The 230686-nt window shown below is 43.6% G+C and carries 234 protein-coding genes, 7 tRNA genes and 1 other RNA gene (2 of these 242 only partly in view); 110 read left to right on the forward strand and 132 right to left on the reverse strand.

Annotated features, from left to right (window positions below):
• Both ABTQ23_RS02975 and katG read left to right on the forward strand, forming a co-directional pair.
• On the forward strand, positions 1 to 161 hold the 3' portion of the coding sequence (locus ABTQ23_RS02975; protein ID WP_408614150.1) for an epoxyqueuosine reductase QueH. 481 nt of this gene lie to the left of the window's left edge; only the last 161 of its 642 coding nucleotides appear in the window; the start codon falls outside the window, past its left edge; its stop codon occupies positions 159 to 161.
• Positions 162 to 297: 136 nt separating this feature from the next.
• Positions 298 to 2469 (forward strand): catalase/peroxidase HPI, encoded by a 2172-nt coding sequence (gene katG / locus ABTQ23_RS02980; protein WP_408614151.1) that lies wholly within the window; start codon positions 298 to 300, stop codon positions 2467 to 2469.
• A 39-nt stretch (positions 2470 to 2508) separates the two neighbouring features.
• Here the strand turns inward: katG and ABTQ23_RS02985 are convergent, their stop codons facing one another.
• From ABTQ23_RS02985 to ABTQ23_RS02995, 3 genes are all read right to left on the reverse strand, one after another.
• Entirely contained in the window at positions 2509 to 3771 is a 1263-nt protein-coding gene (locus ABTQ23_RS02985; RefSeq protein WP_408614152.1) for a YbfB/YjiJ family MFS transporter, read from the reverse strand.
• Positions 3771 to 4427, reverse strand: a complete 657-nt coding sequence (locus ABTQ23_RS02990; RefSeq protein ID WP_408614153.1) for a metalloregulator ArsR/SmtB family transcription factor — start codon at positions 4425 to 4427, stop codon at positions 3771 to 3773. Before ABTQ23_RS02990 ends, ABTQ23_RS02985 begins: the two co-directional genes overlap by 1 nt.
• 107 nt (positions 4428 to 4534) lie before the next feature.
• Positions 4535 to 4921: a hypothetical protein gene (locus tag ABTQ23_RS02995; protein ID WP_408614154.1), complete on the reverse strand. Its 387-nt coding sequence runs from the start codon at positions 4919 to 4921 to the stop codon at positions 4535 to 4537.
• Between the two features lie 261 nt (positions 4922 to 5182).
• Here ABTQ23_RS02995 and ABTQ23_RS03000 point away from each other — a divergent pair, with 261 nt between their 5' ends.
• The 3 genes from ABTQ23_RS03000 (at position 5183) to ABTQ23_RS03010 (ending at position 8144) form a co-directional block, all read left to right on the forward strand.
• On the forward strand, positions 5183 to 5749 hold the full coding sequence (locus tag ABTQ23_RS03000) for a hypothetical protein (protein WP_408614155.1): 567 nt from the start codon (positions 5183 to 5185) through the stop codon (positions 5747 to 5749).
• A 261-nt stretch (positions 5750 to 6010) separates the two neighbouring features.
• Positions 6011 to 6682, forward strand: coding sequence for a response regulator transcription factor (locus ABTQ23_RS03005; RefSeq protein WP_408614156.1), 672 nt, complete (start codon positions 6011 to 6013; stop codon positions 6680 to 6682).
• Between the two features lie 4 nt (positions 6683 to 6686).
• Complete coding sequence (locus tag ABTQ23_RS03010; RefSeq protein WP_408614157.1) at positions 6687 to 8144, forward strand: sensor histidine kinase; 1458 nt, start codon at positions 6687 to 6689, stop codon at positions 8142 to 8144.
• 40 nt (positions 8145 to 8184) lie between these two features.
• On the opposite strand, the gene ABTQ23_RS03015 is transcribed toward ABTQ23_RS03010, so the two are convergent.
• Positions 8185 to 8526 (reverse strand): carboxymuconolactone decarboxylase family protein, encoded by a 342-nt coding sequence (locus ABTQ23_RS03015; protein ID WP_408614158.1) that lies wholly within the window; start codon positions 8524 to 8526, stop codon positions 8185 to 8187.
• 313 nt (positions 8527 to 8839) lie between these two features.
• Here ABTQ23_RS03015 and ABTQ23_RS03020 point away from each other — a divergent pair, with 313 nt between their 5' ends.
• The 35 genes from ABTQ23_RS03020 to ABTQ23_RS03190 all read left to right on the forward strand — a co-directional run bounded on the left by ABTQ23_RS03020 (position 8840) and on the right by ABTQ23_RS03190 (position 32080).
• Positions 8840 to 10996, forward strand: coding sequence for a TonB-dependent siderophore receptor (locus ABTQ23_RS03020; protein ID WP_408614159.1), 2157 nt, complete (start codon positions 8840 to 8842; stop codon positions 10994 to 10996).
• 999 nt (positions 10997 to 11995) lie between these two features.
• On the forward strand, positions 11996 to 12544 hold the full coding sequence (locus ABTQ23_RS03025) for an imm11 family protein (protein ID WP_408614160.1): 549 nt from the start codon (positions 11996 to 11998) through the stop codon (positions 12542 to 12544).
• Between the two features lie 69 nt (positions 12545 to 12613).
• Entirely contained in the window at positions 12614 to 12967 is a 354-nt protein-coding gene (locus ABTQ23_RS03030) for a hypothetical protein (protein WP_408614161.1), read from the forward strand.
• Between the two features lie 24 nt (positions 12968 to 12991).
• Complete coding sequence (locus ABTQ23_RS03035; RefSeq protein ID WP_408614162.1) at positions 12992 to 13450, forward strand: DUF6985 domain-containing protein; 459 nt, start codon at positions 12992 to 12994, stop codon at positions 13448 to 13450.
• Positions 13451 to 13484: 34 nt separating this feature from the next.
• A complete protein-coding gene (locus tag ABTQ23_RS03040) occupies positions 13485 to 13865 on the forward strand; it encodes a DUF6331 family protein (protein ID WP_408614163.1) in 381 nt (126 codons plus the stop codon).
• Positions 13866 to 13881: 16 nt separating this feature from the next.
• Entirely contained in the window at positions 13882 to 14433 is a 552-nt protein-coding gene (locus tag ABTQ23_RS03045; protein WP_408614164.1) for a CbrC family protein, read from the forward strand.
• Positions 14434 to 14586: 153 nt separating this feature from the next.
• Entirely contained in the window at positions 14587 to 14964 is a 378-nt protein-coding gene (locus ABTQ23_RS03050) for a hypothetical protein (protein WP_408614165.1), read from the forward strand.
• A 41-nt stretch (positions 14965 to 15005) separates the two neighbouring features.
• Positions 15006 to 15443, forward strand: coding sequence for a hypothetical protein (locus ABTQ23_RS03055; protein ID WP_408614166.1), 438 nt, complete (start codon positions 15006 to 15008; stop codon positions 15441 to 15443).
• Positions 15430 to 16320, forward strand: a complete 891-nt coding sequence (locus ABTQ23_RS03060; protein ID WP_408614167.1) for an ADP-ribosylglycohydrolase family protein — start codon at positions 15430 to 15432, stop codon at positions 16318 to 16320. The genes ABTQ23_RS03055 and ABTQ23_RS03060 overlap by 14 nt, the downstream gene beginning before the upstream one ends.
• Positions 16321 to 16426: 106 nt before the next feature.
• Positions 16427 to 16837, forward strand: coding sequence for an Imm10 family immunity protein (locus ABTQ23_RS03065; RefSeq protein WP_408614168.1), 411 nt, complete (start codon positions 16427 to 16429; stop codon positions 16835 to 16837).
• Between the two features lie 23 nt (positions 16838 to 16860).
• Positions 16861 to 17403, forward strand: a complete 543-nt coding sequence (locus ABTQ23_RS03070) for a CbrC family protein (protein WP_408614169.1) — start codon at positions 16861 to 16863, stop codon at positions 17401 to 17403.
• An 11-nt stretch (positions 17404 to 17414) separates the two neighbouring features.
• The gene (locus ABTQ23_RS03075; RefSeq protein WP_408614170.1) at positions 17415 to 17933 is read left to right on the forward strand and encodes a hypothetical protein; all 519 of its coding nucleotides are present in this window, start codon (positions 17415 to 17417) and stop codon (positions 17931 to 17933) included.
• Entirely contained in the window at positions 17934 to 18218 is a 285-nt protein-coding gene (locus tag ABTQ23_RS03080) for a hypothetical protein (RefSeq protein ID WP_408614171.1), read from the forward strand.
• 2 nt (positions 18219 to 18220) lie between these two features.
• Positions 18221 to 18535, forward strand: a complete 315-nt coding sequence (locus ABTQ23_RS03085) for a hypothetical protein (RefSeq protein WP_408614172.1) — start codon at positions 18221 to 18223, stop codon at positions 18533 to 18535.
• A gap of 5 nt (positions 18536 to 18540) precedes the next feature.
• On the forward strand, positions 18541 to 18891 hold the full coding sequence (locus tag ABTQ23_RS03090) for a hypothetical protein (protein WP_408614173.1): 351 nt from the start codon (positions 18541 to 18543) through the stop codon (positions 18889 to 18891).
• Positions 18892 to 18919: 28 nt separating this feature from the next.
• Positions 18920 to 19315 (forward strand): hypothetical protein, encoded by a 396-nt coding sequence (locus ABTQ23_RS03095; protein ID WP_408614174.1) that lies wholly within the window; start codon positions 18920 to 18922, stop codon positions 19313 to 19315.
• A 131-nt stretch (positions 19316 to 19446) separates the two neighbouring features.
• Positions 19447 to 19878, forward strand: coding sequence for a hypothetical protein (locus tag ABTQ23_RS03100; RefSeq protein ID WP_408614175.1), 432 nt, complete (start codon positions 19447 to 19449; stop codon positions 19876 to 19878).
• Between the two features lie 11 nt (positions 19879 to 19889).
• Complete coding sequence (locus ABTQ23_RS03105; protein WP_408614176.1) at positions 19890 to 20435, forward strand: hypothetical protein; 546 nt, start codon at positions 19890 to 19892, stop codon at positions 20433 to 20435.
• A gap of 5 nt (positions 20436 to 20440) precedes the next feature.
• Positions 20441 to 21001, forward strand: coding sequence for an SMI1/KNR4 family protein (locus ABTQ23_RS03110; protein ID WP_408614177.1), 561 nt, complete (start codon positions 20441 to 20443; stop codon positions 20999 to 21001).
• A 102-nt stretch (positions 21002 to 21103) separates the two neighbouring features.
• Positions 21104 to 21544: a hypothetical protein gene (locus ABTQ23_RS03115; protein WP_408614178.1), complete on the forward strand. Its 441-nt coding sequence runs from the start codon at positions 21104 to 21106 to the stop codon at positions 21542 to 21544.
• A 221-nt stretch (positions 21545 to 21765) separates the two neighbouring features.
• Positions 21766 to 22185 (forward strand): hypothetical protein, encoded by a 420-nt coding sequence (locus tag ABTQ23_RS03120; RefSeq protein ID WP_408614179.1) that lies wholly within the window; start codon positions 21766 to 21768, stop codon positions 22183 to 22185.
• On the forward strand, positions 22175 to 22465 hold the full coding sequence (locus ABTQ23_RS03125; protein WP_408614180.1) for a hypothetical protein: 291 nt from the start codon (positions 22175 to 22177) through the stop codon (positions 22463 to 22465). Before ABTQ23_RS03120 ends, ABTQ23_RS03125 begins: the two co-directional genes overlap by 11 nt.
• Before the next feature lie 7 nt (positions 22466 to 22472).
• Positions 22473 to 23105 carry a DUF2625 family protein gene (locus tag ABTQ23_RS03130; RefSeq protein ID WP_408614181.1) on the forward strand — a complete coding sequence of 211 codons (633 nt, stop codon included), beginning with the start codon at positions 22473 to 22475 and terminating at the stop codon, positions 23103 to 23105.
• 16 nt (positions 23106 to 23121) lie between these two features.
• On the forward strand, positions 23122 to 23520 hold the full coding sequence (locus ABTQ23_RS03135) for a DUF7668 domain-containing protein (protein ID WP_408614182.1): 399 nt from the start codon (positions 23122 to 23124) through the stop codon (positions 23518 to 23520).
• Positions 23521 to 23555: 35 nt separating this feature from the next.
• Entirely contained in the window at positions 23556 to 24017 is a 462-nt protein-coding gene (locus ABTQ23_RS03140; protein WP_408614183.1) for a hypothetical protein, read from the forward strand.
• Positions 24018 to 24062: 45 nt separating this feature from the next.
• The gene (locus ABTQ23_RS03145; protein WP_408614184.1) at positions 24063 to 24794 is read left to right on the forward strand and encodes a hypothetical protein; all 732 of its coding nucleotides are present in this window, start codon (positions 24063 to 24065) and stop codon (positions 24792 to 24794) included.
• 29 nt (positions 24795 to 24823) lie between these two features.
• The gene (locus ABTQ23_RS03150) at positions 24824 to 25324 is read left to right on the forward strand and encodes a hypothetical protein (protein ID WP_408614185.1); all 501 of its coding nucleotides are present in this window, start codon (positions 24824 to 24826) and stop codon (positions 25322 to 25324) included.
• Positions 25321 to 25722: a hypothetical protein gene (locus ABTQ23_RS03155; RefSeq protein WP_408614186.1), complete on the forward strand. Its 402-nt coding sequence runs from the start codon at positions 25321 to 25323 to the stop codon at positions 25720 to 25722. Before ABTQ23_RS03150 ends, ABTQ23_RS03155 begins: the two co-directional genes overlap by 4 nt.
• A 46-nt stretch (positions 25723 to 25768) precedes the next feature.
• Entirely contained in the window at positions 25769 to 26284 is a 516-nt protein-coding gene (locus tag ABTQ23_RS03160) for an endonuclease V (protein ID WP_408614187.1), read from the forward strand.
• Between the two features lie 301 nt (positions 26285 to 26585).
• Entirely contained in the window at positions 26586 to 26957 is a 372-nt protein-coding gene (locus ABTQ23_RS03165) for a hypothetical protein (RefSeq protein WP_408614188.1), read from the forward strand.
• 12 nt (positions 26958 to 26969) lie between these two features.
• On the forward strand, positions 26970 to 27233 hold the full coding sequence (locus ABTQ23_RS03170; RefSeq protein ID WP_408614189.1) for a hypothetical protein: 264 nt from the start codon (positions 26970 to 26972) through the stop codon (positions 27231 to 27233).
• 52 nt (positions 27234 to 27285) lie between these two features.
• Positions 27286 to 27852 carry an RNA 2'-phosphotransferase gene (locus ABTQ23_RS03175; protein ID WP_408614190.1) on the forward strand — a complete coding sequence of 189 codons (567 nt, stop codon included), beginning with the start codon at positions 27286 to 27288 and terminating at the stop codon, positions 27850 to 27852.
• A 372-nt stretch (positions 27853 to 28224) separates the two neighbouring features.
• Entirely contained in the window at positions 28225 to 30525 is a 2301-nt protein-coding gene (locus tag ABTQ23_RS03180; protein ID WP_408614191.1) for a formate C-acetyltransferase, read from the forward strand.
• A 7-nt stretch (positions 30526 to 30532) separates the two neighbouring features.
• Complete coding sequence (locus tag ABTQ23_RS03185; protein ID WP_408614192.1) at positions 30533 to 31354, forward strand: [formate-C-acetyltransferase]-activating enzyme; 822 nt, start codon at positions 30533 to 30535, stop codon at positions 31352 to 31354.
• Positions 31355 to 31399: 45 nt separating this feature from the next.
• On the forward strand, positions 31400 to 32080 hold the full coding sequence (locus tag ABTQ23_RS03190; RefSeq protein WP_408614193.1) for a transaldolase family protein: 681 nt from the start codon (positions 31400 to 31402) through the stop codon (positions 32078 to 32080).
• A gap of 184 nt (positions 32081 to 32264) precedes the next feature.
• Here ABTQ23_RS03190 and ABTQ23_RS03195 read toward each other — a convergent pair whose 3' ends face one another.
• Entirely contained in the window at positions 32265 to 33161 is an 897-nt protein-coding gene (locus ABTQ23_RS03195) for a helix-turn-helix transcriptional regulator (RefSeq protein WP_408614194.1), read from the reverse strand.
• 419 nt (positions 33162 to 33580) lie between these two features.
• Here ABTQ23_RS03195 and ABTQ23_RS03200 point away from each other — a divergent pair, with 419 nt between their 5' ends.
• The 5 genes from ABTQ23_RS03200 to ABTQ23_RS03220 are packed head-to-tail and all read left to right on the forward strand — an operon-like array spanning position 33581 to position 35853.
• The gene (locus tag ABTQ23_RS03200; protein WP_408614195.1) at positions 33581 to 34120 is read left to right on the forward strand and encodes a hypothetical protein; all 540 of its coding nucleotides are present in this window, start codon (positions 33581 to 33583) and stop codon (positions 34118 to 34120) included.
• A gap of 11 nt (positions 34121 to 34131) precedes the next feature.
• On the forward strand, positions 34132 to 34653 hold the full coding sequence (locus tag ABTQ23_RS03205) for a hypothetical protein (RefSeq protein ID WP_408614196.1): 522 nt from the start codon (positions 34132 to 34134) through the stop codon (positions 34651 to 34653).
• Positions 34654 to 34683: 30 nt separating this feature from the next.
• Positions 34684 to 35103, forward strand: a complete 420-nt coding sequence (locus tag ABTQ23_RS03210) for a hypothetical protein (protein WP_408614197.1) — start codon at positions 34684 to 34686, stop codon at positions 35101 to 35103.
• Between the two features lie 15 nt (positions 35104 to 35118).
• Positions 35119 to 35427 carry a hypothetical protein gene (locus ABTQ23_RS03215; protein ID WP_408614198.1) on the forward strand — a complete coding sequence of 103 codons (309 nt, stop codon included), beginning with the start codon at positions 35119 to 35121 and terminating at the stop codon, positions 35425 to 35427.
• 30 nt (positions 35428 to 35457) lie between these two features.
• Positions 35458 to 35853: a hypothetical protein gene (locus tag ABTQ23_RS03220; RefSeq protein ID WP_408614199.1), complete on the forward strand. Its 396-nt coding sequence runs from the start codon at positions 35458 to 35460 to the stop codon at positions 35851 to 35853.
• 63 nt (positions 35854 to 35916) lie between these two features.
• Here the strand turns inward: ABTQ23_RS03220 and ABTQ23_RS03225 are convergent, their stop codons facing one another.
• Both ABTQ23_RS03225 and ABTQ23_RS03230 read right to left on the reverse strand, forming a co-directional pair.
• Entirely contained in the window at positions 35917 to 37197 is a 1281-nt protein-coding gene (locus ABTQ23_RS03225) for an MFS transporter (RefSeq protein ID WP_408614200.1), read from the reverse strand.
• A 17-nt stretch (positions 37198 to 37214) separates the two neighbouring features.
• Positions 37215 to 38345, reverse strand: coding sequence for a mandelate racemase/muconate lactonizing enzyme family protein (locus tag ABTQ23_RS03230; protein WP_408614201.1), 1131 nt, complete (start codon positions 38343 to 38345; stop codon positions 37215 to 37217).
• A gap of 411 nt (positions 38346 to 38756) precedes the next feature.
• On the opposite strand from ABTQ23_RS03230, the gene ABTQ23_RS03235 reads away from it, so the two are divergent.
• A complete protein-coding gene (locus ABTQ23_RS03235) occupies positions 38757 to 39950 on the forward strand; it encodes a glycosyltransferase family 9 protein (RefSeq protein ID WP_408614202.1) in 1194 nt (397 codons plus the stop codon).
• A gap of 113 nt (positions 39951 to 40063) precedes the next feature.
• Complete coding sequence (locus ABTQ23_RS03240; RefSeq protein ID WP_408614203.1) at positions 40064 to 40624, forward strand: cytochrome b/b6 domain-containing protein; 561 nt, start codon at positions 40064 to 40066, stop codon at positions 40622 to 40624.
• A 25-nt stretch (positions 40625 to 40649) separates the two neighbouring features.
• Here ABTQ23_RS03240 and ABTQ23_RS03245 read toward each other — a convergent pair whose 3' ends face one another.
• The 3 genes from ABTQ23_RS03245 to xerD form a co-directional block, all read right to left on the reverse strand.
• Entirely contained in the window at positions 40650 to 41960 is a 1311-nt protein-coding gene (locus tag ABTQ23_RS03245) for an HD-GYP domain-containing protein (RefSeq protein ID WP_408614204.1), read from the reverse strand.
• Between the two features lie 163 nt (positions 41961 to 42123).
• Positions 42124 to 42198 (reverse strand) — tRNA-Gly (locus ABTQ23_RS03250).
• A gap of 153 nt (positions 42199 to 42351) precedes the next feature.
• Entirely contained in the window at positions 42352 to 43242 is an 891-nt protein-coding gene (gene xerD / locus ABTQ23_RS03255) for a site-specific tyrosine recombinase XerD (RefSeq protein WP_408614205.1), read from the reverse strand.
• A 65-nt stretch (positions 43243 to 43307) separates the two neighbouring features.
• Between xerD and fldB the strand changes: the two genes are divergently transcribed.
• Positions 43308 to 43832, forward strand: a complete 525-nt coding sequence (gene fldB / locus ABTQ23_RS03260; RefSeq protein ID WP_408614206.1) for a flavodoxin FldB — start codon at positions 43308 to 43310, stop codon at positions 43830 to 43832.
• On the opposite strand, the gene ABTQ23_RS03265 is transcribed toward fldB, so the two are convergent.
• Together ABTQ23_RS03265 and ABTQ23_RS03270 are read right to left on the reverse strand one after the other, a co-directional pair.
• Positions 43822 to 45354 (reverse strand): Ppx/GppA phosphatase family protein, encoded by a 1533-nt coding sequence (locus ABTQ23_RS03265; RefSeq protein WP_408614207.1) that lies wholly within the window; start codon positions 45352 to 45354, stop codon positions 43822 to 43824. The two genes, fldB and ABTQ23_RS03265, sit on opposite strands and share 11 nt — an antisense overlap.
• Positions 45355 to 45431: 77 nt before the next feature.
• Complete coding sequence (locus tag ABTQ23_RS03270) at positions 45432 to 46151, reverse strand: tRNA1(Val) (adenine(37)-N6)-methyltransferase (RefSeq protein WP_408614208.1); 720 nt, start codon at positions 46149 to 46151, stop codon at positions 45432 to 45434.
• A 140-nt stretch (positions 46152 to 46291) separates the two neighbouring features.
• Here ABTQ23_RS03270 and srmB point away from each other — a divergent pair, with 140 nt between their 5' ends.
• The 4 genes from srmB (at position 46292) to ABTQ23_RS03290 (ending at position 50253) form a co-directional block, all read left to right on the forward strand.
• Entirely contained in the window at positions 46292 to 47527 is a 1236-nt protein-coding gene (gene srmB / locus ABTQ23_RS03275; RefSeq protein WP_408614209.1) for an ATP-dependent RNA helicase SrmB, read from the forward strand.
• A gap of 237 nt (positions 47528 to 47764) precedes the next feature.
• Entirely contained in the window at positions 47765 to 49159 is a 1395-nt protein-coding gene (locus tag ABTQ23_RS03280) for a uracil-xanthine permease family protein (RefSeq protein WP_408614210.1), read from the forward strand.
• A 136-nt stretch (positions 49160 to 49295) separates the two neighbouring features.
• Entirely contained in the window at positions 49296 to 49688 is a 393-nt protein-coding gene (locus ABTQ23_RS03285) for a cytochrome b562 (protein ID WP_408614211.1), read from the forward strand.
• Positions 49689 to 49851: 163 nt separating this feature from the next.
• Positions 49852 to 50253: a hypothetical protein gene (locus tag ABTQ23_RS03290; protein ID WP_408614212.1), complete on the forward strand. Its 402-nt coding sequence runs from the start codon at positions 49852 to 49854 to the stop codon at positions 50251 to 50253.
• A gap of 12 nt (positions 50254 to 50265) precedes the next feature.
• Here the strand turns inward: ABTQ23_RS03290 and ABTQ23_RS03295 are convergent, their stop codons facing one another.
• The 5 genes from ABTQ23_RS03295 to guaB form a co-directional block, all read right to left on the reverse strand.
• The gene (locus ABTQ23_RS03295; protein ID WP_408614213.1) at positions 50266 to 50754 is read right to left on the reverse strand and encodes a GNAT family N-acetyltransferase; all 489 of its coding nucleotides are present in this window, start codon (positions 50752 to 50754) and stop codon (positions 50266 to 50268) included.
• Between the two features lie 55 nt (positions 50755 to 50809).
• Positions 50810 to 51259, reverse strand: a complete 450-nt coding sequence (locus ABTQ23_RS03300) for a DUF6386 family protein (protein ID WP_408614214.1) — start codon at positions 51257 to 51259, stop codon at positions 50810 to 50812.
• A gap of 469 nt (positions 51260 to 51728) precedes the next feature.
• A complete protein-coding gene (locus ABTQ23_RS03305; RefSeq protein WP_408614215.1) occupies positions 51729 to 55043 on the reverse strand; it encodes an ankyrin repeat domain-containing protein in 3315 nt (1104 codons plus the stop codon).
• Between the two features lie 870 nt (positions 55044 to 55913).
• On the reverse strand, positions 55914 to 57494 hold the full coding sequence (guaA, locus tag ABTQ23_RS03310) for a glutamine-hydrolyzing GMP synthase (protein WP_408614216.1): 1581 nt from the start codon (positions 57492 to 57494) through the stop codon (positions 55914 to 55916).
• Between the two features lie 87 nt (positions 57495 to 57581).
• Complete coding sequence (gene guaB / locus ABTQ23_RS03315) at positions 57582 to 59045, reverse strand: IMP dehydrogenase (RefSeq protein ID WP_408614217.1); 1464 nt, start codon at positions 59043 to 59045, stop codon at positions 57582 to 57584.
• A gap of 138 nt (positions 59046 to 59183) precedes the next feature.
• Between guaB and xseA the strand changes: the two genes are divergently transcribed.
• Complete coding sequence (gene xseA, locus ABTQ23_RS03320) at positions 59184 to 60566, forward strand: exodeoxyribonuclease VII large subunit (protein WP_408614218.1); 1383 nt, start codon at positions 59184 to 59186, stop codon at positions 60564 to 60566.
• Between the two features lie 128 nt (positions 60567 to 60694).
• Positions 60695 to 62524, forward strand: a complete 1830-nt coding sequence (locus ABTQ23_RS03325) for a bifunctional helix-turn-helix transcriptional regulator/alpha/beta hydrolase (RefSeq protein WP_408614219.1) — start codon at positions 60695 to 60697, stop codon at positions 62522 to 62524.
• Here the strand turns inward: ABTQ23_RS03325 and ABTQ23_RS03330 are convergent.
• The 9 genes from ABTQ23_RS03330 to rlmN all read right to left on the reverse strand — a co-directional run bounded on the left by ABTQ23_RS03330 (position 62521) and on the right by rlmN (position 71717).
• Entirely contained in the window at positions 62521 to 62757 is a 237-nt protein-coding gene (locus ABTQ23_RS03330) for a zinc ribbon domain-containing protein (protein ID WP_408614220.1), read from the reverse strand. The two genes, ABTQ23_RS03325 and ABTQ23_RS03330, sit on opposite strands and share 4 nt — an antisense overlap.
• Positions 62754 to 64226: a ribosome biogenesis GTPase Der gene (gene der, locus ABTQ23_RS03335; protein ID WP_408614499.1), complete on the reverse strand. Its 1473-nt coding sequence runs from the start codon at positions 64224 to 64226 to the stop codon at positions 62754 to 62756. Before der ends, ABTQ23_RS03330 begins: the two co-directional genes overlap by 4 nt.
• A gap of 81 nt (positions 64227 to 64307) precedes the next feature.
• Positions 64308 to 65486, reverse strand: a complete 1179-nt coding sequence (gene bamB / locus ABTQ23_RS03340; protein ID WP_408614221.1) for an outer membrane protein assembly factor BamB — start codon at positions 65484 to 65486, stop codon at positions 64308 to 64310.
• Positions 65487 to 65490: 4 nt separating this feature from the next.
• A complete protein-coding gene (locus ABTQ23_RS03345; protein WP_408614222.1) occupies positions 65491 to 66102 on the reverse strand; it encodes a YfgM family protein in 612 nt (203 codons plus the stop codon).
• A 79-nt stretch (positions 66103 to 66181) separates the two neighbouring features.
• On the reverse strand, positions 66182 to 67459 hold the full coding sequence (gene hisS, locus ABTQ23_RS03350; RefSeq protein WP_408614223.1) for a histidine--tRNA ligase: 1278 nt from the start codon (positions 67457 to 67459) through the stop codon (positions 66182 to 66184).
• Between the two features lie 142 nt (positions 67460 to 67601).
• Positions 67602 to 68702 carry a flavodoxin-dependent (E)-4-hydroxy-3-methylbut-2-enyl-diphosphate synthase gene (ispG, locus tag ABTQ23_RS03355; protein WP_408614224.1) on the reverse strand — a complete coding sequence of 367 codons (1101 nt, stop codon included), beginning with the start codon at positions 68700 to 68702 and terminating at the stop codon, positions 67602 to 67604.
• Positions 68703 to 68714: 12 nt separating this feature from the next.
• Complete coding sequence (gene rodZ, locus ABTQ23_RS03360) at positions 68715 to 69803, reverse strand: cytoskeleton protein RodZ (protein ID WP_408614225.1); 1089 nt, start codon at positions 69801 to 69803, stop codon at positions 68715 to 68717.
• Positions 69793 to 70572, reverse strand: a complete 780-nt coding sequence (gene pilW, locus ABTQ23_RS03365) for a type IV pilus biogenesis/stability protein PilW (RefSeq protein ID WP_408614226.1) — start codon at positions 70570 to 70572, stop codon at positions 69793 to 69795. Before pilW ends, rodZ begins: the two co-directional genes overlap by 11 nt.
• Before the next feature lie 23 nt (positions 70573 to 70595).
• Entirely contained in the window at positions 70596 to 71717 is a 1122-nt protein-coding gene (rlmN, locus tag ABTQ23_RS03370) for a dual-specificity RNA methyltransferase RlmN (RefSeq protein WP_408614227.1), read from the reverse strand.
• Between the two features lie 168 nt (positions 71718 to 71885).
• Here rlmN and ABTQ23_RS03375 point away from each other — a divergent pair, with 168 nt between their 5' ends.
• Positions 71886 to 72455: a VC2662 family protein gene (locus ABTQ23_RS03375; protein ID WP_408614228.1), complete on the forward strand. Its 570-nt coding sequence runs from the start codon at positions 71886 to 71888 to the stop codon at positions 72453 to 72455.
• A 102-nt stretch (positions 72456 to 72557) separates the two neighbouring features.
• Here ABTQ23_RS03375 and gltX read toward each other — a convergent pair whose 3' ends face one another.
• The gene (gene gltX, locus ABTQ23_RS03380) at positions 72558 to 74039 is read right to left on the reverse strand and encodes a glutamate--tRNA ligase (protein ID WP_408614229.1); all 1482 of its coding nucleotides are present in this window, start codon (positions 74037 to 74039) and stop codon (positions 72558 to 72560) included.
• A 315-nt stretch (positions 74040 to 74354) separates the two neighbouring features.
• Here gltX and ABTQ23_RS03385 point away from each other — a divergent pair.
• From ABTQ23_RS03385 to ABTQ23_RS03400, 4 genes are all read left to right on the forward strand, one after another.
• A tRNA-Val gene (locus ABTQ23_RS03385) sits at positions 74355 to 74430 on the forward strand.
• A 4-nt stretch (positions 74431 to 74434) separates the two neighbouring features.
• Positions 74435 to 74510, forward strand: a tRNA-Val gene (locus ABTQ23_RS03390).
• A 6-nt stretch (positions 74511 to 74516) separates the two neighbouring features.
• Positions 74517 to 74592: transfer RNA gene (locus ABTQ23_RS03395), tRNA-Val, on the forward strand.
• Between the two features lie 4 nt (positions 74593 to 74596).
• Positions 74597 to 74672 (forward strand) — tRNA-Val (locus tag ABTQ23_RS03400).
• 23 nt (positions 74673 to 74695) lie between these two features.
• Here ABTQ23_RS03400 and ABTQ23_RS03405 read toward each other — a convergent pair.
• Genes ABTQ23_RS03405 through ABTQ23_RS03415 form a run of 3 tightly spaced genes read right to left on the reverse strand, consistent with a single transcriptional unit; the run spans position 74696 to position 76260 of the window.
• The gene (locus ABTQ23_RS03405; RefSeq protein ID WP_408614230.1) at positions 74696 to 75217 is read right to left on the reverse strand and encodes a DUF3833 family protein; all 522 of its coding nucleotides are present in this window, start codon (positions 75215 to 75217) and stop codon (positions 74696 to 74698) included.
• A gap of 3 nt (positions 75218 to 75220) precedes the next feature.
• The gene (locus ABTQ23_RS03410) at positions 75221 to 75721 is read right to left on the reverse strand and encodes a chalcone isomerase family protein (RefSeq protein ID WP_408614231.1); all 501 of its coding nucleotides are present in this window, start codon (positions 75719 to 75721) and stop codon (positions 75221 to 75223) included.
• The gene (locus ABTQ23_RS03415; protein ID WP_408614232.1) at positions 75715 to 76260 is read right to left on the reverse strand and encodes a DUF2878 domain-containing protein; all 546 of its coding nucleotides are present in this window, start codon (positions 76258 to 76260) and stop codon (positions 75715 to 75717) included. Before ABTQ23_RS03415 ends, ABTQ23_RS03410 begins: the two co-directional genes overlap by 7 nt.
• A 258-nt stretch (positions 76261 to 76518) precedes the next feature.
• On the opposite strand from ABTQ23_RS03415, the gene ABTQ23_RS03420 reads away from it, so the two are divergent.
• A complete protein-coding gene (locus ABTQ23_RS03420; RefSeq protein WP_408614233.1) occupies positions 76519 to 77259 on the forward strand; it encodes an NADPH-dependent oxidoreductase in 741 nt (246 codons plus the stop codon).
• Positions 77260 to 77320: 61 nt separating this feature from the next.
• On the opposite strand, the gene ABTQ23_RS03425 is transcribed toward ABTQ23_RS03420, so the two are convergent.
• Entirely contained in the window at positions 77321 to 78085 is a 765-nt protein-coding gene (locus ABTQ23_RS03425) for an AraC family transcriptional regulator (protein WP_408614234.1), read from the reverse strand.
• Between the two features lie 98 nt (positions 78086 to 78183).
• Here ABTQ23_RS03425 and ABTQ23_RS03430 point away from each other — a divergent pair, with 98 nt between their 5' ends.
• Positions 78184 to 79320, forward strand: a complete 1137-nt coding sequence (locus ABTQ23_RS03430; protein ID WP_408614235.1) for an MFS transporter — start codon at positions 78184 to 78186, stop codon at positions 79318 to 79320.
• A gap of 131 nt (positions 79321 to 79451) precedes the next feature.
• Here the strand turns inward: ABTQ23_RS03430 and ABTQ23_RS03435 are convergent, their stop codons facing one another.
• The 4 genes from ABTQ23_RS03435 to ABTQ23_RS03450 form a co-directional block, all read right to left on the reverse strand.
• Positions 79452 to 80882: a radical SAM/SPASM domain-containing protein gene (locus tag ABTQ23_RS03435; RefSeq protein ID WP_408614236.1), complete on the reverse strand. Its 1431-nt coding sequence runs from the start codon at positions 80880 to 80882 to the stop codon at positions 79452 to 79454.
• A 393-nt stretch (positions 80883 to 81275) separates the two neighbouring features.
• On the reverse strand, positions 81276 to 83288 hold the full coding sequence (gene ligA, locus ABTQ23_RS03440) for an NAD-dependent DNA ligase LigA (RefSeq protein ID WP_408614237.1): 2013 nt from the start codon (positions 83286 to 83288) through the stop codon (positions 81276 to 81278).
• A gap of 70 nt (positions 83289 to 83358) precedes the next feature.
• Entirely contained in the window at positions 83359 to 84276 is a 918-nt protein-coding gene (gene zipA / locus ABTQ23_RS03445) for a cell division protein ZipA (protein WP_408614238.1), read from the reverse strand.
• A 15-nt stretch (positions 84277 to 84291) separates the two neighbouring features.
• A complete protein-coding gene (locus tag ABTQ23_RS03450) occupies positions 84292 to 87699 on the reverse strand; it encodes an AAA family ATPase (protein ID WP_408614239.1) in 3408 nt (1135 codons plus the stop codon).
• Between the two features lie 97 nt (positions 87700 to 87796).
• On the opposite strand from ABTQ23_RS03450, the gene cysZ reads away from it, so the two are divergent.
• The 5 genes from cysZ to crr all read left to right on the forward strand — a co-directional run bounded on the left by cysZ (position 87797) and on the right by crr (position 92713).
• The gene (gene cysZ / locus ABTQ23_RS03455) at positions 87797 to 88579 is read left to right on the forward strand and encodes a sulfate transporter CysZ (protein WP_408614240.1); all 783 of its coding nucleotides are present in this window, start codon (positions 87797 to 87799) and stop codon (positions 88577 to 88579) included.
• Positions 88580 to 88706: 127 nt separating this feature from the next.
• On the forward strand, positions 88707 to 89669 hold the full coding sequence (cysK, locus tag ABTQ23_RS03460) for a cysteine synthase A (RefSeq protein ID WP_408614241.1): 963 nt from the start codon (positions 88707 to 88709) through the stop codon (positions 89667 to 89669).
• Between the two features lie 466 nt (positions 89670 to 90135).
• Complete coding sequence (locus ABTQ23_RS03465) at positions 90136 to 90393, forward strand: HPr family phosphocarrier protein (RefSeq protein WP_408614242.1); 258 nt, start codon at positions 90136 to 90138, stop codon at positions 90391 to 90393.
• Positions 90394 to 90434: 41 nt separating this feature from the next.
• Entirely contained in the window at positions 90435 to 92162 is a 1728-nt protein-coding gene (gene ptsI, locus ABTQ23_RS03470) for a phosphoenolpyruvate-protein phosphotransferase PtsI (RefSeq protein WP_408614243.1), read from the forward strand.
• Positions 92163 to 92203: 41 nt separating this feature from the next.
• A complete protein-coding gene (gene crr, locus ABTQ23_RS03475) occupies positions 92204 to 92713 on the forward strand; it encodes a PTS glucose transporter subunit IIA (RefSeq protein WP_408614244.1) in 510 nt (169 codons plus the stop codon).
• Between the two features lie 125 nt (positions 92714 to 92838).
• Here crr and ABTQ23_RS03480 read toward each other — a convergent pair whose 3' ends face one another.
• Positions 92839 to 94116, reverse strand: coding sequence for a hypothetical protein (locus ABTQ23_RS03480; RefSeq protein WP_408614245.1), 1278 nt, complete (start codon positions 94114 to 94116; stop codon positions 92839 to 92841).
• Between the two features lie 450 nt (positions 94117 to 94566).
• On the opposite strand from ABTQ23_RS03480, the gene ABTQ23_RS03485 reads away from it, so the two are divergent.
• Positions 94567 to 94818: an Lpp/OprI family alanine-zipper lipoprotein gene (locus tag ABTQ23_RS03485; protein WP_408614246.1), complete on the forward strand. Its 252-nt coding sequence runs from the start codon at positions 94567 to 94569 to the stop codon at positions 94816 to 94818.
• A gap of 59 nt (positions 94819 to 94877) precedes the next feature.
• Here ABTQ23_RS03485 and ABTQ23_RS03490 read toward each other — a convergent pair whose 3' ends face one another.
• The 15 genes from ABTQ23_RS03490 to rlmE all read right to left on the reverse strand — a co-directional run bounded on the left by ABTQ23_RS03490 (position 94878) and on the right by rlmE (position 110669).
• Positions 94878 to 95780 carry a L,D-transpeptidase family protein gene (locus tag ABTQ23_RS03490; RefSeq protein ID WP_408614247.1) on the reverse strand — a complete coding sequence of 301 codons (903 nt, stop codon included), beginning with the start codon at positions 95778 to 95780 and terminating at the stop codon, positions 94878 to 94880.
• A 139-nt stretch (positions 95781 to 95919) separates the two neighbouring features.
• Positions 95920 to 98091 carry a polyribonucleotide nucleotidyltransferase gene (gene pnp / locus ABTQ23_RS03495; RefSeq protein ID WP_408614248.1) on the reverse strand — a complete coding sequence of 724 codons (2172 nt, stop codon included), beginning with the start codon at positions 98089 to 98091 and terminating at the stop codon, positions 95920 to 95922.
• A 185-nt stretch (positions 98092 to 98276) separates the two neighbouring features.
• Entirely contained in the window at positions 98277 to 98546 is a 270-nt protein-coding gene (rpsO, locus tag ABTQ23_RS03500) for a 30S ribosomal protein S15 (RefSeq protein ID WP_408614249.1), read from the reverse strand.
• A gap of 93 nt (positions 98547 to 98639) precedes the next feature.
• Entirely contained in the window at positions 98640 to 99578 is a 939-nt protein-coding gene (gene truB, locus ABTQ23_RS03505) for a tRNA pseudouridine(55) synthase TruB (RefSeq protein ID WP_408614250.1), read from the reverse strand.
• Complete coding sequence (gene rbfA / locus ABTQ23_RS03510; protein ID WP_408614251.1) at positions 99578 to 99976, reverse strand: 30S ribosome-binding factor RbfA; 399 nt, start codon at positions 99974 to 99976, stop codon at positions 99578 to 99580. The genes truB and rbfA overlap by 1 nt, the downstream gene beginning before the upstream one ends.
• 68 nt (positions 99977 to 100044) lie before the next feature.
• Positions 100045 to 102762 carry a translation initiation factor IF-2 gene (gene infB, locus ABTQ23_RS03515; protein ID WP_408614252.1) on the reverse strand — a complete coding sequence of 906 codons (2718 nt, stop codon included), beginning with the start codon at positions 102760 to 102762 and terminating at the stop codon, positions 100045 to 100047.
• A 26-nt stretch (positions 102763 to 102788) separates the two neighbouring features.
• Entirely contained in the window at positions 102789 to 104285 is a 1497-nt protein-coding gene (gene nusA, locus ABTQ23_RS03520) for a transcription termination factor NusA (RefSeq protein ID WP_408614253.1), read from the reverse strand.
• Positions 104286 to 104297: 12 nt separating this feature from the next.
• Entirely contained in the window at positions 104298 to 104756 is a 459-nt protein-coding gene (rimP, locus tag ABTQ23_RS03525; protein WP_408614254.1) for a ribosome maturation factor RimP, read from the reverse strand.
• Positions 104757 to 104895: 139 nt separating this feature from the next.
• Positions 104896 to 104972 (reverse strand) — tRNA-Met (locus tag ABTQ23_RS03530).
• A gap of 59 nt (positions 104973 to 105031) precedes the next feature.
• Positions 105032 to 105118 (reverse strand) — tRNA-Leu (locus ABTQ23_RS03535).
• Positions 105119 to 105124: 6 nt separating this feature from the next.
• Positions 105125 to 105505 carry a preprotein translocase subunit SecG gene (secG, locus tag ABTQ23_RS03540; protein WP_408614255.1) on the reverse strand — a complete coding sequence of 127 codons (381 nt, stop codon included), beginning with the start codon at positions 105503 to 105505 and terminating at the stop codon, positions 105125 to 105127.
• 161 nt (positions 105506 to 105666) lie between these two features.
• A complete protein-coding gene (gene glmM, locus ABTQ23_RS03545) occupies positions 105667 to 107004 on the reverse strand; it encodes a phosphoglucosamine mutase (protein ID WP_408614256.1) in 1338 nt (445 codons plus the stop codon).
• A gap of 4 nt (positions 107005 to 107008) precedes the next feature.
• Complete coding sequence (gene folP / locus ABTQ23_RS03550; RefSeq protein WP_408614257.1) at positions 107009 to 107833, reverse strand: dihydropteroate synthase; 825 nt, start codon at positions 107831 to 107833, stop codon at positions 107009 to 107011.
• Between the two features lie 64 nt (positions 107834 to 107897).
• Entirely contained in the window at positions 107898 to 109853 is a 1956-nt protein-coding gene (gene ftsH / locus ABTQ23_RS03555) for an ATP-dependent zinc metalloprotease FtsH (protein WP_408614258.1), read from the reverse strand.
• 186 nt (positions 109854 to 110039) lie between these two features.
• Positions 110040 to 110669, reverse strand: a complete 630-nt coding sequence (gene rlmE, locus ABTQ23_RS03560; protein WP_408614259.1) for a 23S rRNA (uridine(2552)-2'-O)-methyltransferase RlmE — start codon at positions 110667 to 110669, stop codon at positions 110040 to 110042.
• A 181-nt stretch (positions 110670 to 110850) separates the two neighbouring features.
• Here rlmE and yhbY point away from each other — a divergent pair, with 181 nt between their 5' ends.
• Positions 110851 to 111144, forward strand: coding sequence for a ribosome assembly RNA-binding protein YhbY (gene yhbY, locus ABTQ23_RS03565; protein WP_408614260.1), 294 nt, complete (start codon positions 110851 to 110853; stop codon positions 111142 to 111144).
• A 34-nt stretch (positions 111145 to 111178) separates the two neighbouring features.
• Here yhbY and ABTQ23_RS03570 read toward each other — a convergent pair whose 3' ends face one another.
• From ABTQ23_RS03570 to carA, 4 genes are all read right to left on the reverse strand, one after another.
• The gene (locus ABTQ23_RS03570) at positions 111179 to 112093 is read right to left on the reverse strand and encodes a formate/nitrite transporter family protein (RefSeq protein ID WP_408614261.1); all 915 of its coding nucleotides are present in this window, start codon (positions 112091 to 112093) and stop codon (positions 111179 to 111181) included.
• Positions 112094 to 112438: 345 nt separating this feature from the next.
• Positions 112439 to 112918: a transcription elongation factor GreA gene (gene greA, locus ABTQ23_RS03575; RefSeq protein ID WP_408614262.1), complete on the reverse strand. Its 480-nt coding sequence runs from the start codon at positions 112916 to 112918 to the stop codon at positions 112439 to 112441.
• Between the two features lie 131 nt (positions 112919 to 113049).
• Positions 113050 to 116277 carry a carbamoyl-phosphate synthase large subunit gene (carB, locus tag ABTQ23_RS03580; RefSeq protein ID WP_408614263.1) on the reverse strand — a complete coding sequence of 1076 codons (3228 nt, stop codon included), beginning with the start codon at positions 116275 to 116277 and terminating at the stop codon, positions 113050 to 113052.
• Positions 116278 to 116295: 18 nt separating this feature from the next.
• On the reverse strand, positions 116296 to 117438 hold the full coding sequence (gene carA, locus ABTQ23_RS03585; protein WP_408614264.1) for a glutamine-hydrolyzing carbamoyl-phosphate synthase small subunit: 1143 nt from the start codon (positions 117436 to 117438) through the stop codon (positions 116296 to 116298).
• 558 nt (positions 117439 to 117996) lie between these two features.
• Between carA and ABTQ23_RS03590 the strand changes: the two genes are divergently transcribed.
• The 6 genes from ABTQ23_RS03590 (at position 117997) to ABTQ23_RS03615 (ending at position 125179) form a co-directional block, all read left to right on the forward strand.
• Positions 117997 to 119250, forward strand: coding sequence for a dicarboxylate/amino acid:cation symporter (locus ABTQ23_RS03590; RefSeq protein WP_408614265.1), 1254 nt, complete (start codon positions 117997 to 117999; stop codon positions 119248 to 119250).
• A 285-nt stretch (positions 119251 to 119535) separates the two neighbouring features.
• A complete protein-coding gene (locus ABTQ23_RS03595) occupies positions 119536 to 121296 on the forward strand; it encodes an ABC transporter substrate-binding protein (protein ID WP_408614266.1) in 1761 nt (586 codons plus the stop codon).
• An 8-nt stretch (positions 121297 to 121304) separates the two neighbouring features.
• The gene (locus ABTQ23_RS03600) at positions 121305 to 122258 is read left to right on the forward strand and encodes an ABC transporter permease (RefSeq protein ID WP_408614267.1); all 954 of its coding nucleotides are present in this window, start codon (positions 121305 to 121307) and stop codon (positions 122256 to 122258) included.
• An 8-nt stretch (positions 122259 to 122266) separates the two neighbouring features.
• Positions 122267 to 123157 carry an ABC transporter permease gene (locus tag ABTQ23_RS03605; RefSeq protein ID WP_408614268.1) on the forward strand — a complete coding sequence of 297 codons (891 nt, stop codon included), beginning with the start codon at positions 122267 to 122269 and terminating at the stop codon, positions 123155 to 123157.
• Positions 123157 to 124188, forward strand: coding sequence for an ABC transporter ATP-binding protein (locus ABTQ23_RS03610; protein ID WP_408614269.1), 1032 nt, complete (start codon positions 123157 to 123159; stop codon positions 124186 to 124188). Before ABTQ23_RS03605 ends, ABTQ23_RS03610 begins: the two co-directional genes overlap by 1 nt.
• Positions 124178 to 125179, forward strand: a complete 1002-nt coding sequence (locus ABTQ23_RS03615; protein ID WP_408614270.1) for an ABC transporter ATP-binding protein — start codon at positions 124178 to 124180, stop codon at positions 125177 to 125179. The genes ABTQ23_RS03610 and ABTQ23_RS03615 overlap by 11 nt, the downstream gene beginning before the upstream one ends.
• A 76-nt stretch (positions 125180 to 125255) precedes the next feature.
• Here ABTQ23_RS03615 and dapB read toward each other — a convergent pair whose 3' ends face one another.
• The 12 genes from dapB to dnaK form a co-directional block, all read right to left on the reverse strand.
• Positions 125256 to 126074 (reverse strand): 4-hydroxy-tetrahydrodipicolinate reductase, encoded by an 819-nt coding sequence (dapB, locus tag ABTQ23_RS03620; RefSeq protein WP_408614500.1) that lies wholly within the window; start codon positions 126072 to 126074, stop codon positions 125256 to 125258.
• A 79-nt stretch (positions 126075 to 126153) separates the two neighbouring features.
• On the reverse strand, positions 126154 to 127158 hold the full coding sequence (locus tag ABTQ23_RS03625) for an ABC transporter permease (protein ID WP_408614271.1): 1005 nt from the start codon (positions 127156 to 127158) through the stop codon (positions 126154 to 126156).
• Between the two features lies 1 nt (position 127159).
• A complete protein-coding gene (locus ABTQ23_RS03630; protein WP_408614272.1) occupies positions 127160 to 128041 on the reverse strand; it encodes an ABC transporter ATP-binding protein in 882 nt (293 codons plus the stop codon).
• A 146-nt stretch (positions 128042 to 128187) separates the two neighbouring features.
• Positions 128188 to 128805: a BamJ family beta-barrel-assembly machinery protein gene (bamJ, locus tag ABTQ23_RS03635; RefSeq protein WP_408614273.1), complete on the reverse strand. Its 618-nt coding sequence runs from the start codon at positions 128803 to 128805 to the stop codon at positions 128188 to 128190.
• Positions 128806 to 128908: 103 nt separating this feature from the next.
• Positions 128909 to 130420: an alkaline phosphatase family protein gene (locus ABTQ23_RS03640; RefSeq protein ID WP_408614274.1), complete on the reverse strand. Its 1512-nt coding sequence runs from the start codon at positions 130418 to 130420 to the stop codon at positions 128909 to 128911.
• Between the two features lie 158 nt (positions 130421 to 130578).
• Positions 130579 to 131973 carry an alkaline phosphatase family protein gene (locus tag ABTQ23_RS03645; protein WP_408614275.1) on the reverse strand — a complete coding sequence of 465 codons (1395 nt, stop codon included), beginning with the start codon at positions 131971 to 131973 and terminating at the stop codon, positions 130579 to 130581.
• Entirely contained in the window at positions 131960 to 132481 is a 522-nt protein-coding gene (locus ABTQ23_RS03650; RefSeq protein ID WP_408614276.1) for an iron transporter, read from the reverse strand. The genes ABTQ23_RS03645 and ABTQ23_RS03650 overlap by 14 nt, the downstream gene beginning before the upstream one ends.
• A complete protein-coding gene (locus tag ABTQ23_RS03655; RefSeq protein WP_408614277.1) occupies positions 132478 to 132993 on the reverse strand; it encodes an iron transporter in 516 nt (171 codons plus the stop codon). The genes ABTQ23_RS03650 and ABTQ23_RS03655 overlap by 4 nt, the downstream gene beginning before the upstream one ends.
• Positions 132994 to 132995: 2 nt before the next feature.
• Positions 132996 to 134396: a 4Fe-4S binding protein gene (locus ABTQ23_RS03660; RefSeq protein ID WP_408614278.1), complete on the reverse strand. Its 1401-nt coding sequence runs from the start codon at positions 134394 to 134396 to the stop codon at positions 132996 to 132998.
• Positions 134397 to 134449: 53 nt separating this feature from the next.
• Positions 134450 to 135940 (reverse strand): phospholipase C, encoded by a 1491-nt coding sequence (locus tag ABTQ23_RS03665; protein WP_408614279.1) that lies wholly within the window; start codon positions 135938 to 135940, stop codon positions 134450 to 134452.
• A 196-nt stretch (positions 135941 to 136136) separates the two neighbouring features.
• Complete coding sequence (dnaJ, locus tag ABTQ23_RS03670) at positions 136137 to 137291, reverse strand: molecular chaperone DnaJ (protein WP_408614280.1); 1155 nt, start codon at positions 137289 to 137291, stop codon at positions 136137 to 136139.
• An 85-nt stretch (positions 137292 to 137376) separates the two neighbouring features.
• Positions 137377 to 139302 (reverse strand): molecular chaperone DnaK, encoded by a 1926-nt coding sequence (dnaK, locus tag ABTQ23_RS03675; protein WP_408614281.1) that lies wholly within the window; start codon positions 139300 to 139302, stop codon positions 137377 to 137379.
• Positions 139303 to 139799: 497 nt separating this feature from the next.
• Here dnaK and ABTQ23_RS03680 point away from each other — a divergent pair, with 497 nt between their 5' ends.
• Positions 139800 to 140936 (forward strand): hypothetical protein, encoded by a 1137-nt coding sequence (locus tag ABTQ23_RS03680; RefSeq protein WP_408614282.1) that lies wholly within the window; start codon positions 139800 to 139802, stop codon positions 140934 to 140936.
• A 65-nt stretch (positions 140937 to 141001) separates the two neighbouring features.
• Here ABTQ23_RS03680 and ABTQ23_RS03685 read toward each other — a convergent pair whose 3' ends face one another.
• From ABTQ23_RS03685 to grpE, 6 genes are all read right to left on the reverse strand, one after another.
• A complete protein-coding gene (locus ABTQ23_RS03685; protein ID WP_408614283.1) occupies positions 141002 to 141376 on the reverse strand; it encodes a peptidoglycan-binding domain-containing protein in 375 nt (124 codons plus the stop codon).
• Between the two features lie 449 nt (positions 141377 to 141825).
• On the reverse strand, positions 141826 to 142455 hold the full coding sequence (locus ABTQ23_RS03690; protein WP_408614284.1) for a carbonic anhydrase: 630 nt from the start codon (positions 142453 to 142455) through the stop codon (positions 141826 to 141828).
• A gap of 233 nt (positions 142456 to 142688) precedes the next feature.
• Positions 142689 to 143432: a phosphatase gene (locus ABTQ23_RS03695; protein WP_408614285.1), complete on the reverse strand. Its 744-nt coding sequence runs from the start codon at positions 143430 to 143432 to the stop codon at positions 142689 to 142691.
• Between the two features lie 85 nt (positions 143433 to 143517).
• On the reverse strand, positions 143518 to 143775 hold the full coding sequence (locus tag ABTQ23_RS03700) for a DUF1289 domain-containing protein (protein ID WP_408614286.1): 258 nt from the start codon (positions 143773 to 143775) through the stop codon (positions 143518 to 143520).
• A gap of 216 nt (positions 143776 to 143991) precedes the next feature.
• Positions 143992 to 145092, reverse strand: coding sequence for an NADH:flavin oxidoreductase/NADH oxidase (locus ABTQ23_RS03705; protein ID WP_408614287.1), 1101 nt, complete (start codon positions 145090 to 145092; stop codon positions 143992 to 143994).
• Between the two features lie 226 nt (positions 145093 to 145318).
• Positions 145319 to 145960: a nucleotide exchange factor GrpE gene (gene grpE / locus ABTQ23_RS03710; RefSeq protein WP_408614288.1), complete on the reverse strand. Its 642-nt coding sequence runs from the start codon at positions 145958 to 145960 to the stop codon at positions 145319 to 145321.
• A gap of 226 nt (positions 145961 to 146186) precedes the next feature.
• On the opposite strand from grpE, the gene nadK reads away from it, so the two are divergent.
• The 3 genes from nadK to bamE all read left to right on the forward strand — a co-directional run bounded on the left by nadK (position 146187) and on the right by bamE (position 149279).
• A complete protein-coding gene (nadK, locus tag ABTQ23_RS03715) occupies positions 146187 to 147068 on the forward strand; it encodes an NAD(+) kinase (protein WP_408614289.1) in 882 nt (293 codons plus the stop codon).
• A gap of 77 nt (positions 147069 to 147145) precedes the next feature.
• Positions 147146 to 148804 (forward strand): DNA repair protein RecN, encoded by a 1659-nt coding sequence (gene recN, locus ABTQ23_RS03720; RefSeq protein WP_408614290.1) that lies wholly within the window; start codon positions 147146 to 147148, stop codon positions 148802 to 148804.
• Between the two features lie 85 nt (positions 148805 to 148889).
• Positions 148890 to 149279 carry an outer membrane protein assembly factor BamE gene (gene bamE, locus ABTQ23_RS03725; protein WP_408614291.1) on the forward strand — a complete coding sequence of 130 codons (390 nt, stop codon included), beginning with the start codon at positions 148890 to 148892 and terminating at the stop codon, positions 149277 to 149279.
• Between the two features lie 65 nt (positions 149280 to 149344).
• On the opposite strand, the gene ABTQ23_RS03730 is transcribed toward bamE, so the two are convergent.
• Together ABTQ23_RS03730 and ABTQ23_RS03735 are read right to left on the reverse strand one after the other, a co-directional pair.
• On the reverse strand, positions 149345 to 149692 hold the full coding sequence (locus ABTQ23_RS03730) for an RnfH family protein (protein ID WP_408614501.1): 348 nt from the start codon (positions 149690 to 149692) through the stop codon (positions 149345 to 149347).
• A complete protein-coding gene (locus ABTQ23_RS03735) occupies positions 149689 to 150120 on the reverse strand; it encodes a type II toxin-antitoxin system RatA family toxin (protein ID WP_408614292.1) in 432 nt (143 codons plus the stop codon). The genes ABTQ23_RS03730 and ABTQ23_RS03735 overlap by 4 nt, the downstream gene beginning before the upstream one ends.
• A gap of 103 nt (positions 150121 to 150223) precedes the next feature.
• Here ABTQ23_RS03735 and smpB point away from each other — a divergent pair, with 103 nt between their 5' ends.
• The 3 genes from smpB (at position 150224) to ABTQ23_RS03750 (ending at position 153148) form a co-directional block, all read left to right on the forward strand.
• Positions 150224 to 150706, forward strand: coding sequence for an SsrA-binding protein SmpB (gene smpB / locus ABTQ23_RS03740; protein ID WP_408614502.1), 483 nt, complete (start codon positions 150224 to 150226; stop codon positions 150704 to 150706).
• 111 nt (positions 150707 to 150817) lie between these two features.
• A complete protein-coding gene (locus ABTQ23_RS03745; protein WP_408614293.1) occupies positions 150818 to 151450 on the forward strand; it encodes a TetR/AcrR family transcriptional regulator in 633 nt (210 codons plus the stop codon).
• Between the two features lie 150 nt (positions 151451 to 151600).
• Entirely contained in the window at positions 151601 to 153148 is a 1548-nt protein-coding gene (locus tag ABTQ23_RS03750; protein ID WP_408614294.1) for a carboxylesterase/lipase family protein, read from the forward strand.
• Positions 153149 to 153166: 18 nt separating this feature from the next.
• Here ABTQ23_RS03750 and ABTQ23_RS03755 read toward each other — a convergent pair whose 3' ends face one another.
• Entirely contained in the window at positions 153167 to 154327 is a 1161-nt protein-coding gene (locus ABTQ23_RS03755) for an HNH endonuclease (RefSeq protein WP_408614295.1), read from the reverse strand.
• 213 nt (positions 154328 to 154540) lie between these two features.
• Here ABTQ23_RS03755 and ssrA point away from each other — a divergent pair.
• Positions 154541 to 154907, forward strand: a transfer-messenger RNA (tmRNA) gene (gene ssrA, locus ABTQ23_RS03760).
• 168 nt (positions 154908 to 155075) lie between these two features.
• Here the strand turns inward: ssrA and ABTQ23_RS03765 are convergent.
• The 32 genes from ABTQ23_RS03765 to ABTQ23_RS03915 all read right to left on the reverse strand — a co-directional run bounded on the left by ABTQ23_RS03765 (position 155076) and on the right by ABTQ23_RS03915 (position 177371).
• Positions 155076 to 156083, reverse strand: a complete 1008-nt coding sequence (locus ABTQ23_RS03765; RefSeq protein ID WP_408614296.1) for a contractile injection system protein, VgrG/Pvc8 family — start codon at positions 156081 to 156083, stop codon at positions 155076 to 155078.
• Entirely contained in the window at positions 156074 to 156277 is a 204-nt protein-coding gene (locus ABTQ23_RS03770) for a tail protein X (RefSeq protein WP_408614297.1), read from the reverse strand. Before ABTQ23_RS03770 ends, ABTQ23_RS03765 begins: the two co-directional genes overlap by 10 nt.
• Positions 156252 to 156656, reverse strand: a complete 405-nt coding sequence (locus ABTQ23_RS03775) for a phage tail protein (RefSeq protein WP_408614298.1) — start codon at positions 156654 to 156656, stop codon at positions 156252 to 156254. Before ABTQ23_RS03775 ends, ABTQ23_RS03770 begins: the two co-directional genes overlap by 26 nt.
• 2 nt (positions 156657 to 156658) lie before the next feature.
• On the reverse strand, positions 156659 to 158821 hold the full coding sequence (locus ABTQ23_RS03780; protein WP_408614299.1) for a phage tail tape measure protein: 2163 nt from the start codon (positions 158819 to 158821) through the stop codon (positions 156659 to 156661).
• A gap of 100 nt (positions 158822 to 158921) precedes the next feature.
• Positions 158922 to 159221, reverse strand: coding sequence for a phage tail assembly protein (locus tag ABTQ23_RS03785; protein ID WP_408614300.1), 300 nt, complete (start codon positions 159219 to 159221; stop codon positions 158922 to 158924).
• A 75-nt stretch (positions 159222 to 159296) separates the two neighbouring features.
• On the reverse strand, positions 159297 to 159812 hold the full coding sequence (locus ABTQ23_RS03790; RefSeq protein ID WP_408614301.1) for a phage major tail tube protein: 516 nt from the start codon (positions 159810 to 159812) through the stop codon (positions 159297 to 159299).
• Positions 159812 to 161278 (reverse strand): phage tail sheath subtilisin-like domain-containing protein, encoded by a 1467-nt coding sequence (locus ABTQ23_RS03795; protein ID WP_408614302.1) that lies wholly within the window; start codon positions 161276 to 161278, stop codon positions 159812 to 159814. Before ABTQ23_RS03795 ends, ABTQ23_RS03790 begins: the two co-directional genes overlap by 1 nt.
• 66 nt (positions 161279 to 161344) lie before the next feature.
• Entirely contained in the window at positions 161345 to 161710 is a 366-nt protein-coding gene (locus ABTQ23_RS03800; protein WP_408614303.1) for a phage tail assembly chaperone, read from the reverse strand.
• On the reverse strand, positions 161710 to 163164 hold the full coding sequence (locus ABTQ23_RS03805; protein WP_408614304.1) for a phage tail-collar fiber domain-containing protein: 1455 nt from the start codon (positions 163162 to 163164) through the stop codon (positions 161710 to 161712). The genes ABTQ23_RS03800 and ABTQ23_RS03805 overlap by 1 nt, the downstream gene beginning before the upstream one ends.
• Positions 163157 to 163774 (reverse strand): phage tail protein I, encoded by a 618-nt coding sequence (locus ABTQ23_RS03810; RefSeq protein ID WP_408614305.1) that lies wholly within the window; start codon positions 163772 to 163774, stop codon positions 163157 to 163159. Before ABTQ23_RS03810 ends, ABTQ23_RS03805 begins: the two co-directional genes overlap by 8 nt.
• Positions 163764 to 164654, reverse strand: coding sequence for a baseplate assembly protein (locus ABTQ23_RS03815; RefSeq protein ID WP_408614306.1), 891 nt, complete (start codon positions 164652 to 164654; stop codon positions 163764 to 163766). The genes ABTQ23_RS03810 and ABTQ23_RS03815 overlap by 11 nt, the downstream gene beginning before the upstream one ends.
• Complete coding sequence (locus ABTQ23_RS03820; protein ID WP_408614307.1) at positions 164651 to 164980, reverse strand: GPW/gp25 family protein; 330 nt, start codon at positions 164978 to 164980, stop codon at positions 164651 to 164653. The genes ABTQ23_RS03815 and ABTQ23_RS03820 overlap by 4 nt, the downstream gene beginning before the upstream one ends.
• A gap of 21 nt (positions 164981 to 165001) precedes the next feature.
• Positions 165002 to 165202 (reverse strand): hypothetical protein, encoded by a 201-nt coding sequence (locus ABTQ23_RS03825; RefSeq protein ID WP_408614308.1) that lies wholly within the window; start codon positions 165200 to 165202, stop codon positions 165002 to 165004.
• Entirely contained in the window at positions 165202 to 165750 is a 549-nt protein-coding gene (locus tag ABTQ23_RS03830; protein ID WP_408614309.1) for a phage baseplate assembly protein V, read from the reverse strand. Before ABTQ23_RS03830 ends, ABTQ23_RS03825 begins: the two co-directional genes overlap by 1 nt.
• Positions 165743 to 166264: a hypothetical protein gene (locus ABTQ23_RS03835; RefSeq protein ID WP_408614310.1), complete on the reverse strand. Its 522-nt coding sequence runs from the start codon at positions 166262 to 166264 to the stop codon at positions 165743 to 165745. Before ABTQ23_RS03835 ends, ABTQ23_RS03830 begins: the two co-directional genes overlap by 8 nt.
• A gap of 17 nt (positions 166265 to 166281) precedes the next feature.
• Positions 166282 to 166881, reverse strand: coding sequence for a phage tail protein (locus ABTQ23_RS03840; protein WP_408614311.1), 600 nt, complete (start codon positions 166879 to 166881; stop codon positions 166282 to 166284).
• Positions 166844 to 167209 carry a head-tail joining protein gene (locus tag ABTQ23_RS03845; RefSeq protein WP_408614312.1) on the reverse strand — a complete coding sequence of 122 codons (366 nt, stop codon included), beginning with the start codon at positions 167207 to 167209 and terminating at the stop codon, positions 166844 to 166846. Before ABTQ23_RS03845 ends, ABTQ23_RS03840 begins: the two co-directional genes overlap by 38 nt.
• Positions 167202 to 167621, reverse strand: coding sequence for a hypothetical protein (locus tag ABTQ23_RS03850; protein ID WP_408614313.1), 420 nt, complete (start codon positions 167619 to 167621; stop codon positions 167202 to 167204). The genes ABTQ23_RS03845 and ABTQ23_RS03850 overlap by 8 nt, the downstream gene beginning before the upstream one ends.
• Positions 167622 to 167685: 64 nt before the next feature.
• On the reverse strand, positions 167686 to 168717 hold the full coding sequence (locus tag ABTQ23_RS03855; protein ID WP_408614314.1) for a major capsid protein: 1032 nt from the start codon (positions 168715 to 168717) through the stop codon (positions 167686 to 167688).
• 59 nt (positions 168718 to 168776) lie between these two features.
• Complete coding sequence (locus ABTQ23_RS03860; protein ID WP_408614315.1) at positions 168777 to 169121, reverse strand: hypothetical protein; 345 nt, start codon at positions 169119 to 169121, stop codon at positions 168777 to 168779.
• Between the two features lie 10 nt (positions 169122 to 169131).
• Entirely contained in the window at positions 169132 to 170439 is a 1308-nt protein-coding gene (locus ABTQ23_RS03865) for a S49 family peptidase (protein WP_408614316.1), read from the reverse strand.
• Complete coding sequence (locus tag ABTQ23_RS03870; RefSeq protein ID WP_408614317.1) at positions 170414 to 172057, reverse strand: phage portal protein; 1644 nt, start codon at positions 172055 to 172057, stop codon at positions 170414 to 170416. Before ABTQ23_RS03870 ends, ABTQ23_RS03865 begins: the two co-directional genes overlap by 26 nt.
• A complete protein-coding gene (gene gpW, locus ABTQ23_RS03875) occupies positions 172057 to 172257 on the reverse strand; it encodes a gpW family head-tail joining protein (RefSeq protein WP_408614318.1) in 201 nt (66 codons plus the stop codon). The genes ABTQ23_RS03870 and gpW overlap by 1 nt, the downstream gene beginning before the upstream one ends.
• Entirely contained in the window at positions 172254 to 174113 is a 1860-nt protein-coding gene (locus ABTQ23_RS03880) for a phage terminase large subunit family protein (RefSeq protein WP_408614319.1), read from the reverse strand. Before ABTQ23_RS03880 ends, gpW begins: the two co-directional genes overlap by 4 nt.
• Positions 174088 to 174687, reverse strand: coding sequence for a hypothetical protein (locus tag ABTQ23_RS03885; protein ID WP_408614320.1), 600 nt, complete (start codon positions 174685 to 174687; stop codon positions 174088 to 174090). The genes ABTQ23_RS03880 and ABTQ23_RS03885 overlap by 26 nt, the downstream gene beginning before the upstream one ends.
• A 203-nt stretch (positions 174688 to 174890) precedes the next feature.
• Entirely contained in the window at positions 174891 to 175130 is a 240-nt protein-coding gene (locus tag ABTQ23_RS03890; RefSeq protein ID WP_408614321.1) for a hypothetical protein, read from the reverse strand.
• The gene (gene lysC, locus ABTQ23_RS21135) at positions 175106 to 175345 is read right to left on the reverse strand and encodes an Rz1-like lysis system protein LysC (protein ID WP_498038933.1); all 240 of its coding nucleotides are present in this window, start codon (positions 175343 to 175345) and stop codon (positions 175106 to 175108) included. The genes ABTQ23_RS03890 and lysC overlap by 25 nt, the downstream gene beginning before the upstream one ends.
• The gene (locus ABTQ23_RS03895; protein ID WP_408614322.1) at positions 175239 to 175682 is read right to left on the reverse strand and encodes a hypothetical protein; all 444 of its coding nucleotides are present in this window, start codon (positions 175680 to 175682) and stop codon (positions 175239 to 175241) included. The genes lysC and ABTQ23_RS03895 overlap by 107 nt, the downstream gene beginning before the upstream one ends.
• Positions 175675 to 176205 (reverse strand): transglycosylase SLT domain-containing protein, encoded by a 531-nt coding sequence (locus tag ABTQ23_RS03900; protein ID WP_408614323.1) that lies wholly within the window; start codon positions 176203 to 176205, stop codon positions 175675 to 175677. Before ABTQ23_RS03900 ends, ABTQ23_RS03895 begins: the two co-directional genes overlap by 8 nt.
• On the reverse strand, positions 176153 to 176494 hold the full coding sequence (locus ABTQ23_RS03905) for a hypothetical protein (RefSeq protein WP_408614324.1): 342 nt from the start codon (positions 176492 to 176494) through the stop codon (positions 176153 to 176155). The genes ABTQ23_RS03900 and ABTQ23_RS03905 overlap by 53 nt, the downstream gene beginning before the upstream one ends.
• A 173-nt stretch (positions 176495 to 176667) precedes the next feature.
• A complete protein-coding gene (locus ABTQ23_RS03910) occupies positions 176668 to 176829 on the reverse strand; it encodes a hypothetical protein (protein WP_408614325.1) in 162 nt (53 codons plus the stop codon).
• Positions 176829 to 177371, reverse strand: coding sequence for a hypothetical protein (locus tag ABTQ23_RS03915; protein WP_408614326.1), 543 nt, complete (start codon positions 177369 to 177371; stop codon positions 176829 to 176831). The genes ABTQ23_RS03910 and ABTQ23_RS03915 overlap by 1 nt, the downstream gene beginning before the upstream one ends.
• A 212-nt stretch (positions 177372 to 177583) precedes the next feature.
• Here ABTQ23_RS03915 and ABTQ23_RS03920 point away from each other — a divergent pair, with 212 nt between their 5' ends.
• Positions 177584 to 178282: a toll/interleukin-1 receptor domain-containing protein gene (locus tag ABTQ23_RS03920; RefSeq protein ID WP_408614327.1), complete on the forward strand. Its 699-nt coding sequence runs from the start codon at positions 177584 to 177586 to the stop codon at positions 178280 to 178282.
• Between the two features lie 113 nt (positions 178283 to 178395).
• Here ABTQ23_RS03920 and ABTQ23_RS03925 read toward each other — a convergent pair whose 3' ends face one another.
• The gene (locus ABTQ23_RS03925; protein ID WP_408614328.1) at positions 178396 to 179328 is read right to left on the reverse strand and encodes a DUF968 domain-containing protein; all 933 of its coding nucleotides are present in this window, start codon (positions 179326 to 179328) and stop codon (positions 178396 to 178398) included.
• A gap of 250 nt (positions 179329 to 179578) precedes the next feature.
• Here ABTQ23_RS03925 and ABTQ23_RS03930 point away from each other — a divergent pair, with 250 nt between their 5' ends.
• From ABTQ23_RS03930 to ABTQ23_RS03955, 6 genes are all read left to right on the forward strand, one after another.
• On the forward strand, positions 179579 to 181087 hold the full coding sequence (locus tag ABTQ23_RS03930) for a T6SS phospholipase effector Tle1-like catalytic domain-containing protein (protein ID WP_408614329.1): 1509 nt from the start codon (positions 179579 to 179581) through the stop codon (positions 181085 to 181087).
• 105 nt (positions 181088 to 181192) lie between these two features.
• The gene (locus ABTQ23_RS03935; protein WP_408614330.1) at positions 181193 to 182035 is read left to right on the forward strand and encodes an HNH endonuclease; all 843 of its coding nucleotides are present in this window, start codon (positions 181193 to 181195) and stop codon (positions 182033 to 182035) included.
• A 4-nt stretch (positions 182036 to 182039) separates the two neighbouring features.
• Positions 182040 to 182450 (forward strand): (deoxy)nucleoside triphosphate pyrophosphohydrolase, encoded by a 411-nt coding sequence (locus ABTQ23_RS03940; protein ID WP_408614331.1) that lies wholly within the window; start codon positions 182040 to 182042, stop codon positions 182448 to 182450.
• 81 nt (positions 182451 to 182531) lie between these two features.
• On the forward strand, positions 182532 to 183224 hold the full coding sequence (locus tag ABTQ23_RS03945) for a hypothetical protein (protein WP_408614332.1): 693 nt from the start codon (positions 182532 to 182534) through the stop codon (positions 183222 to 183224).
• A 2-nt stretch (positions 183225 to 183226) separates the two neighbouring features.
• Positions 183227 to 183772: an ImmA/IrrE family metallo-endopeptidase gene (locus ABTQ23_RS03950; RefSeq protein WP_408614333.1), complete on the forward strand. Its 546-nt coding sequence runs from the start codon at positions 183227 to 183229 to the stop codon at positions 183770 to 183772.
• Positions 183769 to 184815, forward strand: a complete 1047-nt coding sequence (locus tag ABTQ23_RS03955; protein WP_408614334.1) for a beta family protein — start codon at positions 183769 to 183771, stop codon at positions 184813 to 184815. Before ABTQ23_RS03950 ends, ABTQ23_RS03955 begins: the two co-directional genes overlap by 4 nt.
• Here ABTQ23_RS03955 and ABTQ23_RS03960 read toward each other — a convergent pair.
• The 7 genes from ABTQ23_RS03960 to ABTQ23_RS03990 form a co-directional block, all read right to left on the reverse strand.
• On the reverse strand, positions 184759 to 185418 hold the full coding sequence (locus tag ABTQ23_RS03960; protein WP_408614335.1) for a sce7726 family protein: 660 nt from the start codon (positions 185416 to 185418) through the stop codon (positions 184759 to 184761). The genes ABTQ23_RS03955 and ABTQ23_RS03960 overlap by 57 nt on opposite strands.
• Positions 185419 to 185484: 66 nt before the next feature.
• Complete coding sequence (locus ABTQ23_RS03965; RefSeq protein WP_408614336.1) at positions 185485 to 185805, reverse strand: helix-turn-helix domain-containing protein; 321 nt, start codon at positions 185803 to 185805, stop codon at positions 185485 to 185487.
• A gap of 57 nt (positions 185806 to 185862) precedes the next feature.
• Positions 185863 to 186492, reverse strand: a complete 630-nt coding sequence (locus ABTQ23_RS03970) for a replication protein P (RefSeq protein WP_408614337.1) — start codon at positions 186490 to 186492, stop codon at positions 185863 to 185865.
• A complete protein-coding gene (locus ABTQ23_RS03975; protein WP_408614338.1) occupies positions 186489 to 187544 on the reverse strand; it encodes a phage replication protein O in 1056 nt (351 codons plus the stop codon). Before ABTQ23_RS03975 ends, ABTQ23_RS03970 begins: the two co-directional genes overlap by 4 nt.
• Before the next feature lie 24 nt (positions 187545 to 187568).
• Entirely contained in the window at positions 187569 to 187724 is a 156-nt protein-coding gene (locus tag ABTQ23_RS03980) for a hypothetical protein (protein WP_408614339.1), read from the reverse strand.
• A 4-nt stretch (positions 187725 to 187728) separates the two neighbouring features.
• Positions 187729 to 188190 carry a YmfL family putative regulatory protein gene (locus tag ABTQ23_RS03985; protein WP_408614340.1) on the reverse strand — a complete coding sequence of 154 codons (462 nt, stop codon included), beginning with the start codon at positions 188188 to 188190 and terminating at the stop codon, positions 187729 to 187731.
• Positions 188177 to 188497 carry a Cro/CI family transcriptional regulator gene (locus ABTQ23_RS03990; protein ID WP_408614341.1) on the reverse strand — a complete coding sequence of 107 codons (321 nt, stop codon included), beginning with the start codon at positions 188495 to 188497 and terminating at the stop codon, positions 188177 to 188179. The genes ABTQ23_RS03985 and ABTQ23_RS03990 overlap by 14 nt, the downstream gene beginning before the upstream one ends.
• Between ABTQ23_RS03990 and ABTQ23_RS03995 the strand changes: the two genes are divergently transcribed.
• Complete coding sequence (locus ABTQ23_RS03995; protein WP_408614342.1) at positions 188496 to 189209, forward strand: S24 family peptidase; 714 nt, start codon at positions 188496 to 188498, stop codon at positions 189207 to 189209. The genes ABTQ23_RS03990 and ABTQ23_RS03995 overlap by 2 nt on opposite strands.
• A 157-nt stretch (positions 189210 to 189366) precedes the next feature.
• Here ABTQ23_RS03995 and ABTQ23_RS04000 read toward each other — a convergent pair whose 3' ends face one another.
• The 3 genes from ABTQ23_RS04000 to ABTQ23_RS04010 are packed head-to-tail and all read right to left on the reverse strand — an operon-like array spanning position 189367 to position 191084.
• A complete protein-coding gene (locus tag ABTQ23_RS04000; protein WP_408614343.1) occupies positions 189367 to 190299 on the reverse strand; it encodes a hypothetical protein in 933 nt (310 codons plus the stop codon).
• A gap of 57 nt (positions 190300 to 190356) precedes the next feature.
• Entirely contained in the window at positions 190357 to 190740 is a 384-nt protein-coding gene (locus ABTQ23_RS04005; protein WP_408614344.1) for a hypothetical protein, read from the reverse strand.
• Positions 190740 to 191084, reverse strand: coding sequence for an HU family DNA-binding protein (locus ABTQ23_RS04010; RefSeq protein ID WP_408614345.1), 345 nt, complete (start codon positions 191082 to 191084; stop codon positions 190740 to 190742). The genes ABTQ23_RS04005 and ABTQ23_RS04010 overlap by 1 nt, the downstream gene beginning before the upstream one ends.
• Before the next feature lie 342 nt (positions 191085 to 191426).
• Between ABTQ23_RS04010 and ABTQ23_RS04015 the strand changes: the two genes are divergently transcribed.
• The 5 genes from ABTQ23_RS04015 to ABTQ23_RS04035 are packed head-to-tail and all read left to right on the forward strand — an operon-like array spanning position 191427 to position 194069.
• Positions 191427 to 191666: a hypothetical protein gene (locus ABTQ23_RS04015; protein ID WP_408614346.1), complete on the forward strand. Its 240-nt coding sequence runs from the start codon at positions 191427 to 191429 to the stop codon at positions 191664 to 191666.
• Positions 191663 to 192313, forward strand: a complete 651-nt coding sequence (locus ABTQ23_RS04020) for a DNA N-6-adenine-methyltransferase (RefSeq protein WP_408614347.1) — start codon at positions 191663 to 191665, stop codon at positions 192311 to 192313. The genes ABTQ23_RS04015 and ABTQ23_RS04020 overlap by 4 nt, the downstream gene beginning before the upstream one ends.
• Positions 192314 to 192332: 19 nt before the next feature.
• Complete coding sequence (locus ABTQ23_RS04025; RefSeq protein WP_408614348.1) at positions 192333 to 192695, forward strand: TetR family transcriptional regulator; 363 nt, start codon at positions 192333 to 192335, stop codon at positions 192693 to 192695.
• Positions 192696 to 192738: 43 nt separating this feature from the next.
• Positions 192739 to 192924: an excisionase gene (locus ABTQ23_RS04030; RefSeq protein ID WP_408614349.1), complete on the forward strand. Its 186-nt coding sequence runs from the start codon at positions 192739 to 192741 to the stop codon at positions 192922 to 192924.
• A complete protein-coding gene (locus tag ABTQ23_RS04035; RefSeq protein ID WP_408614350.1) occupies positions 192900 to 194069 on the forward strand; it encodes an Arm DNA-binding domain-containing protein in 1170 nt (389 codons plus the stop codon). The genes ABTQ23_RS04030 and ABTQ23_RS04035 overlap by 25 nt, the downstream gene beginning before the upstream one ends.
• Positions 194070 to 194413: 344 nt before the next feature.
• On the opposite strand, the gene ABTQ23_RS04040 is transcribed toward ABTQ23_RS04035, so the two are convergent.
• Together ABTQ23_RS04040 and ABTQ23_RS04045 are read right to left on the reverse strand one after the other, a co-directional pair.
• A complete protein-coding gene (locus ABTQ23_RS04040; protein WP_408614351.1) occupies positions 194414 to 195367 on the reverse strand; it encodes a toll/interleukin-1 receptor domain-containing protein in 954 nt (317 codons plus the stop codon).
• Positions 195368 to 195444: 77 nt separating this feature from the next.
• Entirely contained in the window at positions 195445 to 196182 is a 738-nt protein-coding gene (locus ABTQ23_RS04045) for a DUF4145 domain-containing protein (RefSeq protein WP_408614352.1), read from the reverse strand.
• A gap of 518 nt (positions 196183 to 196700) precedes the next feature.
• Between ABTQ23_RS04045 and ABTQ23_RS04050 the strand changes: the two genes are divergently transcribed.
• From ABTQ23_RS04050 to ABTQ23_RS04065, 4 genes are all read left to right on the forward strand, one after another.
• A complete protein-coding gene (locus ABTQ23_RS04050; RefSeq protein WP_408614353.1) occupies positions 196701 to 198509 on the forward strand; it encodes a tyrosine-type recombinase/integrase in 1809 nt (602 codons plus the stop codon).
• 238 nt (positions 198510 to 198747) lie between these two features.
• Positions 198748 to 199119, forward strand: a complete 372-nt coding sequence (locus tag ABTQ23_RS04055; RefSeq protein WP_408614354.1) for a DUF3775 domain-containing protein — start codon at positions 198748 to 198750, stop codon at positions 199117 to 199119.
• A 263-nt stretch (positions 199120 to 199382) separates the two neighbouring features.
• Positions 199383 to 199931 (forward strand): recombinase family protein, encoded by a 549-nt coding sequence (locus tag ABTQ23_RS04060; protein WP_408614355.1) that lies wholly within the window; start codon positions 199383 to 199385, stop codon positions 199929 to 199931.
• 201 nt (positions 199932 to 200132) lie between these two features.
• Positions 200133 to 203774: a YobI family P-loop NTPase gene (locus ABTQ23_RS04065; protein ID WP_408614356.1), complete on the forward strand. Its 3642-nt coding sequence runs from the start codon at positions 200133 to 200135 to the stop codon at positions 203772 to 203774.
• Positions 203775 to 204292: 518 nt separating this feature from the next.
• Here the strand turns inward: ABTQ23_RS04065 and ABTQ23_RS04070 are convergent.
• Complete coding sequence (locus tag ABTQ23_RS04070) at positions 204293 to 204757, reverse strand: hypothetical protein (protein ID WP_408614357.1); 465 nt, start codon at positions 204755 to 204757, stop codon at positions 204293 to 204295.
• 1343 nt (positions 204758 to 206100) lie between these two features.
• On the opposite strand from ABTQ23_RS04070, the gene ABTQ23_RS04075 reads away from it, so the two are divergent.
• The 5 genes from ABTQ23_RS04075 to alsE all read left to right on the forward strand — a co-directional run bounded on the left by ABTQ23_RS04075 (position 206101) and on the right by alsE (position 210538).
• On the forward strand, positions 206101 to 207666 hold the full coding sequence (locus ABTQ23_RS04075; RefSeq protein ID WP_408614358.1) for a BglG family transcription antiterminator: 1566 nt from the start codon (positions 206101 to 206103) through the stop codon (positions 207664 to 207666).
• 23 nt (positions 207667 to 207689) lie between these two features.
• Positions 207690 to 208157, forward strand: coding sequence for a PTS sugar transporter subunit IIA (locus ABTQ23_RS04080; protein WP_408614359.1), 468 nt, complete (start codon positions 207690 to 207692; stop codon positions 208155 to 208157).
• 68 nt (positions 208158 to 208225) lie between these two features.
• The gene (locus ABTQ23_RS04085) at positions 208226 to 208537 is read left to right on the forward strand and encodes a PTS fructose transporter subunit IIB (protein ID WP_408614360.1); all 312 of its coding nucleotides are present in this window, start codon (positions 208226 to 208228) and stop codon (positions 208535 to 208537) included.
• Between the two features lie 45 nt (positions 208538 to 208582).
• Entirely contained in the window at positions 208583 to 209689 is a 1107-nt protein-coding gene (locus ABTQ23_RS04090; protein ID WP_408614361.1) for a PTS fructose transporter subunit IIC, read from the forward strand.
• Positions 209690 to 209845: 156 nt separating this feature from the next.
• Positions 209846 to 210538, forward strand: coding sequence for a D-allulose 6-phosphate 3-epimerase (gene alsE / locus ABTQ23_RS04095; RefSeq protein WP_408614362.1), 693 nt, complete (start codon positions 209846 to 209848; stop codon positions 210536 to 210538).
• Positions 210539 to 210799: 261 nt separating this feature from the next.
• On the opposite strand, the gene ppiC is transcribed toward alsE, so the two are convergent.
• Positions 210800 to 211078: a peptidylprolyl isomerase PpiC gene (gene ppiC / locus ABTQ23_RS04100; protein WP_408614363.1), complete on the reverse strand. Its 279-nt coding sequence runs from the start codon at positions 211076 to 211078 to the stop codon at positions 210800 to 210802.
• Positions 211079 to 211335: 257 nt separating this feature from the next.
• Positions 211336 to 212655, reverse strand: a complete 1320-nt coding sequence (locus ABTQ23_RS04105) for an MFS transporter (protein WP_408614364.1) — start codon at positions 212653 to 212655, stop codon at positions 211336 to 211338.
• A 366-nt stretch (positions 212656 to 213021) separates the two neighbouring features.
• Between ABTQ23_RS04105 and ABTQ23_RS04110 the strand changes: the two genes are divergently transcribed.
• Entirely contained in the window at positions 213022 to 213720 is a 699-nt protein-coding gene (locus ABTQ23_RS04110) for a FadR/GntR family transcriptional regulator (protein ID WP_408614365.1), read from the forward strand.
• Positions 213721 to 213815: 95 nt separating this feature from the next.
• Here ABTQ23_RS04110 and ABTQ23_RS04115 read toward each other — a convergent pair whose 3' ends face one another.
• Positions 213816 to 214685: an arginase family protein gene (locus tag ABTQ23_RS04115; protein ID WP_408614366.1), complete on the reverse strand. Its 870-nt coding sequence runs from the start codon at positions 214683 to 214685 to the stop codon at positions 213816 to 213818.
• A 65-nt stretch (positions 214686 to 214750) separates the two neighbouring features.
• Positions 214751 to 215983, reverse strand: a complete 1233-nt coding sequence (locus tag ABTQ23_RS04120; RefSeq protein ID WP_408614367.1) for an MFS transporter — start codon at positions 215981 to 215983, stop codon at positions 214751 to 214753.
• Positions 215984 to 216203: 220 nt separating this feature from the next.
• Here ABTQ23_RS04120 and ABTQ23_RS04125 point away from each other — a divergent pair, with 220 nt between their 5' ends.
• Entirely contained in the window at positions 216204 to 216536 is a 333-nt protein-coding gene (locus ABTQ23_RS04125; protein WP_408614368.1) for an EthD domain-containing protein, read from the forward strand.
• A 55-nt stretch (positions 216537 to 216591) separates the two neighbouring features.
• Here ABTQ23_RS04125 and ABTQ23_RS04130 read toward each other — a convergent pair whose 3' ends face one another.
• Positions 216592 to 217542 (reverse strand): helix-turn-helix domain-containing protein, encoded by a 951-nt coding sequence (locus tag ABTQ23_RS04130; RefSeq protein WP_408614369.1) that lies wholly within the window; start codon positions 217540 to 217542, stop codon positions 216592 to 216594.
• A gap of 374 nt (positions 217543 to 217916) precedes the next feature.
• Between ABTQ23_RS04130 and ABTQ23_RS04135 the strand changes: the two genes are divergently transcribed.
• Positions 217917 to 218807, forward strand: a complete 891-nt coding sequence (locus ABTQ23_RS04135; RefSeq protein WP_408614370.1) for an oxidoreductase — start codon at positions 217917 to 217919, stop codon at positions 218805 to 218807.
• A gap of 49 nt (positions 218808 to 218856) precedes the next feature.
• Here ABTQ23_RS04135 and ABTQ23_RS04140 read toward each other — a convergent pair whose 3' ends face one another.
• A complete protein-coding gene (locus ABTQ23_RS04140; RefSeq protein WP_408614371.1) occupies positions 218857 to 219513 on the reverse strand; it encodes a pyridoxamine 5'-phosphate oxidase family protein in 657 nt (218 codons plus the stop codon).
• A gap of 98 nt (positions 219514 to 219611) precedes the next feature.
• Between ABTQ23_RS04140 and pdxR the strand changes: the two genes are divergently transcribed.
• The 3 genes from pdxR to ABTQ23_RS04155 all read left to right on the forward strand — a co-directional run bounded on the left by pdxR (position 219612) and on the right by ABTQ23_RS04155 (position 225122).
• The gene (gene pdxR / locus ABTQ23_RS04145) at positions 219612 to 221036 is read left to right on the forward strand and encodes a MocR-like pyridoxine biosynthesis transcription factor PdxR (RefSeq protein ID WP_408614372.1); all 1425 of its coding nucleotides are present in this window, start codon (positions 219612 to 219614) and stop codon (positions 221034 to 221036) included.
• A gap of 252 nt (positions 221037 to 221288) precedes the next feature.
• Positions 221289 to 224462: an HD domain-containing phosphohydrolase gene (locus tag ABTQ23_RS04150; RefSeq protein WP_408614373.1), complete on the forward strand. Its 3174-nt coding sequence runs from the start codon at positions 221289 to 221291 to the stop codon at positions 224460 to 224462.
• A 417-nt stretch (positions 224463 to 224879) separates the two neighbouring features.
• Entirely contained in the window at positions 224880 to 225122 is a 243-nt protein-coding gene (locus ABTQ23_RS04155) for a YciI family protein (protein ID WP_408614374.1), read from the forward strand.
• 179 nt (positions 225123 to 225301) lie between these two features.
• Here the strand turns inward: ABTQ23_RS04155 and ABTQ23_RS04160 are convergent, their stop codons facing one another.
• The 4 genes from ABTQ23_RS04160 to ABTQ23_RS04175 form a co-directional block, all read right to left on the reverse strand.
• Entirely contained in the window at positions 225302 to 228436 is a 3135-nt protein-coding gene (locus ABTQ23_RS04160) for an efflux RND transporter permease subunit (RefSeq protein WP_408614375.1), read from the reverse strand.
• A 1-nt stretch (position 228437) separates the two neighbouring features.
• A complete protein-coding gene (locus tag ABTQ23_RS04165) occupies positions 228438 to 229487 on the reverse strand; it encodes an efflux RND transporter periplasmic adaptor subunit (protein WP_408614376.1) in 1050 nt (349 codons plus the stop codon).
• 364 nt (positions 229488 to 229851) lie between these two features.
• Positions 229852 to 230478 (reverse strand): TetR/AcrR family transcriptional regulator, encoded by a 627-nt coding sequence (locus ABTQ23_RS04170; protein WP_408614377.1) that lies wholly within the window; start codon positions 230476 to 230478, stop codon positions 229852 to 229854.
• A 119-nt stretch (positions 230479 to 230597) separates the two neighbouring features.
• Positions 230598 to 230686, reverse strand: the 3' portion of a protein-coding gene (locus ABTQ23_RS04175) for a DUF1826 domain-containing protein (protein WP_408614378.1). It continues 538 nt past the right edge of the window; the window shows 89 of its 627 coding nt (coding positions 539–627); its start codon lies off the right edge, out of view; it ends in the stop codon at positions 230598 to 230600.

A 230686-nucleotide genomic window follows, 5' to 3' on the forward strand; every position in this document is an offset into this window, starting at 1 on the left:
GCAAAAAAGGCGGTTCGCAACGCATGGTGGAACTTGCCAAACAAGAGCATTTCTACCAGCAACAGTACTGTGGTTGTGTCTATTCACTGCGCGACACCAACAAATGGCGGAAAATAAAGGGGCTTGATGTGATTGATATTGGCTCTGAATATTACCAATAAATACCGCCTTGCACCAAAGCGTTAGCTATTTCACATCATCAATGCATAAGGGTTGTGTTCATCGTCTAAACTTCACAAAGTAAAGCAAGTTTGAATCCAAAATAATTGCACGACACAAACTAAAATGGGGTACACAATGACAACTTCACACGCAAAATGTCCCATTATGCACGGTGGCGTCACATCAAAAGAGATGTCCAATACCCACTGGTGGCCGCATACGCTCAATTTAGACATCCTTCATCAACATGATAGAAAAACTAACCCGCAAGATAGCGATTTTAACTATCGAGAAGAGCTCAAAAAACTCGATGTAAACGCCCTTAAGAATGATCTAAAAGCGCTAATGACCGACAGCCAAGATTGGTGGCCCGCCGATTGGGGACATTATGGTGGCCTGATGATCCGCATGGCGTGGCATTCGGCAGGCAGCTACCGAATTGCTGATGGTCGAGGCGGTGGCGCGTGTGGTAATCAGCGATTTGCTCCATTAAATTCCTGGCCCGATAACGTCAACTTAGACAAAGCCCGTCGCCTACTCTGGCCCATTAAGAAAAAATACGGTAATAAAATCAGCTGGGCGGATTTAATCATCTTAGCGGGGACCATGGCCTATGAATCAATGGGGTTAAAAACTTACGGCTTTGCCTTTGGTCGAGAAGACATTTGGCATCCCCAAAAAGATACTTATTGGGGTTCTGAACAGCAGTGGTTAGCCCCAAGTTCAGATGAAAACAGCCGCTATTCTGGTCAGCGAAATTTAGAAAACCCGTTAGCCGCGGTGATGATGGGCCTCATTTACGTGAATCCTGAAGGCGTTGATTCTAACCCGGATCCACTTAAAACCGCACAAGATATGCGCGTTACATTTGAGCGAATGGCAATGGATGATGAAGAAACCGTTGCCTTAACCGCAGGCGGACACACCGTTGGCAAGTGCCATGGTAATGGTGACGTTGCCAATCTTGGCCCAGAACCGGAAGCGGCAGAATTAGAAGATCAAGGCTTAGGTTGGATGAACCATCAATCGCGAGGCATTGGTCGCAACACGCTCAGTAGCGGCATTGAAGGCGCTTGGACAACCAATCCGACACGTTGGGACAATGGCTATTTTAAACTACTGTTTGGCTATGACTGGAAGCTTAATAAAAGTCCGGCGGGTGCGTGGCAGTGGGAACCGATTGATATTGCCCCTGAAGATATGCCAGCTGATGTGGAAGACCCAACCATTGCACGAATGCCAATTATGACCGACGCTGATATGGCATTAAAAATAGACCCTGATTATCGCAAGATTGCCGAACGCTTCGCCAAAGAACCAGAGTACTTTGCACAAACATTTGCCAAAGCGTGGTTTAAACTGACCCACCGCGACTTAGGGCCTAAATCTCGTTATGTAGGACCCGATATTCCTAAAGAAGATCTCATCTGGCAGGACCCAATTCCGAAAGGACCCGTTAACTATGACATTAAAGCAATCAAAACTAAAATTGCAGAATCGGGCTTGAACATTTCGCAAATGGTCACGACCGCATGGGATAGTGCCCGAACATTTCGCGGCTCAGATAAACGCGGTGGAGCCAACGGAGCCAGAATACGCTTAGAACCACAATGTTCATGGCCTGGTAACGAGCCCGAACAATTAACAAAAGTGCTGAGAATTCTTGAGCCCATTGCCAAACAAAATGGCGTTAGTGTTGCAGATACTATCGTATTGGCAGGTAACTTAGGTATTGAGCAAGCCCTAAAAGCTGCTGGATTTAATATAGAGCTGCCTTTTTTGCCCGGTCGAGGTGATGCCACAGAACAGATGACAGATATTCCATCATTTGCCGTTTTAGAACCGCTGGCTGATGGGTTTCGTAACTGGTTAAAACAAGAGTATGCAGTAAAACCAGAAGAGTTATTACTCGATAGAGCGCAATTGATGGGGCTAACGGCTCCACAAATGAGTGTTTTGCTCGCAGGCATGCGTGTGCTGGGCACCAACTACGGCGGGAGTGATTTAGGCGTATTTACGGACCGAGTGGGTGTGCTTAGCAACGACTTTTTTGTCAATCTGACGGATATGAATTATCGCTGGGAACCTAAATCTGAGAATCTTTATCAGCTCTATGATAGAACGACAGGACAACTCAAATGGAGCGCAACGCGGGTTGATCTGGTCTTTGGTTCAAATTCGATTCTTCGCGCCTATGCTGAATTCTATGCTCAAGATGATAACCTTGAAAAATTCATCCACGATTTCATTCAGGCTTGGACCCAAGTCATGAATGCTGATCGCTTTGATCTGATGGCTGAAGAGTAAATTTTTGCCCGGGCATTATGCCTGGGCATTAAATACAGACTAAGCGTTATCTGAATCACACTGACAATTATTTGGCTCTTTTTTCACAATAGGCCAAATTCTTGAAAGCAGAACAAAAATCACCGCTCCCACAAACAAAAAGCCAGCAGCAATCTTAAGTGACAGAGAAAATCCGTACTGAGCACTAGGCGCTGACTGCAGAATATAATTAACCATCGGTGGGCCAGCAATTTGCCCAATACTAAATAGCGCAGTTAACAATCCCATATAACGGGCAGCTTGGCTAGGACGAAGGCGCATCACCTCTTGCATGGTAAAAAAGTTAATCGCGTTAAATGGCAGCCCGGCCAAAAAACTACTGATAAAAAATCCCGACACTGTTGGAACGATCATCGCGCCTATCACTCCAGCACCTTCCATCAAATAGCAAATTGTCAAAGCTAAGCGCGGGTCTTTAAGTCGTCCTAAGCGGGTCGCAACAATCGAACCTACCACTGCAGCTAAACCAAATGCAGGCCAAAAAAGGTCGAGCCAAAAAGATGCCGAAGCAGGTAAAGTATCGCGGGCAATAACGGGCAGGTATGTCGCGGTAATAATATAGCCAAATCCAGCAAAGCCGTATGCTAGAGAAAACAGCGACATCTCATACCAGTTAGTTTTTTCATCAGGCTGCTGAGCCAATATGGGGTGATTTTTAACCGGATTTGGCTCATCGGTTAAAAATAGCCGCCAAGTCAGAGCAACTAACACCGAGGCGATAATGCCAAAACTCAACCACCCCGTATGCGAACTCCAATGCCACTGCACCATCGCGCTCACAATAAAACCTGACAACGTGATACCCAGTCCCACCCCAACAAACATAATACTACCGAGCTGACCTTTTCCCTGCTCAGTTAACAGCGCCAGAGTCCATTTAGAAGTATGGACCAATACAACAGAACAAATAATCCCCGCCAGAAATCGAACGATAATCCAACTAAATTGATTGCTCGCTAGCATGGCGAAGGTTAAAACTGCAGTTAAAACTAACCCCCAGCGGGTTATGGTAGCGCTCGACCACAACTGCGGTAATCCCATACATAAAACAGCGCCCAGCAGATATCCCAGATAATTGGCACTAGCTAATGTGCTGCCAAACGATAAATTTAATACACCATCATGAATCATCATTGGTAATAATGGTGTAAAGGCGAAACGACCAATTCCCATGGCTACTGCAAGCGAAACAGCACCGCCCAAAACAATACTCCAAGCAGGAGGGAGTCGTCGCAGCGAAGATGAAGATGCCTCAGTTTTCATCAGAAATCCCCTTCAGCTATCGTTTGGGTTAACCCAGCGGCTTGCCATTGAACAGGACCATCTTCAAGACGTCTCGCTTTATATCCCAGCGCTTGCAGTGCGTTAACTGCTTCATAAGACAAGATGCAATTTGGCCCACGACAATAAGCCACTACATTCATATCAGTAGGTAGTTCATTTAAATGAATAGCGAGCTCCCCAAGTGGAATATTGAGAGCCCCAATAATGTGGCTACGCTCATATTCCTCTTTAGGACGTACATCAATAATCGTGACCTGTTCACTGGCAATCAAAGTTTGCAACTGCTCGCGAGAAATAGGCTGAAGTTTTTCTTGCGAACACAGGTAGTCAGCTCGCAACTGGCGAATTACGGCATGCTGACGCTGTGAAATAGCCCGAAGAGAGCTAATCAGCGCCAAATACTCATCTCTATCTTGCAACTCATAATAAAGGTGCTTGCCCATCCGAGTGTAGGTAACCAAACCCGCTCGTCGCAAAATTTGCAGATGTTGAGAAGTATTGGCCACAGAAAGTCCCGAGCGTTTAGATAACTGCTCAACACTAAGCGACTGCTCTTTAAGTAGCTCGAGCAGTTGTAGCCGTCGGACATTTGAAACCGCACTAGCACGCGACGCAAGGTCTTCCAATTCACTCATATCAGTAGCCTTCTCATCAATCAATCATTCAACATATTAATTGATTGTAGCGTAAACCAAAGTAACTTCAATGAATTAACGCTGGCGTCCAGTGGTAAATAAATTGCTTAATTAGCATTATGTTCGTCAAGTGTGCGATGCATTTTTTCTGCATCCATGTGTTTAGCGATGGCCGTACGCATAGCTTTAAACATGATGCCACTGGTAATCGTAGACAGGCCAATTGTGAAAAACGCACTCACAATCAAGTCCACAATATATGAACCCGAACGAATCAAAACAGGGCGATATATCAGTATTCCTGCAAAGATAACCCAATGGCTAAAACAATAAAAACATTGGAACAGGTAACCAAACATATGTGACTTTTTACTCACGAACTCTCGCAACGGACGAAATAGCTCTGTTTGAGTCACTGTAATTGAAATACAACTAGCAGCTAGAGATAAAACAAAAACAACCCATAATGGATAAAATGACTGTTCAATAAACATAACCTAACGTATACCTCTTAAAATGAATGATAATATTCTCAAGATAGGAGGAATCTACACTATCTCCCTTTGGGAAAGTCAATGACTATTTATATCATTTTCTTTTGTCATCAATACGTTTGTCGTTGTACATTAAACCTAGATTGATTTTTATTCGGTAAGTTGACCTTTATCATTTAAATTTATCCGTATAAATTAATCACAAAATTGTTATTATTTGCATTTATCAGACATGTGGTTTAGTTAGGACAAGCGAGCACAATGGATACTCAAGAAATTATTACGCAAGTTAAAGAGAAAATAGCAGGCGGCGAAGCAAAATCAGCAGTATTTGAACAGTTTCGCGACAAAGGAATGAGAGAAAATCGAGTCGCCTTTTTGATCGCTGGCACACCGACTCCCGAACAGCTTAAGAACAATCGAACACTTAAACTTATCTTGGTCGTATTATTGGTATTGTTAGCTATTCCACTGGCTTATCTGGCCCATTATTTTATCGAACATGTCGAGTATCAACGGGGCCCATTGGTGTGGTTCTTTACCGCAAGTATTGGGATCCTCTGTCCTTTAGTCTGTGCTTTTGGGGTCTATCGTAATCGTTTAGCGGCTTACACAAACGTACTGATGTTTGGTATTTTTTATATCCTATTTCCGTTAATGGTGATGCATAAAAACGGTCATTCACTCTCGTTTCCAGCCTTCGCTCTTCTAAGTGCGGCTATCGTGCTGCTTGCCTATTGCGCTTATGTTCGCAACCGGATGTTCCCAGCGATATCATTGATTGGCTCGGTCAGGAAAGACCATCAAAGCCAATATAAATTCGATTAACTAAATCGATGAAAGTAGCCAATTGAGAGTTGAGATAAGTCTTTGCTACTTTCATCTTTTTAATTTGATTAATAAACAAGCTTTTTTATAAAAATAATTCTCATTCGCGCAATATTATTCTCATCAAACACTTAAATCTCCTCAATTTCACTAATAAATGAAACTTTTCTAACGCTTTATGGACTAATATTACAGGTCTTGCAAATATTGCTACTAACCAATATCTAACCATAATTAAGTTTTATATAGCTACGAAACAGCATGAAAATACTCTTAATAGAAGATTCTGAACTACTGCGACGCAGTTTAGTCGTCGGCTTAGGTAATCTAGGTTTCACGGTGGATGATACTGACAATGGTGCAACAGGCTTTAATATGGCCCGGCATAACCACTACGATATTATTATTCTAGATTTAATGTTACCGAGCATGGATGGCATGAGTATTCTGGAAAAATTACGCAAAGAAAACGTGATGACGCGAGTCCTTATTTTATCGGCAAAAAATGAAACCAAGGACCGCGTGAATGGCCTGCTAAAAGGAGCTGATGATTATTTAAGCAAGCCGTTTGCCTTTGATGAACTACACGCGCGTATTTTAACCATCATGCGTCGAGGGCAAGTTGAAAAAGCCAACGATAATCTTTGTATCGGAAACTTTACACTTAATTTAACGGATAGAACATTTCATTATAAAGACCAGTTGATTACTTTAACCCCTAATGAATATAAAATTTTAGAGTGCCTATTTACGCACCCTAATCGGGTTGTATCTTTAGAAAAAATAAGTAATTCTGTTGTCGGAAATTTTGACTTTTTATCGCGCAACTCCATTGAAGTTCATATGAGCTCGATTCGCAGAAAAGTTCGTGCCCTCAACCTAACGCTTCCGGTTAAGACCAAAAGAGGTTTTGGCTATATTGCCCAAAGTTAACTAAATGACAGCCAATATAATAAGAAAAATAATTAGCTTTAATCGCTCATCAACCTCTATTGAAAGAAATTTAATTAACTCCATTTCGCTGATTTTTGGGATTATTCTGCTGATTGTCTTTATTTGTGTCGATCGAGGGCTAGATATCTGGGTACAGAACCAATTTGATCAAGGGATGATTGACCAGGCTAACTATCTTAAATCTCAGATTAAAACGAACGATCAAAAACCGGTCATTACTTTTGATAAGCATTTCATGCCTGAGTTTAAAGATATCCACCATCCTCATTTTTTTCAGCTCTGGCAAAATAATAAAACGCTGATGCGCTCTAAAACACTGGAGAATTATCCAAAGATCAACCTGATTAGACCACGACTAGCGATTGGTAAAGATAAAGTCGTTCAAGTCATTATGCCTAATTCAGAGCAAGGCCGAGCCTCTATTTCATATTTCATTCCGCTAGATGCAAAACATAAAACAGCGCCTTTTTATCTCACTATTTATCGCTCCGCTAAGGCACTAGATCATCTGTTGTGGTTAGTCGATGTGCTCCTGATTAGCAGTTTTATTCTCGCTATGGGAACCATGCGATTTATCACCAAAAAATTAATTGTTAAGGGATTAAAACCGCTTGAGAAAATAAATAAAGAACTGATTAATTATCGTAAGCTTAAAGAAACCTTGATAAGCGAAGTCTATTTTCCGACCCCTAGCAAACCGGTCAAAGAGATAGACCCTATTCGTCATGAACTCAATGAATTCATTCATAAAAATAATCAGCTCGTTGATAATGAGAAGCGAATCACCGCAGATATTGCTCATGAGCTCAAAACCCCGATCGCGGAAATGATAACGCTTAGCGAAGTCCATATCAGCTATCCTGATGATCAACGTATCAGCCAAACTTATCCGCAAGATATGCTAAATATTGCGCAGCGGATGAAGGTTATTGTTGAAAATTTACTGCTATTGCAAAAAGCCTCTTCATCTTCATTTAAAACCACGATTAAAGAAATCAATCTAGTTGAATTGACAGATAAAATTAAAGATTCCCTACGGTTTAAATATCCTCATTTAAAAGAGCGCTTGTTACACAAAGAACAGCCATTTAACTGTATTCAAGCAGATGAATTTAGCTTAAATGTCATCATTAAGAACCTAATTGACAATGCCCTTTTTTATAGCTCTCAAGATAGCCTTGTCACTCTATCATGGCGTACCGATAACAGAGGCAAACGGTTTGTGATCTCTAATCAAACTGATAAACAGGTTTCACAAGAGCAGCTCAAAAATCTAACCAAGCCGCTCTATCAGATTGATTCATCACGTACGAACATAGACCATTATGGATTGGGGCTTTCGATTGTAAAAAAACTATGTGAGAAGAATAACTATCAGCTGGATTTTTCCCAAAATGATGAGAATATATTTTCAGTTTCTGTTTTAATTTCAAATGGTTAATGCAATATTATCCACCGACAATATCGCATTACCTTCATTGTTATTTCAAAAACTCATCAACGGCTGCATACGCTTTTGGTCCATATACGATAGACGGGCCGCCCCCCATTAATACCGCAACATCAATAGTTTCAATTAATTCAGCTCGAGTCGCGCCAGCGTCAATGGCAGCAACGACATGTGCGCCAATGCAGCCTTCACAACGCACTGCAATGGCAATTCCCAAAGCAATCAGCTCTTTGTTTTTCGTTGACACAGCACCATCTTTAAGCACCGTTTGGCGAAGTTCTCTAAATGCTCCCATAACTTCTGGGCTTTGTTCAGCATAAGCGGCAGTGCGTTTTTTATTCTCTATATTAAAATCACGAAAAGATTGAGTCATAACTATTCCCTCTAGGTAGATGGATTGTTTTACGACACACTAAAGATAAATAGATCTTTGTACAACCTAAATTTATATGATGTTAATACCCCATATCAGCTTTGCGCTATCAGAAAACCTTACCTTTATTGGGAGAGTTAACATCTTTACCAACAACTGAGCAATGACAGCGCAATGATCTTTCATTAAACAAAAACAGCACCACAGATATTTTGAAATAAAATTTTGAATCCATATTCAAATCACTAATTACTTATGTTCTAATGATAACAATTATCACAATGAAAACCATTATCATTTTCAATGTAAGATTATGAAAACAAAAGCGAAGTTCGTTCTCAGACTATCTATACTAACGCTATCTATAGCCTCCGCATACGCCATCGCTGCTGATTCGGATACGTTAAAAGACAACGCCACTAACTCAACGACGCCCCCAAAAGACAGCTCAACCAACCAATCAACATCTCAACAAAACAAACTTGATTCGATGACAATCGTCGGAAGCTATACCGCCAGTAAAGATGTCACCAGTGCAACTGGGCTCAATCTCACTGACCGAGAAATTCCCCAAGCCACCACAGTTATTACCCAGCAACGTATCCAAGACCAAGATCTCACCAATATCAAAGATATCGTAGACAACACTATTGGACTGTCGAATATCCCTGCCGATACGGAGCGTAATACGTTTATTTCTCGCGGTTTCCAGGTTAGCAACTATCAGATTGATGGTTCGATTCAACCTTTGGGAGGCTTAGGTGGTTCACTGGGACAAACATTAGTGGATTTATCCACCTATGAGAGCGTTGAAGTCGTACGCGGAGCAACAGGCTTAACAACTGGCTCTGGTAACCCAGCAGCTTCAATCAACTTCGTGCGCAAACATGCCGATAGCAAGACGTTCAAAGGTTATGTCAATATGCAAACAGGTAGTTGGGATAAACGAGAGTTTTCAACTGACCTTTCTAGTGGTCTTAACCACGATGGCTCAATCCGCGGACGAATTGTCGCAAAATATAATAAAAACAATTATTTTATTGACCGTTACAGCAAAGAAACTTCTGTTTTCTATGCGGTGATCGATGCTGATATTACCCAAGATACATTGCTGCGCATCGGCGCAGGGGTGCAAAATAACAATGCGCCAGGGGCGACTTGGGGATATTTACCATCCTATTCATCCGATGGCACTTTTACCAAATGGGACAAATCCAAATCGGCAGCGGCAAACTGGTCTTACTATGACACCGACTCAAACTACTACTTTGTGAATGTAGAGCATTACTTTAATAACGGCTGGAAACTGAAAGTTGACTATAACCACTCGCAATATAAACAGCACAGTCAGTTGCTCTATTTAGGAACTTACATTGACGATCTATACAATTACACACTAAAAAGTCACAGTAAAAACACGGCAAATACTTTAGATGTGCAATTAAATGGCGACTATGCGTTATTTGGCCGTAACCATGAATTTGTTACAGGGGCACTCTATAGTAAACAAAATCTTAAACAGTACTATGGCTATGGCACTAATTACCAAGAGGCCTTCCCAGACGATCTCTCATCTTTTGATGGTGACCTTGACACAGATTTCGAAACACCAACCTTAAATGCTGACTACGATACCAAAGAATTAGGCTTTTTCGCTGCAACTCGGTTCAATATTCGTGATGATTTAAAGTGGATAGCCGGCGCCCGTATATCTAACTGGAAACGAGAAGGATTTAACACCTCCTATTACAGCACCACGGGCAAAATCACCCCGTATACGGGCTTATTGTATGACATTACCCCGAATCATCGTGCTTACATCAGTTATGCCGAAATCTTTAGCCCTCAAGATAAATATGATGCGAACGATGAGCTAATCGCGCCACTGGAAGGCAAAACCTATGAAGTTGGTTTAAAAAGTACCTATTTAAATGACAATCTGCATACTTCAATTGCATTTTTTAAAACCGACCAAGATCACTATGCCGTAGGTACTGGCGTCTACGCAGACAGTGGCAACTACATTTATGAAGAAAAAAATATGACCAGCAAAGGATTTGAGCTGGAAGCTACCGGACGCATTACCCGAGGTTGGAATATGAGCGCTGGATATTCACAATATCGAGCGAAAGACTCTTCAGGAGACGACGTTAATACAACCTATCCGAAGAAACAGTTTAAACTCTTCACAACTTATAATTTCGTTTCGAGATTACCGCAGCTCACAGTCGGTGGCGGAGTCAATTGGCAAGGCAAAATCTATTCAGATGACAGCAATGGCTACCGAACAGAGCAGTCAAGTTATGCCATATTTAACCTGATGGCACGCTATGACCTTACGCCCAAAGCACAAATTCAGTTAAATGTTCATAACCTATTTGATAAAACTTATTTCAGTACAGTCAGTGCAGATAGCTACGGTTATGGTGAACCATTAAACTTTACCGTTGGTTTGAACTATAAATTATAAAGTATTTTTAATAAAATAATCAGTTAATGGTTGCTTAACGAATGTCCCCTTTTTGATAAAGGGGGCATTCACTTAATCGGCATTCATTTTTGCGGTTATATTTCATACGAAAAAACCAAATAAATCTTTTAAAATCAACTTTAAATAAACTGATTAAATAATGAAAAATACACTTCAACTCATCTTTGGTGGGTTAACCACTGAATTTCTTGTGCGACAATATATATTTTCCCTAATTATTGGTGGATTTTATCTAAATATATTTTTGCAAGGTACTCATGCCCCAGCATCTATTTTTATAATCACTCTGATTATAAACACGCTACTCTATCCTTATGCACGATTTGCCTATAAAAGTTCTGTTAAATTTCTATTAGGTGATAGTACCTATATTGTTAACATCATTGCACTACTGGTCTTCAAACTGATGACCGTTTTCCTATGTTGGATATTTGCTATATTTGCAGCCCCTATAGGATTAGCGTTTAACTACTATCAGAACCGAAAGCTTATGATGCGAAAACTATAATATGCTCAAAAATCGAGTATCTATTATTCATACTCCCACAATAATTATTTGAGTCATACAGATAATTAAGCAAAAAATCATCAAATTTGTTTAATCTAAATGCGTCTATATTTTAATCAATTGGCAATATTAGTGGTAATCACGTATTGCCAACAAGTTAATCAATAGGGTAAATTTCTATCAATTGCATGGATGCATCAATACTTACGGAGCAAGTTAATACTACACTCCGTGCGGTAGCCGTGGTAAATCAGCCTAAATAGTTTTCAATCTATAATTATTGAATAATACAAATAATAGATTTTAATGCTAACGTTATAAAATTTATAAACAAATATAATTAAAAAATAAATTTTTCAACTTATTCATCTATTAGCGTCATTTATATCATCAGAATTGAATACGCATTTTATCTAAATACATAGCAAATAAGTGAATACCACTTAAGCATAAATAACAAAGGAATAAAGATGCATTACCTGTTATCAGCTGATGGCAGAAAGGCAAATCTAACAATTCAATGTGCCAATCTTAAAGCGCTTATTCCTCTAAAAGTGGGTTTGCCAGAAACGATCACAAGTGAGTTTCCAATATTGGAGTTTTCAAGCTCGGGAAAATTCGTTTTACCCGATTATCTGCAATATGGGGTGTTAAACATTGTTAGCGAACCATTACTTAACATCATAAAATCATTACAAATTCCGCTACAAGTATTTGAGCTAAACTGGCAACACAATGGCAAATCACTAAAGCGTTATGTGGCACATTTTCTCGGTTCAAATGCAGCGCAAGATGAGCTGCAATCGCAACTAGTACGTGATGAAGATGGTTTTATCGATAGTATTGAAAAGCTGGTGCTAGACGAGCAACAACTAACTGATGTGCATTTAACCCAACTGGCGCAATGTTGGAACGCCGTTTATATCGTCAGTGACGCGTTTTGTCAGGCAGTTAAGCAAGCACAATTAACTGGCATGGTGTTTAAACTGCCGCAGGACTATCAAGAATATGGATATTAAACAGCTTATCGTTCGTAATGGTGCCGACATTGAGGTCAGCCACCAGCACAGTGATGAAGGATAACGCTCATGCACCAATATCGGCATTCTGCATCACCGTTTATATCGAAAATAACGCTAGATAATACTCTCGCCTTTAGCGCAGCCAACCTTAAGCAGTTGTTGCAACAGCTCGACCGAGGCATTGCTGTCTATGGTTTTACGCCAAATATTCACTTAGCGGTAAAGGCCAGCTATGCGCATTGGCCGAGCTTAGACAAATTAATCAGCGCCATGCTAACTGGTAAGTTGGCGTTAGTCTGCGCGGAGCATGTCCAACTAGCAGACACCCTCGCCCATTGGCACCAGATTAATCCAAATATTTGCATCCGCCACTTTTTACCATCGCAAGCGACTGACGCACACCAATGGCTTAGCGAGTAAACAGAGGCTAAGGAATCACGCTTAATGCACCCATTTGACCAACTCGTCTTTAAAGATTTTGACTGGAATGTTGACCTGTACCACCCATTGATGGCCGCTGAAGTCGCGCTTGTTGTTGATGCAGACGATGAGCAACCGCCCGCTTCGTGGCAACGGGCGGTCTATGATGAATTTATGCAGCATAGCGAGCGCTTAACCAGCGACGTCTTTCAAGCCATTTTTGATTACTACCAACATGTTGCACCGGAATATCGCCAGCAATATCAACACGGAGATTGGCAACAAGCATTACCAAAGATTAGTCAGGTTGAAGAAATTAAACCGCTGCTCACCCCCACAGCCATCGTGGTGCCAGATCTGTTTCCTGACAAGTGCGAAATCGGCCTGCTGTTTGAGTGCAGTTGGGAGCCAGAGCACGGGCTAGCGGTCAAAATTCAACACAATCAAGTCGTCGAAGTTGGCTTTCAGGATATCTGTATTTAGACTGCGCAATGAACCACAACACAGACAGATCATTATGAGTAACGCTCACAGTAACGACATCAGCATCGGCCCAGAGCATTGGATTAGCGTTGAAAAAACCACCATAAGCGGAGAACTCATCGAGTTAGATCCGCTCATGGATGCACTACTGCCGATGTGGCAAGCATTAGAAACAGAATGCGTCGCCGCCTGCTGTGGCATTGATGCGTTTGGTTTATGGCCAGAAGATGTACTGGAACATACTGCACATCTGCCAAAAGCTGAATTACATAGCCAACTTAGCGCACTCATCAACAATATAGAGCAACAGCCTGACGCCAACTATTACAGCCGCATACTCAATAACTGTTTTAACCGCGCGACGCTGTTGCAACTGCTACAGCATCTCCAAGCGCTTTATCAACAGCAAGTCTAACGGCGCAAAATAAGCAATGATGATGAAAACACAACTACCTACCGCATGGCCAACATTTAAATATCATCCTGATCCTATCAGCTCAGGCGTCATCATCCGCGTTAACGGCACATGCCCTTGCTGTCAGCAACAACGTGGATGGGGCTATGTTGGGCCGTTTTTCTGTATAAATGAGGTAGAAAACATCTGCCCATGGTGCATTGCCGATGGCCGAGCAGCAGCGCAATTTGACCTGGAGTTTATCGATGCTGATAGCATGGAACAACTCGGTGATGATGCCAAAGACAGCGAACTGATACAGCGAACACCCAACTATTTTTATCTGGCGATGAATGACAGTTGGCCGCACCACTGTGGCGATTATTGCAAAATCACGCCAACAAGTGCGGCGCAAATTAACGCTCACAAGCAGCAACTGGCAATTGATATCCATCGCATCTGCCAAGAGAACGACCTGACTGAAGACGAGTTCAACGCCTTAATTGCTCAAGATGATGCGCCGTTCGCAGTGCAACTGTTTCAATGTTGTCATTGTGATGAAGTTCGCTTGGCTGGAGGCTTTGAGTAATGAGTATCAAACCAGAGGCCACAGTTGCATATTGGCGCAATCCAAACTTAATAAAGAGTGACAGCAATACTACTTATTATTTTTGTGACGACTTCAGCAATCACACAAAACCTGATGCGAGTCTAAATCCTTGTAAAAAACAGGGGTAATTTCATGACAAAATCAATTGAGCTCACAACTGAGCAATATGCCGCCCAATGCGTCGATGACATTGAAGACATCATTATATTGCATGCGCTGTCACCCACTGAACTACTGGCATTGGACAGCGATTTATTTCCTATTAATTTTGAAGTGTGGGATGAAACTAACCGCGTATTAGGACTGATTGATTCCCAAAACTACAAACCTTTAATGCCAGATGATTTGGCACAACGAATTGGCCTCTTCCTACGCTCACTGCTGCAAATTCCTGCGGAACAATGGTGTTATGAACAGTTTTCACAGCATCCACAATGGCAGGCATCAAGAACAACGGCCCGTCAGTTTATTAACGAATTGGGGCTTCAAGGCCGACGTTACGGGCAATAACCTAGCAAATAAAACACAAGTTGTAAGGTAACGGATAAATAATGAGTATCAAACAAACCGTACAGTGCTGGGCCGGATATTTTGCCAACCGCCAAGCCTATCAAGATCTGATTGAGGAAAACCCGCTGCTGTGGGCATTAGATGACATCGATGACAGCCAACCGCTGAATGCTTTTGTCGCCTCACAAGGAGAAACGTGGTTGGATGACGATTGGTTCTATGCGGGATTTAGTGATAACTCGACACCACTGGCACAGCGCTTTAGCGCATTTCTCGGCACTGATGATATCGCCCAGCATACTGCGGCACTGATTGAGTCAGCCGCCAAGCAGCACGGACTCACACACATCAACGCCCTTATTCTGGTCGCGATAGATCCCAAAGACAACGACCGCCAAATCGACTCGCCGCAATCAGTCATCACCGATGATTTTAGCTTGTGTTATCTGGGAGAATTTAATATCAGTGGCAATTGCTGACACAGAAAAAGAAGGAAAGACCATGTTATTAGCTCTGGCAATTGGTGATGCTTATGGCGCTGGCTTTGAATTTGCCGAGCGCAGCAAAATCGAGCAACACAACCATCTCACCCACTATGAGCAGCACGGTTTAGGTATTCAACCAGGCTGCTATACCGACGATACTCAGATGTCACTGGCGATTAGCGAGCTACTCATCGAGCAACGGCCATGGACGCCGCTAAACATCGCCAATAAATTTGTGAGCTGCTACAAGCGTGATCGCCGCTTAGGTTATTCCAGCGGTTTTCAGCACTTTTTAGATAATATTGATGATGGCGGTGAATTACTGGAAAAGATTAATCCCCACAGCGACCGCAACGGCGCGGCTATGCGCGCGGCCCCCATTGGCATTATTGCTGACATTGCGCAGCTGATGCAGTTTGCCAAAATGCAGGCACAAATCACCCACGATACACCGCAAGGCATTGAATCGGCACAAGCCATCGCCCTCGCCGCTCACTTTTTTATTTATGAGCTTGGCGATAAATCCGAGCTAACCGCCTTTGTCAGTGAGCATACTGCCATGATGTGGGATGACACTTGGCAAGCAGAAGTGCCATGCAGCGCGTGGGAAACCGTTAACGCGGTGCTGACGTTACTTTGTCACTGCGACAGTGCCGAGCAAATATTGTTGCAAGGAGTTAACTTCGGCGGCGATGTGGATACCGTCACCGCAGTTGCGCTAGCGATTGCCTCACAAAGTACGCAATACCAGCAAACACTACCCGAATTTTTAACCCGCAATTTAGAACGCGGCGCCTATGGGCACGATTATCTGCGGCAAATCGGAGAGCAGTTAATGGCGCTCAAGCAAACCGCTATAGATGAATGCTGAATGTAGCTTCGGACCATTAATACCAGATGATTTGGCACAACGAGTTGGAGCTTCAAGGCCGAAGTTCCGGGCAATCACATAATAGCGAAAACAGGATGTAATAGGTATGCAACATATTCAATTTTATGCCACTCAAGTTGCCGGGATTACCAATATCTTTAGCGAAGATTTTTGCGTTTTTAACCTCTGCTTTGATGAGTCCGATAACGAGACAGGCCAGAGCTGGCAGTTTCAACGCGCGCTTGGAGAGGATGGAACACTCGCAAGCTTGGGCGAAGAAGATGAAGGCATTTGCGTGGTGCAAGAACCACAACTGCAGACCTTTTATGAAGGTATCACCTCACTGGAGATTAGCCGTAGCCAATTACGTTGTCGATTTGATAGCGCAACTGCAGAGCAAATTGGGATTCAATCACTGCATATTCGTTACCAATTAGAAGACGCACAGTGGCAAGAACTAGTGCAAATCGCAAAGCATGTAATAGTGCAATGTAACTATGCCAACATCATCGAATAAAAAGCGAAAAAGAGATGATAAACATGAGGTTTAAATATATTCATCAAATGGCACTAGCTGATTTAGCCATTACTGAGCACTGTCAATGCTGTGGTGAATATAAGCCAATCTATCGCTTAGGGCGTGAAGTACTTATAAACGACCAATGGCAACAGGTAGACGAGCTTTGTGTCGATTGCCTGCAACACGCCACTATCAAAGCGGATAGCTGGCTGAATATTGAAGCAGTTCAGCGCATGCTTAACCAGTATTATCCCAAAGGTAGCATCGATAAAGCGCAGAAAAAGGCGCGCGCGACCGCAATATTAGATGAGCTATTACATACGCCAACCATCGTACTTGAACTGAGTGACTGGCCACATTGCTGCGCAGATTACGCGCCATTTTCAGGCAAAGTCGGCCGCAGCTATCAGGGCGATATCCAGCAACTGATGCCATGGCCAGCGCAAGATGCAGATACCGAACACCCGCAAATCTTGGCCAGCCTGATCGCTGGTGAAGACCCCGTACTGACCTTTAGCTGCCCACACTGTGGCAAACGCTATTGGCTGTGCCAACCAAGTTAACAGGCTGCCGAATGAATCACCCACTAACCGAAGCAGAACAACAGCTGGTACATCAAGGCGATATCAAAAATGCCACGCTAAAGCTGCGTGACCGCCTCGGTATCTCGCTTAAACAAGCCAGCGATGCCATCAAGCATTACCGCATTGAAGTTAAGCTACTCATTCCACCAACGATCGTCGGTATGGATAATACGCCGTTGAACTTTCGTGCTTTGGTCTGCTTTCATAGTACGCTGACAGCTGCCGAGCTAGCCCTTAAGCTCGGTACGCTATTGGGCTGTCAGTTGATCTTCAATAGCAGTGGCCGCTTTGAGGAGTTCATCACCTATGAAGGGCAAGTATTAGGGCTTGTGCTGACATTACAACTGAATGACGCCGCCACGCAGCAGTATTTACTGGAGATCGCACCGCGCGCTAAGGCTGATACAGAATCGCAAACATGGGTAGATTTAAGTCAGCATTTAGCCACGCTGCTCACGCAGATTGAGTCGATTAACGCGATCAGCTGCCCCGAAAATGAGTGGTACTAAATGACAAAGGCGCAAATTTTGGATAATACCAACCGAATCAGCTTACCACTGCGTTTACTTTGGCAACGCTTTGGTGACGAACAGTTTGACGAAGCCGCTGACGCCATTATTGAGCGACTCAATATCATTCGGCCAGATAAGTCTATTGCCGTAGCATTTGATTTTGATACAAGCCACAGCAATCCGTGGTTTCATACCATGGTGGTAACCATCACAGGCGCAACAACTGTTGAGCTTGCACAGTTAGCCACATGGCTACACCAGCAAACATTATTGGAGCCGTAACCATGGCCTACGATCTTCATACAGGCATTAGCCGCCGTCAGCAGCAATATCGTTTATCGTTAACCGAAGAGTTACATGATGAACTTTTCAGCATGATTCGCTCACGTACTCTGTCGCTGCCAGTGACGATGAAGCTAGCCGACTATTACCAAGATAAACGCCTTGCACGAGAGCTTCACCAACGCTGGCATACAGAGCTCAATTTTTTGCTATCCCAGCCACTGTCAACGGCGTTGGACCAAACGCTGCGCCAGATGATTGCGGTATTACAGCAAGCAATGAATGAGAAATTATCGATTTATTGGTTCGCCGATTAAGGATAATGATGATAACGCTTAATCAACAGCTGCCGCACTATCTGACACAGATGAGCCATCAAGATGCCGCACAACGTGAGTTGGCAGCTGCTTATCTCAGTGACATTTTGGAATATGAAACGGTCGATCTCACCACCCAGCAGCAGATTATCGACCAGCTCAGCAAGCAATTAGCCAGTGAAGACAATCTCTCGGTGATGGAAGCGCTACTGAACGCACTGAGCTTTTGCTGTTATCGCTCTCTGACATTGCCTTTGGCGTTAGTGCGTAGCCGTTATCACCAGTTTGATGCCAATTGCCGCGCACAAGCCGACATCATTTTAGCTGAAGGCGCAGGCGACAATCACCAACACTAAGCAAACGCCAACCACACAAGGAATGGCAATGGTTATTACACTCAACACAATTGAAGATGTCGAACGCTTACCCTCTGTGCTAGATATTGAAGAGGTGAGCCGTTTGTTGCTTGAGTTAATACCGCTGCTGCAACATTCATCGCTATCGCCAGCGCAAGGGGCCGATATGATTGACGAGCTGTTGTTTGCTCAGGCCTACAACGAAACTGGCATCACGATTGAGGCCAGTCATGCAGTGTTAGCTTGGCTTCAAACAGTCTATGACCCAACGGATGAAGCATTTATCGATGCCTGTGCTAGTAATCTCGCCAACTTAACTTGCCCAGCGGCAGAGGCATTTATTCAGCAGCGCTTAGCAAGCAGTGACAACGCTTTTGAATGCCAACAATTAAAAGAAGCGTTAGCAGAAATTAAAGTTCGCTGAAAATGATAGCGGCTCATCACGACTCGACAGTAAATGAACCAGCAGGCATGCCCTTTAACCAATTGCCCCAGCTAAAGCGATTAAGTGCTGAAGCATTAAACGCTATGTTTATGATTTGGAGATAATTTGCCATGAGTTTTACCGCCAAAGTCTGGGAATGGGACTGTTATGACGAGCGTGAAAAACTCGAAAAACTCTACCGGTTGGGTTTTGCCTTAGTATTTCTAAGTACAGATGCTGCAGAGCAAAAACAACAAGTTGATGACTGCCCATTTTGCTATGTGTGGTATGAACACTGCATTCACGTGATTGAATTTATCAACGTGATGGGCGAATTTACTGAGCCACTACTGATGGCAAAGCTGCGCGCGCTTGAGCAAAGCTTTAACGGATTAACCGCTGATGAGATGCTCTGCCACACACTTGTCATCTTTGATACACCAGGCTGGCAGCAAATACGCCAGCAAAGTGCTGAACTGCTCAGCCTATTGGAGTGGAATTTGTTAGCGCAGTACTACGGTGAACTTGATACCTTTAAGAACTGTGCTAGTCACAATGATTAGGAGGCCATGCAATGCTGTATAGCCAAGAAGATATTGAAGAGCTTATTGCAGGGTTTGACTATACCGAAGGCGTCGAACTTAACAGTAAAACCTATGTCGGCAAACATCCCTATGAGTCACCAATGTTGCGTTGGTGGCGTCCATGCATTCTGGTGCAAGATCATAGCTTTGCCAAATTAGATCTGCATCCGAATGATGACGACGTTTATGCGCGCGCCTCCAATATGTTTTGGCAACGCATCCAAAAACATTTCGATATCTCTCAAGGGCTATCTTTCAAAGCCAGCGTTAACAGCTGCGCATTCTGGATGAACATGCGGGTTGCCCCTCATGCCAACTTTGTACAAGCATTTAGTCTATATGAACAACATAGCGAATTGGTGGCAGTCGATGAACAACACCAATTATTGCTAGGTGTGATGACCGAAGATCCAACCGAACACCAAGAACAACTGTGGCTGTTCCTGCTGCGTTATGAACTGGATGAACAGGGACAACCGCATTTTGAGCAGCTAGAACCGCCGGATAACTCACAGCAACATCACGAATATGAGTAATGAACATGAGCCGATTTTCCCGCTTAGCCACACAACTCGCGCCAGTTGGCCAACTGCAGCCACAAGCAAGCAGCGATTGGCGTGGTGATTTTCCCCTACCGCAAACCTTAACCGACTTTTATCAACAAGTCGGCCCCAACAATTTACAACTGTGCTGTGATGACTTAGTCGAAATACCTAGCTTAGCGAGACTGTGGGACTATCAAGCGGGCTACCGTTGGCATAGTCACAGTGGTGAAGCGATTGACGGCTGGCAACCCAACTGGCTTGTCATCGCTGACAATAATGCTGATCCCATCGTATTTGATCTAAACACTGAGCGAGTTCTGTTTGATATCCACGGCGGCAAATGGCAGTTTCAACCACTTGCCATCGACTTAGAAACCGCATTTGGAGCTTTTGCCACCATGGCTCAAGCAATAGCGCAATGTGACGCTGATGAATACTGGGACGATGATAACTGCTGCTATACACCAAAAGCATTGGATTATCGCTTTACTAAACTCAGCAAATTTTTAGGTAGTCCGCAAGCTGCCAGCGAGTTTTTAAGCGTGCTGGAGTGGTAATGATGCTGAGCGCATTTTCCAACACGCAAAACAATAGGCCAGCCACCAAAACTTGCCACTGAATTTTTCTAATAAATATCCAAGCCCGAAAAGGAGTCGTCGATGCAATGGCATTTAATTGCGCATCAAGGCATTCACTGTGATGAACTAACAGTGAGTTTTAACGAAAACCGCCAAGCACTGCGAGATAAATTAGCAAAGCGCTTAAATTGTACTCCCTCAACTTATTATCCCAATGAAGATGATTTTAAAGACCATCAAGCCAATACTCATATTCGGGTTCGCTACGAAAATGACGAGGTCGTGGATATTGAGTTTTTAGCGGGGAACCTAAGTTATAACACCATCAATCTTCACTCTGGCACAACACTTACCCATATTGAGAGTGCATTAGCAGCTCTAAATATGCCTCTTATTGAGACGCTGTGGTTAGGTTGCGGCAAAGATTGCGCTGCATTGGCCATCAATATAGCCAGTCAGGAAGATGTCGGCGGCGATGGGGATGGCATTGAATGGGTTATTTTAAGCAAATATTTTAAGTAAGTTTTTAACTGCAAAGTTATCCAAGCAAATTGATAACAATCGTTACGCGCTTTGAACCAAGCAAGGTGCATCAGTGTCATTGCTTAGCACTGTTGACAAACCACTAAATAACCAATGACATCAGAGCAATAAATCTAAGATTGTTTAGCACTGATAACCACGCGAGCACACCGCTTAACAGTTGTGTTAACCGCTTAAATTGAAGCATCTGCGAACTATCAATGAATAAAATGTTTAGCAACCCCCATCCACTACCTAGCCAATTTACTCGGCAAAATCTTGAGTCGCTCACAAATGAGCAATTAACCGCAGCACTTGAGCAATTGCAAAGCACGCTCAATGAGCGACTAGCCCCGTTAACCCATTGTGCTGACGACTATTGGCAAACTGCTATGGCAATTATTGAAGAGCTTAGACGCCTTGGACATGAGCTATACAGCCACGATGAAGATCATTATGAGGGCAGCGATAAAGAACTATGGGGCTGGAATTACATGCAAAGTGAACCGGGGATGTTACAAATACTGTTTAACCGTCATCTTGAAGTTAGTGTGCATTGGCGAAGCATCGACCCACTGTTTGGCGTAACCGGCCAACGACATCTTTCTACACCAAATAACGGGATAACCAATGCGCAATAACACCTGGGTGTGTATCAGTTGCCGTCAAAAATACCGCCGTGCGCAGCAAAGTAACAAGACGGTACTTTGCAGTCGATGCGGCAAACCTTGTGAATATGTACACTGGAAAATTCGTGTTCCATCGCCGCGCAAAGACAAAGCATGGCAAGCATTTTGGCGCACATATCTTCAAGAAAAACAGCTACTACAGCAATTTTATAATGGCACTCTTGAACAAGACGTCCATTTAGAACTACTCAACATTACACTTAGCCGCAATTTATCTAGTCATAAAAAATGAGTCAATTATGAAATCACTGGAACAACTTATTGATAGCGAAAACGATGCTATTTTGGATATCCGCGCCGCAATAAGCCAAGCGCAACATAGCGCTATCTTGTTAGAGCGTAACGAAAATAGCGGGACCTTACTTAAGGCTCTACAACTGAGCACTCACTCTACCTTAGGGGCTTTGATTTACCATACCGGAGGCGTATTAGTCGCAAATGGTTGGCTGCGATTTTTAGCCTCTGGTAATGAGCAACTTGAGCGCGATATCGTCAGTTGGAATCAACACTCTGATGGCTATTTACTAGTTGGCGATGATGCCGTGGGCGGCTTTTTTGCCATTAACGGTGGTGCTTTAGGTACTGATGTGGGCTGTCTTTATTATTTATCACCGGACGAAACCCAATGGGAAGATCTAGAAGTTGGATTTAGCGATTTTTTTAGCTGGTCACTGACAACTAATCTTGAGCAGTTTTATGCCGATTTAGGAAAGAGCGAACTACAGCAACAATTTAAAGTGATCCCCTCCAACCAATGTATCGATTTTTATCCACCGCTATATAGCCGCGAAGGTTCAGTTCAAACCAGTAGCAAACAATTAGTATCTGTCAGTGAAAGGCTTAAACAAAAGTTAGCCCTAACTCAAAAATAATCAGGAACAAATCGCCATGCTAGCAAAACCAACTGTAACAGCCACACAAGCAGAGCTATTACAATTTGTCCATGACTGGGTCGGAATGTGTGCTGAAGGGAAAATAAACGAAGCTTTTGCCCTATTAGACGCGCCCTTAGATAGCTCTCGCTATCACTGGTCAGCAGAGGATATTACAGAAATCACATTTGATCATTTTGACGATGGTCTGCAACCTGTGATTACTCATCCAGACACGGTCGGTGGCGATATTCCTCTGCGTGCTGACAGCGGCTCTTTTAATGATGGCAGTGGCTACTGGGTGGAATTTGATCTGCCCATGAACGGTGTAGTCAGCGATTTTACGCTGATGTTTGAATTTCTCTTTAGTAACGAAACCTTAAAGGTGATTTTAGATGATTGCCATGTCATGTAATAAGTGCTCACTTAAAACAATTATGGGTATTCCTAATGGTTAAAAAAGCCGCAGTCATTACCCATGTTGAGTTACATCCGTTAGGTGAAATACGGATGGGATGTCAAGCTTACGGCATATCAATTGAAACAAATTTCGGAAATTTTGAGGTATTTCGACAAACGCCGATTCTCGTAGGACATACCGATTATGATAAGCAATTAAGCCAGTCTAAATGCACACGATATATTGCGCTACATGGCAGCTTCGCAACCTATCTTTTAGATATTAAAGATCAAAGCATCGCAATCTATCGTATGACGATCCGAGGCAAAAACAATCAGTTAAGCGAAGAAAATGCAATTTTAGGCAAGCGTCGCTTCCATATTTCGGGATTTAGCCAATCTTATTTTTTACAGTTCCCTTTTATAAAAAAAGAATGCTTTAACGACGCTGTTGAACATTATATAGAACGCCGACAACAGCAGATGACAGAGGCAATGAACTGGCCAATATAGAGTCGTGAAAGCATTAATGTCACCTCATAATCGAAGGATTTAATAATGACTGGCAAGACTTTTTTTACCGCTGAAAAAGGCTTTATTCCTTTTCCAGAGCCTGAAACAGTATTTACACAAAATGCGCGCCAATGTGCCCAACAATTTATACCGCTAGCGAGTGTCGATTTATCACAGTTCTTTGCGCAGTTATCGGGCCCCCTGCATTTTGTATTCCCCACCAGCATTATGGTTGATGAGCAAAATGAGCAGATTCATCAGCATGCCCATGATAGCTATAGTAAACATGAATATTGGGTCAGTTACCCAGTCATTGATGGTCGCTATCAGCTACCTTATCCACTTCAGGATGACTTTAGTATCAATCATCCCCGCTTTACCAAGCATCGCGAAGCACTAGCGGCACGTCGAGTGCATTTTGCAAAACATGGCTGTTTGCATCATCCGTGGGCAAAACTCGATGAACAAGGCCACTATGACAAAGATGACCGCGTCGAACTCATCCATCAATTAGCAGGCGATAGTTTTGCAGGCAATTGGAGCAGCTGCACGACATTTCCTTTAAAAGATATGGGGGTCGTGCTTGATGACGATGGTGATGAAATGTCAGTAGATGTACCGCTTAGCGACGATGGTCGCCCATTTATTTTTATTGGCCGTCTCATCACTTATCACTATTTTTTTGAGACCCCAAAAGATGCAGCACTCATTGATGGGGAGATCATGCTCTTTTATGACCCAGTCAGCCAAACTGCACTTTCTAGCTTCGAATTTTAGTAAACGAATCAGTTCATGAGTAAATAGATATGAATGACATTGTCCAACAGTTTATTAGCCAATATGATGGCAGCCAAATTGGTATGATCTGTTGCAAAAGTAACGATCAAAATGGTGATTCAAGTGACTGGCGCGATTTAAATCAAAGCTTTCGAGAGCAGGTCAATCGCGCAGTTATCCGCCATAGCGCAAACGTACCGCTAGCTCTAATTCATGACTTATTTTGCGCTGAAGCGCTCTTTTGTCGCTATGCCTGGGGCTCAAGCGCTGAGCTTCCTTATCTTGGTAAACTATTACTAGAGCAGGCAGATATCAGCTATCTTGAAAGTTATTTAATTGGCAAATATCGCTCTTTTGATACCGAATGCGCATTGCAATTTACCGATTTAGAACGGCCCACTCTAGAGCATCTACTGCAACAACTGCGTGAGAAAAATCCCTTTTCAGCCAATAGTGAATTCAATATTCATGAAGTGAAAACACAGATAAAACAAGCGATTAAGTTTCTAAACCAACAGGCTGAACGATGAACTCTGAAAGCGATTTAGACACTCGCGTCACAGCCCAAAACAGCCAAGCCTTGGATTTTGTATTAGCCGCAGTATTTTGTGAGGCAATCAGCATCGAGGAAATGAAGCGTTGGGCTCAGTTGATGATAGAGCAGTTAGCCGAACCCCCGTTTTACCTATTTGAACTGATGGAATTTACCGGTCCATTAGCGCATATCGATCACCTTATCGATTTTCAGCCACAAAGCGAGCTCAATCCAAACGATGAAAAAGCACTAGCAGGGATTGCCGATTGGCGTGGTATTAAACGTTTTGAACAAACACCGACTAAGCAACAAGCGGCCAAGGCCCTTGCGCAATCGCCACAAATACTGAGCCGTTTTAAAGCACAGTTCCCTTTTATCTCATTGCCGATATAACGGCCATTATTGCTTAGCAAACAATTTAACAGAAGGATTCGATTGGATGATATTTGCCGCAGATTGTCAGTATTTTGATAATAGCGCTGTTTGCGCAGGTATTTTGTTTAACCATTGGGATTCACCAACAGCCTGCGACTCACTGGTCAAAACCGTCACACAAATTGCGCCCTACATTCCCGGTGAGTTTTACAAGCGAGAACTTCCCTGCATCATGGCCCTTATCGAAGCGCTGCCCCAGCTGCCCGATATAGTTGTAGTTGATGGTTATGTCGCTCTTGGCAAACAACAAAAACCCGGCTTGGGCATGCATCTTTACCATGCCCTGAAACAGCAGGTTCCAATTATTGGGGTCGCTAAAAAAGAATTTATCGATACCCCATCAGAAGCGAAGATTTTTCGAGGAAAGAGCCAAAATCCACTTTATATCAGCAGCGTTGGAATTGAGCTTGCCGCGGCCAAACCAGCAATCTTAGCAATGCATGGCAAATTTCGTATTCCGACCTTACTCAAATATGTCGATCAACTTGCTCGTGGCATAAAAAGCTGCGACAAACACTGAATTTTGCCAACTACTATGGCCATAATTAGAATGCGTTTTGGGATATGACACGCGCGATTGTAACCAGCTCTAATGAGATTATTGTTAACCATTGCAACAAGTTGGCAGCCAACCAACGGTGAGGTTTTGCGATATTCAAACACTAATTCAGTCGCCTTGCTCAACAATATTGCTCATTAAGCTGGCGGGTCATTTAACGCCAAAAACTGCTTGGATACATCCAAAGCATCTTGGCAAACACCTATAAAATTAGCCATTTTCCTATGGCAAAATATAGTTTTAATCTAGGAGTATTTGCTAGGTGAAACTACCAACTGATTTGACTCAGACGCAACAAGACGGTGTAAAAAAGGCGCTTAGTGATGCTAATTTCATCGATGCAACGTTCATTGTGCAAGATGCTCTTGCTCCCCTGCCCCAAATATTTGGAACAATTGCTGTCGCATTCTATGGTTATGAACAAAACCATCTGCAATGGGAGGACTTTTTAAACCAAGCAATCGATATGCTCAAAAATAATTGCCAATGGCTATATGATGATTTGCTTCGCTTTCAACATGAATATCAAGCAGAACCATCAGATACGCTTGCCAGTAAACAAGCCGCATTTATCAAAGGGATCTTTGCCGAAGAGCTAACACTTATTGAGCAAGTCATTCCCTGTGAAAACTAGATGAGAAAAACAATGACACATTATAGCGATGACCTTGAAGCAATCGCGACCTTTGGTCTTGAGAGTGTTGACCCAGAAGCTAAGATAACCATTAACCTCAAAGACTTACTGTATATCCAAGCTACGTTGCAAGAATTTATGCGCTTTTTTCATCAACCTATGCATTATCAATCGCTAGAAGATGTGCAAAAGTTTTTAGGTTCGATAAATGAGCCTAAAGGGTTTGCCAACGGCGATTTTGATGCAGACTCTTTGCCTTATTATTTTCAAAGATAGAGCCAGTATCCATGCATCGATACCCAAACCATATAAATGGATGTTCAAACTGATGAACCAACGAACCCAACAATCAAAATTTTTAAGCCTTATTTTACGCCATAAACCCGAAGAGATTGGATTAACACTCGATAGCAGTGGTTGGGCCAATATTAGTGAATTACTAACCAAACTAAAGGCCAGTGGTAAAGAGCTAACTCTTAACGACTTGTATGCTATTGTTGAAACAAATAATAAACAACGCTTTGCCATCTCTGCCGATGGCCAACAGATTCGAGCAAATCAAGGCCACTCTATTGCGGTTGATTTAAATCTCGTAGCACAAACCCCGCCTGAATATTTACTCCATGGGACTGCCGAGCGTTTTCTAACGTCGATTTTAGCTCACGGCTTGAAAAAAATGCAGCGACACCACGTGCATCTAAGCGAACAGATGCAAACGGCAATGGCGGTCGGAGAACGTTATGGCAAACCCGTAATACTAAAAGTTGCAGCCAGACAGATGCATCTGGACGGATGTCTATTTTATAAAACAGCGAATCAAGTGTGGTTAACCGATAAGGTGAGCCCCGATTACCTTGAACTTATCGCTAATGACAGCCCACAAGACAAGCTGTAAAGATTGTCTCTAATAGCGAGCTCTTGAAATTGCACATTAACGGCTAGCTAAATAAGAAATCAACCGCTGATATGATTAATGCTCACCACAGAAGACACTTCTTGCCTTTACTAAACACCGGCTTTTTAAGCAAATGAGATGAGAGGCCACAAACTAGAAAATTGTGTTCACCTCATTCAGCTTATGATTTTGTTATCAATTTCTGGTGGCAGTATAAATCCCAACACTAGGGGCATTTGAGAGGTTGATCACTATTTATCAGTAACAGCACAATTGTCCAGTATATAGCCATTTTCTCTTCTCCCGAATCTGACATTAAGTTCCTATAGTAATTAGCAATCCAGTTTTATGTCGTATTAAGGAGCACTAACCATGCCCAGCGAACGAATCACCCGACTGAAAAAAGCGCTATTTGCTCAACCTCGGGAAATCTCTCTTGAAAGAGCTTTGCTTTATAGCGAAAGTCACCGCCAGAGCGAAGGTGAACATGTGCTGATAAGACGGGCCAAAGCGGTGCGACATATTCTGGAAAATGTACAGATTTCTATCCGCGATGATGAACTAATTGCTGGCAATCGTACTATCAAGCCTCGCAGCGGAATTATTTCGCCGGAAATGGATCCGTACTGGATTAATGACGAGCTTGATACGTTGAACTCTCGGGCACAAGATAAATTCTTTATTTCTAAAAGAGATAAACAAATTTACCGCGAACAATTACTGCCCTACTGGCAAGGCCGTTCGATGAAAGATTTCATTAATGAGCGGATGTCAGATGAGGTTAAACAAGCACAAAGCACCCATATTTTCAGCGTGAACCAAACCGATAAAGGTCAGGGTCATATCATTATTAATTTTCCGCGGTTGCTCAATAATGGTTTGGGTAAGCTGACCCAAGAGTTGCAGACCTGCTGCATTGCGCATCCCAATAATCATTTTTATCGCGCAGCGGCCATGCTACTTGAAGCGGCTAGCGCACATATTCGCCGCTATCAGCTGTTGGCTGAAACAATGGCTGCAGATTGCCAAGACAATCTGCGCCAGCAAGAGCTGCGTGAAATTGCCCGCATCAGTGCCACAGTGGCCACCCAAGCACCTCATGATTTTCAGCAAGCTTGTCAGCTGTTCTGGTACATGAATGTTATTTTGCAATTAGAGTCCAATGCCAGCTCACTGTCGCTAGGCCGATTTGATCAATACATGATGCCGTTTTATCAGGCCTCGCTCAAACGCGGTGATGATCCGGCGCAATTACAAGAACTTTTGCAATCTTTATGGATTAAAACCAATGATGTGGTGTTACTACGCTCCAGCAGCAGTGCCAAATTTTTTGCCGGATTTCCCACAGGCTACACCATCTTATTGGGCGGATTAACAAAAACTGGCCGCAGCGCCGAAAATCCGTTATCGACACTCTGTCTTGAAGCTTATCAGCATATTCAGTTGCCCCAACCTAATATAGGTGTGCGCGTCAACGAGCTGATGGATAGAGAATTTTTACTAAAAACCGCTGAAACTATCCGCCTTGGAACAGGGATCCCTCAGATTTTCAATGATGAGGTTGTCGTTCCCGCTTTTTTAAATCGAGGCGTATCGTTAGAAGATGCGCGTGATTACTCAGTTGTTGGATGTGTTGAGCTATCGATTCCGGGACGCACATATGGCTTGCATGACATTGCCATGTTCAATCTGCTCAAAGTGATGGAACTGACCATGCTCGAGCATGAAAATACCCCCGATTTAACCTACGAACAGCTACTTGATGAGATCCAAAGCAATATTCGCCATTACGTCAAACTGATGGTTGAAGGCGCCAATATTTGTGATATTGGCCACCGCGATTGGGCTCCGGTCCCGCTGCTGTCATCATTGGTTGATGATTGTGTACGCAATGGCTGTGATATTACACAAGGTGGTGCCCGCTATAATTTCTCAGGCGTTCAAGGCATTGGGATTGCAAATTTAAGCGACTCGTTATTTGCACTGAAAAAGTTTGTGTTTAACGAAAAACAAATGAGCTTTAAACAATTAATGGATTGTCTAAAAAGCGATTATGCCGGTGAATCCGGCCGCAAATTGCAGGCCCAACTAAGCCATAAATACCATAAATATGGAAACGATATTGACGAGGTTGATGAGATTAGTGCGCATCTGCTACGGGTCTATTGTAAAGAGGTCGAACAGTACGAAAACCCACGGGGCGGCCATTTTGTTCCCGGATCATACACCGTCTCTGCACATATACCGCTAGGGATGGTGGTCGGCGCTACACCAGATGGTCGCAACGCTGGCGAACAGTTAGCCGATGGCGGGCTCTCCCCGATGGTAGGTAAAGATCATCAAGGCCCGACAGCAGTGCTGAGCTCGGTTAGCAAACTGGATAACTACCTTTTGTCCAACGGCAGCCTGCTGAATGTGAAATTTTTACCGGCCACTCTTGAAGGCCAACAAGGGCTTAACAAACTAGCCGATTTTCTAGAAGCCTTTATGAAACTGAAACTGGTGCACATTCAGTTTAATGTCGTCAATGCACAAACCCTGCGTGAAGCTCAGCAACATCCCAAAGATTACGCCGGATTAGTAGTTCGTGTTGCAGGTTACAGTGCCTTCTTTGTCGAACTTAGCAAAGAAATTCAAGACGACATTATTCGCCGAACGGCTCATCAGCTCTGAGGTGATTATGCATGGACGAGTCTTCAACATTCAGCGTTACTCACTGCATGACGGTGTCGGCATTCGCACGGTGGTCTTTTTTAAAGGCTGCCCACTGCATTGCCCCTGGTGTTCGAATCCGGAAAGTCGCTCCCCCGAGTTTCAATATGTTCGACATGAGCAGCAGTGTCTGCACTGTAAGCCCTGTACATACGATGTTGAAACCTGTCCGTCCGGTGCTTATCAACAGATTGGCCAAGATATGACCATTGATGAAATTCTGGCCATTTGCAAACGCGATGCAGTATTTTATCGCACCTCATCCGGTGGCGTGACTCTGTCCGGTGGTGAAGTTCTAGCGCAGGCATCATTTGCCACAGCATTACTGCAACGTCTGCAACAAGCAGGATTTCGCACAGCCATTGAAACCACAGGAGTGGGTAGCCAAAAATCGCTGCTGAAAATGGCTGAATCCTGTCATGAAATTCTATTTGATTTAAAAATCATCAACCCCAAACAGGCTAAAGCGATTATCGGCATTCAAAGCCAACAGGTTCTGGATAATTTTAAAGCGCTTAGTCTTGGGGGATATCCGGTAATTCCTCGGGTACCGCTGATCCCCGGATACACCATGAACGAGGTCAATATCAACGAGATATTAGCTTTTCTAGCACCACTACCTGTGGCCGAGGTACATCTGTTGCCATTTCACCAGTTGGGATCCAACAAATATGCCTTGCTCAATATGAGCTATGCGCTAAAAGACACATCGGTGCCATCAGCGGAGCAAATCCAGCTCATTAAAGAGCGTCTTAGCCAAGCGGGCTACACCGTCAACATTGGTGGTTAGTCCAGAAAATTTTGCAATTCACACTCAGTTTTACAGGAAAAAGTTATGCTCTACATGATTGATTCAGCCAATATTGAAGCGATTCGCCGCTGCGTGGATCTCTATCCAGTCGCAGGCGTGACGACTAACCCAACTCTTGTGTCTCGAGAACATCGGCCATTGGCAGATATTCTTAAAGATATCCGCTCTGTCATCGGCAATGATCGCATGCTACATGTACAAGTTTCGGCATCGGATAGCGAAACCATGATTGCTGAAGCTCATCGGTTAAACGAATTTGTCGGCGGTGAATTTATTGTAAAAGTACCGGTTTCAGCACCGGGAATGAAAGCCATCCGGTTACTTAGCCAGCAAGGGATGAGAGTTACTGCAACAGCCATTTTATCAGCCCAACAAGCGCTGATGGCAGCAGTCGCTGGGGCTGAATTTCTCGCGCCTTATATTAATCGGCTCGATAATATCGGTGGGGATGGCTGCAAAGTAGCTGCCGATATTGTGCACCTGCTAAAAGTGCACCAATTACCCTCTAAAGTTTTAGGAGCATCCTTTAAAAATGTGCAACAAGTTCAGGAGTTAGCGATGGCAGGAGCACAAAGTGTCACCGTAGCTCCGGACGTTTTTGAAAATCTTATCCGTCACCCGCTCACCGATTCAGGCCTAACACAATTTCATGCCGATTGGGTACAGGCCTTCGGCGAAGGGAAGACCATATTAGACATGCTATGATCAATAGCGGATCGATACCGCCGAAAATCGGCCGATCCGCTATTTGCAGCAGACCTTGTATTCATGGTTGCTGTTGCAGCTTATCGCGCTTACGCTGCGCAATCGATATGTCAGCAAAAAATCGGATGTTGCTTCTCATCACCGATATCAATGTTGAAGACTCAACCATTGCTGGTAATCTGCGTTATTGTTGCAAACTGTGGTAGTGCACTCGATATTGAGAAGGCGAACGGCGCGTCTGTTGTTTAAATAAACGACAAAAATAATTGCTGTCGTTAAATCCGCAATGCATGGCTATTTCTTTTACTTTCAAATCGTAGTGTTTGAGCAATTCTTTGGCATGTTCCAGACGGACATAATTTAAATATTCGTAAAATGATACATTCGCTTCTTTACGAAATAGATGTGACAGATAGCTGGGTGAGATATAAAAGGCCTGTGCCAGAGTTTCTCGTGTCATGGGGCTTTGATAATGCGTGCCAATGTAGTTACGGATAGCTTCAAATAAGGCTTTACTGCGCGATAAATTTTCAATCGGATGATGAAGCAGGTCAAGCACCGAACTCAGCACCGCTCGTACCAGCAATAATGCCGTTTGTTGATCGCTCTGTTGCATGCTCAATTCGCTGAGCGATTGCAACATAAAGGCCGTAGTTCTGGGACCACGGCGCAGCACATGATATTTTCCCATCGAGATAAGCTGCTGAGCGTTGTATTGCATTATGCTAAAGCCTAATCGCTGCTTGCCAAACAGCAGGCTTAATGTTTGAACAGGTTGATCTCTATTTGCTTTATTCCAACCATCTTTAGGTATAAACAACACCATTTTTGGGGTCTGCACAAACGAGTGAGTTTCACTACCTTCACCAGCAACGCTCATATGGACTTGGCCAGAAATCACCAACTCTAAACGGGGAAAATCCTCTTGATATGCAAGCGCAGGCGGATGTTTAGACGCCTTGGCATATTCAACCTGCTCTAAACTGCTACTATCTTGGATGAATCGACGTAGTATCTGTTCAATATCCGTAAAAGTCATGGAAGCGATGCACGCAGAAACCGGGGGTTGCTCTTGATTCATTGGGGACTCTTTGCAAGCCTAAACCAGCTTAGATTGTATCGACAAAAAAGCGCTGTATCCGTGATAGTGGCAAAATAACCTTGTTTTACCACTGTAAAGCTTGCTCTGTTTCGCCATCAAAACAGGCTCAAAGTCTTTCATTAAGGGCTAAACGATTTGAAAAACAATAAGAAAACTACGCTTATTTGCAAATTTCAGGAAAGATTGCGATGAGCTTTTAATGCTAGATAAAATAACACTCAGTGATGATTGCTCGGTACGTCACACTCAAAAATGTTATGGCAGGAAAATCGCTAACATGTCGATTGCTAACTTACTGGAAAGCTGCTCTTTATTGCGAACCTAGAGCGTTGTGATAGCGCTTTGTTTGACAAAATACTATCACTAGACTGATTATTAATAACACCAAAGGATACTCAATGAATCGCTTTGAAGGCATGGTTAATGACACATATGATTGGTTTTTGCTCGCAGATCCGGCCAATGTAAGCCGTTTTAAACAGACTCATCAATTAGAGAATGACCTACTTCATGTTTTAACCACTGATGATATTGGCGATACAGTCGTTTCTGATGGCATACTAATCCCTCTGATGGGCATTAATAACCTAGCCTACACGATTTATCTTAATGCTGATGAGCCATCAGTATTTGCAACGCAAAACATCACTCCAACCCATCAACAAACTGGCTATATCATCGAAGTCATCAACCAAAGTGTGCAGCTATTTACCGTCCCTTATTTAACAAATTGGGATAAATATCTACCCGACTTAGTCAAATATGGCAATAATCAGCGCTTACCTAAGCTAACTTTAGAAAATGGTTGGTACAATTTGAGCGTCAATGCCGGAGAATTACCCAATGAACACTGCACCGTGTTTGAGTTTTGTTTGAGCAAACAAACACAAAAGCCACCATTCTCGGCAGATATCAATTATCAATATGCCCTTCAATAGAGGAATTGCTCATGCTTACAGCTAAAGAACATCGCCAAGCAACGCTAATAGCAGCAGGAGTTAACGGCGACTTTCTCGAAGCCCTTAAAGATGACTCGAAACTGGGCAAATTACAGTATTTCGTACAACCTCCTGTTGGCGGTTATAACTATCTGCCATCCATTATGGATGATTACGACATTCTCAAAGGCTCTACTATTACCCCCATTTGCGATGGTGGTGCAGATGATGAATTTTTTGTAATGCTAACCGCTGGTAGCCAGCATCGTTTTGTTCGTATTGAGCTAGAAGCCGACAAAATTTATAACGATTTTGCAGATAGCTTTGAGCTGATGCTCGCCTATATTCTGCTCGATTTTTACGGTTTTGATGAAAACATGACATTGGATGATCATATTCATTTTGCCACCACAATGGGGCTAAAAAATGCAGATGTGATATTTAAACGCTTTGCCACAATTTACCCAGATGCCGATTTAAAGCAAATTGAACAATGGCAAAAACAGCAACTACCAGCATTGCTCGGGCAATAGTCCAAACAGAGTATTTAAAAAGGACTAATCATGAATAAAAAACAACTTAAAACCCGGCGTAACAGCACTGTTGCCCTGTTAATGAGTAATGCAAAATGGCGAAAATTATTTGAATTAGCCGCGCGCATAGAACCACCACTTGGCGGGGTAACCTGGCAATTTTTATTTACTGATGAGCCACAAATTGGCCCGCTCAATGTTGCGCAATGTCTAGTTTGCGATAACAGTCATTTTGCTGATTGTTGGCCATTTCCCTGCATTGAACTTAAAGATATCGACTGGATATTCGTGCCCGATGAATATCACTCTTCGCACAGCGACCCAAAGCGGCCACTTCCCATGCTCAAAAATGATGTGAATGGATTTATTGCACTCGTGCAGCAAAATGGTCAATTTCCACTGGAGCGAACTGACACCGGGGTGAAGATTACCGGGTATCAGTGGCGTTAAAGGCAAGGTAGTAACATGAGTAAAATCAAACATCCTCAACAGAAAAAACAGCTGAGTTATCAGAAAGATTGCCGGAACTGCTATGGCGAAAATGATAAAAGTAGCCGCAAAAGTATTCATCGAGCCAAAACGAGAAGCTCTCGATTACAGCGTCGTAGCGATACTGAATTAAGCAAACTTACTTGTTATCAATTAGATACTGAGTTGGCACAAGAAGTTGATGCAACGGTTCGAGTCAGAGCTAAACAAGCGCGTTATCGCGGCTTTAAAAAAGTACCCGATGAGCCGCTCAACCGACATCTACAGCGAAAACTGAAACATTGATTGTTTCAACCGATAAAAGAGCAAAACACCATGCCCAACTGCCTTCGATGCCAAACCCCTCTTGAAAATGTGACGCCGACACCAACTGAACAGGTGCGATTTTTTGCCTGCCCGCATTGCCACTGCCAATATACGCAAAACGAACAAGGTCGGCTGTTCGATCGCTGGTTAATGCCTCTCACGGTGCCGCTATATATGATCCTATTTGAAAAAGAGCCACTCACCTGCATTGAAAGGGTTGCATCTTTTGTAATGGAAAAACCAAGTGAGTATCGAAAAGTTCTTCTGGAACATATCGATGCCGAATTAAGCTCACCAACACAACGATTAAGCGATATCCACAAATTTAGTTATGCTAATGAGCAACAATTACGAGAATTTTTAGCAAAACTAAGAGCAAAGATCGCCGATTTATCAGAAAAATAAATTTACCTTTGCAAAACAAACAAGCCTCTAAAAAGAGGCTTGTTTACTCAAAAAATTCCCATCTTAAGAAGCAGCCAAAGGCATCGGGGCACGGCTTTTGACCAGCAAGAATAATGCTATCATCCCGCCGACTGCCAAAATGCTGGCTAAAATAAATGCAGAATGATATCCCCCACCATACTGGATGATAAATCCGGTGACCGCCGGTGACATAATCCCCGCCAGATTGGATAAGAGATGCACAAACCCTCCGGTTGTCCCAATTTTTTCTGGTGGAACAATATCCTGTAATAAAGACCAACAAGCCTGTGGCGTCATATAAGCGAAGATAGTAGCAATCGTAATACACGTTACAGCCATATATAAGCTGCTAACATAAGCGGTCGCAAAGACACTAATGGCAGCGATACCAAGCCCGACAAAAATAATAATTTTGCGCGATAACACAAAGTTATTTAACTTGCCGAAAATATAGTCACAGATAGCCCCACCAGCGATAAAGCCAACCGTTGCCCCAAGCCATGGCAACATCCCCACAATACTCATACTTTTAATATCTAGGTGCTGAAAATCGACGAGATAAATCGGCAACCAAGACAGAAAGAAATACTGGATGTAATTAAAACAAAAGAATGCTAACGCAACGCCAATCACCGGCATTGACAATATATATCGCCACATTGAGTCATGCCCTGTTTGGGCTTTCTGACACGTTTCTTTAGCCGGGCGACTATTAACAATGAGCGCAGCTTCTTCTTCTGAAACTTTATTATGAATTTCTGGTTTATCTTTAAAAAATAATAACCATGCGCCCAACCAAACGAAGCCCAGCAGGGCAATCACAATAAATGAAATCCGCCAACCGCAATATAACCCAACAAAGCCAACAATCGGTGCTGATAATGCAGCGCCCAAAGGCTGTCCGGCATTTGTAAAGCCAACTGCACGGCCCACCTCTTTTTTAGGAAACCAGTTTGAAATTGATTTGTTGGTCGTGGTTCCCATGGGCCCTTCACCGATACCAAACAGAACTCGCACAATCACTAAATGGAAAAAGCCGCCAACTAGAGCGGTTGCCCCGCAGAACAGTGACCACACAGCCATCGCCCAACCATAGACGCGTTTCGGGCCATATTTATCTGCGCCCCAGCCACCGATAAAGCAGAACAGACAATAGCCAATAAAAAAGCAACTAAACAAAATACCGAGCTGAGAGTCGGTAATCTTTAAATCACCTTTTATCAAAGGCGCCATAATGGAGAGTGCCGAACGGTCCATGTAATTAAGCACTCCGGCGAAAAACAACAGTAGGGCTACATAATATCTATATTTTGTTCTGAACATAGTTCTATCCTTAGTTCTTATTCAATCGAACAAGATTTAATTTTTATTTTATTTATTAGCTCTGGAGCAGGGTTAAATCCCAATCCAGGAGTTGTAGGTAAGGTAATTATGGGTTGATATTTTAATAGTGGATGGATAATAGGGTTGTACTTAATAAAAGGCACTTCTAATTTAACATCATCATCGAGCAATGTTGTTAAATGAGCAGTGGCAAGCATTCCAGCACCATAGTAAAAACAGTGTGGGGAAATTTTAATCTTGCGATTTTTTGCCACTTCAAATAAATTCAACATTGCCGTTATACCACCAATTTTGGCAACGCTAGGCTGAAAATAATCTACTGCATGTGTTTTTTCAAAGTTAATGAAATCTATTTCACCATTAGCATTTTCACCAGCAGAAATAGGAATACCAAATGTTCTTATTTGAGCAAGATTTTCTAAATTATCGGGTGGCCAAATGGGTTCTTCAATCCACTTAAGATTAAATCCTCTTACTTTTTCAAAATAATCATTTGCCTGGTCAAAGCTTAAAATGCAATTAAGATCAACCGATAATTCAATATCGTCTGATAATTGTTCGCGAATTAAGCCAATGGTGCTGACTTTATTCTCATGAACTTTAATTTCTCGGTAACCAGCATCCATAACTTCTTGTAATGTTTTATACAAGCCAGTCACATTGTCGTCATAATTAACCAAGCTTGGATACAGTTCGATTTTATCGCGTTTACCCCCTAAAAATTGCCACAATGGTTGCTGATTGGCTTTCGATAATAAGTCCCATAGCGCAATATCAATGGCTGATAATGCATAGCGAATCGGCCCTGTTCGACCAAAGGCATGAAAAGACAGCTCAGCCTGATGCATTAAGGCTTTTAAATCATCGATACAAGCAAATGATTTATTTAAAAAAAACGGGCCAACAACTTCTTTAAGAGCTTGATAGGTAACCGGATTTATCAGATGTCCAAATCCCTCACCCCAACCGTTCAACTGATTATCCGTTTCAATCTTAACCAAGAGCGATTGCATTTGGGAAACCTCAGCAGAAGCTGCATTAAAATCTTGCTCTGCTGATGAACTTTTTACTCGATTAGAATCAAAAGGAACAGAGACAATCATAATGTCTATTTTCTTGATGATCATACTAATAACCTTATTTAAATACTTCTTTCTAAAGCCTATTAACAACCTAGCGATAATATAATTCAATTGATTAAAAAAGGATGATGGAGAAAATGTGAAGTGTTCTACAATAGTTTGTGCACTCGCAATAGAAACACAAACAGCATTCTTGAGAGTTTAGACATTTGCCCAATAGGTTAATTTCTTTCTATTAACTATTTTGGGTAAAAATGTAATTTGCATGTAAAAAATTTAATATGGTTTAGCCACAGTTAATCCATGGATTTAACCGCACCATTATTGATAAAAACATTTTTATTTGATTAGTGTTATTTTTCAAAACAATTAACGTCTCTTAAGGGAATCTTAAAAAAGCATAATTAAACTGCTCCTACAATAACTTTGACATTGATGCAAATTCAAGAGGTTACGATGGCAAGCTATCAATGGATGAAATTTGTAAGCAGAACTCAAATAAAAAATTTATCTAGAAAGTTTGATCATGCTCGCAAAAAAGCAATGCAACCTTTAATCGACCTATTATTACGGTTAATCAAACGACGAAATGCGCAAGAGGAACTGCTCGATAAAGAGCTGGTTAAACGTATTGTGATTGTTAGAAGTAACCGTCGTATCGGTAATACTGTTTTTTTGATCCCTTTTGTTGATCAGATAAAAACAACATTTCCAAATGCGCACATCACATTGATTCTCAAAGAACCTTGGCAAAAACAACTGTTCGCCCATTTAGATGTGAATCAGTTTCTGTTCAGCCAGTTCCGATTGAAAAATCTGCGACTGTGTTTTAAATCACTCTGGGCCTTAACAAAAGGCAGCTATGATTTAGCCTTGGCGCCTTGCGGCTCGTCTCAAGACTCGATTATTTGCGCTTTACTCAATGCCAAAAACAAGGTGGCATATAAGAAAGCCCGTTATAGCGAAGCTTATACCCATACCGTCGCCCAAAAGAACACCTTTGGTCATGCAGCATTGCAATGCCTTGATTTAATTTCTCAAATTTATGACTCTTCAGCCCCTATCGGCAACTATCGAATGATTTTAAGCCACAGTGAACAAGCCAGAGGTTTAGCAAGTCGTCGAGCATACAGCAGCCATTCTCAACAGCTTTGCATCTCATTTTTTCGAGGAGCCAGGGGAGATAAACAACTCAACGATGAGACTTGGCTTAAAATTCTGAATCAGTTTAATCAAGCAGCAACATTGCCGATTCATTGGATTGAAGTCATGGCGCCAGATATGAGTGAACCGCTGCTTCATAATACCTCGATTTATCGAGCAAAAGGTTTAAGAGAGCTGGCTGGCTTTTTAAAATACAATGATGCGTTCATTAGCTGTGATACTGGCCCGCTGCATCTAGCTGACGCCGTTGATTGCCGTTGTATTGGTCTTTACACCCACACCAATCCGCTTGTTTATGGCCTGTTAAATGAAAAAAGTTTTCATATCGACGACATCGATAATTTTGATGCCGCAACTATTTTGCAAATGGTATTGTCTGAACGGCCAATATTAGCGCCATCGCAAGCCTTGCTAACTTATTATCCAACACCAACTCAAAGCGAGAGTGAACCTTCGCTTAGTTTTGAGGCAGTGCAAACGTTGTAATTTTTCGTTAATAAATTCTTAAGCTTTCAAGCGTAATCTCGACAAATGCCTGCAATAAAGTGTTTTGCAGGCTACAACACCTTGTTTACTCGAACATAAACCATGAGATGATTATGAGCAAAGCAACCCACTGGGACATTATCGTAAAATTGACGCACTGGAGCGTCGCCTTAGGGTTTTTAATCAATTATTTTGTGACGGATGCGGGCAGTCAGGTGCATCAATGGGTAGGTTATAGTGTTGTCGCTGTGGTTGTCATTCGTCTGCTGTGGGGACTGATTGCAAAGCCACCGGCTCGATTGTCTTCATTTCTACCGAATATTCCCAACGCATTCACCCATATTATTAAAGTCACAACCACGCGAGAAGACCATCACCAAGGGCATAATCCAGCTGGGGCAATTATGATCTGGTGTATGTGGAGTGGGCTTTTACTCATCGGACTGAGCGGTTACATGATGGAAACGGACTATTTCTGGGATCAGGGTTGGCTAAGAATGGTCCATGTTGGCGCAGTAAACGTTACTTTATGCTGTGTCTGTATTCACATCGCATCGGTTATCATTATGGGCCGGATCACCGGCCGTTCATATATAAAAGAGATGCTGCCGAGCCCGAAAAAAATACGCCATCTTCGACGAGCTCGACACATTACCCCAACCAATAAATCGTAAAAATAGAGCATATAAGCTGAGCTGGCTATGCAATCGCAGGCAAACGATGTACGTCGCTAAATATAGGTAATTGCAGCAGCGTAAGCTGTGACTCAGTATCAGGATCGCCATGTTGCGCGATTACATAACAGGGATCTATTCGCTCTCGAACCAGAGAAACGAGCTGCGCATCAAGTTTGCCGGATGCCACCATCTTATCAAGGAGTATTAAAGCAGCATCACAGCTCATCCCTTTGCGATAGGGGCGATGCTGCACCAGTGCTTGGAATACATCGGCTACAGCGATAATTCTAGCTTCAATCGTCAAATCTTGTTTGCGCGGATGAAATGGATAACCAGCTTGATTCAACCCTTCATGATGAAAAGCAGCCCACCGAGCTATCTCTTCTAATCCGCTGATCGCTCTTAATATTTCATAGGTCTCATAACTGTGTTGATTCATCACCGCCCGCTCGACATCATCCAGTGCTCCTGGTTTATCGAGAATACGATCGGGCGTATGCAATTTACCCAAATCATGCAGTAATCCAGCAATCTCTATCTTTTGACACTGTTGTGGAGTTAGCCCAAAAGAGATAGCCAGAAACTTTGCTACCGCCGCGACTCTAACCGAGTGCTGCGCTGTGAATGGACTTTTTTGATCCACGATATAAGCCATAATCAAAGAAAGTTGTTTAAGCTCATCAAGGGAGAGCTGTTGCTTTGCGGGCAGGTTTGCCATATCACAAACGAAGCGGAAGATATGGCGATCTTCTAGCGCAATCCAAAATGACTCACAATTAGAAATCGCTAAAAAAGCATCCACTAACTTGGGTTGAAAATAGCTATCCTCATGCGCTTTAATCGCTTCGATAATGTCATCTTTAGCCAATAAAATATCTGCTTTATCGTGCGTTGCACCCAGCACATCAATCCGGTCAGATAAGAAAATTAAATTACTCATCCGCCGGTCATAACTGCTGATATCCACCGATGAAAGTAACTGCCAAGGGGTGTGATGGTATAAAATCGGCAGCGCATATTTAGACAATGGCGCAAAATTTTTGAGTAACTGATAGCCAATATTGCAATGAATATAAGCATCACTCCAATCAAAGTGGTTCACTAAATTAGAGTGCATTTGCTCGTTGGAAACTCCGCAATCATGCAACATTCCCAATTCGAAGGCAAAGCTGATATCACTTTGACTAAAACCAAGCTGAGAACCTATCTGGCTGGCTATATATCCAACGCGTTTGCCATGATTGGTATCATTCATTCCAACCAAAGACACCGCCGTTTCAAGTGCGATGACCATCTGTCGCAGGTCAACATTTAAATCCATGTTTTGGACCATCTGCCACCTCGAATATCAGTGTTTGTTTTACTCAAATCATAGCTGACTTTGCCGAGCAACGACGGGCCAATCTTCGGTAATGAGCGGGCGAGTATCAACACACGCTTGAATGACGGTTGAAACAAAAAAGAAGAAGATGATAAAAATGCGGTGGAACTGAAATTGGAGCGGGCAGCGAGAATCGAACTCGCGTCACCAGCTTGGGAAGCTGAGGTAATAACCACTATACGATGCCCGCTAAGGCAAACTTGCTTAAGAGCTTTAACCAAGTGCGGGTATTATATCAAGAAAAAAACCAAGCGCTAGTCGCAGCCTCCCATATTTTCATCAATTCCGTTTGATGAATCACTTTTTAAACAACTGTTTAGCTAATATTTCCTCAAGAGCACCATTATGCTCGCGGATGCGCTTCATCATAAACTTGACGAAGCCGTTCATTCGCCACATGGGTATAAATTTGTGTCGTCGAAAGATCGCTATGGCCCAATAACAGCTGCACAACTCGTAAATCAGCACCATGATTAAGCAAATGGGTCGCAAATGCATGTCGCAGCGTATGCGGCGATAGATGTTTAGTAATCCCGGCGCGCAAGGCATAGGCTTTGACTCGATGCCAAAAAGTTTGACGCGTCATCTGAACCCCACGTTTGCTGGGAAACACCACATCTGATTCTTGCTTGAGTAGTAAAGCGCGGCCCTGTTTAAAGTATCGGTCCAACCAGTATTCGGCTTCTTCCCCCATCGGCACCAACCGCTCTTTACCGCCTTTGCCTTGAATACGCACAACGCCTTGACGCAAACTCAGCTCATCCATGCGAAGCGATACAAGTTCGGTGACTCGAAGCCCTGTGGCATACAACAGCTCAAGCATCGCTCTGTCACGCAGTTCAATCGGTTCATTGAGCTCAGGTTGAGCGAGTAGATTTTCAACATCTTCTTCAGAGAGACTCGCAGGTAGCGGCTTCTCGGGTTTGGGTGAATGCAGCAAGGCACTGGGGTCATCTTCTCTGATCTGCTGTGCGTATAAATAGCGATAGTAACGACGAATCGCCGAAAGCTGACGCGCTGCACTGCTCGTCTTTTGCCCATGATCCTGACACCACTGAATAAACAGCTGTAAATCAGCATGGTTAACCTGCTCAATCGATATTCCTTTGTTGGCCATAAAATCAGCAAGTTTGGTTAAATCATTGCGATACGAAATTAGTGTATTCTCAGCGAGCCCTTGCTCTAGCCACAGAGTATCTAAAAACTGTTCAATAGATGAGACAATTTGAGTCACGTCGCGCTTTGGCCTCTTAGTTAGTTTTGTTAAACTTACGCAAATTTTACGGTAGAGAACACGTTATGGCTATTGGCCTGTTTTATGGATCCACTACTTGTTACACCGAAATGGCTGCCGAAAAAATTCAGCAAGCATTGGGTGGCGAAGAAATTGTGCAAGTTCACAACGTCAAAGATACCCCGCTCACCTTGATGGAACAATACGATATTTTAATTCTGGGAATTTCGACCTGGGATTATGGTGAGATACAAGAAGACTGGGATCTGCTTTGGGACCAAATCGGTTCATTAAAATTACAGGGTAAAATTGTCGCACTGTTTGGCTTAGGCGATCAGGAAGGTTATGGCGAGTGGTTCCTCGATGCGATGGGACTATTACACGCACAATTAGCTAAAATCGGCGTCACATTTATCGGATACTGGCCAACGACTGGCTATAGTTTTACCGCATCTAAAGCACTTAATGACGATAAAACTAAATTTGTTGGTCTAGCCCTTGATGATGAAACTCAGTTTGAACTCAGCGAAGAGCGCATCGAACAATGGACCGACCAACTGATTGATGAGCTAAGCGAGCTTAGCCGTTAGATACAGCATAATCTTCAGCAAGCGGCGTAATCTCTAGCTCATAACCGACCTGATGCTGAAAACGTTGTTCATTGGTTAAGTCCGCCAGTGTTTGTGGGTTTTGCGCTAACCACTGCTGTTCAAACCTCAACACAATTTCGTTCTCGTGGCTGCGCATCTGAAACACCGGAATCGGTTGATGACGGCGGCCACGCTGCAAAATCACAGCAATGCGCAATAACAACAAAACCCTGAGTAAGCTATCTTGCTCAACAGGGAAGTTCTTACGGATGCTTTTACGATGCCCTTGAACTAACTGAGCCAGCTCGAGCTGTTCTGAGCGAGAAAATCCCGGCAAATCCACATGCTCGACAATATAAGCGCCATGTTTGTGGTAATCGCTATGAGCAATATCAAGCCCAACTAAGAACAACAAAGAGCTCCAATGCAACAGCTGCGCAACACTGCGATGCTCTTGAGTCCAGCTGCCAGCTTGCTCAAGCAATTGCTGAGCGGTGCGGTCAACTCGTGAGGCATATTCTAGATTCACATGAAAACGTTTAGATAGATTATTAATGCTGCTTTCTCGCAGATCGCTATGTTCCAAACGCCCTTTTAAATCATACAGCAACCCTTCTCGAAGGGCCCATTGAGCGGCGCTCATCGCGCGCAGTTCAAGCCCTTCAAACAAAGTGATCAAAATAATTAATCCGCCTAAAAATACCGGTCGGCGGTTTTCCGAAAGCCCCTCAAGCGGGTGATCGACGACCCCAGCATCGTGATATTCATCAAGCAGTTTTTCTAAATATTTCAGCTTGATTGTGCCATCGTCACTTAAGCCTTTGGCAACACAGATTTCAGATGCCGCACGAATCGTGCCTGATGCTCCAATCTCTTCATCCCATCCTGCTTCACTAAGCGTATCTAACACAGGGACAAGCTCTTGCATGCAAGCGGTACGGGCTTTTTTTATGCGCCCTGCGGTAACCTTCCCTTTGGCAAAAAAGCGCTTGGTAATCGCAACGCAGCCCATATTTAAACTTTCTTTTAAGCGCGCTTCCATGCCTTGGCCGATAATAACTTCGGTGCTGCCTCCGCCAATATCGACCACCAGCCTTGAGCCTTCACCCGGGGCTAAGTCACACGCAACGCCAAGATAAATAATACGAGCTTCTTCTTCACCCGAAATAATCTCGACCGGATGGCCTAGTAATTTCTGAGCCTTGGCTAAAAACTCATCGGCCCGGCGAATGCTTCGCAAGGTTTTTGTGCCAGCGATTCGCACGTTACCAGCTGATAGCGTTCGAAGACGCTCGCCAAAGCGACTAAAGCAGGCCATTGCTCGCTCAACAGCATCTTCACTGAGCGTTCCATTTTCATTAAGCCCCCAGCCCAATCGAACGGGTTCCTTGATGCGGTCAATAATATGAATTTGCCCATTTAACCAACGCGCAACGATTAAATGAAAGCTGTTCGACCCCAGGTCCAAAGCGGCTATCTGTTGGCCTTGAGGGACATTATCCTCAGAAGATAGGTTAAGCATGAATTAAAGCGGTTATGGATCGTTCTGATTAGTAGACCTTTAAACCGCCCTTTTCGTCAAGCGCGAAGCAAAAATAGTCACATATTCAAATAAAAATCTTGGCAAAGGCGGCGATAATCAGCTGAATATTGCCCTGGCGAATCTTCAATAACTAATTGCTGATAGTCAGTTTTTTTAAAAAAACGAGCAAATTCGATAAGCAACCGAGCAGGCTCTTGTTGAGTTGGTTTAGTTTTAACTGAACAAAGCCTGTGAACAAACCAGTCGTGACTTTTTGCATAATCAATCAAAGCGAGGCCATTTTGATAAGGTAAGACAAGTGACACCCGAGCGCGACTCTCAAGTAATTCGGCTGCTTTATGAAGTAACTGAGTATGCGCCAGTGTGCTAGTTTGTCGGGCGATGGCTCGGCGGCTATCATCAAACTGCTGGCCATGGGCAAAATAAGGTGGGTTAGAAACAATGTGATCAAATGAGGGGGATGAGAAATTTAAAAAATCAGCTTCCACCACAGCAATACGTTGAGGCCAAGGGCTATGCGCCACATTCAAACGAGTTTGTTCACACGCATCAGCATCAATATCAAGAGCCGTTATTGCACATATGGGGGATGAGCGCTGAGCTAGCATTAAACTAATTAAGCCACTGCCACAGCCCACATCTAAAATACTATGAGCTTGTTCAATCTGGGCCCAAGCGCCAAGCATCATGCCGTCGGTACCGACTTTCATCGCACATAAGTGATGGGCGACATGAAACTGTTTTAAGCTAAAACCCGGCTGATTTTGCCAATCCAACTCGGCATCTCCCAAATCAAATCATAAGAAATTTCAATAATCGCTGCACTAGCGATTATAATAAGCGGCAACTTTAGAAGCAGCCGGAACTGATTGCAAGTTTCCGCATCAGCCATACCACTTCTTATTTAAGAGAAATTATGACATTTGACCAATTAGAGCTCGATGAAGAACTCATTAGCGCCCTGGAAAACCAACAAATAACGCGCCCAACGTTGATCCAACAAGAAGTGATCCCGACGTTGTTAGATGGCCATGATGTATTAGCCTGTGCCCCAACAGGGACTGGGAAAACTCTCGCTTATCTGCTTCCAGCTTTTCAACATTTGCTTGATTTTGCTCGCCGAGGCAAAGGACCTGCGCGAGTATTGATTCTCACGCCGACTCGAGAATTAGCGCTGCAAGTTGGTGAACAAGCACGGCTCTTAGCCCAACTCACCCAGCATCAAGTGATTGATATTACAGGCGGAGTGCACTTTAGCGAACATGCTGAGCAGTTTAAAAATGGCTGCGATATTGTTGTCGCCACCCCAGGCCGCTTAATTGAATATATCAATGCTCAGGTCTTTGACACCCAAGCGATTGAATGGCTAATCCTTGATGAAGCCGATCGCATGTTAGATATGGGCTTTATCAAAGAGATGCAGCTGATAGCTAATGAGTTGACAGCTCGGCAACGCACTGCGCTATTTTCCGCCACTTTGGAAGGCAACCTGTTAGAGGATTTTGCCAAAAAAGTCATGCGCGATGCACAGTTTATCGATGTTGATCCACCGCGCCGAGAACGCGGCAAAATCACCGAGGTCTATCATAATTGTGATGACATAACACATAAGCGCGCGATTTTGTGTCACTACCTTGGTCGTGAAGATGTTAGCCGAGCTATTGTTTTTGTTAAAACTCGCGATCGTCTGGATGAGCTGGTTGCTTATTTGCAAAGCCAAGGCATTAACGCCGCTTATCTGCGAGGTGAAATGTCCCAAGGACGCCGCTCAGATGCTCTAGATCGCTTTAAAGCTGGAAAGGTAAACGTTCTACTGGCAACGGATGTGGCATCAAGAGGCATTGATATTGCGGATATCAGCCATGTTATTAACTATGATATGCCCCGCACAGCAGATGTTTACGTGCACAGGATTGGCCGAACGGCTCGCGGTGGTAAAAAAGGTTGGGCGGTCAGTCTAGTTGAAGCTCATGATTTGCCAATATTAGGTAAAATCGAGCGCTACACCAAAAACCCAATTAGTCGGCGAGTCATCGATGGATTACGCCCACAGCACAAAGTGCCCGTTAAATTAAAGAAAAAACCAAAGAAAACAAAATCTAAAGATAAAAACAAAAAAGCTGTTAAAAAAGCCCCCAAACAGCGTAAATAAATAAGACAGCAAACAAGGGAGCATCGCTTGGTGTTCCCTTGTTGAAATTACTCTGAATTTACTTTTGTAAGCGCTCGAAACATTTTATAATCGCCCACTTTAAAGCAGCTGACAATGTGCAGCATAACCCAACCTTGAATCTGTTCTGACTAACAGCAATCACAGAATTTGACAGATTCAGTTTGCCTTCCCCATTCAGCGGAGTGCAAACACCAGCATGGAAAATTAGGAACAACTATGAGCACCCAGAAACCGGCGCCATCAACGGATTTGGTTTATCATCTCAATGATCGTCCACCGTTTACCCAGGCAATTTTTGCGGCGATCCAACATCTATTGGCGATGTTTGTTGCTGTAATAACCCCTTCTTTAATTATCTGTCACGCACTGCACGTGCCACCAGAGCAAACCAATACCATTATTAGTATGTCGCTGTTTGCATCTGGCATCTGCTCATTTATCCAAATTCGTACCATCGGCCCAATCGGCTCTGGATTGCTTTCGATTCAAGGAACTAGTTTTAACTTTGTCGGCCCAATTATTGCCGCTGGCTTGGCCCTTGAAAAAGGCGGCGCCGATATCAGCACCACGATGGCGGCTATTTTTGGCACCATCATGTTTGCATCACTTGCCGAGATATTACTCTCACGCGTACTCGAATATGCCCAACGCATTATCACTCCATTGGTTTCAGGCATTGTGGTCACGCTGATTGGCTTAACGCTGATTCAGGTCGGGCTGGTATCGATTGGCGGTGGGAATGCAGCGATGCAAGATGGTAGCTTTGGTAGCCTGCAAAACTTAATGCTGGCAGGAATCGTCATTGCGTTAATCGTTTTATTCAACCGCTCTAAAAACCCATACTTGCGAGTCGCTTCCATTGTAATTGCAATGGCAGTTGGTTATCTGGTCGCTTACTGTTTGGGCTTGGTTGACACCAGCCATTTGGCAAAAACTAGCATAGTCGCCCTGCCTATTCCCATGCAATTTGGCATTGGATTTGATGCCAGCTTATTTATCCCGCTGATCCTTATCTTTTTAGTCACAGCGCTTGAAGCGATTGGCGATATTACCGCGACCTCAGAAGTATCAGGCGAGCCTGTAAAGGGCCCGGTTTATATTCGCCGGATTAAAGGCGGCGTACTGGCAGATGGTTTAAACTCAGCGATTGCTGCGTTATTTAACAGCTTTCCAAACTCAACCTTTAGCCAGAACAATGGCATCATCATGCTAACTGGGGTTGCTAGCCGTTATGTGGGTTACTTTATCGCAGCGATGTTAGTGCTGTTAGGACTATTTCCGGGTGTTGCTAACTTTGTTCAGCTGATTCCCGATGCGGTTCTAGGTGGCGCAACATTAATTATGTTCGGAACAATCGCAGGCGCTGGCATCCGTATTATTTCTCGGGTAGAGATTGACCGCCGCGCCGTATTAATTATGGCTCTGTCATTCTCTCTTGGGTTAGGAGTTGCTCAGCAACCCGGGCTACTTAAATTTATGCCTGATTTTGTAAAAAATATTCTTTCATCTGGCATCGCGACAGGCGGGATGGTTGCTATCATTTTAAACCTGATTTTACCTGAGCATGATAAATCAGCCGCAGAGCAAAGCTCTGCTGAAACTGCTGAATAAACAACCAATTAAGGGGCTCGAAACGAGCCCTTTTACTTAACACTTTCAGCTAGAATATTTAAAAATTTATTTACATTATCGACAGCCACGTTCTAAAGTAATATCCGAGCAAGTTCTCAAATAAGGGATATTATCTATGACAAAAAAAATAATGGCGCTGTTGGTAGTCTGTCTGGCATTTGTTGCCACGTCCTCTTTTGCTGCCCAAGATGTCGCCGTCTCAATGCACCAAATGGCTAAAAGCTATCGCTCAGTCATGAAAGATGAAACGCTCAAATCAGTCACCGCTGATTTAGCTAAACTTCATGCAGCAGCAATAGAAGCCAGAGATGGGGTACCTGATTTTCTACAAGGCAAACCAGCTGATGATCCTAAACGACAACTATTTCGTGATGGAATGAATCGCTTCTTAAAACAGGTAGAACTCGCCCAAGAATATGCCAAAGAGGGTGACCTGAATAAAGCCAAAGAAGCAGCAGCAAAACTAGACAATCTTCATCATTACTACCATAAAAAACTAGGCGTTTAAGTACGATTTTCGCTCTATTCACTTTAAATTAATGAATAGAGCGAAACATATCCTTGAGTAATTTTAATCTCACCTTGTTATTGATATACTCATTAACCACTGCTAAATTAAGCCAGTTATTACTCATCTATGAATGCCTTTAGGCGTAAATAAATTAAAAAATATGAAACGACCCGCTTCTATATCACTCTGTTCGACCTTACTTGTTACTGTTGGAATTTTTTGCCTAATTCAACTTGTTCTCGATTTTCACGATATCTTATATTTTTTGAAAATGTTTATAGGTCATAACGAGCTAATTTACTTTATATTTAACACTATATTAGCACCGATTTTGTATATTATGACGGGCATTGGCATTCAAAATGGTCGCCAGCTTTCACGCCATGTACTGTTGGTTCTAGTTATTGCAACGTATGGTTTATCTGTATATCGTTCAGGAATGAATATTTTCCAACATACGGGGGTTTACTTTTATATTCTCTTATTGGTTAAACTGTTTGTGCTGTGGCAACTTTTTTTTGCTCCAGCAGCCAAATACTTTACAGAGCAAAAAAACAGCTAGCCAACCGACATACTAAACGGTTGGCAGTTGATAGCGAGCTAAAGCCAAACCTGACAGCTCTTTAGTGTCCACGTAGCAAAAACCAAACCGTTCATAAAAAGCCCTTAGCCGTGGCCGCTGTGCCCGGCAATCGCAACGCAGCCACGATAGCCCACAATTTTTTGCCATTTGCACAATGCCTTCAAGCGCTAGATGACCTAATCCTTGCGATAAGTATTTATCGCCAATCGCCAGTTTGTGAAAAAACAAGCTATCGCTGCCATCGATATCAGACCAGATTTCATCTGCTCCAGAAACAATAAAGACACATCCCACAAAATTGCCCTGGTAGCGAAACAAGTACAAACTATCCGCAGGATAACTCTTCTTTAACACATCCATACAGACTTGTTCGTGCGTCCACAGCGGAATATCTCTTTGATTACAGCGCTCAACCGTTTCGTTTAAAAACGCTTCAGCAAATAACCAGCCCTGCTCATTGTCAACACGTACAAGTTCCATCTACAACATCCTTTATAAATTCTAGTTCGTTGGCCTTTAATCAGCCTCTGGTAGGTTATAACTCGTTTAATCGCACCAGATCACCAAAGTAATTATTAGCCTGCTCGTTAACTATTTTTAATGAGATAAATAATTCGTTTGCTCTTAGGCCCGCTTTGAGTTGATAGACTCCCTTTGAAACATTGATAAAAGAGCCATATTCATCAGTGGGTTCAAGCCCATCACCGCTCACCCACTCAGCGGCGCCAATAAAAAATTGCCCTGAAATATTTTTTACCAGTATCGAGCGTATAACAGCGCAATCGTTAGGGACGGCATCTACCAATGTTGTGATAAATTCGCCATCACAACCTAAATTTAAAAAGCAGGCATTACCACAATTAACTTCTTTTAACTCATCTTGAGCGATTGACCACCAATCACAATCATCAGCTACGCGATGTTTAAGACACCCAAGATCATATACAACCACGGTTGCGGTATCAGTTACGATGGTCGTTTGCATTTGAACTAGCACCTAGTGATTACTCTTAAACAGCTAAATGACATCACGACAGTACTAATAAATGGAATAACTCTCCAGCTATTTTTTCCACAAGAAAAACCATATTGATGAATTGTCTATTCAGATACTAGTTTGATTAAAAAATAAAAGCTGTTTGAGAGAATAAAGGCGATTAGCTTGCGAAGATGTCAGGCTCTAATAAAAAAGTCCGCATCATCGCGGACTCTTTTGTTTTAAAGGCTTTTAAAGCAGAACATTACGCTGAAAATATTTTTACTGTAATGCGTCATCTACATTATTGTTGCCGAGATTTTCTCTAAAAACCTCAGCAAGTGATAGAAAAACTCGTTCCCAGAGCCCCTCATGCGCTGATTATCATTGTCTTAATCAGCTCCTTTCACCGACAAGCTCGTATCAACGATCAGGCCTGCAATTGCGGGCCTGATATGCTTGCAAAGTGATATAGTGACTAATTCGCTGGACCACGGGCGGCAGCGAGTTGCATCATAGCGATGCAATCTTCCATCTGTCGCTCTTTGGCAACTTCCAGCGGTGATTGTCCCTGCTCATTGAGCAAGAGCGGATCACCACCGCCAAGTACGAGCGCCATGATCACCGGTTTCACACATGCTTCGTAATGCTGCTCATCACCGCGAAAGAAGGTAGCAAAATGCAGCGATGTGTTGCCGCGTTCATCTCTGGCGTTGACATCATGCCCTTGGCTTAACGCCGCTTTGACAATATCAACATTACCTTGATAGGCAGCCAAGTGCAGCGGAGTCAGGCCCCAGTTATTGGCTTGATACGGCACCTTAAACTGCTGTTGCAAGAGCGTGAACCAATTATTGGCCAGCTCGAAATCGTCATGCTGTGCCACCGCATGCAGCAAGTTATCGCCATCGGCTTCTACGGTGTTAGCAACCTCTTCAAGATTGAGATATTGCAGTAATAACTGCTGCGCTTCATGGCCGATATAACGCAGCGCAAACCAGATCAGTGAAGGACCTTCGCCTTGTGTTGCAAGCAAAGCGCCAAGTTTAATCAAGTGCGGTACTAACGCCAGTTGTGGCTGATGCAAGGCCAACATCAACGGCGTAAGTCTCTCATGTTGACTGGCAAGATTGATGTTAGCACCAGCAGTGACCAGCAGATTGAGCGTTTGCATCTTCTCTGTAGCTCGTAGCGCCTGTTGCTCGGCTTCCGGCAGTTCGCTATCTATGTCAATTTCTACGGCGCGATTATTCATCAACGCGCAGATCAGCGGCGTATTACCCCGTTCGTTATAGGTATCGACTTTGGCGCCGCGGCCAAGTAACTCGGCCACCACGCAGTTTTCGCCTAATGAGGCTGCAATATGCAGTGGGCTATCGCCGTTTTCATCAACAGCATTGATATCCGCTCCCGCATCCAACAGCATTTTCACGGCGGTTAAACGCCGCTGCGGCTGTGTATTTTCATAGCTAATCGCTTTGTGTAAGCAGCTTTGTGGCGGCCAACCGCCGCTGGCACTTGGGTCGGCACCAAGGTCAATCAGATAGCGCATCCACAGGAGGCGCGAGTCGATCGAAGCAAATACCAACGGTGTCGCATGCGTGGCTTCGTTGCGCTCAGTCACATCCAACATGCCTTTGCGCTGCAGTAGTTGTAGATATTCCAGCACCCGTTCTTGGCTTAATCTGGTTCGGCTGTTCATCAAGAAATGCACATAGTGTTCACCATTGCCGCTAACAGGCTGATGCGGATCGGCGCCGTTATCCAGTAGTAGCTCGACCACATCCAGATTATCGCCGAGTGAAGTCATCTCCAACGCGCTCAATTCCCGACGGAACATGTCCGCATCACCGGCACCGGGGACCAACTCTCGTTGCAGTGTGAGGTTAGGATCGGCGCCCATGTCTAGCAGTAATGAACTCAGCGCCATCGCGCTATCCCCATCGTGCCAATCGAGCACCATCATCAGTAATGTCAACTCTTCAGAGATGATTTTTTCGTTGCTGGGATAGCGCTTAATCGACCGATTGATGTCAGTACAACGTGCCAACAAGCAACGCATGGTCGGCAACGCCACTTGATTGCTGATCGCCTCTCGTAGCAGCGGCCCAGCCTCGTCACTATCAACATCTAACTCAGGGATTTGCCCAAGTAACGAGCTAATATCATCGCCCTCGTTGGCGTTAAGACACCAATAGGTGATCAAGTTACCGACGCTGTCGGGTTTCACCCGCTTATTGATATCCCAGCCCACTTGCAGCAGCGCGCGAGCCAACATCATAAACACATCGTCGCCACTGATATTCACTGCCAGATGCGCCAAGGTGCGGCAATCGGTCATGCTGTCGTTGCGCGACATGTTGTAATAGAACGGCGTATCCAGCGGCAACTCGGCCCCGTGGCTCTGGTACAGGCGGCTTAACTTCACCAAGGTATCGGCAAGCTCTTCGGCGGAGTATTTTTTACCGTGAAAATTTTTGGTAAACAGTTTGGTGAATAGCGTTGATTTATCTTGCTCTTGATAAAAAAGATCGGCACCGCGATCGGCCAGCATAGATGCTAAAGCGATGCGTTGATACCAAACGGCAAACAAAAAGGCGGAATGACCATGGCTTTCAATCGCAGCGCCATGCTCGAGTAGCCATAAGAGCAATAAGTCGGCCTCAGGTAACTCATCATAGCCACAGATTAAAATTTGTAAGCTGGTGAGCCGACGGCCATACCATTTGGTCGTAACATCAATATCCACGCCTTTATTCAACAACGCGGTTAAGCAGCGTTGTTTTAAATCGAATTCAACATTGGTGGCAACCACTAACTCAGTGAAATACATGTCCAAAATAGGCGCACCATCTATCTGGCTACTGATGACATTGAGATAGTCGCGTTTACGGTGCAACAAAATTCCCAAAGGCAAGCCCACCTGATATTGCTCATTCAACGCCAACAAATTCATCCGCATCTCTTCTGTCGGGAAATTGTTGAAGTTGAAATACGGGATCAAATCTTCTAGTTCGAACTTAGGAATGGCAACTTCCAACTCCAGTAGCGTCAGGAAGGTACTAAAACGCTTATTTCTTAATGCGATAGTTGGTAGTGAGTCAAAGCCTTCTTCTGGGCTTTCAGGTTCACGCACCTGTAGAGCACCCGTATCGAGCAGCTCCTGCAAAATACACGCAATGGCCACCCGTAACGGTTCATCCATCGAGTAGCTATCAGCCAACAGTGGATTAGTCAGCATTTGACACAGCGGCGTATCGGTTTGCTTATTGCCTATATTGACATCGGCCCCCAACTCAATCAGCGTGCGCACCATGTTAGGTTTTGGCATCACATCTTTGTTACCGATATAAAATGCCAGAGGCGTTAAGCCAGTATTGCGTTCATCAATTTCATTAATATCGGCACCTAAGTCCAGCAAAGCCTGCAGATAATCTGCCGATACCTTTTTAAACTGCAACACATAATGCAGCACTGGCAGACCATCAATGTACTTAGGCAACGCTTCACCACGCGCCAAAAACAGTTGTAGTAGCTGCGATGATAAGCTTGCGACCACATGTTCCATCACGGGCTGGCCTGCTCGCTCAGCACCAGAGGCTGAGTCAACACCGGCGTCCAACAGCATCGCGGCAATCTCAGCTTGCTGGTGATGGATGGCGTAATACAATAAACCACGTCCATCATCATCGCTCGCATGGTAATTTTTCTCAGCGGAAAGTATGGAGGCTAGTGAGTCAACATTGCCAGTGCGAATGAGAGAAACAAGCATTGGGAAAGGGGTAAAAAGCATACGTACTCCATGTGAGCTTTTTAGTAACGCAAAGGTGATAACGAAGGGAACCACAGTACTATCAATTCGGTAAGCATACTCATTTTTAACCAACATATACGTTAGCAATAGAGTGCGCGCCATCAAGGGCGCTAAGCTTATCACAACCGCACTATGCTCTCTAGCAGCCCACATGTTCATTTGCAGCGACATCAACTACAGTAAAGCTTTAGCAAAGGTGCGAACAAATCTTCGCGACACTTTGGATTTGTATGCCATAGTCATTCAAGGCAGCTAACCGCTGGCATGCGGGAAAATAGAAAAGTTGGCTAGCGAAAAAGGGATTAGGGATGGTGCAAATAAGTCCCTGATATGAGACCAAATACACATTTGGTTTACCAATAAATCAGTCGGCCTATGGAAAATAACTTACATTCGCTGATAACGAATTCCCTAGTAAACACCGTCAGACTCGTAAACAAACCTTCCCGTCTTGGGATGAATAAACTCTTCCTTGGGCAAAACTACTCGTGTTTATCGAGCGCTTTAGGCTGATATCGATAAGCTGAGTTACTGATTACAACTGCGCGACCAGCAAGACGTAAACTGACGTTTTACACTTGCCGTACATAGTCAACAAGTTCATGTCTAATCGCTCTGTTCACAGTTTTTTTGATGAGCTTTTTGAGAATTTGATGCACCAAGATTAACTCTACAAACATTGATTTAAGGCGACTATTTTCTCTTCTAACTCTCTTAAGCGTTTGTCATCCCCGCTTGCCATTGCTAACTGTTACCAAACATTACCCCCTAAAACAAAAAAAGCCCATGTAAACATGGGCTTATATATAGTTTTATGCGTTATGAATGCTAGCTAATACTAATGTGCAATTATTCCCACTCAATGGTCGCTGGTGGCTTGCCGGAAATATCATAAACAACGCGGCTAATGCCATCGATTTCATTGATGATACGGCTAGAAACACGGCCTAAGAACTCATATGGTAAATGAGCCCAATGAGCGGTCATAAAGTCAATCGTTTCAACCGCACGCAAGCTAACGACCCAGTCATATTTACGACCATCGCCCATCACCCCCACACTGCGCACAGGCAAGAATACGGTAAAGGCCTGACTAACCTTATGGTATAAATCAGCTTTATGCAGCTCTTCAATAAAGATTGCATCCGCGCGGCGCAGCAAGTCACAGTATTCTTTTTTAACTTCACCCAACACTCGCACGCCAAGCCCAGGCCCTGGGAATGGATGACGATACAGCATGTCGTATGGCAATCCCAGCTCTAAACCGATTTTGCGAACTTCATCTTTAAACAGCTCTTTAAGCGGCTCAACCAAGCCCATTTTCATGTCTTCAGGTAAACCGCCCACGTTATGATGCGATTTAATCACATGTGCTTTACCTGTTTTTGAACCAGCTGATTCAATCACATCAGGATAAATAGTACCTTGAGCCAACCATTTCGCATTCGTCAGTTGTTTGGATTGTTCATCGAATACTTCGACAAAAACGCGGCCGATGGTTTTACGTTTATGTTCAGGATCGTCAATTCCAGTTAAAGCAGATAAGAAGCGATCTTCGGCATCAACTTTGATGATGTTAAGGCCAAATTTATCACCAAACATCTCCATTACCTGATCCGCTTCATTTAGACGCAACAGACCATTATCGACAAAAACGCAGGTCAATTTACTACCGATAGCACGGTGGATAAGCATTGCCACGACTGAGGAGTCAACCCCACCAGAAAGGCCTAGAATAACCTGATCATCACCGACTGTTTCTTTAATCTGAGCCACTGCATTGTCAATAATTGAGCTTGCTGTCCACAGTGCTTCACACTGACAAATATCCAGTACAAAGTGTTTTAAGATGGCTAAACCTTGCTGTGTATGAGTCACTTCTGGGTGAAATTGAACCCCGTAAAAACGGCGTTTTTCATCAGCCATGACTGCAAATTGACAGGTTTCAGTGCGAGCAACCGCTTCAAAACCCTCAGGAATCGCAGAGACTTTATCGCCATGGCTCATCCAAACATCTAACAATGATTTACCATCATCGTTAAGCGCATCTTGCAGGCCTCTTAAGAATGGAGAATCAGTTAACACTTCGACTTGCGCGTAACCGAACTCACCTTCACCAACGCCTTTAATGACTTCACCGCCTAACTGGGCAGACATAGTCTGCATACCATAGCAGATCCCTAAAACTGGGACGCCCGCGGTAAATACATACTCAGGAGCACGTGGAGAGTTGGCCTCTATCACACTCTCAGGTCCCCCGGACAAGATGATGCCGTCTGGGGCAAATTCACGGATAGCGTCTTCATCGACATCCCATCCCCATAATTCACAATACACACCAATCTCACGGATCCGTCGGGCAATTAACTGCGTATATTGGGAACCAAAGTCCAGGATCAAAATACGATGGTCATGGATATCTTTGCTCATAGCCTGTTCATTCTCTATCAATGTCTGCAAATAAATCGGCGAGGTTTAAAAACCTCGCCGCATTATGATGGCTCAGCCAACAAATTACTAACCACCTAAACGATAGTTAGGCGACTCTTTGGTAATTGTAACATCATGGACGTGACTTTCCCCCATACCCGCATTAGTAATTTTTACAAATTCAGCTTTGGTATTGAGTTCAGTAATTGTTGCACAACCAGTTAAGCCCATACATGAACGTAACCCGCCCATTTGTTGATGGATGATCTCTTTAAGTAAACCTTTGTATGCGATACGACCTTCAATCCCTTCTGGAACCAGTTTGTCGGCGGCGTTATCGCTCTGGAAGTAGCGATCTGATGAGCCTTTAGACATCGCACCTAATGAACCCATACCACGGTAAGATTTAAATGAACGACCTTGATACAGCTCAATTTCACCAGGGGCTTCTTCGGTTCCTGCGAACATACTGCCAACCATCACACAGCTTGCACCCGCAGCTAGAGCTTTAGCAATATCACCAGAGAAACGAATACCACCATCAGCGATAACAGGAACACCAGTTCCTTCAAGTGCATCAACCGCATCAGAAACCGCACTAATCTGTGGCACACCAACACCGGTTACAATTCGAGTGGTACAGATTGAACCCGGGCCAATCCCAACTTTTACAGCACTAACACCAGCTTCGACCAATGCTTTTGCACCAGCGGCTGTTGCGACATTACCACCAATAATTTGTAAATCAGGATAAGCTAAACGAGTCTCGTGGATGCGATCTAAAACGCCCTGTGAATGACCATGAGATGAATCAATCAGCAATACGTCAACGCCAGCTTCTACAAGAGCTGCAACGCGTTCTTCGTTACCAGCACCAGCGCCTACAGCCGCACCTACTCGCAAGCGACCTAATTCATCTTTACAAGCGTATGGTTTGCTTTCAGCTTTTTTGAAGTCTTTAGCGGTGATCATGCCGCGCAGTTTAAAGTCATCATCAACTAACAGCATTTTTTCAATACGGTTAGTATGCATTAACTGCTGAACACGCTCACGCGTTGTTTCGGTTGTCGTGATCAATTTATCTTTTGGAGTCATCACTTTGCCAACCAGTGTATCTAGGTTGCTTTCAAAGCGCATATCACGGCCAGTAATAATACCAACTAGCTCATTATCGCCAGTGACAACAGGGTAGCTTGCAAAACCATTTTGTTTGGTCAGCTCAACTACTTCTCGCAGAGTCATTTCAGCTGAAACTGTAACAGGATTAAGTACCACGCCATTTTCGTGTTTTTTGACTTTACGTACTTCTAATGCCTGAGCCTCAATTGACATGTTTTTGTGAATAAACCCAATTCCACCTTCCTGAGCTAGGGCAATAGCCAAGCGCGATTCAGTAACGGTATCCATCGCTGCTGAAATCATCGGGATATTAAGTTTAATTTTAGCGGTTAGCTGCGTTTCCAGCTTCGCGGTGTTAGGCAGGACCTGCGAATGTGCGGGCACTAATAGCACATCATCGAAGGTTAAAGCTTCTTTTTGAATTCTCAACATTGCAACATCTCACCGTAATTAAAAATCTGTCTGGGGGTGTAAATATTGCGAATGGATTATATGCTTTTCGCTGGTCAAGGTAAAACAAAAAGTGGTATTTTGGATGATTAAATTTTTAAGTCACAAAGATTGCCCGATATGGACCCACTGTTAAACGACCCAAATATTTTTTCTGTCAGTCAACTTAACGCTCAGGTTCGCCAGATGTTAGAGTCGGCATTTAGCGAAATCTGGCTCAAAGGGGAAATATCCAACTTATCTAAACCTTATTCAGGGCACTGGTACTTTAGCCTCAAAGACAATCGTTCACAGGTACGCTGCGCGATGTTTAAAGGGCAAAACCGCAAGGTTCTCTTTGATGTCACCGATGGGCAACAGGTTTTAGTCAGAGCGCGTATTAGCGTTTATGAACCCCGTGGGGACTACCAACTTATTGTGCAATCGATGCAACCCGATGGCCTTGGCGCGATGCAATTAGCCTATGAGCAATTGCGCAGCAAGCTAGCTGCCGAAGGGCTCTTTGCCGAACAAAACAAAAGGCCGCTGCCACAGGTTATCCAACGCGTTGGCGTAATCACCTCAGCCAGTGGCGCTGCATTTCACGATATTACAGCCGTTCTCAAACGACTCGCTCCGAGTATCCAAATTGTCCTCTACCCCAGTTCAGTGCAAGGAGAGCTTGCCCCTAGCGGATTATGTCAAGCGCTAACACTTGCGAATCAGCGACAGGAGGTCGATGTCATCATTATTGGCCGTGGTGGGGGCTCGCTTGAAGATTTATGGGCCTTTAACAATGAGGCTCTAGCCCGGTTAGTGGCTGATAGCCAACTTCCTATTATCTCAGCTGTTGGCCATGAAATTGATTTTACCTTAACTGATTTTGCCGCTGATTATAGAGCGCCAACACCATCTGCGGCTGCTGAAAAAGTCGCTTATGGCGTTCATTCGCTCAGCCAGCGTTACCAACAATTGCATACTCGATTGAGCCAACTAAGTGGACAATACCAACATAATTGGCAGCAAAAATTTCAGTACCTAAAACAGCGCCTGAATAACCAATCACCGCTTCGTCAATTACAAGTACGCCAGCAGCAACTTGATGAATACTCGCAGCGGCTGCAACGAGCACTATCCAAAGACTTGCAACATCGCCATCAAATTTGCCAACACTTAGAACAAAGGATGTATCAAGCATCCCCAGAACGATTGCTCGGGCAAAAGTCCGTCTATTTAGCGCAGCTTCGCGAGCGCCTAGCAATGGCAAGTAATAACCATTTTAAAAACGCCCAAAACCGCTTTTCTCGAACCATTGATCAACTCCGAGCTCTGAGTCCTTTAGCGGTTCTCGCGCGCGGCTACAGCACCATTCAGAATGATTCTGGTCACTGGCTAACTCATATCAAGCAGTTTCAACCGGACCAAACAGTCACGATTACGCTTCAAGATGGTCAAGCCCGTGCAATCGTAAAATCAACGAATGAACAATCTGTGCCAAACTTACCAGATTCGCCTAAAAATTAAGCAGTTAACTCTTTTAATGTTAGCAAACTTGCTTTAGTACAACTATTGTTAAAATAGTGGTAGTGCTTGGTCATCTAATAATAATATTATCAATATTGTGGATTAATGAGTTTAGATAAGGACAGATCATGATGATCTCCGAAAATAAAGTTGCTGATGCAACTGAAGATGATGAGCGGCTAATCGAATTAATATATCAAGCTGCTAGCGAACCAGAATTATGGCCCGAACTTCTCAAACAGCTTTACCTTCTCACTCAACGCAGTCAATTCGCTAAGACAACTCGAGTTGGTGTGTATCCTCTTTTTGATGCGTTAGATGGCCATGCACCAAGTAATCCTCTAGAGGAAAATCCAAAATTAAAACGGGTTTTTCGCCACCTTTCCTTAGCCATCAAAATTACTAAAAAACTTTATGCTGCTGAAGAAAGCCATCAATTATTGCATTCATTGCTAAATCGAATCCCTGTGGGATTAATATTAATAAGCGAAGATGGAACAATTCAAAGCTGTAATTCACTGGGCAGTGAAATGCTCACTAAATCGCCATACGTTACCAATAACAATAATAAACTAGCGCTAAGCGACCCCCACCAAAATCAAAAAATGATGGCACTGGTTAAAGAGCTTTCTAGAGCTCGAGCATTTGATATGCAAAGCCGCGGAATGTTAATTAAAACGCCGAACTCCCAACTGCGCCCTATGATGGTACTCACGCCATTAAATATGCATGCGTTGTCGGTTTATGAAAAACAGGCGAAAGTAGCAGTATTTTTATCAAGCACCAATTTTGAAAACGCCCTTGAGATTTCGGCACTAGCTGATATTTATCAGCTAACCCCAAAAGAGCTTCGGATTGTTGAACACATTGTTCGCGGTATATCCCCACCGAACATCGCCAAAACATTGCATGTTAGCTATAACACGGTTCGCACCCAGCTAAAATCGATTTACCAAAAAGTGGACGTTAATAAACAGAGCGAGCTGGTGAACCGGATTTTAACTGGCCCTGCGAGCATGTTATTTCAAAGTCACCGCAGTGATGAACATAATGACCAGCTCAGTCCACTGGATCAAAATATCACGTTAGATGATGGCCGAAACCTATGTTATCGCGAACGCGGCCAAGCACATGGGGAACCGGTATTGTTATGTCACTCGATTCTCGGCTCTCGAATGGAGTGTTTTGACTTGCATAATGACTGGGCCAAACGTGCTGGCGTTCGCCTTATCATTCCAGATCGCCCAGGTTACGGCTATTCTGATCCCAATCCAGGCTTGAGCTATAAACAATGGTATGAAGATGCTCTGCAGCTAATGGATAAACTGAAAATCAAACGGTTTTCCGTCATCGGCTATGCAGTCGGCGGCAATTATGCCTGTGAATTGGCGGTTAAAGACCCTGAACGAGTCAAACAGATGGTGCTCATCTCTGCTGGCTCGCCACTGGCAACCCCTGATGATTATCACAAAGCAACCCCGCTGTTTATGATGCAAGCCCAGCTAGCTAAACATTATCCGCAGCTCTATCGGCTGTTTCTGGTATTGATTGAACGAGGCCTGCACAATACACCGAGCTATTATATTGATCTTCTCGCAACGAGAATTAATGAATACGATCACGTATTGCTGCAACAATCACATGTTCAACGCCTTATGCAACTTAGTTGCACAGAAGTTGGTCGTCAAGGCGTCAATGCATTTGTCGATGAGCTGCGGCGTTATACACAGGAAGAGCCAATCAATTTTTCGAAAATTAAAATTCCGACATTGTTGTGGCATGGCCGCAAAAGCTCCTATGTATCGCTAAATACAGCAGAAAAAATTCGCAGCCAGATTCCGATGGGAGAGTTAAACATTGTGGAAAATGCTGGCCATTTAATGATTTATCAAAACTGGCCAGACATTATTCGCGATCTTAAAAATCGTCTCGAAAAGAACAATCAATTAGAGCGCTAATGCTTTGGCTCTAGGCGATAGATAACCTGTCGCTTAGATTTAAGCTCATTGCAATGATTACAAAAATAATCAACAGCGCCACAAGCTTTTAATACTTCAAGTGGCTGCTCACACTGAGGACAATAAGCAACACGATGGAAGTTGCTTTGACAGTGTGAGCAATAACCGCCATGGCTATCAGTTGCTGATGGTTCAAGCTCTCGCTCACAGTTAGGACATACCAGTGCTGTCATTGGTTATCTTTACTCTGACGCTGTTTATCAATACGTTTACGAGCTCGTTGCTGGCTAAGCGTTAACTTACGTGATTTATTCGCAAATGGGTTTTCACCTTCACGAAACTCAATTCGAATAGGTGTTCCGGTCATCTCCAATGCTTTACGATAATAATTCATCAGATAACGCTTATACGAATCAGGCAATGAGTTCACTTGATTACCATGAATAACGATTCGTGGCGGATTATAGCCGCCAGCATGGGCGTAACGCAGTTTAACGCGGCGACCACGCACTAACGGTGGCTGATGATCTTCTCGAGCCATCTCTAGAATACGCGTTAACAGCGCGGTTGAGATACGTTTTGTAGCACTTGCATAAGCGCCCTCAACTGACTCATATAAATGCCCGACACCAGTGCCATGCAATGCTGAAATAAAGTGCACATTGGCAAAATCGATAAAGCCTAAACGGCGGTCTAGCTCACGCTTGATGTCGTTTTTAACATCAATGTCCAGACCATCCCACTTGTTCACGGCCAAAACCAATGCACGACCAGCATTAAGGATAAATCCGAGCAGACTCAAATCCTGATCTGAAATGCCCATGCGAGCATCAATCACTAACAGACACACATTGGCATCTTCAATGGCTTTAAGAGTCTGGATAACCGAGAATTTCTCGACTTTATCGGTTATTTTACCGCGCCGACGCACGCCCGCTGTATCGATGAGGACATACTCTCTATCATCGCGTTGCATCGGAATATAAACGCTATCACGCGTGGTTCCCGGCATGTCATAGACAACGACACGCTGCTCACCAAGAATACGGTTAATCAGTGTTGATTTACCAACATTTGGCCGACCAATAATCGCCAGTTTAATTGGCAGATTTGCTAAGTCTTCAGCTTGTTGATCCGCTAATGCTTCCTCTTGTGAGGGTTCGATTAACGGCTCTTGTTCACTATCTTCATCTTCGTCTTCAGGCCAGTTTTTAAATAGTGGTTTAAGCGCTCTTTCTAAAAGCTGATTAACTCCGCGCCCATGGGCTGCGGCAATCGCATAGACTTCACCCAGCCCTAAGCTGTAAAAATCACTGGATGCGACCACGGCATCGATGCCATCAGTTTTATTAGCAACTAGGAAAACAGGTTTTTCAAGGCGCCGCAGATGATCTGCGATCATTTGATCGCCCGCACTGACCCCAACCCGGGCATCGACCATGAACATCACCACATCGGCTTCTTCAATCGCCGCTAGCGACTGTGCAGCCATCACTTTATCAATGCCCTGCTCTTGGCCTTCAATGCCGCCAGTGTCAATGACAATATAGCGCTGGCCATTGAGCTGCGCTTGGCCGTATTTGCGATCGCGAGTCAGCCCTGGATAATCGGCAACCAGAGCATCGCGAGTGCGGGTCAAACGGTTAAATAATGTTGATTTGCCCACATTTGGGCGCCCTACCAGGGCTACTACAGGAAGCACCATGAAATCTGTTTCCTAAAAATAAGCAAAAAGCTCACAGTCAAAATGACTATGAGCTTTATTGTAACGGATCTAATGCGATTACGCGCGTTTATAAGCTATCAGTCGGCCATCACGAGTCTGGATAATAATCAGTTTCTCGGTTACCACTGGTGCGACATATAACCCATCGCCACCCACATCAAGTTTAGCGACAAATTTACCTGTGTCACGGCTAATCCAGTATAGATACCCTTGTGAATCACCAACTAAGACATAATCTCCAGCAACAGCTGGCGCGGTAATATCGCGATAAGAAAGCTGTGTCTGCTGCCAGTTTTCACTGCCACTAAATCGGTCTAAATCAATCAAGTGGCTACTGCGGTCACTGATTAACAGCTCGCTACCAGCAATGGCCATATCACGATAAGCTGAATAACTGCGCTTCCAGCTGGTGCGACCATCTTGCAAGTTAAGCGCAACCAATGAACCATTATAAGAGATAGCAAATAATTCATTTCCCAATAACACCGGCTGGCTATCGATATCAGCAACTTGTTCTAACTGAGTACTACCATTAGACAAGGCGATTCGAGTTGAGAATACTTGCTGACCATTTTTCACTGAGAAAATAGCAACCGAGCCATTACTGCGACCTAAAATCACAACGCCATTGCTAATCACTGGGACCGCTTTGCCGCGCAACGTCAGCGATGGCTGATCGAGTGTAATATTCCAGCGAATTTTACCGCTTTGTGGGTCAATCGCAACAAGATGCCCATTATTGGTAATAACAGCCAACAGGCCTTCACCGACAGCTGGTGAGGCAATCACTTCACCAGGCATAGCTGTGCGCCATTTTAATTTGCCAGTTTTAGCATCAAGGGCAAACAGCTGAGCATTTTCACTGCCGACAAACACCATATCGAACGCAGCTAAAACACCACCGGATAAACGAGCTGACCCATCGACCGTAAACTGTTTGTAATCTTTAAGGTCGGTTAAATCGGTATCCCAAAGCCGCTTGCCTTTAAGACTATACGCCTTAATTTCACCTTCACGAGACGCCGCATAAACGGTGCTGTCGGCAACCGTTGGCTGTAGCTGTGAATAATAGTTACCGACCCCATCACCGATGCTAGCTGACCAAACTTCTTGAGGCTCAAATTTATTGGCCACTTCTGGTGTTGGATCTGGCGTATGCACTGGTTTGTCACTGCTACAAGCAGCCAACCCCATGAGCAAGCCACCAGCAAATAAGAGTTGAAGCACTCTTTTCATCAAACTATTCTCCAGCTAGATTATCAAGTTTTAACTGGAGACTCGGGTCACTACCGTTGCCATCAGCAATTGCTTGTTGATAAGCATCACGAGCTTTGCCAAAGTGTCCCTGAGCGACATAAATATCGCCTTTAAGTGCTTCTACAGAACCTTTATAAGATTTACCTGAAACACCATCAAGCGTTGCCAATGCATCTTTATCTTTTTTAAGCGCCAACTGAACACGAGCTAAACGCAACATGGCCAAAGAGCGAAGAGGTTCGTCAGCTTTTTGCGTGACAACACTCAGAGCATCAGCAGCCTGTTGATATTTATTTTCGTTTACAAACGCTTTAGCCAAAATCATTCGCGCCATATATGGATAGCTGTTTGCATCAGGATATTTATTAATAAACGACTGCAGCTGAACCACTTTGTTATCTGCTTTTGATTGCATAATTGCTTCAAACGCAGCTGATGCCTTGAGTGATTTACCATCTTGATGGTCTTGATATAAATACCATCCCACCGAGGCAGCAATAACAATTACGATGACCGCAACAAATGCAATCCAATAACGTTGCAGGAATCCAATAATCGCCTGCTCTTGTTGTTCTTCAGTGGAATATATCTCCACACATCCCCCTCAAATAAAAATCAGTTGGTTCTCAAACTTACACTCATCGCGCTTAAATCTTTCTTAGCGAGCCATTATATTAGACAAAATATTCGCTCAGGTAATCAATTAACTGTTCTTGACTAATAGTGACCTGTTCAGTTCCGGTGCGCAGATACTTAATCGTAACCTGCTCGTTACTGACTTCGTCCTCACCGACAATGAGTGCAACCTGAGCTCCAGATTTATCAGCGCGTTTAAATTGCTTTTTAAAGTTGCCACCGCCCCGGTGATTCATCACTCGTAGACGCGGCAATTTATCTCGAACCTGTTCAGCTAACTGGTTGGCAACTACCGCTGCTTGTTCGCCACTACCAAGAACATAGATATCAGCAACGGCATCACTTTGATGCAAACGACCCAACGCATCAAGCAGCAAGACCATCCGTTCCATGCCCATAGCAAACCCAACTGCAGGCGTTGGCCGACCACCAAGCTGCTCAACTAAACCATCATAACGGCCACCAGCACAAACGGTGCCTTGAGAACCTAAATCTTTAGTCACCCATTCAAACACGGTGCGATTGTAATAATCTAAACCACGAACCAACTTATGGTTAATTTCATATTTGATGCCAGCACCGTCTAAAAGTTTGCACAAACCGTCTAAGTGTTCGCGACTTTCATCATCTAAGTAATCGATTAACTTCGGTGCATTCTCAAGAGCGGCTTGTACATCTTTATCTTTACTATCAAGAACACGCAGCGGATTACTTTCGAGGCGACGTTTGGAGTCTTCATCAAGCATCTCTTCGTGTGCTTTTAAATACTCGACTAATTTTTCTCGATAAACAGCACGTGCTTCGTTTGAGCCTAACGAGTTAAGCTCAAGCTTAACTTTGTCAGCAATCCCAAAGGTTTTCCATAACCGGGCGGTTAAGATAATCACTTCAGCGTCAATGTCTGGCCCATTTAAGCCAAATACTTCACACCCAAATTGATGGAACTGACGATAGCGGCCTTTTTGCGGACGTTCATAACGGAACATCGGGCCCATATACCACAGACGCTGTTCCTGATTATAAATAAGACCGTGTTGATTACCGGCTCTTACACATGATGCGGTCCCCTCAGGGCGCAGAGTTAAACTGTCGCCATCACGATCATCAAAGGTGTACATCTCTTTTTCCACAATATCGGTCACTTCACCAATAGAGCGCTTAAACAAAGAGGTACTTTCAATAATTGGAGTGCGAATTTCACTGTATCCGTATGCGGCGACGACTTGACGAATTAAGTTTTCAACCTGCTGCCATTTAGTCGTTTCTTCAGGCAGAAAGTCGTTCATCCCACGGATTTTCTGAATCTGTTTGGCCACGTTATTCTCTATTTTTGTTAAAATTAAGCATTTTTAATGCTTTGATTATAAGGGCTTGTTCTCGTCAGGTAAATTATTCCGCGTAGACTTTGCCTGTTGGTGCAAATTATTTGTCTTGGCGGAATATCTAAAACGATCAAGGTCAGTCGATATTTTTTACATCAAGCATCGCGACCCGAGCACGAATCTTCGCTTCTAGTTCATCAACTAAATTATCATTATCAAAACGCTCTTTTTGCCGTGCGCCACCGATATACAAAGCACTTTTACGAGCGCTACCGGCAATGCCCATATCGGAAACCAATGCTTCCCCAGGACCATTGACGACACAACCGATAATAGAGACATCCATTGGCGTTGCTATGTCTTCTAAACGCTGCTCAAGCTGGTTAACGGTACCTATCACGTCAAATTCCTGTCGGGAACAACTTGGGCAGGCAATAAAATTAATCCCACGGCTGCGAATTCGTAGCGATTTTAAAATATCAAAACCAACTTTCACCTCTTCAACCGGATCGGCTGCCAAAGAGACTCGCAAAGTATCACCAATCCCTTCGCTTAATAACAACCCTAAGCCAATGGCTGATTTAACCGCACCGGCTCGTTGTCCACCCGCTTCGGTAATACCTAAATGCAGAGGTTGTTCAATCTGTTTGGCAAGTAATCGATAGGCATCGACGGCTAAAAATACGTCCGAGGCTTTAACACTGACTTTAAACTGGTCAAAATTTAGCTTATCGAGGATATCCACATGGCGCATTGCTGACTCAACTAATGCTTGCGCTGTCGGTTCACCATATTTTTCCTGCAGATCTTTTTCTAATGAGCCACCGTTCACACCAATGCGAATTGGAATATTATGGTCGCGAGCTGAATCAACCACGCTGCGAATACGGCCTTCATGGCCAATATTACCCGGATTAATACGCAGACAGTCTACACCGTATTCCGCAACTTTAAGCGCAATGCGGTAGTCAAAATGAATGTCAGCGACTAACGGAATCGTTACTCGCTGACGAATCGCTTTAAACGCTTCAGCGGCGTCCATTGTGGGAACTGAAACCCGCACAATATCAGCACCCGCTTGTTCAATACGTTGAATCTGTGCAACTGTCGCTTCAACATCAGTCGTACGAGTATTTGTCATAGACTGCACCGAAATTGGCGCATCACCACCTACAGCAACAGATCCAACGTGGATCTGCTTAGACACACGCCGTTTAATCGGCTTACCACCACTCATATCAACCTCTAATTAATTTGGAACACTTATATGGGCAGTTCTGCCGTTGGCACTGTTATTATTAAATGCTAACTCTTTTCCACCATATTTAATTGAAACACCATCTGGAACGCCCAGAATCAGTTTATAAGGCGGCTGCCCATTTAATTGCAAAACCTGACCGGGTTGTTTGACACCAACAGCTAAACGGTTGCCCGCTGCATCTTTTACCTGAATCCAACACGCTTTGCTAAAGCTAAGCTCCAATTGATGCGCAGGAATAGCTTGGCTCGGCTCAGAACTAGCCGGTGCAGTATCGCTAAGCGTATGACTATCACTATTATCGCCAGCCGCATTTTCAGATTCAGATGGTTGAGGATTAGCATTGCTAGCAACCGAGCTGGTTAATGCTGTTTCTGAGGACGGATGCTCACTGCTTGTTGGCGTTTGCTCACTACCAGGCTTATCAAGTTCTGCTGCAACTTGTTGTGCTTTAGCCGCTGCATTCGCTGGCGGACTAGGCATTGCGGCACTTGGCAAAGCTTGAGCATCATTGGCTGGCTTTTTTGTGTCAGTACTGCCTTTATCATCAGCATTAGCAGGGGCCGCACTTTTATCGTCATCAGGCAATATGTTACTGATATTTACCGAACCAGACTGGCTCATCGATGAAGGCAAAATATCTTTGAGCGAATGATTTTGCCACCACCAGGCCCCTAAAGACGCCAACACCACAATGATAATTAAAATAGTGAGCCATTTTAATTTGCCATCGCGGCGGCGCTCATCAAGAATAGGTTGAGCAAAATTGTCAATTTTAAGAGGTTTAACCGCATCTTGATGGTGATAGGTCGTATCCAGTACTTCACTTTCAGGGACATTTACCAGCTTGGCATAACTGCGAATATACCCTTTACGATAAGTTATCGATAAACTTGACTGAGCATCGTCGTTTTCAATATCTACAATAACTTGCCGACGCAAATTTAAACGCGTTGCGACATCTTGAATCGACAGACCAGCAGCTTCGCGAGCTGCCTGCAATTTTTGTCCAGCAGAAGGCTGATTGGAACTTTCTGGTGAAAAGCCTTCATCGTGGCCATTTGTAGGTTCAGTAGTCATTGGCTAAGTATTTTTTAGTTTGAGGCGCATCAGGGAACTGTGTAATCAATTCTTTTCCCCAAAGCACCTGCTGCGTTAAGTTACCCTCACCGCGTGAAACTTTAATCCACGCTAACAGACTCTGCGGTGAAGCCGATGCAATCTTGCTATAACGTTTCAAGTACGATCGAGCATCTGCATACTGATGCTGCTCAATCAACACATTCGCTAGCCCCAACAACGATTGCGGTCGTTCGGCATTATAGGCAAGTGCCGCTATAAAATAAGATTTCGCTTTATCATACTCGCCTGCACGATAGGCGCACAAGCCAGCATTTTCATTCGTACTATCAATTGCGGTGTAACCCGGCCCATCTAAGGCTTTTTCAAACAATTGCTGTGCTTTTTGATAATTGCCCTGATGACAGCGAATCACCCCTAAATTATTCAATGCATCGCCATTTTTGGGGTCTTTGTTCAAGGCATGTTGATACGCTGTAATTGCTTTATTTACCTGACCGACTTGCGAATAAAAATAGCCCCAAGTTAAATCAACATCAATCAGATTCGGGTCATCTTGTTGGGCAAGCATAATATTATGCTTAGCCAAATCACTATTGCCAGAGCGCAGATAATTTATGGCCAAAGCCAGACGAGAACGAGCAGCCTGCACTTTACTTTTATGCTGGTTCTGATTTTGCTCAACAGGCACCCCATCAACCAGTGTCTGAGTGACACAGCCACTTAGCAGCCAAGGAAGAAAAATCATTAAAACCAGCTTAAATCGCATAGATAAGATCCTGTTACGCAATGCTATTGCTGAACTGAAACCGAAATAGGTTTGCCTTGCTGACGACGTTTAATGGTGCGTTTTGTTCTATCGATCACATCACCGGCTAACTGACCACACGCAGCATCAATATCATCACCGCGAGTTCTGCGCACCACAACGGTAATACCGTAGGATGTCAACACTTTGCTGAATCTGTCGATACGGCTATTAGACGGTTTACCATAAGGTGATTCAGGATACGGATTAAACGGGATCAAGTTAATCTTACAGGGTGTATCTTTTAAAAGTGCCGCGAGCTCGTGGGCGTGATCCATCTCATCGTTCACTTTGTTAAGCAATACATACTCAACTGTGACTTTGCCCTGATTTGCATTCGATTTGGTCATGTAGCGTTTTACCGCACCGAGAAACTCGCTGATATTGTATTTATCGTTAATCGGCATGATTTCACTGCGCAACTTATCATTTGGCGCGTGCAGCGAAATGGCCAAAGCGACATCGATTCGATCGCCCAGCATATCCAGCGCAGGGACAACGCCTGAAGTACTGATGGTGACGCGTCGTTTACTTAACCCGAAGGCCAAATCGTCCATCATCAATTCCATCGCCGGAATGACGTTATTTAAATTAAGCAGCGGCTCGCCCATTCCCATCATAACGACATTGGTAATCGGCCGTTTACCGGTTTGTTTGCTAAATCCGATAACTTGGGCTGCTCGCCACACCTGACCAATAATATCGCTAACACTTAAGTTACGGTTAAAACCCTGCTGCGCGGTTGAGCAAAATTTGCAATCGAGTGCGCATCCCACCTGAGAAGAGACACAAAGAGTCGCCCTATCGTGCTCTGGGATATAAACCGTTTCAATTTCTTGACCATGAACTAACATCGCCCATTTGATGGTGCCATCAGATGAGCGCTGTTCTTTAGATATTTCAGGTGCCTTGATTTCGGCACATTCAACCAACTTGGCTCGTAAGACCTTATTAACGTTGGTCATCTGTTCGAAATCGCTAACGCCAAAATGATAAATCCATTTCATCACTTGATCCGCTCGAAACGGTTTCTCCCCCATCTCGGCGAAGAAATCCCGCATAGCCTGGCGATTGAGATTCAGCAGATTTGTTTTTTGCTCACTCATGAACGTTGCGATCCTTTAAATAAAAAAGCGCCGGATTGTACAAACTTTAGCGCTACTTGGCCAGTACCGGAAAAAACCAATGCAATATCGATTTTCCCAAGTAGTTACCGTAATCGTGACTTGATAACTTATTTTAACAAATTCGTAGCCATTTAAGGAAATTCTATCTTGCAAAAGTCAGCCATCACCCGCTTCACTCTATTGCTGAGCCTTTTGTTGAGTTTTTCAGCGATTGGCGCAACACATGCGCAATTTAACTTCGCGGGAAAACAGTTTCCCCAAGCAGAAACGCTCAAAGGTGCCAGACTATCCATTCTTTATGGATACACACACAATGTCAGCGGCATAGACGTCCCTTTATTATCCCTATCACAAGTAGACAATTTTTATGGCGTTCAGTTCTCACCTTTTTTAGGAATTGGCCATATTCGTCAACATTTTCGTGGTGTTGCACTGAACTTAGCCAACTGGCATGAAGGTGATGACCAAGGGGTTAACATTGGCCTATTAAACGTCACTCACTCGTTAAAAGGGGCCAACCTGGGTTTGGTCAACATCAGTACCGAGCAATCAAGTGTTGATTTAGGACTGGTTAATTACTCAGCAAAAACCTATTTTCAGCTGGGACTGGTGAATGCCACACAAAATCTACAAGGGTTACAAATAGGCTTAGTAAACTACGCAGCCAATGGTGCACTCCCGGTTCTGCCGATTATCAACTTCAATAAAAACTTTTAAAAATTATACCCTTGGCTATCTAAAATGAAATGACTGGTTAGTTATCAAATACGATAGATACAAAAACGGGAGCATAAGCTCCCGTTTTACTACCCATCAAGTTTAAGCTGCTTTATAGGCTTTAAAGGCTTTCTCGAGTTTTTTAGCAACTTTTTTGCTAACCCCCACACTTAGCAACGCAACACGCAGTCGAGCGCGAGACATATCCGGCCCGAGGATTTCCATTGCATCCACAACAGATGTAGAGCTGGTTTTACCAGTAATCGCGACAAAAACTGGCTCTAAGAAATCTTTTACTTTCACTTCAAGGTGATCGGCAATTGCTTTGGCAATCAAAAAGATCTTATCTTTATCCCAATCGTGCAGCGCTTCTAATTCCCAAATAAAGAACTGCATTCCTTCACGAAACTGCTCTTCAGTGAGTTTATTGACCAGCAATACAGGGTCATATTCTGGGATACCACTGACAAAATGAGCGGCAATTGGAGCTAAATCACTGAAAACTTCCATACGAGTTTTCACCTGAGGAATGATTTTCATCAGTGTTTCACGATTATAAGCCCATTTGTGCAGTTCATCGGCTAGCTGGTCGTCATCGAGTTCTTCACGGATCCACAAGCCATTGAGCCATTTTAGTTTATCGACATCAAAGACGGGTCCGCCTAAAGAGACTCGTTTCATGTCGAAATTTTCGACCATTTCATCAAGCGAGAATTTTTCCCGACCATCAGGCATAGACCATCCCATCCGCCCTAGATAGTTCAAAAGCGCCTGAGGCAAAAAGCCCATTTTCTGATAATACAGAATACTGGTTGGGTTTTTACGTTTACTCAGTTTAGATTTATCCGGGTTACGCAGCAGTGGCATATGGCCAAGCTGTGGCGCCTGCCAACCAAAATCTTCATAGAGTTTAATCAGTTTTGGAGCTGAGCTTAGCCACTCTTCACCACGGAAAATATGGGTGATGCTCATCAAATGGTCATCGACCACATTCGCCAGAAAATAAGTCGGATAGCCGTCTGCTTTAAGCAACACTTGCATATCGACCTGTTCCCACGGAATTTCGACTTCACCGCGCAGGTAATCATTAAACTTAAAACTACCTGATTCAGGGATTTTCATCCGGATCACATACGGGTCGCCAGCATCAAGATGCGCTTTAATTTCAGATTCAGTTAATTTTAAACCGCGACCGTCATAATGAGGCTGGATACCAGCTTCAAGTTGTTCAGCACGCATCTGGGCAAGCTCATCAGATGTTGCAAAGCAATAAAACGCTTTACCTTCATCAACCAACTGTTGCGCATATTTCTGATAAATATCGATGCGATCACTTTGTCGATAAGGGCCTGCTGGGCCGCCAATATCTGGGCCTTCATCCCATGACAAACCGGTCCATTTTAAGCTTTCTAAGATAGCGTCCTCTGACTCTCGAGTACTGCGAGTGCGGTCGGTATCTTCGATACGCAAAATAAACTCACCACCTTGCGATTTAGCAAACGCATAGTTGAACAGTGCAATATAAGCAGTGCCCACATGTGGATCACCAGTTGGTGATGGGGCAACTCGAGTTCGAACAGTCATGAAATCTCTCTTTCCAGTCAGTTACAACAATAATAAGTTGGCGGCAATCTTACCATAGCATGGCGATTGTGTTTATCTTTGCGGGTAAATTTGATGGGATGATTTATTCATAACTTAAGAAAAAATACATTTCATTCTCTAGCGGTATTTATTGCTCTGTTAATAGATGGTGAAAAAATACTCAAATCAGCCCACATATAGAACAACAAAACCGCTAAGCCTGCATTTTTGATGAGAAAACCAGCAACCACACGGATTTTCTTAAAATTTGCGTTGACAGCTCGGCGAGGCTCCCTATAATACGCCTCCACAAGTGGTTGCTTAGCTCAGTTGGGAGAGCATCGCCCTTACAAGGCGAGGGTCACTGGTTCAAGCCCAGTAGCAACCACCATCGTGGTCGTTTAGCTCAGTTGGGAGAGCATCGCCCTTACAAGGCGAGGGTCGCTGGTTCAAGCCCAGCAACGACCACCACAATTTGGTTGCTTAGCTCAGTTGGGAGAGCATCGCCCTTACAAGGCGAGGGTCACTGGTTCAAGCCCAGTAGCAACCACCATGATGGTCGTTTAGCTCAGTTGGGAGAGCATCGCCCTTACAAGGCGAGGGTCGCTGGTTCAAGCCCAGCAACGACCACCATATTTTTTATCCTTCCGGTTTTTCTAATCTTTTTGCTTTTTCAACATTAACGTTACGTGTCCAACTGGCAAACCAAACTTGTACAACGTACTGGTATTGATCACAACGTCATCATCAATGCGGTATAACCAGTCATCGACTTTAAATGTCCACTGTTTGTTATTGATTGGAACGTTTAACAGGTAGTGCCAGTTGACGACAGAACCTGCAATTGAGCCTTTTGCCTGCCCTTTTACATCCCCTGCTCGACCAGAAATTTCGTTGCCATTAAGCTCAATACTCCAGATGCGTTTTTGTTGTTTGCCATCTAAATAATGAAATGTTTCATCCAAAGTCAGTGTATCTTTATCCCAACTAGCAATGATATCGGTTGTAAAACGCCGCGTTAATTTATTTGAGTAATCAGTCACCATTCCCCATGCTTTAAGTTTGCCTGAGAAAAAAGAGCGAAACGCAAAATCGGGTTTACTGCCTTGATACTCTTCAATATTCGTGCTGCAAGAGACTAACAAAGTGCTGAATATAACGATTAGAATTACTCTCATCAGTTATTCTCCTAATAAATTAGCTCGCTGTTCGGGATACTGGCTATTTGCGCCAAGCCAGATAGCCAAAAATGCTTTGGCAAATTGTGGGTCGGCTATCTCACCTAAATAACGCTCTCCCAGGTAAAAACGACCGGAGCCATCTTGGGTCACTTTAAATGCGATACAGTCGCCTTTTTGTACATCCGGCCAGATTGAATCAAGGCTCTGTAACCATTGTTCAACCGGTAAAGAGGGTGCAAGTTTCATCTCTTGCCATTGCTCACGCGTATGTTTCACCAGATTCTGATGGCTGATATCCCGTAAATAAGTCAGTTGCAAAACGGTTCCCTGCTGCGCTGTTACTGCAGCTTTTGCCCCATCACTTTGATATAAACGCGCATGGTAAATATCAAACCACCATTTACTAAAAGTATATTCACCCAATGGCTTTTGTTGGATAGGCGCTGTGCAACTATTGGAACCTGCTGCCATTGCAGCAACTAACAGCAACGTTATTAACATTGTTCACCTCCCTCTTTGTTCGCAACTGTTTCAAAACGAAAAAGAAATCGGCATAAAGATAAAAGAATCGGCGTTAAAACAAGCCAAACCAGCGCTAAAATGAGCAGCGTTGATAAAGATAACTGCGCGATATTGGCAAGTTTTGCGCCGGCCCAGTAGCTTGAAGGTCCGCCAATCGCCCCACAGATAGAGGCTATCACCAGATGGTTTTGAAACCATTTCAATGAAACATTTAGCAGCGTTGCAAACACCGGCCAAAGCAAATATAACCAAAGAGCAATGCCCTGCTCTTGCCAGTGAGAGCCATAAATTCCCAAATAGGCTAAAGCGCTATCACAACCAATACCAGTAAGAGTGACAACCAACAGCATTGCCCACTTAGCCCATCGTCCTGATTCGGTGACAAGATAAAATCCAACCGTTAATATCACAGTAACAACTGAGAGCGCACTGACACCCAAACAAACTAACAGCCACCAGCAGAGCTGATACGCCAGAATATTGACCCATAGTTTGATGGTTAAAACGTCCAATTTCATTGCCAAACACCGCTTTTGCTGGAGTGCAAAAAAAACAGCTACTACACAACATAGCAACTGCACTGCACATTGAACCAATATTTAAGCGCTTTTATTTTTTGCTCGGTGAGTAAGTCACTCTTTTAACCAACAGGACAGCTTAATCGCTAGTTAGCCATTTTATTTGCTAAATACATTTAAACTTTTAGGCAAACTCGTTAAAGTTCACAGTCAGAAGTAACCGTATAAAGAAAGGCTCCGGCCGGATAGGAGAGATTTATGAATGATGTACTCACAACTTTATTTAACCATAAAAGCGATCGCAGTTTTTTAAGTAAACCAATCAGCAATGAGTTATTAGATAATGTGGTTAAAGCCGCCTATCACGCCCCCACTTCAATTAATTCCCAACAGGTATCAGTGATTGTGGTGCAAGACCAAGAGCGCCGGCAACGCTTGTCGAAGCTTTGTGGTGGTCAACCTTGGATAGCCCAAGCACCTGTATTTTTAGTATTTGTTTTTGATATGAATAAAACCAAACTGGGCATGCAAATGGTCAATCAAGAGCAAAAAGCGCAGCAAAGTATTGAAAGCATTATCTCTGGCTCAACAGATGTTGGTATCGCGCTAACTAGCGCATTAGTCGCTGCTCACTCACAAGGTTTAGGTGGCGTGCCCATTGGTGGTATTCGCCTTCATCCACAAGAGGTGATTGATGAGTTACAACTGCCAGAAAATACATTTGCAATCGCTGGTTTATCCTTAGGTTATGTTGATAAACCAGCCCATATAAAACCACGGCTACCTATGGCAACATTCCGTCATGAAGAGCACTATCAGAGCGAAAACTTAAACGAAAATATTCAGCAATATAACCAAACGCTTAGAGATCATTGGCAAACGATTGGTCGAAGTGATGGTGAAGATTGGAGCCATTCAATCTCTGGATATTACGCCAGAGTCTACTATCCGGATGTTGCACCGACATTGATAAAACAAGGTTTTACCAATAAATTTTAACTAAATAGCGCTTTTAAACCTCAAATCAAGCGGTGCTACATTAGCGTTACAGCACCGCTTTTTATGGGTGTTTAGTAAAAAACTCGCGCGGTGTTTTAGCAAATAAACTCTTAAACATTTCAATAAAGGCACTAACAGATTCATAACCGAGCCAATGGGCAATCGCGTACACTTTTTCTCCTTTAGACAACGCCTGCAATGCCAGCAGTCCAGACCATTGCCGCCGCCATTGACCAAAGCTCATGCCCGTATCTTTATAGATAAGCCGACTCAAAGTCCGCTCACTCATCGCCACATAGCTAGCACAGGCACTCAATGTACGAAATTGTGCTGGCTCGCTACTTAATACCGTCAGCAAGGGCCGCAATCGTTCTGATTTCAGTGCTAAATGAAATTCTCGATGACGCGGGGCAAATTGCAATTGCTCTAAAAAGACGTTAGCCAGCCTTGAATCAGCCTCGGTCAATGACTGCGGCATACGGGATGTAAAATGCTCACACATAGCACTAAGCAGTTGATTAAAAGCGATAACACAGACTTTGTCCCCGAGCCAATTTGCAGGCTCAATAAACAGTAACCCAGCGCGACTATGGGCTCCTAAAATATTGTAGTGCGGAACCTCGGCTGGGATCCAAAGCCCATGCGCTTTGGGCACCAGCCAGAGCCCATCATAAGCAGATGTGGTGAGCGTTCCAGATAACATCACAATCAACTGCCCTTTTTTATGCGTATGCAGCTGCGATTGACTGGCGCTGTCGCTTGTGGTTAATTCCAAGCCAACCACGGGCAGAGCAAAATCATCCACATTAAATGGATCTTCAATCATGATGTCTATTTTCCGTTATTTTTTGTCATTATATCAAAATACTGTCATTCAATAACTCGCATATAATGGGCTCCTAAGCAGTTTTTCAGAAGGTTTTTATGCGTTTTTCGTACCCACTATTAACGCTGCTGTTGCTCGCAGCTAACTTGAGAACACCCATTACGGCCATAGGTCCGTTGTACAGCCACTTAGCTAAAGTTTTAAATGTTTCAAGCGCTTCTATCGGCTTGGTTGCATCTATTCCGTTACTGATATTTGCACTATTTTCACCGTTTGCCGCCAAACTAGCAGATAAAATAGGTTTAAAAAATGCACTAAGTTGGGCACTGCTGGCGATTATTTTTGGCCTGCTGATTCGTATTAGCGGCTCACTAAGCTGCCTGTATATTGGGACACTGGTTTGTGCTATCGGGATTGCTATTGCCAACGTACTGCTACCAAGTTGGGTGAAAGAAAACTTTAATCGCAATCAATTAGGAACAATTACGGCCCTTTACGCGATGATGATGGGAATCACGGGGTCAATATTTACCGCACTAGCGGTGCCTTTAGAGCAATGGGGAAATTGGCAAATTGCGCTGCTTAGCCCTGCTATCGTGGCCATTATTGCATTGCTTGCATGGTTGCCAGCACCAACTCCGCAGCAACCGGTTAAGGTAACCAAACGAAGTCCATCTAAACTTTGGCGCTCGAAACTCGCTTGGGCGGTCACCATCTACATGGCGCTCAACTCTCTGAGCTTTTACATCATTGTCAACTGGCTGCCGGCGATGCTCCATGCCAGCGGCTATAGCCATTCACAAGCAGGATTTCTTGATGGCATCATGCAGCTAGTTAGTGCTTTAGTTGGACTAACCATGGCAATTATGCTTAAACGTTATTCGCTAAAAAGCCTCGCTGTTAGCCATTCGCTATTACAAATCGTTGCCATTGGCGGATTAATTTTCTATCCACAATGGGCCTTATTATGGTGCGCAATGATAGGCTATTTATCAGGGGGCGTATTTATTATTGCTCTGACCTTTATGAGTGTTTGTTCTCACGATAGCCAAGAAGCGGCTCAACTTTCAGCTATGGCGCAAACGTTTGGCTATTTAGTTGCCTGCTTTGGCCCAACCTTAGCGGGCTGGACACATCAACTCAGTGGAAGTTGGTTAAGTGTGCAGTTAGGCTATATCGTAATTATGCTCTTATTAGCTTTAAGTGGATATTGGGTTAGCCGCCATCAACTCTAAAGTTTAATTTAAAAATGAAGTGTCGGATTCCAAATAGGCACTTCATTTTAAGCTTTCATTAAAGTTAATCTGTTAGAAAATTAAACCTCGCATTTCTAAAATCAATTAGGTGCTGAACAAAGCTATATTTGTTACTGCTCAATCAGTGATTGTGTTTCAGTTTGTTCTGTTTGGATTGCACTTTTATTTTGCGGTGGAATATATTCATTATGTTCGGCATGATATTCATGACCGATTCCTTGTTCATCCCAAATTTTAATCGCATATTTTTGCCACTCTTTTGCTAGATTATCTAGCTGCGATGAAAATTTAAAGTAACTATCGGAACCTTCATGTTGCGGCTGCGCACCACATTGGCGAATATGATCACGAAATTTATTAGGATTATCGATAATAGGACACGGCTGCATTAAATTATCATTAAATGGGATTTGCCGTTTATATCCTTCAAAAAATGGGCTTTTCAAAATTTCGACAATCGATTTCTCGCGCACATTATCAACCGCATATTGCTGGAAGACACAAGGTTCGGCACCACCTTTTGCGTTAATATGCAGATAGTTAGCACCGCCAGACATACACCCATTGACCAAGAAGCCATGGTTCCAAAAATCGGCCAAAAATGCCAAACGACCAGAGCGACGCAACGCTTCTAAAAATTGGAATCGTTCGTAGCGCTGTTTAGCAGTTGGCACCAGATCAAATGTTGCATCACGGCCAATTGGCATATACTGAAAGACCCAAGCGTATTTTGCCCCCAATTCATCAATCAGATAATCCCAGAATGGCTTACCATTAATCTGTTCATGGTTCGTTCGTGTTGCCATAATCGAGGCACCACATAAGACGCCATATTGGTTAAGGAGTTTGTAAGCACTTACAATTTTTTCATAGGTTCCTTCACCGCGGCGCCAATCAGTCATATCTTGAAATCCTTCAACTGAAATGGTTACAGCAACGTTGCCCAATTTAGCGAGTTTTTTAACGCGGCTTTCACTAAGCATGGTGCCATTGGTGAAAATCATGAAATAACAGTCACTAAAATGCTCAAAGATTTTCATAATCGGTTTGTATACTAACGGTTCCCCACCTGTGAAAGTGAAAAACCTGACGCCGAGATCATAAAATTGCTGAAGCAAGTCCATCATTTCATCTTCACTAAAATGGTACTTGTCGCCATACAATGCCGAATAGCAGCCCTTACATTTAAGGTTACACTGATAAGTCGGCGAAATAAGCACCAAAAAAGGAATGCGCGTGCCATATTCTTCACCACGTTCTTCTCGCAGTGTCACCCCTTGAACCACATGATTAAACACTAAGTTTTGCAGGATTTTTTTACGACTGATACTGTTCATCGCTTTTAACGCACTAAGCCAACCGGAAACCATTGGGTCATGGTTATGACACATTTGTGCTAAATTGAGCATCCCGTCTTTACTGGTTGTCGTGAAATGGGCACCAAGGCGAAATAACTTTTCCAAAGCTTTTTCATCGCAGTGATTAACAACAGATGTTAATACTGGCGTTAAGGCTTTAAAAGCGAGTTGACTAATTCCCATACTACTCATGCTCCTTACATCTATTTTTATTTAATTTTTAATAGATCTAATCCTATTATTAAGGAGCGAGATTGATAATAATCAAAAAGATATTCCATTTAAAATAAATAAAATTGACTTATCAATAAAATATGTTTAAATATTTAGAGTTAATAACCCACCTTAAATAAATTTAGTTGTCCTTGCTTAATTATTTAAGCAACTATTCTTTTTATCTATCCTTAAAATAATAATTTTTCATATTAACATTATTAACCAAAATAAAACGTATGATAAAAATAAGTTAATTATATTAAATACTAAAAATTTATTTATTAGCTAGGTTTTTTATAGGATTTAAGCAGAGAATAAATGAGGTATTCGCCAAGCAAATACCTCATAGACAATGAGAGATTAAGATTCGTATTGAGCAAATAAATCGACGAGTTGATTTTCATCATACACAGTAATGCCAAGCTGTTCGGCTTTTGCAAGTTTGGACCCTGCGGCTTCACCGGCAACAACGACGTCAGTGTTTTTCGAAACACTTCCCGCGACTTTAGCGCCAAGCGCCTGCAAACGCGCTTTCGCATCAGAGCGATTAAACTGATTCAATGTCCCGGTGAGGACGAAAGTCTGACCAGCTAAAGGCAGTTGCTGTTCGTCCTTAACGCTCATATCAGGCCAACTTAGCTCTTCGCGCAGCGCATTTACAACTTTTAAGTTTTCTTCTTGGCGAAAGAAGTAGTAAACATGCTTCGCGACGACTTCACCAACATCCGATACCTTCTGCAATTGCTCAACGTTTGCCTGCATCAGCGAATCAAGGTCGCCAAAATGCTGAGCCAAGTTAAGCGCTGTAGATTCACCAACTTCACGAATGCCCAACGAATATAAAAACCGATTGAAGACTGTCTCACGTGATTTATCAATCGCATCAAGCAGTTTTTCTAGTGAGCGCTCGCCCATGCGTTCAAGATTCAGCAGTTCTACAGCCTTTTCTCGCAGCTGATAAAGATCAGCGGGTGTATGAATCAAGTTATTCTCAACTAACTGATCAATAAGCTTCACACCTAGCCCATCAATATCCATCGCTTTGCGCGACACATAATGGCTAAGCGCCTCTTTACGTTGAGCAGCACAGCTTAGCCCACCAGCACAGCGAGCAACGGCTTCGCCGTCAATACGTTCAACATCAGAGCCACATACCGGGCAATGCGTCGGAAATACCACGGCTGTTGCATCTTCAGGGCGCCGGTCTAACACCACGCCGGTTATCTGCGGGATCACATCGCCAGCCCTTCGCACGGTCACTGTATCGCCAATTTTAACGCCCAAACGGTCAATTTCATCAGCGTTATGCAATGTGGCATTACTCACCATCACCCCGCCAACCGCAACGGGTTCTAGGCGTGCAACAGGGGTAATTGCCCCAGTGCGCCCAACTTGAAACTCGACATCTTTGAGAATAGTGAGCTGTTCCTGAGCTGGAAATTTATGAGCAATTGCCCAACGCGGTGCTCTGGCAACAAAACCTAGTTGCTCTTGAGATGCAATGGCGTTGACTTTATAAACCACCCCATCAATATCGTAATCGAGCGAATCACGCCGCTTACCAATATCGTGATAAAAGTCCAAACAACCTTGGTCACCTTTAACCAATTTCACTTCTTGGCTAACGGACATTCCCCACTGACGCAGCTGCATCAAGCGGTCAAAATGAGTATTTGGCAAAGCGCCTTCACAAACCCCAATAGCGTAGGCATAAAATGTTAATGGGCGCTGGGCAGTAATTCGCGAGTCCAACTGGCGTAAACTGCCAGCTGCTGCATTGCGCGGATTGGCAAATGGTTTTTGCTGGGTTTTAAGCCGCGTTTCATTGAGCTTTTCAAACCCTTTATGAGGCATAACGACTTCACCACGGATCTCAATGCGCGCTGGATAATCGCCACGTAATTTCAGCGGTACATTACGAATCGTCTTAACGTTTTCAGTAATATCTTCCCCGGTTTGACCATCACCGCGAGTAGCCGCTCGCACTAATAAGCCTTGTTCATAGAGAATACTGACCGCCAGTCCATCTAGTTTGGGTTCGGCGCAAAACTCTATGTCATACTGACCAAGGCGCTCACAAACTCTTAGAATAAATGCCTGAAGCGATTCATCATCAAAGACATTGTCAAGCGAGAGCATCGGAATTTCATGGCGAACCTGGGCAAATTCACTCAGTGCTCGACCCCCCACTTTCTGAGTTGGAGAATCAGCCGTAATCAACTCTGGATGTTCTTTTTCTAATGCCTGAAGCTGCTTAAATAATCGGTCATATTCGCTGTCAGGCACACTTGGGTCATCCAGTACATAATACTGGTAGGCATAATCGTTTAACTGCTCGCGCAGTTGCTCTAGTTGCTGCTCAATTGCTGGCATAACTCTCTTTTTCCGAAATAAAAAGCCTCCATAAAGAGGCTTGTCGAACAATTAATTGATGAACATTTACTTACTGATTAGATTGCAACAGCTGCTGGCGCTCATATTCACGAATTCGCTGCTGATAATGTTGTAGTGTTTGCGCAGTAAACGGATTGCGATGGCCATCGAGCAAAATTGCGTCCATATCACGAACAATTCGCTCTGCCGCGTTATACATCACATTGAAGTTACGTGAAGGCTCTCCTGGACACGGCACCGTCATAAATAATGAGACGCCGTGAGTTGTAAACTCATCCATATGCTCAGGGTCAAATGTCCCGGGTTTAACAATATTGGCAACACTAAACAACACCGGTCCCTGACCATTAGCCTGCTGATGACGATGAAATATATTCATCTCACCAAATTTAAGGCCAAGCCCTGTTAAGCATTCAAGCAACTTGTGACCATCAAAGGTTTGGCCATTAGGGGCAACAACGTTGAGAATATAAACATCATCAGGGCCTGCAGGCTCGCTCTTAGCTCTCGCTTGAGGCTCTTCTTGAGTCGTTGTTTGTGCAGGTTGTGGCTGAGCTTCTTGCTGAAGCGGCGCCTTCTCAGGCTGAGCTGATGCAACAACTTCTGGTTCTTCTTCTGAAAAGTTCTGCTCAGCAAGCTCATCACTTGACTCATCAAAATGCAATTGTGGTTCAACCCGCTGGTTTGAATCGCCGTGCGGTTCACTGCTGTGAACGACGCGAACTTCACTTATCCCAAGATCATCAAATCCTTGTGAGTCGGTTGCATGACTATCCTCAAGAGCATCCTCCAACAGTTCATCATCGATACTTTTTTTACTGGAACGCGCTTTTTTAGGGCGTGATTTGACTTTTTTATTCAACAGCCGCTCGGGCCGATTTCGCCGATTGCTCAAAAAACCATGCGCTAGCAATCCTACGATGGCGATAATACCGATAATAATTAAAACAATGCGCAATTGTTGCATATGTATTCTCTGCTCTTATTGTGCCAGTGCGACTGCCTGGGCTATATCAACCGCAACTAATCGAGACACACCAGGCTCGTGCATGGTGACCCCTGCTAACTGATCCGCTTTTTCCATAGTAACTCGGTTATGACTGATAAAGATAAACTGCACCGTTTCAGACATTCTCGCGATCAAATCGGCAAAACGTCCTACATTAACTTCATCTAACGGCGCATCTACTTCATCAAGCATACAAAATGGTGCCGGGTTAAGCCTAAAAATAGCAAAAACTAACGATAGTGCTGTTAGCGCCTTTTCGCCACCGGAAAGAAGACTAATGGTCGAATTCCGTTTTCCTGGCGGGCGAGCCATAATCGTCACCCCTGTGGCTAACAAGTCATCTTCTGTTAATTCCAGCCACGCCGTACCACCACCAAAGACCTGCGGAAACAGGTGTTGTAAATCAGCATTTACTTTATCAAAAGTTTCACGAAATTTTGATCGGGTTTGTCGATCTATTTTTGCGATAGCATTCTCTAACATTTCAAGGGCCTGGCGCAAATCGTTAATTTGCGCACTCAGCTCACTTAAACGCTGCTGTTGTTCATCATATTCTTGTTCAGCTGCAAGATTAACCCCTCCTAGGCGTTTAATCTGTTTGTCGATTTTCTCAAGCTCACTGGCATAATCAATATTCATATCGACCTGATCTAAAGCTTGGGCATTAAGCTCAACGCCATCTTCTGCGAGTTGTTCAAGCAAAATGCGCCGCCGCGTTAATAACTCTTGATGGGCTAATTGCTGATTCTGATGGGCTTCTTGCAATAGACTCTTATGTTGCTCTTGGCTTTTACGCTCAATATTAATCGCGCTGATTTGCTCGCGCAGCCGTGCTCTTTGATGTTCTAACTGCTCATGCGCTTGTTGCGCTTGCAGCTGCTCTTGACGCAACTTTTCAGCTTGGGCACGCAGTTGCGTTGTATCGATTTGCTGTTCAGCGCGCTCTTGCAGTTTAGTCAGTTGTTGTTGCCATTGCGCGAGCTGTTGCTCTCGCTCTTCTAACCAACGATTCAACTGCTGATGCTCACTCACACATTTTTGTAACTCAAGCTGTAACTGATAGACGCGCCGTTCTATTTGCTGGCTTTGTGCTGCAAATTGTTCTTTCTTAAGACGCGCTTGCTCAGAGGCTTGTTCGGCATTAAGCAGTCGTTGTTGATTCTCTTCATTTAACTCAAGAAGTTGCTCTAACTGCTCCGCTTGCATCTCGCATTGCAACTGCGCCTGTTCATGAACCTCAGCCACTTTACTGCGCTGGGCAGTTAAGTTTTCTTTAAGGCTTTGTTGATGTTTAAGTTGCTGTTGGGCAAGCACCAACTGTTGCTTGACTTGTTGCAGCTGTGCTTGGCTTTGCCGCAGGCTTTCTTTTTGACTTGTTAATCGTCCCTGCAGCTTATCGGCTTCTTGACCAGCATCTTCTAAGCGCTGCTGCGCGTTTGCAAGCATCTGCTCTAATTCAACTGATTCTTTAGCTAATGCGGCCAAATGGCGCTGCTGCACCAATACAGATTGCTCGGACTTATCTTGTAACAGATTTTGCCAATTTACCCCGTACCAATCACCATCGGCGGTGATAACCGACTCACCGGATTTAAGTTCTCCGCGAAGCGCTTGGGCATGCGTTAGACTTTTTGCACAATGCACATTATCTAATAAAACCGCAGGGGCTCCCTTAACTTTAGCGAAAAGAGAGTCATCTCGAAGGGCCTCTTCACTTTCTTTTGACCAAACCGCCAGCAGCGCATCATCACACAAAGCAGGGTCAGTCTCGGCGTAAAGCCAAGGGCCGAGCACCTTTTCTACAGCGCGCTCCCAACCGGGTTCAATGGTGAGCTGTTCACGAAGCGGTCGTTTTGCATTGTAATGATGTTCGGCCATCGAATTGACAAGTTGCGTTAACGAGCTTTGCCGAGTCTGATTTTCAAAAAGTTGCTGTTCTAGTTTTCGAACACTTTGAGCACACTTTGCTTTTAGCTCGACTGCATCATTGTGTTGCTGTTCTAAGCTTGCAACTTGCGCTTGATGCTGTTCAAAATTTTCTTCAGCGCTCAACTGGCAAGCTTCAATTGCGGTTAAATCTGGCTCTTCATCCAGTTGTTGGGACAGTTGCTCATCAAGCTCAGCTAAACGGGCCTGAGACTGTTCTAGTAATCGTTGACTCCCATGAAGTTGTTCTTGGCGCTGCGTCATTTGCTGCGCGCTTTGCTGGCTTTGGCGCTGCGTTTGTTGAAGCTGCTCACTAGCGCGTTGATAGGACTCATCAGCGCTTTGCGCGTATTCACTTAATTGATCGAGCTGCTGAGCTGACACCTCCAGCTCCATCTCCAACTGTTCTATTTTGGATTGCTGTTCAGGCAGTTTTTCCCGCTCAATGATAAGTTTTTCACTTAACTCTTGAATCTGTCTCTGGTAGTCGTCGGTTTGGGCCTGACGCTCTTTTTGACCTTGCTCTTGATGTTTAAGCTGCTCTTCCAATCGAGCCAGCTGCGCGCTACGCTCCGATTGTTTGGCGCGAAGTTCACTCGATTGTTGCTCAAGTTCATAGTTTTGTTCGTTTAACAGCAGTTCATTGTCATCAAGCTCCGTTAATTTGGCCTGCAAAAGCTCTAACTGATGGTTTTGTTCTTGCTGAGAATGGGATTTTTCATCCAACGAGCGGTCCAATCGCTGCAACTGGCAAAGCGATTGCTGGCGACGATAGTCACGTTGTTTATCTCGCAGTTGACGATAACGCAGTGCCGCTTGCGCCTGAATGCGTAACTTATCGACTTGTTGGGTGAGCTCCGCTTCGATATCAGATAAACGCTGTAAGTTCTCTTGCGTGTGGCCAATCCGATTTTCGGTTTCTCGGCGCCGTTCTTTATATTTCGATACGCCAGCGGCTTCATCGATAAAGACACGCAGCTCTTGAGGTTTTGACTCGATTAAACGACTAATCATCCCTTGTTCAATGATAGCGTAACTGCGCGGCCCCAATCCGGTGCCTAAAAAAAGGTCGGTAATATCTTTTTTGCGACAGCGAGTACCGTTTAAAAAATACAGATTTTGACCATCCCGAGTGACTTCTCGGCGAACCGCAACTTCATTATAAGCGCCGTATTCACCACCCAATCGGCCGCTTTGATTATCAAAGGATAATTCAACAGATGCTTTTGAAGCTGGAGCCCGGCGAGTGGAGCCATTAAAGATGACATCCGTCATCGCATCACCACGCAAGTTGCGCGCTGAGCTTTCACCTAACACCCAACGAACGGCATCGATCACATTCGATTTTCCACAGCCATTCGGACCAACGACACCGGTCAGTTGCTGGGGAAACGGTATTTTGGTTGGTTCAACAAAGGATTTAAAACCAGCTAATCGAATTGATTTTAAGCGCATCGGTCCCTAATACTGTGAGCTATTGGCAATGGACTTTACCAAAGCCATTGATGGTTTGTAATATGATAATCCATTTTACTTAACAGAAAGTATTATTATGCAGGATTTATCCCGTTCTGGTGTGGGCGGCGCTCATTATTTTCTCTATGGCTGGCGACTGATTAGTCAACCTGGATTGAGATTGTTTGTTATTATTCCGCTGTTGGTAAATACCATTGTATTTGCTGGGGCATTCTACTGGCTATATGGCAGATTGCAGTTGTGGATGAGCGAGCTAACCCAATGGTTGCCGAATGGGCTCCACTGGCTGCAGTGGCTACTCTGGCCTTTAGCGATACTGGCTATTATTGTGGTGTTCTCTTTTATATTTGCTACCATCGGCAACTGGATAGCCGCCCCTTTTAACGGCTTACTTAGCGAGCGAACCGAGCTACTTCTGACCGGTCAGCCGCTGCCAGATGGGCAACTCAAAGAGCTGATTACCGACTTGCCCAGAGTATTTGCCCGAGAATGGCAAAAATTTTGTTATTGGCTACCTCGCGCACTCATTCTTACTTTAGCCTTTTTTATTCCCGGTCTAGGTCAAAGTGTCATTCCTGTTCTTTGGTTTGTCTTTAGCGCGTGGATGATGGCGGTTCAATACATCGACTACCCATTTGATAACCATAAAATTGGCTTTCGGCCCATGCGCAAGCAGCTTTCTCAGCATCGTTCTCAAAACTGGATTTTTGGTGCACTGGTAACGGTTGCTACTGGAATTCCATTGGTTAACTGGGTAGTGATGCCAGCTGCTATCTGCGGGGCAACGGCGCTGTGGGTCGATCATTACCGCAAGCTTAACCTCGAGCCATTTGAGAAAATTGACCAACAGCCATTGTAAATAGTATTTTGGAGCAAGTGGTTATCTCTTAATTACATAAGATTATAACTAAAGCTTCCTTCAATTTCATAATTGAAACTATATCCTAGAGAGAAATGAACGGACATTTATATAAGGGTAAAACCATATGAGCAAAATTTTTGAAGACAACTCGCTGACAATTGGCCACACACCACTGGTAAAACTGAACCGTGTGACTAAAGGGAATGTATTGGTCAAAGTTGAATCACGTAATCCAAGTTTCAGTGTGAAATGCCGGATTGGTGCAAATATGGTTTGGGACGCAGAGAAAAAAGGTCTGTTAGGCCCGGGCAAAGAAATTGTTGAACCAACCAGTGGTAATACTGGTATTGCTCTGGCATTTGTTGCAGCTTCTCGCGGTTACCCAATCACATTAACCATGCCAGCTAGCATGAGCCTTGAACGTCGTAAACTACTTAAAGCCCTCGGTGCTAATCTGGTACTGACTGAAGGCCCTAAAGGGATGAAAGGCGCAATTGACAAAGCCCAAGAAATTGTTGATAGCGACAGCAAATATATCATGTTGCAACAGTTCGAAAACCCAGCTAACCCTGAAATCCACGAAAAAACAACTGGCCCTGAAATTTGGGAAGATACCGATGGTGAAGTTGATGTATTCATCGCAGGTGTTGGTACTGGCGGTACTTTAACCGGGACTTCTCGTTACCTGAAAAAACAGGGTAAAAAAATCATTAGCGTTGCTGTAGAACCTGCGACCTCTCCAGTAATTACTCAAGCTAAAGCAGGCCAAGAAATCAAACCAGGACCACACAAAATCCAGGGTATTGGTGCAGGCTTCATTCCTAAAAACCTTGACCTTGATTTGGTGGATCGTGTTGAAACAGTTAGCGATGATGAAGCATTTGCCATGGCTCACCGCCTGATGGAAGAAGAAGGTATCTTAGCTGGTATCTCATCAGGGGCTGCTGTTGTTGCTGCTTCTCGCCTAGCAGAGCTACCAGAATTTGCCGATAAAACTATCGTCGCAATTCTGCCAAGTTCAGCAGAACGTTATTTGAGTACACCATTATTTGCTAACATGTTTGCTGAATCTGAAAATGTTCAGTAATTTTGTATCAAATGATCAAAAAGCCAGCTTAAACGCTGGCTTTTTTTCATCTGTTACTTAGCACTTACATAGCTTGCGAATAATCACTTATCGCGTCATCGATTGCTGTGCTAACATAGGGCATTGGCTGACACATGGCCGGGTTTAAACAGTTTGAGATTAGCTTCAATAATCACTATACTTTTCGCCCAACCGTTACAGCCACAAGAATACATCAGTAAATAGTTGCTTTTTACTGAGACAAAGATAAATAAATGACGTAGTCAGTTACAGATTGTGTTCAATAGGTAGAGCAAAGTATCAAAATCACTAATGGCTCATATGAGACCGACCTATATTTTGATATAGATTAAATCTTACATGACTAAAGATCGTTATTTTACTACAAACTAAATTACAGAATGAGCAGATATTGCTCATTTAAATCTAACAATAAAGTAAATAGTTAAAATAAAGAGGTACACCTATGTTTGAGAAAAGCGTTGTTATTACTGCTGAAAATGGCTTGCACACTCGTCCAGCCGCTCAATTCGTTAAAGAAGCAAAAGCCTTTGAAAGTAAAATCAGTGTCATTAGTGATGGAAAATCAGCCAGTGCTAAAAGTTTGTTTAAATTACAAACTTTAGGACTGACCAAAGGAACTGAAATTACCATCCGTGCTGAAGGTACTGATGAACAAGATGCCGTAACCAAATTGGTTGCTCTGATGGATGAATTAGAATAGTCATCTGCCCATCTTTATCACTCAGTAAAAAGGTTTAAATTATGATATCAGGAATTCCAGCTTCACCAGGTATCGCATTTGGTAAAGCACTGTTGTTAAGCGAAGATGAAATCGTTATTAACAAACACCCTATAAAATCCAGCGAAGTCGATCGGGAAATTAAACGTTTCCTTGATGCCAGAGAAAAAACTTCTGTTCAGCTTGAAGATATCAAGGCCATGGCAGGAGCAACTTTCGGCGAAGAAAAAGAAGCGATCTTCGAAGGGCATATCATGTTGCTTGAAGACGAAGAACTGGAAGAAGATATCAAAGCCTTCATCCAGGATGAGTTAGCTTCAGCGGACCGAGCAATTTACGAAGTCATCGAACAAAACGCTGAAATGCTGGCCAATCTGGATGATCCATATTTAAGAGAACGAGCTGCCGATTTCCGTGATATTGGCACTCGTTTGATAAAAAATGCCTTAGGCATTGAAATTGTTTCGCTTAGCAGTATTAAAGAAGAAGTCATTATTGTCGCAAGTGATTTAACACCATCAGAAACAGCACAGATTAACCTTGATAAAGTTCTAGGTTTTGTGACTGATTTAGGTGGCCGGACATCACATTCGTCAATTATGGCCCGTTCATTGGAACTACCTGCAATTGTAGGTACGAACGATATTACGAAACGGGTCAAAAACGGTGATCTCATCGTTATCGATGCAGTCAATAATGAGATTGTTGTCAAACCGACAGAAACTCAACTCGACGTCTATAAACAACGGCAAAGTGAATTCTTAGCCGAAAAAGAAGAGCTTGCTAAATTAAAAGATTTACCTGCACTTACGTTAGATGGCCATCAGGTTGAAGTATGCTCAAACATCGGTAGTCTAAAAGATGTTGATGGAGCCGTGCGCAACGGTGCTGAAGGAATTGGTCTATACCGGACAGAATTTTTGTTCATGGACCGCGAAAGCCTTCCAACTGAAGATGAACAGTTCCAAGCATATAAAGATGTCGCTGAAAGTATGCCAAATCACCCCATCATTATCCGTACTATGGATATTGGCGGTGATAAAGATCTTCCTTATTTGAATCTTCCAAAAGAGATGAATCCGTTCTTGGGTTGGCGTGCTGTACGTATCTTTTTTGATCGTCCAGAAATTATGCACACTCAATTGCGCGCACTACTTCGGGCTTCAGCATTCGGTAAAATCCGGATTATGTTCCCGATGATTATTGCCGTCGAAGAGATTCGCTTCCTAAAAGAAGAGCTTGAAAAACTCAAAGAAGAGCTACGTAGTGAAGGCAAATCGTTTGACGAAGCAATTGAAGTGGGTATCATGATCGAGACACCTGCAGCTGCAGTGATTGCTCATCATTTGATCAAAGAAGTTGACTTCTTTAGTATTGGGACCAATGATTTAACTCAGTATACATTAGCTGTCGACCGAGGTAATGAACTCATTTCTCAAATGTACAATCCGTTGACGCCGTCGGTTCTTAACCTGATTAAACAGGTTATTGAAGCCTCTCACTCAGCTGGGAAATGGACAGGGATGTGTGGTGAGTTAGCTGGGGATGAACGAGCAACCATTTTGTTGTTAGGAATGGGGCTTGATGAGTTTTCTATGAGTGCGATTTCTATCCCTCGCATAAAAAAATTAGTCCGCAATATTAATTTTGAAGATGCGAAACAATTGGCTGAACAGGCTCTTGCATCAGCAACAGCAGATGAAGTAGCAGGCCTGATGGATGAATTTATTAAACAGAAAGCGGTTTGCTAGTCGCCATTGATAAAATCGCATTGACTTGAGGAGCTTATAGCATGGGGCTGTTCGATAAACTGAAAAAATTAGTTTCAGAAGATAGTGTAGAAAACGCAGGATATGAAATTGTCGCGCCTTTATCAGGGGAAATCGTGCCAATTGAAGATGTTCCTGATGTTGTATTTGCCGAAAAAATTGTTGGCGATGGGATTGCTATTAAACCATCAGGAAACAAAATGGTTGCACCATGTGATGGAACCATCGGTAAAATTTTTGAAACCAACCACGCTTTTTCGCTGGAATCAGATAACGGCATTGAGCTTTTTGTCCACTTTGGGGTCGACACTGTTGAGCTTAAAGGAGAAGGTTTCAAACGAATCGCTGAAGAAGGCCAGCAGGTGAAAAAAGGTGATACCATCATCGAGTTTGACTTAAGCCTGTTACAAGAAAAAGCGAAGTCAGTTTTGACGCCTGTTGTAATCTCTAACATGGATGAAGTAAAAGAACTTCAGAAAATGTCTGGTCCTGTTACTGTTGCTGAAACACCAGTATTACGCGTCACCAAATAAAAGATAGATTAGAGCCACCTTGAGCTTCAAGGTGGCTTATTATTTTGTCTTATGACTTTTGGGCTTTTAAGCTAGAGAGTCACTCACTTTTCTCCCTCGCCTTACAATACGTTAATTTTATTCATTTAAAATAGTACCCAGTCAACACCTGTGGCGATTAACCACAATATAATCATATAACGGAAGTTAAGCTTTAAGACACTACGGCTGGTTGCTTGATAGCGGCTAATCATCGCCAATCCAACGCCTGAAAGCGGGCTAGAAGCGGTTCCGGTACCCCAGACAGAAAGAAACAAAAAGGCTAACTGATCAGCGCTGGCACCTAATGGTGCTAACAATGGTGCCATCAGTGAAATACTAACCACTGGATGAACCCCAATAAGCGAGATAAGGATCATCACGCCGCTTACCAATAAAAAAACCAGAGGCGTTAAAGAGCTCGCATGAAATGCCACCATAGATGGATACGCTTGCAGCAAACTACCAACACCACTTGAAAAGACACCAGCGGCCAGAAAAAGAGCAAACTGACTGGAAACATTAGATAGTCGGCCATTGATATAACTGCTTAGAGCCTGCATACGCGGGCGAACCTTCATGAAAAAGACCGCCCCAATTGGAGCTACGATACTGATAAGCGTCAGAATATGCACTCGCGTAAAAAGGTGATGGCATACCAGTACAATTGTGGCTAAAACAATCGGCATAATGAGGCTATCCATTCTTAGTGGATAACCTTTAAATTCTTCAATTTTTCCAAGGCTCACTTCCCAGAATGTAATAAGAGCCATAGCAACAGCCATTAACAATCCTGGAATAATCGTATGTTGCCACTGCGCGCCAGGTGAATAGGTCATTGCCACACCTGATGCGACAAAAAAGGGTGACCAATAGGCACCGGAACAAAATCCGCGCATAATGACTTGTGTCTGACGCTCAGACAGTTTACCACCGCGAGAAAGTCTATCCCCGACTACAAAAACGATTGAAAGGTTAATCACCGCTCCAAGCAAATGACACGCCCCCAGAGTGGACCAAAATCCTTTCCGACCCGTAGGCTGAGATTTGTCTTCTTCACTCGGATTGGTCAACGACAAAAAGGAAACTGCCACGAACATCGTAAGTAAAGGTAAGTTTCGAGTTGCAGCTTCTTTTAATGCAACCGGGCCACCAACCAGTGCCCCCCACCCCAATAACAAAACACCTAAGCCAAATAGGATACTAGATTGCTGCTTTGACGAACGCGTTAAAGCGGGCCAGCACATAATAACCGCTCCCCAAGCACAGCCAGCGGCCCAAAGAGCTCCGAGAGGAAGAAATGAAGAGCATAGATAAAAGATAGCGGTAAAAAGAATAAGCCAACCTGCGGCTTTGTTTCGCTTTGTTGCGTGATATTGATTCATGGTGAACGATTACAGCAGAGCCTTTACCTAAAAAGATGCTTTAGGGTAGCTCAGTCGGATGAATTGAAGTCATCATCATCACTGATTTAGACAGACCTTTCAATAGGTTTTGCGCAATCAGCATGGCTTTATCCATAACGACACATTTATCGATGGGTGGTTTTATCTCAAAACAGCTGCTGATATTGACCGATGAAACCTGCGTTAATTCATGAAAATTAAGGCATTCACAGCTATAAAATTGACATTATCGACTTTAAACATCATCATCAATGCCAGTGCTTTTAATTTACAATATAAGCACATTTCGGTGATCCGAGATTTACACCTATACTATATAGGAAGTGCTTGTAGCAGCTGTTCAAATGAACATAATAAGTACGCGGATTACCCATTGTTGGCATATAGTATTACGACAAGATAAGTATTTATTCACGAAAGGATGAAAACATGAAAAAGACTTTATTAATCGCTGGCGCGTTGGCTGCTCCTCTGTTATTGGCGGGTTGTTCTAACACCAGCAACAAAGCTTTAAGTGATAAAATTGATTCTCTGTCTGATCAGGTTTCTGCACTGCAGGCAGAACAGAGCACTCTGTCAAGCGATGTTAACTCTGCAAAAATGGCAGCTCAAGAAGCTAAATCAGAAGCTGCTCGTGCAAACCAACGTATTGACCACATTGCTAAGTCTTACACCAAGTAATGTTGCCTTCCCGGTGTGCTGAACTAACTACATTAGTTCAGCACACCTACCCTACTTGGTTACTGACTAATTAACTCTGGATATCCAGAGCGTCTTCTTAGTACTTGTGAAACCTTCTGGCTATCCACCTGAGCTTGCGTAATAAACTTAATTAATTGTGGATTACTAGGCAGGTTCACTATCCCAGTTTGATCATCTGCGCTTTGACTAAGCGGTCTGGTCACTTCTAGGTATAGTGTGCCATCTGGTTGGCGGGCATACTGAACAGGTTGATTAATAATTCTAACCGACATGCCTTTTTTAGCTTTCGAGAACAGGTACTTAATATCTCGAGGGAAAAGCCGCATACACCCCGAGCTAACCCGAAGTCCGACACCAAAGTTTTTGTTGGTCCCATGGATCAAGTAATCCCCTGCCCCATAAGCTAAGCGCATTGCATAATCACCCAGAGGGTTATCTGGCCCTGCCGGCACAACTTTGGGCAATGGTTTTCCTTTAGCAGCATACTCATCACGAATGTGCTGTGTCGGTGTCCAACTCGGATGCGGGATCTTTTGCGAAATATAAGTTGTGGTTGTGGGAGTATCCCAACCAATACGCCCAATTCCAATTGGGAAGATATCAACCTGATGTTCTTTAGGTCGAAAGAAGAACAATCGCAATTGAGCCAGATTCACTACAATACCTTCACGTTTTCCCTCGGGTAACATCTGACGCAAAGGGATCAGCAGTTCTGTCCCAGGGGTGGGAAGGAATGGATCAACTTTTGGATTTGCGCTGCGCAAGGCCAAAAAGCCAATATCAAAGTGATTTGCGATGGAGGCAAGGGTATCGCCTTGCTTAACGATATAATGCTGGTTTTGGCCTACTAGGCGGCTATCATCAGCAGGTAATGGATAAGTCTTGGCCCAGACACCGCAACTTACCAGAGCAATGCATAATAAAAAAACTCGCAATAACATGAAAATATCTCAGAAAACAGATGTAATCAGAGCTTATCATAAACTACTTCACGCCGCGTACTTTCATTATAACGTGATGATTACAGGTACAAAAAAGCCCGTTTTAAACGGGCTTTTAGCATCTGAACAACGCGTCTAATTAACTTTGTTGGTCATTATCAGTTGAAGCTGCTTCAGCATTTTCTGCTTTAGGCTCTTCAGCTTTAGGCTCTTCAGCTTTTGGTTCTGGTTTAGGTAATGCTTCTTTCATACTTAAGCGAACACGTCCCTGACGGTCAACTTCAAGCACTTTCACTTTCACTTCATCACCCACATTTAAGTAGTCAGATACTTTATTGACTCGCTCAAAAGCGATTTGTGAAATGTGAACCAAACCATCTTTACCCGGCAGAATCTGCACAAAGGCGCCAAAGTCAGCTAAACGAACCACTTTACCTTGGTAAATCTGTCCAACTTCTACTTCAGCGGTCAGCTGTTCAATCCGTTCAATTGCAGATTTCGCTTGATCGCCATCGGTCGCTGCAATTTTCACTGTACCATCATCTTCGATTTCGATGGTTGTACCAGTTTCTTCAGTCAACGCACGGATAGTTGCACCACCTTTACCGATCACGTCTTTAATTTTTTCAGGACTGATCTTCATGGTGTGAATGCGTGGAGCGAACTCAGAGATATCTTGGCGAGCACCGCTGATTGCTTTGTTCATCACACTTAAGATGTGCATGCGCGCACCTTTTGCCTGATTCAATGCAATCTGCATAATCTCTTTAGTGATCCCTTCAATTTTAATGTCCATCTGCAGCGCGTTAACACCGTTTTCGGTACCCGCTACTTTAAAGTCCATATCACCGAGGTGATCTTCATCACCGAGGATGTCAGACAAGACAACAAATTGATCACCTTCTTTTACCAGCCCCATAGCAATACCAGCAACAGAAGATTTAATCGGTACACCAGCATCCATTAACGCCAATGATGAACCACAAACTGACGCCATTGAGCTTGAACCGTTAGATTCAGTAATTTCTGATACTACACGAACCGTATATGGGAATTCGTTCTCATCAGGCATAACCGCAGCGATACCACGTTTAGCCAAACGACCATGACCAATTTCACGGCGTTTAGGAGAACCCATCATCCCTGTTTCACCCACACAATATGGAGGGAAGTTATAATGCAACAGAAAGTGGTCGGTACGAGTGCCAGTTAACTCATCAATCATTTGCGCATCGCGCTGAGTACCCAAGGTACAAGAAACCAGTGCCTGAGTTTCACCACGGGTAAAGATAGCACTACCGTGAGTACGAGGCAGAACGCCAGTTGCAACGTCAAGAGCACGAACCATATCAGGTTCACGACCATCGATACGCGGTTCACCAGCAAGAATACGACTACGAACAACGGCTTTTTCGATTTTAACCAGCTCGTCACCGATTTCCATCGGGTCTAACGCTTCGTTTTCTGCAATCAGCTGTTCAGTCACTTCTTTTTTAATAGCATCGACAGCATCATAACGCGCAGCTTTTTCAGTAATCCGATATGCTTCGCCCAGTTTTTCCTGCGCTAATTCTTTAACTTTGCTGCTTAGCTCTTCATTTTTAGCAGGAGCTTGCCAATCCCAAGCAGGTTTGCCAGCTTCTTTAGCAAATTCGTTAATCGCCTGGATGACGGTCTGCATCTGTTCGTGGCCGTACATAACAGCACCGAGCATAACATCTTCAGGCAGTTCCTGAGCTTCAGACTCGACCATCAGTACTGCTTTTTCAGTACCAGCAACAACCAAGTCAAGTTTGCTTTCAGGCAATTCATCAACCATTGGGTTAAGAATGTAATTACCATTGATAAAGCCAACACGAGCTGCCCCAATTGGGCCGTGGAAAGGAATACCAGACAAAGACAATGCAGCTGATGCACCAATCAAAGCCGCAATATCAGGTTGAACCTGAGGGTTTACAGACATTACCGTAGCAACAACCTGCACTTCATTAACAAACCCTTCAGGGAATAACGGACGGATAGGACGGTCAATCAAACGCGCAATCAGAGTTTCGCCTTCAGATGGGCGACCTTCACGTTTAAAGAAACCACCTGGAATACGACCAGCTGCATATGTCCGTTCTTGATAATTAACTGTCAGCGGGAAGAAGTCTTGTCCTGGCTTCGCTTCCTTTTTGCCAACAACAGTAACAAAGACCGCTGTGTCGTCAACGGTCACCATGACCGCTGCATCTGCCTGACGAGCGATTGCGCCCGTTTCCAGCGTGACACTGTGCTGGCCATATTGGAATTTTTTAACAATAGGATTCACGTGAATTTCCTTCGTTTGCGCTTTTTAATCTTTCTTTCATTTCGCGGCTAGTATAAAGCATATATTGGATAAAAGATAATCTTAACAGCTCAGAAATGACAATCCCCACTCATTGTGGGGCTCGTTTGGGGGATCAAAAAAGAGGAGCATAAAGCTCCTCTTTTCAACCTGTAAAGGGGCGACGCTTAGCGACGCAGACCCAGACTTGAAATCAGAGACTGATAACGTTCTGCATCTTTACCTTTGAGGTAGTCAAGCAGATTACGACGCTGACTAACCATACGTAACAGGCCACGACGGCTGTGATGATCATGGATATGAGTTTTGAAGTGATCCTGCAGATGGTTAATCTGAGCAGATAACAACGCAACTTGTACTTCTGGCGAACCAGTATCGCCTTCACCACGGCCATATTCAGCAACGATTTTTGCTTTTTCTTCAGTGTTTAGTGACATGGAATTACTCCTAATTAAGTCAAACAGTGTTAACGCCAATCACTAATTCAGCGTTAACAGGACGCACTATTCTAGACAGAAATATAGTCCAGATCAAGCGTCGTGCGCGATTAGTCGCTTCGGTGCCAAAAGGCCATCGGCATTGATCATACCAATACCAATAAAACGACGTTCTTCACCCACATAAAGGCGCAATAATGGCCCTTTTGTAACATCGGCAACTGCAACGGCTCGCCCTTGTAGCAGCGACAAACCAAACTCTTCACTTACTTCAATAGTCGGAAGGCTACTCACAGCACTATCCATATGAAGAAGCAGTGGGTCTAATAGCTCTGCGGGTACAACATCTTGCTCTTGCGCTTGCGCTAGCAACGCTTCAAGCATCTCTATGCTAATCACCTGATCAGATGGATAATCGCCAACATGCGAGCGATGCAACTGGGCCACATGAGCACCACAACCTAAAAACTCGCCCAAGTCATCAACAATAGTGCGAATATAGGTGCCTTTACTGCAATGGATATCAAGTTTTAACAAGTCACCTTCAAAACTTATAATATCAATACTATAAACGGTGATTGGACGCGATTTACGAGGTACATCAATGCCTTCGCGCGCATACCAGTAAAGTGGTTTACCTTGATATTTAAGAGCTGAATAAATAGATGGGACTTGCTCAATAACGCCTTTAAAGCGCTCCAATGCCTGCTCTATCTGCTCAAGTGTGACATTCACATCACGTGTTTGAACCACTTCACCATCAGCATCAGAAGTGGTAGTTCGCTGACCAAGTTTTGCACAAACCTGATAGCGTTTATCAGAGTCGAGCAGATATTGAGAAAACTTGGTCGCATCTCCTAAACAAATCGGCAGCATGCCAGTTGCCAGAGGATCTAACGCCCCTGTATGCCCGGCTTTTTGTGCAAAATAGATCCGCTTTACCTGCTGCAGTACCGCATTAGAGGTTTTACCAGTAGGTTTATTTACCAGTAAAATGCCATCAACTTTGCGACCACGGGTCCTACGCGCCATTAATTGTCCTCGTCGTGCTGGTTATATTTTTGCTGTTTACGATGATCTTCGTTCACCGCTTGAGTGGCCAGATTAGACATCCGCATCCCCTCAACTAACGATTTATCATAAGCAAAACGCAGCTCTGGTACAGCACGCAGGCGCATCGCTTTACCTAATAATAAGCGAATATAAGCTTTAGCTTCTTCCAGAGCTTCTAAACCCTGTTTAATCCCTTCTTCACTGTCATCAAGAAAGGTTACAAAAATTTTGGCGTATGCCAAGTCACGGGTCACATCAACAGAGGACACCGTCACCAAACCAAGGCGTGAATCTTTAATTTCACGCTGCAAGATAACCGCCACTTCTTTTTGAACTTGCTGAGCCACTCGCTGTGGTCGACTAAATTCTCTTGCCATGGTATTTACCTCAAACATATAAATGGGGGCAAATAAGCCCCCATTCTTTGCTCAATTGCTTTATCGAATTACAAACTACGTTGAATTTCGACGGTTTCAAAGACCTCTATCTGGTCACCGACACGAACATCATTATAGTTGCGAACCCCGATACCACATTCCATGCCGTTGCGAACTTCATTGACGTCATCTTTATAACGACGCAGTGATTCTAGCTCACCTTCATAAATTACGACATTTTCTCGTAGGACGCGAATTGGGTTATTACGTTTAACCACACCTTCGGTCACCATACAACCAGCGATTGCACCAATTTTCGGTGATTTGAACACTTCACGAACTTCTGCCAGACCAATAATTTCCTGACGGAATTCAGGTGACAATAGACCCGACATTGCTTTTTTCACTTCATCAATGAGGTCATAAATCACACTGTAGTAGTGTAAATCAACATGTTCAGACTCAATCACGCGGCGAGCTGATGCATCGGCACGAACGTTGAAACCAAAGACCAGCGCATTTGACGCTGCGGCTAAAGTCGCATCCGTTTCGGTAATCCCACCAACGCCACGACCAATGATGTTCACTTTAACTTCATCAGTAGAAAGTTTAGCAAGTGAATCAGCAATCGCTTCTAAAGAGCCTTGAACATCCGCTTTAAGAACGATGTTCAGCTCATTAACTTCACCTTCTTCCATGTTCGCAAACATGTTTTCCAGTTTCGCTTTCTGCTGACGCGCTAATTTAACATCACGGAACTTACCTTGACGATACAAGGCAACTTCACGAGCTTTTTTCTCATCGCGAACAACAGTTGCTTCATCACCGGCAGATGGCACACCTGAGAGACCTAAAATCTCAACAGGGATAGATGGACCAGCAATTTCGATATCCTGACCATGTTCATCTTTCATCGCTCGGATACGGCCATATTCTAAACCACACAGGATAATATCCCCTTTGTGTAGCTCACCTTGCTGAACCAGGATTGATGCAACTGGACCACGGCCTTTATCAAGGCGAGACTCAATCACAACCCCTGATGCAGGGCCGGTTGAAACTGATTTAAGTTCCAAAATATCAGACTGCAATAAGATTGACTCAAGCAGGTTATCAATCCCTTCACCAGTTTTAGCAGAAACATGCACAAACTGTGTATCACCGCCCCAGTCTTCTGGGATGACATCATACTGTGCCAGCTCGTTTTTAACGCGATCTGGATCAGCTTCTGGTTTATCGATTTTGTTCACAGCCACAACTATTGGCACACCAGCAGCTTTTGCATGCTGAATCGCTTCAATAGTTTGAGGCATCACACCATCATCAGCGGCAACAACCAACACCACGATATCAGTTGCCTGAGCACCACGAGCACGCATAGCAGTAAATGCCGCATGTCCTGGAGTATCCAAGAACGTAATCATCTGGTCATTATCAGTTTTGACTCGATATGCACCGATGTGCTGGGTAATCCCACCTGCTTCGCCAGCGGCAACTTTTGCGCGACGAACATAGTCGAGCAATGATGTTTTACCGTGGTCAACGTGGCCCATAATGGTGACAACAGGTGCACGTGAAGTTGCTTCACTTTGATCTGCTGAAGCTTCTTGTAACACTTGTTCTTCCAGCGCATTCTCTTTAACCAGAACGACTTTATGGCCCATTTCTTCAGCTACTAATTGAGCTGTTTCCTGATCAATCACCTGATTGATTGTTGCCATTGCGCCCAGTTTCATCATAACTTTGATGACTTCAGTCGCCTTGACGGCCATTTTATTAGCCAGTTCAGCAACAGTGATAGTCTCACTGATGCGAACATCACGTTCTACTGGTTGAGCTGGTTTATTAAATCCATGCTGCATCGAAGTTGGTGTGGCAACTTGGCGATTACGACGGTTTTTACCGCCTTTACGACCACGTTGGTTACGGTTGTTGTTATTACCGTTTTGTTTATCACCATTTTCGTCTTTAGCCGCAGCTTTTTTCTTTTTACGCCGAGGACGACGCTCATCCTTACGAGCTTCTTCATCTTCTGCTTCGCGAGCATAGCTTGACGTTGTGAAGTGATAATCGTCAGAGTCTTCCGCTTGTTTGCGTTTTTTCTCTTCCTCTTCCCAACGTTTCTCATTCTGCTCGGCTAAACGTTTTGCTTCTTCAGCTTTACGTTTAGCTTCCTGTTCGGCCTTAACAATTGCTGCTTGCTCTTGTTCGCTCTTGAGCCGCTGTTGCTCTTCTCGTTTCGCTTGTTCTGCTGCCGCCACTTCTGGATCAGCCTCCGCCTTTGCCTTCTCGGCTTTCGCCTGTGCTTCTTTGTGCGCCTTTTCTTCGGCTTTGGCTTTCGCTTTGGCTTCTGCCTCTGCTTTTTCCTGTGCCTGTTGGCGCGCTTTTTCTTCAGCTTCTCGTTTCGCTTGGGCTTGAGCTTCCTGACGAGCTTTTTCTTCAGCTTCTAAACGCTCTTGTTCTTCCGCTTTAGATTTTTCATCAATTACACTGCGTTTAACATAAGTACGTTTTTTACGTACTTCGACCTGAACGTCACGAGACTTGCCACCCGATCCCTGAATACTCAAGGTGCTTTTGGTTTTACGCTTTAAGGTCATCCGACTCGGTTGACCTTCTTGCCCATGTTGCTGCTTTAGATGATCGAGTAACTTTGATTTTTCATCTTCTGCAACTATATCATCAGCCGCCTGCTTTTTGATACCGGCATCGGCAAACTGTTTAATCAGGCGGTCAACGGTTGTACCCACGTCGTCTGCGAGTTGTTTTACTGAAACTGCTGTCATATAGCGAAATTCCTCCGTCGACGTTATTATTCTTCATCACCGAACCAACAGATTTGTCGGGCGGCCATAATTAATTCACCTGCTTTGGCTTCGTTTAACTCGTCGATGTCAACAATATCATCAACGCCTTGTTCAGCCAGGTCTTCTAAGGTTGAAACACCACGAACGGCCAATTCATAAGCCAGCTCACGGGTCATCCCTTCTAGGCCAAGCAGATCCTCACTTGGTTTGTTTTCCCCTAAAGTTTCTTCTTTAGCTAACGCTTCAGTTACAAGAGCCGCTTTAGCACGCTCACGTAACTCATTGACCATATCTTCGTCCATACCGTCAATGGTCAGCAGCTCGCTTACTGGAACATAAGCGACTTCTTCTAAGCTGCTAAATCCTTCGTCAACCAAAACAGCTGCAAAATCTTCATCGACCCCTAAACGCTCTTGGAATAATTCCAGTGATTTTTGCGCTTCGGCCTGATGTTTTTTCTGCATATCTTCGATCGTCATCACATTCAATTCCCAGCCAGTAAGCTGAGATGCTAGACGAACGTTCTGGCCATTACGGCCAATTGCCTGTGCGAGGCTGTCTGGCTCAACTGCAACATCCATCGAATGGTTGTCTTCATCAACAATAATTGATGACACTTCAGCAGGCGCCATAGCATTAATAACAAACTGTGCAGGGTTATCATCCCAAAGCACGATATCAACACGCTCGTTGCCTAGCTCACCAGAAACAGCCTGAACTCGAGCGCCTCGCATGCCAACACAAGCGCCAACCGGGTCAATCCGTCGATCGTTTGATTTCACCGCGATTTTAGCTCGTGCACCAGGGTCGCGTGCCGCGCCTTTAAGCTCGATCATCTCTTCGGCGATCTCTGGCACTTCGATACGAAATAGCTCTGTTAACATTTCTGGGCGAGAACGACTTAAAAACAGCTGAGCGCCACGCGCTTCAGGCTTAACAGCATACAACAAAGCACGGATGCGATCGCCTGGTCGAAATGCTTCACGAGGCAGAAGGTCTTCGCGATGCAGAACACCTTCAGCATTGTTACCTAAATCAACGATGACATTGTCGCGACTTACTTTTTTCACAACACCAGTGTGCAGTTCACCAACTTGATCGATAAACTGCTCAACCACTTGTGCGCGTTCTGCTTCACGAACTTTCTGTACGATGACTTGTTTAGCCGTCTGAGTTGTAATTCGGTCAAAAGTAACCGACTCAATCTGCTCTTCGACGTAATCCCCAACGTTCAGTTCGGGCTCATCGATACGGGCTGCATCTAAAGTAATTTCGCGATAAGGTGCTTCTAATGAATCTTGATCTTGGACCACTTTCCAACGACGGAATGTGTCAAAATCACCGCTTTTGCGATCAATCGCAACGCGAACGTCAATATCACCTTCATATTTCTTTTTAGTAGCTGTTGCTAGTGCGATTTCTAACGCTTCAAAAATTTTTTCCCGTGGGACAGCTTTTTCATTAGAAACTGCATCAACAACCAATAGGACTTCTTTATTCATTCCCGAGCCTCTTTAGTCAAACTGAGGGATTACATGCGCTTTTTTTATATTTGAAAGAGCAATACGTTGCTGCTTATTGTTAGCTTCAAGGGTGATAATTTCACCTTCAAGCGCAGTTAATTTCCCTTTCCATTTGCGCTGGTTTTCCACCGGCATGCGCAATTGTACAAAGATTTCATCACCGATCACTTTTTCATAATGAGCGGCCTTAAATAAAGGTCTCTCCATTCCCGGAGATGAAACTTCCAGGTTATACTCAGTACTGATTGGATCCTCAACATCAAGAATCGCGCTCACCTGATAACTCACCTCAGCGCAGTCATCAACTGTGATACCCTGCGGATGATCAATATAAATCCTCAGCACAGAATGTTTTCCGGCGCTGACAAATTCGACGCCTAGCAATTCATAGCCAGTCGCATCGACAGCCGGTTCAAGCATCTCGGTTAAGCGTTGCTCAATCGTTGCCAAATTCCCCTCCAGAAAAGAAAAAAGGGCCTAAAAGCCCAGAGACAAGACACAAAGTGCATCATGAAGATAACAAAAAGCCCCGAATACGGGGCTTAGAGTAAACCAAACTCTTTGTGCCTACCCGAGCTTACCTCGAGATTGGTTGCGGGGGCCGGATTTGAACCAACGACCTTCGGGTTATGAGCCCGACGAGCTACCAGACTGCTCCACCCCGCGTCCGAAAACTGGAGGAATTATAGCATCGCCCCAGTCGCTTTTAAAGAGTTGTATATATTTGGTGCCGAGAGCGGGACTTGAACCCGCACGCCCAAATGGGCACTACCCCCTCAAGATAGCGTGTCTACCAATTCCACCACCTCGGCTAAAAATTACTCTGGTACTTGGTCAACCGGAGAGTTGCTTGATTTTTTATCACTTGCAACTTTCGGTGCATCTTTTTTCTGAGCTGGAGCTTGTGTAACTTGTTTTGTTACCGCTGGCTCTTTGCCTAAGTTCTCCCATTTACTGCTACTAGAAGAAGGAGATGCAGATAGATGACCTAATGCCAAACTAATTACAAAAAACAGTGTTGCTAATACTGCGGTCGACCGGGTCAGGAAATTACCTGAGCCTGAGGAGCCAAATACAGTATTTGATGCTCCGGCACCAAATGAGGCTCCCATATCGGCGCCTTTACCCTGCTGGATCAGCACTAGGCCAACCAGACCTATTGCGACTAGCAGATATACACCTAATAAAATGTTGTACATTGCTAAACCTTAACCTTGGGCTCACTATCACTAGCAAGACTTTAATCAGCGAACCACTGATTACCGAAGCGGGCTGAATATTAACGAACCCGCAGGTGATTGACAAGTGAATGTTGCAGAAATTTTCTATCCTAGTGATCTTTCGCTGAAATTATGTGCAATCAAGCACATTGACTGCGCACTTCCTCTGCAATTTCACTGGCTAAACGTTCCACGAGAGTATGGTTATCGCCTTCAACCATCACACGCAATAACGGCTCAGTACCAGATTTGCGCAACAACACTCGGCCACCATCGCCTAATTGTTGTTCAGCTTTGGCAACGGCTGCTAACACCGCTTCACTTTCGAGTGGGTCTTGCTGACCTTTAAAACGAACATTAATCAAAATCTGTGGGTAGAGTTGCAACGAACCGAGCTGCTCACGAAGTGACTTACCATCATGACGCATCGCGGCCAACACTTGCAGGGCAGAAACAATACCATCACCCGTTGTGGTGTGGTTTAGACAAATAATGTGTCCTGAGTTCTCGCCACCTAGCATCCAATCATGTTCAAGCAGTTGCTCCATTACGTAGCGATCACCAACTTTAGCTCGAACAAACGGAATATTGAGTTTTGCAACAGCCTGCTCAAAGGCTAAATTGGTCATTTGTGTTCCAACAATCCCACCTTTTAATAACCCTTGGCGCTTGTAAAAATCGGCAATGATATACATCAGTTCGTCGCCATCAACCTGTTGGCCTTGATGGTCAACCATCATCACTCGGTCACCATCGCCATCAAAAGCAATTCCCAAATCAGCCTGATGCTCAAGTACTTTGGCACTTAACGCTTTGGTATTCGTTGCACCACATTCAAAGTTAATATTTAACCCGTTTGGCTCAACTGCAAATGCAATAACTTCAGCGCCGAGCTCTTTAAACACATTTGGAGCAATGTGATAAGTTGCGCCATTGGCACAATCGACCACAATTTTGAGCCCTTTTAAATTCATGTTTGAAGGGAACGTACTTTTACAAAATTCGATGTAGCGGCCAGCTGCATCAACAATTCGCGAAGCCTTGCCTAATTGCGCTGATTCAACACACGTCACCGGTTTCGCTATCTGCGCTTCGATCTCGTGCTCAATGTCATCGGGAAGCTTAGTACCTTGAGCGGAAAAGAATTTAATCCCATTATCGTAATAAGGATTATGTGAAGCACTGATGACAATCCCAGCTTCTGCATTAAATGTTCGCGTTAAATAGGCAACCGCAGGCGTTGGCATTGGGCCCATGAAACTGGCATTAATCCCAGCGGCAGCAAGGCCCGCTTCAAGCGCAGATTCGAGCATATAACCGGAAATTCGGGTATCTTTGCCGATAAGAACCTTGTGTGTACCCTGTTGACTTAAAACCTGACCTGCGGCCCAACCTAGCTTTAAGGCAAAATCAGGCGTAATAGGAAACTCACCTACACGACCTCGTACCCCATCGGTACCAAAATATTTTCTACTCATGTTGTTATTTATGATCCATCGATTGATAAGTTACTTTTAAAACATCTGCTGTTTCGCGCACATCATGAACCCGCAGGATAGCGGCACCTTTCATTGCTGCAATGCAAGCACCCGCAAGGCTGGCTGCTAAGCGCTCATCGACAGGGCGATTAAGCAACTTACCAAACATGCTTTTACGAGACACACCAACCAGCAATGGGTATCCAAGAGAGTGAAAATCTTCTAGATGACGCAGCATCGAAAAATTATGCTCGAGCGTTTTACCGAAACCGAACCCTGGATCAAGAATGATATTTTCTGCTCTCACGCCAGCGGTAATAGCAATCTCGGCGCGCTTGTTTAAGTAGTTTACCACTTCTGAAACAATATTCTGATAGCGAGGCGAATCTTGCATCGTTTCAGGCTGCCCTTGCATATGCATTAAACAAACAGCCACATCAGCTTGAACTGCCGCTTCAATCGCGCCCGGCTCATTAAGGGCGTTAATATCATTAATAAGATCAGCGCCAGCTTTACAAGCTTCTGCCATCACACTTGCATGGCGTGTATCAATCGAAACCAAACAACCTAACTCTTGTTTGATAGCCTTAATTGGGCCAATAGTGCGCTTTAGCTCTTCTTCAACACTGACTTCAGCAGAACCTGGACGCGTTGACTCACCACCGATATCAATAATATCAGCGCCGTCTTCAATCATTGCTCTGGCGTGTTCAATCGCTTTATCTTCAGCAAGATACTTGCCACCGTCAGAAAACGAATCAGGCGTGCAATTTAAGATCCCCATTACCATTGGGCGATCATAGCTGCGCCCTGCTATTGTTATTTTCATGATCAACCTTCTCAAACAAAAAAGCCCTGTGGTAAACCACAGGGCTTATACTTCTTAACTGATTTTAAGGAATAGGAGTTTCATCCGGTTTACTATCGGGATGAGCCTTATCCGCATCATCATCTTTTTGTGTTGATGTTTTATCTTCAGCCGTTGCACTTGGTGGCTGCTGATTATTGTCTCTGCTGTTATCTTTTTGCCAATCTGCTGGCGGCCGAGGATCTTTATGCTCCATCAAGTCGTCAATCTGTTTGGCATCAATCGTTTCATATTTCATCAGTGCATCTTTCATCGCATGAAGAATATCAATGTTATCTTCAAGCAACTGTTTAGCACGGTTGTAGTTACGATCAATAACCAGGCGAATCTCTTCATCAATGGCACGCGCTGTTTCATCAGACATATGTTTCGATTTAGCAGCACTGCGACCTAAGAATACTTCGCCTTCTTCTTCGGCATAAAGTAGTGGCCCCATTTTTTCGGAAAGCCCCCACTGGGTAACCATTTTACGAGCAATTTCAGTTGCTCTTTCAATGTCGTTACTCGCCCCAGTCGACACTTTTTCGACACCATAAATAATCTGTTCAGCTAAACGACCACCGTACAAACTAGAAATCATACTTTCCAGATGACGTTTACTGTGACTCACGCGGTCCTGCTCAGGTAAGTACATTGTTACACCCAGCGCGCGACCGCGAGGAATAATACTCACTTTATAAACAGGGTCGTGATCAGGTACCAAACGACCGATAATAGCATGGCCTGCTTCATGATAAGCAGTCATCTCTTTTTCATCTTCGGTCATAACCATTGATTTACGCTCAGCGCCCATCATGATTTTATCTTTGGCTTTTTCAAACTCGTCCATTGATACGACGCGTTTGTTACCGCGGGCGGCAAACAATGCCGCTTCGTTAACTAAGTTCGCCAAATCGGCACCAGAGAAACCTGGTGTACCACGTGCAATCACACTGGCATCAACATCATCACCCAGTGGCACTTTACGCATATGCACTTTAATAATCTGTTCACGACCACGAACATCAGGCAGACCAACCGTTACCTGACGGTCGAAACGACCAGGACGCAGTAATGCTGGATCAAGTACATCTGGGCGGTTAGTTGCGGCAATAACAATAATACCTTCATTACCTTCAAAACCGTCCATTTCGACCAACATCTGGTTCAAGGTCTGTTCACGTTCATCATGGCCACCGCCTAAACCGGCACCACGTTGACGACCAACCGCATCGATTTCGTCGATAAAGATGATACATGGTGCTGATTTTTTAGCTTGTTCGAACATATCACGCACACGAGATGCACCGACACCCACGAACATTTCGACAAAGTCAGAACCAGAAATAGTAAAGAACGGAACTTTAGCTTCACCAGCAATTGCTTTGGCGAGCAATGTTTTACCAGTACCTGGAGGACCAACCATCAAGACACCCGTTGGAATACGTCCGCCAAGTTTTTGGAAACGGGTTGGATCACGCAGATAATCAACCAGTTCAGCAACATCTTCTTTGGCTTCATCACAACCAGCCACATCAGCAAAGGTCGTTTTGATTTGGTCTTCACTCATCAAGCGGGCTTTACTTTTACCAAAGGACATTGCCCCTTTACCGCCACCGCCTTGCATTTGACGCATGAAGAAAATCCACACCCCAATTAACAAAATCATCGGGAACCATGAGATGAAGATCGAAGTTAACAAGCTCTGCTCTTTAGGAGCTTCACCAATAACTTTTACATTATGGTTGATTAAATCATTAAGAATATCCCGATCAGGCATCGGCATAATGGTAGTAAAGTGTTCGCCAGTACGCTTAACACCCTGAATCTTCTGACCATTAATCCGGACCTGACGGATTTGATCTTGCGAAACGTTCTTAACGAACGTTGAGTAGTCCTCTTGCTGCGCACTGGAGGTATCCGGGCTGAAACTTTGGAAAACTGACATCAGCACCACGGCTATAACCAGCCACAAAATCAGATTTTTCGCCATGTCACTCAAGACTAAGACCTCTGTAGGTGGGTAAAGAAATAAAAACTACATAATATTAATGTAGCCTACTATAGATTGAATTCGCTAGCCACAGTATAAACTTCTGACCTTAGGAACTCATTTAAAATTCAAAAATACATGCTGTTAAACACAAATGGCGATAAATCGACCAAAACAAACAGCTTACACGTTCTATCAGCCTTTAAACCCGCTAGCGACTAGATAAACTTCACGCGAACGAGCGCGAGAAGAATCCGGCTTGCGTGTTTTCACTGTTTTAAACAAATCTCGCACATCTTTGAGATAAGCTTCAAAACCTTCGCCTTGAAACACCTTGACCACAAACTTGCCATTGGGCGCTAGTACATCACGACACATATCCAATGCCAACTCGACCAAATACATCGCTCGAGATTGGTCAACCCCCTGATTACCGCTCATGTTCGGCGCCATATCAGACATAATTAAATCGACTTTACCTTCGCCAACGCGCTGTAAAATCGCATTTAACACACTCTCTTCGCGAAAATCGCCTTGAAGAAAATCAACCCCAGCGATCGGGTCCATCGGTAAAAGATCGCACGCAATTACCCGACCATTGCCATCAATCTCACTGGCTGCATACTGTGACCAACCTCCAGGAGCTGCTCCTAAATCGACGATTGTCATCCCCGGAGCGATGAGCTTGTCACGCTCTTGGATCTCTTCAATTTTAAATACTGCCCGGGAACGAAGCCCCTGACGTTTTGCCTCTTGAACATAATGATCATCATGATGTTCATTGAGCCAGCGCTGCGAACTTGCAGAATGTTTTTTCTTTGCCATATTTTATCATTATCAATAGCGTCCGGCGAATAACCTAAGCTTTGATTTAACTAAACAACCAGATATCGCCGTAGGTTAACGTCTTTAACAGGTTGAGCTCAAGCTTTACGGCTATTTTTCCGGTTGGATGTCTACTTAGATGGCGGTAAAATACCGCTTTTCAACCCTTAATTGGAAAAAGATGCAACTATCTAACAAACAAAAGCAGTTTTTAAAAGGACTTGCTCACAAACTTAAGCCAGTTGTTCTGCTAGGCAGTAACGGCCTAACCGAAGGTGTTCTGGCAGAAATCGATAGTGCTCTAGCAACGCACGAGCTGATTAAAGTGAAGATCCCCTCAGGTGATCGTGAACTAAAAGCTCAAATTGCTCAGACCATTGCACTAAACACTGAAGCGACACTAGTCCAGACAATTGGCAATATTGGTGTTTATTACCGTCCTAGCGAAGAGCCCAAAATCGAGCTACCTCGCTAACACTTGCGCCCTTTTATCAGCTCAGTCGGCAGGATCACTCCACCGACTGAGTCTTACGAATATGAGCATAGTTAAGCACACCCACAAAAATACTGCCACCAATCAGATTCCCAATGACCGCTAAAGCGATAAACCGGGCGACTTCAACCAAGCTCAATGATGAGCCAATTAAATAAGCGGCAAATATTTCAACCGATCCGGCAATCGAATGATGCAAACCACCAATGCCTATCACAAAAGTCACAATATAAATCACAACTATCTGTGAGAGCATCGGAGCCGTTGACATAATGAGCCACGCACCCAGCGCCATTAGCCATCCGGCTAAAATCGCACTGACAATCAGCGCCCTGGCGCTATATCCAACCAGATGATGGCCAATCGCGATGTATCCTTGGTGAGCGTGAATAACCGGTTCGGCGGCATCAAGCAGACAGGCAATAATAAATGCACCAACGATATTTCCCAACAAAACGATGGCCCACAATCGAACCAGCCTTAACCAACTCGTTCGCCTATCAAGAACTGGATAAACCGCAGTTGCGGTATGTTCAGTAAACAACTGTGTGCCACTCATGATGCACATCACAAAGCCAAGTGGGTAAACAAATGCGGTGATTAACCGAGCAGAAATGAGCCAATGAATTTCATCGACCTGACGCTGCACAATAGCAACGGACATTGCGGTAAACCCAAGGATTAACCCCGCAGCCATGGAGGAAAGGAACAATGAAAAAAACGGCCGTTGCAACTGTTCTAACCCTTCATGAATAGCACTTTCTAAAATGTCATCGGGGTGACGTCGCGATTGGTCAGTACGCTTAATGATAACTGGCACATAATCTCTATCTTCAACCAAGCGTTCTTTTTCGCGCCCGGTATGAATGCGAGACTCCTCGCCTTCACTTTCATTTTGATCATGAGCATCAGGATGATACGTCTGTTTCAACTGTGTCTCCTATTTTCATGTTTCATGGCAACTGTGAACACTCTGATATGACGATTACAAAAATCAGCAGAGCTATTTAACTTTTTTGCATAAGAAAGTGATTAAAAATCAATTTTCTCTAAAACCTGTAAAATGATAAATAAGCAAACACCATTATTGTCTATCAAGTTAGTTATTATTAATAGACACTGACTAAATTTCAAATTGAATTTGGCCGTTCGATACTTTTAAAATTCCCGCATCCGCGTGAAATTACGACATAACCCCAACCAAAGGCATAAAAAAACGCCATGTAAAATGGCGTTAAAAAAGGGCATCCACGAAAAAGCGGCCGAAGCCGCTTAATTATGCAATATATTCTACATTGGTGATTTCGTATTCAACAACGCCACCTGGCGTTTTTACTTCAACCACGTCATCCAGCTCTTTACCTATTAACGCGCGAGCAATCGGTGAATTAACTGAAATCAGGTTTTGTTTAATATCAGCTTCATCATCACCGACAATGCGATATTTCACTTCTTTTTCTGTATCTAAATTCACCAATGAAATGGTCGAACCAAAAATTACTTTACCGTTATTCGGAATTTTGCTCACGTCAATGACCTGAACATTAGATAATTTAGCCTCAATTTCCTGAACACGCCCTTCGCAAAAGCCTTGCTGTTCGCGTGCGGCATGGTACTCAGCATTTTCTTTTAAATCTCCATGCTCACGAGCTTCTGCGATCGCAGCAGTAATTTCAGGGCGGCGAACGGTTTTTAAATAATCGAGTTCTTCACGTAGTTTTTGCGCGCCTCGTACAGTCATTGGGATCTGATTCATGTTGTGCCCTTTCTTGTAAATGCAAAAAATCTGGGGAATGTTGCCATTCCCCAGATGGAATTTTATTAACTTGACGGTTAGTTTACCGTGAATCAGCGAGGGGGTGAAGCCCCCCTCAAGCGTCACAGCACTTATTCGTGATGTTTGACGCGTTGATGCAACTGCTGTATTGACATTACTGATGAACGGTTATCAGCATTATGTGCAAGACAGGTTGCAAAAGCACCGTTGAGAGTGGTTGAGTAATTCACTTTACCCTGCAGTGCGGCTGCGCGCAGCTGTTTAGAGTCGTGAATGGCTTTACGACCTTCGGTTGTATTAACGATATAAGTGTATTCACCGTTTTTAATCCGGTCATGGATATGTGGCCGCCCTTCATGGACTTTATTGACCAATCGCGGATAAATGCCAGCTTCACCCAATACCACCGCAGTACCATGGGTCGCATCAAGATCATAACCCAACGCTTGCAGTTTACGAGCAAGGTCAACGACGCGTTTTTTATCTGAATTACGAACCGATAACAGTACTCGACCGACCGCCATGTTGTCATTACCAATTCCCAACTCAGCTTTAGCATAAGCCTGCGCGAAGGTTTCCCCAACACCCATTGCTTCACCCGTTGAGCGCATTTCTGGCCCTAAAATTGGGTCAACACCTGGGAATTTATTAAATGGCAAGACCACTTCTTTCACTGAGAAGTAAGGTGGAATGACCTCTTTGGTAAAGCCCTGTTGAGTTAAACTCTCACCGACCATGACACGGGCAGCAATTTTGGCCAATTGCACGCCAGTTGCTTTGGATACAAATGGGACCGTACGAGCAGCACGAGGGTTCACTTCAATCAGGTAGATATCGTTTTTCTTAACCGCGAACTGAACGTTCATCAGGCCAATTACGCCAAGCTCAAGCGCCAGCGCTTTCACCTGTTCACGCATTTGATCCTGAATTTCATGGCTCAGCGAGTATGGTGGCAATGAGCAAGCAGAGTCACCAGAGTGCACCCCAGCCTGTTCGATATGTTCCATAATCCCGCCGATAACAACCAGCTCACCATCACAAACTGCATCGACATCAACTTCAATCGCATCGTCAAGGAAGTGATCAAGGAGCACTGGCGATTCGTTAGAGACGCTTACCGCTTCATTAAAGTAACGGCGCAAATCAGCTTCGTCGTATACGATTTCCATCGCCCGACCACCGAGTACATACGACGGGCGTACCACCAGCGGATAACCAATCTCCATCGCTTTAGCGACAGCATCAGTAATAGTTGTAACAGTTGCGTTTTGTGGCTGTTTTAGATCAAGGCGCTGTACAGCCTGCTGGAATCGCTCACGGTCTTCCGCGCGGTCGATGGCATCTGGTGACGTACCGATAATTGGCACACCCGCAGCTTCTAAATCACGAGCCAATTTCAGAGGCGTCTGCCCACCGTATTGAACAATTACACCGACAGGTTTCTCAACTCGAACGATTTCCAAGACGTCTTCTAAGGTAATCGGTTCAAAATATAACCGGTCAGATGTGTCGTAGTCGGTTGAAACCGTCTCTGGGTTACAGTTGACCATGATGGTTTCATAACCATCTTCGCGCATGGCCAATGCTGCATGAACACAGCAATAGTCAAACTCAATCCCTTGGCCAATCCGGTTTGGACCACCGCCAATCACCATGATTTTTTTACGATCAGAGGGGTTTGCTTCGCACTCATCATCGTAGCTTGAGTACATATAAGCTGTATCAGTGGCAAACTCAGCCGCACAAGTATCAACTCGTTTGTATATTGGCAAAATGCTATGACGCTGACGCAATTTGCGAATTTCACCTTCGCTAACGCCAGTTAAAGCGGCGAGACGCAAATCGCTAAAGCCTTTACGTTTCAGTCGGCGCAGTTCCTGCTCGGTTAATCCCGCAAACCCGGCTTTTTCAACTTCGAGCTCATCTTTGATGAGATCTTCAATCTGAACTAAGAACCAACGGTCGATTTTGGTCAGTTTAAAGACATCTTCAATACTCATACCCGCACGAAAAGCATCGCCGATATACCAGATACGTTCAGCGCCGACATCAATTAATTGATGGCGAATTTCGCTCATCGCATCTTCAGAGCTCAAATCAACTTTTGGATCAAATCCAGATGCGCCAACTTCTAAGCCGCGCAACGCTTTATGCAGTGACTCTTGTTGGTTACGACCAATGGCCATGACTTCCCCAACAGATTTCATCTGGGTTGTCAGGCGATCATTACATCCTGCGAATTTTTCAAAGTTAAAGCGTGGAATTTTGGTAACTACGTAATCAATCGATGGTTCAAATGACGCTGGAGTACGACCACCGGTGATGTCGTTGTGCAACTCATCCAACGTATAACCAACTGCCAGTTTTGCCGCAACTTTAGCAATCGGGAAACCTGTCGCTTTAGAAGCCAAGGCTGATGAGCGTGACACCCGAGGGTTCATCTCAATAATGACCATTCGACCATCATCAGGGTTGATACCAAACTGGACGTTTGAACCGCCTGTTTCAACACCAATTTCACGCAAAACTGCCAACGAGGCATTTCGCATAATCTGATATTCTTTATCAGACAAGGTTTGCGCTGGAGCCACTGTAATCGAGTCCCCAGTGTGCACTCCCATTGGGTCAAAGTTTTCAATTGAACAGACAATGATACAGTTATCCGCTTTGTCACGAATAACTTCCATTTCATATTCTTTCCAGCCAATGAGGCTTTCATCGATAAGCAACTCATTGGTAGGCGATAAGTCTAACCCGCGTGCGCAGATTTCTTCGAACTCATCTTTATTATAAGCGATCCCGCCACCGCTACCGCCCATCGTAAAGGAAGGACGAATGATGCAAGGAAAACCAACCTGATCCAGCACCGCGTTGGCTTCATCCATATTATGAGCAAGGCCTGAGCGAGGACATGCTAAGCCAATCTTGCGCATCGCTTCATCAAAACGATGGCGGTCTTCAGCTTTGTCAATCGCATCCGCAGTTGCGCCAATCATTTCAACGCCATATTTGGCTAACACACCACGACGTTCTAGATCCAATGCGCAGTTCAAAGCAGTCTGGCCACCCATGGTTGGCAAAATCGCTTCTGGCTGTTCTTTTTCAATAATTCGTTCAACAACTTCCCAATGAATTGGCTCGATATATGTTGCATCAGCCATATCTGGGTCAGTCATAATCGTTGCAGGGTTTGAGTTAACCAGTACGACTCGATACCCTTCCTCGCGCAGCGCTTTACACGCCTGTGCACCGGAGTAATCAAATTCACAGGCCTGACCGATCACAATCGGGCCAGCACCTAGAATCAAAATCGTTTTTAAATCATTACGTTTTGGCATAGTAAGAGCAATCCTCGATTAAGCTGACAGAGACTGGCGATGTTGTTCAATCAACTCGATAAAGTGATCAAACAATGGCGCTGCATCGTGTGGGCCCGGGCTTGCTTCTGGGTGTCCCTGGAAACTAAAGGCCGGTTTATCTTTGCGATGAATCCCCTGTAAGCTACCATCGAACAATGACACGTGAGTGACTTCAAGACACTCTGGCAGGTTATCACCATCCACAGCAAAACCGTGGTTCTGAGCGGTAATCATCACACGATTCGCTTTTAAGTCTTTCACCGGGTGGTTGCCACCATGGTGGCCGAACTTCATTTTTACAGTATGTGCACCGCTAGCAAGCCCCAGTAACTGGTGACCTAAACAAATGCCAAAAATAGGAATCGATTTTTCCAAAAAGACTTGGATAGCTTTAATGGCATAATCGCAAGGCTCTGGGTCACCAGGACCATTGGATAAAAAGATGCCATCTGGATTCAGTTTAAGCACTTCTTCGGCAGGAGTTTGCGCTGGAACGACGGTTAATTTACAACCTCTGTCCACCAGCAAGCGCAGAATATTGCGTTTTGCTCCAAAATCGTAAGCGACAACATGATATGGCAGTGACTCAGGCTCTTTAAAACCATGGCCAAGTTCCCAACTACCCTGTTGCCAAGTGTATGATTTATCGGTTGTAACTTCTTTGGCTAAATCCATACCTTTAAGACCACTGAACTGCTTAGCCAGAGCTAATCCTTGTTCAGCATCAATATTGTCATCACTAATGATACAACCACGCTGAGCACCTTTTTCACGTAAAATACGTGTCAGTTTACGTGTATCAATATCAGCAATGGCGACAACTTGTTTTTCTTTTAGGTATTCACTTAAAGATTGTTCAGATCGGAAGTTACTAGCAAGGAGAGGTAAATCACGAATAACGAGGCCACAAGCTTCAATTTTGGAGGATTCTTCGTCTTCGGGATTGGTTCCGTAATTTCCAATGTGGGGATAAGTGAGAGTAACAATTTGGCGGGAATAAGAAGGATCGGTAAGTATTTCTTGGTATCCTGTCATCGAAGTATTAAAAACAACTTCCCCGATGGCATGACCACCGGCTCCGACCGCAGTACCGTGAAAAACGGTCCCGTCTTCTAAGACCAGCAATGCTGACTTGCTCAAGGCAACCTCCTAACTAGAGCATCGACACGTGGAACTGAATCTAAATTCAGCTATGAAATTTTGGCAAATTGCGCGGAATATACACGAGAAAATGGCAAAGATCTAGCTCTTTCTTGCCTTGATTGTCCCGCGGTTACCACACAAGTAGCCATTAATTCTTTTCGGAACTTTGAATTTAAATGCTAATTTTTTACATATATAATCAAAATATAACTTTTTAGACGAATGATCAATGCCCATGAAATGGTTATTCAACAACCTTTCAAAGAACATTAAAAAGCTATTTAGTCGTCATTTAACAGGGATAATGCATAATTTTGCGCTCAAATCATCGACTCAGATCATATTTTTGTTAGCGAATTTTCTATCTCATGTACGAATAAAATACCGCCTTAATTAATATACAAAGAAACTCATGTTCCTGATTAGGCTTATGTGCTAAATTTCAACCGTTTTACACTATTAAATATATCCACACCCCAGAAGAGACTTCCACCAAGAGAAAGACACTGTGGTAAAGCGGAACAAAATCAAAATAAATCCCTCCTAGGAGTTTTTGTGTTTTTTAAGAGCAAATATTTTAAAAATGTCGGTGTACAGGTCATCATCGCGATGGTTATCGGCTCGTTAGTTGGTTCACTAATGGGGGCTAAGGCGGCAATGTTTGCCCCTTTAGGCACCATCTTTATTAACTTAATCCAAATGCTGGTCATTCCATTGGTTGTCGTTGCCATCATCGTGGGTTCAGCAAGCCTCGGCAATGGAACGAACACCGGTAAAGTCGGCGGTGCGACGTTATTATTCTTTACCGTTACTTCAGCGTTAGCCGTTGCTTTGGCATTAGGATTGGGCGCAATATTTACCCCAGGAGCAGGGATAGATATTCATGCTATTGATGCCCATTTTTCCACGCAGTATGCCAACAAAGGGCAAATTGCTGGTTTTTGGCCGACGATTATCGCAATGATCCCCACCAATCTGTTCCAATCACTGAGCCATGAAAAAATTATTCAAATTTTAGTGTTTTGTATGTTTTTCGGTATTGGCCTGTCTAAATTACCCAAAGAGCGCAGAGAACCGCTCACCGCGGGGATTCAAGCTGTTTGTGATGTGTTGATCTGGATGATTAATAAAGTCATGTTAGTCGCCCCGATTGGTGTTTTTGGACTGATGGCTAAAGCAGTTGGTAACTACGGATTTTCGCTGCTCAGTGATGTTCTACAGCTGTTTTGGGTCTTTGTGCTCGGCATTGCGATTTTTGGCTTTATTATTTATCCACTGTTAGTCCAATTGCTCAGCTCGACCTCAGCAATTGCATTTATTAAGGCCATGAAAAAGCCTCAAGTTGTGGCGCTTTCGACCGCCTCTTCGATGGCGACTTTACCTGTGAATATGGAAACGGTTGAAAAAGAACTGAACGTTTCGAACTCAACCACATCATTTGTCTTGCCTTTGGGCGCAACCATTAACATGACAGGTGGAGCAATCTACTATGGTTTAGTTGCTATGTTTTTCGCCCAACTTTTCCATGTTCACTTAGGCCTTGGCGCTTATTGCGCCATTATTGCCACAGCCACTATCGGCGCAGTTGGTCAAGCAGGCGTACCCGGCCCAACCTTTTTGGTGGTTGCCGTGTTACTGGCTGCAAACATTCCGATTCAAGGATTGCCATTGTTATTTGCGCTGGATCGGATTTTCGACATGATCAGAACGGCTCTAAATATCACTGGTGATGCAGCAACTGCAGTCATTGTAGATGGGTTAGTTACTGAAACCGCTGCGCCAATTTCTAGCTCACAAGCCGATTTATAGATTGGCCCAAGCATTCAGCCTGTTCATTGGGCTGAATGCTTATCCTCATTTGTGCCAATCAAATTTTCGCTCATCAAAGCAACGCGCAAATTCCCCCGCTTAACCCCATAATAATATTTAATTTTTCCATTAAACACTATTGACATAATAATAACTAATTTGCTTAATAGAGTTAGGATAAAATTCTGAAAACTATTGTTCTAGCGAGACTGACAATCGCTCTTGGAGTTTTACAAACTCGACATTTTCGAACAATCGCTCCGTTTCATGACATGGAATGTGCTTATGAATTTATTAAAATTATTACCGCTTGCGGCAATCGTGGCCGCAAGTAGTGCGTTTGCTCAAGCGCCTAAAGTTCTTAAATATGCTGGTGATAGTGCCCCTCGCACCTTAGATCCTGCTCAAGCAGGTACGCTTTATAGTAACGAAATCGTCACCGCCATTTATGACACGCTCTATCAATACAAGTATTTTAAAGTACCGTATCAGTTAGAACCTGATTTAGCCCAAAGCATGCCAGAAGTATCTAAAGATGGATTAACTTACACCATCAAGATTAAACATGGGGTTCATTTTACGGATGACCCGGCGTTTAAAAATGGCCAAGGGCGCGAAGTCACGGCACAAGATTTTATCTACTCAATTAAGCGCAACTTTGATCCTAAATCGCGCTCGCAAGGGCAATGGTTATGGGCGGGGAAAATTGTCGGTTTAGACCAGTGGGCCAAAGATGGCGCAGATTATCAAAAATCGGTCGCCGGACTCAAAGCGCTTGACCGCTATACGATTCAAATCAAGCTGACGCAACCATATCCTCAACTGCTTTATACTTTCGCTATGGGTTTTTCTGGCGTCATTGCCCATGAAGTGGTCGATAAATATGGGCGAGAATTTGCCATCCATCCTGTTGGAAGTGGCCCGTTTAAACTAGTCTCCACTAACTCAACCCAAACGGTGTTAGTTCGTAATAAAAACTATCGCTATGAGGTATTCGATCTCAAACGTGAAGGTTATGACCCTAAAACGCAATCTCGCTCTGATGCTGAGAAGCTGCAAGGTAAAGCCCTGCCGATGGTTGACCGTGTAGAAGTCAATTGGATTCAAGAGCCATCGGCTGCATGGAACTCATTTACCAAGGGAAATGAAGTTGTCAACGGCGCCGTTGATGTCAGTCAGATGAATGAAGTGCTCGCCTCTAAAGATCCGATAAAACTCAAACCTGAATATGCTAAAAAATATAACTATCTAGTTAAACGTGAAATGGGGATGGTCTTTAACCTGTTTAACTTTGATAATGACTACTTTGGGTTTTCCAAAAATCCGAAAACCAATGCTCAAAATAAAGCACTACGCTGCGCAATTATTAAATCCTTTAGCTGGCCCCAGCGTATCAATCGCTTCTATCTTGGTCTTGGCCATGCATATCCTGGCTTTATCATTCCTGGCACTGATGGGTTTGATAAAAATATGGACCGCACCTCAATTACCCAAGATATTCAAGGCGCCAAGCAGCTTTTAAAAAAATATGGATGGAGTGCTCATAACCTCCCCGTGTTGTATTTTCCGTCCATGGCAACTGTTCGAGATAGACAGTTTTATGAACAGTTCCGCGGTAACTTAATTAAAATTGGCTATCCGAAAAACAAAATTAAAATTAAAACGTATGCAACCTTTGGGGACTTTAACCGCGATCTTAAAAATAGCAAAACGATGCTAGCACCAATGGGATGGGGGCTTGATTATCCCGATGCACAAAATACGTTACAGATGTTTTATGGCCCATTCCGCTCACCGGGCTCAAATGTCGCCAACTATAACAATCCTAAATACAATGCGCTTTACGAAAAAGCCCAATCGCTCCAACCTGGCGCTGAACGCACTGCGATTTATAAGCAGATGAACCAGATATTGGTCAATGATTGCGTCGGAATTGGCTCATTTTCCAGAACCCATATCTATCTGTGGCATAAAAACGTCATTCAATGGCCAATCAATGATTTTCTCGGAGATATATTTAAATATATCGATGTGATTCATAAGTAGCGTTAGTGATGCAAACACTTAAATACTGCCTGCGCAAGCTTGGCTATGGAATACCGCTGCTATTTGGCGTGACGTTAATCAGTTTCGTACTTATGGTCTATTTTGGGCCAGATAAAACCTACGACTTATTAGGGCGAAACCCAACTGCCGCGCAAATAGCAGCCATACACCATCAACTGCACTATGATGACCCATTCTGGCTGCGTTATTACGACTACCTAAAACAGATGTTAACGTTTAATTTCGGTTATTCGGATTCAAGTGGAGAGAAAGTCACCACAGTTTTGGCGCGAACCATTCCCATCTCAATAGAACTTGGCGTGCCCGGCTTTATTATCGGCAACCTAGTAAGCCTAGCCTTAGGATTATTTGCCGCCTACCACCGTGGTAAATGGTTAGATAAGTTAGTCATTGCATCTTCAGTGGTGGGAATGAGCCTCTCGTATTTAATCATTATCATTGTGATGCAGCTGATATTTTGCTCCAGCTACGGTCTCAATTGGTTTCCAGTTTATGGCTGGGATGTTCACTCGTTTACCAGCTACCTTTATTACATCAGTGTGCCAACACTGTGCTCGGTATTGGTGTCAATCGGTTACAGTACCCGCTTCTATCGAGCAATTTTAGTCGAAGAGATGAACAAAGATCATGTGCGTACAGCATTAGCATTTGGTCATGGTCCCATGCGGATTTTAATCAAACACATTTTAAAAAATGCACTGATCCCAATTATTACGCGGATCATCTTTTCAATTCCATTCGTGCTGATTGGCGGGTCACTACTTTTAGAAAGTTTCTTTGGCATTCCCGGCATTGGTTTAACGACCTATAACGCCATCACCACTGGCGATTTACCCGTAGTCAAGGCCGTCATTACTCTTGTGACGCTGTTATTTATTATCGTGGTCTGTATTGTGGACGTGGTCTACAAAATGGTCGATCCGCGGATTTCACTTAAATAGGAGCCTTTGTGAGTCAGATACAACCAATAATAACCGCTTCTGAGAAGTTCACTCACGAGTCGCTGTGGAGCAAGGCATTCACCAAGTTTATCCACGATAAAATAGGTATGGTGAGCTTAATGATTGTGCTCATCTATCTGGCCATTGCCGTTCTGGTTTGGCTAGGTGTTATAGGACAAGACTGGGATCAGATGATGACCAGCGGCTACCAAATGCCAAGTGCCGCCCACTGGTTTGGAACCAATATCAACGGCCAGGATATCTTTGAGCGAGCCATCTACAGCACCAAAGTAGCATTTGAAGTCGGGATTAGTGTGGCCATCGGAGCCACGGTTCTGGGGGCCCTCATGGGCGCTTTAATGGGCTATTTTACCAATACGATTGTTGATGAACTGCTCCAATGGGTGATGAATTGTCTTGATTGTATTCCTTACTTTTTACTCGTTGCTGCCATTGCTTTTGCGCTGCCCAATAGCCCCTACTCGATGCATCTGGCCATGACCATTACCTTCTGGACCGGTACAGCCAGAGTCATCCGCGCTGAAATGATTAAACTAAAAAATATGGAATTTACCGAAGCGGCCCGAGCGTTAGGCGTACCAACCTACAAAATCATCTTTAAACATCTATTACCAAACACCTCACATATTTTGCTGGTTGATATGACGTTATTGTTTATCTCAGCAATTAAAAGTGAAGTGATCCTGAGCTTTTTGGGGATTGGCATTAAAAATGGGGTGAGCTGGGGCATTATGCTTGCCACCGCGGGCACAGAAGTCACCGGGGGCCATTTTAGTAACTTTTTTGCCGCCTCCGGCATGCTGTTTGTTTTGGTATTGGCCTTTAATATGTTTTCCGATTCACTTCAGGATGCACTCGATCCAAGGAAGGTGTCGTAATGAATCATATCTCCCCCGCCACTTCACTGCTTGAAGTAAATAATTTAGTCGTCGAGTTTAATACCGATAAAGGCGTGGCTCGAGCTGTGAATCACGTCAGCTTTTCAGTTCAACCGGGCGAAACGCTGGCCATTGTAGGTGAATCAGGTTGCGGCAAATCAGTCACTTCTTTAGCCATCATGGGGCTGATTCCATCGCCACCGGGAAAAGTCGTCAATGGCAGTATTAAGTTTCAAGACCAAGAGCTTACAACGCTCAGTGATAAGGCCTATCGAAAAATTCGCGGCAATGACATCTCGATGATCTTTCAAGAGCCCATGACGGCTCTCAATCCAGTTTTAAAAATATCAACGCAGATGGTTGATGTCATTCGCAATCATAATCAAATATCTAAACGCGCCGCCCTTAACCGAGCCATAGAGATGCTTGATAAGGTTGGTATTCCATCTGCCTCAAAGCGTATTTATATGTATCCACATGAACTCTCTGGCGGAATGCGCCAGCGAGTGATGATAGCGATGGCCTTATCATGTAATCCTAAATTGCTCCTCGCCGATGAGCCGACCACAGCGCTAGATGTCACCATCCAAGCACAGGTGATGCGCGAGCTCATGCGTCTTAAACAAGAATTTGAGATGGCTATTGTGTTAGTTACCCATGACCTTGGCGTTGTTGCTGAAACTTGTCAGCGAGTTGTTGTGATGTATTGTGGTGAAATTGTTGAGCAAGGCAGTATTGATGCCATCTTTGATAGGCCAAACCATCCCTACACACAAGGATTATTGCGCTCTATTCCCATCATCAGAGAAACCAAAATAGCGCGTTTGCCAACGGTTGAGGGAATGGTGCCAGACTTATTTGAACTGCCTCAAGGATGCCTTTTTGCCAAAAGATGTCCACACGCTAAAGAAAAATGCCACCAGCAAAGCCCGCAATTAACCGAAGTGATGAATGAGCCTAAATCATCAAATGCACCATTAGGGCATCAAGTCGCCTGTTTTTATGCCAGCGAGGTTCAATATGAATCATAAAGAGCCATCTAATAAGGCAGCACCACTGCTACAGGTGAAGCACTTGTGTAAACAATTTCTCATTGGCAAGAGCTTACTTAAACGTCATCGCGCCCAATTAAATGCTGTAAACGATGTCTCATTTACGCTGCAAAAGGGCAAAACGTTAGGGATTGTCGGTGAGTCTGGCTGCGGTAAATCAACATTAGGCCGCTGCATATTACGCCTTATTGAACCTTCATCAGGGCAAGTGCTGATAGAGGGTGAAGATTTAACCACAATGCCGGCCAAAGTCCTCAATAAAATGCGCAAAGATATTCAAATTATCTTTCAAGATCCGTATGCGTCACTGAGTCCAAGAATGACCATTCACGAGATTTTACGCGAGCCACTGGATACGCATCGCATGGGTAGCCCTCGTGAGCGCGAGGAGAAAATTGCGCAAATTATGCAAGAAGTTGGACTTCGAGCACAGATTTTAAACCGTTATCCTCACGAATTTTCAGGCGGACAACGCCAACGCATTGGTATTGCGCGAGCATTAGTGCTCGAGCCCAAGTTGATTATCGCCGACGAGCCAGTTTCCGCTCTGGACGTATCGGTGCAGGCGCAAGTGCTTAATTTAATCAGTGATCTTAAAAACAAGCGAGCCATATCATTTGTCTTTATCGCACATGATTTAGCCGTTGTTCAGCATATCTGTGATGAAGTTGCAGTGATGTATCTGGGCCATATTGTCGAGCAAGCAAGCAGTGAAGAACTTTATCGCAATCCTCGCCACCCTTACACTCAATCACTGCTATCGGCCATTCCGGTACCGAATCCGCATAAGAGATCAAAAGCCATTATCTTAACCGGCGATGTTCCCTCACCGATTAATCCGCCCAGCGGGTGTGCTTTTCGAACTCGTTGCCAATTTGCAAAGCCTATCTGCGCGCAATCTCAGCCGCAATTAACCACTAAAAAAGAGACGCCAGAAGCACACAAGATTGCCTGTCATTTAGTGCAATAGTTAAGATACAAATAACAGAAGGCGCTACAAGATTGGAAAATTCCCCAATGAAGGGGAATTTATCCATATAAAGTGATTAAAGCTGTTTGAGTCCCAGCACATCACTCATATCGTAAAAACCAGTTTCTTTGCCACTTAACCAAACCGCTGCTCGCACCGCACCTTTAGCAAAAGTCATACGGCTTGAGGCTTTATGGGTAATTTCAATGCGTTCACCAATATCAGCGAACATCGCAGTATGTTCACCCACAATGTCACCAGCGCGAATCGTTGAAAAACCAATGGTCTGGCTGTCACGCTCACCAGTGTGGCCTTCTCGGCCATAAACCGCAACTTCTTTGAGATTGCGACCCAGAGTATCCGCAATCGCTTCACCCATTGCCAAAGCGGTTCCTGATGGCGCATCAACTTTATGGCGATGGTGAGCTTCGGTGATTTCAATATCGGTATATTCACCCATCACTTTGGCTGTCAGTTTAAGCAGCTGCAGCATCACGTTCACGCCAACACTCATATTGGGTGCCATCATAATTGCTGTTGTTTCGCTAGCGAGTCGGATCTGCTCTTTTTGCTCATCACTGAAACCAGTGGTTCCAATCACGAGTTTTTTACCCGCCGCTTTTGCCCAGTGTAGATTATTCATACTCACTTCTGGACGAGTAAAATCGATAATGACATCAACACTGTCTTGAACGGCATCTAAATTATCAACAATCAACACCCCCTGTTTACCAAGGCCTGCCAATTCTGGGCCATCTAAGCCCACGGTATCAGAGCCAGGACGCTCAACCACTGCACCTAAAGTCGCGCTTTCGTGTTCTAATACGGCCTGCTGCAACACTTTACCCATTCGGCCATTACATCCCACAATTGCAATGCGCACCTTCGACATAATCCTTCTCCTTTTTCAAAAATCGCTAAAACCTGCCTGTTTATTGCTCTGGCAGCTCTTATAATAAATCTTCAGATAAATGCTAGCGCCAACGAAATCGCCACGCACCAAGCGCTAAACAAACCACCGTAAACACGGCCACATAGGCAAGCCCCAACCAATCAGTGGTGGTCATTGTTCCATAAAGCATCTGCTGGCGGGCGCTGTGAATCACCTGAGTTAACGGCAAAAGATCCGCAAGATATTTTAACCAATGCGGCGCCCCTTCCAGGGAAAACCAAACCTGCGAAAGAAACATCATGGGCCAAGAGATTAAATTCACCAAGCCCGCGGTTAACTCTTCGCTTTTAGAGCGGCTAGCAAGCAACAATCCTAAACTAATCATGGATGTTGCACCTAACATAAATATAACAAATAACACCAGCACACTACCACGCATCGTTAGATGCAAAAATAGCGTAGCGCAGATAAATAAAATAACGGTGATGGCCATAATCAGCACCAACCGCGAGCAGACCTGCGCTAACAAAAACTCAATGGGGCGCACTGGAGTTGCACTCAGGCGTTTGAGCACACCATTTTTGCGGTAACGAACAATCGCATAGCCAACGCCCCACAACCCGCTAAACATAACGTTCATTCCCAATACGCCGGGCAAGAACCAATCCACATAACGAATCGGCTGCGAGGATAGTTTCGCGGCGGTTAATGGCACTTTAACCACCGCCTCAAGTACTTTTTCAGCCATCACACTTTTCGGCGATTTGGGGTTTACCCAATATCGGTTATGACTGGGGTCAACGACTAAATCCAATTGATGACGAGCTAAATGGCCTTCTGCCTGCTTTGCCACGCGATAGTGATCAAAGCTTAGATAAGGCGTATTCCACAATGGTTGCCAATCACTTTGTTGCTGCCATTGGCCTACCACACCAATCTGATATTGAACCTTGCCTTGGCCAGAAAAAAACACCGAAAAGCCCACTAATAAAGCTAATGGGAAAAATATATTCCAAATTAAAGAGCTGCGATCGCGGATGGACTCAATATTACGAGCTTGAAATAGTGCCCAGATTCTTTTGAACATACTAGCTCCTCAATGACCGCCCGGTGAGCGTTAAAAACAGATCATCTAAATCAGGACGTTGGATCTGAATATCACCCAATTGCAAACCAGCTTGTTGTAGATGGTCAATTTGCGCTTTAACGTCATTACATTTCCACCGACACCAACCATATTGGCGCTCATACTCAATACCAAGTTTATCTAGAACTTCGGCGTAATCGGCGCTGACACTTAAATAGATCCCCGGGATATATTGTTCTAGCAACCGCTGCGGGGTATCACGTGCGATCAGTTTACCTTTATCGACAATCCCTATTTCATCACACAGATAATGAGCTTCATCCATGTAGTGCGTAGTTAATAGCACGGTTTTGCCATCTGCTTTAATTTGCTCGACTAGTTTCCAGAAATTTAGCCGCGCTTGAGGGTCTAACCCGGTGGTGGGTTCATCTAAAAAAAGTAGTTGAGGGTCATTAATCAAGGCGATGGCCAACAACAGACGCTGGCGCTGGCCACCCGAGAGTTTATGGGTATCTTGCTCAGCGAGTTCATCAAGCTGGCAACGATTCATCAACTCAGCGAGTGGCAATGGTGATTCATAAAGGCGCGAGAATAGTTTTAAAGTTTCCAGCACATTTAAGCGCTCTTGCAGCGCGGTACTTTGAAACTGAATGCCAATCGCTTGACGAAAATCCGATGAGCGCGGTTTGCCATGAAACAAGATCTCACCATCGTCTGGTGCCAACACCCCTTCGAGCATTTCAATGGTCGTTGTTTTGCCTGCGCCATTGGGTCCGAGCAAACCAAAACACTGACCACTTTTAAGCACAAAACTTAACTCATCAACGGCAACCTTGTTACCAAAACGTTTGGTTAACTGCCGTACTTGTAAAATATCTGCCATAGTCTCCCTTTGCCCAAAAACCCTTCTTGAGCATATCAAAACTCAGAGCAATGTGCGCAAAAAGGCTGATGACAAAGCACAATCATATTCTTGCGCCAATAAAAAAGCCGCCTCGACTTAAGGCGGCTTTCAAAAATAAGCAGTGATTACATCACGCCTAATAATTCAACTTCAAATACGAGTGCAGAATATGGTGCAATTGCAGCGCCTGCGCCCTGAGAACCATATGCCAGTCCCTGAGGAATGTAGAGTTTCCACTTATCGCCGACTTTCATATTTTGCAACGCTTCAGTCCAGCCTTTAATAACACCGTTTACAGGGAACTCAATTGGTTCACCGCGTTGGACTGAACTATCAAATACTGAACCATCAACTAAGGTTCCGTGGTAGTGAACACGAACTTTATCAGTCGCGCCCGGAGTCGCACCGTCGCCTGATTCAACTACTTCGTATTGTAAACCACTGGCAGTAACCTGAACTTCAGGACGCTGCTGATTTTGCGCTAAGAATTGCTCACCAGCTTCTTTGTTTTCTTTATGCTGTTCAGCCTGTTTAGCTTCGATTTTTGCTGTAATCTGTTCAAATGCAGCAGCGATTAAAGACTCATCAACAGCTGGAGACTGACCAGTCATCATGTCGCGGATCCCGTTTAACATCGCTTCTACGTCAAGTCCGTCAAAGGCGGCCTGCTTGATCTGTTGACCGATCTGCATGCCGTAGCCATAGCTCGCCTGCGCTTCAACGCTGTTATACTGTTCGCTCATAAAATTTTCCTTTGCTTGCGCTTTAAAGGGCCAGACTAACAAAATTAACGTTTAATTTCGCCCCTTTTTCATATTCAGCGCCCTTTATGTGCGCAAAATAACATCAATTCGTTTTACTTTTAGAAGGCTTAACCACCAACCCAGTCTTTGGATCCAGTGTTAATGGCTTGGCATGTCGGTTGGTAAAATCAAATAAACTGAGTAACGAGCCCGCATCAGAGACATCCGCTTGACCAAGAGTGCCTAGCCGCCAGTTGTTCTCAATAAAGCGAATAATCGAGCGCTGATCTAATAAATGATGATCCACAAAGTTAACTCTGGCATAAGGCGAAATCAGTAAAAATGGGACTCGAGGACCAAATCCTCGTTGGCCTTTCTGGTTGCTATCGGCATTTTGCAACGGGCTGACATGGTCATAAAAACCACCTGAATCGGTGTAGGTAATCACAATTGCCGTATGTTTCCACTGCGGCAGTTGCTGCACCTGATTAATCACTTTCACTAAAGACTGCTGTTCATCCAGCGGACTAGAATAATCGGCACTGCCATTATCAACTGATTTTGCTTTGACAAAACTCACCGCTGGCAACTGGCCCTTTTTAACCATCTGATAAAACGTTTTAAGGCTGTATTGGTGGTTCGCTTTATCAGCTGAGCCAACCGATGCTAAGTGATACGGACTTAAATGATGAGGGTTTGAGGTCGATTCAAAGTACTGAAACGGATTAAGATGCGGCAAATAGTCAAACGAGGTTTTGCCAAAGGCATTCTTACTTTGACCATCGCAGCGAGCGACCTCATTTTTGACACTCGTTGGTGCAAATCCGCCCTGAAACCATCCCCAACTCACGTGATGTTTATTAAGTAAGTTGCCGATATTCTGACCGCTCAAATAAACCCGCCCATCCCGAATAGTTGGAGCTAACAACGCATTTTGGGCATTCTCAATGTGCTCGTATGAACAATCATCAAAACGTGGGTCAAAGTCATCGGTAATCTTTTTCGCAACTAACCCCTTCGTATCATCTGGCCACGCAGGACCATTACGAGTGGCAATTAAATTAATTGCCCCAGTCGTGGCGCCGCCATAATTAAGAGTAAAAAAGTTATCACTCATGGCATAGTGCTGCGCATAATTCCAAAGAGCCGTCACGGTGTTGCCATCATAATACCCCATGACCTGAGCACGGCAGGCCTTAGAGGTTTGATTGGCAGTATATTGCACAAACTTGTCGGCCAACCCACCATGATAAGCCGCAATTTTAGCATCGTACTGGCTGTTTTGAGCGCAAGGAACAATCGCTGAACTTAATCGATATGGGGCTATTTTGTTCGGATTGTGAGAGCGTAATGCTTTACTTAAGCCATTCACTGGTGGCGTCTTTTTATCGGCCTGAAAAGCAGTCTCACCCTTTTTATTCAGCGCATTTGGATAAGTGGCAAAATAGCGATCAAACGATGAGCCCTCCTCAACAATGACCACCAGATGTTGAATCGGCGTGGTCGTTGTCCGAGCTTGTGACCAAACTTTTGGAGCATTGGGGTCTTTTGAAGCACATCCTTGTAAAAAGAGACCTGCAAAGCAGGCAACCAACGAAAATTTCAGGGTATTCATGCGCAATTTACATCATCCAATTCTAATAAGAGCGATATCAATAATTTGCACTAATGATAACAAGGTTAATCTGATGGACAACCATAAATTGCGTTTATTCGCCCTGCATGCTTTAGCGCACACTTCTCATTGATTCTCAAAACCCATAATCACAGAGGTCATGGCTGTTGGCTAAAATCAAACATCGAAAGCAGTGAATGCGCATAGCGATCTGGTGTGTGCGGACCTAAATAACCAAGCTGCCAGTTATGTTCAATAAAGCGCAACGCTGAACTTTGATCGAGCATTTTATGCTCCACATAATTATGCTTGGCCCAATGAGAGATGAGTAAAAACGGCAACCTTGGGCCATAGCCATTGCCGAGCATCGATTGCGGCGCTGGCGGTGGCGTTATGTGGTCATACCAACCGTTGGCACTGCTCCATACCAACATTACCGCGGTTGATGACCATTGCGAACTGGCTTTAAGATGGCTCATCACTTGGCGTACAAAAAACTGCTCATCAAGCGGTGAAGAGCTTCCCACATGGCCGTTGCGCGCATGGTCGGCAAACACAAAACTCACCGCTGGTAATAGGTTGTGCCCTGCGGCCCACCACAGCATAGACAAATCGTATTGGTGATGTTCAGGGCCATCTTTACCGATATTAGCCAGATGACTCGGCGCTAGATGATGTTCGTTGGCAGTTGATGCAAAATATTGAAATGGGTCATCACTACTTTCATAGGCCATCACTAAAGAGCCGGCTTGATTCATCACCCGCTTATCCATCACTGCAGTGCCATCGGGGCGATATGAATTTGGCTTAAATCCACCAACAAAAGCTCCCCAACTGACCTGATGTGCGCTTAATAAATTTCCGATATTAGTTCTATTTAAGGACACTTTAAAACGCCCTTTTGAGCCATCATCATAGCGCGGTGGATTATTACCTAATAACTCGTCTTTATAACTCACCCCGGGTAAAACTTTGGGAATAATCCCTTGGTTGACACCCGCGATGATATCAATTTGTCCGCCAGCCACAGTGGCATATTCGCTGGCAAAAAAATGATCCGCTAATGCATAATGCTGCGCGTATTGCCACAAGGCACTTAGCGTATTGCCGTCATAATAGCCCATGACTGATTGCGCAAAGCAGCCATCATCACTAACCGCATTAGGCCCCTGATTTTCCTGCCAGATAAACATATTATTCAAACCATGGTTATAAGCGCGCTTTTGCGCGATGACACCATAGCCCAGATCGCAGGTCGGTTGGCCCGGAGCCATTCGATAAGGATTGCTGAGATTTGGATTATGCTCGAGTAACTCTTTGCTAAAACCTGCCACTTTGGGAGTATTGGGGCGCGCGTGAAAGGCAACTTCTGAGTGGTTATTTTGCGCATTCGGATAAATTCCAAAATAGCGATCAAAACTTTCATCTTGAAGCACAACCACAACCACATGCTGAATAGGCGTTTGCAAAGCAGCTGTTTTAGCCATAGCCACACCAGAAACAGCGCTCAGCAATAATAGATACACTAGCTCAATTCGCTTAATAACCGCCATGTTTACCCGTTCCTAAAAAATCAAATTGATAGTGCCGCTCAAATGGTTTCCACCACGGATAAACGCCAGCTTGTGCCTGACTGATTAAAAACATGCCATGGTCACTAGGGGGTTCATAGTAATTGGTTAGCTGATAATGTCCCGGACCATCAAGTTTGACATTCATGCCATAGTGCGCGCCACCTTGGGCGACCATCGGTAAATAATCCGCTTCGTAGCGCCAATTAGAGCCGTCTTTAGTCAATACAAAATGAATCTTAAGCCCTGGGATCCAAGCTGTAGCAGGAAATCCTTGAGGATTACCAGGCAGAGCGTGAACATCCGTTTCAAGATGAATATCGGCCTCTTTGGACATCCCCTTTTTCTTCGGTGACATCATGACGTCTTGAATATAGCTGGCCCCTATTTTAAGCCCATGAATACCGACATCCGGGCCAAACACCACATCCATCGCCATCGATTGATAAGAAAACAGCGTCAAAAAAAGCAATAGAGTGAGACGAATCATTGCTTATCTCCTTTAACTAACGTGACCTTGCTAATGCATGCATTGGCCCCAAGCTGCACCTGATAGTGACGGCTAAATGGCTGCCACCAAGGGGAAACACCGGTCGCTTTATCAATGTGGCGATAAAAGCCATTATTTTTCGGTGAAATATAGCGAATGGTTAACTGATAAACTCCGGGCTTAGCAAGCTGAATTACATGGCCATATTCAGGCCCATTCATAGTCAATCGCATGGGCAACTGCCCTTGTGTGATGGTCTTGGCTGCGACGCGTTTTAACTGGTAACTCACCTGGCAATAAGGGATAAAATCGCCCGTGATAAAACCATTGGGGTTATAAGCCTGCGCTTTAAGGCTCGTCCACAACACCCAATGACTTTTCTCCAAGCGAAGGCCAGATTGAATGTGCATTCCATTTTGATCGTTTGACGGCAGCATCACCGATTGTTTGGCCAATACGCCATTTGAGAACACAACCAACGCCAAGCTGGCGCAATAGATGAAATAACGCATGATTAAACCAATTCACTAAAAGTAAAAGAAGGGAAAATAATCCATAAAGTTGCAATCGAGAGCATTGCACATCCAACTAACATGGCAGACCAGGCAATGATTTGATTTGTGCTCGATAACGGATGTTGCTTGAGCCAGCGCCCGGCATTAAAAACATTAAAGACCAAGGCCATCGCGAGTAAAATCAACAAAATAACAATCTCACTTTGGCCTAATATCGATTTAAGTGAGCCGAACAATGTCGCCCCTAACCCCAACAAAATGCCTAACATGGCCAGTGGCGCTAACTGATAACCAAATAAGCTGACTCGCTCAATTAACGTGCCTTGAACGGTATGTTCTAGCGCTTTCGCGCCAAGGTAGCTGCATCCAAGTAAGAGCAAAGCAAAGACTATCGCGGCGGCAAACATAAAAAGACTGATCGCCACAAAATCCAGCCACAGATAATGCTGGCCCAGCGCGACACTCTGATTCATCAGCCACCCGGGCCCTTTGGCCAATAGCCAAAACCAATGGTGTTCTAACGCCCAATGACCCAAGGTTTGACGCCAAGTCACAAACCAAGGTGAACTGGGCCAAACAAATCCTGCAACAGCAAGCCCTGGGGCTAGCCAGATAAACCAAAGCTCAGAAAAACACGGAGCATGTTGCTCAATATTGGCAACTTCAGATCCGATTGGACGCACTTCAATAGCCATTCCACCGCGAGATTGCGGTTTAACGCAGTGCATACATTTAATACAGTGGCGAGAGCTTTGTTTCGAGCGCAGCTCAATACTGGTTGGGCACAGGCCATCATCTCGATATCCTTCGGGTTCGCCCGTTGGCTGTTTAGCAAAAATATTTAATTTACCAAGCCGAGAAAAAACACCTAATACCGAACCAATCGGGCATAGATGCCGACACCAGACGCGTCGCCCTTGGCCTTTTTTTGAACCAAATAACAAGCCACAACCAATTGCAAAGGCGAAAATAATGCCAAATAACAGCAAGGCCGCATGCAAATCATCACGCACATCAAGTGTCTGCGCCCAAGTGGTCACGATTAAAAAGCTGCAAGCGGTTGTCATCGGGTGTTTTACCCAGCGAGGAAGCCGAACATGCGCGCCAATATGACTCACCCATTCACTGGTTGCACCCAATGGACAAAACAAACCACACCACAACCGCCCAACTAGCAACACAGAAAGTAATGTTCCGGGATACCAAATAGCCCACAACACCCACTCGCTAAAAAGCTGCGCATTGTTCCAAGGCTTTTGCCATGCAAATTTGGGCGCTGCAAAAAAAAGCGGGACAATTAGCAAGGCGGCCAGAGCGACTAACATGGCCAATTGAAAGTAGCGGGTATATCGAGCAAGCTGGAGTAATTTCTGGCTCAGCTTTACATTAAGAGCATCCACATCATTGTCCTAATATCAGCCAGAGCTTGTTGCTCTGGCTGAACACAGTATAACTAAGAAGCTATTTCACCCGTTTGAATATTCAAGAAAATCGGCTTAGCTTTGCCGCCATCTTTAAAATCAAACATATTGCTCAAAACCCCAGCGTGCGAGTCCATTGAGTTTGGCAAATGACCTAAGTGCCAATTGTCTTCAATAAAACGCAGCACCGAGCTTTGCCCAGTCAAGGTATGATCGACAAAGTTCTGTTTGGCATAAGGAGAGATAACCAATAGCGGTAAGCGTGGGCCGTAGCCTGAGCGTCCCGTTTGATTAGCGAAGTTATTTTTCGGTGGCATCACATGGTCGTAATACCCATCGGAGTCATCATAAGCGATGATAATCGCCATATTTTTCCACTGCGGAAGTTTTTCTAAGCGGTTAATCGTGCGAACTAAAAAGTGCTGTTCATCAAGTGGATTGGAGTACCCAGCATGACCATCTTCAACCCCAATGGGTTTTAAAAAGCTCACCGCTGGTAGATTCCCCATTTGGGCGGCACTCCAGAAAGTTTTCAAGCTGTACTGATGGTTAGCCTGATCGGTTTGCCCAACTTTGGCCAAACTTGATGGCGCTAAATGGTGAGGGTTTGAAGTTGACTGATAGTATTGAAATGGTTGGTGATGGGGAATGTAATCTGATTTTTCACCGCCAAACACGTTGGTGCTTTTCGCCCCGCATCGTGCAACGCCATTGTGATAACTGGTCGGATCAAAGCCACCTTCAAACCAGCCCCAGCTGACTTTTTTGGCATTTAACAGATTGCCGACATTCTGCCCTTTGACAAAAATTAAGCCGTTCTGCACTGATGTTGCAAGTTCTGCCCCTTTGGCTTTTTCAACATCTTTATATGAACAGTCATCAAAGCGCGGATCAACATCGGTCACCAGATTGCCCTGTTCCACTCCAGGCGTAGTAAGCGGATAAGTCGGCCCAGTTTTACCAGCGATAAGGTTTAAAGCACCCGGTGTTGATGGGCCAAAAATCGTCCCATAGGAGTTATCGCTCATTGCAAAATTCTGCGCATAATTCCAAAGAGCCGTCACCGTGTTGCCATCATAATAACTCATCACCTGATGCTGACATTCCAACGAGCTTTTATTGCCAGTGGCACTTAGGAACTGATTGACCAACCCGCCATTATAGGCATCTTGTTCTGCTTCATAACCATGGTCCTGATCGCAAGGTTCCTGATTACGCACCATACGAAACGGATTATATTGGTTTGGGTTGTGATTCAATAAAGCAGCAGTTAAACCGTTAACCACCGGAGTATTTGCTTTAGCGTGAAAAGCAGGCTCACCTTGGGGATTTGTCGCGTGCGGATAGGTCCCAAAGTAGTGATCAAACGAGATGTTTTCATCAAAAATAACCACCACATGTTTAATTGGAGTGGCCGTTTTTTTCGGTTGAGTCCAAGCATTGGTGGCAGAGGAACTATCGGCACATCCCTGCACAAGGCCAGCAACTGAAAGCGCCAACAGTGATAATTTACAAAGCTTCATTGGAAATTGTCCATCATTAAGAATGAGTTAGTTTGAAACTCAAACTACGCTAGTCTTCAAAGATGACAATTAGGTGAATATCCCACAGCTCTTTACAGTAGTTTACAATATTATCAATAAATAAAAATGAGATTCATTAGCAATAAAAAATCCAGCACTCAAGGCTGGATTTTATTACTTAAAACAAAGCTAGAAGCTATTTGGTTAAATCATCAAAAAACTTCTTCACGCCGTCAAGGAAACCTTCAGAGCGAGGTTTGTGCTGTTGCTTCTTGCCAGATTTGGTTGCCGTTCCATCAAGCGATGCTTCAAACTGACGCAGTAAATCGCGCTGTTCATCATTTAATTTCACAGGCGTTTCAACCACAACTTTACAGATGAGATCGCCAATGCGATTGGAGCGCACTGACTGCACACCTTTACCGCGAATCCGCAGCATTCGCCCGGTTTGAGTTTCTGCTGGAATTTTCAGCTTAACGCGGCCATCGATGGTTGGAACTTCAATCTCACCGCCTAAAGCGGCTTGGGTGAAGCTAATTGGCACTTCGCAATAGAGGTTGTTTTCATCGCGGGTGAAAATTGGATGCTCTTTAACATGCACTTGAACATACAGATCACCTGCTGGAGCGCCATGTTCACCGGCTTCACCTTCGCCAGATAAACGAATGCGATCGCCTGTATCCACACCTGCTGGAATTTTAACTGAGAGTTTTTTATCTCGTTCGTAACGGCCTTCACCATGACATTTAGGACATGGGTCTTTAATGATTTTACCGCTACCATGACAGGTTGGGCACACTTGCTGAACAGCAAAAAAGCCCTGACGCATCTGAACTTGCCCATGGCCATGACAGGTCGGACAAGTTTTTACTTCTGAACCAGCTTTAGCGCCGCTGCCATTACACTGCTCACAGTGCACCATGGTTGGAATATGGATCTCTTTGCTTACGCCACGAACAGCCTCTTCCAGAGTCAGTTCCATATTGTAACGAAGGTCAGCTCCGCGTTGTGGGCCACGACCACCGCCACCACGGCGTCCGCCACCAAAGATGTCACCAAAGACATCCCCGAAGATATCACCGAAATCAGCTCCGCCACCGAAACCGCCAGCACCACCACGGTTTGGATCGACGCCATCATGACCGAACTGATCGTATGCCGCACGTTTTTGCGGATCATTGAGCACTTCGTAAGCTTCACTTACCTCTTTAAATTTATCTTCAAGTGCCTTATCACCCTTGGTGCGGTCAGGATGATACTTCATAGCCATACGTTTGTAGGCTTTTTTAATATCTCGCTCGCTGGCATCTTTGCTGATACCGAGCACTTCATAGTAATCTCGTTTCGACATAATGACTTTAAGTGTTGTGAAAAAGCAAACGGGCGCTGTAAAACTACAACGCCCGCATTCTATAGGAGAGGGAAGTCAGGCGATATTATTTTTTATCGTCGTTCACTTCTTCAAACTCCGCATCAACAACATCGTCGCCATTATTAGCGGATTGCTGTTGCTGACCTTGCTCGCTACCACCTTGAGAGGCCTGAGCTTTCTGCTGTGCGATTTCCATCAGTTTAGATGAAACTTCAACGACTGCCTGAACTTTAGCATCGATTTCAGCTTTATCTTCACCACGAGAAGCACTTTCCAGCTCACTAACAGCTTTCTCGATTTTCTCTTTTTCATCGCTTGGCAGTGCATCACCCGCTTCTTCAATCTGTTTGCGAGTACTGTGTACTAGCGCATCAGCTTGGTTACGAGTGCTGACTAGCTCTTCGAATTTTTTATCATCATCCGCGTGAGCTTCAGCATCAGAAACCATTTTGCTCACTTCATCATCAGACAGACCTGAAGATGCGTGAATGGTGATCTGCTGTTCTTTACCAGTGTCTTTATCTTTAGCAGACACATGCAAGATACCGTCAGCATCCACATCGAAGGTGACTTCGATTTGTGGTACACCGCGAGGTGCTGGACGAATACCTTCAAGGTTAAACTGACCCAGTGATTTGTTATCACCAGCGCGTTTACGTTCACCCTGCAGCACATGCACTGTTACAGCACTCTGATTGTCATCAGCAGTTGAGAACACCTGCGACTGTTTAGTCGGAATGGTGGTGTTTTTCTCAATCACTTTAGTCATCACACCGCCCATGGTTTCGATACCAAGGGACAGAGGAGTAACATCAAGCAACAGTACGTCAGTTTTATCACCAGAAAGTACGCCACCTTGAATTGCTGCGCCCATGGCAACAGCTTCATCTGGGTTAACGTCTTTACGAGGTGATTTACCAAAAAATTCACCTACAACTTTCTGTACCAGTGGCATACGAGTCTGACCACCAACCAGAATTACTTCGTCAACTTCAGATACTGACAAGTCAGCATCTTGCAGTGCGATGCGCAGAGGTTCGAGCGATTTCTGAACCAAGTCTTCAACCAGAGATTCCAGTTTGGCACGAGTCACTTTAATGTTTAAGTGTTTCGGACCTGTCGCATCAGCTGTGATGTAAGGCAAGTTCACATCAGTCTGTTGCGCTGAAGACAGTTCAATTTTCGCTTTTTCAGCTGCTTCTTTTAAGCGCTGCATTGCCAGCGGGTCGTTACGCAAGTCAACGCCCTGCTCTTTATTAAACTCATCAACCAGATAGTTAATCATCCGGTTATCGAAGTCTTCACCACCTAAGTGAGTATCACCGTTAGTAGCCAGTACTTCGAAAGTTTTTTCACCATCAACTTCATCGATTTCGATAATTGAGATATCGAATGTACCACCACCTAAGTCGTATACAGCAACAGTTGTGTCACCTTTTACGCTATCAACGCCGTACGCAAACGCAGCTGCTGTTGGTTCGTTGATAATACGTTTAACGTCTAACCCAGCGATTTTACCGGCATCTTTAGTTGCCTGACGCTGTGAGTCGTTAAAGTATGCAGGTACAGTAATAACTGCTTCTGTAACTTTTTCACCGAGGTAATCTTCGGCAGTTTTTTTCATTTTTTTCAGCACTTCAGCTGAAATCTGTGGTGGTGCTTTTTTATCGCCTTTAATAGCAACCCAAGCGTCACCATTGTCAGCTTTAACGATATCGAAAGGCATAATTTTGATATCGCGCTGAACTTCGTCATCTTCAAAACGACGGCCGATTAAACGTTTAATCGCAAACAATGTATTTTTAGGGTTAGTAATCGCCTGACGTTTTGCAGGTTGACCAACCAGTGTTTCACCATCGTCGGTAAATGCGATAATCGAAGGTGTTGTGCGATCCCCTTCAGCGTTTTCTATTACCTTTGGCCGATCGCCATCCAAGATAGCGACACATGAGTTTGTGGTTCCCAGGTCGATACCAATAATTTTACCCATATTGATGTCTCCAAATTCGGTACTAATTGACTTTGCAAAATAAGATGGGGCCCGGATTTATCTTTTCAAGGGAAAAATTAAAAAAATTTCATTTTAAATCTCAGTCCCAACACCTTAACAAAAACTTATACGACACAGATATTGATAAAAAAACCACTTCCACTTTCACAATAGTGCGGTATGTTTTTCCTAATCTATTGATCTAATTGTATTTATCTAGCTGTATCGAACAACTATTGATAATTTGAGGGCTCAGGATACAAATTCAACCACTAAAGAGAAATTTTTTATTGATGACTTTAAAGACTCAAAACCGCGAATAAAGAAGAGAAAAGAGCAAAAATTGATAAAACTAATTTCTCTAGTGCGTTATAAATAACGTTTAAAACTGCTCGTTTTATAAGCCTTTCGTGAGCAGTTTTGGCGTTATTTTAATATGTTACGCCATGAACTGATTTTTCCCTTTTTCCACCATAAGACACAATTTGGAGTGTGATATGGCACAAATTACCCTAGAGGTTGCGCTCAGCTTTAACTTTGGCGCATCAGGATGCCCTGCCACTGATGCAATTAAGGCGCGCTCATTAGCCCTGAGTGATTACTTTTCACTAATGCAGCACGTTGAAAGTGACAACTCCAAAGTCACCGACATCTCAGTCATGATCACTAAATTTCGCAAGCTTTATTACGGCTCAAAGCTCTGGAGCTACGAGTTAGTTCGAGGAACAGAAGATATAGCGCAATTTGCCTCAAGCGACACGACTAAAGCCATTCAAAAAAGCCACGAAGTTCTCACCAACGACAAACAAGACGCCTATGATATTGCTCATCTTTTTGCCATCATGGATGCTAGTAATCACAATGGCCCGGTGACACCGCTGCCCGACAGCATCTTAAAAGATAAAGAGCTGGCAAAAATTCTTGAAGCAATTAGTCCAACCGTCGATGACCGATTGATGGCATCTGGCTGGCTCGGCGATCTTTCAGAAATTGCCGGCAACTTCTATATCAACAAACATCAAAAAGCGCCTAAAACCAAGCAAGAGATTATTAACCAGTTTGGTGCAAACTATAAAACGATTGCTAACGTGGACGGGATGGCGATAGTCAAACATTTTCAGCTATCTGGTAATCAACACGAAACTGTTTCTCAAGTCTTGAGCGACTATTTTACAAGCGTGAAACCAAGTCTAAATCCATACAAAGTTTTTGCCAGTTCCATCGGTTTTGAGTTAAACGGCTCTCAAATTACTAACGCCTCATCTTGGCAGAGCAAACAAGAGCAAAATTTAAGAACCTGCACGGCATTTTATCTTGCCAGGGAACTTGGGTTCGATTTTGATGAGCAGCTACTGAAAACCTTACTCAAAAAATTGCTGCAAGATATGTCTGCGGCTATCACCAAACTTGATATTCAAAGCGATGAAAAAACTGCATTAAATGAGTTAAAAACGAAACTTGATGCATCGAATGCCAATAGCGAGCTAGATAAAGACTTGATGATTATCGCCACCTGCACTTTAGTATGGCTCGGCTTTTATGATGAAGACCTTAGCATTCAACCACTGCTCGAGGCTTATGAATTCGGATTGCAACAAGCAATTCTTAAAACCGATGCTGACCTTAACGCATAATTGCAATTTCTAGGATAGAAATAATTAAGGTGCGTTATTAATAACACACCTTAATTTTAATCAGATTATTTAGCGGCTTTTAACTGCGCTAATAATTGGTGGGTAATTTTACCAGTCACTTTGTGGTGATGGTCTTTTTGGAATTTGCGAACAGCAGCTCGCGTTTTTTTACCGTTATAGCCATCAACTTTACCGATTTTATAGCCTAAACGATGCAACTGAGATTGAACTTCTGAAACGAGTTTATGAGATTCTGTGCTCACTTTGTGTTTTTTATGAGCAGCAGGTTTAGCGGCAGCTTTATGATCAGCGGCTTTTTTCACAACAACTGGGGCAGTCGTCGTTGCAGGTGTTGCAGTTTGTGTCGCTGGCGCATTATCAGCCAATGCCAGAGGGCTTACCATTAATCCAAGTAATGCAGCAATCAATGTTTTTTTCATTTGTTGTTTTCCTCAATAAAAAAGCTGCCCATTCAAAACGGCTCTTGATAAGGGTTCGAGCAAGCCGTTTTGTTTTAGCATGAATGCGATGAATAGATTCTCTCTGCCATTACCAAGAGATCTCCCCGATGGCCTCGAACCCTCAAGTTCCGCTCTATTTCAGCGCTAAACGATTCACTGACTAAATCGCTGGCAAATAATCTGAGTAATTAAGAAAAACTGCAACAAATTAAATGCAGTCATAAAAATTATGACTAACCATCTCATTGATTAGGTTTTTTTTCTATATATAGACTTTCATGTATTGCTTAAAACGCCAATTTATCGGGCCCATGAATCGGTTGTTTTTTACCTCAAAAGAGCCCCTTGAAACTTACTGCCAATAAAAAAGACAAAAAAGCTCTGCCATGGACAGAGCTTCTTGCAAAACATCTCGACTGAAAAATGAGTTAAAATGCCAGTTTTATCTTAAGATCCGCTGTTTTCTCGTTGGCAGTAACATGCAGATTATGTAATCGCCCCTCTTTAAGAGAATAGATTAAACCGTGCACGGATAACTCCTGACCCGCGGCCCAAGCTTGGCGAACAACCGAGGTATTACAAACGTTCGCAACCTGTTCAATCACGTTTAGTTCACATAATCGATCATAGCGTTTGTGCATATCGGTAATGTTATCTAACTCTTGCTCATGTTTGACATAAACAGCCCGAATATGGCGTAACCAGTTATCCATCATGCCCATTTTGGTTCCATCAACGGACGCCTTAACACCGCCACATTCATAGTGCCCTTTGACAATGATGTGTTTTACTTTTAACGCTTCAACGGCAAATTGAATCACTGATAACGTATTCAAATCACTTGGAACGACCTGATTACCCACATTACGATGAACAAAAATATCGCCAGGTTGCAACCCCATAATCTGCTCAACAGGAGCCCGGCTATCCGAACAGCCGATGCACAAATATTCAGGACTCTGGGCTTTGGCCAACTCACTAAAAAACGTTGGATTTTTTTCCTGAATAGAATTTGCCCATTTCTCGTTATTTTTTAAAATTTGATCTAGTTCGCTCATCTTTAATCTGCCATTTAAATATGAAAACTATCGGTTACCTCGTGACTAAACAGCCAATTCCCTTAATAAAATAGGGTAAATAACCTTAAATTCGTAAAATTAGCATACATGAACTTTTAAAAATGAAAAACCATTAATTAATGCATTTTACGCAATAAAAATATTTAACAAGCAATCAAAAAATCAAGATATCCACAATTTCACAAATTTTAGCCTCACAATAACGGATTATATCAGCGTAATTTGTAATATTCACCCATACTTGTTTTGCCTCTTTCAGCAAGAAAATCGAGTAATTTTCCAGCATGCGTGCTCACTAACCGCTCTAGTGGGAACTTTACTTGCTCGATTACATCAGTACATTCGGCGAATTTACCGACTGTGTAAGCAATATGAGAGTCGCTACCTAGGGTGATCCAGGTGTCATAGTCACGAGCGGCTTCAGCGATGGCTAAACAGTTTTTATGACTCCCTCGCCGTGAGCCTAAAAATGAGGAATTATTCAGTTCAATCAAGACATGATGCTTCGTTGCAGCTTTCACAACAGCATCGATATCGATGGGATAATTGGGGTTACCAGGATGACCAATCACATCAACTTGCCCCCCTTTAATTGCATTAATAAGTGCCTGAGTATTTGTCTTTTCATCACTAGGCGCAAAAATAGGCTCATGGAGACTACCAATCACAAGGTCGAGCTGTTCAACAAACTTATCGGGTACATCGATTTCACCATTTAGGTTACAAATATTAGCCTCGACGCCGCGCAATACCCCAACCCCATCGATGATCCGCGGTACAACCTTTAAATTACCGAAATGCCAGATATGTGGAGCGCCAGGCATTGAAGGTGCATGATCGGTCATCGCCATCAATTTAAGACCAGCAGCCTTTGCAGCTGTCACGTTTTCCGCTAATGAGCTATAAGCATGGCCACTGCTAATTGTGTGAGTATGGGTATCTGTTTCGATTTGCATGAATATATTCCTATAAATAAAAGAAATGGCCCGTATCGAACCACATCTAGAGATAAACTAAACAACCAACAGCTGATGACGAGCGCTAGTCGTCAAATGGTAAATCAAGTGAGGGATCGCTTGGTTGCGCTGATGACTGAACGGCTTGAATTTGGGCGCGTAAAAACCGTATTTTACGATTATGCGCTAAACGGATGACATTTCGTTGTTGCGATGGGGATAATTTTTGCCAATAAAAGCGCTCATCACGATTGCGAAAACAGCCGCGACACAGCCCTTTTTCATTCACCTGACATACACCAATACAAGGGCTTGGAATAGGGAAAATTTCGATCTGTTGCATAAATCAACCTCACTAACTGCTAGCTCAGCTGACGACACATCGTCTTATGAATCGCTCAAGCCTGCGCTAAAGCGATACCTTTCACCGGTTAAAGAGACACAATTGGCTAGCTGTGTATTTAACTTAGCGTATTTTTTGACCGATTAACATTATCTTGACCATAAAAAAGCCGGAAGTGCACAACACACCTCCGGCCGATAAACTGCTTGAAAAGATTTAAGCGTTGAACAAATCTTTTAGCTCATGTGGCGCACAGCGCAAATATTGTGGGGCGGGAGTGATTTTTTCACCCAATGCAGCCGCTGCATGCCATCCCCAACGAGGGTCATATAAAACGCCGCGAGCCAGAGCAATCGCATCCGCTTGGCCACTAACCAAGACACTTTCTGCCTGATGGGCATCAGTAATCAAACCGACTGCAATAACTGGCATCTGTTTGAGAGCGGCTTTGATTTTTTCGGCAAAAATCAGCTGATATCCAGGGCCAACATCAATTTGTTGATCCTCACTTAAACCGCCTGATGAAACGTGGATAAATGAACAACCTCGCGCTTCAAGTGCTTTGGCCAGCTCAATACTTTGAGCCAGATCCCAACCACCATCAACCCAATCTGAAGCTGAGATACGAATGCCAACGGGTTTCTCTTTTGGAAAGACTTCGCGAATCCCTTCAAACACTTCAAGAACCAAGCGCATGCGGTTTTCTAGCGAGCCACCGTATTGGTCATCACGCAAGTTCGATAGCGGTGACAAAAATTGATGCAATAGATAGCCATGAGCGCCATGAATTTCAATCGCATCCAACCCAAGTTTAGCCGCGCGCTGGGCGGCACTGACAAAGTTAGCTTTAACCGCTTCGATATCTTCAAGCGTCATCGCTAAAGGTGGATTTTCACCATCACTGTAAGCCACCGCTGATGGGGCGATAGTTTGCCACCCCAACTCGTGATTAGGGTCGATTTGCGCCCCACCTTTCCACGGCAATTCACACGAAGCTTTACGCCCAGCATGCCCTAACTGTATGCCAATTGGCATATCAGAATAACGACGGACACTTTCAAGAACCCGCTCCATCGCCTGCTCTGTCAAGTCATCCCATAAACCAACATCGCCATAACTGATTCGCCCTTGAGGCTCAACCGCGCTAGCTTCAATAATGAGCATCCCTGCTCCGGACTGTGATAAACCCCCCAGATGCTGAATATGCCAGTCAGTCATCTTGCCGTGCTCTGCGCTATACATACACATCGGCGCAATAATTACCCGATTTGGTAACTCTAAATCGGCAAGTTTTAATGGAGTGAATAACTTAGACAAAGTATTCTCCTTACGTTTTGAATAATTGTTCAAGAATAACAAACCAGAGAGTCGATAGACAACCCTAATTCTCGATGAGCAAATGCACGAATTTTTCGCCAGCTATATTTGGCAATTAGCCCATTCAATACCACGATTCGGCCAGAGACGCTCTTTTAAGCATCATAAAAAAAGGGGCTTAAAAGCCCCCAATAATCAGCAAGATATTTGCTTAATTAGCAAACGATTATGCTTTTGCTTTAGCGATCATCACCATCGCTGGACGAATCAGGCGACCGTTAAGTTCGTAGCCTTTTTGCATCACAGCCAAAACGGTATTCGGTGCAACTTCTTCGCTTTCTTGCATCCCCATCGCTTGATGTTTCGCTGGATCAAATGGCTGACCTTCAGGATTAACTTCCTGAACACCAAATTTTTCGACCACACTTAAGAATGATTTCAGAGTTAGTTCAACCCCTTCAATCATCGGTTTAATTGTTTCGTTTTCTTGATCGACAGCACCAAGCGCACGCTCTAAGTTATCAATCACTGGCAATAATTCATTAACGAATTTTTCAAGCGCAAATTTATGAGCTTTTTCAACATCCTGAGCACTACGGCGGCGAATGTTTTCAACTTCAGCCTGAGCACGAACGACGCTGTCTTTTTGATCCTGAACTTTCTGGTTGGCAGCTTCTAGCTGTGATTCCAGTTCGCTAATGCGAGCATGGGCACTTGCCAGCTCAGCATTATCCATTTCAGCTGCTTCTTCAGCCGTAATCACTTCAGGTTCTACGCCAGCCTGCTCTTGCGCCTGAGCGGCCTGTTCGACAGATTCTGCCGTCTCTACATTCTGTTCGGTTTGATTCTTTGATTGCTCGCTACTCATGCGACACTCCGAAAAAGTTAGCCTAAATTACACTTGAGGCTTATTATGGGGATGATATTGTGGGTTTCAACCCAAAGTTAACGATTTGACAGGGAAACTTGCCTAATCCTTTACTCTGTCCTGATAATTATCTATCTCAAATATAAATAGTGACTCAGGATGTGGCATAAAATCAGCTCAGCAATTCACAATGATCTGACTTTATTTCATATTCTACCCTTTGCCTATGAATAAAATTTTTCAAACAATTGGTCTAATTGGTAAGCCTAATCATGAGGGTGCAAATCAGACCCTCAATCAGTTGCATAATTTTCTATTAAATAGAGGATATCATCTACTGGTTGAAGAACGCGTTGCCAAACAACTTCCCATTTGCTGCAGCGAAGTGGCAAGCCGCAGCGAAATAGGCAAAAAGGCCGACTTAGCAATTGTGGTCGGTGGTGATGGCAATATGCTCGGAGCAGCGCGTGAGTTTAGTGGTCACGATGTTGCTGTAATTGGTGTCAACCGGGGCAATTTAGGCTTTTTAACCGACCTTCACCCAGATGATTTTGAAGAACCTCTGAGCAAAGTATTGGATGGCGAATTTATAACCGAACATCGCTTTTTACTTGAAGCAGAGCTTATCCGGGATGGCCGCACACTGGAAATTCACCGCGCGATGAACGAAGTTGTGATTCATCAGGGCAAAGTTGCCCATATGCTTGAAATGGATGTGTATGTTGATGATAACTTTATGCTCGGACTGCGGGCTGATGGCTTAATTTTATCGACACCAACCGGGTCAACAGCCTATTCACTCTCAGGTGGCGGGCCAATTTTAACCCCAGACCTTGAAGCTATTGCAATGGTACCAATGTACCCGCATACGCTGAGTAGCCGTCCAACTGTGCTTAACGGTAAATCACAAGTGCGGATTAAATTTGCGCCACAAAATCGCTCGGATAGTATGATTAGCTGCGATAGCCACATTCCGATTACCGTTCAAGCAGGTGATGAAGTAATTGTTCGCCAACATCCGCAGCGGCTACGCCTTATCCATCCGACCGACTACAACTATTTTGAAGTATTGCGTAAGAAATTAGGTTGGGGCAGCACACTTTTTTAAAAAACGCTGTATAAAACTTGCCCTTCGTTAAAAACAACTGTATATATATACATGTTATTTTGCGAAGGGGATTGCGCATGTTAACTCAACTTACTGTCCAAAATTTTGCTATTGTCCGCTTTTTAGAACTTGATTTATCAAGTGGTATGACCACCATTACTGGTGAAACTGGTGCTGGTAAATCAATTGCCATTGATGCGCTTGGCCTATGTCTAGGTGAAAGAGCAGAAGCGGCTATGGTTCGCCCAGGTGAAAAACGCGCTGAAGTGTCAGCCCGTTTTGATATTCACAAAAATCTCGCTGCGCAAAAATGGCTGCAAGACAACCAACTCGATAACGGTGGCGAATGCATTGTGCGCCGCGTAGTGACGCATGAAGGTCGCTCTAAAGCATATATTAACGCAACCCCTGTCCCTATTAGCCAGTTAAAACAACTGGGCACTAAATTAGTCGCAATTCATGGCCAACATGCTCACCATGAACTGCTCAAACCTGCCCAACAATTACGCATTGTTGACAGTTACAGCCGCCATAACAACCAACTGGAACAGGTCGCTCAGGCATTTCAGCAATGGCAAAGTTTACGTCATGAAAAAGACCGATTATTAACTCAGCAAGCTGAGCAACAGTCGCGTCAGCAGTTATTAGAGTATCAAGTCCAAGAGCTGGATGAATTTGCCCTGCAACCGGACGAATATCAGCAGCTAGACCAACAGCATAAGCGTTTATCAAACAGCTCAGAATTACTCGATGGCTGCCAACAACTCGCGATGTTGCTAAGCCAAGATGATGAAGTAAACGTCTTATCAATGCTCTCGCAAGGCAGCAAAAAATTAGATGATCTTCTGGAATATGAGCCAAAGCTACAAAGCGCTTATGATCTTATCCAAGAGGCGATTATTCAGGTTGAAGAAGCAGGCCATCAGTTAAGCCAGTCAGCGGATCAACTCGAGGTAGACCCTGAAGAATTTGCCCAGTTAGAGCAACGTCTTAGCACCAGCCTTGATTTGGCTCGTAAACATCAAGTGCCGCCGGAACAACTTCCACAGTTGCATTTGCACTTAGCCGAAGAGCTCGCGCAAATGGCATCAATGGATGATTTTCTTAAAAAAATAGATGAACAAATTGCCAACAGTTGGCAAAACTATCAAGACGCTGCCTCTCGCCTTAGCCAGAGCCGTCAGCGCCAAGCTAAACAGCTCAGCCACCTGTTGGAAAAATCAATTCGCGAGCTGAGTATGCCTAAAGCAAAATGCCAATTAGAGATAACAGCAGACCCTGAGCATCCATCGCCAAACGGTTGGGATAAAGCAGAGCTTTTAGTCACCACTAACCCTGGCCAGCCTTTGCAGCCATTAAATAAAGTGGTTTCCGGGGGTGAGTTATCACGAATTAGCCTGGCGATTCAGGTGATCTGCGCTGAAAACATTCAAGTTCCTACGCTCATCTTTGATGAAGTTGATGTTGGCATTAGCGGCCCAACCGCCGCGGTTGTCGGCCAAATGCTCCGATTGCTAGGGCAAACTAACCAAGTTTTATGTGTCACGCATCTACCACAAGTTGCTGGCAATGGCCATCAGCAGCTACGCGTGAGTAAAAAACAGCAAAAACAAAGCACCGAAACCACTATGGAAGTTCTTGATGGTGAACAGCGCGTTGAAGAGCTGGCCCGGCTGCTAGCAGGTAATGAAATCACTGAAGTTGCTCTTGCTAATGCCAGAGAACTACTAAAATGAGCTAACAGTCTGAGTATTTAGATAATCAGGACTTCTTTTTTAATCAGTCCTTGGTATCATGAGCAGCCTTAGACAGGATAAAAGAATGAAAATGATGCGCGTGCGACTGCTTTTTTCGGCCATGCTGGCCACATTTGCGCTATCTGGCTGCTCAATGCTCGATAAGCTCGTTTATAAAATTGATATCCCTCAGGGAAACTACGTTGAACAAAAAGAGGTCAATCAATTACGGATAGGAATGTCTCCTGCACAGGTAAAATATGTGATGGGACCACCGATGTTGGTCGACTTATTTACACCACATACTTGGTACTATATTTATCATTATCAAGTTGGTAATGGGAAACTCACTCAGAAAAAACTAGTGATTACCTTTAAGGACAATAAACTAGTCAGCATGACTGGGGATTATAAACCTGGTTCGCAGTTTAACATGCCGCTTGATGCGCCTGCCCAGCCAAGTACCAATAGCTAATAATTGCCAAGCTGAGGCTAAGCCTCAGCTTGAGTGACATTCATATCGAATAAATTTGGCTTAATTTATGAGTCGTGATGACGCAGAGGATTTGGCCGACCACCGGTGACTTTATCTGCTTTGCCACTATTTTTAGCGCGTTGCGCGCGAAGCTTACGTAACTCTTTGGGATCAGCCAAAAGCGGGCGATAAATCTCAATGCGATCGCCATCTTGAACTTGGTCTGTTAACTTAGCTGCTCGGCTAAAAATACCGACTTGCAGCGCTTGCCCTTTAAGCTCGGGATGATGCTGAAAAATACCCGACTGAGCAATCGCTTGTTCAATCGTCGTGCCTTCATCGACAATTTCAGATAATAAGGTTTGTTTCTCAGGCAAGGCATAAACAACTTCGATATTAAGTTCACTCATTATGCGTATACCTGTTTTGCGCGCGTGCAAAAAGCCTGAACCATCGCCCCAGCCAGCTCTTTAAATACTCGGCCAAAGGCTAAGCTCACTAGACGGTTTGCAAATTCAAACTCCAGCTCCAAAATCACTTTACAAGCGTGCTCATCAAGCTGCTTAAACTGCCACACCCCATGGAGCTTTTTAAACGGCCCTTTCACCAAGGTAATCTCAATTTTGTCATATGGATGCATGATATTATGAGTGGTAAATTCGCCGCGAATTCCCGCTTTAGCGACCGACACCGTCGCTGTCATTTCATTATTTTCCAGGCTCAATAATTTGCCGCCCACACAACCGGGCAGAAACTGCGGATAAGACTCCACATCATTGACCAGATGATACATCTGCTCAGCACTAAAATTGACCAAGGCACTTCGTTGGATCGTTGTCATGACCTCTCCCTTCGCGATAATGGCAGCAATTTTACCATCATCGTCTATAAAGACGAAGAATATCAGTTTTCATGAGTTTAAAGATGGGTATAATAGCCAGCCTATGGCTAATAAAACGACAAAAAAGAAACCCGGCGGCAACACTATCGCCCTCAATAAAAAAGCACGTCACGAATTTAGTATCGAACAAAAATTCGAAGCCGGACTTGAACTGCAGGGATGGGAAGTAAAATCGCTTCGCGCGGGCAAAGTAAACATTAGTGATACATACGTCATCATCCATCGCGGTGAGGCTTATCTTATTGGTGCAACAATTCATCCGTTAAATGCGGCTTCCTCACATGTTGTGGCAGACCCAACCCGCAATCGGAAATTGTTACTCAATCAGCGTGAATTAGATAAGTTAATCGGTTCAACCGAACGTCAAGGTTATACCATTGTTGCTTTAGGAATGTATTGGAAACATTCTTGGGCAAAATTGGAAATAGGCTTGGCTAAAGGTAAAAGGGAACACGATAAACGCAGCGACATCAAAGAGCGTGAATGGCAACGAGCCAAAGCGCGAGTGATGAAACACAATATGTAATGCTAAGCAAATGACATAAGCCTGTCCAAATGTGACAGGCTTATTTTTTACCATTGCCCGACACGATAAAATCCCGCAAGATAAATTAATCTTAACGAGCAAAAGGCGCTTATGACACAACCAACAACATCACGTGGCCGCCCCGCTATCCCAGAGACTATTCTGATAGATAAAATTCATAATGCTGCGATTACGTTGTTGTTAGAAAAAGGCCATGAAGCATTCACCATGAATGAGCTGGCAGCAGCGGCAAGTGTTGCTAAAAAAACGATTTACCGGTTTTACCCAGATAAACATGCCGTACTTGATAAAATTTTTGCCATTTGGACCGATAGCCAAACACATCCACAATTAAACAAAGTGACGACTCGCCAAGAAGCTATTAACGAGCTAGAAAGCTTTTTCACTCAACTTGCTAGCGAGGTATTAAACCCCCTTTCAATTGGCATTTTTAAGTATTTGCAGGCCGATCATCCAGATAAGCAGCAGTTGCTTGAATATTATCAGCGCCACGGCATTGGTTTGGTAAGCGAGCAACTAAATATCTGGTTTCAGGCTCTTAAAAAAGCCAACCTACTTACGACGAATTGCCCGGATGCGCCTGCACGCTATTTACAGTCGCTGATTATTGCGCCATTACTACGCGATATAGCGCTTGGCGTTTTACCCACTGTCCCGACTCTTGATGTGCAACCCTTGATAAAGCGCGATCTAAAATTTATCGCCCCATTACTTTTTAAATAATCGGCAAATCAAAGCTCTCTTTCAATAAAACCGCACTTTAGCTCAGCCAACTATAATTGATCTCGTTTACATCAATCTGACTTGCCGCTATTCTATACATTAAAGAAACCAATTTGGTTTCCTTAATGTATTATTGAGGAGCTCTTATTCATGTCTACCCCCAAACAATTCAAGCGCACCGCAACGCTCATGGGTTCGGCACTTATTGCCGCAGCGTTAACTCTACCAGCCCATGCAGCGAGTGCTCACTCACCATTAGTGATACAAACCCAAAGCGGTGCCATTAAAGGTGCAAGTAAAGACCAGGTAAATCATTGGCTAGGGATCCCATATGCAGCCCCTCCCGTTGGCAAGTTGCGCTGGCAGGCACCAAAGAGCGTTAAAGCGTGGCAAGGTATTAAAACCACCACACACTTTGGCGATATCTGCATGCAAACCCCGCCACCGAAGGGGCCTGAAGCGAAGCTAAAAAACCAGCCAATGAGTGAAAATTGCCTAACACTGAACGTTTGGCAGCCCAGTGGCACAGACAAAAATGCCAAACTGCCAGTTATGGTCTGGATCCATGGTGGCGCATTTCGCCTAGGAGCAACCTCAATGCCGCTATATAACGGCACCCATCTAGCGAAAAAAGGCGTTATCGTCGTCACTATGAACTATCGCCTTGGCCCATTGAGCGTTTTCCCCCATCCGGCCCTTGTCAAAGAAGACGCCCACCAAGCACTCAACTTTGGACTGCTTGACCAAATTGCAGCCTTGAAATGGGTTAAAAATAATATTCGCCAGTTTGGTGGTAACCCAGATAACGTCACCTTGTGGGGCGAATCAGCAGGCGGCGCATCCGTTGGATATCTTCTGCAATCACCACAGAGCAAAGGGCTATTTGCCAAAGCGATTATGGAATCAGGAGCTCTCGCACTACCGGAATTTACCACCCAGCAGGCCAGCGAGAATGTAACTCACGAGTTGCCTAAATCAGTGTTAGATAAAACCCCTGCACAGCTTCGCGCTATCAGTGCAAAAGAGTTGCTAAAACTGCCGCTGGCAAAAACTGCCACAATGCCTATTATTGATGGCGTTTCGTTAAAAGAAAAAACCCAGCAAGCCATTGCCTCAGGCCATTATCACCAAGTACCGCTGTTAATCGGCAGCAACAACTATGAAGCAGGATTCTTCCCTCCGGCATGGGCGGCATCGGTACCCAAAAAATTAGGCTCATTATGGCAACAAGCACAAGCATTAACCGATGGCTACGGCACAGGTAAAGCATCATTAAAAGCCGCGCAACTTGCCACCGATATGTTTGCAACCGCGACGACCGAGCACTTTGCAACCAGCGCAAGTCACTATGCGCCAACTTGGCGTTACTATTTTAGTTACGTAACGCCACCTCATCGCAAAACGATTCCAGGGGCGATTCACACCAGCGAAATTCCATATGTCTTTGGAAACCTAAACGGCCAAATGAAACCGGTCACCGAACAGGATAAAGATTTAAGCAAATTGATGATGCAAAGATGGGTACACTTTGCCAAAACTGGCAATCCAAACCCAACAAGCTTAGCGCATTGGCCAAAATGGCAAGAAGGGAAACCAACCTTATGGTCAATTAATAACAACGGCGAAAAAGCGATAAGTGAGCCAGGAAAAGCTCGCCTTGAGTTTATTCACGCCCACAGCAATATTCAGATGAACTAACCAACGAAGCCCTGCCGATTAAGCGTATTGGCAGGGCGATAAACCTTTAAAAACAACCGCACGATGATGCTCTAAAAAGCATCGATGGTCCCGACTTGCGGCAAAGCTCATATCTTCATCAATTCCCAATGCTTGAGGCTTTTCCAGACAACTTGCAATCAGAATCTTGCCTGTATTTCGAAATGAAATAAAACCCAAATCAAAAGCTTTATCTAAATTAGCCGTTAGCAACAACCCATTATATGGATTCAAACGCTCATCATTGGTCGAGCTGCGCCAAGGTTTAATATGCGATGCCATCAGTAACTGAGTATTTTGATACCTCGTTACAGCGCACCCATGCCACATATCGATGAGTTTTTTGCGAAAAATGCCTTGTCCAACACGGGCATTAATCATGACAGAACGCTCGGTTGCATCTAAATGTTCATCATTCATTAATTGACTAATATCGGCTTGCACATCTATTTGCATCAAATCACAAACAAACTGCTCATAGCTGTTCAATGCTGCACTGTACATGCCATTACCACGCTCATTACGAATTTTAAATTCATCCAAATCACGAGCCCTATTCGCCAATTGTTTGAGATTCGAATAGCTTTGCGCTTGTGATAACAAAACCGCCTCGTCAGCATCTTGGGCCAACCAATTAGAGATTGAGCCACGAATCGCTTGCACATATTTTTGCGCCGTACTCTCCGAGCGCCCGGTCTCAACTAACCATCTGGCAAAACGAGTCGATAGATCAGATAAATTAGTGCAAAGCACATCCCGAATGGCTATTGAGCTAATTGGACTTTTTAAAATTTTAAAAAGCTCATCATCTAAATAAGCATAATCAATCTTAGATTTAGAAAAACGGTTAACACTATCAACAGCAATACCATCTCGATATTGTATATGCCAAAACCCTTCGCTACGCAGATGGAAAAAGGGCAACTCCGGTGTATCACAATCACTAGGTAATTTAATCTGAGAGAAAACGTCACTAAAGCGCTCTTTTAAATGTTTATCGAGCACAATTTTATTCGAGTAAATATACCCAGCCTGGATCAAATCAATCACGCTTAAGAGCATCGCCACCTTATGAGGACTTTTTTGTCCACGGGCTTGATTCATCTTAAGATGCGTCAATTTATCAAGATAATACTCGAGTGAATGCGAGATCATGCTCATCTAATCTAGCCAATTGATTTTACAAGCCTAATACAAAAATAAAGATTAAAAAACCAACATATTGTTGAAAACGACCAAACTGACACCATATTCAATCTAGTGATAGATATGATGTAGACAGTTTTTATCATTAAATTGGTCAAATAAAGACCGAACACCAAATTGTCGCTAGTTTCGTAATAAACAATTGTGCTAGACTAGCGCTCAATCACTGGGGCTGATTTAGGATTCGACAGGATCAATGAGTCCAGTGGAGCATGTCGAGGGGCGGTTTGCCTCGTTAAAAGCCGCAAAAAAATAGTCGCAAACGACGAAAACTACGCAGTAGCAGCTTAATAACCTGCTAGTGCTCTCCTGCCCCAGCTTCCGCCTGTAAGACGGGGACCAACAGGGGATCAAACCCAAACAGGATCGCGTGGATGCTCCCGCTTGAGAGCTGAACCGTTAAACCTAATTCAAGCTAGTGATAATGTGGCGTGTTGACCCGCAGCGTTATCACGAATTTAAAGGTCGACTAAACATGTAGGGCCACTGGGTAAGAGGGTTCTGGACGGGGGTTCAACTCCCCCCAGCTCCACCAACTATAGACCCACTGTCAGTAGACAAATCAAGAGCTTACGACAGTGGGTCGACTCCCAAACTACTTCAAATACCCATCTTTTTGACACCAAAATGGCACGTTTATGTCACGTAAATTGCCACGTCTTTTCTAGCTTTAACTTAAATTTCATTTATAAAATGTCACGTTTTAACTTGGTGTGCCGTGATCACCTGTAATATGCATAGCCATTCCGGTCGACATCAGCGTCCATTCAATGGTTTTTACGCGCCACTTCTGCTCATCTTCTTTATCACCAAAGCCATTGAGCTGAACATACCCCTCTGCCACCATTGACATCACATCACTCTGGCAGGCCATCGTAATATCTAAGGCATCGCTCCCGGCTTTCACCGTTTTAGCTCGGGCATTGGCAGCGGCTTCCGCTTCATCTTTGTTTGGATAGGTGTATAAAATTCTGTAAGCGGGATCTCCAGTGCCAATGCTGACTTCTTTGGTATCACCACTTTCAACATCGTGATACATCGCTATCACACGTTGCGCATCCCGGCGGCTATTAAACCGACATTGCCATGTTTTTACCTGTTCCGGGGCAAGAGTAATCACCGGCAAACTGCTCCCAGAGGCGCTTTTTCCGGCAGCATCGGTGGTAAACAACAGATAACCATTGGCTGGTTTCACAACCGCACCATATTGCTGAGCAATGCGGGTGAGCAGTGCCATATCACTTTCATTGATCTGGTCAATATGGGCTATCGTTTGAGTGGCCATATCGGTGCTGACCTTCGGGATCAGGTCATTTTCTTTGGCTATGGTCGCCACTAAATTGCTGAGCGTGACATCATCCCAACTGCGGGTTTTATGGCTCTGCAGCAGGCCACTTTGTTTGGTGTTGTCCATCGGCGCGGCATTGGCCACAATTTGTAGTCGGCGTGGTGGGCCGCTCAGGGTTAACTCATCCACAATGAATTGCCCTTTATCAATGAGCGTTCCATTCAATCCCAGTGAAAAGTTCAGCACTGCCCCTTTCGGAGGGGTTGAAGCACTCGATGGCAATGTGATGGCAATGGCCAACCGATCTGATTTTTTCCCGGCGTTATCTCTCAGACTGATACTGATCAAGTTGTTCCAGATAGCCTCTGTGATATCGTTCCCGTCCGCACTCAGAGAGAACTGTGGTTGATAGCTTAATCCCATAGCGAGGTTCCCTGAGCCACCGGTGCTGCCAAATCAGGCAGGGTGATCTCAATCCCTGCCGGAAGAATCGCACCATAGTCAACCAACCCCGGATTCGCATCATAAACGTCAATAATGGCAGATGAGCGGCCATAATAATCGTTACAAATCTGATCCAGTACATCCCCATCACGCGTCCTGTAAATCGTCGCCATAAAAGATAAGCTCCATTGAAAAATCCTGAAACCGTGGAGAACCGCCACTAATAAAGCGCCTGTCCGTTTGTTGAATGCGTTTAACCCCCCAATAGCCCAACTTGTCACCCTCACCGCTCATCATTAGCAATGGCTGGCCCTTATTGGCCAGAGTCACCAGCTTTTGGATCTGCTGCGTTCCTACCGAACGATAAGCCGTGGCAATTGAGCCATTGATTGAAATGGTCGGGGCTTCCTGCCCCGTATATTGCAAAATATCCCGTTTTCCCACGCGGGGCTGGGCCTGCCAGCGCCAGCCATAGTTGCGGGAAAGACTGTCATAGGTGGCTGTATCCACCGAAAAATTAAAGCCGCCCAGTGAGAGCATCGGTTGAGACATGATTAAGACTCCGGTAAATCATAAAGTGCATCATCTTGAGACTCTGCAAACCGCTGATACACAGCATCCCCCACTTCTGCAGGCGATTGACCAGGCGCAGCAACCACCGTAATACCACCGACACTCACATGGCGAATATGCGAGACCTGTGTGGTTTTAGAAGCTTGCTGAATCGCTGCTTTTGCCCGTTGGGCACCATCGGTGACTGTCGGCACGGTCGGTGGGTTTATCGCTGTGGCCGTGGCTCCGGCCAACGTTCCCGCTAAAACCGTGGCAGGTATCTTCGATGTGCGGCGAACACTCGCCCCCACTTTAGGAAGCGCTGAAACAGGGGGCTGTGGTTTTTCTGGCGTCTGATTATCATCTTTGTCTTTCTTCTTCCAAAACTGCAGTTTTCCCACCCATGATTTCACCGTTCCCAGCGCTCCTTTAACCATGGCCAGTCCTTTTTGAAAAATACCGGTGATCCGCTCCCGGAGTTTCTCAAAGTACTGGGTCAAAGGTTGAAAGCTGGTTTGGACATCCGCCATCGGCGTCCAGCCAAACAGTGCTTTAACAACACGCCAGCCCACTTGAAAAACATGAACCACATGCGACCAAAAGCCACTGAAAAAACCGGAAATCCCGCCCCAGTTATCAATGATCAATCCCAGCGGCGACCAACCGAACACCCGCTTAGCCAGTGCCCAGAATTGGGAAAATCCCGAGGAAACCCCAGACCAGAGGCCACTAAAGTAGTCAGTCATCCCACCCCAAGCACCTTGAAGAGTAGCCATCGGTGACCAGCTGATAACCGATTGGATCACGCCAAAGGTTTTCGAAAATGCGCTCTCAAACCACTTTAAGGCGCCATGAAACCAGCCAACCACCGTGTCCCAGTGGCGATACAACTCAACACCGGCAAAGATCAGACCTCCGACAGCGGTAATGACCAACCCGATAGGATTCGCCTTCATCACCAGATTAAAAGCGGCCATAGCGCCTTTGGCGACGCCTAGCGCTTTAGCGGCTCCCCATAACCCTGTCACGAGGTTAAATAGGCCCAGAACCAGTTTGCCAGCTAACAGAGAGGCCATCGCAATTCCAACGGTCTGCCATCCCCCCATGATCTGGACGAGATGGTTGATAGTCTGACCCAAATGAAACATGGCCACCGCAGCATCTTTGGCCCCATAGACCAGGCTTTTAACAAAGCCGACCAGTTGGGTTTTATTGTTCTGCACAAAGGTCACGATCGAGCGATTCAACTGGTTTAAATCCCCGACCATCTCCCCGCCGACAATCCCGGAAATTTCTTGCCAGCCACTGCCCACAACCGTGCGTAAGTTTTTAAACGCATTGCCATAACGTGTTGCACCAGCAGCCCCCTGATTGGTCAGTAGGTTGAGTTTGGACTGCGTCTGCAGCAGTTCGTCCAGTCCTTTGTGGGTGCTACGAATATAGGTGATGACTTTGTTGGCTTCGCCCCCAAACAACATATCTGCGAGGCTGGCAGCTTGCTGCTGGTCTTTCACATGCTGCAGCCGTTTCATCACATATTCAAACTGCTGAGCGGCATCCATGCCCGCCATCATGTCCTTGGTGATCCCAAGTTTGCCGAACACATCAGACACGGTACTTTGTGAGCCAAGAGCTTTAAATTCACCGTATTTATTGCTCAGCTCTTCAATCATGTCCCCGATGTTTTCACCGGTGAGATCAGCTTGCTTGGCAATGGCATTCCATGCCTGAAACTGCTCGACACTCATGCTTTGCGAATGGGCCAGCCCCGCCATTGCCGCCGTTTCTTGGTTGGTGACACTCATCAGCCCGGTCAAGGCTGCGGCAGTTCCCCAAACCGTGCCAATCGTGGTTGCTCCCCACTTGGCGGCGCACTTAAACCCGGCCCCAATTCCTCGAACCTGCCCAAAGGCTTGCGCCCGTTCAGTGGCTTGCTCAATTTCTTGGCCGAGTGATTCATACCGGCGCGCCAGCAGCGAAACATCCGCGCCGGCTAACTTGCTGCGCTTGATTTGTGTGGCGAGCTTTTTTTGATCCCGTGTCAGCTCTTTTACCGTTTTGTTGGCAGTTCCCATCGATTTATTGAAGGTGCTACCTAATTTGGTAAATGAGCTGTCCACACTCCCGCCAAGTGTTACAACGGTTTTTAAGTTCTGGGTCAGCATTCGCTTGTCTCTTTGGGAAGTTTTTCAAGGAAGGAGATGAATTGCTCGCTTGGTAAATCCAGCAACGTATCAAGCTGCCAGCCAGTGTAATGGGCGAGAGTTAGGAGACCTTGGTCGATACTTTTTCGGTCGATCCCGAGTCCCGCTTTTGAAAACCCATAATGATTTGCTGCCCCGCTGCATAATCTGCCATATCCAGTTCATGGATCACGTTCTGGTCAACACCACTGAGCAAAGCCATCAGGGCTATTTCTTTGTCCGCATCCGCTTCGTTTTGTTTATCTGCAATCAAATTATCCCGCACTTTCGGGCGGCGAAATTCCAGCGCAGTATATTCTTTGTTGTTCACTGTCACTGGGAACTGCAGCGTTAAAACTTGATTTTCAATCGGATAAGCCATGGATAAATTCCTTTAAATTTTGCAATAAAAAAGGCTGCCGTAGCAGCCTGAATCATCAGTAACTATCTGGATGGATTAAGTCAGCATCATGGCGGCACGAATGCCTTCAAGGATGTCGACCCCACCAAACGAGCGGACATGGTTCACCGGATCAATTTCAATCAAATCCGCCCCGGCCCAGCTCATTTTGTAGTAGTTCAGTTTCATGGTGACTTTCATCGCTTTATCACGCTGCGACCCATTGTCCTGCGTGTCTCGCTCAATTTTAGTCACCAGCCCACGCATAGCTTCAACACATTCAAATGTCGACCCGGAGGCATCGGTAAACACCGAACGCACCGAGAGCGAGGTGTTGGTGCCGGTCTGAAAACCAAACAATGGCATAATGGTGCGATCTAACCCGAAAATAGAAACCGAGGTTTCCATCGGATTCATCCCATCATCCACCGGGATCGGCATATCCATATCCCCGGCGGTAAAGTCCACCGTTTTCACTTCCAGAACAGGCGGCGTGTAGTCCTTACAGTTCCCGGCTTTGCCGACACCATCGACCCACACGGCCCAGCTTTTTAACAGATGATCTGCTGCCATTAGTCAAATACCTCTTCGATATAGTCCCCATTAAGGCGACTGCGGAAAATAATGTGCTCGGCTGGGAAGGGTGGCTCGAAGTCAAAATCGAAATACGCCAGTCCCTGTTTTACCGTGGATGATGAGTTGAGACCTTTGTCGGCCCAGCACTTACCATCGTAAATAGCGCCCTCTGCTTTTAACTGGCGCAGGTAGTCATTGACGCCTTCGGCAACCTCATCAAAATAGGTTTTGGTCAGGTTGCGATCGACCGCCCAGAGATGATTGCTCTGGATGGAATCATTAATCATGTCGGCGGTACGCACGGTCTGCTCAAACATCCAGTTAGTATCTGTCGAGCAGTTCCGGTTTCCCCAGTAACGAAAGCCATCCTGTTGGATCACGGTGCTGACATGATTTTCATTGAGCATATTGGCGGTGGTATCCGGGTCATCCAGTGCCCAATCCACCGCCTGAGCAGTGCCCACAATACCGTAAATTTCCTGATTGGACTTCGACCACCACGCCCCTTTATCCGCATCAATTCGGGCACGTAATCCGGCAGCACGAGCCGACAAAGGCCGACTGACATTTTTAGCCAAATCATCATCAAATACGGTTACCCATGGCCACATCAGTTCACAGCGTTTGTCATACTTGCGCTGACGCTTAATGGCATCGGTATAACTGGCCGTCATTTCACAATCAAAGTACGCCACCGCTCGCAGGCGCGCTGCTTTGCTCTGCATTTCGGCGGCAACCGCATCATATTGGCTGAACTCAGGTGCAATTAAGATCCGAGGTTTATAACCGGTTTCGGTTTGGGCGGATAACCATGCGGTCATCCCTTTGATCACGTTGGCTTGTGTTTCGGCATCAGAACTTCCTTCGGCCACACGCACTACAATGACCAGCGCACCGGTTTGATCAAAGATGTCATCAAACGCTTTGTACAAAGTGCCTGACGTTCCCAGCTGATCGGCTTGTTGCTGACTGCCTGCCACCGCCACTGGGGTATTCAGTGGGAAGGGTTCATCGCTGCCCCCGCTGAGATAAGACTCAGTGTCATTCACCACAATCCCCTCGCCGGTGCCCAGCACCTCGACGGTCACCAGCGCGGCCGCATCAGCATTGTCCGCAATCGCAGCCTGAATTTCTGCTGCGGTTGAACTTAGCTCACCATCACCATCGGTGGCTAAATTGACGGTAATTTTCTGGCCAGTCACGGTAATGCTCAGCTCGGCATTGGCTTCACCAGGAGCGACCAAAGTTAGGCTGATAGCATTGCCACCGGCACCGGCCTCGATGGCAGTCAAGAGCAGGCCATCATTAATAACAGCACTGCCTTTTTGTAAACTGGCGGCAGTGGCACCGGTACTTTCCGGCGCAATGCCAACCAGCCCAATGACCGCTGTTTTGACGGTTTGAATGGAGCGAGAGCCACTATCTACTTCAATGACTTCCACACCGTGGAGAAATTGCGTCATAGCTAATTCCTGTTTTTTGGGTAATAAAAAACCCGCACGAGGCGGGTCATGATCCAGTGAAACAAATTATTTTCCGGTAAAATCACCGGGGGCTTCGGGCCATTGCACATCAAACGGAAAACCGTCTTGCTCTGGCACATTGCGCAGCGCAATGCGGTATTGTCGCCAGTCGCTGGCATCAGTGCCCGCATCTTCTAAACGGTTAATCTCGCGGCTCGTGCGGTCGGCTAATTCGTCACGCGTAGCGCGAACTTCATCGGCTTGAATTTGTTCTTGTTCCGCTGCGGTTGGCTCCAGTGCACTTTGATAAGCATCTTCATCTAATGCGGTGAATGACACCCCAAACTGAGTAGCCTTGGTATCAATCAATTCCTGACTCACATCATCCTCAAAGGCATACAATGCACCCGCTTCATCTTTAAAATATTGCATTAACATTCACTCCAAGCTCGAAGGGTACATCCGGATGCTGACACGCTATAACTCTCACCGGGAAGAACCACAAGAAAGACACTTTGATAAAACGTTTCACCGGACATTCCTCCACTCAGCTTAACTTCAGCAACGACAGTGCCATCAATGGCCCCTGTCATCAGCTGACCATACATCGTAGCGCTAAAGCTCACCGCAACAGAAACAAATAAAACATTGGATGAGCTATTGGTATAGGTTGTACTCAGTGCACGACCGCTAGCAACACGAGAACGATTCGATGCCTGACTATCCGCATAGCTTTTAGCGTTAGATAATATTTTTGCGTCCTGCGTATCTGCATAGTTTTTCGCACTGCTCAGGGCGCTGTTCGCTTTGCTAGTCGCATCCGATTTAGCACTGGCCAAGGTCGTTGCATCCTGCGTATCGGCATAGCTTTTGGCACTGCTCAGGGCACTGTTCGCTTTGGTGGTTGCATCCGACTTGGCACTGGCCAAGGTCGTTGCATCCTGTGTATCCGCATAACTTTTGGCACTACTTAGGGCACTGTCCGCTTTGCTGGTCGCATCCGATTTGGCACTGGCCAAGGTCGTTGCATCCTGCGTATCCGCATAACTTTTGGCACTGTTCAAGGCGCTGTTGGCTTTGCTGGTTGCATCGGATTGGGCGGCGGATAAGGTTGTGGCATCTTGGGTATCGGCATAACTCTTGGCACTGTTCAGGGCGCTGTTGGCTTTGCTGGTTGCATCGGATTTAGCACTGGCCAAGGTCGTTGCATCCTGGGTATCGGCATAACCTTTGGCGCTTTCAAGGGTGCTGGCGTCTTGCGTGTCGGCGTAGGTTTTAGCATCGGCCTGTGCCTGGTTGGCCTTTTTCGTGGCATCGGATTTAGCAGCGGTTTGATAGCTTTTATCCTGGGCATCGACATAGGCTTTTAAATCACTATCTTGCGCATCTGCGTAATCTTTGGCCTGTTGAAGCACATCAGCATCTTGCTGATCAACATATTCGCGAGTTGCCAAAACCACCGACGGATCAATTTTTAACTCAATCGATTCTGTTGCATTGATCTCTAAAACAATCCGGATGGTCTGTGTACGACCACTGCCCTCACTTAACAACGGTTTATAAGTTTCTGGGAAGTTTCCGACCGCAATCAAATCGCCATCAGAATCAAACAAGCCGACTTCTCGAATCGTGAATCCGCCCTCCTCGGCTGGGATCACTTGTTCACAAACAATCCAATTGGGATTATCGTCATCAGTGTTAACGGTATTCAAAGCTGCAATGCGAACTTGATTCACTAATGCCGTCTGACTCTGTGTTGGTGTGACAGCTGATCCATTGCCATCACCAACGGCAAGCTGGGCCAATGTAACGGTTGTTCCCAAAGCCGTAGCGTTTGCCAACTTTGAGGCCCCAACCGTCGTTAATAACGTGTAAAAATTACTCATATGGATAGATACTCACTGTGTCAATCGTATGATCAGCCCCGCCAAGGTATTCGTGACCGGACACGGTAATGGTTCCCGGAGCATATGGATAGATAGTGATGATTTCGCCATCGTAAGAGGTAGCACCGCAATAAATGAAGCTGTCGCTTTCCACCTGAATATCGAGACTTATCAGAGCAGCTCGCAACGGCTTGGCATCATTAATCAATTTAACCATCTGGGTGTACATGGCATCGGTGATACCGCTGTCTTTCACCCCAATCACTAGCTCAAAGGTATATGGATCGCCCCGCTCAGTCTTTTGGTACCACTCAATCACTTTGATCAAAAAGCCTAGTGGCTCAACGACTCGCCTGACGGCAGCTTTCGTGCCTTTATGTTGATGGATGAAATAAGCTGCATCGATAGCTGCTCGTTTTTCATCTTCACTCCAGTTTTCGTCCCATCGGTCAACCGAAAAGCTTTGGGCCAGATAGGGTAAAAAGGCACTGGGACAATCCGCAGGACTCCAAATACTTCGGATGGGAACCGGTAGCTCCGGGGTCATGGCATACACCATCGCTTTCTCAAGTGTGGTGGCATTGGGGGGTAGCAATTGATCAGCTGTCATCGACACCCCCGTTCGTGATGGTTTTGGCGGTACAATAGCTGGCCTGCTCTTTGGTCAGCACAAGATCATCGGTCGGGGCTGTTAAATCCACATACTGCACCCCGGATACACTCAATGCGGCAATGATGGCACTGCGACGAATATTGCGCCCCAATCGCTGCTGACTTTCAACGTAACTGGCCAGCGCATCGTTGGCAGCGCTCAAAATAGGTTCCTGCTCCGGGCCATCTTCCATGTATAACGTGGCCTCAATGCTGTAATTAATAATCTCAGCTGACTGCACCAGGACTTCATCGGTTAAGGGGCGCACATCTTCGGCACTTAATGCAGATTGAACGTTGGCAATTTGATCCGTATCGGCAGTGCCATCTCCGTTGAGTGAGAGTAGCGTCACCTGAACCTGCCCCGGCGAGGGCATGATGGCAGTAGCATCCGCCAGTGTAGCGTCAGCAGACAACGCATTGGAGATATACGCTTGCTCTGGCCCTGCCACGGACAGTCCCTCAAACGCCAGCAGAATACGCCGCCGAAAATCATCGTCAGATTCATACACTGCTGCCGTGGGTGGGATGGTGGTGTCATCCGCTTCGGTGAGCACCTGTCGTTCCACATCGTAACGGGCACCGATCTGGTCAAGATCACTGCCACTGGCCAATGCCAGCATCACCGCTTTGGCGGCTTCATTCACCCGCTGCCGATCCAGCACCCGAAAATAGGCCGCCACTTCAAACGCTTTGTAGATGGGATCGGATTCCAGCAATGCATCAAAATCAGAATTCTGGCTCTGGTAGCGATCCAGCATTTCCGCCAGTACAGTTTCATAGTCCAGCGATTCAATAAGATCGGGAGCCGGTAAGGCAGATAAATCAGAAATACTCATGACACTTGTATCCCTTCCATTGCAATGCTTTTCCCGTTCGGCAAATAAGTGCCGGTCAGTGATAGAACAAACTGCCCTTGAGTAGCCGAGGAAACCTCAACTTTTTGAACAGAGATCCGGGGTTCCCATGTTGACAGGGCATCCACCGTATCGTTGAAAATAGCCAGTCGGGTGTCCATAGTCATCGGGGCGTCCACATGCGAAAACAGATTGCTGCCATAGGTTCGGCGCATAACCCGCGAACCGATTGGCGTGGTTAAAATATCGATAATTGATTGCTTTAAGTGATCAATCCCACCGAGTGTTTTTCCGGTGGTTCGGTTCATGCCTTGCATAAATTCCCCAACTTATAAGATGGGCCATTGCCCCTGACTGGAACCAGACTGTACATCAGCTTTTGCATTGGCATTGATTTCATCAATAATCGCAATGGATAATGCTTTTGCCATCCGTCGAACCCATGAATATTGACCCGATTCATTCGCGCCGATATTTTTCATCTCTTCAACAATCCGATCTTCCAAACTACTTTTGTCTAGTGCCATCATTACTCCCCTGCAAACACAGTACTGGAACCATCCTCATGAGCATTGCCCGTAAATTGGCAAATATGTGCGGTGGTCACTACATTAGCCCCATTGTTTAATTTGATATTCGTGGCATTCACGTTCACATTTGCGGTCGTTTTAATATTGATATCGCCTCCATTGACCGTCACGCTTAGCTCATGTGTGGCACGACTGTACATAATGACTGTGCCATCAGCATATTTAGTAACATGTTCATCGGCAGAGGTGCTGGGCGGTGGGCTTTGGCTGTCCAGCATGGCCGGAAGAACCACACCGGCACTGAGCTCACCACTTTCCGAAAAAATCAGGCATTGCTCGCCCACGCTGAGGGGTTCCCAGTCAGTACGGGATTGACTCGATGCGCGCCCTCCAATCCATGGTAACCATGTGGTGGTTGCATTGGTGGCATACTCCACCCGAACGCGGGGTGGCGTCTGGGTAAAATCGACACTCTGTATCCGCCCTTTGCGGATGAGGTTACTCAACCGCCGCTGAATATCCCGTAAAATCTGCTGCTCATCACTCATCACTTGGCTCCGGGATCACTTGCTGGTAATCGTCCTGATGGCCACTGCCAATATCCGGACTCAGTCCCACCAGAACGGTGGTTGGGGTGATGCCATCAAACGCAAACAGACTCTGACCAAAATCAACGGTGTGTTTATAACGAACCTCCCAGACCGCGTATTCATCCAATTCGGGATCAAATGCATACGGCTGCGCACTGGTAAACTGCGCCGGTCGAAAATTCATATTTAATAAACTGTCTGAAATGACGCTGGTCACCGCAGCAGCGGCATTGCGCACAGTTCGTTGATACACCTCTGACTCCAGACCAATCACGACCAGGATCTGGACATCGAGGCTCACACTGGTTTGGCCATTGTGTTCCCCATCGTCCGGAACGTCCCAGCCATCGATATTGATAAAGGCACAAGGGGTCGCCAAAGGGTCGGTTTTCTCCGGATAATCTCCGGCGGACTGAAGCCAAGAACACTGCTCGGTCAGATAACTGGCCAGTGTGTCACAGTAGGCATCCAAGGGGGATTTTTGCTCGCTCATAAGTCTGCCCGCATTGCAATTCGACCCCGCAGGTCGGTGGTGTAATGGTGTAAAAAAATGGTCGGCAACTGCTCGAAAATCTCATCCTCAATTTTGATTTGCATCGCATCATTGACCGGCACCTGTTCCTCTTTAACCGGGAATCGCCTCCGACCGGTACGCTGATACACCGAACGCGGCCCATGAAGCCGGGCCACAAACCCCTGATCCCAGTGTTGCGTTCCCAATCGGCTGGCCGCCGGGATAAAACTGGCCCCTTTGGGATGTTTCTTCGTGCCCTGACGTTTCACCCGACCTTTTAGCCGACTCACCGGCAGGTCATTGAGTCCGTACCAAAGTCGCAATGAACCAAGGTCTTTGCCCTCGCCTTTGGCTTTAAAACTTTTGAGCCGTTGCCGCAGTGTTTTGAGTTTGCGCACTTGCAGCTCATCTTTGAGTAACTTGGCACTCATGGATTTCAGCGTGATGGCCGTGCGGTTAAGTGCCCGGTTATAGGCTTTTATCATGTCGGTTGTGGTCGCATCCAATGACTGCCGGATGGCTTCGAGCTCATCGGCATCAATATTGAATAACAGGCTCTGATTGGGAATTGGCATGGTAAGGCTTCAATATAAATCGACTCATGGATGAATCACTGGCATCCGGATTCATCACTGTAAAGGTCTGGGTGGAACCATCACGCTGTTCAATTTGCAGCAGCGTTCGTCGTTGAATGCCTGTGGCATCCGCGCTTAAAATGCAGACTGTATAATCAGCACTTTGCACCTGCCCACCGTGCGGCACTTTGATAATGCTTGAGGGGGCATCAAAGATCCCCAGCACCGGGGTCTCGGCCCCATCGATATAGACCGAGACATTGGCGAATGTCGTCATCAATTGATGGTCAGCGCTGCTGAGTGCTGCATCAAAATCAAACTCATTCATCGGTGTACACGCCCAGTTTTTCAGCCACCAATGCCTGCGCTTTGTTCGCAGGAATGGTGTGCACATCATCCCCGCCTTTGAGCACAACCGCCTGACCATTGATGCGTAATTCCACATTCACCCCGGCATGCACCCGAACGCTGCGAGTCTGTGCCGTTGCACTTACCGATGCCGAGGTTTTATCAGTAGCCGTTTGCGATGCCGTATTGGCAGTGGACTGTGCCGCAGTAGTTGCTGTGCTTTGTGCCGTTCCCGCATCAGCTGGCAGTATCGCTTCCAGTCCGGCAATGGCTTCTTCCAGTTCAGCATTGGTCTGGGTTGTATCCACTTGGTCATAAGTCACCCCGGCGTTATCCAGCGCTGTTTCCAGTGCTTCAATTTGGGCAATCAGTTCTTTTTTTGTTGATGACATCAGAGGTCTCCATTCCTCATTGCGACTTAAGTCGCAATGGGAAACGTTCGGTTAATGAGAAAGGTTAAACACGCGCATAACAGGCTTCATCAGCATCCATCAGCACCGGGATGGGCGCGGACTGTGTCTGCAGCCATTCCACGCTGGGATTTTTCGTGAACCAGTTATCTGGCCAGCGAGTGGCTTCGGCAAAGCCACTGGCATTGGCTTCCACATCCTGAATGGCGCCATAAGCCATATAGAGTTCAATGTCTGGGTTTAGGACCAGAACGCCATTGGTATCAAAGTAGAGTTGCTTGTTACCGTCTTCATCATCGTAGGCACCGTTGTAGACAAAGATGTCAAACTCACCCACCGAAGCGACCCACTTAAATGCCGCATTATTCAGTGCGCCCAGTTCCCCATGGGATGATGAGCCACGCCGGGTGTCCATCAGGTCTTTCACGCACTTAAATTTGCGGAACCAGTTCCACGCATCGCGGCCCATGTAAATTTCTGAGGCCACGTTATTGCAGCGACTGGCCCAGTCTTCGACATTCTCAATTGGGGCGGTCGATGTCTCGGTGTTCAAGGCCGACCATTTGTCGTCTCCGGATAACGTCACGTTATTCTCAGCGCTACGGCCAAAATCAACCTGCTGGGCAGCGTAATCTTCGCCCTCCAAGGTCACGGCACCGGTCTTGAGGATTTCACAGACCATCCACTCTTCTCGCCGGTCACAAGCTGCATCCTGCTCATTGAGAATATCCGCACGAATGGCATTTAACCGGGCTGCCGGAGAAAGTTCTCCGTTCAGGGCTTCGCCCGGTTGTCGTTTCAGCAAGCGGTTGGAGGTAACATTGTCGGTGGGTTTAATGTAGGCCGGTTTAATGGACGTGAGGGTGCCGCCCTGTTGTTTCTGCGGTTTACCGCCCACCATCGGGCTAACCAGTGGTGCCAGCTTGTGGCCTTTTTTAATCTTATCAAACGCCACTTCTTCGGTTTTAAAGGTGATGTCACCTTTGACTAACCGACGGCGCAGCGCCGGGACATACTGCGGTGGGAGCACTTGTTTCAAGGCAATCAATACCGCAGTACTAATCGGGGTACGGGTCATAAAAACTCCAGATATAAAAAAAGAGCCAGATGGCTCTTAATAAGCGAAGGGGGTAAAACTTAGCGAGCGCGAGGGGATTGAGTCGCAATCGGAGTACCGGCAAAGAGTCCGGCTTTTACGATGTCGGTCATCTCATCCGGCCATGCCACAAAATCCGGGTCAATCGTGATGGATTTAATCGCATGGTGCACCACAGCACCGGCAGAGGCATCCACCGCAAATGATGCAAGGAACTGGGCCGCTGTATCCGTGGCCAGTGCAACCTTATACTGACCGAGTTCTGCATCGAGTACCAGGGGCGCATATTGGGCCACGCTCTCGCCCTCTGCGATGGTAATATCAACATGCTCAATCGGCCCATCACCACTGATGGGTTGATCATAGTTGTAGGTTTCAATCGTCATGGATCACCTGTTACTGTTTCAGTTGAAAGCCAGTGGCCGCCGCAAAATCGCGAGCCATTGCGTTGGCCTGTGCATTAGGGGTCTGAGCATCCGCTTCCGGGACTTCATCTTCATCGGATGCAATCTCCGGATGCTGCTCGGTGGCCATTGCTTGCAAAAAGGCATCGCTGCCTGCTTTGGAAGGTTGAGGCGTGGGTTGTTCAGGGGCTGATGCGGCCAAAATGGCCTGTGCCTCCGTTGCACTCAGACTGGTTTGATACGCCAAATGGGAGGCAAGTCCCGGATTGGCTTTTGCAGCATCACTTTTCATGATGTCACCAATCCGCTGACGTTCGGCCTGAGCAGCCTGCTCAGCAGTTGGTTGTGGCTCAGCCACTGGGGTCGCATGTTCAGTTTCCGTAGGTATTGCGGCAGCTGACAAATTGACCTCGGGTTTGGTTTCTTTACTCATAGATTGACCTGACAGGTTAATGGTGTGTGAGGATTGCTCCAGATATTCGGCAAACTCAGCCAGAACATCGTTACTGCTGACCACGGCATCAGCCAGCCCGATATCGACAGCATCGCTGCCGGTATAGCACTGTGCTTGCGTTGCCAGAATGGCATCGGTGCTTAATCCGGTGCCTCGCGCAACAACCGTTGCAAAGGTTTGTCGGGTTTTCTCGCAGGACGCTTCCAGTTCAGCTTGCGTCTCTTTGCTCAGTGCCTCATAGGGGTTGCCATCCACTTTATGCGCACCGGCATGGATGAGGGTCACTTTAATCCCCATCTCATCCAATGCCCCGGAGACATCCACATGCCCAATCAACACCCCGATGGACCCCATGCCACCGCTTTGGGTCACCAGTCGACGGCTTCCCTGACTGTGTAACCATTCGCCTGCGGAATAGCTCATATCATCGCTCATCGTCCAGAGAGGCTTCACCTGTGCTATCGCATGAATGAGATCCCCGGTATCTGGACAGCCAAACACGCTGCCCCCCGGCGTATGAAATGGCATATAAACGCCTTTCACATCCGTATCATCACGGGCGAAGGCCAGTTTGCGGCGGATAACGTCATACCCGGTTGCATAGCTGGTGCTATACCCCAAGTTATGCATCAATGTGCCCCGAACTGGGATCACTGCGATGCCGCCATCCATCAGCTGATAAGGCTTATACTGCGAGTCCTGAGACAATCCTGTGAGAAGGGCCATTTCTTGTGGCCCGAGGTGCTGTTTTTGCTCACTCTTGGGCAAGGGCATCAGCATCGATGCACTTTGCCGGGCATCAATCAGCACCGGTTGTAAATTAAATTGATCCAGTATTGGATGCATGACTGCTCCCATTGTTGGTCGTGGCGTTTTCCGGGGTGGATTCATCCGGGGCCAGAGTGCTGGCCTGTACCCAGCTCGGTGGCGGTAAACCTTTCTCTTGGCGGATTTTGCGCTCGCGCATTTGCTGCTCAAAGACTTCGATATAATCTTCACCCAGCTTGGCCAGCTCTTTTTCATAGGTGGAGAGGCCGGATTCAATCAACAGAATCGACTCTTTCACCTCCTTGATCCCGTCAATCGACAGCCGCCCGGCACCAATCCAGTTGCACCGACATAACGCGCTACGCTCTTGCCAGAAATTAATCTGATGCGGCAATTCGATGTCGCCCATAGCCACGGCTTCTTCAAACCAGAGTGAGAAAATCAGGGTGGCAAACCGTCCAGCAATGAACTTGCGATCCCCCATAAAGTAGCGGTAGCTTTCATTCAGGGCCGCTCGGGCACTGGAAAAATTACTGTTCTGAAAGTTATGGGTCAGCTGTTCAAACGAACAGCCAATGCCTGCGGCCAGATATTGTAAAATTGAAGTTTCCAACTGACTGAACCCATTGTCAGCATTGGCCGGACGTTGCAGGTTCAGGCTTTCCCCCGGCATCAGGTGCGGAATGCGCACCCCATTCATCCGGATATTAGCCCCGCGATTGTATTGATTCACGGAAGCCAACCAGCCCCAGAGATTTTTCTGCATGTCCTCGCCACCGGTCATAAACTCGAACGCCTGTTGCGAATCCAGTTCAGACTCAATGGTTGCCGCATACATGGCATTCACCACCGCATTTTGCAGCTTGGTCTGTTGCAACTTATCGAGCATGTGCATTTGGCTCATCACCGACATCAGGGCATTGGTGCCCCGGCTCTGGCCATCGTCTCGCGGGTCAAACACATGAATAAACTGCGTGCGGCCCCAGCGGGTTTCTTTGGGAATGTATTTAAACCCGCTGCCAATAAAGTTCATCGGCAATAGGTTGTCGTTCGGATTGGCCACATAATAGCCCAGCGCCTCACCATGCCGACCGTGTTTAATACCACCGCGAATTGTGCGATCAAAGGTGGTCACGCCATCTGGGTTGCGGACTCGTTTGGGCGATACCATTTTGATGGCCGTGCGATAGCGACCAAATGGTTTTTTTATCCATTCAGCTGCAGCCATCGCATCACCGTAATTAAAGTGCTGCGACACACTGGCGCGCACTAACTGGGTAAAGGTGCGTTTGCGTTCGGCGTCAATGTAACAACGGGGATCATCGGCAAATTCTGACCAGAGTGATTCCACCTGCCGCTTGATATCCATGAACTGATCCTCAGTCCATCCCAAGCGCCGCCATTTTGGCTGCCAGTTCAGTTTGAAATGATTGCCGACAATGTTATCCAGATGCAGTCGCATCCCACCAGCAGCATAGCCGTGGTTTCGAACCAAGTCATCGGCACGCGCATGGCTGAGATCTAACACCGGCAACTGGGCCATGTCCTCAGTCATCAGACCGGGAATCCATTCAGACAGCTGGCCACCAAATCCGGCACCGCCACTCTCATAACCGCCCTGGTCCATACCGTTATATCCTTGCATCTGACGAATAGGAACACCGCTCGGATGTAGTATCTGTTTGACTTCGCTCATTACATCACTCCTGCTGGCGGTCGCCGTCTACTTTGCCCAACCGTGGCTTCCAGCCGGGTAATTTCAGAACGCAGCAATTGAGCATCCGCAGGGGTATATTCCACCCGGCGGCCATCCTTTTGAATCACTTTGGCCGACAGTCCCATCACTAATTGCTGATAGGCGCGTCTGTACTGGGCTAGTAACTCTTGGTCGGTCATGAATTTGCTCCGGCACCCAACGCCTCCAGATCAATTGAATCGGTGGCATGAGTGGTGGTTAATGGGGTAAGTTTGTAGCCGAATCGGCTCATCGATATTCGCAGCGCAGCCAAGGCATACACCAAACAGTCAGTGGCTTCATTGCGTCGGCCTTCATTGTCCCAACGCAACACAGTTTTGCCGTTCACCGATTTTTCAATCAGTCGCTCTGCCGTTAATTGCTGACAGACAATCTCATCACAAATGCCATCATCCAACGGCAAATGCACAATGCCTGTCTCTTGGTTGGCGACCAGGCGCTGCAGTTTCATATTCAGTAAATCTTTGGCGGTATCTGTCCCGATTTCGGTGTGATACACGCCTTTTTTATTCCGTTTAATCGGGAAATTCGCCACCGGTTTGCCGTAAACGTTGGCCCCTTTAATGGGGATCACCCGAAACAGGCCGTGCTTTTTACTCCGATTATTCACGATATCAGGGTCAATCCCGCCGGTATCCCAACACCATCGGGAAACGTTCAGGATAGTGCCATCTGCCTTTTGGTAGGCGGCTTGAATGGCGTCATCGACAAGGGCCAATGTTTCCTCATCATCATAGGCACCCATGCAAATCACCCGGTCAACGAGCCAAGGTTCTTCACCTTCGCTCCAGCCCCACACATAGCACTCGTAACGGTTGCGCTGGCTATCAATGCCGCCAGTCAGGCAAAGCACATCATCTGGGACTTGTGCCGAGTATTTCGTCCGGCGAGCAAGTAGAACCTCATGATCCAGTTTGTCACCGCTGTTGTCTTCATAATCCAGCCCGAGCACGGTATTGATAAACGCCCGTTCATTGGCAGGTTTCCCTTCTGCTCGGAGCCATTCATCAACAATTTCACCCCAGCCATCAAGGTTCAGGGAATAGAGCGCATTAATTTCAATACCCAGTGCTTTGGGGGCTGGGGTTGCTTCGTTCTCAGCATTGAAAAAATGAATGCCGTCTCTCGTCCAAGTGAAGTCCTCCGCCATCCAGCGGCCTTGTTCCTCCATCTTGGTCAGATCGGCATAATGAAAACACTGGCCACATTCCGGATTCTGGCAACGATAAAAAGCCGAACGAGCTTTGCGCTCAATCGTCTGCGCAGACTCATTCCAAAGCAGCCCATGCGCTAAAAATTCGCCGTCCTGAAATCCAAATTCCAGCACTTGCTCAGTCCCACAATGAGGGCATGGCAAATAAAACCGAAACACCAGATCACAGTCAGCCAGAATATTGGCAATGTGCGAGTTGCCGGTCACGGTGGGCGTTGTTCCAAAAATCGCTTTGGGGAAGGACGCGCCTTTAATTCGTTGCATGGCGAGTTTGACCGGGTTGCCCTCACCTTTGCCCTTTTTCCCAACTTCTAAGGGCCATGCATTTACTTCATCACCGATCACCACCTGTTTAGTTAATCGGCGGAAGTTTCCCGGAGAGGTCGCCCCGCGAAAATCCAGCGTGGAGCCAACCATCACCTTTTTTGAGACTTTGTTATTTTCGCTTTTGACGTTCCAATCCGGGAAAATACGTTGGATAATCGGCATTTCTGCAATCGGTGCATCCACTTCATCCACAACAAATGCATCAGATTCATCATCCACCGGCTGATAAAAAACAGTGGAGCGTTTCTTATGCTCGGCCAGATAAAGCATGGCCGCCACAACCATTTTGGTGTACCCCAACCGGGCTGATTTTTTGATGGCCATCAGCTTAATCGCATCGTTGGTCATCATATTCAGCAATGCCACCTGCAGGGGTTGAGTGACCCACTGCCCGGCAATTTGGGAACTGCCCTCTGGCAAACGGAAATACTTATCCGCCCATTCGACTCCCGTCATCGGGATCGTTGCCTTCAATGGTTTCAAGGCTTGCGAAACCGCTCTCAATATCGCTGTCTTCGTAGGATGAGAGATCTGGTTTAATGTCTGCAAGTTCATTCAATGCCATAGCTAATTCACGTTTGAGGAGTGCGATTTGGTCATGTGTCATATCTGGGCATGTCATTTTCAACTTTGGGAGCCACGAATCGACACGGGTTCTCAGACTTAAAGCCACCAGCGAAATGGTTTCTGTGAGGATACTTATAGGAGCATATTCTTTTTCTAAAACCAGACGTTTTATTCGACTTAGTTTTATGCGCTCTTCTCGCTCATCATTTTTTAACTGCAGTTCACGCTTTTTCAGTTCAATTTCATTGAGGGTTTCCGGTTTTGGTTCCTGCGGTATTTCCACTGATTTATAGCTAATATAGCGATGAACACATTCAAGTGGATCAATGCCCCCTCGTCCCTTTGCTTTCGGCAGCACGCCTAGGCTTTGCAGGTTTCTCACTTGTCTATCAGACAGGTTCAAAAGCTCCGAAATTTGCTTTTGAGCGAACTTCAAATCTGGGTTAAAAAGTGGCTGATTCATGCGGAAACCGGAAACCCCAAAAAACGAAAAAAATTTGAAAATGAGCGGTTTTGTGCGAGGTTACAACCCCGTAACGCTTCAAATAGCGCCAAAGAACCTATTTTTGACCTGTTTTTCACAAAGTTCGCATAAAATACACCCCAAAAAAAAGCGGGGCGAACCCCGCAAACATCGGACAATGTGTTCAGTTTTTGTAGCGTTATTTAAGTCTTATTCCTGCGACCTCTTAATCGTGGGACCACAAAGTTATAAATCACAATGGTGGTCACAATCAGGGTCACGATATCCCCGGCCTGAAAATGAAACTGGCCATGGATGAGTTGATCAAATGATGCGGATAACAATGACTTTGCAAAGCCACTGTTTTGCACACTCTGAGACAATGCAATCCCGGAGGATACATTTGAAACAATTTGGCTCACTGGGCTTGTGTGGCTTGCCATTGTCTTAAACTCCGTTTATCTGCATTGCAGCGCTGAAGGGCCGCACGTAAATCAATCCCGTAATGCACTAAGTCATAGTTCACTGCTGGAATGGTTAGTTCCTTCGGTTCATTGGTGGGCTGGATATATTCCTGCGGTGGCAGAACTTTGTCGTGCTGTGTCCTGACGATCACCTTTTGAACGGATGGAAGAGCCGAGCAAGCGGATAACAGCATCGGGAACACGAGCAATAGACCACGATTTAACTTTGTCATTTGTTTTTCTCAGTCCTTCAAGTTTGTCCGAAAGCTCAGCTAATTGAGTACGCTGCAGAGCCAGTTCATTGTTCCTCTGGAGCAATATCTGTTCGCGGCGTTTAATTTCTTGTTTAAGGGCGTGGTTATCCGCCTCTGAAGACGATAACGACCCGGCCAGCTCATTTCGGTTTGTCGTGAGTGTTTGAATATCTTTGTGGGCCGAGGTCAAATCAGAATGTAATCCACCAATGCGCCATTGCTGAAAGCCAACAAATAGCGCCAGGCCAAAGCAGGCCCAGATAGCAAATTTACTCACGGGATATATCCTCATAAATCTGACGGATTTTAGGCACATAATTCAGTGTTTCAGTGGGGTCTTTCATCACATCAGGCAGACACGCCATAATGGGTTGATACCCGGATGGGTCACCGCAAACCTTTTGCGCCTTCAATATCCACCCACACCCCACGTTGTAGCAGGCCAAAGCAAGGTTATAACGGTCCGTCTCTGATCGTGGCCAGCGCCAAACATAACGCAGCTTAGCCATGTAATAAGCTCCGGCAGGAATTGCCAAACGCACATCCGTGGGCTCACCATGGAACCCCAGCGCTTTGGCCGTTTCATCCCAGGTCTGCGGCATAAATTGCGCAATTCCTCTTGCACCCACAGCGCTTTGAGCATCTGGGTTTAACGAAGATTCCTGGATTAATTGTGCTTTATAGAGCAGCCATGGCTCATAGGGAAGATAATGACGGGCGGCTTTTTTAATACGCCAATCGTAAACTTTACGCCATGCCGATTGCGAAGGCGATGAACACAGCAAGGCAGCGCAGGCCAAAATACAGACCCATAGCGATCTGGTGGTATTTATCATCAACACGTCTCGACCATTGGTAAAATGTCAGGTGGCTACTGCGGTCAAAAAATCGCAACGTAAACCAAGCCAATAAAACCACAGTGCAGGAACGAACAAGACTCACCACGAAACTCACAAATGATGTAAAAATAGGGCTTTGATGAAAAAGCCAAACAAAGCCAATGATGGCGACAATACCGATGCTAATTCCCAACCAAACCAGCGTTTCTCTAGAGCCAAAGAACTTGGCCCACTTCGATAACAATTTCATAGATTCACCAAATTTCAGATATAAAAAAGCCCGTAAATCGAAATCTACAGGCTTTTGGTCGTACTCATCAGCAGGTTAGAGAAACAATGCGTGGAACATTCACAAATTGCAATACACTAAAAACAAAAAAGCAGCCTAAAAATAGCTGCCTTCAAAAATCATCAGAATAAATATTAACGTTTGGCTTTTGCCATCACTTCTTGCTGTGATTTGATCGAAGCATCAATAATTCGAGCATACACAGCTTTCCGTTCTTGAACCGAACTGTATTTAAAAAATCTAGAAAAACTCGATAGTTTTTTAACTTCAGAAGAAGTCGTGTTTGCTTTGGACATTAACACTCCAAGGATTTGACGGACATCCTGTATTGCTTACGGATATAACCACATACGGTTTCAATATTCAGCAATGCATCTGTTGCAGTTTGTTTGAGCCTCTCAATAACAGAATTCACACTGTTCTGATAATCACGACTATATGCAGAAGCACTTATGCCTATACTGCGAGCGATTTCTGAGTTAGAGATAACGAATTGAGTGTCATTAATTTCTCGACGACTTTTAAGAATGATAACATCCACCAGCAGAGAAATGCGTCTAACTTGCTTTAGACTGTTGCCCCAATCTGGATGAAGCGTTAGCAAACTACGATAAACAAATTGAGAGGTTCGCTCTAAGTATTTGCCCTGGGCATCATCGGGCGCAAACATAACCATGCCGATATCAAGCTGGCTTTTAGGTAACGCTAAAACAGCATGTTTAACTTTTGCTAACTCGCCTTGCATAACATCCCAAGTTATACCGCTATTTCCATCACCAGAACGAGAACGAATGGAACAAAAAGCATCATGCCAGGCTTCGATGGGATTATTCAACATTCATCACCTACTCATTAACTTAAAACATTGTAGATGATATGAACGGACCAGAAACAAGCAACAATATTATCTAAAGTGAATAAATGACAGGGAATAATCGGTCTTTGTTTTATTGACAGTAATCACAATTATAATAAGAAACCATATGTATTCTGTCTAGAATAAACAATTGGAGAAATATTAAACAAATATTGAATATGGAGATCATGTAAATGGCAAGATGCACCGCACCAGTAAAAGGCCATCGTTCGGCAGCTGCAGCAGCGGCATGTCCTGTTTGTCGATATAAAAACAGCCGTTATAGCAATAGCAGTTACACCTCTAGTTACGCCTCTTATGGTAACAGCAGATACAACGGCACCACAAACTTAACGAATCGTTCTAGTGGTACATCTCAACCTCGTTGGTCGAAACCAGGCTCATCTGTATTTTATACTTCGGCACAAATTCAATCACTCAATCCGATTCGGGAAACAGTTGAAGCCAGAGCAGCAGAACAACCTGATCTTCGAGATATTTTTCTTTGCCATGCTTGGGATGACCGAGCTGGTCCAGCAAAAGAACTACATGACTTACTTGAAGCAGCAGGAGTAAAAGTTTGGTTCAGTGAAAAAGATTTAGCTCTTGGCGTACCTATGATGAGAGCAATTGATAAAGGTTTGAGAAATTCTCGAGTAGGGCTCGTTTTAGTAACCCCCGCAATGTTAAACCGACTTCCTAAAGAGGGGGTTGCAGATAAAGAACTTTCTGCACTTTTAGCTGGAAACCAGCTAGTGCCAGTAGTCCATAACACAACATACGAGGAATTACGTAATATTAGTCCTTTACTTGCATCAAGAAGTGGTTTGGATACTTCAGAAGATTCAATGGAAATAGTTGCTAAAAAAATCGCAGAATTAGTTACTATCTAATATAGGTTGTTAGAATCTCCTTTAATAAAAAGCATAAAGTAACAATTATTTTTTAACCAAAATAAAATGCGTTAGTGCGAAATCTCTAACGTATTTTATCTATTAAATCACAGCTAATTAAAGACACCCAGCTCACATGCTTTCATCAACGTTCTAAACACATACTCAATCTGGGATGAATGTTGTTTCTCCCATGCTTGCCACCCAATCTGATGCAAGTTCATATGTTCATCATGGCTTAATGGGAATGTGAATAAATCATGAGTCTTTGTCCCCATAGCGCTTACGCCATGCCCAATAAGGTGATGCGCTTCAACGCCTTCAGATTTACCTGTAATCACACACGGTAGCGAACGAACAAACTGCAGGTACTTTTCACTTTGAAAACGCTGTGCTTTAGGCTTCACCATAAACATCGCTGGTGGCTCAGGCTCAACAGTTAAGTTTATGGGTTTTACATGGCGGGCAAGAATATCTGTAGGCATTGGAACCATCTGATTATGAATCGATGGCAGAGGAACTTGATTAAACTCAGCCACCAGCATCTCTGGAAGCAAATCAGCAACATGATTGATAACAGCCCAACTCACAACATGATCGATATCTATCTGTTTACTGTGCCGATGGCTTGCAATAGTCTGTAGCCCAAAACGAAGTAGCCAGTTCACATGCGATAATCGATCATCTAAATCATGGTGCCAACATCGTGGCGAACAATATGGATAATTACCATGTATCACAATACCCCCCACACAGCCGCCCTCTTGCTCGAATTCACAAGATTGGCGTAACAACCATTTACGAAAATCACCTAACAGATGTAAAACCTGAGGATTAGCAAAAAAATCGGTCAATTCCTTTTGATACTTGTGCCACCAGCGAGCAGTCTGCTGAGCAAAGCTCACCCCATCAGATTGATGATCAAGAGCAGGACTCAAACAGACCCGACTTAAGTCGATTAGATTGATATGGCTCCAATAATCTTGTAATGGAATGATTAAAGCTTTTAATTCTCTTTGAATAATTGCATTTACTACTAGTTTCAATTTATTCTCCCTGTTTTTCAGAGAAATCTAATGTGTAAAATGAAACAAGCAACTTGATTTAAGACAATCGAGAATATCGGTTTAATAAAAAATAACTAATAATATATATTCATATTCTTTTTATTTTAGACACGAATAAAAAAGTTACTAATAATAAATAATTAACCATTATTTAAATTGTAAATAAATAAGAAATCACAGCTGTAAGCCTTATTATAAAATCTCACACAAATCGAAGGAATGATTAATAATGAGAAATATTATCTGCTGCTGTGATGGTACATGGAACAGTTTAGAACAAGAAACTGACGAGATGTTATCTCCAACAAACGTTGTCCGAATCTATAATGCAATAGCTCCTACTACTGAACAATTAAAATACTATCATCCAGGAGTCGGCACAGGTCATGGCCTAGCCAATAAGCTACTGGGTGGTGGGTTAGGTGAAGGATTAAACAAAGATATAAAAAGTGCCTATCACTTTCTTTGTGATAATTATAAAGAAGGAGATAAGATATATCTTTATGGATTTAGTAGAGGAGCTTATACGGTTAGAAGCTTAGCTGGATTTATTACGGAGTGTGGACTTCTGAAAACAGAAGGACTGAGCGAAAAAGATATATGGGAAAAGATAGATAAAGCATTCTCATTAGGTTATAGAGGAAAAAAAGATAAAGATAAATGGAGCGAACTCGATGAATTCACCTCTGATATTAAAATTTTCTTTATTGGTGTTTGGGATACAGTTGGAGCTTTGGGAATTCCAGATGAAATAGGCATTTTAAAACTTTTCGATGAACCTAAGAAATACTATTTTTATGACACAAAAATAAGCACCAATATTATACATGCTAGACAAGCATTATCTATTGATGAAAAACGTAAAACCTTTCAACCCACCCTGTGGGACGAAAACAAAACAGAACAAGACGAAGTAGACCTAGTTCAAAGATGGTTTCCGGGAGTTCACTCAGATGTCGGAGGAGGATATCCCGAAACTGGACTATCCGATGGTGCTCTCAAATGGATGATAGACGAAACCCCAGATGATTTAATTTTTGATCACAAAATGCTCGAGCAAATACACCCATGTAGTCAAGCACCGAAACATGACTCATGCAATGGTGTATTTAAACTCTTAGAAACAAGACCTAGAAGTATTCCGAACTTTACAACCGAACAAAATAAATATGATCAATCGGCTATAGAACGACATGATTTTCCCCCCATTTCAGATGCACCATACCATCTAGATAGAAAAATAGATGCAAAAGGTACATCTATAAATATATATGCAGATCAACAATGGAATGAGACAGGCATATGGTTAGAAGAAGGTAAACACTATGCGTTTAGTGCCAAGGGAACATGGAAAGATGGCGATGTAGTCTGTGATGCAAGTGGAGATAGTGATGATAAGTTTCATCCTTCAGAAATATTCCACCTCGCAATGTCAGCTGTTGGGAAATTTGAACCCTTACTAAAAAAAATAGAAAAAAATCCATCTGCCAATATATCGGGCACTAAAAGAGATGAAAATGCTCCATGGTTTAGCTTAATTGGCTCAGTAGCTTCTAACTTAACATCTCCTAGTGATCCCCATGCACTAGGGCAACATGAAACGTTCTATATTGGAAAAGGACTTGATAATTTCACACCTCAAAAATCAGGGTACTTATATGCATATGCAAATGATGCCTGGAAATTCTATTTCAATAATCATGGAAGCGTGACTCTTGTAGTAACAAAAGTAGAATAATAATGAATGGCGCATTTGGTAGAGACTAGATGCGCTCTTTTACTACATCAAAATCAGCCTATTAGACTTAAAGTATCGGATCAATTACCTAGACAAGGAGTTCACATGCCAGCTGTAGCCTTTCCTCATCTTGCTCCTGGAGAAAAGATCAACAATCAACAGTTATGCGATATTTTTGGATGCAGTCCTCAAGGTGGGATGAGAAAGTCCAACTCGACCAATACCCTAGTTCTTATCTCAAACCATATAAAATCGATTTACGACGATCGATGGGACGGCAACACCCTACACTATACAGGCATGGGGACAACTGGTGCTCAGAGCCTAAACTTTGCGCAGAACAAAACTCTCGCTCAATCAGAGACAAATGGAATATCAATTTATCTGTTCGAGGTATTTAAAGATAAAGAATATACCTACCAGGGGGAAGTACTCTTAGTTGACCCACCGTATACAGAAAGTCAACCAGGCCACGATGGCTCTTCACGCCCAGTCTATATATTTCCTCTCCAACTTAAGTCAACTCAACGAGTCGCAAGTGCGACCGATAGACAACATGTTCGAGAAGTAAAGCAGAGAAAAGCAGCCAGATTAAGTATGGCTGAGCTATCCATACGGGCTGAACAATCCCACTCGAAACGAATACCTAATACATCAAAAACAACTGCAACTGTATACGAGCGTGATGAATGGGTATCAGAGTATGCAAAGCGACTTGCAGATGGACATTGCCAACTCTGTGGTAATCCTGCGCCATTTACGAATAAGAAAGGGCTCCCATATTTAGAAACGCATCACATAGAATGGCTATCAAATGGCGGTAGCGACACACCTGAAAACACTGTAGCACTATGTCCTAATTGCCACAGGAAAATGCATGTACTCAATGATCCGAAAGATGTAGCATTTCTTGAGGCACAAGTGACCCACCTTTTATCAAAAGAATGAACAAATGAAAAAGCACATCGAAGTCGTTGCAGCAGTGATTTATCGAGACGGAAAATACTTAGCCGTTCAACGAGGTAAAGCAAAATACGACTACGTTAGCTATAAATGGGAGTTTCCTGGCGGAAAAGTAGAGCCTGGAGAATCATTGGAGTCAGCTTTACAAAGAGAACTAAAAGAAGAACTCAAAATTGAAATTAGCGGGATCAAGCTTTTGACGACAGTTAAGCATGAATATCCTGACTTCCATATCACGATGCATTGTTTTTTATGTCAATTGAAATCTTCCGAAATAACGCTAATAGAGCATATCAATTTAGCTTGGTTAACTCTTAAAAGTATTAGTACAATAGAATTAGCTGATGCAGACAAAAAAGTGATAAGAATACTCTTAACACAAACAAATATTGAACAATGACTGACTATGTGATACTCATTAATGATTATCTTATCGTTAAATGTTATACTGAAGTCATAGTTAACAGGATTTAGGCTGTCAATGAAGGAACCGTCTCCAGAACATAAGCAGAATTCACCAACAGCTATTTGGAAGATAATAGTTTATTCTTGCTTATTAACAGCTAGTGCAACTGTACTTTTATTATTATTAGCCCTCCAGTTTTTTTCCGCCCCATCATTATTAAAATATACTGGATATGCACATTCTCTGGTATTAGCTAACCCTCATAAATATACAGATCCAGTTACCATTTTCCATTTAGGAGAAATGGTTGAAAATGGAACATTATTAAGTCTCGATGATTTATGGGGATTCCAGAGTTCCTTTTATCAAACAATTATTACACTTTTAATTGCACTGAATGGAATTATCGCAGCTTTTTCTTTTATCTTTATAAAATCTTCATCAAATGAAAAATCTATCGAGGCTGCAGAAAACAAAGTCGAGTCATACGTTAATAGTGTTTCATTTCGAACCCTTATTGACTCTTCCTTCAAAAAAATCACAAAAAATGTTCGAGATGATTATAACTCAACAGCTCAAACATTAGATGAAAAAATAAAAATAGTAGATGAGCTACTTCCTATTATATATAGTAATGAAGAAAATATTAATAATTTAATTAGTGAAAGACAGGAAATCAGAAACCATATCTCTATATTGATAAAGAGATTATCTGAATTAGACAACAGTGAGAATGATGGTGAATATAATTTAGAGAAGAATGATTAATTATGGCTTTTATCAAAAGTAGACAGAAAATACATACCCCAGAAACCGACGCTTTTGAAGTGTTAGAAACTCCTGATAATGTCCTCACATTAGCAAAAAAAAATGGCATAGAAACAGATCCATTAGATATTTCTAAACTAGTAGTTCTTTTAAATATAAAAATGCGATTTGAGCCGATGGAGGATGATAAATCAGGAGAATTAAAAAAAGATAAAAAAACAGGTCAGTGGTATATGACAGTAAATTCTTTACATCACCCTCATAGACAGAGATTTACTATTGCACATGAAATTGCACATCACATTAAACATGGCGCATGTAATGACGAATTTATTGATACTACTTTTTTTAGAAACTCCGAGTCTAACGCAATGGAAGCTGAAGCTAACAGATTTGCAGCAGAATTATTAATGCCTAAAAAATTATTTGATGAATTTGTAAAAAACAATTCATCAAATGTAAAAGATATTTCGGAACATTTCCAAGTATCATCAATGGCAGTTAGAATAAGAGCAAAACAACTTGGATATAGTGGTCATAATTTATGAGTGATTATATTTATTTTCCAATAATAAAAACTAGAGATGCCGAATTGAGGTGTTTTGATCACTTAAGTGAAGATGTAGAAAATAATATTTTACCTATATATGAATTAACGAAATCGAGAATAACAAAAAAAGCCCCAGATGGGGACATACATCGAAGGATGAAAAGAATCGGAGATATACAAGGGAATAGACCTTTTATTTTAGATCTTTGTACATCCCCAAAATACTTAAACCCTCAGATTGAACAACTACTCAACCCTTTCGATGGTTTTTCTGAATGGAGATACTTTCTAAATCTATTTACAGATATGAATATCATCCCGATGATTCATATTTATGAGGATGATGAAGGTAGCTTTAAAGAGGTTGAGAAGTTTATTAGAATTCAATCACAGACATCAAATATGTTAGCTGTTAGATTTCCATATAATCTAGAAAGTGGTGACTATGAATATTATTTGGGGCCTATAATAGATAACTTATCTGATGATGCCAATTTAATAGTTATTTTAGATGCTGATTATATCAGATATGAAGATAAAGATAATGTAATAACAAATTTCATTGATTCTTCTCAAGAGATTTTAAACTTAGATCATATTAATGAAGTAGTAATAGCTTGTACATCTTTTCCTTCTAACCCAGCAAAGGAAGGCAATAGTGATTCCGATGGTGAGTTTTCAATTGATGAGGAAATAATATACCAAGAAGTTTCTAATGAAATAGATGTAAAGTATGGAGATTATGCTTCAATAAATACAGAGCAAATAGAAATAAAAGGAGGAACTTTTGTTCCTCGAATAGATATTTCACTAACAGATAGATTTATTTATAAGAGATATAGACGTGATGATGGGAGCTATCCTCGTTGTGCAAGAAACATGCGTGCTGACCGGAAATATCGGAATTTACACACATGGGCAGATGAGCAAATATTGCTTGCTAGCCAGGATGCACCACAAGGAATAAGCCCTTCATTTTGGATTTCAGTTCGTATGGTTTATTATATCCATACAAGAGTTAATCTTAGACTTAGTGAATAATGGTTCAGGAGGCATTCTTGTTATGATAAGAATGTCGTCTGGGTTTAACTTTTCACCTTTATCTATTTTCAATAACTCTGATACCTTTTTATATCTGTATAACAGGCTTTCTCTAGATATTTTTTTTATTTCATTGAGTGAATAATTATTTGCCAACTTTTCACACAAGTCATGCTTAGCTCTAATTCTATTATCTTTAATAATTTTCCTAAGATCTGAAATAGCCAGTGTACTAGCCAAACTAATCTTGTTTAACCTTTTAAATCGTGCAGATTTTCTAATTTCTTTAACACTTTTTTCAGTAATAACTATTATACCAATTTCTTTACCAATAGCTTTCCTAACCTGATTTAAATTGCTATCTTCGCAAACAACAAAGCAATAATCGAAATAATTCTTATAACTATTAATCTGATAATCTAATCGCATAACAGTATCCTCTGCACCCTTTATTTCAAATGCAGTGGCTATATCTCCAGAGAGACTAATGATATCGGCTCTTCTACTACCAAATTGGAATGGAACTTCAGCACCCAAAGATAATTTACTATCAATTTGAAGTAGATACTCTACGAGACGAGTTTTGATTTGGATTTCTTTCATAAATAGCCATTATGTTAATGTTCAAATAGTACTGCTTACGTGTATAAATGTACAGTGGTAGTTGCTTCATCTAAGATTGTTAGCCAACAACTTTCCCCGACTCACCCGATTCAACTTCCCGAGGTGCCGACACAGTGTCGTTGGACTTATTCCCCACTTTTTAGCCGCGCGTCGCATCGTGGTTTTTGTTGTGAGATATTCCACCATTGCTTTCTCTAAGTTCTCAGAACGAACAGGCTCACAGATACCCCGCAGCTTTTTGGCCGATTCACTTAAAGGGCGGATCTCAGGCTGCGGTGCCAGCTGCTTTTCTTGAGAAATGATCTGTCGTCCAGAGTTCACACTGTCACGCCAGTGAAAGGTCATTTCAGGTCGGCTTAAATTCATTGTCATTCCTCCTTATAAGATGGCCACTTCCGTTTTTTCCCCTCGTTTGTAGGCGAACTAACGTAACCCTAACTGCCATCGAGCCGCTGCAATATAATCCATCCCTTTTTCAGCACTTACCGGCTTTGAGGTGGCCTTTGTCGGGATAGCTTTTGAAATAGAAGCTTCAATATCTTCGCCATGGGCATAACGGCGGCAGATAATGTCGTATGAGCGCTCAAACACTTTGCGAAACTCAGACTCAACCAAAGTGCCTCGTTCAAACCGAGTGGCTCGAATCGCCGCTTTCACCACAACATGCGCGGGTCGCAATGTCACCGCCTGCCGATAGGCGCTCTCCATATCCGGTAAACCCAGCATTTCAGGGGTTGGTCGGCACCACTTGATAAATTGCCCAGGGCTTGGGAAAAATGGGATTTCCATCTGCCGAGCCATGCGCAAACCAATCTGAATTTGCTCATCACTGGTCACACCGTTCTCAATCAATGCAATCAGCCACACCCGTTTTGCAGATTGCTCTGCATTTTTGTTTGGGAATGCCTGACGCCATGCAGGGAATGCCACCTTAAGCTGGCGCCAAACCTCAATAAAAAACTCACCATCAGCAGAACTGGGCGCTTGAGCCTGTTCTTGCGCTGGCATTGGGTTCATCTTGAGCTGAGCCATTGAATCCTGAACTGTTCTCATTGCTGGAGCCCTCCGTTTGGTGTTGGAATTGTCATGCCATCCATCCAACTCATATCATCGTCATCATCGATATCATCTCTGCCCTGCGGCTTACTGAACGCTTTTAGCCAAAGTTCCTGAAACCGTTTCCGTAGTTTCTCAGGGCTTCGAACATTCGCCCGCTCAAAATCATCCTTGCAGCACCAATCGAACAACGCACAGATATCATGATGAGTGAGTTTGTCGATACGCCGCATCCGGCCAATGGTTGTGGACCAACTTTTGAGATTAGGGGCAGGCACTTTGCCGGGTAATCCTTCCTGCTGGTGGATTTGAATCACCCGCTTCGCCATCCAGGATGCAGTTTTTAAATCGTCTGAATCAAAATTAAGTTTTGAGTTGTCGGGTTCGGGCTCGTCAGAGTCCGGACACAGTTCTTTACTCTTACTAGATTGTTTTAATGGTTGTTCTGTTGTTGTCACGGGTGGGTGATCGCAAGGTGTAACGCAAGGCTGATCAACATTCCCCTCTGAGCCCATGTCCTCCAAGGGATTAGGTTGATCGCGAGGTGTAACGGCAGGTGTGACGGGTGGCTGATCGGGCGTCACACTATTTTGCACCGAATTCTCAGCATTGAATAACTCAACAGACGAACCAGCCGACTGATATTGGTCATAATTACAAATCGTCACAACAGAGCCAAAGGGTGTGCCCTCTATCTCAATAATCCCTTCAGTTTTAAACCCATCTAACAACCGTTTGACCTGTGAGCGAGTCATCGGTCGGTTATTGGTGTCTCGTAGTTCCTGAGCCAGTTCACTGGCATTCACCACCAACTGGCCACGGCCTAATTGCCAGTTTTTCGATTTATAGCGCACGACTCTTGCCTGATGAGAGGCGCGCCCTAACAACCGAACAAACGCCGCCAGCCGATACACATTTTGAGCCCAGCCCTGTTCAAATAAACTTCGCCAAAGCACAATAAATCCCGCCTGTTTATTATCAGAAACCCGCTGATAACTCGACGCATCCGGAGCAATCAACTCAGGTCTCAGTGCCACTACATTACTCATAATCTTTCACCTGCTGTTTAGCGTTTAACCTTTTGTCCGTTGGTACGATGTTTTCGCAACGCGCGAAGCGATGCCTACTAACATGGCAGCCATCTTGTAGTTACATGACACCCAATGGCCTGATACATTGAACTCATAGCGAAACGGTTCATTGGGTTTAGATGCTAAGACACGGATCATTGCCCTACTCCCTTGCGGTATCTGAACGGTGAACACGAATAAAAGCCTGCAGTTCGTTGGCCTTACTCGTTAAAAACTTGCGCAGCTGTTCTAATAAAAGCTGTTCTTCGTGAGAGTCAACCTGACCATCTTCCAAACTTTTGGCCATGGTGATATCTAATTGCCCTGCATCAGCAGAGGCGTTCAGACGAATGCGGAAAAGCTCCAAATTATCGAGCTCTTTTGGGTCTGGCATATCCACCAGCAATTTATTCTGGCGATGCGCAAAGTACTCAGCCAGCAAACTGGTACCTGATAAATCTTCCATCGCCTCCAGTTCATCCAACTCAAAAAAGCGACAGCCATTTTTCTCATAGAGGTTGTTATTAAACTGGGTGACCGTCATCCCCAACCCACCAGCCATGGCAGAACGTCCGCCGGGATAGGCTTTGCACATCGCTCTAATGGCATCCTTAATATCTACCATTGACTTTTTCTCCCTGTAGTAGTGCAGATTGCTTCTCTGGCTTATGCTGATTGGCGTGATAAAACGATGGGTCATACGCCAATGCACCATGAGTCAGAATAGAAATACGAAGGGCTTGTTTTTCGGGGATGATGTCATCCCATTGAGATACAGCTGAATGAGTTATTCCTAAAAGCTCAGCCAATTTAGAGACTGAACCAATCTGATCTATAACCTTAAATTTGTTCATAGCACCACGAAAAATAAGTTTTCTTACATTTAAATATAAAAGAAAACTTATGTCAACGTAATGTAAGATTACTAACATGCAAAATGAAACTATTGGCGAACGTATTCGTCGAGTTCGAAATGAACTAAAGCTAACCCAGAAAGATATCGCCAAAAGTATTGGGGTTTCCGCCGCATCTGTCACTCAATGGGAACGAGGAGATACCACTCCCAAAGGAAGCAACTTAATAGCACTTTGTAAGAAACTAAAGGTTGATCCTTCTTGGTTACAAACAGGGAAAGGGGAAAAGACAGCTGCAATGCCTAATGCAGAATTATTGGGAAATATGCAGGTCTGGGATAGCTCTACTCCTTTAGGAGAAGATGAAGTGGCAATACCTTTTCTTACAGAAGTTCATTTATCAGCAGGTAATGGATCACTCGGTAGTATTGAACTAGATCATGGCCTTCGGCTTAGATTTGCCAAATCAACACTGAGAAGATACAACGTTCAACCTGAAAATGCTGTATGCGTGGTTGTAACAGGCAACAGCATGGAACCAGTTCTACCCAACGGTTCAACAGTTGGTATCGATTGTGGGAACAAAGAACTTATAGATGGTAAAATTTTTGCGATAAACCACGGTGGTGAATTATTTATCAAGAAATTATATCGCCTACCTGGTGGTGGAATGCGCATATACAGCTTTAACGAAGCAGAATATCCAGCAAGAGAATATACTCAGCAACAAACCGAAGAGCAGCGGATTACTATAGTTGGAAGAGTGTTTTGGTACTCGGTTCTTTTATAATTTCCATATAATTGTATAACCTTAATAGAGTTGAGACTCTCCTGATTCTGGTGGTTTGTGGTTCGATGGTTTTTGATTATATACCATCCTTACCAAGGCTCGTTTAGGCACCAAGGTTAAGCTAGCTCTTTTTTAGTTTTCCCATTGCAGCACATTGTTATATTTCGTCTCTAAGACTTAGGTAATGCTCCATTTTTCTAAAAAGTGATGCCGGTATCCAAGACATGTTGAAGGTTACCTTTTCGCCATCTGTATCCGATACTCTAAGTAGACAATAATCATCTTCAAAATACATGTCATTTTGTTCAATGAACTCAACTATTTGCTTTCTAGCCTCTAGAGTTTTACTGAACTTGGTTTCATCGTAAAAACGGATATATATTCGCAATATAGATAGAACGAATTCTTCAATAATAGCAAATGCATCGAACTTATTATCTTGAGATTCCAGTTGTGGTTTAACAATAGATCCCCAACCATCAAAACCTGATATTAATGCATCTCTATCAAACATTAGAGTTATGCCAACATAAGAATCATACTCCTCAAAGTTTTTACTCTTGGAATAACTTAACGGAGGCATACCGCAATGCTGAACATAGTTACGCAACTTATACATAAACTTATATGAAAACCTACTATCGAACTCTTCTGCAGTTAATCTTTTAAAAAGATTGATGGCCTCTGATGTTTTTCCATACTCTCTTTTTATAAAGGTCTCCATGTGATCGAGAAAAGTTCTTGCAGACATCATTAGGTTCAATAGATTGATGTTTACTTCATGACCAAATGAATCTAAATCATAGCAATCTATTGTATGTGAGCTTCCTGCGAACCGTGCAAGAGAATCTTCGACACCTTTCTTTAAGCAGGTAAAATTGTGAAGCACATACTCGACAAGTCTGAAATGCCTGTTGAAATCGAATATTTCTTTCATTGCTCCATTAATCTCTTGGACTTCTTCGTCACCCAAAGGTCGAATTGCTTTTATTCTCTCCCCTTCAACCCTGGCCAATTCTATAGTTGATTTCACTGAAATATAACCCTCTGCAACGGCAATACCAAATCTTCCGCACACCACCTTAAACACAAAATACAACTCATAGCAAAAACAGCCAAGCGTTGAGAATCACTCTTATGCAGATTGTTATGCAACTAGAGTTAAGGTCATCGCTGTAGCAACAACAATAACACCTAGTATCACAACGACTTGTTTAGCAACAAAAAATGGCTTAATCATTCTATAGGACCACCACTTTTTATTATATCGGAAGTCGCTCTCTAACAGAGCTTTTTGAGCAGCATAATAGCCCACAACATATTGGAAATAATGAAGAAGTATAGAAACCACACCACAAATTGAGGCAATAAGAAATAACGTTCTATACTCCAATAGCAACTTTGCGAAATCAGATTTAGAACTAAACAATGTATAAGTTAAAGCAACCAAGCCAAATGCGACATACAGTGTAAGTTCGCTGATTTTCTCCGAACGCTTTACTTTGTCCTCAATCCTTTTTTCTTCAGTCATTATTTTCGTATCCTTTTGATAAACTCACCAGGATCATTTGTTTTATCTGAATCAGATGAACTTTTTCCAGAGCGCCGCACGCTCACTCTTAACTTTTCACTGGCTTTAAATGTTGGTCTAGCTCCAAAGCTTCTCTTTGCATGATCCCGAGTAATTCTGCGGGCTTTGCCCGTTTTTGCTGTTGCTTTTGTAGAAAAATGGCCGAAACCTTTCAGTCTTACATCATCACCAGATTTCAGCTGCTCAGAGATTACATCCAACGTAGTTTCAACTATTCTTTTTGCTTCTGCCTGAGAAATCCCTGCTTTTCTAGCAACTTCTCTTATCACTTCGTTTTTATTCACAGGCTTCTCTTTTCCATGTCTGTATAAGTCCTTTTTCTATTAGATTCATATTCGACTATTAGGAAAAGCAGGTCAAGGAACAACGCAAGATGTAGAAGAAGAAATAGGGCTAAAATAATAGGGCAAATAATCGACAAAATGTGGACGTAAACTCAATAGTTAGCCATTTTTAAAGTCTCTAGACAATTTTTCTAGCTTCATAGAAATGGTTTAGAGCAATATGCTTCAATTTAACCCCCTATCAAACACATCTTTTAAAAATAAGTTTTCTTACTTTTTTACTTGCTATTCAAAGATTGAAAACTTAATATTAAATGTAAGTTTTCTTACCAAGAAATTATAATGCTAATACTCAAAAAACCTACACCAGACGAACTCGAAGTCGTTATCCAGATCAGGGCTGAGTGCTGTAACTGTGGCCAGCAAGCGCTGGTGGAAGCGCCCTCAACCGAAGCAGCGGCTATCAAACTGCAGCGACTTGGTTGGCATAGCTTTGAAACAGATGAGATTTGTGGCACAAATTTTTGCCCGAACTGTATTCACGAATTGAAGGAGATTGAGCAACAGGAGTCTGCCGCATGAACTACGTTGACCGTTTGCAAACTGTCATCCATAAAGGCTGCCATTGTGCTAAAGACATTGGCGATGAATGGCAGACACCTGAGGAAGAGTTTAAAGGTATTGTTCGATTGTTTGGGCCATTCAGTATCGATCTATTTGCCTCGCACTTTAACCGTAAATACAGCTATTACTTCACGGCAAAAGAGAATGCACTCAAACAAGATTGGATGGCATACTGTTCATCCAAGGGCCTTGAGTGTCGAGGTTTTGCGAACCCGCCCTACTCCAAACCACACGTTGGTTTAATGACCGACGGCAGCACCTGCACAGGGTTGGGAGAGATTGTCGATAAAGCCAGACAGGAATGCGAAAAAGGCTTTTACTCGGTAATGGTTGTTCCCCATTCACCAGAGGCTGACTGGTTCGGTGACGCACTCAAAAAGGCAACCGATATCTGGACCGTCATTGGCGGCCGCATCACTTTTGAACCACCTAAATGGTACACCCAAGATCCACAAGGTTCTAAACCATCCAGTGCCCGAGGTGGGACATCTATCTTTGTGTTTAATCCACTCACCAAAGGACGTACGCATGCGATTCATAGTTGGATCCAACGCGATTATCTGCGCCAGTTAGGTCAGGAATTAGATCATGACTTATTACATTAAAAACAAATAAGACAAACTTATGGAAAACCAAGAAACAAAACAAAAACGTACCCGTCTCTCCCCTGAGATACGGCGCAAGCAATTGCTCGATATCGCGCTGGATATTGCAACAAAGCAAGGGATGAAAGAGGTAACCCATACGGCAATAGCTAAAGTGGCTCATGCATCACCGGGGACCATTTTTAACTACTTTGTTCACCGACAAGCCTTAGATGAAGCGGTCGCTAAATACATTATTCAGCAGACAGAACCATCATTGGTCCGGCTTGAAGCAGAGATTACATTAATCCGGCTACAGGCAACCAGTGAAACAGAGCTTAGTGCCGTCGATCAGGCCATCAAGGAGAAAGAGTTTTCACTTCGAGAATTTTTAAACGATTAGCAAAAGTCATCTACCACATTCAGGAACAACGAGGAGGTCAACTATGTTGGGGTGCGTGCCATTATCACAATACTGCCACCTTTCGGGTGAATCAGAAGCTGCAGTTAAAAAACGGATTGAACGGGGAATTTGGCAAGTAGGTCGGCAAGTTCGCAAAGTAAATGGCGTGAAGGAACGCTGGATTGATTTAGAGGCTGTAACAGAATGGGCACGGAACGGACGGATCTAAAAGGGGTCACTATACGGGATAACAAAACGATTTATATCTCGTTTATGTATCACGGCAAACGCTGCCGTGAGCCCCTTAAGGGATTGCCACCGACAAAATCAAACCTTCGCTATGCGGCTCGCAAAAAAGCGGCTGTAGAAATGGATATCGAGAAAGGAATTTTTGATTATCTCGAGCATTTCCCGAATAGCCGCTCTGCTATTTTGTTGGGAGAGAAAGTAAAAACAGAGACAACCGTCAGCTGTTATCTCGAAGTCTATATGGAAAGCTGCCAGCTCAGAGGATTATCACCATCAACGCTGATTGGTTATCGCAAGTGCATCACAGCACTCAAGCCACTGCATGATATTTACATCAGTGAAGTAACGCCTGCACTGATTAAACGATTTATTACACAAGCATCATGTAGCCTCAAAACAATGCGCAACATCCTATCAGTTTTACGTTCATCATTAGATGAAGGCATCACCGATGGCATCATCAAAATTAATCCATGTGTTGGTGTAAATCCTGGTCGATATATTCTCAAAGAGAACAAGCTATCAACTCGGGGGCAAAACAAAGATGTGGACCCATTCACACCTGCAGAAGAGAAAGCAATTATCAAAGCTGCAGATAACCATCCCCAATGGCAAAACCTATTCCGTTTTTGGCTGCACAGTGGGTTAAGAACTTCCGAGCTTATCGCATTAAAATGGGATGATGTAGACTGGATCAATCACAAAGTGTCTGTAGTCGAAGCACTTGTTTCTGGCATCATCAAATCAACAAAAACTCGAGCAGGCAGACGAATGATCGATTTAGACAGTGAAGCAATGCATGCCCTCCACCAGCAAAAAGAACACACCTTTTTACATAGTGGCTATATCTTCCATGACCCGAGACTAAAAACACACTGGCAAACCAGCGACTCAGTACGCAAAAAGGCATGGCAACCCACACTTAAAAAAGCAGGCGTTCGCTACCGCCGACCATACAATTGCCGACATACCTTTGCCTGTCGTCATATCTCATCCGGCGCAAACCTCTGGTGGCTAGCCGAACAAATGGGCCACGCCTCTCCAGAGATGTTGTTCAGACACTATGGCAGTTACATGCGAGAGTATGATCGCTCCGAAAAACAACGCCATAACATCAACAGCTAACCAACGCCTTTTATATATCATTAAGCTGCCTATGCGGCAGTTAGATTCGGATAATAAAGGCTGATAAGACTTACTAATTTGGAACACATGCGATTCAATGACACATCTATCTTGTTCTTCATTTGAAATGGACTACAACAAATGACCGTCGTGCTCTTACTTCTTCAAGCTGCTCAAGATAAACCTTCAAGTTTTTGCTGTTGCGAATATCTGCGATCATATTTTTCCAGGTTGTGCATAACTCCGTGTTAAATGGCTAAGTAATAATTGGCTATAATGCGTAAGCGCAACGAAACCTAGTTAACAATTACATGTTCACTTTTAAACGTCTTGTTATAAGCACACTACGCCAGTATTCGACGTAGGCTTGCAGATACATTGTAAATTTTAACCATACCACCAATAAATGTAGACAGTTTTACATGATTATTCGCCTCTAATGCATTCAAAATATGGTTTATTATTACAATAGGTTTATTGATTTTCTCTTGGATAGCGACATTACTATTTAATCCTTCATTTACTATGAGACTTACCGTCTTATTTAAGATTTCAGAATAATCAGCAATATATGTTCTGACAAATTTGTCCATACCAAAATTAGTTACCCTGTAATGGCAGGCATAATTATTTTCCCTGCCGCCAAAATAACGAGAAACATCAAGGTATCCATTTTGCTCTAGTACTTCAATACAGTCCTTAATTTCAGCTCGACTCAACCCAAGTTTTTCTCCATCACCAAACAGCGACTCAGGGGAAACCATATTACCATCATGACTAATAATATATTCACAAGACTCTTTTAAAACCAAATTATCGGCTTTAGTCAGGCCACTAATTTCATGGTACACACTTGTAGTATATGCAGGAGCCTTACCTAAAGCTGGTTTATCGGTAACACCAAAAATTGAAGATAAAATTCTTTTAAAGTTTTGTTCATAATTTTCTAAGTCAGGGATTGGCTCCCAAAGAGTTGATGTAAGTGACTGTGGAACTTCACAATTATCTAAAACAATAGGGATGATCTTTGTTCCTTTAGATAATTTAGAAACTATACTTGCATTTAATTCTTCCCTAACCCACTTTTTTTTTATACTGTAATTTGAAAGTACGATTATCACAGCCTGAGCTTCTTTTAAGCCCTCTTCAAAAATCTTATCGACTAAACTATCACCTGGTGACATTTCCCATTTATCTAGCCAAGCATCTACGCCGTTTTCTCGCAGTTTTGTCGCAAAACTAGTTACAAATCTATCTTTATCTTCACTTGCGTGACTTACAAAAACTTTCGGGTACATAAAGACTCCATTTAGTGCTTATAACACAGTGCTCTGGGAAAACCAAAGCGTAAGAGTAACGTATGTTCGCCCCTATGTTATGAGCCATCTCGTTGTTTAATATGATCCTGTGTATCGGGCGGAATCAAATCAGCGTAAAGATCGTCTAATTCTTTTGGCTTAGTTATCAACTCTTCAGCGATAAAGTTTAAGATACCAAATAACTTTTGCGCGATATCCGCATTATCATCCAAATTTATTTGTCCTGGATGAACAGCGTTATTTCCTATTACCCTTAGCAAGTCTAAAGCTTTCTGAATCTTCGGACTCAAGCCCTCAGCCACCAATGCTTTTATATCATTATTAATATTTCTTCCACTCTGACCCACTTGCACCAATAGCTTCTGAAGTGCCAAGCGCAGTAGAGCGGTCGCACCCTTCGGGGAGTCGATCAAAATTGACGAAGCTTCGAGATAAAGCGCTTTTATATCTTCGTTTAAATCATCGTTCGGTGGTGGAAGTATGGTTTGCTTAGGATAGACAATTTCTTTATTTACCCATAGCGTAAACTTCCCGCATGAGGAACAAGTGGCTACTGAAAATCCTTTAGGAACAAAGTAATAAAAGCTTTGTTTAAAGTTTCCATTAATTTTTTTTAGGAAATTGTCTATCTGACTTTGGATATAATCAGCAACCAGTACCCTATAATCCAAATACAGGTTCCGGAGCATACCTGTTGCCATATTTCCTGCATTTTCCGCCGTAAACCACTCTTGAGTGGCAACCGTGTTGCAATGCGGGCATTGAAACTTCTTACTCCCATACTCAGGTATCATAAATTACTCCGTAAGTTAGCCAATCCCATAACATTTTGTTAGTGCACATGCGCGCTTATCTCGTTGGGCCGTTATAAACACGCATAGTTAACTATCTATATACAAATTCATAATTTTAAGGTAGAGAATTATCATAAGTCTAAAAAGCCCATTTCTCAAAGGTACTCAAGAAGAAATACGCATGCGTAGTTACAACATTAGAACGGAAAAACTATCTGTATTGGATCAACGCATTCATTAACTTTCACAGATGATAGCTCCTCCTGAAGAGCTTGGAAAATGCGATTCATCACATTTGATTTTTGCCTACCCAAAACAATAACTCAAAATGGCACGTTGACGTCACGAAAAGCACAAGTAAAAAATAAAAACCATTAAAATTAAGTAGTTATATTTAAATCGTGGCGGGTTCAACTCCCCCCAGCTCCACCAATTACCATATATCCCATGTATTTCAATTAGTTACATGGAATATGTTTAAAAAATATACAGAGCTGTACTAATTTAAGGTACTGAAAATGGCTCTGTATATTTCTTCCAAATCTGGCATTTGGCAATTCCGCTATCAAATTCCACCTCGTTATCGCCACCTTTTTTCCAATCGATATGAAATAAAGAAATCACTCAGGACGTCTGACAAGCAAGAAGCCAAGGTGTTATCCTTAGAGCTTGAGTCAAGAATACGCAGAAAAGTCTTTGAAATGGAAAGTGATTCGATAACGATTGAAAAATTCACTAAGACGATGCTAACCCATTTAGTAGGTAAAACATCAGAAAGAATAATAAGCATCATCAATCCAATATCAGATGATGCGTCCTTCATGCATGAAGATATTATGGGTTGTCTTCAAGAAGCTGGTGATGAAAATTATGCAGAAACAGCATCCATTGTAGGATTCTATAAAGATGAGTTCATATTAGATACAGTTTACGATTTAAATCAATCACTTGAAGAGCAAGTTCAGGACTATTTTGCAACACGTATTGATACCAATGAATACATGCCTTTTACTCTCGGATCCACAGAATATTGGATGCTTGTTCAGACAATCAAACAATGCTTTAAGATTTTCAAGGATATACGAATAGCATTAGAAGATAATGATGTTGCTTTAACAAAAAAACACTTTTTGCGTCTTGTAAACTATGTTGAATCAACAACAGGATTTAGCCCCATAAGCCCATTGGTGGATGAAGTAAAAACACCAATTCAAATACAGACAGCAATAGTTCAACCACCTCAAATTTCTATAACTAATGCATCTAATACAACTTCATCGAAAAGCGTGTCAATCAAGTTTTCTCAAGCAATCACAAAATTTGTACAAAGCAAAAGAGATGAAGGGGTCATTTCAGCAAAATCATTAAATGATTACACTAATAGACTCAATGTCATTTGCGATCTTCTAGACAATCCATCCATTGATAATATCAATCGAACCATTGCAGAGAATGTTCGCAATCTTTTGCGCAAATATCCATCAAACAAAACTAAATTCAAAGAGTTTAACGGACTAAAAGGGAAAGCTATTTTAGATAGAGCATCCCTGCTTCGTAGCAAAACGCTGTCGCCATCTAGTGTCAAATCATACCTTGAGAAATGCTCAACTCTATTCAAATGGCTTTGCTTGCATGAGTACATTACTCGAAATCCGTTTGAATCAATCAAAGTTAATGATGGTACGGGCAGGAAGCACAAAATCAGTGATGAGCGTCCACCATGGAATGAAGAACAGCTTAACAAGCTATTTTCAAGCCCAATATACACAAACAAAGAATTTAAGCACCCATACTACTATTGGTTACCGCTATTAGGATTATTCACAGGTGCTCGACTCAATGAAATATGCCAACTATATGTCGCTGATGTTACATGCAAAACAGGAATATGGTGTATTCACATTACGGACCAACGTTCTGATCAAAAAATTAAGAATGCAAATTCTGAGAGAGTGCTCCCTATCCATTCAAAACTGATTGAGCTAGGATTTCTCGAATATATTGACTCATTAGATAAGAACGGTCGAGTTTTTCCAGAACTCAACTATCAGCGTGATGGTTATTCTACAGCCGCAGGAAAATGGTTCTCTCGATACAAAGAACGATGTGGAATTGAACAGAAAATCGTCTTTCACAGTTTTAGACACACTGTTGCCACTGAATTAAAACAAGCTGGAATAGCAAGTGAAAAGGCAGCAGCCATGCTAGGTCACGGAACAGGAACAATTACCTATGACAGGTATGGAAAAGCATACCATCCTGAGATTGTAGCAGACGTCGTTGAATCCCTATCCTTTCCTGCAACCAATCAAGTATTAAAATGGTGATATCAAGACCCTAAAGCTACTTAACCCCGACAGCTGCAGGCCCGTCATTTTTGGCAAAATATTAAAATATCACGGATAAACTCTCCCTAAAAATCCGATATTGCCCTACGAGAGCCTACAAAGCTGATGCCTTGATAATATCAATCTCTCTGGATTCATTTGAATTTAGTGATATTCTAGATTTCTAGAGAGTGAATCACGGTTCGCTATAACTATTGATAATACACTATGGTAGCTTATGAATTACTTACAAATTAAAGATATTGACGAAATTATAAAATTAGCAGACGAACACAACCCGCCAACGAAAAAAACTACCATAATTGAATCTAATGAACTAGCAGCAGCAGTAATAAAAGAATTAGAAAGCCCTTCTCTCAAAGCATTGGATAAGAAAATCAGTACGCTATCAGAGGAACAATTGGCTGAATTAATTGCTTTAACAGATCTAGGTCGCCATTCTGATATGGAAGAAAGCATCAATTGGCAGCTTTTATATGACCCAGCTTTAAGACAAGTTCAATCAAGTTATCGTGAAGCAGTTATTTATCTTCTTCAGAAAAAGAGACTTGCAGACTTTTTGAGAAAAGGTTTAGATAAATTATCATAATTGATTATATCTAAAACCGCTTAAATTAGTCAGAGTCGGCTTCAACATAAATTGTTCAAATAACGACCATTAGTTATGTTTGTTCATAATGTTCAAAAATACACACAATCTCAATCAATGACATATAAAGTCTCATTCTTCGAAGCCGATAGCGTACTATTGTATAAATTAGTTTCGTACATGTCCGATATTTTTATTTTAAAAGTTTTGAACACATGCTATCATCCTGTCCGTAACTATTAAGTTGTGAACAGGGGTTATCAATGGCATTTATCGGCTATGCACGCGTCAGCACTCATGACCAAGATTTATCAGCTCAACTTGAGGCATTATCAGCTGCTGGTTGTACTAAGATTTTTAATGGCAAGCAATCAGGCAAATCAGATGAGAATCAGAAGCACCTTAATGAACTGATTAACTATGTGCGAGATGGTGATGTTGTTGTTCTCACTAAGCTTGATCGTATGGGAAGAAGCTTAAATGCAATTCTCACTACCATTCAAACACTGCAATCTAAAGGTGTTCATGTCAAAACATTGGATGGTCAGGTGGATACAAACAGTGAAAGCCCGATGCAAAAAGCCATGACACAGTTATTAGGCGTCTTTGCAGAGCTTGAGCATAGCGTTATAGTGGATAGGCTACAGACAGGCAGAGAGCGTACAGGCCGCAAAGGAGGACGCTCTAAGGCACTGTCAGAGCCACAGATACAGGAAGTGAAACACAAGCTAGCAGAGGGAGTATCTAAATCTGAGCTAGCACGTCAGTATGATGTGAGTCGGCAGACGATTATCAGGGTTGAACGAAATTAAAATGTTGAATATTTGTACTGCTTCATGAGAAAAGAATAAATGTTCCATAAACCCTAGGAGATAGCACCTCGTCATATTAACAAGCAAGCCTGTTGCTAGCTGTAACTCACTAGTTTCATGAATCTAAAAGAAAAAATTTATATTATATTAAATATTGTAATCTACTCATTTTTTGTTTTTTAAAGGTTCTGATAATCCCGAATGGCTATTACATCCCTAATATTCTCGATTGCTACTAAATACCTGCGTAATTCTGCGACTTGGCTGGAAAGAAGAATACAATCCACGGATAAACAACCAAAGTTTGTAGATCTAGCCCCAACAGATAAAGCTGACAAAACGGGCATATATTCCGAAGCAATTTTATATGCAATGAACAATCCAAAAGTCTCAAACATCGCTTTAACTGGCCCATACGGGTCAGGGAAAAGCAGTATCATTCAGGTATTTTTGAAGAAGTATCAACCGCCAGCTCTTCATATATCTCTCGCTTCGTTCATTTCTAACATTAATGTAGAAGACAAGAGCAATATCAATAGCCTTAATAAGGAAAAAGAAGAGAGGGTGGATCGTCAAGAGATAGAAAGAAGCATCCTTCAGCAGATGTTGTATGGCGCTGATGCAAATAAACTTCCACTATCTCGTTTCAAAAGAATCCAAGTTCCTGGTTTTAGCGCAATTTTTAAGTCTCTATTCATTATGTTAGGAATACTTGCCTGTTGGTATGTGTTTCATATACGAACTGATATTATCAGCAGTTCTTTTTTTGTCCCATTATCGCATACTAAACTAGCCCAGATAGGGATACTAGCGTTTGCTGCAATATTTTTCTGGGTAATTCTACATCATATCTATATCACCAGCTTAGGCTTATCGATCAAGAGTATTTCACTAAAAGATGTTGAAATAAAGCCCGCGTACAGTGATGAAACATCGATACTTAATCGCCATCTTGACGAAATAATCTACTTTTTCCAAACAACCAAATACAGGCTTGTAGTCATCGAAGACTTAGACCGATTTAATGATGCTGAAATATTTGTAACGTTACGGGAAATAAATAGTCTCATCAATGAGAATGCTGGAGTAAAACGCCCTATTAAATTTCTCTATGCTTTACGTGATGGCATGTTTATAAGCACAGATCGAACTAAATTCTTCGAATTTATCATTCCTGTCATACCAATTATTAGTACAGCAAATTCAATAGACATGGTTTTAGAACAGGAAATAAGGTTAGATTTGGATGACCGCCTTGACCGACAGTTTTTAAGGGAAGTATCGCAATATCTGAATGACCTACGACTAATTCAAAATATTTTTAATGAATATACAATTTATGTAACCAATTTGGAAACTGATGGTGAAGCACTGTTCAATGCAGACAAGCTTCTAGCAATATTGATTTATAAAAACGTGTATCCGAGTGACTTTGAGCAGCTACATAGGAAACAGGGTACTTTTGCCGCTATATTGAATCTACGAGACATACTAATTAATAAAAGGGAAACGGATTATAGGGCAGAGATTAAGAAGCTTGAACAACAGCTTAAAGCCACTGAGCTGCAAGTTTTTGAAAACCTAAAAGAATTAAGGCAAATTTACACAATGAATATTATTGAAGCTCTCCCAGCAGATACCATCAATATAGGTTCTCATAATGGCACACTTATTGCGCTTTCTAAATTAACCAGTCACAACTTATTTGACCAATTGTTAGAAGATTCTCGTATAAGATACCAGCGAAGCAATCACCCTATACAATCGAGTAATAATCCTTTGGATTCAGATTCCCGAAATAGTTATAAACAACGCAAGAAAGTGATCGAAGATAAAGCTGTTGATAACAAAAGCAACATTATTAACAAAATACGGAACCTAAGATCAAAAATCACTCAGCTTCGTACCGCTAAACTCAAGGACATATTACAATCAGATAGTAACCAAACTATGGAGCATTTCAAGACTCTTGGTGAACATTATGAACTTGCTCGTTTTTTAATCTTAGAAGGGTATATAGATGATACATACTATCAATACACGTCACTCTTTCACTCAGGCCGTTTATCGCCTAATGACAACAAATTTCTAATAAAAATACGAGCATTTATAACACCCGAGCCTAACTTTCCAATTGATAATTCACAAGAAGTTATTGCATCTATGAGGGATGAAGATTTTAGGCAAAGTTATGTTTTAAACGTTAAGCTCGTTGATACCCTATTGCACAATGAAGTCCAGTACAGCCAACAACTACAAAAGCTTTTTGAGTACATATCATCTGAATTTGAAAACTGTGAAGATTTTTTTGAAGCCTATTATACCAGTGGTAAATGTATTAAAAAGTTGCTTTCGCAACTAACCAATAAATGGCAGCAGCTTGTCCCAACAATGATTGCTAGTCCGAAGAATACTAACCATATCACCCAACTGATTGCTAATTTACAAGAAGGAATGCTCGAAGAGCTCGCAAAAGATTTCGAAACACTACCAAAATTTGTAGCTTCGAACCTTCCCGATATTCTGACATATCTCCCCGAGATGGAACCAAGCCATCTTATATCTCTTAACTTTAAAGTCAAAGATATACCCACAATTAGTGAACATTCTGAAATTATAAAAGCAATGTTTAATGAAGGACTTTTCGAAGTCACTATTCCAAATATCGAATACATCTATCAAAAAATTCTAGGAGAGGATGATCTCCAAAGAATACGTGAAAGCAACTTCACTACCATATGCTCTTTAAGTAACAAAACATTAAAAGAACAAATAGAACAAAATTTCAACGGTTATCTGCACAATATACTACTGAAACTCCCCGCTAATTCGCAGGAAGATGAACAAGCCATTATTGAAATCGCTTGTCACGATACGCTTAATGAAGATTCTCTTCAGAAGTTTTTTGAACAGCAAATAACTTTACTATCCAATATCAAAGATGTACCCAATCGATTACATTCAATGCTGTTTAGGATAAACAAGGTCAAAGCTACTTGGACAAACTGTCTTGCATTTATAGAAAACCCCGAATATGAGGAAGATAGTTTGCTCGGTTATCTGGATAGAGATGATATTCGTAAAGTTATCCTAGAACAACCAATCCCCAGAGATTCTTCCTCAAAGCAGCTGCGTATATGTCTTTTCCATGCTAATGCGCTTTCAAATACAGCTTATGGTGAATATATCCATAACCTACCAAACCCTTTCCAAACATTCCCACAAGGAGTTGATGACGCTAAGCTTATCATTCTGATAACCGAGAAGAAAATTTCATTTACTAAAAAGAATCTCGATTCACTCTCCCCTAACGAAAGTTTACAGGTATTATTTGTTACAGCCAACATTGATACCTACCTAAATGATCCTAGTGACTTTGAATTAGATGATGAATTCTTAGAACAACTTCTTAAAAGTGAGATTAATGATGAAGATAAGCAAAGAGTAGTCGGATTAATCGACCTAAAAACAATTGGAGATCATCCCGAACGAGCAGCACTTATAGGAAAAATCATTAACAACAGCAACAGCTTCGACATATCCAATCTTGATGGAAATATTGCTCAAGAACTGATAATTCATTCCAAACCTATAGAGATGCAAATTTCACTTTTTAACAAATGTCATTCACTTATGACAAATGATGATATACGTAATATTTTAGTTAAACTGCCACAACCATATTCTGAGATAACAACTGGCTTCCACATTCCAAAATTAGAAATCACACAAGAAAATCTCAATTTAGTCAAATGGCTTACGTCAAGAAACATTATTTCTTCATGGAAGGAAACCGCTCTTGATAGTATAAAAATCAGTCTTTACAGAAAGCAGCGAGAATGAAATTCATAAACAAAAATATCAATTTGATATAATGCTAATAATCTATAATGTTAAATATCATGCCAGACGTGTTTGTCTGTGATGATGAGATGTTAAATGGCTTGATATGATAGTGTTGCTCAAATTGATGCACACTCATCACACCACCAGCTAGAGCTTTCTGGATCTTATACAATGGCTAGAACAGATAAAGTGATTGATAGCTGGGTATTGGTGAGATATATTGAACTTAGATTGATTCAGAATATATTTACTAATGGCTAAAATATAGCCAAATTATGACCTAATTAATTCTAATTATCTCATCCGTATCAAAACACAGCTCACTACTAGTCTATATTGTTGATTTAAGACACCAAACAGCCATTATTAGCAACTTCTATGGCATTATGCTACAACTGTACAACATACTTAAATGAAACGCCCTATGAGCCGTTTAGAGAAGATTGTTAATCTGAATTTAATTTTGTTATTCTGATGAATCAAAAAGGGAGGTTGTTTAACACCCGAGTTGATGATCAATCATCATCGAGTTGCTTAGCAGCTTTCTTGTTTGTGACAGACCAACGTTTAATCTTACTCTTCCCAAATAGCTTTTCGATGTCGTGTAGTTTCTGTTTTTTCACCTTCTCAGTCCAACTTTCTAACTTCTCAGGGGTGATAGCCCTCTGTCGTAATACATATTCAGGAAAGCCATCTAATCTATTGGTAATGATTTGTATCACTTGCTTATCAAGCTTAGCAGTTGAAAATATCTGAAACATCGGTTGAACTGGTCCAAATCTCTTAATTGAACGCAACCACCAAATACATACAGCATTAGAAAATTTTTCACTCAAAGGTGTTCGGATACTAGAGAAAGCCTTCGGCACAAGTAACGCATCATCATGATCGAAAAAGAAAGAGGTTTGATACGATGGCTGATACTTGTGCATTACATCGATTATTTTACGTTTTGTTTTATCAACTGAAGATTCAGACAATTTAGTACCTCACTGGCCTCCATATTAGATTTATCATCAATACTTAACACACTGTTACTGGGTCTAAAGATAATACCCCATAAGAACAGAAGTAATACATAGAGATAGGAGTATATATTAGGATAGGGTATACATTACCAATCAATCAATCTTTCCTATACTCCAACACAATTACTTCACCAATCCACTATCCCTAGCACAGGGATAATATCAGTCAGCTACTACTCTCGATTAGATTTTACAAATGGTGAGAACCTTCCTAAAAAAATGATTTATTTCTGATAGAGTGACGGTAAATTTCCAATTTTTAATGATATTTAGGTCAATTAAACCACTTAACCCAACAGCTTTTACTCCAACTAATTTACTGACTGTTATACTAAAATAGTGGAAACTTATCATTGAAGTTATCCAACCGTTTCAGGTTATAAAATATCTTAATCTGACTTGGCAACAACTCCGTGCCTAGTGAAGCAAGTTTGGCAATATATTAGTATATGTGACATAGTCATGTGCAATGAACAGAGCTGTGGTACTAAACAGCCTGTTACGAGGTGTTACGCGACAGCTTTTGTATTTTATAAAATATTGTTTTATATGGTATTTTTTATTTGTAGCAGGAGTCTCCCCCCAGCTCCACCAAATTGCAAAAAGACGTTTTCGAGCGTCTTTTTTATTGCCTAAAAAATAAAAACTCAAGCAAACCGAACTGATGCTCGAGTTAAAAAGAGAAGCAATACCTACCCTCCACCAGCAAAAGAACACACCTTTTTACATAGCGACTATATATTTCATGATCCGAGACTAAATACACACTGGCAACCAACGAATCAGTGCGCAAAAAACTTGGAAACCCAACACTCAAAAAAGCAGGTGTTCGCTACTGCCGCCCATACAACTGCCTACACACCCTCGCCGGTCGTCACATGTCATCTGGCGCCAATCTCTAGTGGCTAGTCGAACAAATGGGCCACTCCTCACCAGAAATGTTGTTTAGGCATTATGGCAATTACATGCGATAGTATGATCGCTCCGAAAAACAAAGCCAAATCAAGACAGTAGGATTGTTATTATGAATAGGCATAACAATCAATAAAACTTACTCAAAAGTTAATATTTGCTATTTATTTTCTAAATTTTTCTACAGATATCACATTTATTAACTAAATTAGAGTATTAGTGTTTGTTAATTGTCCAGATCTATGGACAATTTTTAGTATTGTAGTGTTATAAAATTCCTCTTATATTTATTCATATAGAATATTTATTGAAACTATTTATTAAATACAAATACTAAACAGCTAACCATATTTATTAATTTGGTCTGTAATTAAGGGTAAAGAATGAAGATGATTACCTCACGACAACACAGACTATTACGCTTCTTGTTACAGCAACAGGAATATGTCACGTTAACGAGCCTAGCTAAAGAATTTAATGTCTCTCAAAAAACCATTCAGCGTGATCTGAAAATGATTAATGACTATCTTGCAGACTCGAATATACAGGCAGAAAAAAAAGCAGGAACAGGTGTGTTATTAGTAGCTAAAAACACAGCAGATCTCTTACAACTGGAAAAACAGATCAATGGTGGGAATGATGATTCTGATGGCATTATGGGACATGATCGTCGGATAAAAATTGTATCTTGGTTACTGAGTGAGACCCCAAAAAATACTTCAATCAACAAGTTATCGGACCGATATTTTATTAGTAATGCTTCTATAGTCAATGACTTGAGGATAATTGAAGAATGGATCACTCCACTTGGATTGCAGTTAATTCGTAGTAAAAGTGGAACCCATATTAAAGGTAATGAAAAAAATATACGTCAAGCGATGGCCACCTTGATTAATGGATTAATAAATCACGAGGATCCTGGTCTCATAAACCAATCTAGGTTAGATCCAGGCAGCTATAAAGCACTGGTTCAATATTTTGGTAAGGACGATGTTGCCTTTGTTCAAGCTCTATTGCAGGAAATGGAACATACATTGGCATACCCATTAGGTGAACCTTATTATATCAATATATTTACTCATATCTTAATTATGATGCATCGCCGGATTAAAGGCAATTTACTGGACAATCTAGGACATGCAGTTCGACAAAATTTAAAAGATCCAGTATTTATTATTGCAGGGGAGATGGTAGCTAAAATAGAAGAACATATTGATTTGCCATTGCCTGAAGATGAAGTATGGTTTATTTATCAATACATTATTTCATCTGGTGTATTAGTAGTCGAAAATAATAGTAGTAACTTGTTATATACAGAGCTATTTAGTGATGAAGCACATAATATCACTGTACATTTGATAAATCACTTTTCACTGTTAGTCAATATAAAACTTGACCAAGACCAACAATTATATGAAGGACTAGTGGTACATATACGGCCGTTAATTAATCGGCTTCATTACCAAATTATTATTCATAATCCATTGCTTGATGATATTAAAAATGAATTAGTAGATGTCTATCACTTAACACGTATTGTAGTGAATGATGTCTTTATTAACTATACTCAACAAGCAGTGTCTGATGATGAAATAGGCTACCTAGCTGTACATTTTCAGGCGGCAATCGAACGCCAGATTACACATAAACGCGTATTATTAGTATGTTCCACTGGGATAGGCACATCGCATTTGCTTAAAAGTAGAATTCTACGAGCATTTCCCGATTGGAAAATTGTTGCTGCAGTGCCATCCGATAACTTGCAAAATTCTAGCCAGGAAATGATGCCAGATCTAATCATCTCTACAGTTCATGTACCTGAAATGGAAATACCAGTAGTACATGTAACTGCATTTCTTAATGATGCAGATCTGCAACGAATTACTGACAAACTAATTACAGAAAAGCTTCATCAAGCTGGTGATGCATATACTATTGCCCAATCCTAATTTGACTTCAATGATGGTGGTTTATGGATATAACAAAAATACTCAGTGTAAAACACATAAAATTAAATATGACAGCTAAAAATAAAAGAGAAGTAATTGAGGAGTTAACTGATTTATTAGTTAACGATGGCTCAGTTAGTAATAAAGATGAATTCATTCGAGATGTCTGGATACGAGAAGATCAAGGTTCAACCGGATTTGAAAATCATATTGCAATTCCTCATGGGAAATCTGCATCAGTAAATCATACTACACTAGCTATTGGACGCACCCAACAAGAAGTTCCTTGGGAAAGCCTAGATGGTAGTGACATCCGTTGTATCATTTTATTTGCAGTCCGTTTAGAGGATCAAAATACGACCCATATTCGTTTGTTAACACAGATTTCTAGTGCCCTAGCAGATGATGAAGTAATTGCTAAACTGTTAGTTGAAGATGACCCAGAAAATATCATTCAACTTTTTAACACTCAAGCTGAAGTAAATATATAACTATAACTATTTATTATTTTTAATTTCTTCATGCAGTTAAAATAATAAAATAACATAAGAGAATTATTATGAATATTGTTGGAATTTCTGCCTGTACTGTAGGTATTGCCCATACATATATTGCGCAAAAAAAAATTGAGACAGCCGCCAAAAAAGCCGGAGATAATGTCAAAATTGAAACTCAAGGTACAATCGGCATTGAGAATAAACTAACTGATGATGAAATAGCAAAAGCGGATATCGTATTACTAGCTGTCGATGTAAAAGTTTCAGGTGAAGAGAGATTTGCTGGAAAGAAAGTAGTAAAAGTAACAACACAAACAGCAATTAAATCTCCAAATAAACTTATTGAAAAGTTGCATGAATTAGTAAAGGAATAATTGTTTCATTAACAATTATTCCTTAAGAAATAGAGGGCTTTATTTATGAGTATACAAGACTTATGGAAAGCAGCAAATCCGAAAGGTCATCTGCTAACGGCCATCTCATTCTTGATTCCAATTGTCTGTGGAGCAGGCTTTATTATTGCTATTGGTATGGCTTTTGGTGGTTCGGCTCAGAGTACGCTGGTTTCAGGCAAATTTGATTTATGGCAAGCACTAGCCACTATAGGAGGAAAAGCACTTGGGCTTTTACCCGTTGTAATCGCGTGTGGAATTTCTGGTTCGATTGCTGGTAAACCCGGTATTGCCCCTGGTTTTGTCGTAGGCTTGGCAGCTAATGCTATTACAGCAGGTTTCATCGGCGGTATGGTTGGTGGTTATATATCAGGCTATCTTGCTCTTGCTATCATAAAATATTTTAAAGTTCCAAATTGGGCCAAGGGATTAATGCCGACATTGATTGTTCCTTTCTTTGCATCCATAATCAGCGGCCTAATCATGATCTATATTATTGGGACCCCTATTGGTATTTTTACTAATGGTCTGACATCTTTCTTACGAAGCATGGGAACCTCCTCTCACTTAGTTATCGGCGCAGTAATTGGGGCGCTATGTATTCTGGATTTTGGTGGACCGATCAATAAAACATGCTTTGCCTTCGTTCTTACTCTTCAGGCACAAGGCATCAATGAGCCAATTACAGCATTACAGTTAGTTAACACTGCAACACCTATCGGCTTTGGACTTGCCTTTTTTATTAGCAAGATTCTACGCAAAAACATTTATAACAATGAGGAAATCGAAACATTAAAGTCAGCTGTTCCTATGGGAATAGTCAATATTGTAGAAGGATCTATTCCAATAGTTATGAACGATATAATCCGAGGTATTGTAGCCGCAGCAATAGGTGGAGCCTGCGGTGGAGCAGTTACCATGATTTATGGCGCAGATGCTACAGTGCCTTTTGGTGGATTATTAATGCTTCCGACAATGTCACATCCTATGGCTGGAGTTATGGCATTACTAGTAAATATATTAGTAACTGGTATTATCTACGCGCTCATCAAAAAAGAGGTTCATCGGGACGTTATTATAGATACCGATGAACAAGAAGAAGAAATAAAATTGGATGATATTAAGGTTAGCTGACACTCAATTTATATTTTTACAAATTTTATATAAGTGATTAAATCAAAGTAAAATTACAACCACTAGAATAATACAATTTATTCTAATATTAGAGCATCAGTTATTACTCTAATATATGATTAATCTATTCCCCCTTAAATAATGGATGTTATAAATATGACTGAATGTATTAGAATTTCTCCATCATTGATGACAATGGACCTTGATCAATTTAAAGAGCAAATAACTTTTCTGAATAACCATGTCGACTCATTTCATATCGATATAATGGATGGTCATTTTGTACCCAATCTAAGTTTATCTCCCTGGTTTATTGAGCAAACCAGAAAATTAACTAATAAAGAAATGTCAGCACATTTAATGGTATCCAATCCCACCTTTTGGGTGCAGCAACTTATTAATATAAAATGTGAGGTCATTTGTATGCCTGCTGAATTAATGAATGGCATAGCATTCCGTCTGATTGACCAAATACATTCAGCTGGGCTCAAGGCGGGTATAGTATTAAATCCCGAGACTCCCGTTAGTGATATTCTGCCATATATCCATATGCTTGATAAAATCACAGTTATGACTGTTGATCCAGGATTTGCAGGTCAGCGATTTCTCGAGTACATGCTCGAAAAAATCAGCGAATTAAAAAAACTCCGTGAAGATCACGATTACCATTATCTGATTGAAATGGATGGTTCAACCAATAAAGAACATTGGAAAGTCATTTATGATGCAAAACCAGATATTTATATCATTGGTCGCAGTGGGCTCTTCAGTTTAACAGATAATATCCATAGTTCTTGGCAACAGATGGTGTCTGAATTTGAAGAAGCAACAGGTGAAAAATTTATTTAAGGTTTACGACTATTAGAATAAGTTACAAAATTTCAGAAAATAATATCAGATTTAGTTATTGATAATTGATAAAGAATAACCATATAAAACTATGATGGCCTTTATACCAAGAACCCTATTATATCTTTAGTTAGAGTTCTTGGTTATTCAATGTTCTATTTATAAAACTATTTTCATGTTTGAATACGATATTCGTGCAATCAATCACTTCCTCTAGAATAAATAAATACCAATACTGAGTTAATACTTCATGTCTCTTGCTCAGGTACGGTACAACACCTTCACCACATGCCAGCCAAATTTGGTTTTAACCAGCAAAGGGGTAAGAATTTCCCCGCTAAAGCAAGCTTTATCAAAAGCTGGAACCATTTGGCCACGGCGAAACTCGCCTAAATCGCCACCACGTTTGCCTGATGGGCAAGTGGAGTACTTTTTGGCAAGGGTCTGAAACTTAGCGCCCTTTTTCAGTTGCTGAATAATATCTTCAGCTTGGCTCTTATGTTTAACCAAAATATGCAGTGCAGCAGCTGTTGAGGCCATCGTGATTCTCGCTTTGTTCTAATTGCCGCGTAGTGTATCCCACCAAGGGAAAAGCTTCGAGTATTGTTGCTGTATCTTTTAACCACACCATTAAGGTAAAGCAAACGCAGATACTATTGTCATCGAACAAATGAGCTTGCCAGGTAGTTAACTTTGAGGGTTAGCAGCGACAATAGGGGCGCTCTTTAACGAAAAACGCCCAATGATTCATCGGGCGTTTTGACTGCTTTTAAAAGGATTACGGCTCTATTAAATAGTTATGCTTGTGGTTCGCTAATCGGATTTTTAACCACAAAGAAGTAGCATAATGCGCCAGCGAAGGTGACACATGAACAAATCACCAACGCAAGGTTGAATGAATGTGTTGTATCAACGACCCAGCCGGTGAGTACCGGGGCAATCGAGGCAAAAATAAAGCTCCCGAAGTTTTGAATACTACTAACCGATGCCACCATTTTCGAAGGCGTCATCACTTGCACTAAGCCCCAGGCAGATGTGCCAGCAAAGTGGATAAAGAACAGCGCTAAGCTAATGAAGGTAACGGCTAATGCGGTTGTTTGCGCTTGCACCACCAACAAAGTGAAAAATGCCGAGATAACCAGCCCTAAGCAAATAAATGACTTACGGGTTTTGATTAATGAATAACCTTTTTGCGCCAGTTTATCCGACAAGAACCCGTTGACCAGCATCCCTATCGAGCCACACAAAAATGGGATCCCTGCAATCATACCGGTGCTTGAAAGGCTCAAGCCACGCGCTGATTGTAAGTAACCGGGTAACCAAGACAGATACAACCAAGCTGTGTAGTTCACACCACTAAAACCAAGGATCATGCCCCAAACACTGCGATATTTGAACAAGCCCAGCCATTCTTTAAAAGCGAGCCCTTTGGCTTTTTCATGAGAGTCGGTTTTATCTTCGCCGTCTAAATACTCTTCTTCACTTTGAGTCAGTGGGTATGTCGCGCGGTTTTTATACCAAACTAACCAGCACACAGAGATAACAATCCCTGCCACACCGATGATGACAAACATGATGCGCCAGCCAAACGCTAACATCAGGGCGACCAAAATTGGCGGAGCAAAAGCCTGACCAATTGTGGTTGATGAGTTAAAGATACCAACCGGGATCCCTCGCTCTTTGGCACTAAACCAATCGTTAATCACTTTAACGCCACATGGCATAAATGGCGCTTCACCAACCCCAAGGCCGATACGGAGCATAATAAAGTGCGAAAAGTTGTTCACAACCCCAGCCATGGCTTGCATCACGGACCAAATAAGTAACCCGCCCCCTAAAATGACACGCGGACCAATTTTATCGAGCAAAAGACCACTGGGAAGCTGAAAGATGCCATAAGACAGTGAAAATGCTGACAGCAATAAACCAAATTGCGTCGCTGAAAGTCCTAAATCACTGCGTATTGCTTCATTAGCAACCGATAACGATCCTCGGTCCAAAAAGTTAATGATCCCGCCTAAAAAGATCAAAGTCAGAAAAACAATCTGCAGCTTTTTTATTCGCGTCGTTTTATGAGGAACCGCCGCCTCAGTCGAATGTCCTATAAATTTATCCATGAACGAATCCTTGATTTTCAAGTTACAACAAATGCATTGGACCAGTGGTCAGTCCACCAGGCCATTATCTAGATAAAAATCAGAATTATGTGTGATGCAAATCACTATTATTCATTTCGATTCATAGGCATCATGAACGCTAACTTGACGAAATAACTGACAAATTTAGAATCGTCTACCGAAGAAAATATTCCGTTTTTGCAAACACTAGGAATAAAACCCGTTATAAAAACTAAAAAGTATTGATAGGCACTAGTCAGACGGCAAAAAAATGAAATTCATACCTATCATCGGCGGGACTTTTAACGTAAATTTTCTTTGGGTTATCTGCATGATAAAAACAAATACAACAATCGTGGTACAACAATGAAGCTCGAAAAAGTTCAAACGCAGCGGATCTATCAAAAGATTTCTGAGTTAATAAAAGAACATATAAGAAACGGCGAATTTAAACCCGGAGAGATGCTGCCTTCAGAGCGAGACTTATCCAAACAGCTGGGGGTGAGTCGTTCATCCGTCAGAGAGGCATTTATTGCGCTGGAAGTCACCCAATGGATTGAAATTCGCCCAGGCAATGGGGTTTATGTTCTCCAGCAAACACCAGAGCAAAACGAGCTCAATCAAAAAGATAAAGATGACTTTAGTATCCGCTCACTGATGCTAGCTCGCAAAAAATTTGAAGGGATGATGGCAGAGCTCGCCGCAGAAAACGCCACAGATGAACAAATTGCACAGCTGCGCCAAATTACCAAAGTGCTGGTCAATAAAAAGCAAAACAATGCAGAATTTTTAGATGAAGACCGAAAATTTCATCTGTTAATCAGCGAAATGTCCGGTAATGAAGTACTCAAAGATATGATGGAATATCTTTGGAACAAGCGCCATAACAGCCGCTTTCAATCGATGGAAGAACATTACGTACGCTGCGACTTTCCACTGTTCTTACAAAAAGAGCATGAAGACATTACTGTCGCCATTTATAACCGAGATCCAAAGCAAGCCAAAGAAGTCATGGAAATTCATTTAGAACATGTTCTGCAGGTATTGCTCGGCAATAGAGAATAATCAGCCCAAGAATGTCTCTAGAGCTGCGTTCTAATTGTTCTAAATTGGGAAAAGACGGTTTAATTGTGCTTAAATTAAACCATCATTTTTACCGCTTAACGATTTAACAGTGGGAATTGCTTCAGCATATTTTGCAAGCGCATCGCATCCCAAGGTAAGTACTCGGTAATGCCAAGCCCAACCACATCAGTAACTGATGCAACATCACAGATCAACTGTTGAACTGCAGCAAACTGCATGGCACCTTGCGTTAAACCGTCAAACTTATCGGCAGGGACATTCGGTTCAGCAAAATACAGTGAGCCAAAATCAGCGGTACTCATCACATCCAAATCAAAATGAATCGCTAATTTTTTTATGCCTTTGGCTTTTATCCATTCAATAACCTGAGCACTACTTTGATTAAGCGTTTCAGGGCCAATGAAATCTAACTGATGCTCTTTAATAAAGTCAGTTTCAAAATCTAAGGTTTTTCCCAATCCAGCATATAACACGTTTTCTGTTGCAATTGGGCGTTCAACGAGAGCGGTAAACTGCTCATCACCAAATCCCATTAAATTCCCCATCACCATTGCATGAGCATGATTGTACTGCTCAGGGGTCAAAATATCGGGATGGGCATCAACCCACAGCACACCTAATTGGCCATCATATTTTTTATTAAGATACGCAAATGGTGCTAAATCAACTAAACAGTCTCCCCCTAAAACGACAATGCTATCAGGTTGATGTTTATCAATTAACTGCTGGGCTTGTTTAGCCTGCTTGATTATTTGCGAGCGGCCTTTCAACCCACCTTCTTCAACTTGAGCACTCCCATCGGGCTTTGGAACATCAACTGTTTCAACCAATCCATTTGTAGGTGGCGCTATATACGAAAGTAGCTGAGAGCCAAAATAATACGCTTCATTATCGCCACCTTGCCACTGAGGGAAATGTAATCGAAGATTTTTTGAATCAGACATAGATACTCCTTAATTGCTCTTGAAAAGAGCCTGCTTTAAGCAGGCTTTATGAACTCATTTAAAATTTAGTTGAGCGTTGCACTCATTTGTCGTTGTTGTAATTTCAATGGCGCTGTTTCATGGAACAGCAGTGATAACCCAGCGATGATGGCAAAAGCATAACCAACGATTTCCATCGTAATATGCAGACCAAACAGGTCAGCCAAGCCACCTGCAATAACCGGCATTAATACACCACCCGCTATTTCGCCAACCCCTGTTGGAATCCCAACCGCGCTCCCAGACTGATGAGCAGGGACACTCTCAGCTGGAATAATCGCAAGGTAGATAGGCGCCAAACCAAAGCCAAAAATACCGGCAAATGCTAATAGCGAAAACATGCCGACTTCAGAAAGAGAAGAGCTAAAAGCAAAGATGAACATCAGCACACAATAAATAGCAGAGCAGAAAAATACAACAGGTTTGCGGCCTAGACGATCGGATAAAGACGGCATAATGATCATTCCAAGAGTTCCACCGAATCCCCAACCTGAAATAATAAAACCAACATCAGACAGCTCTATATGTACCACTTTAGTCAAGTACAAAGCGACGAAAGTTGAAAAAACGTACAATCCACTTTGAAAGCAGCAACTCATAAGGGTTGCAACCCAGACATTGCGCTCTTTAAGTACGCTAAACATACCGGACTTTGTCTGTGGAACAGCACTTTTCGCTACCGGTTTTTCAACTGGTTTATTTTTCATGACTCGATGTAAGCCATATGCCAGCAACATTCCAGGGATACCAACCACAAAAAAGACCGCTTCCCAAGGCATATATTTATTTAACTGAGTGGCGATAATCGGGCCTAAACCGATGCCTAATAATGGGAAAAAAGCCTGATGAACCCCCATCATTAATCCCTTACGATGTGGTTTTACATTCTCAGAAATCGTAGCCACACTGGTGCTAAACACACCGCCTTCACCGATCCCCAGCAATGCTCTAATCGCTAACATTGAGCCAAAGGTTTTCGCCACCCCAGTAACCCAAGTCATTAAAGAGAAAAAGACTGTCGAGAAAATTAACACGCCCTTACGGCCATGGCGGTCTGAATAGCTCCCTAACAACCAAGTTGAGATAGCGTATGTTAATGCCAAAATTGAAGCGATAGCTCCCGCTTGCGTGTTATCAATCCCCAAAATGGGAACAATCACTGGAAATAAATAAACAATCGCAAATCTATCTAGCCCTATAATTCCAAATAGCAAAGCAAGCAATAACACCAGCTTCCACTCATTATCTAAGCTTTTCATAGCAAGTCCATTTCAACAGTTAAATATGAATATAAGGTTATTTAACCGTTCACCTTAGTATTATTCTTGACTAAAACAGACAAATAACTTTACTCATCAGGACATATTGAAAAATTCAAATTTTGTCAAAATCAGTCAATAAAAAAGGCAGTATCAGACAATTTTAAATAAAAAAAATGCGCAAAATGATTTCATCAGTTATAAAAAACCGGAGTTAAACATGCATACTGTTGCTTATCTTTTTCGACGTAAACCAGGGATGAGTCGTGAAACATTTTTTAAATTATATAATGAGCATAAAAAAGTAATGGCAGGGAATGCGCGTGGACTAATTAGTTACACTCAACATCCTATTCGAGAACCACAGAAGATTGGTGATACTTATACAACTACCGAATATGATGACTTTGATGCTTTATCTATCTATACCTATCGCTCTGCTGAAGATTCAGAGTTTAGTAATCAACTAACAGCTATATCAAGTGATAGTGAACGATTTATCGACTTTGAAACAATGATTTCATTGCCCCTCAATAAAGAACCTGTTATTTAATTTTCAATATATAAAAACAGAGAGAACTACACTTAATCGTAGCTTTCATCTGTTTTTATTTTTTATGGTTAAGAATCTGTCTGGGAGTTTGATTAAAAGCTTTTTTAAAGGCTCGACTAAAGTGCGAAAAGTCATTAAAACCATAATAAATAGCAACATCAGAGACTCGGCTAACTTTGCCTTCCCGAAGCATCTTATAGGACTCTTCTAGCCGCTTTTCCCAGAGCCATTTAATCGCGGTTGTGCCTTCAATCGCAAACAGCCGATTGAGCGTTCGTGTCGTCATATTGTTCATCTGCGCTATTGCGGTCGCATTCAGCTCAGAGTTTCCGATGTGCAAAAGCAGCGACTGTTTGACACTATTGAGCCGATTGATTTTGCGTTGGTTTAAATCAATTTGGCCGGCAAATTCAACATCTAAAGCAGTTGATAGAACCTCAAGCAATGCTGAAGATAACCTGACCTCAGATGAGAGTGTCGCTAAATTAGGTAATGCCGCATACTCTTTCATCATGGACTGAGTGAGACTTCCCATGACGCTATTACCTTTGACCGTTCTAGCAACAAATGGCTCAATATCTCCCAAATTGTTATGAATTAACTCTTTAGGGAATTTAATATTTAAAGCCCGGTGATTATTTGAGTAATCTAATAAAAATGGCTTAGATGAATCATATAAAACCATATCCCCAGTATTAATATCTGCGCTTCTACCTTCTTGAGAGATCTGGCCAAAGCCACTAAGCAATAATATAAACTGCAGATCCTGACGCTGATCTTGGCAAATATCGCTCTCTTCTCTATGGTAACGCATCGATACATTCATTTGGTGATCATTGAGTAGGATGTCACCAAATTTTCGTTGCGATAACTTTGCTTTAAACAGGTTATTATCCTGATTTTTTAACTCACAATGAATCCGCACGTAATTATCAGAAATAATACTTTCCCAGAAATTAAACCTTTCTGTTTGGCTTACCATATCTGTACTGTGTGTAATTTCCATAATTAAATCATCTTGATTCAAAACCTCATATTAAAGTTATAAGCAAATTACGCACCAACCCTAGTTTTTAAAAACCATATAAAATCATATAATTAAAAACGCATGATACAAATATTCTTAACCAAAACAGTGCGTGATGCACCATAACTGACCAATTTTAATTCTAAAAACGCAAGCAAATAAAAATCACTGAATAAAACAAACGCGATGTCATCCAAATTTATTAATTACAAATAAATTAGTATTCGCTATTCAATTCAATAAATGACTTGCTTGTCGGTTTCATTCGCTACCGCAAACCACTTAAAGCTGGTATAAGTAAATGTTAATAATTAAAAATTTCGCCTTAAAGGTGGTTTACACAGGAGACAAAAATGCCTGAAAAACTAACCGTTGCCCTGATTGGCCCTGGTGCGATTGGGACAACAGTTGCAGCTGCACTGCATGAAGTTGGCCATACCCCGATTATTTGTGGACGCTCGGCTAAAGACAATTTAGAGCTTAAATTTGAAGGCCAACATATTGTCGTCCCTGGACCTGTCAAAACAGATCCCAATGAAATTACGCAGCCCGTTGACTTAGTTTTTGTCGCGGTAAAAACCACGCAAGTGGATGCCGCAGCCCCGTGGTTAAAAGCACTGTGTAATGAAAACACAGTCGTTTGCGCGTTGCAAAATGGTGTCGAGCAAAAAGAATCGCTCTCGCCACTTAGCTCTGGTGCGAGCGTGTTACCTTCTGTTGTTTGGTTTCCGGCCCAAAAAGAACCTGACGGTTCTGTCTGGCTTCGGCAAAAAGCGCGTCTAACGCTACCGGATACTCCGCATACCCAGATCATCGCCGATGCGCTTAAAGACAGTCTCTGTAGTGTTGACCTATCAACTGATTTTGCCACTATCGCTTGGCGCAAATTACTGCAAAATGCAGTCGCTGGATTAATGGTGCTGACCACTCGACGCGCGGGAATGTTTGCTCGAGATGATATCACTGAGCTGGCGTATGCTTATCTGGACGAATGTTTAAAAGTGGCCCGCGCTGAAGGTGCAAAACTGACCGATGGCGTTCCTGATGAAATTGTTGGCGTATTAAAAGGCTACGCCCCAGATATTGGCACGTCTATCTTAGTCGATCGACTCGCGAACCAACCGCTTGAATGGGATATTCGAAACGGTGTGATTCAGCGCCGAGGTCGCGCCCATCAGATTGCAACGCCTATCAGCGACATTGTTGTACCGCTGCTCGCTGCCGCAAGCGATGGCCCAGGCTAATCAATCTAGAAAAAGACGCATCAAGCGTCTTTTCTTTTATTCATACCAGCTATTTATACCAGCGCTCTAAATAAGCGCTGCTATAATCGGGCGTTGCAATGCCGTCGGTTAAATCAGCCGCTGGTTGCAGTGGCCCAACTTTGGTTTGATACGGCAAATAGCCAGCCCAAACCGCACGGTCCATATCCGCCTTCTCATCGTTGACTTCGCCATTGCTGATTTTGACCGACGCTTCATTGAGCGGCATTTTTAATAGCGTGGTTGCCGCAAGCTCTTGGCGATTACCTGCGCGGGTCTGCATCGAGCGCCCAGGAGCAATCTGCTCAATAAAATGGTTCATCTTTTGGTTTTTTTCTTGCTCATCACTAACCTCTGCAAACTCCCCGAACACGACGGCCGAGCGATAATGAGCACTGTGATGAAACGCGCTGCGCGCCAGCACCCAACCATCAAACAAGCTGAAAGTTAAGCAGGTCGGTTTTCCCTGTTTTAGCTCTCGCAGCAATCGGCTATTACTGGCTCCATGAATATAAACGTGTCTATCACAGCGCCAAGCCAGCATTGGGATAACAATGGGTCCATGCTCTTCGATTATCGCAATATGCGCCAATAGGCTTTCATCGATAATTTCAAAGAGCTTTTGCTCATCGAAGACTGCTCGCTTTGGACTTTTTCGAATTTTGCTACGTTGGGTGGATGACATCATCAGGCTCAAACTCCATTTGTGATTTGGTTTGCATTGCAATATAAATACAAATTGGATGGTATTTGAGTACCAGTTTTAACTTATTTATGGATCCGGTTATGCAGCTTATCGATATTGGCGATTTAACCCTCGCCAACGCTGACAGCTCCACACAAAAGCGGTTGTTTCAAGCCATTCGTGAAAAAATAGTGAGCGGCTTATGGCCGAAGATGGGCAAGTTACCGTCAACTCGAAAGCTTGCCCAGGCATTAACGCTTAGCCGCAATACCGTGATTGCGGTTTATGATCAACTGGTTGCTGAAGGCTATATTCGCTCTCAACCAGGTTCTGGTTTTTATGTCATGGTTGAGCTGCCTGAGCGCTATGTCCCTGCGCCACTTATCTCCCCATCTGTCGCTCATGACATAGACGAGCAGCAACGTAATCGAGCCTTTACCACAGGCATTGCCGATTTGGCAAGTTTCCCACATCGAAAATGGCAAAAGCTCATGCAGCGCCATAGCGCCCGCCCATCGCTATTAGGGATTCAAGATATTCAGGGGCTCGCAACTCTTAGAAGCGCAATTGCTAGCTATTTAGCAACGAGTCGCTCCGTTCATTGTCAGAGCAATCAGATTATTATCACCTCTGGCGCGCAGCAAGCCTTGAGTATCGCTTTGATGGCAACGCTTCGCCAAGGTGAAACACTGTTAATGGAACAACCAGGATACCCACAAATGCGCAAAGCGCTGACTTTGCTCGCGCTTAAAGAACAAGCGCTGCCTGTGCACCCTTTTAGCGGGATTGATGTCAGCCAGGTTGTAAAAAGCGCCGCTCAAGCGCTTTATATTACGCCGAGTAATCAATATCCAATGGGAACCACGCTTGATGTCAATCAACGCTTAACGCTCATCGACTGGGCAAACAAAGCGCAGCGCTGGATTATTGAAGATGACTATGACAGTGAATTTCAATTTGCTCACCGGCCCTATGCAAGCATGCAAGGGCTTGCCAGTGAGATGGGAAAAGCCGAGCGTATTATTTATGTTGGGTCATTTAGCAAAGTGATGTTTAACGGCCTTCGAATCGGATATCTAGTTGTGCCAGCGAGCCTTGTTCAGCGGTGTTTAAGCATCAAAGATGCTCTTACAGGCAGCTCCCCTATCCACACCCAATTAGCGCTGGCAGATTTTATTAGCGAAGGCGATTTAATTCACCATATTCGAAAAATGCGCAGGCTTTATCACATTAAACATCAGCTTATGAGCGAGGCTATCAAACGCCATTTTGCTAATAGCGTACAAATAATCAGCCAGCCGGCTGGGCTTCATATCACGCTGCGTTGGCAACACGGCATTGACGAACAAGAGTTTACCGCTCAAGCGTCAGCGCGAGGCATCCAAATCCGGCCCATGAGTTTTTATGAACCCCAAAGCCCTACTGAACGCTCATGGCAAGCCATCGTATTAGGTTATGGCAATGTTCACACCGATGACATTGCACCGAAAATCAGCCAGTTGGCTGAAATTTTTCATCGCTATTAGCGATAAGTTAGCTCTGGCGCAATCTAAGCTTAAAACCTCCAACAGCCGGCTCTATAAACCGACCTTGGTACGCCGTTATTCTGTGGGCCCTGTCGCATAAATCGTTATGACTGGTGCAACAAGTCACGGCCATATTGACACGGCTCTTAGAATCTAAATTTTCTCTCTATTAAATCAAATCGTTAAAGATCTTCATCTATAGTTATTACTTAGGTCGGTCATCGTTCTAACCCATTCATACGAGATTCGAAGATGCATAAACTTAAGCATATAGCGTTTAGTATGAGAGTGACGGTTTTCTCTTTATTTATTACGTTATCAGTTTTAATTATTGCCGTTGCTCTGGGGTTACAATATTACTTTGCTCAGTCAATGGCACATGATGCGGCTAAAACACAATTTACCCATGTTTCTGAAGCAGTCAGCAAAGAGATCTACACCATTGATAACCGCGCGACAGCGGTGCTGATGCTGTTATCGCAATACCTAGAAACCGAAAAATCAACAGACTCACAAGCAAAACGCAATTTAGTAAAGATGATGATGCAAGCCATGCGTCAGGTCCCATTTTTGTACGCAATGTATATGGGCTATCCTAACGGAGAGTTTTATGAACTGGTCAATTTAGACAGCAGTGACATAGCCAGGCACCAGCTTGACGCTAATGATGATGACCGATGGGTTATTATTCATATACATGCCACAGCTAAAGGACGAATAAGGGAGCGCTTCTACTACGATAGTGACTTCAAACTAAACCACCAGAAAAGCGATGACAGCCATTATTATGCAAATGTTCGTCCGTGGTATACCAATGCTCTAGCCAAAGATATTGTCATAAAAACAGCCCCCTACCTATTTAATAATACCCAATCACCAGGGGTAACCTACGCCAAGCGAATTCCTGGCACTCAAAATGTCATCGCAGCTGATATCTCATTAAATACGCTGGGTCATTATTTACAAAATAATCGGGTGGATAATCACGCTGAAACTATTCTCTTTAATCGAGATGGAAATACCATTACTAGCTCACTTAAATTAGCAGAACAAGCGGCCTTTATAAAAGTTAAACCCATTCCTCTTTCTGATGAGGAAAAAAACTATATTCATAGCCTTGGTAAATTAATTGTATCCAGTGAGCTAAATTGGCCACCATTTGATTTTTCAAGTAATGGGACCCCTCAAGGGTATTCAGTTGATATGGTTAAGTTACTTGCTAAAAAAGTTGGCCTAAAAATCATCTTTTCCAATGGCTATAACTGGAGCCAACTCACCTCTTTATTTAAAGAACAAAATATTGATATCTTACATTCAATCATCAATACGCCAGATAGAAAAAGTTGGGGACTTTACACAAAGCCATATATAAAGCTCACAACAGCTATTGCTGTTCTAACTCATGAGAAAAACATTACCTCGTTGAAGGAGCTTAATGGCAAAACAGTCGCCATTCCCAAAGGATGGGCGCTAGTTGAGCTGGTTAAAAAAAACTATCCTAAAATTAATATCCTTGAAGTTAAAGATAGCATGGATGAATTATTAGCACTGCAAGACAAACATGCCGATGCAGCCATTGATACAACGCAAGTTTTACGCTATTTAACTGATATTCATGAAATTAATGATGTAAATATCTATGAGTTACCTAATGAGCATATTTTAAACACCAATCAAAATTTATCTATTTTAGTGCATCAGAATCAACAACAACTCCGTCGTATATTAGATAAAGCTATTGCAGCCATCACTACTCAAGAAAGAGCCTACCTTAAAGCTAAATGGCTCGATGAATCATCAACCTCAAAAATAAAACGGGCCCTTTGGGCTGGAGTTGTTCCTCATACAATTTTTACGAAACTTACCAAACAGTTAAGTGCTACATCGCCGAATGTTATTACTGAAGGCATTTCAATTGATAATAAGGATTACACAATTTATGTTCATCAGATGAAAGCCAATTTAGGAGAGCAAAATTACATTGGGATTATGATCCCAACTGCAGATATTCAACGCCCTTATATGGTCAAAGTATATGTCTCATTATTATTAACTTTGTCACTGCTCATTTTAATGAGTCCAATTTTAATTTACTTCTCTAGAATGATTGTGCAGCCAGTCAAACAATTATCTATTCAAAATAGTCATATTAAGCATCGCGAGTTTAATGCTTTAAAACGGGTAAAAAGCCACATTACCGAAATTAATGAACTATCCAATTCACTTCATAACATGACGATATCCATCGCCAAACACCAAGAGCAACAACAAAAGTTACTTGATTCATTTATCCAACTGATTGCCCAAGCTATCGATGATAAATCGCCTTATACAGGCAAGCACTGCGCTCGTGTACCCGATCTTGCAATCATGCTTGCACAAGCCGCCAACCATAGCGATTTACCAGGCTTTAAAGATTTCGACTTTGACGATAAAAGTAAACAATATGAATTTAAAATTTCAGCTTGGTTACACGATTGCGGCAAGATCACCACACCTGAACACATCATTGATAAAGGAACAAAATTAGAAACAATTTATAACCGTATCCATGAAATTAGAACGCGCTTTGAAGTGCTCTGGCGCGATGCCCAAATCGATTATTGGAAAGGACGAGCTAAAGGCAAAAGTGAAATATTATTAGACACATTACTTGAAGAAAAACAGGCGCAGATTCAAGATGATTTCGCCTTCATCGCTCAGTGTAATGTAGGCAGCGAACATATGGACGAAGCCAAAATAGCCCGCATTCACCAGATTGCCTCCATCACTTGGACTCGATACTTTGATGACCGTTTGGGGCTCTCCCCTCTTGAAGCCAAAGAGGCGGCTAAATACCCTAGTGCTGACCTTCCCGCAACAGAATACCTACTGGCGAATAAGCCACAGCATAAATTTAAATGGCTGCATAACCCAAAATACAAAATGAGTGATGAAATCAAAATGTCGATTCCAACTCTCAGCGCTAATATTGGGGAAATTTACAACCTCTCGATTATTCGCGGCACACTGACCACTGAAGACCGATTTCGTATCAACGAACATATTATTGCCACGATTAGTATGCTTGAGTCTTTACCTCTGCCTAAAGAACTTGCCAGAGTGCCAGATATTGCGGGAGGACATCACGAGACACTCATTGGCACAGGCTATCCAAGAGCGCTGAGTGCAGAAGATCTGCCAATAGAGGCAAGAATTCTAGCGGTTGCGGATGTATTTGAAGCCCTAACCGCTGCAGATAGGCCCTATAAAAAAGCGAAAACACTCAGTGAGGCACTCGACATTCTCGCCCAGATGGTTAACGAGCAGCAACTGGATCCTGATGTATTCAAGTTGCTGCTACAAAGTGGCGTTTATAAAAAATACGCCGATAAGTTTTTAGACCCTGCACAATATGACGAATGCGATATCAATAAATATCTATAATTATTGGATTTTTTAATGCAGCGCGCGCAATGGTTCGAATTGCGTCGGAGGGTTAATGCAACCGTTATTTTTATTTGCCGCTTTTCATTTCCAAAGGTTCGCTCCAAAAACGTTTAAACTCTCGATTAAATTGCGAAGCGCTTTCATAGCCCACTGTTAATGCCTCACCATGATGTCATATCATCGCGAATCATCAATAAGCGCTGAGCTTGATTAATTTTCAGTGTGCTTAGATTTTAAGCGGTTTTATTACCAATAATGACAAGCCCTGACTTGCTCTGGTCAGTGCTTTTTATCAACAGAGCCGTATCGACACGGTATTCACATCTTTAAGGTGTTTGTGACCCAACTGATATCCCCTTTTTCGTCTCGATTAACTTTTTATACTCATAGTCCCTAACTAAATGAGACACATCTATGAGTATTTATCTGGTAAAAATGGAACATCCTGATGGTCCTGAGTGGGCAGAACATGTCGTTGAGCATGTTGAATATTTACAAACATTAATTGCCCAGAAAACATTAATCGCCTCGGGGCCATTAACGACAGGAAGCCTTCGCGCAGGTTTTCTGATTTTTCATGCGCAAAGTGAACAAGACGTTCGCCAATTAGTCGATAACGACCCATTTGCAAGAGAAGGGCTGATAGCCACGCTTTGAATTGAACAATGGGATCCACTATTTGGCAAATTGTCTGAGTTATCTAGCCAGAAAATCCCAGAGATCCTTACCCTGCTATCTCACTAATAATTTAATCAAATCAATTAGATACCCAGCCAGATGCGAAAAAGGTCACATAGCCTATTTCTTGACTATGCGGCCCTTTTGCCAGGATAACCTTAAGCCTTATGCTTATGGCGAGAATACCAGCGCTCTTCCATCGCGCGGAAGATAATAAAGAATGCCGGTACAACAAATACACTCAAAATAGTTGAAACCGTCATGCCGCTCACCACTGAAATCCCTATTGATTTACTCGCATTAGCACCCGCGCCATGGGCGAGCACCAATGGGATCATTCCCAAAATAAAGGCCAAAGATGTCATCAAAATAGGTCGAAGCCGCAATTGCCCAGCTTTTAATGCGGCCTCTTTTAGAGATAGTTGCGCCTCAAGGCGTAAGTCTCTGGCGAACTCGACGATTAAAATTGCGTTCTTAGCTGCCAGAGCCACCAATAAAATAAGGCCAATCTGGGTGTAGAGGGTATTAGCAATACCGATAGCCAGCAGCAAACCTGTTGTTCCTAACAAAGCCAGAGGTACGGATAAAACAACAGCAAGCGGAGTAAACCAGCTCTCATATTGAGCCGCCAAAACAAAATAGACAAGAATGAGAGCCAGAGCGAATGCGTAATAGATTTGGTTTCCGGCAATTTTCTGCTGATAAGACATATCAGTCCAATCATGGCCAATCCCCTGAGGGAGATATTCTTTGGCCACCTTACTCATCAAAGCCATAGTTTGCCCAGAGCTTAATTTGCTTTGAGTCCGCCCTATAATCGTGGCACTTGGGTAGAGGTTATAGAGAGTAATCAACGATGGACCAATCTCGGGTTTTAATGAAACCAGCGCCCCAAGAGGCACCATCTTACCATTGGCACTTTTTACTTTTAATTGATTGATTTGTGAGCTTAATAACCGTGCGTCCGATTTAGCCTGAACATATACCGGAAAGGTATGACCAAAACGGGTAAAGTTATTCACAAAAGAAGAGCCTAAATAACCATTTAGCACACTAAAAATATCGTCAAGATTAACGCCTAAAGTGGCTGCTTTGCGCCGATCTACAGATAAATCATATTGTGGCGATGAAAAGTTAGACGTCATTCGCACACCAGCTAATCCAGCTTTATTAGCCTCATCGGCAACCTGTTGAGCGGCCTTACTTAGACGCTGAAAATCAAAACTGCCATCACGCAATTCAACCTGCATGGTAAATCCGCCAGTATTACCAATACCAGTGATTGAAGGCGGTGGAATAACCAGAGCAGTACCATCATTAAGATAGCTAAGCTGTTTACGAAGGGCCAAATACGTTGGCAGCAGCGACTCTGCTTTGCCCCGCTCGTCCCAGGGTTTAAGCACAACATAAGCAAAACCTGAACTAGACTCTGGTGAGTTGCCGCCAATTAATGAAACCCCAGCAACAGTTACAACACTATCAACACCGGGAACTTTATGTACCAGTTTATCGACCTGTTGCAAGGTTTTATCGGTGCGAGCTAAAGATGCACCATCAGGCAGTGAAACTGCCACCGCCATATAGCCTTGATCTTCAAGTGGTAAAAACCCCGAAGGAATACGGCTCAAGCCCCAAATCGCAAGTGCAACCAAGATTAACCCAGCACAAGAAACAGTGATTGGACGTTTAAGCAAACACGCCAACAACTTGGTATAACCTCGCTCAAGCTTGGCAAAACCTTTTTCAAACCAACGAAAGACCCACAGGCGCTGTTCAGCAGGTTTTGGCGCTCGCATCCATAATGCCGACTGGGCCGGTTTTAAGGTCACAGCATTAATCGCACTAATTAAGGCAGTAGAGGCAATCACTAACGCAAACTGCGCATATAAACGACCAGTTAAACCGGGTAAAAAGGCAGATGGCAGAAAGACCGACAACAATACCAGCGTAATGCCCACAATTGGCCCTGATAACTCGCGCATAGCGGCAATTGCAGCCTCACGCCCCGACAAACCTTGTTCTAAATGTCTGGCCGTTCCCTCAACAATGACAATCGCATCGTCAATGACAATCCCGATCACCAATACCAACGCAAATAGCGTCGACATATTCAGTGAAAATCCCAAGATAGCCATTGCCGCGAAGGCACCAAAAATAGTCACGGGCACAGTGGTTGCGGGGACTAAAGTTGCTCGCCAATCTTGCAAGAACAATAAAATGACCGCAAAAACAATCAAACAAGCTTCGATCAGAGTTTTATAAACTTCATGAACGGCAGCATCCACAAAGGTCGTTGTATTAAACGGAACGCTATAGTGGATGCCTTCTGGCATATCCGCTGAGAGCTGTTTCATTTTTTGATTAACGGCTTTAACCACATCAAGCGCATTGGCTTGAGGCAGCTGTGAAATTGCTAAAGCAGCAGTTTGTTTACCGTTGAGACGAAACACCTGCCCATAGTTATTTGAACCGAGCTCGACTCGGCCAAGGTCTTTAACCAGAACCAGCCGGCCACCATTATCACTACTAGCTTTGACAATGATATTGCCGTAATCAGGGGCCTTATCTAACGAGCCGTCTACATTGACAGTATATTGAAAACCGTTTTCGCTCATTTGCGGAGGCATACCTAGTGCGCCAGATGCAACATTTTGACTCTGAGCACGAATCGCTTTAATCACGTCACTAGGCGTTAATCCCGCAGCGTTTAACTTATCCGGGTCAAGCCAAACACGCATGGCGTATGTCCCAGAACCATAAATGTTGACGTCTCCCACACCGGGTACCCGAGATAGCTCATCTTGTAGATGAATACGGGCATAATTGGCCAAATACAAGCTATCATATTGCGGCTTAGATGAAGAAAGCGTAATAAATTCAAGTATCGAGGTTGAACGTTTACGAACGCTCACCCCTTGATTTTGTACCGCATCAGGTAATTTAGCGTTGATATCAGAAAGTCGATTCTGGATTAAAATGGCATCTTGGTCCGGATCTGAACCAATTTTAAAGGTGACTGTTAATTTATATTGACCATCACTACTGCTGGTCGAGCGCATGTAGAGCATGCCAGGCACACCATTGACCTGTTGTTCAATGGGCAGGCCAACAGTTTCCATCACCGTTTTAGCGCTGGCACCAGGGAACATCGCACTTACCTGCACTGTAGGGGGCACGACATCTGGGTACTGCGAAACAGGCAACTGAATAAATGCAACGCATCCCAATAAAACCGTGACCAATGCGATTACGTTGGCAAAAACGGGACGTTCAATAAAATATTTAGAAAACATGCTATTTGCCTACCACAGGAGAAACTTTGTCAGTGGAGAATAGATTTAGCGGCTCATCCGTTTGATGAGGTTCAACACTCATTCCAGATCTCAAACCAGACATACCGCGGACCACAACTTGATCGCTACTTTTAAGTCCGCTGGTGATTATCTGCCAGTGAGCAGGACCGGCCATCACCGTAACGGCTTTGCGCTGGACTTTTTTATCCTTGTTCACCACCATGACAAAACGTCCATTTTGCTCAGTACCAATGGCTTGATTAGGCACTAATAATGCGTTGTGATACTGGCCAAGCTTAAGCCTTAAACGAACAAATTGACCGGGAAGAAGGGTATGTGTCGCATTATCAAAAACCGCACGAAATGCTTGAGTATCCGTTTGATTATCAACACTTGGCGCCATGTAATCTAAGCACCCTTCTAGCGGATAATGAGTCTGTTCGCCTATACCTGCCAGTACCGACAGTGAATCGACAGGTTTGCCTGCTAGCGTCTTTTGAACTTGCTGGATATCAGCAGAAGCTAGAGTGAAATCGACATAGATAGGGCTCTGTTGGACGAGGGTTGCTAACTTGGTTGGAGAACCTTGTCCGACTAAACTACCTTCGTCTTCAAGGTGAGCAGACACCACGCCGCTAAAAGGCGCTTTGATTCGTGTATAACCGAGATTAAGTTTAGCGAGCGCAACATCAGCTTGAGCGGCTTGAATTTGCGCCTTAGCACTGTCGCGATTAGCTATTGCTGCATCAACATCAGACTGCGCGGTAACATGCCGTTTAAGCAGTGTTTGCTGACGAATCAAGCTCTGCTGGGCATTAATATAAGTCGCTTTAGCCTGTGCTAATCTTGCTTGTGCTTGGCTCAGTTGCGCTTGATAAGTTGCCGGGTCAATCTCAAATAACAACTGGCCCGCTGCAACTTTTTGCCCATCGGTGTAATGAATCGCCTGCAACGTTCCGGCGACCCTAGCAACGATATCTATCTGATGATATGCACTGGCTTGACCGGTGACATCAAGATAATGAGGGACATCAGCAACTTTGGCAGACATAACCTCAACATTCAGGTTAGCGTTAGATTGAAGATTGATTTTAGGCTTGCACCCGGCTAACGCAATAACCGCCACCAGCGAAATAAGAATAGCTCGACCCAAATAAAAGAATCTGGACGATTGAGCTGAAATAGAGCCGCACTTACAGCAAATGTTTAACACACAGCCTCCGACTAACAGACATATTTAGCAACTGATCATACGGTCACTGTCTGGTTTGTCGATTCGCATTAGCCAATGCTACTTAGCTTGGTTAAGCATGTTAAAAACTATATAAATTTCAGCTTATTACAACAGAATAAAAATAAAATTAAAGTTCTCTTATTGAATTCATCTTCAGGTTTTTGGTTATTTATTAAACATTTTAAACTTCTAATTGAGGTGAAAAAGTAGTGATAATCTGACAAAGGGCATCTTCAAATTCAGGCGATTGAATAAACGAGACATCTTCAATCGCGGCGCGTTGTAAAACGCCTAAGATAGCTCGAGTCATAACAAATGCTTTGACTTGCCGAGTTTGAATCATCTGTTGGTCACAACTTGGCGCATGAAATTCCCAATGCTCTAACACAACTGCGACAATCTCTTCTAGCAAAGGCTGGGCGTGCTGAGCTTCAAGGATCATGCTTGCGAGCAAGGCAAACTGACGCTTTGCACCGCGTCTTGAGGCAAATGAATTAATTAACAGACGAATGAATTCTCGGTTAGGCTCAAGAGATAAAGCACCAGGACGAGATAGGATCCGCTGCATGTGCTTTCTCAATATGTTTCTCTGGCGCTCGGCGATCCCCAATAAAATGGCATCCCGATTCTTAAAGTACTGATAAAGCGTACCAATCGAGACACCAGCGCGCAGCGCCACATTAGTGGTGGTAATGGCAGCCTCGCCTTCTTTTTCAAGAAGCAAAGAAGCGGCCTGTAAGATTGTATCAACAGTTGTAAGAGAGCGTCCCTGAACAGGCTTTTTGCGATAGACCTTTTCGTTGCTCATAATTTTATCTTCATTCGACAGTCACTTTTAAAATGGGCAAAACCTAATATATCGAGTAAACGATATGTATACATAATTTTATGCTACACAAACCTTACTCAAAATGCTTACCTATTTACTTAAGTAAAATCAAGAGTTAACAACAAGCGTTGCTCATGGCCCATCGGAGCAGGCGAGCGATGAATCAATGCACCATTTTCATTGCCCT

This window comes from Celerinatantimonas sediminis, assembly GCF_046054195.1.
Classification (GTDB): domain Bacteria; phylum Pseudomonadota; class Gammaproteobacteria; order Enterobacterales; family Celerinatantimonadaceae; genus Celerinatantimonas.

Excerpts from the sequence above, each read along its gene's own strand:
- katG (WP_408614151.1), top strand. The coding sequence starts at position 298 with ATGACAACTTCACACGCAAAATGTCCCATTATGCACGGTGGCGTCACA.
- ABTQ23_RS02985 (WP_408614152.1), bottom strand. The coding sequence starts at position 3,771 with ATGAAAACTGAGGCATCTTCATCTTCGCTGCGACGACTCCCTCCTGCT.
- ABTQ23_RS02990 (WP_408614153.1), bottom strand. The coding sequence starts at position 4,427 with ATGAGTGAATTGGAAGACCTTGCGTCGCGTGCTAGTGCGGTTTCAAAT.
- ABTQ23_RS02995 (WP_408614154.1), bottom strand. The coding sequence starts at position 4,921 with ATGTTTATTGAACAGTCATTTTATCCATTATGGGTTGTTTTTGTTTTA.
- ABTQ23_RS03000 (WP_408614155.1), top strand. The coding sequence starts at position 5,183 with ATGGATACTCAAGAAATTATTACGCAAGTTAAAGAGAAAATAGCAGGC.
- ABTQ23_RS03005 (WP_408614156.1), top strand. The coding sequence starts at position 6,011 with ATGAAAATACTCTTAATAGAAGATTCTGAACTACTGCGACGCAGTTTA.
- ABTQ23_RS03010 (WP_408614157.1), top strand. The coding sequence starts at position 6,687 with ATGACAGCCAATATAATAAGAAAAATAATTAGCTTTAATCGCTCATCA.
- ABTQ23_RS03015 (WP_408614158.1), bottom strand. The coding sequence starts at position 8,526 with ATGACTCAATCTTTTCGTGATTTTAATATAGAGAATAAAAAACGCACT.
- ABTQ23_RS03020 (WP_408614159.1), top strand. The coding sequence starts at position 8,840 with ATGAAAACAAAAGCGAAGTTCGTTCTCAGACTATCTATACTAACGCTA.
- ABTQ23_RS03025 (WP_408614160.1), top strand. The coding sequence starts at position 11,996 with ATGCATTACCTGTTATCAGCTGATGGCAGAAAGGCAAATCTAACAATT.
- ABTQ23_RS03030 (WP_408614161.1), top strand. The coding sequence starts at position 12,614 with ATGCACCAATATCGGCATTCTGCATCACCGTTTATATCGAAAATAACG.
- ABTQ23_RS03035 (WP_408614162.1), top strand. The coding sequence starts at position 12,992 with ATGCACCCATTTGACCAACTCGTCTTTAAAGATTTTGACTGGAATGTT.
- ABTQ23_RS03040 (WP_408614163.1), top strand. The coding sequence starts at position 13,485 with ATGAGTAACGCTCACAGTAACGACATCAGCATCGGCCCAGAGCATTGG.
- ABTQ23_RS03045 (WP_408614164.1), top strand. The coding sequence starts at position 13,882 with ATGATGATGAAAACACAACTACCTACCGCATGGCCAACATTTAAATAT.
- ABTQ23_RS03050 (WP_408614165.1), top strand. The coding sequence starts at position 14,587 with ATGACAAAATCAATTGAGCTCACAACTGAGCAATATGCCGCCCAATGC.
- ABTQ23_RS03055 (WP_408614166.1), top strand. The coding sequence starts at position 15,006 with ATGAGTATCAAACAAACCGTACAGTGCTGGGCCGGATATTTTGCCAAC.
- ABTQ23_RS03065 (WP_408614168.1), top strand. The coding sequence starts at position 16,427 with ATGCAACATATTCAATTTTATGCCACTCAAGTTGCCGGGATTACCAAT.
- ABTQ23_RS03070 (WP_408614169.1), top strand. The coding sequence starts at position 16,861 with ATGAGGTTTAAATATATTCATCAAATGGCACTAGCTGATTTAGCCATT.
- ABTQ23_RS03075 (WP_408614170.1), top strand. The coding sequence starts at position 17,415 with ATGAATCACCCACTAACCGAAGCAGAACAACAGCTGGTACATCAAGGC.
- ABTQ23_RS03080 (WP_408614171.1), top strand. The coding sequence starts at position 17,934 with ATGACAAAGGCGCAAATTTTGGATAATACCAACCGAATCAGCTTACCA.
- ABTQ23_RS03085 (WP_408614172.1), top strand. The coding sequence starts at position 18,221 with ATGGCCTACGATCTTCATACAGGCATTAGCCGCCGTCAGCAGCAATAT.
- ABTQ23_RS03090 (WP_408614173.1), top strand. The coding sequence starts at position 18,541 with ATGATGATAACGCTTAATCAACAGCTGCCGCACTATCTGACACAGATG.
- ABTQ23_RS03095 (WP_408614174.1), top strand. The coding sequence starts at position 18,920 with ATGGTTATTACACTCAACACAATTGAAGATGTCGAACGCTTACCCTCT.
- ABTQ23_RS03100 (WP_408614175.1), top strand. The coding sequence starts at position 19,447 with ATGAGTTTTACCGCCAAAGTCTGGGAATGGGACTGTTATGACGAGCGT.
- ABTQ23_RS03105 (WP_408614176.1), top strand. The coding sequence starts at position 19,890 with ATGCTGTATAGCCAAGAAGATATTGAAGAGCTTATTGCAGGGTTTGAC.
- ABTQ23_RS03110 (WP_408614177.1), top strand. The coding sequence starts at position 20,441 with ATGAGCCGATTTTCCCGCTTAGCCACACAACTCGCGCCAGTTGGCCAA.
- ABTQ23_RS03115 (WP_408614178.1), top strand. The coding sequence starts at position 21,104 with ATGCAATGGCATTTAATTGCGCATCAAGGCATTCACTGTGATGAACTA.
- ABTQ23_RS03120 (WP_408614179.1), top strand. The coding sequence starts at position 21,766 with ATGAATAAAATGTTTAGCAACCCCCATCCACTACCTAGCCAATTTACT.
- ABTQ23_RS03125 (WP_408614180.1), top strand. The coding sequence starts at position 22,175 with ATGCGCAATAACACCTGGGTGTGTATCAGTTGCCGTCAAAAATACCGC.
- ABTQ23_RS03130 (WP_408614181.1), top strand. The coding sequence starts at position 22,473 with ATGAAATCACTGGAACAACTTATTGATAGCGAAAACGATGCTATTTTG.
- ABTQ23_RS03135 (WP_408614182.1), top strand. The coding sequence starts at position 23,122 with ATGCTAGCAAAACCAACTGTAACAGCCACACAAGCAGAGCTATTACAA.
- ABTQ23_RS03140 (WP_408614183.1), top strand. The coding sequence starts at position 23,556 with ATGGTTAAAAAAGCCGCAGTCATTACCCATGTTGAGTTACATCCGTTA.
- ABTQ23_RS03145 (WP_408614184.1), top strand. The coding sequence starts at position 24,063 with ATGACTGGCAAGACTTTTTTTACCGCTGAAAAAGGCTTTATTCCTTTT.
- ABTQ23_RS03150 (WP_408614185.1), top strand. The coding sequence starts at position 24,824 with ATGAATGACATTGTCCAACAGTTTATTAGCCAATATGATGGCAGCCAA.
- ABTQ23_RS03155 (WP_408614186.1), top strand. The coding sequence starts at position 25,321 with ATGAACTCTGAAAGCGATTTAGACACTCGCGTCACAGCCCAAAACAGC.
- ABTQ23_RS03160 (WP_408614187.1), top strand. The coding sequence starts at position 25,769 with ATGATATTTGCCGCAGATTGTCAGTATTTTGATAATAGCGCTGTTTGC.
- ABTQ23_RS03170 (WP_408614189.1), top strand. The coding sequence starts at position 26,970 with ATGACACATTATAGCGATGACCTTGAAGCAATCGCGACCTTTGGTCTT.
- ABTQ23_RS03175 (WP_408614190.1), top strand. The coding sequence starts at position 27,286 with ATGAACCAACGAACCCAACAATCAAAATTTTTAAGCCTTATTTTACGC.
- ABTQ23_RS03180 (WP_408614191.1), top strand. The coding sequence starts at position 28,225 with ATGCCCAGCGAACGAATCACCCGACTGAAAAAAGCGCTATTTGCTCAA.
- ABTQ23_RS03185 (WP_408614192.1), top strand. The coding sequence starts at position 30,533 with ATGCATGGACGAGTCTTCAACATTCAGCGTTACTCACTGCATGACGGT.
- ABTQ23_RS03190 (WP_408614193.1), top strand. The coding sequence starts at position 31,400 with ATGCTCTACATGATTGATTCAGCCAATATTGAAGCGATTCGCCGCTGC.
- ABTQ23_RS03195 (WP_408614194.1), bottom strand. The coding sequence starts at position 33,161 with ATGAATCAAGAGCAACCCCCGGTTTCTGCGTGCATCGCTTCCATGACT.
- ABTQ23_RS03200 (WP_408614195.1), top strand. The coding sequence starts at position 33,581 with ATGAATCGCTTTGAAGGCATGGTTAATGACACATATGATTGGTTTTTG.
- ABTQ23_RS03205 (WP_408614196.1), top strand. The coding sequence starts at position 34,132 with ATGCTTACAGCTAAAGAACATCGCCAAGCAACGCTAATAGCAGCAGGA.
- ABTQ23_RS03210 (WP_408614197.1), top strand. The coding sequence starts at position 34,684 with ATGAATAAAAAACAACTTAAAACCCGGCGTAACAGCACTGTTGCCCTG.
- ABTQ23_RS03215 (WP_408614198.1), top strand. The coding sequence starts at position 35,119 with ATGAGTAAAATCAAACATCCTCAACAGAAAAAACAGCTGAGTTATCAG.
- ABTQ23_RS03220 (WP_408614199.1), top strand. The coding sequence starts at position 35,458 with ATGCCCAACTGCCTTCGATGCCAAACCCCTCTTGAAAATGTGACGCCG.
- ABTQ23_RS03225 (WP_408614200.1), bottom strand. The coding sequence starts at position 37,197 with ATGTTCAGAACAAAATATAGATATTATGTAGCCCTACTGTTGTTTTTC.
- ABTQ23_RS03230 (WP_408614201.1), bottom strand. The coding sequence starts at position 38,345 with ATGATCATCAAGAAAATAGACATTATGATTGTCTCTGTTCCTTTTGAT.
- ABTQ23_RS03235 (WP_408614202.1), top strand. The coding sequence starts at position 38,757 with ATGGCAAGCTATCAATGGATGAAATTTGTAAGCAGAACTCAAATAAAA.
- ABTQ23_RS03240 (WP_408614203.1), top strand. The coding sequence starts at position 40,064 with ATGAGCAAAGCAACCCACTGGGACATTATCGTAAAATTGACGCACTGG.
- ABTQ23_RS03245 (WP_408614204.1), bottom strand. The coding sequence starts at position 41,960 with ATGGTCCAAAACATGGATTTAAATGTTGACCTGCGACAGATGGTCATC.
- fldB (WP_408614206.1), top strand. The coding sequence starts at position 43,308 with ATGGCTATTGGCCTGTTTTATGGATCCACTACTTGTTACACCGAAATG.
- ABTQ23_RS03265 (WP_408614207.1), bottom strand. The coding sequence starts at position 45,354 with ATGCTTAACCTATCTTCTGAGGATAATGTCCCTCAAGGCCAACAGATA.
- srmB (WP_408614209.1), top strand. The coding sequence starts at position 46,292 with ATGACATTTGACCAATTAGAGCTCGATGAAGAACTCATTAGCGCCCTG.
- ABTQ23_RS03280 (WP_408614210.1), top strand. The coding sequence starts at position 47,765 with ATGAGCACCCAGAAACCGGCGCCATCAACGGATTTGGTTTATCATCTC.
- ABTQ23_RS03285 (WP_408614211.1), top strand. The coding sequence starts at position 49,296 with ATGACAAAAAAAATAATGGCGCTGTTGGTAGTCTGTCTGGCATTTGTT.
- ABTQ23_RS03290 (WP_408614212.1), top strand. The coding sequence starts at position 49,852 with ATGAAACGACCCGCTTCTATATCACTCTGTTCGACCTTACTTGTTACT.
- ABTQ23_RS03295 (WP_408614213.1), bottom strand. The coding sequence starts at position 50,754 with ATGGAACTTGTACGTGTTGACAATGAGCAGGGCTGGTTATTTGCTGAA.
- ABTQ23_RS03300 (WP_408614214.1), bottom strand. The coding sequence starts at position 51,259 with ATGCAAACGACCATCGTAACTGATACCGCAACCGTGGTTGTATATGAT.
- ABTQ23_RS03305 (WP_408614215.1), bottom strand. The coding sequence starts at position 55,043 with ATGCTTTTTACCCCTTTCCCAATGCTTGTTTCTCTCATTCGCACTGGC.
- guaA (WP_408614216.1), bottom strand. The coding sequence starts at position 57,494 with ATGAGCAAAGATATCCATGACCATCGTATTTTGATCCTGGACTTTGGT.
- guaB (WP_408614217.1), bottom strand. The coding sequence starts at position 59,045 with ATGTTGAGAATTCAAAAAGAAGCTTTAACCTTCGATGATGTGCTATTA.
- xseA (WP_408614218.1), top strand. The coding sequence starts at position 59,184 with ATGGACCCACTGTTAAACGACCCAAATATTTTTTCTGTCAGTCAACTT.
- ABTQ23_RS03325 (WP_408614219.1), top strand. The coding sequence starts at position 60,695 with ATGATGATCTCCGAAAATAAAGTTGCTGATGCAACTGAAGATGATGAG.
- ABTQ23_RS03330 (WP_408614220.1), bottom strand. The coding sequence starts at position 62,757 with ATGACAGCACTGGTATGTCCTAACTGTGAGCGAGAGCTTGAACCATCA.
- bamB (WP_408614221.1), bottom strand. The coding sequence starts at position 65,486 with ATGAAAAGAGTGCTTCAACTCTTATTTGCTGGTGGCTTGCTCATGGGG.
- ispG (WP_408614224.1), bottom strand. The coding sequence starts at position 68,702 with ATGAGTGGTGGTAAGCCGATTAAACGGCGTGTGTCTAAGCAGATCCAC.
- rodZ (WP_408614225.1), bottom strand. The coding sequence starts at position 69,803 with ATGACTACTGAACCTACAAATGGCCACGATGAAGGCTTTTCACCAGAA.
- pilW (WP_408614226.1), bottom strand. The coding sequence starts at position 70,572 with ATGCGATTTAAGCTGGTTTTAATGATTTTTCTTCCTTGGCTGCTAAGT.
- rlmN (WP_408614227.1), bottom strand. The coding sequence starts at position 71,717 with ATGAGTGAGCAAAAAACAAATCTGCTGAATCTCAATCGCCAGGCTATG.
- gltX (WP_408614229.1), bottom strand. The coding sequence starts at position 74,039 with ATGACTGTTCGAACTCGAGTTGCCCCATCACCAACTGGTGATCCACAT.
- ABTQ23_RS03405 (WP_408614230.1), bottom strand. The coding sequence starts at position 75,217 with ATGAGAGTAATTCTAATCGTTATATTCAGCACTTTGTTAGTCTCTTGC.
- ABTQ23_RS03410 (WP_408614231.1), bottom strand. The coding sequence starts at position 75,721 with ATGTTAATAACGTTGCTGTTAGTTGCTGCAATGGCAGCAGGTTCCAAT.
- ABTQ23_RS03415 (WP_408614232.1), bottom strand. The coding sequence starts at position 76,260 with ATGAAATTGGACGTTTTAACCATCAAACTATGGGTCAATATTCTGGCG.
- ABTQ23_RS03420 (WP_408614233.1), top strand. The coding sequence starts at position 76,519 with ATGAATGATGTACTCACAACTTTATTTAACCATAAAAGCGATCGCAGT.
- ABTQ23_RS03425 (WP_408614234.1), bottom strand. The coding sequence starts at position 78,085 with ATGATTGAAGATCCATTTAATGTGGATGATTTTGCTCTGCCCGTGGTT.
- ABTQ23_RS03430 (WP_408614235.1), top strand. The coding sequence starts at position 78,184 with ATGCGTTTTTCGTACCCACTATTAACGCTGCTGTTGCTCGCAGCTAAC.
- ABTQ23_RS03435 (WP_408614236.1), bottom strand. The coding sequence starts at position 80,882 with ATGGGAATTAGTCAACTCGCTTTTAAAGCCTTAACGCCAGTATTAACA.
- ligA (WP_408614237.1), bottom strand. The coding sequence starts at position 83,288 with ATGCCAGCAATTGAGCAGCAACTAGAGCAACTGCGCGAGCAGTTAAAC.
- zipA (WP_408614238.1), bottom strand. The coding sequence starts at position 84,276 with ATGCAACAATTGCGCATTGTTTTAATTATTATCGGTATTATCGCCATC.
- ABTQ23_RS03450 (WP_408614239.1), bottom strand. The coding sequence starts at position 87,699 with ATGCGCTTAAAATCAATTCGATTAGCTGGTTTTAAATCCTTTGTTGAA.
- cysZ (WP_408614240.1), top strand. The coding sequence starts at position 87,797 with ATGCAGGATTTATCCCGTTCTGGTGTGGGCGGCGCTCATTATTTTCTC.
- cysK (WP_408614241.1), top strand. The coding sequence starts at position 88,707 with ATGAGCAAAATTTTTGAAGACAACTCGCTGACAATTGGCCACACACCA.
- ABTQ23_RS03465 (WP_408614242.1), top strand. The coding sequence starts at position 90,136 with ATGTTTGAGAAAAGCGTTGTTATTACTGCTGAAAATGGCTTGCACACT.
- ptsI (WP_408614243.1), top strand. The coding sequence starts at position 90,435 with ATGATATCAGGAATTCCAGCTTCACCAGGTATCGCATTTGGTAAAGCA.
- crr (WP_408614244.1), top strand. The coding sequence starts at position 92,204 with ATGGGGCTGTTCGATAAACTGAAAAAATTAGTTTCAGAAGATAGTGTA.
- ABTQ23_RS03480 (WP_408614245.1), bottom strand. The coding sequence starts at position 94,116 with ATGAATCAATATCACGCAACAAAGCGAAACAAAGCCGCAGGTTGGCTT.
- ABTQ23_RS03485 (WP_408614246.1), top strand. The coding sequence starts at position 94,567 with ATGAAAAAGACTTTATTAATCGCTGGCGCGTTGGCTGCTCCTCTGTTA.
- ABTQ23_RS03490 (WP_408614247.1), bottom strand. The coding sequence starts at position 95,780 with ATGTTATTGCGAGTTTTTTTATTATGCATTGCTCTGGTAAGTTGCGGT.
- rpsO (WP_408614249.1), bottom strand. The coding sequence starts at position 98,546 with ATGTCACTAAACACTGAAGAAAAAGCAAAAATCGTTGCTGAATATGGC.
- truB (WP_408614250.1), bottom strand. The coding sequence starts at position 99,578 with ATGGCGCGTAGGACCCGTGGTCGCAAAGTTGATGGCATTTTACTGGTA.
- rbfA (WP_408614251.1), bottom strand. The coding sequence starts at position 99,976 with ATGGCAAGAGAATTTAGTCGACCACAGCGAGTGGCTCAGCAAGTTCAA.
- infB (WP_408614252.1), bottom strand. The coding sequence starts at position 102,762 with ATGACAGCAGTTTCAGTAAAACAACTCGCAGACGACGTGGGTACAACC.
- nusA (WP_408614253.1), bottom strand. The coding sequence starts at position 104,285 with ATGAATAAAGAAGTCCTATTGGTTGTTGATGCAGTTTCTAATGAAAAA.
- secG (WP_408614255.1), bottom strand. The coding sequence starts at position 105,505 with ATGTACAACATTTTATTAGGTGTATATCTGCTAGTCGCAATAGGTCTG.
- glmM (WP_408614256.1), bottom strand. The coding sequence starts at position 107,004 with ATGAGTAGAAAATATTTTGGTACCGATGGGGTACGAGGTCGTGTAGGT.
- folP (WP_408614257.1), bottom strand. The coding sequence starts at position 107,833 with ATGAAAATAACAATAGCAGGGCGCAGCTATGATCGCCCAATGGTAATG.
- rlmE (WP_408614259.1), bottom strand. The coding sequence starts at position 110,669 with ATGGCAAAGAAAAAACATTCTGCAAGTTCGCAGCGCTGGCTCAATGAA.
- yhbY (WP_408614260.1), top strand. The coding sequence starts at position 110,851 with ATGCAACTATCTAACAAACAAAAGCAGTTTTTAAAAGGACTTGCTCAC.
- greA (WP_408614262.1), bottom strand. The coding sequence starts at position 112,918 with ATGAATCAGATCCCAATGACTGTACGAGGCGCGCAAAAACTACGTGAA.
- carB (WP_408614263.1), bottom strand. The coding sequence starts at position 116,277 with ATGCCAAAACGTAATGATTTAAAAACGATTTTGATTCTAGGTGCTGGC.
- ABTQ23_RS03595 (WP_408614266.1), top strand. The coding sequence starts at position 119,536 with ATGAATTTATTAAAATTATTACCGCTTGCGGCAATCGTGGCCGCAAGT.
- ABTQ23_RS03600 (WP_408614267.1), top strand. The coding sequence starts at position 121,305 with ATGCAAACACTTAAATACTGCCTGCGCAAGCTTGGCTATGGAATACCG.
- ABTQ23_RS03610 (WP_408614269.1), top strand. The coding sequence starts at position 123,157 with ATGAATCATATCTCCCCCGCCACTTCACTGCTTGAAGTAAATAATTTA.
- ABTQ23_RS03615 (WP_408614270.1), top strand. The coding sequence starts at position 124,178 with ATGAATCATAAAGAGCCATCTAATAAGGCAGCACCACTGCTACAGGTG.
- ABTQ23_RS03625 (WP_408614271.1), bottom strand. The coding sequence starts at position 127,158 with ATGTTCAAAAGAATCTGGGCACTATTTCAAGCTCGTAATATTGAGTCC.
- ABTQ23_RS03630 (WP_408614272.1), bottom strand. The coding sequence starts at position 128,041 with ATGGCAGATATTTTACAAGTACGGCAGTTAACCAAACGTTTTGGTAAC.
- bamJ (WP_408614273.1), bottom strand. The coding sequence starts at position 128,805 with ATGAGCGAACAGTATAACAGCGTTGAAGCGCAGGCGAGCTATGGCTAC.
- ABTQ23_RS03640 (WP_408614274.1), bottom strand. The coding sequence starts at position 130,420 with ATGAATACCCTGAAATTTTCGTTGGTTGCCTGCTTTGCAGGTCTCTTT.
- ABTQ23_RS03645 (WP_408614275.1), bottom strand. The coding sequence starts at position 131,973 with ATGGCGGTTATTAAGCGAATTGAGCTAGTGTATCTATTATTGCTGAGC.
- ABTQ23_RS03650 (WP_408614276.1), bottom strand. The coding sequence starts at position 132,481 with ATGATTCGTCTCACTCTATTGCTTTTTTTGACGCTGTTTTCTTATCAA.
- ABTQ23_RS03655 (WP_408614277.1), bottom strand. The coding sequence starts at position 132,993 with ATGCGTTATTTCATCTATTGCGCCAGCTTGGCGTTGGTTGTGTTCTCA.
- ABTQ23_RS03665 (WP_408614279.1), bottom strand. The coding sequence starts at position 135,940 with ATGAAGCTTTGTAAATTATCACTGTTGGCGCTTTCAGTTGCTGGCCTT.
- dnaJ (WP_408614280.1), bottom strand. The coding sequence starts at position 137,291 with ATGTCGAAACGAGATTACTATGAAGTGCTCGGTATCAGCAAAGATGCC.
- dnaK (WP_408614281.1), bottom strand. The coding sequence starts at position 139,302 with ATGGGTAAAATTATTGGTATCGACCTGGGAACCACAAACTCATGTGTC.
- ABTQ23_RS03680 (WP_408614282.1), top strand. The coding sequence starts at position 139,800 with ATGGCACAAATTACCCTAGAGGTTGCGCTCAGCTTTAACTTTGGCGCA.
- ABTQ23_RS03685 (WP_408614283.1), bottom strand. The coding sequence starts at position 141,376 with ATGAAAAAAACATTGATTGCTGCATTACTTGGATTAATGGTAAGCCCT.
- ABTQ23_RS03690 (WP_408614284.1), bottom strand. The coding sequence starts at position 142,455 with ATGAGCGAACTAGATCAAATTTTAAAAAATAACGAGAAATGGGCAAAT.
- ABTQ23_RS03695 (WP_408614285.1), bottom strand. The coding sequence starts at position 143,432 with ATGCAAATCGAAACAGATACCCATACTCACACAATTAGCAGTGGCCAT.
- ABTQ23_RS03700 (WP_408614286.1), bottom strand. The coding sequence starts at position 143,775 with ATGCAACAGATCGAAATTTTCCCTATTCCAAGCCCTTGTATTGGTGTA.
- grpE (WP_408614288.1), bottom strand. The coding sequence starts at position 145,960 with ATGAGTAGCGAGCAATCAAAGAATCAAACCGAACAGAATGTAGAGACG.
- nadK (WP_408614289.1), top strand. The coding sequence starts at position 146,187 with ATGAATAAAATTTTTCAAACAATTGGTCTAATTGGTAAGCCTAATCAT.
- recN (WP_408614290.1), top strand. The coding sequence starts at position 147,146 with ATGTTAACTCAACTTACTGTCCAAAATTTTGCTATTGTCCGCTTTTTA.
- bamE (WP_408614291.1), top strand. The coding sequence starts at position 148,890 with ATGAAAATGATGCGCGTGCGACTGCTTTTTTCGGCCATGCTGGCCACA.
- ABTQ23_RS03735 (WP_408614292.1), bottom strand. The coding sequence starts at position 150,120 with ATGACAACGATCCAACGAAGTGCCTTGGTCAATTTTAGTGCTGAGCAG.
- smpB (WP_408614502.1), top strand. The coding sequence starts at position 150,224 with ATGGCTAATAAAACGACAAAAAAGAAACCCGGCGGCAACACTATCGCC.
- ABTQ23_RS03745 (WP_408614293.1), top strand. The coding sequence starts at position 150,818 with ATGACACAACCAACAACATCACGTGGCCGCCCCGCTATCCCAGAGACT.
- ABTQ23_RS03750 (WP_408614294.1), top strand. The coding sequence starts at position 151,601 with ATGTCTACCCCCAAACAATTCAAGCGCACCGCAACGCTCATGGGTTCG.
- ABTQ23_RS03755 (WP_408614295.1), bottom strand. The coding sequence starts at position 154,327 with ATGAGCATGATCTCGCATTCACTCGAGTATTATCTTGATAAATTGACG.
- ABTQ23_RS03765 (WP_408614296.1), bottom strand. The coding sequence starts at position 156,083 with ATGGGATTAAGCTATCAACCACAGTTCTCTCTGAGTGCGGACGGGAAC.
- ABTQ23_RS03770 (WP_408614297.1), bottom strand. The coding sequence starts at position 156,277 with ATGGCGACGATTTACAGGACGCGTGATGGGGATGTACTGGATCAGATT.
- ABTQ23_RS03775 (WP_408614298.1), bottom strand. The coding sequence starts at position 156,656 with ATGTCTCAACCGATGCTCTCACTGGGCGGCTTTAATTTTTCGGTGGAT.
- ABTQ23_RS03780 (WP_408614299.1), bottom strand. The coding sequence starts at position 158,821 with ATGCTGACCCAGAACTTAAAAACCGTTGTAACACTTGGCGGGAGTGTG.
- ABTQ23_RS03785 (WP_408614300.1), bottom strand. The coding sequence starts at position 159,221 with ATGGCTTATCCGATTGAAAATCAAGTTTTAACGCTGCAGTTCCCAGTG.
- ABTQ23_RS03790 (WP_408614301.1), bottom strand. The coding sequence starts at position 159,812 with ATGGCAGCAGATCATCTGTTAAAAAGCTGGGCCGTGTGGGTCGATGGT.
- ABTQ23_RS03795 (WP_408614302.1), bottom strand. The coding sequence starts at position 161,278 with ATGACGCAATTTCTCCACGGTGTGGAAGTCATTGAAGTAGATAGTGGC.
- ABTQ23_RS03800 (WP_408614303.1), bottom strand. The coding sequence starts at position 161,710 with ATGCAATATTTTAAAGATGAAGCGGGTGCATTGTATGCCTTTGAGGAT.
- ABTQ23_RS03805 (WP_408614304.1), bottom strand. The coding sequence starts at position 163,164 with ATGAGTAATTTTTACACGTTATTAACGACGGTTGGGGCCTCAAAGTTG.
- ABTQ23_RS03810 (WP_408614305.1), bottom strand. The coding sequence starts at position 163,774 with ATGACAGCTGATCAATTGCTACCCCCCAATGCCACCACACTTGAGAAA.
- ABTQ23_RS03815 (WP_408614306.1), bottom strand. The coding sequence starts at position 164,654 with ATGAGTATTTCTGATTTATCTGCCTTACCGGCTCCCGATCTTATTGAA.
- ABTQ23_RS03820 (WP_408614307.1), bottom strand. The coding sequence starts at position 164,980 with ATGAACCGAACCACCGGAAAAACACTCGGTGGGATTGATCACTTAAAG.
- ABTQ23_RS03825 (WP_408614308.1), bottom strand. The coding sequence starts at position 165,202 with ATGATGGCACTAGACAAAAGTAGTTTGGAAGATCGGATTGTTGAAGAG.
- ABTQ23_RS03830 (WP_408614309.1), bottom strand. The coding sequence starts at position 165,750 with ATGAGTGATGAGCAGCAGATTTTACGGGATATTCAGCGGCGGTTGAGT.
- ABTQ23_RS03840 (WP_408614311.1), bottom strand. The coding sequence starts at position 166,881 with ATGCCAATTCCCAATCAGAGCCTGTTATTCAATATTGATGCCGATGAG.
- ABTQ23_RS03845 (WP_408614312.1), bottom strand. The coding sequence starts at position 167,209 with ATGAATGAGTTTGATTTTGATGCAGCACTCAGCAGCGCTGACCATCAA.
- ABTQ23_RS03850 (WP_408614313.1), bottom strand. The coding sequence starts at position 167,621 with ATGTCATCAACAAAAAAAGAACTGATTGCCCAAATTGAAGCACTGGAA.
- ABTQ23_RS03855 (WP_408614314.1), bottom strand. The coding sequence starts at position 168,717 with ATGACCCGTACCCCGATTAGTACTGCGGTATTGATTGCCTTGAAACAA.
- ABTQ23_RS03860 (WP_408614315.1), bottom strand. The coding sequence starts at position 169,121 with ATGACGATTGAAACCTACAACTATGATCAACCCATCAGTGGTGATGGG.
- ABTQ23_RS03865 (WP_408614316.1), bottom strand. The coding sequence starts at position 170,439 with ATGCATCCAATACTGGATCAATTTAATTTACAACCGGTGCTGATTGAT.
- ABTQ23_RS03870 (WP_408614317.1), bottom strand. The coding sequence starts at position 172,057 with ATGAGCGAAGTCAAACAGATACTACATCCGAGCGGTGTTCCTATTCGT.
- gpW (WP_408614318.1), bottom strand. The coding sequence starts at position 172,257 with ATGACCGACCAAGAGTTACTAGCCCAGTACAGACGCGCCTATCAGCAA.
- ABTQ23_RS03880 (WP_408614319.1), bottom strand. The coding sequence starts at position 174,113 with ATGACGGGAGTCGAATGGGCGGATAAGTATTTCCGTTTGCCAGAGGGC.
- ABTQ23_RS03885 (WP_408614320.1), bottom strand. The coding sequence starts at position 174,687 with ATGAATCAGCCACTTTTTAACCCAGATTTGAAGTTCGCTCAAAAGCAA.
- ABTQ23_RS03890 (WP_408614321.1), bottom strand. The coding sequence starts at position 175,130 with ATGGCAAGCCACACAAGCCCAGTGAGCCAAATTGTTTCAAATGTATCC.
- lysC (WP_498038933.1), bottom strand. The coding sequence starts at position 175,345 with ATGCTGTTATCCGCTTGCTCGGCTCTTCCATCCGTTCAAAAGGTGATC.
- ABTQ23_RS03905 (WP_408614324.1), bottom strand. The coding sequence starts at position 176,494 with ATGAAATTGTTATCGAAGTGGGCCAAGTTCTTTGGCTCTAGAGAAACG.
- ABTQ23_RS03910 (WP_408614325.1), bottom strand. The coding sequence starts at position 176,829 with ATGTCCAAAGCAAACACGACTTCTTCTGAAGTTAAAAAACTATCGAGT.
- ABTQ23_RS03915 (WP_408614326.1), bottom strand. The coding sequence starts at position 177,371 with ATGTTGAATAATCCCATCGAAGCCTGGCATGATGCTTTTTGTTCCATT.
- ABTQ23_RS03920 (WP_408614327.1), top strand. The coding sequence starts at position 177,584 with ATGGCAAGATGCACCGCACCAGTAAAAGGCCATCGTTCGGCAGCTGCA.
- ABTQ23_RS03930 (WP_408614329.1), top strand. The coding sequence starts at position 179,579 with ATGAGAAATATTATCTGCTGCTGTGATGGTACATGGAACAGTTTAGAA.
- ABTQ23_RS03935 (WP_408614330.1), top strand. The coding sequence starts at position 181,193 with ATGCCAGCTGTAGCCTTTCCTCATCTTGCTCCTGGAGAAAAGATCAAC.
- ABTQ23_RS03940 (WP_408614331.1), top strand. The coding sequence starts at position 182,040 with ATGAAAAAGCACATCGAAGTCGTTGCAGCAGTGATTTATCGAGACGGA.
- ABTQ23_RS03945 (WP_408614332.1), top strand. The coding sequence starts at position 182,532 with ATGAAGGAACCGTCTCCAGAACATAAGCAGAATTCACCAACAGCTATT.
- ABTQ23_RS03950 (WP_408614333.1), top strand. The coding sequence starts at position 183,227 with ATGGCTTTTATCAAAAGTAGACAGAAAATACATACCCCAGAAACCGAC.
- ABTQ23_RS03955 (WP_408614334.1), top strand. The coding sequence starts at position 183,769 with ATGAGTGATTATATTTATTTTCCAATAATAAAAACTAGAGATGCCGAA.
- ABTQ23_RS03960 (WP_408614335.1), bottom strand. The coding sequence starts at position 185,418 with ATGAAAGAAATCCAAATCAAAACTCGTCTCGTAGAGTATCTACTTCAA.
- ABTQ23_RS03965 (WP_408614336.1), bottom strand. The coding sequence starts at position 185,805 with ATGAATTTAAGCCGACCTGAAATGACCTTTCACTGGCGTGACAGTGTG.
- ABTQ23_RS03970 (WP_408614337.1), bottom strand. The coding sequence starts at position 186,492 with ATGAGAACAGTTCAGGATTCAATGGCTCAGCTCAAGATGAACCCAATG.
- ABTQ23_RS03975 (WP_408614338.1), bottom strand. The coding sequence starts at position 187,544 with ATGAGTAATGTAGTGGCACTGAGACCTGAGTTGATTGCTCCGGATGCG.
- ABTQ23_RS03980 (WP_408614339.1), bottom strand. The coding sequence starts at position 187,724 with ATGATCCGTGTCTTAGCATCTAAACCCAATGAACCGTTTCGCTATGAG.
- ABTQ23_RS03985 (WP_408614340.1), bottom strand. The coding sequence starts at position 188,190 with ATGGTAGATATTAAGGATGCCATTAGAGCGATGTGCAAAGCCTATCCC.
- ABTQ23_RS03995 (WP_408614342.1), top strand. The coding sequence starts at position 188,496 with ATGCAAAATGAAACTATTGGCGAACGTATTCGTCGAGTTCGAAATGAA.
- ABTQ23_RS03990 (WP_408614341.1), bottom strand. The coding sequence starts at position 188,497 with ATGTTAGTAATCTTACATTACGTTGACATAAGTTTTCTTTTATATTTA.
- ABTQ23_RS04005 (WP_408614344.1), bottom strand. The coding sequence starts at position 190,740 with ATGACTGAAGAAAAAAGGATTGAGGACAAAGTAAAGCGTTCGGAGAAA.
- ABTQ23_RS04015 (WP_408614346.1), top strand. The coding sequence starts at position 191,427 with ATGCTAATACTCAAAAAACCTACACCAGACGAACTCGAAGTCGTTATC.
- ABTQ23_RS04020 (WP_408614347.1), top strand. The coding sequence starts at position 191,663 with ATGAACTACGTTGACCGTTTGCAAACTGTCATCCATAAAGGCTGCCAT.
- ABTQ23_RS04025 (WP_408614348.1), top strand. The coding sequence starts at position 192,333 with ATGGAAAACCAAGAAACAAAACAAAAACGTACCCGTCTCTCCCCTGAG.
- ABTQ23_RS04030 (WP_408614349.1), top strand. The coding sequence starts at position 192,739 with ATGTTGGGGTGCGTGCCATTATCACAATACTGCCACCTTTCGGGTGAA.
- ABTQ23_RS04035 (WP_408614350.1), top strand. The coding sequence starts at position 192,900 with ATGGGCACGGAACGGACGGATCTAAAAGGGGTCACTATACGGGATAAC.
- ABTQ23_RS04040 (WP_408614351.1), bottom strand. The coding sequence starts at position 195,367 with ATGTACCCGAAAGTTTTTGTAAGTCACGCAAGTGAAGATAAAGATAGA.
- ABTQ23_RS04045 (WP_408614352.1), bottom strand. The coding sequence starts at position 196,182 with ATGATACCTGAGTATGGGAGTAAGAAGTTTCAATGCCCGCATTGCAAC.
- ABTQ23_RS04050 (WP_408614353.1), top strand. The coding sequence starts at position 196,701 with ATGGCTCTGTATATTTCTTCCAAATCTGGCATTTGGCAATTCCGCTAT.
- ABTQ23_RS04055 (WP_408614354.1), top strand. The coding sequence starts at position 198,748 with ATGAATTACTTACAAATTAAAGATATTGACGAAATTATAAAATTAGCA.
- ABTQ23_RS04060 (WP_408614355.1), top strand. The coding sequence starts at position 199,383 with ATGGCATTTATCGGCTATGCACGCGTCAGCACTCATGACCAAGATTTA.
- ABTQ23_RS04065 (WP_408614356.1), top strand. The coding sequence starts at position 200,133 with ATGGCTATTACATCCCTAATATTCTCGATTGCTACTAAATACCTGCGT.
- ABTQ23_RS04075 (WP_408614358.1), top strand. The coding sequence starts at position 206,101 with ATGAAGATGATTACCTCACGACAACACAGACTATTACGCTTCTTGTTA.
- ABTQ23_RS04080 (WP_408614359.1), top strand. The coding sequence starts at position 207,690 with ATGGATATAACAAAAATACTCAGTGTAAAACACATAAAATTAAATATG.
- ABTQ23_RS04085 (WP_408614360.1), top strand. The coding sequence starts at position 208,226 with ATGAATATTGTTGGAATTTCTGCCTGTACTGTAGGTATTGCCCATACA.
- ABTQ23_RS04090 (WP_408614361.1), top strand. The coding sequence starts at position 208,583 with ATGAGTATACAAGACTTATGGAAAGCAGCAAATCCGAAAGGTCATCTG.
- alsE (WP_408614362.1), top strand. The coding sequence starts at position 209,846 with ATGACTGAATGTATTAGAATTTCTCCATCATTGATGACAATGGACCTT.
- ppiC (WP_408614363.1), bottom strand. The coding sequence starts at position 211,078 with ATGGCCTCAACAGCTGCTGCACTGCATATTTTGGTTAAACATAAGAGC.
- ABTQ23_RS04105 (WP_408614364.1), bottom strand. The coding sequence starts at position 212,655 with ATGGATAAATTTATAGGACATTCGACTGAGGCGGCGGTTCCTCATAAA.
- ABTQ23_RS04110 (WP_408614365.1), top strand. The coding sequence starts at position 213,022 with ATGAAGCTCGAAAAAGTTCAAACGCAGCGGATCTATCAAAAGATTTCT.
- ABTQ23_RS04115 (WP_408614366.1), bottom strand. The coding sequence starts at position 214,685 with ATGTCTGATTCAAAAAATCTTCGATTACATTTCCCTCAGTGGCAAGGT.
- ABTQ23_RS04120 (WP_408614367.1), bottom strand. The coding sequence starts at position 215,983 with ATGAAAAGCTTAGATAATGAGTGGAAGCTGGTGTTATTGCTTGCTTTG.
- ABTQ23_RS04125 (WP_408614368.1), top strand. The coding sequence starts at position 216,204 with ATGCATACTGTTGCTTATCTTTTTCGACGTAAACCAGGGATGAGTCGT.
- ABTQ23_RS04130 (WP_408614369.1), bottom strand. The coding sequence starts at position 217,542 with ATGGAAATTACACACAGTACAGATATGGTAAGCCAAACAGAAAGGTTT.
- ABTQ23_RS04135 (WP_408614370.1), top strand. The coding sequence starts at position 217,917 with ATGCCTGAAAAACTAACCGTTGCCCTGATTGGCCCTGGTGCGATTGGG.
- ABTQ23_RS04140 (WP_408614371.1), bottom strand. The coding sequence starts at position 219,513 with ATGATGTCATCCACCCAACGTAGCAAAATTCGAAAAAGTCCAAAGCGA.
- pdxR (WP_408614372.1), top strand. The coding sequence starts at position 219,612 with ATGCAGCTTATCGATATTGGCGATTTAACCCTCGCCAACGCTGACAGC.
- ABTQ23_RS04150 (WP_408614373.1), top strand. The coding sequence starts at position 221,289 with ATGCATAAACTTAAGCATATAGCGTTTAGTATGAGAGTGACGGTTTTC.
- ABTQ23_RS04155 (WP_408614374.1), top strand. The coding sequence starts at position 224,880 with ATGAGTATTTATCTGGTAAAAATGGAACATCCTGATGGTCCTGAGTGG.
- ABTQ23_RS04160 (WP_408614375.1), bottom strand. The coding sequence starts at position 228,436 with ATGTTTTCTAAATATTTTATTGAACGTCCCGTTTTTGCCAACGTAATC.
- ABTQ23_RS04165 (WP_408614376.1), bottom strand. The coding sequence starts at position 229,487 with ATGTCTGCCAAAGTTGCTGATGTCCCTCATTATCTTGATGTCACCGGT.
- ABTQ23_RS04170 (WP_408614377.1), bottom strand. The coding sequence starts at position 230,478 with ATGAGCAACGAAAAGGTCTATCGCAAAAAGCCTGTTCAGGGACGCTCT.